205 protein-coding genes, 4 tRNA genes and 7 pseudogenes (2 of these 216 only partly in view) are annotated in these 228,770 nt (G+C 63.8%); 100 read left to right on the top strand and 116 right to left on the bottom strand.

Annotation, left to right across the window (positions count from 1 at the left end; all coding sequences use genetic code 11):
* From AC1VV3_RS11265 to rplU, 4 genes are all read right to left on the bottom strand, one after another.
* A protein-coding gene (locus tag AC1VV3_RS11265; protein ID WP_482961783.1) for a GNAT family N-acetyltransferase crosses the window boundary here: on the bottom strand, nt 1-96 show its 5' portion. Its footprint begins 462 nt before the window's first position; only the first 96 of its 558 coding nucleotides appear in the window; it begins with the start codon at nt 94-96; the stop codon falls past the left edge of the window.
* Nucleotides 97-299: 203 nt separating this feature from the next.
* Entirely contained in the window at nt 300-887 is a 588-nt protein-coding gene (locus AC1VV3_RS11260; RefSeq protein WP_482961782.1) for a GNAT family N-acetyltransferase, read from the bottom strand.
* 262 nt (nt 888-1,149) lie between these two features.
* Nucleotides 1,150-1,419 (bottom strand): 50S ribosomal protein L27, encoded by a 270-nt coding sequence (gene rpmA / locus AC1VV3_RS11255; protein ID WP_021233962.1) that lies wholly within the window; start codon nt 1,417-1,419, stop codon nt 1,150-1,152.
* A 24-nt stretch (nt 1,420-1,443) separates the two neighbouring features.
* Complete coding sequence (rplU, locus tag AC1VV3_RS11250; protein WP_132268078.1) at nt 1,444-1,740, bottom strand: 50S ribosomal protein L21; 297 nt, start codon at nt 1,738-1,740, stop codon at nt 1,444-1,446.
* A gap of 279 nt (nt 1,741-2,019) precedes the next feature.
* Here rplU and AC1VV3_RS11245 point away from each other — a divergent pair, with 279 nt between their 5' ends.
* Nucleotides 2,020-2,634, top strand: coding sequence for a hypothetical protein (locus tag AC1VV3_RS11245; RefSeq protein WP_243654353.1), 615 nt, complete (start codon nt 2,020-2,022; stop codon nt 2,632-2,634).
* 126 nt (nt 2,635-2,760) lie between these two features.
* Here the strand turns inward: AC1VV3_RS11245 and AC1VV3_RS11240 are convergent, their stop codons facing one another.
* From AC1VV3_RS11240 to coxB, 15 genes are all read right to left on the bottom strand, one after another.
* Nucleotides 2,761-3,195 (bottom strand): hypothetical protein, encoded by a 435-nt coding sequence (locus AC1VV3_RS11240; RefSeq protein WP_482961781.1) that lies wholly within the window; start codon nt 3,193-3,195, stop codon nt 2,761-2,763.
* A gap of 118 nt (nt 3,196-3,313) precedes the next feature.
* Nucleotides 3,314-3,760, bottom strand: coding sequence for a molybdenum cofactor biosynthesis protein MoaE (locus AC1VV3_RS11235; RefSeq protein ID WP_132268074.1), 447 nt, complete (start codon nt 3,758-3,760; stop codon nt 3,314-3,316).
* Nucleotide 3,761: 1 nt separating this feature from the next.
* The gene (locus tag AC1VV3_RS11230; RefSeq protein WP_482961780.1) at nt 3,762-3,998 is read right to left on the bottom strand and encodes a MoaD/ThiS family protein; all 237 of its coding nucleotides are present in this window, start codon (nt 3,996-3,998) and stop codon (nt 3,762-3,764) included.
* Nucleotide 3,999: 1 nt separating this feature from the next.
* Nucleotides 4,000-5,004 (bottom strand): GTP 3',8-cyclase MoaA, encoded by a 1,005-nt coding sequence (gene moaA, locus AC1VV3_RS11225; protein ID WP_482961779.1) that lies wholly within the window; start codon nt 5,002-5,004, stop codon nt 4,000-4,002.
* Nucleotides 5,005-5,040: 36 nt separating this feature from the next.
* On the bottom strand, nt 5,041-5,361 hold the full coding sequence (locus tag AC1VV3_RS11220) for a Rossmann fold domain-containing protein (RefSeq protein WP_482961778.1): 321 nt from the start codon (nt 5,359-5,361) through the stop codon (nt 5,041-5,043).
* A gap of 3 nt (nt 5,362-5,364) precedes the next feature.
* A complete protein-coding gene (locus tag AC1VV3_RS11215) occupies nt 5,365-5,736 on the bottom strand; it encodes a dihydroneopterin aldolase (protein WP_134094150.1) in 372 nt (123 codons plus the stop codon).
* Between the two features lie 26 nt (nt 5,737-5,762).
* Nucleotides 5,763-6,665 (bottom strand): class I SAM-dependent methyltransferase, encoded by a 903-nt coding sequence (locus AC1VV3_RS11210; protein WP_482961777.1) that lies wholly within the window; start codon nt 6,663-6,665, stop codon nt 5,763-5,765.
* A complete protein-coding gene (gene thrC / locus AC1VV3_RS11205) occupies nt 6,665-8,065 on the bottom strand; it encodes a threonine synthase (protein ID WP_482961776.1) in 1,401 nt (466 codons plus the stop codon). The genes AC1VV3_RS11210 and thrC overlap by 1 nt, the downstream gene beginning before the upstream one ends.
* A gap of 209 nt (nt 8,066-8,274) precedes the next feature.
* A complete protein-coding gene (locus tag AC1VV3_RS11200) occupies nt 8,275-8,841 on the bottom strand; it encodes an SURF1 family protein (protein ID WP_482961775.1) in 567 nt (188 codons plus the stop codon).
* 100 nt (nt 8,842-8,941) lie between these two features.
* Nucleotides 8,942-9,763: a cytochrome c oxidase subunit 3 gene (locus AC1VV3_RS11195; protein ID WP_482961774.1), complete on the bottom strand. Its 822-nt coding sequence runs from the start codon at nt 9,761-9,763 to the stop codon at nt 8,942-8,944.
* Between the two features lie 89 nt (nt 9,764-9,852).
* Complete coding sequence (locus AC1VV3_RS11190; protein ID WP_482961773.1) at nt 9,853-10,458, bottom strand: cytochrome c oxidase assembly protein; 606 nt, start codon at nt 10,456-10,458, stop codon at nt 9,853-9,855.
* Nucleotides 10,458-10,589 carry a hypothetical protein gene (locus tag AC1VV3_RS11185; protein WP_279388332.1) on the bottom strand — a complete coding sequence of 44 codons (132 nt, stop codon included), beginning with the start codon at nt 10,587-10,589 and terminating at the stop codon, nt 10,458-10,460. Before AC1VV3_RS11185 ends, AC1VV3_RS11190 begins: the two co-directional genes overlap by 1 nt.
* Nucleotides 10,590-10,600: 11 nt before the next feature.
* Nucleotides 10,601-11,512 (bottom strand): heme o synthase, encoded by a 912-nt coding sequence (locus tag AC1VV3_RS11180; protein WP_132268059.1) that lies wholly within the window; start codon nt 11,510-11,512, stop codon nt 10,601-10,603.
* A gap of 92 nt (nt 11,513-11,604) precedes the next feature.
* On the bottom strand, nt 11,605-13,293 hold the full coding sequence (gene ctaD, locus AC1VV3_RS11175) for a cytochrome c oxidase subunit I (RefSeq protein ID WP_132268057.1): 1,689 nt from the start codon (nt 13,291-13,293) through the stop codon (nt 11,605-11,607).
* A 27-nt stretch (nt 13,294-13,320) separates the two neighbouring features.
* On the bottom strand, nt 13,321-14,385 hold the full coding sequence (gene coxB / locus AC1VV3_RS11170) for a cytochrome c oxidase subunit II (RefSeq protein WP_132268055.1): 1,065 nt from the start codon (nt 14,383-14,385) through the stop codon (nt 13,321-13,323).
* A gap of 207 nt (nt 14,386-14,592) precedes the next feature.
* On the opposite strand from coxB, the gene pyrE reads away from it, so the two are divergent.
* The 7 genes from pyrE to ruvX are packed head-to-tail and all read left to right on the top strand — an operon-like array spanning nt 14,593 to nt 20,092.
* Nucleotides 14,593-15,177 (top strand): orotate phosphoribosyltransferase, encoded by a 585-nt coding sequence (pyrE, locus tag AC1VV3_RS11165; RefSeq protein WP_132268053.1) that lies wholly within the window; start codon nt 14,593-14,595, stop codon nt 15,175-15,177.
* 47 nt (nt 15,178-15,224) lie between these two features.
* Complete coding sequence (locus tag AC1VV3_RS11160) at nt 15,225-15,965, top strand: pyridoxine 5'-phosphate synthase (RefSeq protein ID WP_132268051.1); 741 nt, start codon at nt 15,225-15,227, stop codon at nt 15,963-15,965.
* Between the two features lie 16 nt (nt 15,966-15,981).
* Entirely contained in the window at nt 15,982-16,392 is a 411-nt protein-coding gene (gene acpS / locus AC1VV3_RS11155; protein WP_134093816.1) for a holo-ACP synthase, read from the top strand.
* A 19-nt stretch (nt 16,393-16,411) separates the two neighbouring features.
* Nucleotides 16,412-17,380, top strand: a complete 969-nt coding sequence (gene lepB, locus AC1VV3_RS11150) for a signal peptidase I (RefSeq protein ID WP_482961772.1) — start codon at nt 16,412-16,414, stop codon at nt 17,378-17,380.
* On the top strand, nt 17,380-18,477 hold the full coding sequence (locus tag AC1VV3_RS11145; protein ID WP_132268046.1) for an AI-2E family transporter: 1,098 nt from the start codon (nt 17,380-17,382) through the stop codon (nt 18,475-18,477). The genes lepB and AC1VV3_RS11145 overlap by 1 nt, the downstream gene beginning before the upstream one ends.
* A 32-nt stretch (nt 18,478-18,509) precedes the next feature.
* Complete coding sequence (locus tag AC1VV3_RS11140) at nt 18,510-19,625, top strand: DUF3089 domain-containing protein (RefSeq protein ID WP_132268044.1); 1,116 nt, start codon at nt 18,510-18,512, stop codon at nt 19,623-19,625.
* Complete coding sequence (gene ruvX / locus AC1VV3_RS11135) at nt 19,607-20,092, top strand: Holliday junction resolvase RuvX (protein ID WP_132268043.1); 486 nt, start codon at nt 19,607-19,609, stop codon at nt 20,090-20,092. Before AC1VV3_RS11140 ends, ruvX begins: the two co-directional genes overlap by 19 nt.
* Before the next feature lie 84 nt (nt 20,093-20,176).
* On the opposite strand, the gene AC1VV3_RS11130 is transcribed toward ruvX, so the two are convergent.
* From AC1VV3_RS11130 to argH, 7 genes are all read right to left on the bottom strand, one after another.
* Complete coding sequence (locus AC1VV3_RS11130) at nt 20,177-21,085, bottom strand: transposase (protein WP_482961771.1); 909 nt, start codon at nt 21,083-21,085, stop codon at nt 20,177-20,179.
* Nucleotides 21,073-22,077 carry a hypothetical protein gene (locus AC1VV3_RS11125; RefSeq protein ID WP_482961770.1) on the bottom strand — a complete coding sequence of 335 codons (1,005 nt, stop codon included), beginning with the start codon at nt 22,075-22,077 and terminating at the stop codon, nt 21,073-21,075. Before AC1VV3_RS11125 ends, AC1VV3_RS11130 begins: the two co-directional genes overlap by 13 nt.
* Before the next feature lie 6 nt (nt 22,078-22,083).
* The gene (locus tag AC1VV3_RS11120; protein ID WP_132268037.1) at nt 22,084-22,266 is read right to left on the bottom strand and encodes a hypothetical protein; all 183 of its coding nucleotides are present in this window, start codon (nt 22,264-22,266) and stop codon (nt 22,084-22,086) included.
* Between the two features lie 180 nt (nt 22,267-22,446).
* A complete protein-coding gene (locus tag AC1VV3_RS11115; RefSeq protein ID WP_482961769.1) occupies nt 22,447-23,250 on the bottom strand; it encodes a precorrin-2 dehydrogenase/sirohydrochlorin ferrochelatase family protein in 804 nt (267 codons plus the stop codon).
* 81 nt (nt 23,251-23,331) lie between these two features.
* On the bottom strand, nt 23,332-24,591 hold the full coding sequence (gene lysA, locus AC1VV3_RS11110; protein ID WP_134093809.1) for a diaminopimelate decarboxylase: 1,260 nt from the start codon (nt 24,589-24,591) through the stop codon (nt 23,332-23,334).
* Nucleotides 24,592-24,662: 71 nt separating this feature from the next.
* Nucleotides 24,663-24,902, bottom strand: coding sequence for a hypothetical protein (locus tag AC1VV3_RS11105; RefSeq protein ID WP_482961768.1), 240 nt, complete (start codon nt 24,900-24,902; stop codon nt 24,663-24,665).
* Between the two features lie 5 nt (nt 24,903-24,907).
* Nucleotides 24,908-26,281, bottom strand: a complete 1,374-nt coding sequence (gene argH / locus AC1VV3_RS11100; protein ID WP_132268714.1) for an argininosuccinate lyase — start codon at nt 26,279-26,281, stop codon at nt 24,908-24,910.
* 19 nt (nt 26,282-26,300) lie between these two features.
* Here argH and AC1VV3_RS11095 point away from each other — a divergent pair, with 19 nt between their 5' ends.
* Nucleotides 26,301-26,891: a TlpA family protein disulfide reductase gene (locus tag AC1VV3_RS11095; protein WP_132268029.1), complete on the top strand. Its 591-nt coding sequence runs from the start codon at nt 26,301-26,303 to the stop codon at nt 26,889-26,891.
* A 67-nt stretch (nt 26,892-26,958) separates the two neighbouring features.
* Here the strand turns inward: AC1VV3_RS11095 and AC1VV3_RS11090 are convergent, their stop codons facing one another.
* From AC1VV3_RS11090 to AC1VV3_RS11070, 5 genes are all read right to left on the bottom strand, one after another.
* Nucleotides 26,959-27,867 carry a VOC family protein gene (locus tag AC1VV3_RS11090; protein WP_482962093.1) on the bottom strand — a complete coding sequence of 303 codons (909 nt, stop codon included), beginning with the start codon at nt 27,865-27,867 and terminating at the stop codon, nt 26,959-26,961.
* Nucleotides 27,868-27,886: 19 nt separating this feature from the next.
* A complete protein-coding gene (locus tag AC1VV3_RS11085) occupies nt 27,887-29,245 on the bottom strand; it encodes an aromatic ring-hydroxylating oxygenase subunit alpha (RefSeq protein WP_482961767.1) in 1,359 nt (452 codons plus the stop codon).
* Nucleotides 29,246-29,333: 88 nt separating this feature from the next.
* On the bottom strand, nt 29,334-30,563 hold the full coding sequence (locus tag AC1VV3_RS11080; protein ID WP_482961766.1) for an MFS transporter: 1,230 nt from the start codon (nt 30,561-30,563) through the stop codon (nt 29,334-29,336).
* Complete coding sequence (locus tag AC1VV3_RS11075; protein WP_243654350.1) at nt 30,556-30,924, bottom strand: EthD domain-containing protein; 369 nt, start codon at nt 30,922-30,924, stop codon at nt 30,556-30,558. The genes AC1VV3_RS11080 and AC1VV3_RS11075 overlap by 8 nt, the downstream gene beginning before the upstream one ends.
* A 46-nt stretch (nt 30,925-30,970) precedes the next feature.
* Complete coding sequence (locus AC1VV3_RS11070; RefSeq protein ID WP_482961765.1) at nt 30,971-32,581, bottom strand: SMP-30/gluconolactonase/LRE family protein; 1,611 nt, start codon at nt 32,579-32,581, stop codon at nt 30,971-30,973.
* A 237-nt stretch (nt 32,582-32,818) separates the two neighbouring features.
* On the opposite strand from AC1VV3_RS11070, the gene AC1VV3_RS11065 reads away from it, so the two are divergent.
* Complete coding sequence (locus AC1VV3_RS11065) at nt 32,819-33,775, top strand: SDR family NAD(P)-dependent oxidoreductase (protein ID WP_482961764.1); 957 nt, start codon at nt 32,819-32,821, stop codon at nt 33,773-33,775.
* 101 nt (nt 33,776-33,876) lie between these two features.
* Nucleotides 33,877-35,763 carry a flavin-containing monooxygenase gene (locus tag AC1VV3_RS11060; RefSeq protein WP_482961763.1) on the top strand — a complete coding sequence of 629 codons (1,887 nt, stop codon included), beginning with the start codon at nt 33,877-33,879 and terminating at the stop codon, nt 35,761-35,763.
* A gap of 57 nt (nt 35,764-35,820) precedes the next feature.
* On the opposite strand, the gene AC1VV3_RS11055 is transcribed toward AC1VV3_RS11060, so the two are convergent.
* From AC1VV3_RS11055 to AC1VV3_RS11040, 4 genes are all read right to left on the bottom strand, one after another.
* Nucleotides 35,821-36,603 (bottom strand): enoyl-CoA hydratase/isomerase family protein, encoded by a 783-nt coding sequence (locus tag AC1VV3_RS11055; protein WP_482961762.1) that lies wholly within the window; start codon nt 36,601-36,603, stop codon nt 35,821-35,823.
* A gap of 1 nt (nt 36,604) precedes the next feature.
* Nucleotides 36,605-37,876 carry an acetyl-CoA hydrolase/transferase family protein gene (locus tag AC1VV3_RS11050; RefSeq protein ID WP_482961761.1) on the bottom strand — a complete coding sequence of 424 codons (1,272 nt, stop codon included), beginning with the start codon at nt 37,874-37,876 and terminating at the stop codon, nt 36,605-36,607.
* On the bottom strand, nt 37,873-38,760 hold the full coding sequence (locus AC1VV3_RS11045) for an HpcH/HpaI aldolase/citrate lyase family protein (RefSeq protein ID WP_482961760.1): 888 nt from the start codon (nt 38,758-38,760) through the stop codon (nt 37,873-37,875). The genes AC1VV3_RS11050 and AC1VV3_RS11045 overlap by 4 nt, the downstream gene beginning before the upstream one ends.
* Before the next feature lie 115 nt (nt 38,761-38,875).
* Nucleotides 38,876-40,042 carry an acyl-CoA dehydrogenase family protein gene (locus tag AC1VV3_RS11040; RefSeq protein WP_482961759.1) on the bottom strand — a complete coding sequence of 389 codons (1,167 nt, stop codon included), beginning with the start codon at nt 40,040-40,042 and terminating at the stop codon, nt 38,876-38,878.
* Nucleotides 40,043-40,193: 151 nt separating this feature from the next.
* Here AC1VV3_RS11040 and AC1VV3_RS11035 point away from each other — a divergent pair, with 151 nt between their 5' ends.
* The 4 genes from AC1VV3_RS11035 (at nt 40,194) to AC1VV3_RS11020 (ending at nt 47,994) form a co-directional block, all read left to right on the top strand.
* Entirely contained in the window at nt 40,194-41,393 is a 1,200-nt protein-coding gene (locus tag AC1VV3_RS11035; RefSeq protein WP_482961758.1) for a CaiB/BaiF CoA transferase family protein, read from the top strand.
* A gap of 138 nt (nt 41,394-41,531) precedes the next feature.
* On the top strand, nt 41,532-43,307 hold the full coding sequence (locus tag AC1VV3_RS11030; protein WP_482961757.1) for a thiamine pyrophosphate-binding protein: 1,776 nt from the start codon (nt 41,532-41,534) through the stop codon (nt 43,305-43,307).
* A gap of 94 nt (nt 43,308-43,401) precedes the next feature.
* Nucleotides 43,402-44,823, top strand: a complete 1,422-nt coding sequence (locus AC1VV3_RS11025) for an aldehyde dehydrogenase family protein (RefSeq protein ID WP_482961756.1) — start codon at nt 43,402-43,404, stop codon at nt 44,821-44,823.
* Between the two features lie 219 nt (nt 44,824-45,042).
* Complete coding sequence (locus tag AC1VV3_RS11020; RefSeq protein WP_482961755.1) at nt 45,043-47,994, top strand: TonB-dependent receptor plug domain-containing protein; 2,952 nt, start codon at nt 45,043-45,045, stop codon at nt 47,992-47,994.
* Nucleotides 47,995-48,066: 72 nt separating this feature from the next.
* On the opposite strand, the gene AC1VV3_RS11015 is transcribed toward AC1VV3_RS11020, so the two are convergent.
* The 6 genes from AC1VV3_RS11015 to accD all read right to left on the bottom strand — a co-directional run bounded on the left by AC1VV3_RS11015 (nt 48,067) and on the right by accD (nt 52,301).
* Nucleotides 48,067-48,333 carry a hypothetical protein gene (locus AC1VV3_RS11015; RefSeq protein ID WP_132268007.1) on the bottom strand — a complete coding sequence of 89 codons (267 nt, stop codon included), beginning with the start codon at nt 48,331-48,333 and terminating at the stop codon, nt 48,067-48,069.
* 106 nt (nt 48,334-48,439) lie between these two features.
* Nucleotides 48,440-48,513: transfer RNA gene (locus tag AC1VV3_RS11010), tRNA-Gly, on the bottom strand.
* A 152-nt stretch (nt 48,514-48,665) separates the two neighbouring features.
* Nucleotides 48,666-49,613, bottom strand: coding sequence for an acetyl-CoA carboxylase carboxyltransferase subunit alpha (locus AC1VV3_RS11005; RefSeq protein ID WP_132268005.1), 948 nt, complete (start codon nt 49,611-49,613; stop codon nt 48,666-48,668).
* 35 nt (nt 49,614-49,648) lie between these two features.
* Nucleotides 49,649-50,998: an acetyl-CoA carboxylase biotin carboxylase subunit gene (gene accC / locus AC1VV3_RS11000; protein ID WP_132268003.1), complete on the bottom strand. Its 1,350-nt coding sequence runs from the start codon at nt 50,996-50,998 to the stop codon at nt 49,649-49,651.
* Between the two features lie 14 nt (nt 50,999-51,012).
* Entirely contained in the window at nt 51,013-51,456 is a 444-nt protein-coding gene (gene accB, locus AC1VV3_RS10995) for an acetyl-CoA carboxylase biotin carboxyl carrier protein (RefSeq protein ID WP_314468346.1), read from the bottom strand.
* Nucleotides 51,453-52,301, bottom strand: a complete 849-nt coding sequence (accD, locus tag AC1VV3_RS10990; RefSeq protein ID WP_132268000.1) for an acetyl-CoA carboxylase, carboxyltransferase subunit beta — start codon at nt 52,299-52,301, stop codon at nt 51,453-51,455. The genes accB and accD overlap by 4 nt, the downstream gene beginning before the upstream one ends.
* 467 nt (nt 52,302-52,768) lie before the next feature.
* On the opposite strand from accD, the gene AC1VV3_RS10985 reads away from it, so the two are divergent.
* From AC1VV3_RS10985 to AC1VV3_RS10975, 3 genes are all read left to right on the top strand, one after another.
* A complete protein-coding gene (locus AC1VV3_RS10985) occupies nt 52,769-53,185 on the top strand; it encodes a secondary thiamine-phosphate synthase enzyme YjbQ (RefSeq protein WP_134093796.1) in 417 nt (138 codons plus the stop codon).
* Nucleotides 53,186-53,338: 153 nt separating this feature from the next.
* Entirely contained in the window at nt 53,339-54,718 is a 1,380-nt protein-coding gene (locus AC1VV3_RS10980; RefSeq protein WP_132267996.1) for an L-serine ammonia-lyase, read from the top strand.
* A 205-nt stretch (nt 54,719-54,923) separates the two neighbouring features.
* Entirely contained in the window at nt 54,924-55,145 is a 222-nt protein-coding gene (locus tag AC1VV3_RS10975) for a hypothetical protein (RefSeq protein ID WP_132267994.1), read from the top strand.
* Nucleotides 55,146-55,200: 55 nt separating this feature from the next.
* Here AC1VV3_RS10975 and wecC read toward each other — a convergent pair whose 3' ends face one another.
* Nucleotides 55,201-56,502, bottom strand: coding sequence for a UDP-N-acetyl-D-mannosamine dehydrogenase (wecC, locus tag AC1VV3_RS10970; protein WP_132267993.1), 1,302 nt, complete (start codon nt 56,500-56,502; stop codon nt 55,201-55,203).
* Complete coding sequence (gene wecB / locus AC1VV3_RS10965) at nt 56,480-57,634, bottom strand: non-hydrolyzing UDP-N-acetylglucosamine 2-epimerase (RefSeq protein ID WP_482961754.1); 1,155 nt, start codon at nt 57,632-57,634, stop codon at nt 56,480-56,482. Before wecB ends, wecC begins: the two co-directional genes overlap by 23 nt.
* A gap of 124 nt (nt 57,635-57,758) precedes the next feature.
* Here wecB and dcd point away from each other — a divergent pair, with 124 nt between their 5' ends.
* The 5 genes from dcd to AC1VV3_RS10940 all read left to right on the top strand — a co-directional run bounded on the left by dcd (nt 57,759) and on the right by AC1VV3_RS10940 (nt 64,298).
* On the top strand, nt 57,759-58,313 hold the full coding sequence (gene dcd / locus AC1VV3_RS10960; RefSeq protein WP_132267991.1) for a dCTP deaminase: 555 nt from the start codon (nt 57,759-57,761) through the stop codon (nt 58,311-58,313).
* 73 nt (nt 58,314-58,386) lie between these two features.
* Nucleotides 58,387-58,974: a DoxX family protein gene (locus tag AC1VV3_RS10955; protein WP_134093794.1), complete on the top strand. Its 588-nt coding sequence runs from the start codon at nt 58,387-58,389 to the stop codon at nt 58,972-58,974.
* Nucleotides 58,975-59,594: 620 nt separating this feature from the next.
* Nucleotides 59,595-60,797 (top strand): hypothetical protein, encoded by a 1,203-nt coding sequence (locus tag AC1VV3_RS10950; protein WP_482961753.1) that lies wholly within the window; start codon nt 59,595-59,597, stop codon nt 60,795-60,797.
* A gap of 199 nt (nt 60,798-60,996) precedes the next feature.
* A tRNA-Val gene (locus AC1VV3_RS10945) sits at nt 60,997-61,072 on the top strand.
* 289 nt (nt 61,073-61,361) lie between these two features.
* Nucleotides 61,362-64,298: a TonB-dependent receptor domain-containing protein gene (locus AC1VV3_RS10940; protein ID WP_132267987.1), complete on the top strand. Its 2,937-nt coding sequence runs from the start codon at nt 61,362-61,364 to the stop codon at nt 64,296-64,298.
* A gap of 97 nt (nt 64,299-64,395) precedes the next feature.
* Here AC1VV3_RS10940 and AC1VV3_RS10935 read toward each other — a convergent pair whose 3' ends face one another.
* From AC1VV3_RS10935 to AC1VV3_RS10915, 5 genes are all read right to left on the bottom strand, one after another.
* On the bottom strand, nt 64,396-65,313 hold the full coding sequence (locus AC1VV3_RS10935; RefSeq protein WP_482961752.1) for an SDR family NAD(P)-dependent oxidoreductase: 918 nt from the start codon (nt 65,311-65,313) through the stop codon (nt 64,396-64,398).
* A gap of 110 nt (nt 65,314-65,423) precedes the next feature.
* On the bottom strand, nt 65,424-66,632 hold the full coding sequence (locus AC1VV3_RS10930) for a CaiB/BaiF CoA transferase family protein (protein WP_482961751.1): 1,209 nt from the start codon (nt 66,630-66,632) through the stop codon (nt 65,424-65,426).
* Nucleotides 66,632-67,654, bottom strand: coding sequence for an alpha/beta hydrolase (locus tag AC1VV3_RS10925; protein WP_482962092.1), 1,023 nt, complete (start codon nt 67,652-67,654; stop codon nt 66,632-66,634). Before AC1VV3_RS10925 ends, AC1VV3_RS10930 begins: the two co-directional genes overlap by 1 nt.
* Nucleotides 67,655-67,756: 102 nt before the next feature.
* The gene (locus tag AC1VV3_RS10920) at nt 67,757-68,899 is read right to left on the bottom strand and encodes an FAS1-like dehydratase domain-containing protein (RefSeq protein ID WP_482961750.1); all 1,143 of its coding nucleotides are present in this window, start codon (nt 68,897-68,899) and stop codon (nt 67,757-67,759) included.
* A 33-nt stretch (nt 68,900-68,932) separates the two neighbouring features.
* Entirely contained in the window at nt 68,933-70,510 is a 1,578-nt protein-coding gene (locus AC1VV3_RS10915; protein ID WP_482961749.1) for an acetate--CoA ligase, read from the bottom strand.
* A 118-nt stretch (nt 70,511-70,628) separates the two neighbouring features.
* On the opposite strand from AC1VV3_RS10915, the gene AC1VV3_RS10910 reads away from it, so the two are divergent.
* Nucleotides 70,629-71,420, top strand: coding sequence for an IclR family transcriptional regulator (locus AC1VV3_RS10910; RefSeq protein ID WP_482961748.1), 792 nt, complete (start codon nt 70,629-70,631; stop codon nt 71,418-71,420).
* On the opposite strand, the gene AC1VV3_RS10905 is transcribed toward AC1VV3_RS10910, so the two are convergent.
* Nucleotides 71,417-72,292 carry a LysR family transcriptional regulator gene (locus AC1VV3_RS10905; RefSeq protein WP_482961747.1) on the bottom strand — a complete coding sequence of 292 codons (876 nt, stop codon included), beginning with the start codon at nt 72,290-72,292 and terminating at the stop codon, nt 71,417-71,419. The two genes, AC1VV3_RS10910 and AC1VV3_RS10905, sit on opposite strands and share 4 nt — an antisense overlap.
* A gap of 125 nt (nt 72,293-72,417) precedes the next feature.
* On the opposite strand from AC1VV3_RS10905, the gene AC1VV3_RS10900 reads away from it, so the two are divergent.
* The 5 genes from AC1VV3_RS10900 (at nt 72,418) to AC1VV3_RS10880 (ending at nt 77,220) form a co-directional block, all read left to right on the top strand.
* The gene (locus tag AC1VV3_RS10900) at nt 72,418-74,019 is read left to right on the top strand and encodes a carboxyl transferase domain-containing protein (protein ID WP_482961746.1); all 1,602 of its coding nucleotides are present in this window, start codon (nt 72,418-72,420) and stop codon (nt 74,017-74,019) included.
* Nucleotides 74,020-74,024: 5 nt separating this feature from the next.
* On the top strand, nt 74,025-74,336 hold the full coding sequence (locus tag AC1VV3_RS10895; RefSeq protein WP_465127822.1) for a DUF3088 family protein: 312 nt from the start codon (nt 74,025-74,027) through the stop codon (nt 74,334-74,336).
* On the top strand, nt 74,333-76,177 hold the full coding sequence (locus AC1VV3_RS10890) for an acetyl/propionyl/methylcrotonyl-CoA carboxylase subunit alpha (protein WP_482961745.1): 1,845 nt from the start codon (nt 74,333-74,335) through the stop codon (nt 76,175-76,177). The genes AC1VV3_RS10895 and AC1VV3_RS10890 overlap by 4 nt, the downstream gene beginning before the upstream one ends.
* A gap of 107 nt (nt 76,178-76,284) precedes the next feature.
* On the top strand, nt 76,285-76,704 hold the full coding sequence (locus AC1VV3_RS10885) for a hypothetical protein (RefSeq protein WP_134093785.1): 420 nt from the start codon (nt 76,285-76,287) through the stop codon (nt 76,702-76,704).
* 63 nt (nt 76,705-76,767) lie between these two features.
* On the top strand, nt 76,768-77,220 hold the full coding sequence (locus AC1VV3_RS10880) for a MaoC family dehydratase (RefSeq protein ID WP_132267969.1): 453 nt from the start codon (nt 76,768-76,770) through the stop codon (nt 77,218-77,220).
* 44 nt (nt 77,221-77,264) lie between these two features.
* Here the strand turns inward: AC1VV3_RS10880 and AC1VV3_RS10875 are convergent, their stop codons facing one another.
* The 6 genes from AC1VV3_RS10875 to AC1VV3_RS10850 all read right to left on the bottom strand — a co-directional run bounded on the left by AC1VV3_RS10875 (nt 77,265) and on the right by AC1VV3_RS10850 (nt 84,067).
* Nucleotides 77,265-78,269 (bottom strand): LLM class flavin-dependent oxidoreductase, encoded by a 1,005-nt coding sequence (locus AC1VV3_RS10875; protein ID WP_482961744.1) that lies wholly within the window; start codon nt 78,267-78,269, stop codon nt 77,265-77,267.
* 132 nt (nt 78,270-78,401) lie between these two features.
* Nucleotides 78,402-79,439, bottom strand: a complete 1,038-nt coding sequence (locus tag AC1VV3_RS10870) for a DUF2889 domain-containing protein (protein WP_465127819.1) — start codon at nt 79,437-79,439, stop codon at nt 78,402-78,404.
* 33 nt (nt 79,440-79,472) lie between these two features.
* Nucleotides 79,473-80,507, bottom strand: a complete 1,035-nt coding sequence (locus AC1VV3_RS10865) for an NADP-dependent oxidoreductase (protein WP_482961743.1) — start codon at nt 80,505-80,507, stop codon at nt 79,473-79,475.
* Nucleotides 80,504-81,826 (bottom strand): cytochrome P450, encoded by a 1,323-nt coding sequence (locus AC1VV3_RS10860; protein ID WP_465127817.1) that lies wholly within the window; start codon nt 81,824-81,826, stop codon nt 80,504-80,506. The genes AC1VV3_RS10865 and AC1VV3_RS10860 overlap by 4 nt, the downstream gene beginning before the upstream one ends.
* Before the next feature lie 2 nt (nt 81,827-81,828).
* The gene (locus AC1VV3_RS10855; protein WP_465127816.1) at nt 81,829-82,629 is read right to left on the bottom strand and encodes an SDR family NAD(P)-dependent oxidoreductase; all 801 of its coding nucleotides are present in this window, start codon (nt 82,627-82,629) and stop codon (nt 81,829-81,831) included.
* 13 nt (nt 82,630-82,642) lie between these two features.
* Complete coding sequence (locus AC1VV3_RS10850) at nt 82,643-84,067, bottom strand: aldehyde dehydrogenase family protein (protein ID WP_482961742.1); 1,425 nt, start codon at nt 84,065-84,067, stop codon at nt 82,643-82,645.
* Between the two features lie 238 nt (nt 84,068-84,305).
* On the opposite strand from AC1VV3_RS10850, the gene AC1VV3_RS10845 reads away from it, so the two are divergent.
* A complete protein-coding gene (locus AC1VV3_RS10845) occupies nt 84,306-85,757 on the top strand; it encodes an NAD-dependent succinate-semialdehyde dehydrogenase (RefSeq protein WP_465128280.1) in 1,452 nt (483 codons plus the stop codon).
* 73 nt (nt 85,758-85,830) lie between these two features.
* Here AC1VV3_RS10845 and cydX read toward each other — a convergent pair whose 3' ends face one another.
* The 3 genes from cydX to AC1VV3_RS10830 are packed head-to-tail and all read right to left on the bottom strand — an operon-like array spanning nt 85,831 to nt 88,715.
* Complete coding sequence (cydX, locus tag AC1VV3_RS10840) at nt 85,831-85,947, bottom strand: cytochrome bd-I oxidase subunit CydX (RefSeq protein WP_313435557.1); 117 nt, start codon at nt 85,945-85,947, stop codon at nt 85,831-85,833.
* A gap of 10 nt (nt 85,948-85,957) precedes the next feature.
* Nucleotides 85,958-87,106 carry a cytochrome d ubiquinol oxidase subunit II gene (gene cydB / locus AC1VV3_RS10835; protein ID WP_465127814.1) on the bottom strand — a complete coding sequence of 383 codons (1,149 nt, stop codon included), beginning with the start codon at nt 87,104-87,106 and terminating at the stop codon, nt 85,958-85,960.
* Between the two features lie 13 nt (nt 87,107-87,119).
* The gene (locus AC1VV3_RS10830) at nt 87,120-88,715 is read right to left on the bottom strand and encodes a cytochrome ubiquinol oxidase subunit I (protein ID WP_208324835.1); all 1,596 of its coding nucleotides are present in this window, start codon (nt 88,713-88,715) and stop codon (nt 87,120-87,122) included.
* Nucleotides 88,716-88,874: 159 nt separating this feature from the next.
* Between AC1VV3_RS10830 and AC1VV3_RS10825 the strand changes: the two genes are divergently transcribed.
* Together AC1VV3_RS10825 and AC1VV3_RS10820 are read left to right on the top strand one after the other, a co-directional pair.
* On the top strand, nt 88,875-90,458 hold the full coding sequence (locus tag AC1VV3_RS10825) for an ABC transporter ATP-binding protein/permease (protein WP_482961741.1): 1,584 nt from the start codon (nt 88,875-88,877) through the stop codon (nt 90,456-90,458).
* Nucleotides 90,455-92,065 (top strand): amino acid ABC transporter ATP-binding/permease protein, encoded by a 1,611-nt coding sequence (locus AC1VV3_RS10820; RefSeq protein ID WP_465127813.1) that lies wholly within the window; start codon nt 90,455-90,457, stop codon nt 92,063-92,065. Before AC1VV3_RS10825 ends, AC1VV3_RS10820 begins: the two co-directional genes overlap by 4 nt.
* Before the next feature lie 5 nt (nt 92,066-92,070).
* Here AC1VV3_RS10820 and AC1VV3_RS10815 read toward each other — a convergent pair whose 3' ends face one another.
* Both AC1VV3_RS10815 and AC1VV3_RS10810 read right to left on the bottom strand, forming a co-directional pair.
* Nucleotides 92,071-92,508 (bottom strand): ArsR/SmtB family transcription factor, encoded by a 438-nt coding sequence (locus AC1VV3_RS10815; RefSeq protein WP_482961740.1) that lies wholly within the window; start codon nt 92,506-92,508, stop codon nt 92,071-92,073.
* Nucleotides 92,492-93,139 carry a peroxiredoxin gene (locus AC1VV3_RS10810; protein WP_482961739.1) on the bottom strand — a complete coding sequence of 216 codons (648 nt, stop codon included), beginning with the start codon at nt 93,137-93,139 and terminating at the stop codon, nt 92,492-92,494. Before AC1VV3_RS10810 ends, AC1VV3_RS10815 begins: the two co-directional genes overlap by 17 nt.
* Nucleotides 93,140-93,529: 390 nt before the next feature.
* Here AC1VV3_RS10810 and AC1VV3_RS10805 point away from each other — a divergent pair, with 390 nt between their 5' ends.
* The 7 genes from AC1VV3_RS10805 to AC1VV3_RS10775 all read left to right on the top strand — a co-directional run bounded on the left by AC1VV3_RS10805 (nt 93,530) and on the right by AC1VV3_RS10775 (nt 104,888).
* Complete coding sequence (locus tag AC1VV3_RS10805; protein ID WP_465127810.1) at nt 93,530-96,331, top strand: TonB-dependent receptor; 2,802 nt, start codon at nt 93,530-93,532, stop codon at nt 96,329-96,331.
* Nucleotides 96,332-96,520: 189 nt separating this feature from the next.
* Complete coding sequence (locus AC1VV3_RS10800; RefSeq protein ID WP_465127809.1) at nt 96,521-98,743, top strand: polysaccharide lyase 6 family protein; 2,223 nt, start codon at nt 96,521-96,523, stop codon at nt 98,741-98,743.
* Entirely contained in the window at nt 98,740-101,031 is a 2,292-nt protein-coding gene (locus AC1VV3_RS10795) for an alginate lyase family protein (protein ID WP_482961738.1), read from the top strand. The genes AC1VV3_RS10800 and AC1VV3_RS10795 overlap by 4 nt, the downstream gene beginning before the upstream one ends.
* Complete coding sequence (locus AC1VV3_RS10790; RefSeq protein ID WP_482961737.1) at nt 101,028-102,290, top strand: MFS transporter; 1,263 nt, start codon at nt 101,028-101,030, stop codon at nt 102,288-102,290. The genes AC1VV3_RS10795 and AC1VV3_RS10790 overlap by 4 nt, the downstream gene beginning before the upstream one ends.
* 13 nt (nt 102,291-102,303) lie before the next feature.
* Nucleotides 102,304-103,056: an SDR family NAD(P)-dependent oxidoreductase gene (locus tag AC1VV3_RS10785; protein WP_132269792.1), complete on the top strand. Its 753-nt coding sequence runs from the start codon at nt 102,304-102,306 to the stop codon at nt 103,054-103,056.
* A 62-nt stretch (nt 103,057-103,118) separates the two neighbouring features.
* Nucleotides 103,119-104,021, top strand: coding sequence for a rhamnogalacturonan acetylesterase (locus tag AC1VV3_RS10780; RefSeq protein ID WP_482961736.1), 903 nt, complete (start codon nt 103,119-103,121; stop codon nt 104,019-104,021).
* Between the two features lie 129 nt (nt 104,022-104,150).
* Nucleotides 104,151-104,888 carry a FadR/GntR family transcriptional regulator gene (locus AC1VV3_RS10775; protein WP_132269788.1) on the top strand — a complete coding sequence of 246 codons (738 nt, stop codon included), beginning with the start codon at nt 104,151-104,153 and terminating at the stop codon, nt 104,886-104,888.
* 102 nt (nt 104,889-104,990) lie between these two features.
* On the opposite strand, the gene AC1VV3_RS10770 is transcribed toward AC1VV3_RS10775, so the two are convergent.
* The 5 genes from AC1VV3_RS10770 to AC1VV3_RS10750 form a co-directional block, all read right to left on the bottom strand.
* Entirely contained in the window at nt 104,991-105,680 is a 690-nt protein-coding gene (locus tag AC1VV3_RS10770) for a hypothetical protein (RefSeq protein WP_482961735.1), read from the bottom strand.
* A gap of 241 nt (nt 105,681-105,921) precedes the next feature.
* Nucleotides 105,922-107,061: an ABC transporter permease gene (locus AC1VV3_RS10765; protein ID WP_431567753.1), complete on the bottom strand. Its 1,140-nt coding sequence runs from the start codon at nt 107,059-107,061 to the stop codon at nt 105,922-105,924.
* Nucleotides 107,058-107,990, bottom strand: a complete 933-nt coding sequence (locus AC1VV3_RS10760) for an ABC transporter ATP-binding protein (RefSeq protein ID WP_482961734.1) — start codon at nt 107,988-107,990, stop codon at nt 107,058-107,060. The genes AC1VV3_RS10765 and AC1VV3_RS10760 overlap by 4 nt, the downstream gene beginning before the upstream one ends.
* Nucleotides 107,987-108,937, bottom strand: a complete 951-nt coding sequence (locus AC1VV3_RS10755) for an HlyD family secretion protein (protein WP_482961733.1) — start codon at nt 108,935-108,937, stop codon at nt 107,987-107,989. Before AC1VV3_RS10755 ends, AC1VV3_RS10760 begins: the two co-directional genes overlap by 4 nt.
* 49 nt (nt 108,938-108,986) lie before the next feature.
* Entirely contained in the window at nt 108,987-110,477 is a 1,491-nt protein-coding gene (locus AC1VV3_RS10750) for an efflux transporter outer membrane subunit (RefSeq protein WP_482961732.1), read from the bottom strand.
* Between the two features lie 90 nt (nt 110,478-110,567).
* Between AC1VV3_RS10750 and AC1VV3_RS10745 the strand changes: the two genes are divergently transcribed.
* The 5 genes and pseudogenes from AC1VV3_RS10745 to AC1VV3_RS10725 all read left to right on the top strand — a co-directional run bounded on the left by AC1VV3_RS10745 (nt 110,568) and on the right by AC1VV3_RS10725 (nt 117,814).
* Entirely contained in the window at nt 110,568-111,245 is a 678-nt protein-coding gene (locus AC1VV3_RS10745) for a TetR/AcrR family transcriptional regulator (RefSeq protein ID WP_482961731.1), read from the top strand.
* Between the two features lie 258 nt (nt 111,246-111,503).
* Nucleotides 111,504-112,703, top strand: coding sequence for a DUF418 domain-containing protein (locus AC1VV3_RS10740; protein WP_465127801.1), 1,200 nt, complete (start codon nt 111,504-111,506; stop codon nt 112,701-112,703).
* 199 nt (nt 112,704-112,902) lie between these two features.
* A complete protein-coding gene (locus AC1VV3_RS10735) occupies nt 112,903-113,838 on the top strand; it encodes a glycosyltransferase family 2 protein (protein ID WP_465127800.1) in 936 nt (311 codons plus the stop codon).
* Nucleotides 113,839-113,884: 46 nt separating this feature from the next.
* Nucleotides 113,885-115,324: a lipopolysaccharide biosynthesis protein gene (locus AC1VV3_RS10730; protein WP_482961730.1), complete on the top strand. Its 1,440-nt coding sequence runs from the start codon at nt 113,885-113,887 to the stop codon at nt 115,322-115,324.
* Nucleotides 115,325-116,171: 847 nt separating this feature from the next.
* Nucleotides 116,172-117,814: pseudogene (locus AC1VV3_RS10725) on the top strand (IS1634 family transposase).
* A gap of 134 nt (nt 117,815-117,948) precedes the next feature.
* Here AC1VV3_RS10725 and AC1VV3_RS10720 read toward each other — a convergent pair.
* The 6 genes and pseudogenes from AC1VV3_RS10720 to AC1VV3_RS10695 form a co-directional block, all read right to left on the bottom strand.
* Nucleotides 117,949-118,200 (bottom strand): UPF0149 family protein, encoded by a 252-nt coding sequence (locus AC1VV3_RS10720; protein WP_482961729.1) that lies wholly within the window; start codon nt 118,198-118,200, stop codon nt 117,949-117,951.
* Nucleotides 118,201-118,298: 98 nt separating this feature from the next.
* A pseudogene (gene tnpC / locus AC1VV3_RS10715) lies at nt 118,299-119,804 on the bottom strand (IS66 family transposase).
* A gap of 92 nt (nt 119,805-119,896) precedes the next feature.
* On the bottom strand, nt 119,897-120,250 hold the full coding sequence (gene tnpB, locus AC1VV3_RS10710; protein WP_482961728.1) for an IS66 family insertion sequence element accessory protein TnpB: 354 nt from the start codon (nt 120,248-120,250) through the stop codon (nt 119,897-119,899).
* A complete protein-coding gene (locus AC1VV3_RS10705) occupies nt 120,247-120,486 on the bottom strand; it encodes a hypothetical protein (RefSeq protein WP_482961727.1) in 240 nt (79 codons plus the stop codon). Before AC1VV3_RS10705 ends, tnpB (AC1VV3_RS10710) begins: the two co-directional genes overlap by 4 nt.
* A gap of 656 nt (nt 120,487-121,142) precedes the next feature.
* Nucleotides 121,143-122,423, bottom strand: coding sequence for a glycosyltransferase (locus tag AC1VV3_RS10700; RefSeq protein ID WP_482961726.1), 1,281 nt, complete (start codon nt 122,421-122,423; stop codon nt 121,143-121,145).
* A 24-nt stretch (nt 122,424-122,447) separates the two neighbouring features.
* Entirely contained in the window at nt 122,448-123,626 is a 1,179-nt protein-coding gene (locus tag AC1VV3_RS10695; protein WP_482961725.1) for a polysaccharide biosynthesis/export family protein, read from the bottom strand.
* Between the two features lie 236 nt (nt 123,627-123,862).
* On the opposite strand from AC1VV3_RS10695, the gene AC1VV3_RS10690 reads away from it, so the two are divergent.
* The 8 genes from AC1VV3_RS10690 to AC1VV3_RS10655 all read left to right on the top strand — a co-directional run bounded on the left by AC1VV3_RS10690 (nt 123,863) and on the right by AC1VV3_RS10655 (nt 133,405).
* Nucleotides 123,863-125,053, top strand: coding sequence for a KpsE/RkpR family capsule polysaccharide export protein (locus AC1VV3_RS10690; protein WP_482961724.1), 1,191 nt, complete (start codon nt 123,863-123,865; stop codon nt 125,051-125,053).
* 9 nt (nt 125,054-125,062) lie between these two features.
* The gene (locus tag AC1VV3_RS10685; RefSeq protein ID WP_482961723.1) at nt 125,063-125,857 is read left to right on the top strand and encodes an ABC transporter permease; all 795 of its coding nucleotides are present in this window, start codon (nt 125,063-125,065) and stop codon (nt 125,855-125,857) included.
* Complete coding sequence (locus tag AC1VV3_RS10680; protein ID WP_482961722.1) at nt 125,854-126,519, top strand: ABC transporter ATP-binding protein; 666 nt, start codon at nt 125,854-125,856, stop codon at nt 126,517-126,519. The genes AC1VV3_RS10685 and AC1VV3_RS10680 overlap by 4 nt, the downstream gene beginning before the upstream one ends.
* A 32-nt stretch (nt 126,520-126,551) precedes the next feature.
* Nucleotides 126,552-127,586 (top strand): GDP-mannose 4,6-dehydratase, encoded by a 1,035-nt coding sequence (gene gmd / locus AC1VV3_RS10675; RefSeq protein WP_482961721.1) that lies wholly within the window; start codon nt 126,552-126,554, stop codon nt 127,584-127,586.
* Entirely contained in the window at nt 127,576-128,487 is a 912-nt protein-coding gene (locus AC1VV3_RS10670) for an NAD-dependent epimerase/dehydratase family protein (RefSeq protein WP_482961720.1), read from the top strand. The genes gmd and AC1VV3_RS10670 overlap by 11 nt, the downstream gene beginning before the upstream one ends.
* A 93-nt stretch (nt 128,488-128,580) precedes the next feature.
* On the top strand, nt 128,581-129,195 hold the full coding sequence (locus AC1VV3_RS10665) for a DUF4214 domain-containing protein (RefSeq protein WP_482961719.1): 615 nt from the start codon (nt 128,581-128,583) through the stop codon (nt 129,193-129,195).
* A complete protein-coding gene (locus tag AC1VV3_RS10660; RefSeq protein ID WP_482961718.1) occupies nt 129,192-132,851 on the top strand; it encodes a glycosyltransferase in 3,660 nt (1,219 codons plus the stop codon). Before AC1VV3_RS10665 ends, AC1VV3_RS10660 begins: the two co-directional genes overlap by 4 nt.
* A 164-nt stretch (nt 132,852-133,015) precedes the next feature.
* A complete protein-coding gene (locus tag AC1VV3_RS10655) occupies nt 133,016-133,405 on the top strand; it encodes a transposase (protein ID WP_482961717.1) in 390 nt (129 codons plus the stop codon).
* On the opposite strand, the pseudogene AC1VV3_RS10650 reads toward AC1VV3_RS10655, so the two are convergent.
* Nucleotides 133,341-134,498: pseudogene (locus AC1VV3_RS10650) on the bottom strand (IS3 family transposase). The gene AC1VV3_RS10655 and the pseudogene AC1VV3_RS10650 sit on opposite strands and share 65 nt — an antisense overlap.
* A 172-nt stretch (nt 134,499-134,670) precedes the next feature.
* Between AC1VV3_RS10650 and AC1VV3_RS10645 the strand changes: the two are divergent.
* The 7 genes and pseudogenes from AC1VV3_RS10645 (at nt 134,671) to AC1VV3_RS10615 (ending at nt 142,422) form a co-directional block, all read left to right on the top strand.
* On the top strand, nt 134,671-134,961 hold the full coding sequence (locus AC1VV3_RS10645) for a UPF0149 family protein (RefSeq protein ID WP_482961716.1): 291 nt from the start codon (nt 134,671-134,673) through the stop codon (nt 134,959-134,961).
* A gap of 377 nt (nt 134,962-135,338) precedes the next feature.
* The gene (locus AC1VV3_RS10640; RefSeq protein ID WP_482961715.1) at nt 135,339-136,445 is read left to right on the top strand and encodes a hypothetical protein; all 1,107 of its coding nucleotides are present in this window, start codon (nt 135,339-135,341) and stop codon (nt 136,443-136,445) included.
* A gap of 100 nt (nt 136,446-136,545) precedes the next feature.
* On the top strand, nt 136,546-139,239 hold the full coding sequence (locus AC1VV3_RS10635; RefSeq protein ID WP_482961714.1) for an FkbM family methyltransferase: 2,694 nt from the start codon (nt 136,546-136,548) through the stop codon (nt 139,237-139,239).
* Between the two features lie 449 nt (nt 139,240-139,688).
* The gene (gene tnpA, locus AC1VV3_RS10630) at nt 139,689-140,057 is read left to right on the top strand and encodes an IS66-like element accessory protein TnpA (RefSeq protein WP_482961713.1); all 369 of its coding nucleotides are present in this window, start codon (nt 139,689-139,691) and stop codon (nt 140,055-140,057) included.
* A gap of 44 nt (nt 140,058-140,101) precedes the next feature.
* Entirely contained in the window at nt 140,102-140,398 is a 297-nt protein-coding gene (tnpB, locus tag AC1VV3_RS10625; RefSeq protein WP_482961712.1) for an IS66 family insertion sequence element accessory protein TnpB, read from the top strand.
* Nucleotides 140,399-140,502: 104 nt separating this feature from the next.
* A pseudogene (gene tnpC / locus AC1VV3_RS10620) lies at nt 140,503-142,077 on the top strand (IS66 family transposase).
* Between the two features lie 183 nt (nt 142,078-142,260).
* Nucleotides 142,261-142,422 carry a transposase gene (locus tag AC1VV3_RS10615; RefSeq protein WP_482961711.1) on the top strand — a complete coding sequence of 54 codons (162 nt, stop codon included), beginning with the start codon at nt 142,261-142,263 and terminating at the stop codon, nt 142,420-142,422.
* A 194-nt stretch (nt 142,423-142,616) separates the two neighbouring features.
* On the opposite strand, the pseudogene AC1VV3_RS10610 reads toward AC1VV3_RS10615, so the two are convergent.
* Nucleotides 142,617-143,774: pseudogene (locus tag AC1VV3_RS10610) on the bottom strand (IS3 family transposase).
* Nucleotides 143,775-144,091: 317 nt separating this feature from the next.
* Here AC1VV3_RS10610 and AC1VV3_RS10605 point away from each other — a divergent pair.
* The 7 genes from AC1VV3_RS10605 to AC1VV3_RS10575 all read left to right on the top strand — a co-directional run bounded on the left by AC1VV3_RS10605 (nt 144,092) and on the right by AC1VV3_RS10575 (nt 148,576).
* Complete coding sequence (locus tag AC1VV3_RS10605) at nt 144,092-144,844, top strand: glycosyltransferase family 2 protein (protein WP_482961710.1); 753 nt, start codon at nt 144,092-144,094, stop codon at nt 144,842-144,844.
* Nucleotides 144,844-145,467 (top strand): PI-PLC domain-containing protein, encoded by a 624-nt coding sequence (locus tag AC1VV3_RS10600; RefSeq protein ID WP_482961709.1) that lies wholly within the window; start codon nt 144,844-144,846, stop codon nt 145,465-145,467. Before AC1VV3_RS10605 ends, AC1VV3_RS10600 begins: the two co-directional genes overlap by 1 nt.
* 26 nt (nt 145,468-145,493) lie before the next feature.
* On the top strand, nt 145,494-146,096 hold the full coding sequence (locus tag AC1VV3_RS10595; protein ID WP_482961708.1) for an HAD family hydrolase: 603 nt from the start codon (nt 145,494-145,496) through the stop codon (nt 146,094-146,096).
* Complete coding sequence (locus AC1VV3_RS10590; RefSeq protein ID WP_482961707.1) at nt 146,093-146,806, top strand: glycosyltransferase family 2 protein; 714 nt, start codon at nt 146,093-146,095, stop codon at nt 146,804-146,806. Before AC1VV3_RS10595 ends, AC1VV3_RS10590 begins: the two co-directional genes overlap by 4 nt.
* A gap of 12 nt (nt 146,807-146,818) precedes the next feature.
* Nucleotides 146,819-147,151 (top strand): cupin domain-containing protein, encoded by a 333-nt coding sequence (locus AC1VV3_RS10585; protein WP_482961706.1) that lies wholly within the window; start codon nt 146,819-146,821, stop codon nt 147,149-147,151.
* Between the two features lie 73 nt (nt 147,152-147,224).
* Entirely contained in the window at nt 147,225-147,452 is a 228-nt protein-coding gene (locus AC1VV3_RS10580; protein WP_482961705.1) for a hypothetical protein, read from the top strand.
* A gap of 80 nt (nt 147,453-147,532) precedes the next feature.
* A complete protein-coding gene (locus AC1VV3_RS10575) occupies nt 147,533-148,576 on the top strand; it encodes a mannose-1-phosphate guanylyltransferase (RefSeq protein ID WP_482961704.1) in 1,044 nt (347 codons plus the stop codon).
* Between the two features lie 154 nt (nt 148,577-148,730).
* Here the strand turns inward: AC1VV3_RS10575 and AC1VV3_RS10570 are convergent.
* Nucleotides 148,731-149,832: pseudogene (locus AC1VV3_RS10570) on the bottom strand (IS3 family transposase).
* Between the two features lie 303 nt (nt 149,833-150,135).
* Here AC1VV3_RS10570 and rfbC point away from each other — a divergent pair.
* The 6 genes from rfbC (at nt 150,136) to AC1VV3_RS10540 (ending at nt 155,374) form a co-directional block, all read left to right on the top strand.
* Nucleotides 150,136-150,699: a dTDP-4-dehydrorhamnose 3,5-epimerase gene (gene rfbC, locus AC1VV3_RS10565; RefSeq protein WP_482961703.1), complete on the top strand. Its 564-nt coding sequence runs from the start codon at nt 150,136-150,138 to the stop codon at nt 150,697-150,699.
* Between the two features lie 10 nt (nt 150,700-150,709).
* Nucleotides 150,710-151,771: a dTDP-glucose 4,6-dehydratase gene (gene rfbB, locus AC1VV3_RS10560; protein WP_482962091.1), complete on the top strand. Its 1,062-nt coding sequence runs from the start codon at nt 150,710-150,712 to the stop codon at nt 151,769-151,771.
* Entirely contained in the window at nt 151,768-152,649 is an 882-nt protein-coding gene (rfbD, locus tag AC1VV3_RS10555; protein ID WP_482961702.1) for a dTDP-4-dehydrorhamnose reductase, read from the top strand. Before rfbB ends, rfbD begins: the two co-directional genes overlap by 4 nt.
* Nucleotides 152,650-152,668: 19 nt before the next feature.
* Nucleotides 152,669-153,553, top strand: coding sequence for a glucose-1-phosphate thymidylyltransferase RfbA (gene rfbA, locus AC1VV3_RS10550; RefSeq protein WP_482961701.1), 885 nt, complete (start codon nt 152,669-152,671; stop codon nt 153,551-153,553).
* Nucleotides 153,554-154,205: 652 nt separating this feature from the next.
* Nucleotides 154,206-155,093, top strand: a complete 888-nt coding sequence (locus AC1VV3_RS10545) for an ArdC family protein (RefSeq protein WP_482961700.1) — start codon at nt 154,206-154,208, stop codon at nt 155,091-155,093.
* Entirely contained in the window at nt 155,090-155,374 is a 285-nt protein-coding gene (locus AC1VV3_RS10540) for a sigma factor-like helix-turn-helix DNA-binding protein (protein ID WP_482961699.1), read from the top strand. The genes AC1VV3_RS10545 and AC1VV3_RS10540 overlap by 4 nt, the downstream gene beginning before the upstream one ends.
* 61 nt (nt 155,375-155,435) lie before the next feature.
* Here the strand turns inward: AC1VV3_RS10540 and AC1VV3_RS10535 are convergent, their stop codons facing one another.
* The 5 genes from AC1VV3_RS10535 to AC1VV3_RS10515 form a co-directional block, all read right to left on the bottom strand.
* On the bottom strand, nt 155,436-155,654 hold the full coding sequence (locus tag AC1VV3_RS10535; protein WP_482961698.1) for a helix-turn-helix transcriptional regulator: 219 nt from the start codon (nt 155,652-155,654) through the stop codon (nt 155,436-155,438).
* A gap of 338 nt (nt 155,655-155,992) precedes the next feature.
* Nucleotides 155,993-156,574, bottom strand: coding sequence for a hypothetical protein (locus AC1VV3_RS10530; protein WP_482961697.1), 582 nt, complete (start codon nt 156,572-156,574; stop codon nt 155,993-155,995).
* Between the two features lie 346 nt (nt 156,575-156,920).
* On the bottom strand, nt 156,921-157,319 hold the full coding sequence (locus AC1VV3_RS10525; RefSeq protein ID WP_482961696.1) for an excalibur calcium-binding domain-containing protein: 399 nt from the start codon (nt 157,317-157,319) through the stop codon (nt 156,921-156,923).
* Nucleotides 157,320-157,390: 71 nt separating this feature from the next.
* The gene (locus AC1VV3_RS10520) at nt 157,391-157,603 is read right to left on the bottom strand and encodes a conjugal transfer protein TraD (RefSeq protein ID WP_482961695.1); all 213 of its coding nucleotides are present in this window, start codon (nt 157,601-157,603) and stop codon (nt 157,391-157,393) included.
* A gap of 16 nt (nt 157,604-157,619) precedes the next feature.
* Nucleotides 157,620-157,946, bottom strand: a complete 327-nt coding sequence (locus AC1VV3_RS10515; protein WP_482961694.1) for a conjugal transfer protein TraD — start codon at nt 157,944-157,946, stop codon at nt 157,620-157,622.
* Between the two features lie 171 nt (nt 157,947-158,117).
* Here AC1VV3_RS10515 and traA point away from each other — a divergent pair, with 171 nt between their 5' ends.
* The 3 genes from traA to AC1VV3_RS10500 all read left to right on the top strand — a co-directional run bounded on the left by traA (nt 158,118) and on the right by AC1VV3_RS10500 (nt 162,803).
* Complete coding sequence (gene traA, locus AC1VV3_RS10510; RefSeq protein WP_482962090.1) at nt 158,118-160,943, top strand: Ti-type conjugative transfer relaxase TraA; 2,826 nt, start codon at nt 158,118-158,120, stop codon at nt 160,941-160,943.
* A gap of 9 nt (nt 160,944-160,952) precedes the next feature.
* On the top strand, nt 160,953-161,648 hold the full coding sequence (locus AC1VV3_RS10505; protein ID WP_482961693.1) for a DUF6118 family protein: 696 nt from the start codon (nt 160,953-160,955) through the stop codon (nt 161,646-161,648).
* Nucleotides 161,649-162,194: 546 nt separating this feature from the next.
* Nucleotides 162,195-162,803: an outer membrane protein gene (locus AC1VV3_RS10500; RefSeq protein ID WP_482961692.1), complete on the top strand. Its 609-nt coding sequence runs from the start codon at nt 162,195-162,197 to the stop codon at nt 162,801-162,803.
* A 730-nt stretch (nt 162,804-163,533) separates the two neighbouring features.
* Here AC1VV3_RS10500 and AC1VV3_RS10495 read toward each other — a convergent pair.
* The 11 genes from AC1VV3_RS10495 to pepN form a co-directional block, all read right to left on the bottom strand.
* Nucleotides 163,534-168,219, bottom strand: coding sequence for an autotransporter-associated beta strand repeat-containing protein (locus AC1VV3_RS10495; RefSeq protein ID WP_482961691.1), 4,686 nt, complete (start codon nt 168,217-168,219; stop codon nt 163,534-163,536).
* A gap of 1,016 nt (nt 168,220-169,235) precedes the next feature.
* The gene (locus AC1VV3_RS10490; protein WP_482961690.1) at nt 169,236-169,823 is read right to left on the bottom strand and encodes an RES family NAD+ phosphorylase; all 588 of its coding nucleotides are present in this window, start codon (nt 169,821-169,823) and stop codon (nt 169,236-169,238) included.
* An 8-nt stretch (nt 169,824-169,831) separates the two neighbouring features.
* Nucleotides 169,832-170,182: a hypothetical protein gene (locus AC1VV3_RS10485; RefSeq protein ID WP_482961689.1), complete on the bottom strand. Its 351-nt coding sequence runs from the start codon at nt 170,180-170,182 to the stop codon at nt 169,832-169,834.
* Between the two features lie 203 nt (nt 170,183-170,385).
* Complete coding sequence (locus AC1VV3_RS10480; protein WP_134096263.1) at nt 170,386-171,648, bottom strand: tyrosine-type recombinase/integrase; 1,263 nt, start codon at nt 171,646-171,648, stop codon at nt 170,386-170,388.
* A gap of 166 nt (nt 171,649-171,814) precedes the next feature.
* A tRNA-Gly gene (locus AC1VV3_RS10475) sits at nt 171,815-171,888 on the bottom strand.
* A 124-nt stretch (nt 171,889-172,012) separates the two neighbouring features.
* Nucleotides 172,013-172,549 carry an adenine phosphoribosyltransferase gene (locus AC1VV3_RS10470; protein ID WP_465127745.1) on the bottom strand — a complete coding sequence of 179 codons (537 nt, stop codon included), beginning with the start codon at nt 172,547-172,549 and terminating at the stop codon, nt 172,013-172,015.
* A gap of 92 nt (nt 172,550-172,641) precedes the next feature.
* Nucleotides 172,642-173,454 (bottom strand): cytochrome c1, encoded by an 813-nt coding sequence (locus tag AC1VV3_RS10465; RefSeq protein ID WP_431567107.1) that lies wholly within the window; start codon nt 173,452-173,454, stop codon nt 172,642-172,644.
* A 28-nt stretch (nt 173,455-173,482) separates the two neighbouring features.
* On the bottom strand, nt 173,483-174,796 hold the full coding sequence (locus tag AC1VV3_RS10460; RefSeq protein WP_132269765.1) for a cytochrome b: 1,314 nt from the start codon (nt 174,794-174,796) through the stop codon (nt 173,483-173,485).
* A 23-nt stretch (nt 174,797-174,819) separates the two neighbouring features.
* Entirely contained in the window at nt 174,820-175,353 is a 534-nt protein-coding gene (petA, locus tag AC1VV3_RS10455) for a ubiquinol-cytochrome c reductase iron-sulfur subunit (RefSeq protein WP_132269763.1), read from the bottom strand.
* A 285-nt stretch (nt 175,354-175,638) separates the two neighbouring features.
* Nucleotides 175,639-176,409, bottom strand: coding sequence for a peptidoglycan editing factor PgeF (pgeF, locus tag AC1VV3_RS10450; protein WP_465128274.1), 771 nt, complete (start codon nt 176,407-176,409; stop codon nt 175,639-175,641).
* Nucleotides 176,410-176,425: 16 nt separating this feature from the next.
* Nucleotides 176,426-179,080 carry an aminopeptidase N gene (pepN, locus tag AC1VV3_RS10445; protein WP_482961688.1) on the bottom strand — a complete coding sequence of 885 codons (2,655 nt, stop codon included), beginning with the start codon at nt 179,078-179,080 and terminating at the stop codon, nt 176,426-176,428.
* Between the two features lie 82 nt (nt 179,081-179,162).
* On the opposite strand from pepN, the gene AC1VV3_RS10440 reads away from it, so the two are divergent.
* Nucleotides 179,163-180,023 carry a Rossmann-fold NAD(P)-binding domain-containing protein gene (locus AC1VV3_RS10440; RefSeq protein ID WP_482961687.1) on the top strand — a complete coding sequence of 287 codons (861 nt, stop codon included), beginning with the start codon at nt 179,163-179,165 and terminating at the stop codon, nt 180,021-180,023.
* On the opposite strand, the gene AC1VV3_RS10435 is transcribed toward AC1VV3_RS10440, so the two are convergent.
* Both AC1VV3_RS10435 and AC1VV3_RS10430 read right to left on the bottom strand, forming a co-directional pair.
* Nucleotides 179,933-180,820: a DMT family transporter gene (locus tag AC1VV3_RS10435; RefSeq protein ID WP_482961686.1), complete on the bottom strand. Its 888-nt coding sequence runs from the start codon at nt 180,818-180,820 to the stop codon at nt 179,933-179,935. The two genes, AC1VV3_RS10440 and AC1VV3_RS10435, sit on opposite strands and share 91 nt — an antisense overlap.
* A 29-nt stretch (nt 180,821-180,849) precedes the next feature.
* The gene (locus AC1VV3_RS10430; protein ID WP_465127743.1) at nt 180,850-181,845 is read right to left on the bottom strand and encodes a threonine aldolase family protein; all 996 of its coding nucleotides are present in this window, start codon (nt 181,843-181,845) and stop codon (nt 180,850-180,852) included.
* A gap of 62 nt (nt 181,846-181,907) precedes the next feature.
* Here AC1VV3_RS10430 and AC1VV3_RS10425 point away from each other — a divergent pair, with 62 nt between their 5' ends.
* Nucleotides 181,908-182,198, top strand: a complete 291-nt coding sequence (locus AC1VV3_RS10425) for a GNAT family N-acetyltransferase (protein WP_132269755.1) — start codon at nt 181,908-181,910, stop codon at nt 182,196-182,198.
* 39 nt (nt 182,199-182,237) lie between these two features.
* Here AC1VV3_RS10425 and AC1VV3_RS10420 read toward each other — a convergent pair whose 3' ends face one another.
* Both AC1VV3_RS10420 and AC1VV3_RS10415 read right to left on the bottom strand, forming a co-directional pair.
* Nucleotides 182,238-183,461 carry a M20 metallopeptidase family protein gene (locus AC1VV3_RS10420; RefSeq protein ID WP_465127742.1) on the bottom strand — a complete coding sequence of 408 codons (1,224 nt, stop codon included), beginning with the start codon at nt 183,459-183,461 and terminating at the stop codon, nt 182,238-182,240.
* A 37-nt stretch (nt 183,462-183,498) separates the two neighbouring features.
* A complete protein-coding gene (locus AC1VV3_RS10415; RefSeq protein WP_132269751.1) occupies nt 183,499-184,878 on the bottom strand; it encodes a lipopolysaccharide biosynthesis protein in 1,380 nt (459 codons plus the stop codon).
* A 180-nt stretch (nt 184,879-185,058) separates the two neighbouring features.
* On the opposite strand from AC1VV3_RS10415, the gene AC1VV3_RS10410 reads away from it, so the two are divergent.
* Entirely contained in the window at nt 185,059-185,814 is a 756-nt protein-coding gene (locus tag AC1VV3_RS10410) for a phosphocholine cytidylyltransferase family protein (RefSeq protein ID WP_431567103.1), read from the top strand.
* Nucleotides 185,815-185,867: 53 nt separating this feature from the next.
* Here AC1VV3_RS10410 and AC1VV3_RS10405 read toward each other — a convergent pair whose 3' ends face one another.
* Complete coding sequence (locus tag AC1VV3_RS10405) at nt 185,868-186,323, bottom strand: HIT family protein (RefSeq protein WP_465127741.1); 456 nt, start codon at nt 186,321-186,323, stop codon at nt 185,868-185,870.
* A 13-nt stretch (nt 186,324-186,336) separates the two neighbouring features.
* Nucleotides 186,337-187,473 (bottom strand): CDP-alcohol phosphatidyltransferase family protein, encoded by a 1,137-nt coding sequence (locus AC1VV3_RS10400; RefSeq protein WP_482961685.1) that lies wholly within the window; start codon nt 187,471-187,473, stop codon nt 186,337-186,339.
* A gap of 171 nt (nt 187,474-187,644) precedes the next feature.
* Between AC1VV3_RS10400 and AC1VV3_RS10395 the strand changes: the two genes are divergently transcribed.
* From AC1VV3_RS10395 to AC1VV3_RS10385, 3 genes are all read left to right on the top strand, one after another.
* Nucleotides 187,645-188,688 carry a diacylglycerol/lipid kinase family protein gene (locus tag AC1VV3_RS10395; protein WP_132269745.1) on the top strand — a complete coding sequence of 348 codons (1,044 nt, stop codon included), beginning with the start codon at nt 187,645-187,647 and terminating at the stop codon, nt 188,686-188,688.
* Between the two features lie 94 nt (nt 188,689-188,782).
* Nucleotides 188,783-189,697 carry a hypothetical protein gene (locus tag AC1VV3_RS10390; protein ID WP_482961684.1) on the top strand — a complete coding sequence of 305 codons (915 nt, stop codon included), beginning with the start codon at nt 188,783-188,785 and terminating at the stop codon, nt 189,695-189,697.
* A complete protein-coding gene (locus AC1VV3_RS10385) occupies nt 189,694-190,479 on the top strand; it encodes a nucleotidyltransferase family protein (RefSeq protein WP_465127738.1) in 786 nt (261 codons plus the stop codon). Before AC1VV3_RS10390 ends, AC1VV3_RS10385 begins: the two co-directional genes overlap by 4 nt.
* Nucleotides 190,480-190,528: 49 nt before the next feature.
* Here the strand turns inward: AC1VV3_RS10385 and AC1VV3_RS10380 are convergent, their stop codons facing one another.
* Nucleotides 190,529-191,026 carry a DUF2141 domain-containing protein gene (locus tag AC1VV3_RS10380; protein ID WP_431567098.1) on the bottom strand — a complete coding sequence of 166 codons (498 nt, stop codon included), beginning with the start codon at nt 191,024-191,026 and terminating at the stop codon, nt 190,529-190,531.
* 265 nt (nt 191,027-191,291) lie between these two features.
* Between AC1VV3_RS10380 and rpe the strand changes: the two genes are divergently transcribed.
* The 7 genes from rpe (at nt 191,292) to dxs (ending at nt 198,976) form a co-directional block, all read left to right on the top strand.
* The gene (gene rpe, locus AC1VV3_RS10375; protein WP_431567097.1) at nt 191,292-191,954 is read left to right on the top strand and encodes a ribulose-phosphate 3-epimerase; all 663 of its coding nucleotides are present in this window, start codon (nt 191,292-191,294) and stop codon (nt 191,952-191,954) included.
* A gap of 4 nt (nt 191,955-191,958) precedes the next feature.
* Nucleotides 191,959-193,989 carry a heparinase II/III family protein gene (locus tag AC1VV3_RS10370; RefSeq protein WP_465127737.1) on the top strand — a complete coding sequence of 677 codons (2,031 nt, stop codon included), beginning with the start codon at nt 191,959-191,961 and terminating at the stop codon, nt 193,987-193,989.
* Nucleotides 193,990-194,114: 125 nt separating this feature from the next.
* Nucleotides 194,115-195,707: a bifunctional phosphoribosylaminoimidazolecarboxamide formyltransferase/IMP cyclohydrolase gene (gene purH, locus AC1VV3_RS10365; RefSeq protein ID WP_465127736.1), complete on the top strand. Its 1,593-nt coding sequence runs from the start codon at nt 194,115-194,117 to the stop codon at nt 195,705-195,707.
* A gap of 41 nt (nt 195,708-195,748) precedes the next feature.
* Nucleotides 195,749-195,958: a hypothetical protein gene (locus tag AC1VV3_RS10360; protein WP_132269731.1), complete on the top strand. Its 210-nt coding sequence runs from the start codon at nt 195,749-195,751 to the stop codon at nt 195,956-195,958.
* A 153-nt stretch (nt 195,959-196,111) separates the two neighbouring features.
* On the top strand, nt 196,112-196,261 hold the full coding sequence (locus AC1VV3_RS10355; RefSeq protein WP_165921541.1) for a hypothetical protein: 150 nt from the start codon (nt 196,112-196,114) through the stop codon (nt 196,259-196,261).
* 104 nt (nt 196,262-196,365) lie between these two features.
* Entirely contained in the window at nt 196,366-196,836 is a 471-nt protein-coding gene (locus tag AC1VV3_RS10350) for a Fur family transcriptional regulator (RefSeq protein ID WP_442047377.1), read from the top strand.
* A gap of 217 nt (nt 196,837-197,053) precedes the next feature.
* On the top strand, nt 197,054-198,976 hold the full coding sequence (gene dxs, locus AC1VV3_RS10345) for a 1-deoxy-D-xylulose-5-phosphate synthase (protein WP_314469073.1): 1,923 nt from the start codon (nt 197,054-197,056) through the stop codon (nt 198,974-198,976).
* Nucleotides 198,977-199,174: 198 nt separating this feature from the next.
* On the opposite strand, the gene AC1VV3_RS10340 is transcribed toward dxs, so the two are convergent.
* The 3 genes from AC1VV3_RS10340 to AC1VV3_RS10330 form a co-directional block, all read right to left on the bottom strand.
* Nucleotides 199,175-200,485 carry an amidohydrolase family protein gene (locus AC1VV3_RS10340; RefSeq protein ID WP_465127735.1) on the bottom strand — a complete coding sequence of 437 codons (1,311 nt, stop codon included), beginning with the start codon at nt 200,483-200,485 and terminating at the stop codon, nt 199,175-199,177.
* Nucleotides 200,482-201,867: an amidohydrolase gene (locus AC1VV3_RS10335; RefSeq protein ID WP_314469071.1), complete on the bottom strand. Its 1,386-nt coding sequence runs from the start codon at nt 201,865-201,867 to the stop codon at nt 200,482-200,484. The genes AC1VV3_RS10340 and AC1VV3_RS10335 overlap by 4 nt, the downstream gene beginning before the upstream one ends.
* A 66-nt stretch (nt 201,868-201,933) precedes the next feature.
* Nucleotides 201,934-203,589: a peptide MFS transporter gene (locus AC1VV3_RS10330; protein WP_482961683.1), complete on the bottom strand. Its 1,656-nt coding sequence runs from the start codon at nt 203,587-203,589 to the stop codon at nt 201,934-201,936.
* Nucleotides 203,590-203,866: 277 nt separating this feature from the next.
* Between AC1VV3_RS10330 and AC1VV3_RS10325 the strand changes: the two genes are divergently transcribed.
* Entirely contained in the window at nt 203,867-204,148 is a 282-nt protein-coding gene (locus tag AC1VV3_RS10325; RefSeq protein WP_132269721.1) for an integration host factor subunit beta, read from the top strand.
* Nucleotides 204,149-204,231: 83 nt separating this feature from the next.
* A tRNA-Leu gene (locus AC1VV3_RS10320) sits at nt 204,232-204,316 on the top strand.
* A gap of 22 nt (nt 204,317-204,338) precedes the next feature.
* Here AC1VV3_RS10320 and AC1VV3_RS10315 read toward each other — a convergent pair.
* Nucleotides 204,339-205,571 (bottom strand): ABC transporter permease, encoded by a 1,233-nt coding sequence (locus AC1VV3_RS10315; RefSeq protein WP_465127733.1) that lies wholly within the window; start codon nt 205,569-205,571, stop codon nt 204,339-204,341.
* Complete coding sequence (locus AC1VV3_RS10310) at nt 205,568-206,509, bottom strand: ABC transporter ATP-binding protein (RefSeq protein ID WP_482962089.1); 942 nt, start codon at nt 206,507-206,509, stop codon at nt 205,568-205,570. Before AC1VV3_RS10310 ends, AC1VV3_RS10315 begins: the two co-directional genes overlap by 4 nt.
* A gap of 126 nt (nt 206,510-206,635) precedes the next feature.
* Between AC1VV3_RS10310 and queG the strand changes: the two genes are divergently transcribed.
* Complete coding sequence (gene queG, locus AC1VV3_RS10305) at nt 206,636-207,751, top strand: tRNA epoxyqueuosine(34) reductase QueG (RefSeq protein ID WP_482961682.1); 1,116 nt, start codon at nt 206,636-206,638, stop codon at nt 207,749-207,751.
* Here queG and AC1VV3_RS10300 read toward each other — a convergent pair.
* The 4 genes from AC1VV3_RS10300 to AC1VV3_RS10285 form a co-directional block, all read right to left on the bottom strand.
* Entirely contained in the window at nt 207,735-208,961 is a 1,227-nt protein-coding gene (locus AC1VV3_RS10300; protein ID WP_465127732.1) for an NAD(P)/FAD-dependent oxidoreductase, read from the bottom strand. The genes queG and AC1VV3_RS10300 overlap by 17 nt on opposite strands.
* A gap of 97 nt (nt 208,962-209,058) precedes the next feature.
* Nucleotides 209,059-210,051, bottom strand: coding sequence for an LLM class flavin-dependent oxidoreductase (locus AC1VV3_RS10295; RefSeq protein WP_132269712.1), 993 nt, complete (start codon nt 210,049-210,051; stop codon nt 209,059-209,061).
* Complete coding sequence (locus AC1VV3_RS10290; RefSeq protein WP_465127731.1) at nt 210,048-210,920, bottom strand: tetratricopeptide repeat protein; 873 nt, start codon at nt 210,918-210,920, stop codon at nt 210,048-210,050. Before AC1VV3_RS10290 ends, AC1VV3_RS10295 begins: the two co-directional genes overlap by 4 nt.
* A gap of 32 nt (nt 210,921-210,952) precedes the next feature.
* Nucleotides 210,953-211,705: an alpha/beta hydrolase gene (locus AC1VV3_RS10285; RefSeq protein ID WP_314469060.1), complete on the bottom strand. Its 753-nt coding sequence runs from the start codon at nt 211,703-211,705 to the stop codon at nt 210,953-210,955.
* Nucleotides 211,706-211,911: 206 nt separating this feature from the next.
* On the opposite strand from AC1VV3_RS10285, the gene AC1VV3_RS10280 reads away from it, so the two are divergent.
* Nucleotides 211,912-213,243 (top strand): glycosyltransferase family 39 protein, encoded by a 1,332-nt coding sequence (locus tag AC1VV3_RS10280; protein WP_465127729.1) that lies wholly within the window; start codon nt 211,912-211,914, stop codon nt 213,241-213,243.
* 31 nt (nt 213,244-213,274) lie between these two features.
* Here the strand turns inward: AC1VV3_RS10280 and AC1VV3_RS10275 are convergent, their stop codons facing one another.
* Genes AC1VV3_RS10275 through AC1VV3_RS10265 form a run of 3 tightly spaced genes read right to left on the bottom strand, consistent with a single transcriptional unit; the run spans nt 213,275 to nt 214,062 of the window.
* Nucleotides 213,275-213,442: a hypothetical protein gene (locus AC1VV3_RS10275; RefSeq protein WP_165921540.1), complete on the bottom strand. Its 168-nt coding sequence runs from the start codon at nt 213,440-213,442 to the stop codon at nt 213,275-213,277.
* A 3-nt stretch (nt 213,443-213,445) separates the two neighbouring features.
* On the bottom strand, nt 213,446-213,637 hold the full coding sequence (locus tag AC1VV3_RS10270) for a helix-turn-helix transcriptional regulator (protein WP_132269704.1): 192 nt from the start codon (nt 213,635-213,637) through the stop codon (nt 213,446-213,448).
* The gene (locus AC1VV3_RS10265; protein WP_132269702.1) at nt 213,634-214,062 is read right to left on the bottom strand and encodes a hypothetical protein; all 429 of its coding nucleotides are present in this window, start codon (nt 214,060-214,062) and stop codon (nt 213,634-213,636) included. The genes AC1VV3_RS10270 and AC1VV3_RS10265 overlap by 4 nt, the downstream gene beginning before the upstream one ends.
* A 401-nt stretch (nt 214,063-214,463) precedes the next feature.
* On the opposite strand from AC1VV3_RS10265, the gene thrS reads away from it, so the two are divergent.
* Nucleotides 214,464-216,476: a threonine--tRNA ligase gene (gene thrS / locus AC1VV3_RS10260; RefSeq protein ID WP_132269701.1), complete on the top strand. Its 2,013-nt coding sequence runs from the start codon at nt 214,464-214,466 to the stop codon at nt 216,474-216,476.
* Nucleotides 216,473-217,147 carry a spermine/spermidine synthase domain-containing protein gene (locus tag AC1VV3_RS10255; protein WP_134096289.1) on the top strand — a complete coding sequence of 225 codons (675 nt, stop codon included), beginning with the start codon at nt 216,473-216,475 and terminating at the stop codon, nt 217,145-217,147. The genes thrS and AC1VV3_RS10255 overlap by 4 nt, the downstream gene beginning before the upstream one ends.
* Before the next feature lie 179 nt (nt 217,148-217,326).
* Here the strand turns inward: AC1VV3_RS10255 and AC1VV3_RS10250 are convergent, their stop codons facing one another.
* The 6 genes from AC1VV3_RS10250 to AC1VV3_RS10225 all read right to left on the bottom strand — a co-directional run bounded on the left by AC1VV3_RS10250 (nt 217,327) and on the right by AC1VV3_RS10225 (nt 220,518).
* On the bottom strand, nt 217,327-217,557 hold the full coding sequence (locus tag AC1VV3_RS10250; protein WP_465127727.1) for a hypothetical protein: 231 nt from the start codon (nt 217,555-217,557) through the stop codon (nt 217,327-217,329).
* A gap of 89 nt (nt 217,558-217,646) precedes the next feature.
* Nucleotides 217,647-217,988: a hypothetical protein gene (locus AC1VV3_RS10245; protein WP_465127726.1), complete on the bottom strand. Its 342-nt coding sequence runs from the start codon at nt 217,986-217,988 to the stop codon at nt 217,647-217,649.
* A gap of 54 nt (nt 217,989-218,042) precedes the next feature.
* Nucleotides 218,043-218,930: a bestrophin family protein gene (locus AC1VV3_RS10240; protein ID WP_132269694.1), complete on the bottom strand. Its 888-nt coding sequence runs from the start codon at nt 218,928-218,930 to the stop codon at nt 218,043-218,045.
* Complete coding sequence (locus tag AC1VV3_RS10235; RefSeq protein WP_243841285.1) at nt 218,927-219,361, bottom strand: hypothetical protein; 435 nt, start codon at nt 219,359-219,361, stop codon at nt 218,927-218,929. Before AC1VV3_RS10235 ends, AC1VV3_RS10240 begins: the two co-directional genes overlap by 4 nt.
* Entirely contained in the window at nt 219,345-219,470 is a 126-nt protein-coding gene (locus tag AC1VV3_RS10230; RefSeq protein ID WP_279587461.1) for a hypothetical protein, read from the bottom strand. Before AC1VV3_RS10230 ends, AC1VV3_RS10235 begins: the two co-directional genes overlap by 17 nt.
* A gap of 67 nt (nt 219,471-219,537) precedes the next feature.
* A complete protein-coding gene (locus tag AC1VV3_RS10225; RefSeq protein ID WP_465127725.1) occupies nt 219,538-220,518 on the bottom strand; it encodes an agmatine deiminase family protein in 981 nt (326 codons plus the stop codon).
* A 181-nt stretch (nt 220,519-220,699) separates the two neighbouring features.
* Here AC1VV3_RS10225 and AC1VV3_RS10220 point away from each other — a divergent pair, with 181 nt between their 5' ends.
* From AC1VV3_RS10220 to AC1VV3_RS10205, 4 genes are all read left to right on the top strand, one after another.
* Nucleotides 220,700-223,453: a bifunctional [glutamine synthetase] adenylyltransferase/[glutamine synthetase]-adenylyl-L-tyrosine phosphorylase gene (locus AC1VV3_RS10220; protein ID WP_465128273.1), complete on the top strand. Its 2,754-nt coding sequence runs from the start codon at nt 220,700-220,702 to the stop codon at nt 223,451-223,453.
* A complete protein-coding gene (locus AC1VV3_RS10215; protein ID WP_132269691.1) occupies nt 223,450-223,926 on the top strand; it encodes a peroxiredoxin in 477 nt (158 codons plus the stop codon). Before AC1VV3_RS10220 ends, AC1VV3_RS10215 begins: the two co-directional genes overlap by 4 nt.
* 17 nt (nt 223,927-223,943) lie before the next feature.
* On the top strand, nt 223,944-224,735 hold the full coding sequence (locus tag AC1VV3_RS10210) for a ferritin-like domain-containing protein (protein ID WP_465127724.1): 792 nt from the start codon (nt 223,944-223,946) through the stop codon (nt 224,733-224,735).
* Between the two features lie 151 nt (nt 224,736-224,886).
* Nucleotides 224,887-225,600: a M23 family metallopeptidase gene (locus AC1VV3_RS10205; protein WP_243654451.1), complete on the top strand. Its 714-nt coding sequence runs from the start codon at nt 224,887-224,889 to the stop codon at nt 225,598-225,600.
* Between the two features lie 413 nt (nt 225,601-226,013).
* Here the strand turns inward: AC1VV3_RS10205 and AC1VV3_RS10200 are convergent.
* Nucleotides 226,014-226,398, bottom strand: a pseudogene (locus AC1VV3_RS10200) (integrase core domain-containing protein); the annotation flags it as partial.
* A gap of 137 nt (nt 226,399-226,535) precedes the next feature.
* Here AC1VV3_RS10200 and istA point away from each other — a divergent pair.
* Together istA and istB are read left to right on the top strand one after the other, a co-directional pair.
* Entirely contained in the window at nt 226,536-228,062 is a 1,527-nt protein-coding gene (gene istA / locus AC1VV3_RS10195) for an IS21 family transposase (RefSeq protein WP_482961681.1), read from the top strand.
* A 10-nt stretch (nt 228,063-228,072) separates the two neighbouring features.
* Nucleotides 228,073-228,770 carry the 5' portion of an IS21-like element helper ATPase IstB gene (gene istB, locus AC1VV3_RS10190; RefSeq protein ID WP_482961680.1) on the top strand. The gene runs 43 nt beyond the window's last position, so the window shows 698 of its 741 coding nt (coding positions 1-698); the start codon lies at nt 228,073-228,075; its stop codon lies off the right edge, out of view.

The following is a 228,770-nucleotide window of genomic DNA, read 5'->3' as shown; positions in this document are numbered from 1 at the left end:
GCGCTGGGCCGTCTCCTCCGAAATGGCGTTCACCAGTTCGTCGAAGTCTTCCGGCCAGCCGGGCCTCAGGAACAATCTCTCCGTGCGGATGAACATGTGACGGTTCTCCGTTTTTCTATTTTGTCCGCAGGACACACTATGCACAAAGCCAGTTGCAATGCACGGCTTTTGCTGCGGCCGGACGCGAGAAGTCGACCGGCGATCGCGCGCCGGTGAACCGCGATCCGGCAGTCGTGTCTTTTCAGGGATTTGGAACAATCCTCGTCCCCGGCCGGGCAGGGCCGGGGACGCGACAAAGGTCAGGCGGCGCGCTTGGGCGCCATGGCCTGGGCGCTGCCTAGGCCGGAATTGTCGCAATCGTCGCCGCAATCGCTCGGCGAATCGAACTCGACGGCATATTCGCGCGAGAGGCAGCTTGCAGCGCGCCCTTCGCTGTAGCGTTCGAGCACGCGCCCGGTGGGCCGGAATCCCACCTTTTCAAGCACGCGGCCCGAGGCCGGGTTGTCGACGAAGTGGCTGCCGACGATACGCTTGTGGCCGATGGCGCGGGCCAGCGAGAGCACCGCGCGCGCGGCTTCGCCCGCAAATCCCTGCCCCCAATGGTCGCGGGCGATCCAGTAGCCCAGGTTCGCTTCGCCATCGAGCAAGGACAAGCCGATGCAGCCGATGATGCGCGTGCCGTGCGAGCCGGGCTGGGTGATCAGGAAACGCGGCAGCAGCATGTCCGGCGCGGCATCCAGAAAGCGCCGGGCGTCTTCGCCGGTATAGGGCCAGGGCGCGCGCGTCAGATTGCGCACGACGCTTTCGTCGTCGATCAAGGCCAGGAACTCGTCCTGGTCCTCGGGCCAGCCGGGCCGCAGAAACAGCCGTTCGCTGCGAACGAACATAGAGTATCTCCACTCATCCGCCCCGCGCCTTTCCTAAGGTTTGCGCGTGACATTGCGATTACGCACAACGTCCGGAGAGCCCGAAATATCCGTGCAAATTCGTAAGAAAATGTACGACTTAGTCGCTCTGTAAGACAGTTGCGCCGTGCGAGAGGGAGACACGAAAAGAGGGAGACGGGCAGGCCCCTCTCCCTCGTTCAGCCGATCTCAAGAAGATCGGCGGGGCCATCCCGTCAGGATGGCCCTTTGATCGACCATCCGATTATTCGGCGGCTTCTGCCATAGCGTCTACCGAGACGTACTTACGGCCGAGTTTACCGTCGTGGAAACGCACGCGACCTTCGGCGAGTGCGAACAGGGTGTGATCCTTGCCCATGCCGACGTTCACGCCCGGGTACACGCGGGTGCCGCGCTGACGGATGATGATGTTGCCGCCGATCACTTCCTGACCGCCGAACTTCTTAACGCCAAGGCGGCGGCCCGCAGAGTCGCGACCGTTGCGCGACGAACCGCCTGCTTTCTTATGTGCCATTGCTCAGTCCTTCCGATCTTTGGCTCAGGCGACGGACACGATGCGCAGCAGGGTCATCTGCTGGCGGTGGCCGTTCTTGCGACGATAGTTGTGGCGGCGGCGCTTCTTGAACACCACGACCTTTTCGCTCTTGGCCTGAGCGATGATCTCGGCCGAAACCGTGATCTTCGAGGCGTCAGCGACTTCGCCGTCGTTGCCGGCGAGCAGAACGTCGCCCAGCGTGATGGTCTCACCGGCTTCACCAGCCAGCTTTTCAACCGCGATCTTGTCTCCGGCGGCAACCCGATACTGCTTGCCGCCCGTGCGCACAACTGCGAACATGGTGCCCTTACCTAATATCAATGAGCCCTAAACAGGCCGAAACAACTCTGCCCCGGCCGCTCTGGTCCAGGAAGGAACCGTGGAGCCTTGCGGGCGACGCACCGGCGTCCCCATTTGCACGGGGTACCGGAAAGAAGGGTGCCGTTAGTCCACCACCCGATTCGTGTCAACCAAGGAGTCGCCCGGCACAGGCCGCGAAACGCGATTCAACCCGGACATCCGCTTGGATGGCCATGGATTGGCCCTCGCGATCGGCCATGACCATGCTATGGCAGCACCATGACCCGCGTACCAGCCCGTTTCCAGCCGCTGATCCCGCCCTGCCCCGCGAATCGGAAGGCTTCCCCCATAGCCGCGCGAACGCTGGCGCCCATGCAGCCCCTGGGGGCGCTGGCCCTCGGCATGCTGGCCCTTGGCCTGAGCGCCTGCTCGACGGCGGGGAGCTATCCCTCCCTGTCCTATCGCGCGGTGGAACGCTCCGCCATGCCCGCCGCGGCCGAGCCCACGCCGCCGCCCGTGCAGTTGCCCCCGCCCACGGCCGACCTCACCACCCGAATCGACGGACTGGTTGCCGCCGCGCGCGACGCGGACAAGCAGTTCGCGGCCAAGCGCCCCGCCGCCGATCGCGCCGTGGCGGCTGCGGCCCGGTCCTCGCGCACGAGCGATGCGTGGATTTCGGCGCAAGTGGCCGTGGCGGCCCTTCAGTCCAGCCGCGACAGTGCCGTTGCCGCCCTGGCGGATCTCGATTCGCTCTATGCCGATGCCCGGCAGGCCGAGCCGGTGGACGAATCGCCCAGCGCCCTCGCCATCGATACCGCGCGCAGCCAGGTCCAGGGCCTCGTGAACACGCAGAACGACGTCATCACCGGCCTCGACGCCCGCCTCAAGACCTGAACCTCGCCCCGCATTCCAAGGCGTCGAGACACGAAAAACCCCTCCCCCTTGCGAGGGAGGGGTCGTCCGAACGGACCGCTCCCGACCGGAAGCCCCCCGGCTCAGGTCGGGAAACGGGAGGCAGGATCACCTCAGGGCAACTATGACCGCGACGGCCAGTCCCCAGCCCAGGATCAGCACGGGAAGCAGGAGGACCTGAACGGTCGCCTCGCCCGCAGTCAGCCTTCCGCTCGAAGTTTCGATGCCGCGCGCGCGGAACTGCGCCCAATCGGGCGGCGCGGTATCGTTTGCGGGCTTCATGCGCGTCCAGTAGCCGGCCAGGGCGAAGGCGAAGACGACGAAGCCCGCAAAGATCACCATCGGGATCGCCAGTTCCGGATTGAGGAACGAGGCGGCCATGACGCCGATGAAGCCGAGATAGAGCGCGACGGTCGCGAGGTAGAGGCCCGTCGGCAGGCCGAAACCGCGATCGACGGACGCAGGCGACGGGCTGGCGCCACCGGGCAAGCTGACCGCGATGGCCAGTTCGCGAAGTTGTTGCTTGTCGAGACGTTGCGTCATGGCGTGATCTCCTTGTGGAGCACCCATGGGCCGTTTACGCGCCGGAGGAATTGATGCCGGTCAAACCGCGGAAAAGTTACGAAACGGGGTCCGCCTCAGGCTATCGGACGCCCCGCGATCAGGCCCAGCGTGCGAGGTCTTCGATGTCCTGTGGGCGCGGTTCGATCCAGCGCCATTCGCCCGCCACTTTCTCGCGCTTCCAGAACCACGATTCGCTCTTGAGATGGTCCATCGCGAAATCGGCCGCAGCGAAAGCATCGCGGCGGTGGCGCGCGGCAGCAGCGACCAGGACGATCGGTTCACCCGGCTGCATGGTACCGCTGCGATGGATGACCAGCAGACCGTCCAGCGACCAGCGCTCACGCACTCGCGCGGCAAGCGCTTCCATCGCGGGCAGGGTCAGCGGCGCATAGTGCCGCAGTTCGAGCGCTTCCACGCCGCCGCCCTCGCGAACCTGCCCCAGAAAGCTGACGATACCGCCCGCCTGCGGCACCCCCGCGGCGAACTGGCGCAGCGCTTCGGCAGGATCGAAGGGATCGGTGGACAGGCGAACCGTGCTGCTCACCTCAGCCGCCGGAAACCGGGGGTAGGAAAGCCACTTCGTCCCCCTCGCGCAGTTCCACGTCGCCTTGCACGAGCGTGCCGTTCACGGCGTAGCGGATGCGCGGTTCCTTGACGGCGGCGGAGAGGTCCGGCTCCAAGGCTGCGATCACCGCCGCCAGCGAAGGCGCGAAGGGTACCGCACGGCCGGAGTTGCCGGCCAGATCTTCCAGCCGGCCGAGAAACACGAGTTCAAGCGCCATGTCAGCCGCCGGTCATCGACATGTGCCGGGCCAGCGCCGGCGCCGCGCCGCGCCGGTCGATGGCGAAATGGTGACGCTCCGGCTTGATCCGCATCGCCGTGTCGAGAGCGGCGTCCAGCCCGGCCTGCGGATCGGCGCTGCGCAGCGCCGCACGCAAGTCCACCTGCTCGTTACCACCGAGGCAGGCATATAGCTGCCCTGTCGCCGTGACGCGCAGGCGGTTGCAGCCCTCGCAGAAATTCTGGGTAAGCGGCGTGATGAGGCCGATGCGGCCACCGGTTTCCGCCACGTCGAAGTAGCGGGCGGGGCCGCCGGTGCGGTGGAGACTGGGATGCAGCGTCCAGCGCTCCTCGAGATCGGCGCGAACTTCAGACAAAGGCAGGTAGTGGTCGAAACGGTCTTCCTCCACTTCGCCCAGCGGCATGACCTCGATCAGCGTGGATTCGAATCCCTGCTCGTGAGCCCAAGCAACGATCCGGGGAATTTCCCGCTCGTTCACGTCCTTGAGCGCGACCGTGTTGATCTTCACCCGCAAGCCTGCCGCCTTGGCGGCCTTCAGGCCTTCCAGCACTTGCGGCAGCGAATCGCGCCGGGTCAGCTTCTCGAACACCGCGCGGTCCAGCGTGTCGAGCGAGACGTTGATTCGCCGCACACCCGCCGCGAACAGGTCGTCCGCGAATTCGGGCAGGCGCGTGCCATTGGTGGTGAGCGTCAGTTCTTCCAGGCCGTGGCCCAGCTTGCGGCCGAGCGCGCGGACCAGTTCGATCATGTCCCGCCGCACCAGCGGCTCACCCCCGGTCAGCCGCAGCTTGGTCACGCCGCGCGCAATGAACCCCAGCGACAGCTCGTGCAGTTCATCCAGTGTGAGCACGTCCTTCCTGGGCAGGAAGGTCATGCGTTCCGGCATGCAATAAGCGCAGCGCAAGTCGCACCGATCCGTCACCGAAAGCCGCAGATAGGTGATTCGGCGCTGGAACTGGTCAATGAGAGGCGCAGCAGTGCTCATGGAAGCCCATATAGTAGGCCCCGTGCACCATTCCCATCAAGCGAAAGAATGGGAGCCGTCGAGGGGGAGGTATTGCCCGGTCACGCCCGGAGCCTCGGCCAGCCAGGCAGCGGCGGCGGCGATGGCCGCCTCGCCTGCTCCGGTCAGGGCGTTTACCCGCCGCGGCGCGTGGCTGCGGGCCAGCGCCTGGATCACGGACAGCCGCCAGCCGCGATGCTCGTGCCCGGCCGGGGCGAAGACCAGCGTCAGGTCAGCCTCCGCCGCCAGCGCGGCGCGGACCTGCGGCAGGATATCGGCATGGAACTGCGCGGCGGCATCGAGCGGGTCTTCCGCCAGAGGTCCGACGCGCAGGATCACGGCTCAGCGGCGATGCCGGGTGAGCGTCATGCCGATCTTCTCGCCCGCTTCGGCGATCGCGAGCTTGACGATCTTCACCGTCACGGCCTCGACCCGCTCGTCCTGGAGGAACAGCGTTTCGCAGACGTGATCGGCCACGGCTTCGATCAGCTTGAAGTGGACGCCCTGCGGCAGCGCTTCGCTGGCCGCGAACTTGAGGTCCATGTAGTTCTTGCTGGCCGTGAGCGGGGTATCGGGCGCGTAGCGATCGATGGGCTTCAGCTGCACGGAGATCGTGAAGCGCAGCGGCTGCGGCTTGCCGGTCTCTTCCGAATAGATGCCGGTAAGGACATCGTGTTCGAAATCGGCGACTTCCAGAATGAGCGAATCGGTCATGGCGGTGAGGTGCATGGCGGGGGCCTTTAGCCGTTATTGCGCCAGCGCGCGAAGATTGCCGTCGGCAGCAGGCGGCCCCCGTCGTTTTCAGAGACGCCGTCCTCGCGAACGGAAAGGTCGCCGTGCTCGATGGTGCCCGGCAGGTCGCGGAACAGTTCTTCCATCAGCCCGGCCAACGCCAGCGAGGACATGCGCACGGCATAGACGGTGAGGAACAGGAACTTGCTGTCCGCGTCGAGCAATTGGCGGCAATCGGCGAGCAGGCCGGGGAGGTTCTCCTCCAGGCGCCACGTCTCGCCGGTCGGGCCGCGGCCGAACTTCGGGGGATCGAGAATGATGCCGTCGTACCGCTTGCCCCGGCGCACTTCGCGCGCGGCAAATTTGGCGGCATCGTCGATCATCCAGCGAACCGGACGATCCTGAAGCCCGGCCAGCGCCGCATTCTCGCGCGCTTGGCCGACTGACTTCTTCGACGCATCGACATGGGTCACGGGGCCGTGCGCCGAAAGCGCCAGGGTGCCGACGCCCGTGTAGCCGAACAGGTTCAGCGTATTGGCATCGTCGCGACCGGCCAGCATCTCGCGCATCCAGTCCCAAACCGGCGCCATGTCCGGGAAGAAGCCGAGATGGCGGAACGGCGTGCACTGCGCGGTGAAGCTGACTTCGTTCCAGGCGAGCGGCCAACCGTCACGCGGCACGGCCTTGTCGAACTGCCAGCGGCCGCCGCCATCCTCGTCCGAGCCGGGCACGAATTCGCCGTGCGCATCCCAGTTTTCAAGGCGCGGCGTCCACATCGCCTGCGGTTCGGGGCGCACGAAGCGGTAGTCGCCATAGCGCTCCAGCTTGCGGCCGTGGCCCGAATCGACAAGGCCGTAATCGTCCCAGCCCTCTCCGGCGAGGATGACGGGTTGGGTTTCGAGGCGTGCCATCAGACCTTCGGGCTCGCGTGCTCGGCCACGAATGTGGCGATCGAATCGTAGTCGCCGGTGAGTTCGACGCACTTTTCCTCGCGCTCGAACAAGTCACCGACGCGCGCGGGCAGGCCCGAGCGCTGGCCGGTGGCACGCTCGACGGCGTCCGGGAACTTGGCGGGATGCGCGGTCGCCAGCGTGACCACCGGGACGCTCGCGTCGATTCCGGCGTTGCGCGCCGCGAAGAGGCCGCAGGCGGTATGCGGATCGATGAGTTCGCCGCAGTTCTCCCAGGCCCAGCGGATGGTGGAGGCCATCTCGTCGGCATCGGTACGGGCAGAAGCGAACAGCGCGGCCGCGCCCTCGCGCTGCGCGTTGGTGAGCTGCATGGCCTTGGTCGATTCGAACCCGGCCATCTGCGCGGCCAGAGCCTTGCCGTCGCGGCCGCCCAGGTCGAACAGCAGGCGTTCGAAGTTCGACGAGACCTGAATGTCCATCGAGGGCGCGGCGGTGGGCGTGACGGTGCCCTGCGAATAGTCGCCGTCTGCCAGCGCGCGGTGGAGAATGTCGTTCACATTGGTGGCGACGATCAGCTTCTCGACCGGGAGGCCCATCTGCGCGGCGACATAGCCGGCGAAGACGTCGCCGAAGTTGCCGGTCGGCACCGAGAAGGCGACCTTGCGGTGCGGCGCACCCAGCTGGAGGCCGGCAGCGAAGTAGTAAACCACCTGGGCCATCAGGCGCGCCCAGTTGATCGAGTTCACCGCGCCGATGGCGAAGCGGTCAGTCATCGCCTTGTCGTTGAACATGCGCTTCACGGTGGCCTGCGCGTCGTCGAACGAGCCGTCGATGGCGATATTGTGGACGTTGGGCGCCAGCACCGTCGTCATCTGGCGGCGCTGCACGTCGGACACGCGGCCCTTGGGGTGCAGCATGAAGATGTCGACCTTGGCGCGGCCGGCCACCGCGTCGATCGCGGCCGATCCGGTATCGCCCGAAGTGGCGCCGACGATCGTCAGGTTACGCTCCGAACGGCCGAGGAATTCCTCGAACAGTAGGCCCAGCAGTTGCAGCGCCACGTCCTTGAACGCCAGCGTCGGGCCATGGAACAGTTCCAGCACCCACTGCTGCTCATCGAGCTGCTTCAGCGGCGTCACCGCCTTGTGCGCGAAGCGGCCGTAAGCCTGGGTGGTCAGTTCCAGCAGCCGGTCGTAGGTCAGGCTGCCCTCGACGAAGGGGAACATGATTTTCGCCGCCAGCTCGGCATAAGGCAGGCCCGCCATCGCGGCGATCTCTTCGCCGGAAAAGCGCGGCCACTCACGCGGCACATAAAGGCCGCCGTCCGATGCGAGGCCGGCGAGCGTGGCGCCTTCGAAATCGAGCGCCGGTGCGCTGCCGCGGGTGCTGATGTAATCCATGGTGGCGCGGTTAGCCGCAGGGGCGCGAAATGAAAAGCCTGTCGTTGGGCTGGCGCGCGAACAATTCCTAAAGGGGGGCGTAGATCGGGACCGATCGAGGCGGGCAACTAAGCCGCGGCCAGAGTGCGGGCAGCTCACGGCCACTCTCGACGCCGCGCATCATCGTCTCGCGGCGCGCCGCGCCGGCCGCCTGCGAATGGCGTGCGAGCTTACTTCTGCCCCCGCTTCATCAACGCCAGCGTGTAGATCACCAGCGCGGTCGCCGCGAAGAGGAACCACTGGATCGCATAAGCGAAGTGGTTGTTGGGAATTTCCGAGGGATCGGGAATGGCATTCGCCTCCAGCCCTGCAAGCGGAGGAGCCGCCACGAGCCGAGGGCCCGGCGCCACGATGCCGTGAACCGGGCCGCCTTCCCAGCCGCCCGCCGCCATCGGCAAGCGCGACCATCCAAGCACGACCAGGGCACGGGTTCCATCCGCAAGGGTGCAGTCCGCCGTTTGTGCCGCGCCCGATTCGTCCTTGTCGTTGCGGCCGGCGATGCTCGAATGGCCAGTCACGGTCGCGCAGTCGAGCCGGGCGCGGCGGTACAGCAGGTCTTCCTGCCCGGCCCGATCGCGCGGCCATGCCACTTCCTGCGCCGCGCCTTTGGCGCTGGCATAGTGCGCCAGCAAAGCCTCCTTCTCGTGAAGGCGGCGCAACTGCCAGAAGCCAAGCGAGACCATGACGGTCACCGCCACCAGCACCAGGAACGTGGGGATCAGGGGGATCGGGCGCATGGACGTTCCTTGGGTCATTCAACCGAAAGAGGGCAGACGCGGTGCGCGGCTGCCCTCCTGTTCGAACGATGGGACTGCCGTTGACCGGCAGGCCGGCCGGTCAGTGCGTGGGATAGCCCCAGCCGCCCCAGACGTAGATGGCGATGAAAAGGAACAGCCAGACCACGTCCACGAAGTGCCAGTACCAGGCCGCGGCTTCGAAGCCGAAGTGCTGGCGCGGCGTGAAATCGCCGTTGTAGGTGCGCTTCAGGCAAACGATCAGCATGATGGTGCCGACGATGACGTGGAAGCCGTGGAAGCCCGTGGCCATGTAGAAGGCCGAGCCATAGGTGTTCTTCCCGAAGGGGAAGGGCGCATGGATATATTCGTAGGCCTGGATGCTGGAGAACAGCAGGCCGAGCAGGATCGTGGCCCAGAGCCCCTTCTTCAGCCCTTCACGGTCACCGTGGATCAGCGAATGGTGCGCCCAGGTGACGGTCGTGCCCGAGCAGAGCAGGATCAGCGTGTTGAGCAGCGGCAGGTCGAACGGGTCCATGACGGCTTCGATCGCCTTGGGCGGCCACTGGCCACCGACCACTTCGGCAAGCGTCGAAGGGAACAGCGAGAAGTCGAAAAAGGCCCAGAACCAGCCGACGAAGAACATCACTTCCGAAGCGATGAACAGGATCATGCCGTAGCGCTGGTGAAGCTGCACGACCGGCGTGTGATCGCCGGCATGGGCTTCATTGACGATCTTGGAGAACCACATGAACATCGAGGCGAGCAGGATCGCGAGGCCCAGCCAGGGCACGAACTCGCCGCCCGCCATGTCGTGCATGAACAGGACCATGCCCGAAGTGAACGTGAGCGCACCGATGGTGGTCGCCAGCGGCGCAATGTCCGGCGGCAGAATATGGTAATCGTGATTCTTGGTACCGGCCATGGTGCCTTCGTCCCCGTTCTCGAAACTTCAGTGTTCGATTCTTCCGGTGGGGTAATGCTCCCCCCGTGATTTGTTTCCCGTACCGGGACTTAACCGCCCGTTTGGCTGTGGTCCAGTGTCTTTGCATCCGAGGTGCTGGTGACATGGAAGGTATAGCTCAGCGTGATCTGCTCCACGTCCTTGTTATCCGGGTCGTTCAGGAACGCCGGATCGACGTAGTAGATCACCGGCATCTTCACCGCTTCGCCCGGCTGGAGCGTCTGTTCGGTGAAGCAGAAACACTGGATCTTGTTGAAGTAGCGCGCCGCCTGCTCGGGCTCCACATTGAAGCTCGCCGTGCCGGTGATCACTTTGTCCGAATCGTTTTTGGCCCAGAAAAGCGCCATGTCGCGCTCGCCGATGGTCACCGTGTCAGTGCGCTGGAGCGGTTTGAACTGCCAGGGCATGTCGCGCTCGACATTGGCGTCGAAGCGAATCGACACGGTCTTGTCGGTCACCTGCACGGCTGCCGCCTGCGCCTCGTCCGCCCGGCGGGTGGTGCCGTTATAGCCGGTCACCTGGCAGAAGATCCGGTAGAGCGGCACCGAGGCATAGCCCAGCCCCAGCATGCCGAGAGCCATCGACAGGGCGATGAAAGCGACGCGCCGGTTGCTGCGCGTCTTGCCGTCGGTGGAAGGAGCGGCTGCGCCTGCCATCAGCTCATCTTCGCGATCGAGATGAAGAACACCAGCACCACGAAGCCCGCCAGGCTGAGCGCCAGCACGCGGTTGCGGCTCCGGCGAATCTGCTGCGGCGTGCGGGGATCGGGCTGCTGGACGTCGTTCATGCTTCGATCTTTCACAGGACGATGAAGCGATCCACCACCAGCGCCGCGAACAGGGCGAAGAGGTAGAGCACCGAATAGGCGAAAAGCTGCTTTTCCGGCTTCATGTCATCGTCCGGCCCGCTGCGTTCACGCAGGCCGACACGGATGGAAAGCGCCAGGAACAGCGTGGAGAGGACCAGGGCGGAAACGCCGTAGATCGCATGGGCGCCGAACCACCAGGGCAGCGCCGAAAGCGGCAGCAGGAGGACGGCGTAGAGCAGGATCTGGTGCCGCGTCGCCTTCTCGCCCGCGACCACCGGCATCATCGGGATGCCGACTTTGGCGTAATCGCTCTTCACGAAGAGCGCGAGCGCCCAGAAGTGCGGCGGGGTCCAGAAGAAGATGATGGCGAACAGCAGCACCGGCATCAGCGTGATCTCGCCGGTGACGGCCACCCAGCCGATCAGCGGCGGGAAGGCCCCGGCGCCGCCGCCGATCACGATGTTCTGCGGTGTGCGCGGCTTGAGCCAGATCGTGTAGATGACGGCATAGTAGACGATCGAGATCGCCAGGATCGCTGCGGGCAACCAGCCGACTGCAAAGCCCATCAGGAAGACCGAGACGGCGCAGAGCACGCCCGCGAAATCGCGCGCGGTCGTGCGGTCCAGCCGGCCTTGCGGCAGGGGGCGCTTCGCCGTGCGCTTCATCCCGGCGTCGAGATCGGCCTCCCACCACTGGTTCAGCGCGGCGGCACCGCCGGCGCCCATGGCGATGCAGAGGATGGCGGTGAAGGCGAGGACCGGATGGATCCGTTCCGGCGCGGCAAGCAGGCCGCAGAGGCCGGTGAAGATCACCAGGCTCATCACCCGCGGCTTGGTCAGCGCGAAAAGATCGCGCCAATCGGCGGGGAGCGTTGCGGCGGGAGAGGGACTCGTTGTCGTCATGGTGGTTGGCCCCATACACCCGCAAAGCCGCGAAAAGCGAGTTCCTTGCGAATCGGGCGTCGTCCCGGGTCAGCCCCGGGACGACGCTTCGATCAGTGGTGAGCAGCTTCCTCGATCACGGGAAGCGTCTCGAACTGGTGGAACGGCGGCGGGCTGGTCAGCGTCCATTCCAGCGTGGTGGCGCCTTCGCCCCAGTAGCTGTCCTCGGCCTTGCGACCGGCCGTGAAGGCATAGAGCATGTTGATCAGCCAGACCACCAGGCTGGTCGCCATGACCATGTAGCCGATCGTCGCGACGTGGTTCCAGTGTTGGTACGCCTCGGCATAGTCCGGATAGCGACGCGGCATGCCCTGCAGCCCGAGGAAGTGCATCGGGAAGAAGATCATGTTCACGCCGATGAAGAAGATCCAGAAGTGGACGTGGGCGAGGAACTCGGAATGCATCCGGCCGCTCATCTTCGGGAACCAGTAGTAGAACCCGGCGAAGAGCGCGGTGACGGCACCCAGCGACAGCACGTAGTGGAAGTGCGCCACGACGTAGTAAGTGTCGTGCAGCACGTCGTCGACGCCGCCGTTCGCCAGCACCACGCCGGTCACGCCGCCGACGGTGAACAGGAAGATGAAGCCGATGGCCCAGACCATCGGGCTCTTGAACTCGACCGAACCACCCCACATCGTCGCGATCCACGAGAAGATCTTGATGCCCGTGGGCACCGCGATGACCATGGTGGCGGCGGTGAAGTACATCTTGGTGTTCACCGACATGCCGGTGGCGTACATGTGGTGCGCCCAGACGATGAAGCCGACCACGCCGATGGCGACCATGGCGTAGGCCATGCCGAGGTAGCCGAACACCGGCTTCTTCGAGAAGGTCGAGACGATCTGCGAGATGATGCCGAAGCCGGGCAGGATCATGATGTAGACTTCGGGGTGGCCGAAGAACCAGAACAGGTGCTGGTAGAGCACCGGATCGCCGCCGCCCGAAGGATCAAAGAAGGTGGTGCCGAAGTTGCGGTCGGTCAGCAGCATGGTGATCGCGGCGGCCAGGACCGGCAGCGAGAGCAGCAGCAGGAAGGCGGTGACCAGCACCGACCACACGAACAGCGGCATCTTGTGCATGGTCATGCCGGGAGCACGCATGTTGAAGATCGTGGTGATGAAGTTGATCGCGCCCATGATCGAGCCGGCACCGGCAAGGTGCAGCGCGAAGATGCCGAAATCGACCGCGGGACCGGGCGAGCCGGTGGTCGAGAGCGGCGCATAGACCGTCCAGCCGGTACCCGCGCCGAGACCCGTGCCGCCGGGCACGAAGGCGGAGCACAGCAGCGAGATGAAGCCCGCCACGGTCAGCCAGAACGAGATGTTGTTCATGCGCGGGAAGGCCATGTCCGGCGCGCCGATCATGAGCGGCACGAACCAGTTGCCGAAGCCGCCGATCATCGCCGGCATGACCATGAAGAACACCATGATCAGGCCGTGGGCGGTGATGAGCACGTTCCAGACATGCAGCGTCGAGTTGAAATCAGGGTTCGTCGCGCCGAACCAGCGCGCGAAGATATCGAGGTACTGGATGCCCGGTTCGGCCAGCTCGATGCGCATCATGCCGGAGAAGGCACCGCCGATGATCCCCGCGAAGATCGCGAAGATCAGGTACATCGTGCCGATGTCCTTGTGGTTGGTGGACATGAACCAGCGCGCGAAGAAGCTCGGCTTGTGGTCGTGGTCGGCATGGCCGTGATGATCGGCATGCCCTTGGAAATGTTCTGGAACGGTGGTTGCCATGGTGGAGCCCTGTCCTTCGATTCGCGCTTATTCTGCTGCGGCGGTGGCTTCGGAGGCCGAGGCCTCCGTCGCTTCGGCCGTGGCGACGGCGCCAGGGCTCATTGCGGGTGCCGCTGCTGCTGCGGCAGCGGCGGGCTTGGCCTGTCCGTCGATCACGCCGCCGGCGTGCGTCAGGACCCAGGCATCGTACTGGGCGCGCGGCAGCGCCTCGACCGCGATCGGCATGTAGCCGTGCTTGGCGCCGCACAGTTCCGAGCACTGGCCGTAATAGACGCCGGGCTTTTCGACCAGCAGCACCTTTTCGTTGATGCGGCCGGGCACGGCGTCGAGCTTGAACCAGAGCGAAGGCACGGCAAACGAGTGAATCACGTCCGCCGCGGTGATCTGCAGACGGATCGGTTCGCCCACCGGCACGACCATGCGGTTGTCCACCTCAAGATGCGAGGGGCCGTCCCAGGGCTTGGAGCCCACTTCGCGCACGCCGTTGTTGATGATCGGCTGGCCGGGCAGGTTGAGCATGTTGGAGACGACCTCGAAGTCGCCATTGTCGGGGTAGCCGTAAGTCCAGAACCACTGGTTGCCCGTGACCTTGATGGTCAGCGCGCCCTTGGGAGCCGGCTTGTACTGCTTGGCGATGAGGTCGATCGAAGGAACCGCGATGCCGATCAGGACCAGCACCGGAACCAGCGTCCACACCACTTCGAGGATGGTGTTGTGGCTGGTCTTGGAGGCCACCGGATTGGCGCGGCGGTTGTAGCGCACCGCGATGATGACGATGAGCAGCAGCACGAAGAGCGTGATGACCGTGATGATCGGCATCAGCACGCCGTCGTGGATCCACTCGCCATATTCGCCGAGCTTGGAAAACTGCTGCTGGAGACCGATTCCGCCCTCTACCGGCATGCCGATGCCGGGGGTCGGCTTCAGCGGCGTATAGCTGGCGACGGGTGCCGGAACGACAGCCGAAGCAGCCGGCGCCGCGATTGCGGAAGAAACTGCCAAAGTCGACGAGAACGCCATGGCCGCGACGGAATATAGACCGAGAGCTCTTGCAGCCTCGCCCAAAGTACGAACGGTTTTGCCCAATATCATGGTTATAGCGCTTCCGTTTTCTTTATGAACGCCCAAGTGAGTCGCCTCCCAAGCGCGCACCCCTATTGCGGAGGCTTGGTGCCCCCCTTCACCGGGGGCTATACGCGGCCTTGCCGCCTGTCTCAAGCGCCTCTAGGGGATTTTTGACGCAAGCGTCCATGACGCCCTGCCAGAACATTGCAAATTGCACCAAAGGATTACCCGTCGATGCAGGAAGAAGAAGTCCTCGCCGAGTTCCGCGCCAGCAAGGCCTTGCTTGAGGGGCATTTCCTGCTTTCCTCGGGTCGACACAGCGCTTTCTACCTCCAGTGCGCCCGCGTTCTGATGAACCCGGACCGCGCCGGGAGACTCGCCGTCGCCCTGGCTGCAAAACTCCCCCACGATATTCGCAAGTCCATCACCAAGGTCGTCTCGCCGGCCATGGGCGGGGTCATCATCGGCCAGGAAATGGGCCGCGCCCTCCAGGTCGACGCCATGTTCGTGGAACGCCCGACCGGCACTTTCGAACTGCGCCGCGGCTTTTCGCTGGAAGCAGGCGACAAAGTGCTGATGGTGGAGGACGTGGTCACCACCGGTCTTTCCAGCCGCGAGGCGATCAAGGCCATCGAGGAAGCCGGCGGCGAAGTGGTCGCGGCCGCATCGCTGATCGACCGTTCGGCGGGCGCGGTGGACCTCGGCGTGCCCTTCTTCCCGCTGGTGGCGCTGAACTTCCCGACGTACGCCGCGGACGAGCTGCCGGCCGAACTGGCCGCAACCCCCGCGATCAAGCCGGGCAGCCGCGCCCAGCCCTGATCCCCGCCGATCTTCCGCCCGCCCCCTATCCCGTTCAGGATGAGCGAATGAACGTCCTCACCCCTTCCCGTCTGCGTCTCGGTGTCAATATCGACCACGTCGCCACCATCCGCAACGCGCGCGGCGGCGAGCATCCCGATCCGGCGCGCGCCGCGCAGATCGTGGCCCAGGCGGGGGGTGACGGCATTACCGTCCATCTGCGCGAGGATCGCCGCCACATTCGCGACGAAGACCTCCAGCGGGTGTTCGAGGCCACCGGCCTGCCGATCAACCTGGAAATGGCCGCCACCGACGAGATGCTCGAGATCGCGCTGCGCCACCGGCCGCATGCCGCCTGCATCGTGCCGGAGCGCCGCGAGGAACGCACGACCGAGGGCGGACTGGATGCGGCGGGCCAGCACAACCGGCTCGCCCCGATCGTCGCCCGCCTGTCGGACGCCGGCATCCGCGTCAGCCTGTTCATCGCGCCCGAGCCGCGGCAGATCGAAGCGGCGATGAAGCTGGGCGCCCCGGTGGTGGAGTTCCACACCGGCGAATATGCCCATGCCGAAGGCGAGCAGGTCGCGGTGGAACTGCGCCGCATCGTCGACATGGCCGCTCTGGCCGCGAAGAACGGCATCGAGCCTCACGCCGGCCACGGCCTCACGTACGACAACGTCCAGCCAGTGGCCGCCATTCCGCAACTGGCGGAACTCAACATCGGCCATTACCTTATCGGTGAGGCGATCTTCTGCGGGCTGGAAACCAGCGTGCGGAAAATGCGCCAGTTGATGGACGAGGTTCGGTGAAAAGGACCGGAATTTCATGATTATCGGCCTCGGCTCCGACCTCTGCAACATCGAGCGGATCCAGAACTCGCTCGACCGATTCGGCGAACGTTTCCTCCAGCGCGTCTTCACCGATGTGGAGCGTGCCAAGGCGGCGCGCCGTCCCCACACCGTTGCCGGCACGCTCGCCAAGCGCTTCGCCGCCAAGGAAGCCTTCTCCAAGGCCGTTGGCACTGGGTTCAAGGCGGGCGTGTTCATGAAGGACATCGGCGTCGTCAACGCCCCTTCGGGCGCGCCGACGCTGGCGCTGACCGGCGGCGCGAAACTGCGGCTGGACAGCCTGACTCCGGCCGGACACGAGGCCGTGGTTCACCTCACGCTCACGGACGATCATCCATGGGCACAGGCCTTCGTGGTCATCGAAGCACGCCCCCTCCCCCAATCCTGACGCCGAGTATCCCCGGGACATGATCCAACAGCCCAAGCCGACCGTGAACCCGGCGCCCCTTCAGGCCCCGCCGGTCGCGGAGAAGGTCAATTGGTTCCAGGAGCTGCGCGGCCTCGTGCTCATGCTGCTGGGCGTGCTGGCATTCCATTCCTTCACCGCCAAGCCGTTCTACATCCCTTCGATCTCGATGATGCCCGGGCTCTTGGTGGGCGACCGGCTGGTCGTTTCCAAATATCCCTATGGCTGGAACTGGTCCTCGATCAGCTTCCACCTGCTGCCGCGCAGCACCTGGCGCCTGCTGGGCCGGACGCCGGAATACGGGGACATCGTCATCGTCGTGCCCGGCAACCGCAAGGCCGACCTGATCAAGCGCGTGGTCGCCCTGCCCGGAGACCGCATCGCCGTGATCGACGGCCGCATCCGCCTCAACGGCCGCTTCGTGCCGCGTGAAATGGTGCCGCCCGTCCGCATCGCCGCCGATGATTCGCTGACCTGCGAGGGCGATGCCGAGCCCGGCCATTGCTACGAGGGCTTCGAACAGTTCCGCACCCGCCTGCCGAGCGGCCGGAGCGTTTACGAAATGCCGACCTACCGTGAAACATTGCCCAACGGTGCCAGTTATCAGGTGATCGACTATCTGAACCAGGAACTGGACAATTACGGGGAGGTCAGGGTGCCTGAAGGTCACGTCTTCCTGATGGGCGACGATCGCGACCGTTCGGCCGACAGCCGGGCGCCGTTCGAAACCGACATGTTCGGCCAGCCCGGCGGCGGCCTCGGCGGTCCCGTGCCGCTGTCCGACGTGGGCGGACGGGCCGAATTCATCACGTTCTCTCTCGACGGCACCCAGAGCTGGAACCCGCTGACCTGGTGGAGCGCGCTGCGCCCCGGCCGCGCCTTCACCAGCCTGCGCCCGCCCGTGGATCCCTCCAGGACCTGGCCGTCCGGCGCCGACCAGCCGCGCATGGCCTCCGGAGCCGCGAACTGATGGCGACGGGGCCGGAACGGGAGGCAGGAGCCGATCTTGCCGAGCGTGCCGGTCCGACCGACATTTCCGATCCGCTGATCCGTACCGAAGCCCGCAAGGCCTTCGTGTGGATCGGGATGGCGGCGCTTCTGGCGCTCACCGTATTCCTGGCGCAATCGCTGCTCGTCATCTTCGGCGGCATCGTCTTTGGCGCCCTCATCGACGGCGGCGCCCGCCTGATCGGCAAAGTGCTGAAGATCCCGCGCGGACTGCGCGTGGGCATGGTTCTGCTCCTGGCCCTGCTGTTCCTGCTCTGGGTCGGGCGCTTTGCCGGCAGTCAGATCGCCATGCAGGCGGCCGAGCTGCCGGCAACGATCGAGAGCCAGTTCCGCCACGGCCTCACCTGGCTTCACGCCCATGGCATCCAGCCGCGCATCACCGAACTGCGCGGCATGGCGCAAGAGGCGCTTGGCGGGATCGGGCAAGTGACGCGCGTGGTCGGCGGGCTGATCGGGGTGGTCACGACCCTGTTCCTGATCCTGGTTCTGGGCATCTACTTTGCCCTGGAGCCCCGGCTCTACCAGCGCGGCGTCGGCTGGATGCTGCCCATAGACAGGCGCGATCATTTCGAAACGACGGTGGAGATGATGGGCCAGGCCCTGCGCCGCCTGATGTTCGGCCGTCTGATCGGCATGACCGTGGAAGGCCTTTTCACCTGGGCGATGCTGCAATTCTACGGCGTGCCGATGGCGGTCCTGCTTGGGCTCATCACCGGCATGCTCGCCTTCCTGCCCAATATCGGTGCGCCGATTTCCGGCATGATCATGATATTGGTCGGCTTCTCGGGCGGGTACGAGATGGGGCTCTACACCATCGTCGTCTACTTGCTGATCCACCTGATCGACGGCTACCTGATCGTGCCTATGATCGCCCGCAAGACCGTGGACCTGCCGCCCGCGCTGGTCTTGGCTACCCAGCTCATCATGGGCGTCCTGTTCGGCCTGCTCGGGCTGGCACTGGCCGATCCGCTGGTGGCGATGATCAAAATCTGGCTCGAACGGGAGGCCGATCGCAACGGCGGGGGCAAGACTGCCGCCGGCCTGGAGGCTTCGGCTTGACCCGCCGCCACACTCGGGCGAGATCCTGAACCATGGCCCGCAAGTTCCTCTACGTCATCGCCATTCTCGTCATCCTCGCCATCGGCCTTCTGGCGGCCATGCGGCTCTGGTCGGAAGACCTGACCGAAATCGCCTTCGTGCCCACGGTGGATTACGCTCCCAAAGACGCCCTCGGGCCGGAAGCCTGGCGCGATCCGAAGATGTGGATCGCCCGGCCCGACATGAAGGACGATCCCGCGCGCTGGCTGCCGCCGGGCGTGGAGAAGCCGGCCAGCCCCCTGCCGGTCGCAGTGTTCTTCGTGCACCCCACCAGCCTCGTCGTGCGCAGCGCCTGGAACGGCGATCTCGCGGATGACTTCTCGCAGGGCCGCGCAGAGCTTTTCGTGAAAGGCATGGCGAGCCCCTTCAATCGCGCCGAGATCTGGGCGCCGCGCTACCGCCAGGCGGCCATCGGCGCCTTCCTTACCGCCGCGCCCCAGGCCAACCGCGCCATCGACCTGGCCTATTCCGACGTGCTCGCCGCCTTCGACCAGTTCGTGAAGAGCGTACCTGCGGGCCGCCCGATCGTCGTGGCCGGACATAGCCAGGGTGCCTTCCTGCTGCGCCGCGTGCTGCGCGACCGGGCAGCCGGGAAGCCGCTCGGCAAGCGCATCGTCGCCGCCTACGTGATCGGCTGGCCGGTCTCGCTGGCGCATGACCTGCCCCGGATGGGCCTGCCCGCGTGCCTCCGCTCCGACCAGACCGGCTGCGTGATAAGCTGGCTTTCCGTGGCCGATCCCGCCGAGACGCAGATGCTGACAAACGCCTACGCCCGCCGCACCGGCCTCGACGGGCAGAGCGTGGCCGCCAGCCCGTTCCTCTGCACCAATCCGCTGACTGGCACCGAAGGCGGAAGCGCGGATGCTGCCGCCAATCTCGGCACGCTGGTGCCCGATTTCCGCACCGGGACCGGCACTCTGGCCAAGGCGACCGTCCCGGCCAGCTGCGGATCCGACCATTTTCTCCACATCGGACCGCCACCGGCGCTGGATCTGGGGCCTTACGTGCTTCCCGGAAACAACTACCACCTCTATGACGTGACGCTGTTCTGGGCGAACCTTCGCGCGGATTTCGAAGGACGCGTCGCGGCATGGCAGAAGGCACATTGATCACCACCAACGCGCTGGACTACCGCGCCGTACTGGCGGAAAACCGGGGCGCGCTGATGGGCCTCGACCTGGGCACCCAGACCATCGGCACGGCCTTCTGCGATGCCGGCTGGCGCATCGCCTCCCCCGGCAAGACGCTGAAGCGCAGCAAGTTCGGCGCGGACAAGGCCCTGATGGAGGAACTGATCCGCGAACGCGGCATCAAGGGAATCGTCATCGGCCTGCCGCTCAACATGGACGGCTCCGAAGGCCCCCGCGCGCAATCGAGCCGCGCCTATGCCCGCAACCTCTCGGTGGTGGGCCTGCCGATCCTGCTCTGGGACGAGCGCTGGTCCACCACCAGCGCCGAGCGCGGCCTGATCGACCAGGACATGAGCCGCGCCAAGCGCGCCACGCGGATCGATTCCGCGGCCGCTGCGGTGATCCTGCAAGGCGCCGTCGACGCCCTGGTCGGCGGGATGTTCTGACAAGGCCGCCATTCCGGAACGTCGGCGCCTGAAGGCTGTCGGCGCCAGGGCGGCGCCTGCCGACGGTCCGCGACAGGCGCCGCCCTAGCCGTCGTCTCCCCGTCGCCGCAGCGCCTCGGCGGCAACCAGGCGGCTTCCGCAGCCTTCCGCCTCTCGCCAGACGGCGTCGCGCGCCTCGGCGCCTGCGGCTGCGCCAGCCAGCGCTTCCCAAGCGGCCAAGCGCATGCGGTCGCTGGGATGGGACTGGCCGAACCGGCTCGCAAGATCCTGCGCCTCCTCGCCGCCGAGCGCGACGGCGATCCGCAAAAAGCTCTCGCTCGGCCCATGGCCGTGGAGCCGCGTGACGGTGCCGCGCGCCGCATCGAAATCGTAGCTGTCCATCCAGCCTTGCACGGCCTGCGTATGCACGAGGTTCAGCGCCACCGACAGCGAGGCCGGGGGATGCTGGACATGAACGTCGCGGTGCGCGCGGTAATGGACCATGCTGCCCGGTGCCAGCACGAACCGGCCGGCCGGGCGCAGCGCCACCGGCTCTCCTTCGTATCCCACCACCGCCCCATAGTCGTATTCGAACTCGTCCGCCGCGTAGCCCGGCCCGAAATAGCCCAGCGCCAGCATGTCGAAGTTGTGGTCGTGCGCCTGACCGTAGCCTAGCGCCTCGGGTCCGCTGGCGCGGTAGAGCGCGTCCTGCTCGGCCGGCCAGATGCGGGCGTTGAGGAAGAAATTGCCCTGGCCCGGCGTCACCAGCATGATCGAATGCGCGCCGATCCCTTCCAGCGCGTCCGCCCCGTCCGGCACAGGCGCGAGACCGGAGATCAGGTCGATCAGCATGTCGCCCAGGAACGTCCGGTCATTGCCGAGCCGCTGCAACCAGTTCGCCGCGTGGGACAGGCTCACGTCGTCGCGCGGATCGAAGCCCCAGCTCGACAGTGCATCGACGAACTCCGCGAGCGAGGCGCTCGTCGGGTCGCGCATGGTCATCATCCGCGCCATTGCGCCACTTTCTCCAGCTCCGGCCATTGGGCGACCAAAGTGCGGTGCAAGTCGCGCGCGGGCCCGGACAAGGCCGGATCATCGCTTGACGCAACCGTTCTCAGGAGCACCAGCCCGGCGCGGGTATCGAGCGCCAGGATCGCCCGCAGCGCCTGCCAGCGCAGGGCGGCGGGGCCTTGGCCATGGACCAGGCGCGAGAGCGCCGGAACCGCGTCCTGCCGCCCGAGCGCCGCCAGAGCGGCCATGGCCATGTCCATTCGGCTATATTCCGCCGTCAGCGCCGCTTGCGACCGCAAGTCACCGTCTCCCAGCGCCACCTCGCGCACGGGATCGTGGAGCGAAGTGAGCCGTTGCAGCCGCAAGACGACGAGACTGCCTGAAACCTCCCGCAATTGCAGAGCCTGCCGCGCGCCATGCCGGTGGAATGTCATACCGGGCACCAGATCGAGCGCTTCGGTGCGCAAGGCGGCGCTTTCCGGATCGCGCGTGGTGAGGTCGCCCCTCCCGCTTCCCGCCAGCACGCGGAACCACGTCTCGACAGGCGCGAATTCCGCTGTCCTGGGCGCGGGCTGCCGCGCGAGCGCCGCACCGTCGAACACCGCGAGCCCCAGCGTGGCAGTGCCCGAATGAGCCAGGAGCAGCGTATCGGCCGCCTGCCTGTGCGCATGGCGAAACGGCATCTGGCCAAGCGGATGGGCCGCCAGCGCCGCCAATCCCCGGCGCATCAGCCCACTCACCAGCTCGCGTGCAGGATCGGAGGGCGTATCGGGAGCCGGATCGGGGGCAGCATCGCCGACTTTCGCGAAGAGTGCCGCCAGCGCAGCGCAGGTATCAAGAGATTCTTTCCGCCCGAACCTGTCGAGGGCGGCCAGTACCGACGCGGCCTCCGGCGCAGTCCGCCACGCCGCGATCATCCGGGCGAGCGTCCGTTGGCCCTGTTCCCAAGCGGCAGCGTCGCGCGAAAGCGCCTTCAGGTCGTCATGCACCTGCATCCCGGTTCACGTTCCCGGATGCAGTTCGTAAAGGCAGGGGAGCAGCAGGGCGCGGTTGTCGTCCAGGCTTTGCAGGCGGGGTCGGTCCGTCAGCGCGCCGTGCAGCGCGGTGGGACGATCGCAGTCGGAAAAACTGGCGAGATCGGGAAGGCTGGCAAAGTCGATCTGCGGCAATTTGATAGTCGTCACATCGGATATTTGCAAAACCGGTTCCTTCGGCCATTCCTGCGCCGCAGTAGTCTCAAGTCACACTGGGCAAAGTCTGCCGCACACCGCGCCTTTGAATGAGTTAATTCCTTGAAATTGTAAACTTGTTTTTAACCGCGCAAATTGTTCGACACTATTGTCGAACAAGAGCTGTCACCGCGATCAATCCCGGTTCGCGGCGGGGAAGCGGAGGGTTACGACCAGTCCGCGATGCATTTCGAAAGATTGCTCGTCGGCCCCGGCCAACTGCCGGGCAGCATCGGCGCGCGCGCGGTCTAGAATGGCCGGTGGCACTTCCGCCTCGTGCACGATCAGATCGGCCGAACCGAGCAGGCGCGCTTCCCGCAAGGTCAGGTCTTCGGGATCGGCGCTGCGCAGGGTGATTTCCACCGGGGCGCGCGGCGCCTGCGGGGCATGGGCCAGCCACTCGGCCACCCGCTCCGCGCCCGCGTCCTCCAGAGGGTCCAGCGCGCCGCCCTGCCCCAGCGCCGCATCCAGCGCCCGCCGGCGCTCCCCTGGGTCGGGAAAGCGTGCGCGCAGCGCCGGACGCGCCGCCAGCAAGGCGCTGGCCAGAACGCCCAGCGACTGCGGCAACAGCGCCTCAAGCCGCAGGCGCAGCTGCTTGGCCAGCCCTGCGGAAGCCCCGCCCGTGCCGATCGCCAGCAGCACCGGCGTGCGGTCGAGAATCGAGGGGACGGTGAAATCGCAGAGCGCGGGGCGATCCGGGGCGTTGACCAGTATCCCGGCCTCGCGCGCGCGCGCGACATCGGCCTGGGCGGCCGCCTCGTCCTCCTGGGCGATGAAGGCGATGCGGGCGCCCGCCGCCATGCCCTCGGCCAGGTCACGAACCACCCGGCCGCCCGCCCGCTCCACCAGGCGCCGCTTGGCATCGGCCGCCTCGCCATCCCCGGTGACCACGACCGGACGCCCCGAAAGGCGATGAAACAGGGGCAGGCTTTCGATCATGGAAACAGGGCCTCGAAACGGATAGGAACGGCAAACCGTGCCGTTCCTATCCGTTCGATCCGCGCTTGTCGAAGCCGGCGCTCAGGCGAGCCAGTCGGGCACGGTTTCGGCCGCCAGGATCGTCTCCGGCTCGATGCGGGCGGCAACCACCGCCCACTTTTCGCCATCCACCATGACTTCCGGCACCAGCGCGCGGCTGTTGTAGGTGTTGGCCATCGTCGCGCCATAAGCACCGGCCGTGCGGAAGATCGCCAGATCGCCCGCGGCGACTTCGTCGATTTCGCGGCCCATGGCGAAGGTGTCCGAGCTTTCGCAGATCGGACCGACGATGTTCGCGGTCATCGTGGCGCCGTTGGGCTTCACGGCCGCAAAGTCGTGCCAGGCGTCGTACATGGCCGGGCGGGCAAGGTCGTTCATCGCCGCATCGACGACGACGAAGGGGTTCACCACGCCCTCCTTCACGCGCACCACTTCGGTGACGAGCACGCCGGAATTGCCGGTAATCACGCGGCCCGGTTCGAACATCAGGGTAACGCCCCAGTCCTTGGCGACCGAAGCGACCATCGCGCCGTAGTCCTGCGGAGTCGGCAGCGAATCGCTGGCCTTGTAAGGCACGCCAAGGCCGCCGCCGAGATCCATGTGAGTCACCGAATGACCTTCGGCGCGAATCGCCTCCATCAGCTCGCCCATCTTGAGGAAGGCGAGGCGCGAGGGTTCGAGGTCGGAAATCTGGCTGCCGATGTGGACGGCAAGGCCCTTCATCTCCAGCCCGGGCAGAGCCGAGAGACGGGCGTAGATCCCGCCCGCGCGGTCGTAGGCGACGCCGAACTTGTTGTCCGCCTTGCCGGTGGAGATCTTCGCATGGGTGCGGGCGTCCACGTCGGGATTGACGCGAAGCGCGCAAGCGGCGCGCAAGCCGAGTTCAGCGGCGATTTCCGCCAGTTCGACGCCCTCTTCCTCGCTTTCGAGGTTGAACTGGCCGATCCCTGCCTTGACGGCCGCGGTCAGTTCGCGGCGGGTCTTGCCGACGCCCGAGAAGACGATGTCACCGGCCGGGATACCGGCGGCCAGCGCGCGGTTCATCTCGCCTTCCGAGACGACATCGGCACCGTAGCCCTCGCTCGCCAGCAGGCGCAGCACGGCAAGATTGGGGTTGGACTTCACGGCAAAGGCGATGTGGACGCTGGGCAATTCGGCCAGCGCCTCGCGGAACACGCGGGCGTGGCGGCTCAGGGTCGCGCGGGAATAGACGTAGACGGGCGTGCCGACTTCGCGGGCGATGACGGCCAGCGGCACGTCTTCGGCGAAAAGCTCGCCGTTGGTCAGGGCAAAATGGTCCATGGGTGTCTCGGTATCTGGAAGGCCTGATCGGCCTGGAAGTGTATCCGGCCTAAAGCGATTTGGCCTGAAAACTATTCGGGCGGCGGGAGATCGAAGGGATCGTCGTCCCGTGGTTCCGAGCGGGTGCGCAGCTCGACGCTGCGTTCGGGGATCGCCAGCGTCGGCGTCTGGAGCAGCTCGGCGCTGCCCGGTTTCTGCTCGCGGCCGTATGGTGCGGGCGGAAGCTGCTGCCCCGGTTTCAGTGCCAGCGCCGCCCTCTGGCCGCAGGCCGAGAGCGCGAGAAGCAGGATCAGGGCGGCAGTCTTGGGCATCAGGCTTACTCCAGACCGAGCGCGAGCCGGGCTTCGGCCACGCGCAGGCGTACTTGCTCAGGCGCGGTGCCGCCGTGCGACCGACGCGCGGCGACCGATGCCTCGACCGAGAGCGCCTTGAATACGCGCTCGTCGATGCGGCTGTCGATGGCCTTGAGGTCTTCCAGCGGCAATTGATCGAGCGCGACGCCGCGCTGCTCGGCCAGCTTCACCGCAGAACCGGTGATGTGGTGCGCCTCGCGGAAGGGAATGTTGCCTTCGCGCACCAGCCAGTCGGCCAGATCGGTGGCGGTGGCGAAGCCCAGTTCGGCGGCGCCGCGCATGCGATCGGTGCGGAAGCGGGTTTCGGCGACCATGCCGGTCATCGCCGCGATCGACAGCGCCAGGAGGCTGGCGGCCTCGAACACCGGCGGCTTGTCGTCCTGCATGTCCTTCGAATAGGCCAGCGGCAGGCCCTTCATCGTGATCATCAGGCTGGTGAGGCAGCCGACGATACGGCCCGAATGGCCGCGCACCAGCTCGGCCGCGTCGGGGTTCTTCTTCTGCGGCATGATCGAGCTGCCGGTGGACAGCGAATCGGGCAGCGCCACGAAACCGAAGGGCTGGCTGGCCCAGATGATGAATTCTTCCGCCAGCCGCGAAAGGTGCAGCGAGCACTGCGCGGCGGCCATCAGGTAATCGAGCGCGAAGTCACGGTCCGACACCGAATCGAGGCTGTTGTCGGTCGGCGCATCAAAACCGAGGGCCTGCGCCGTCATCTTGCGATCGATCGGGAAGCCGGTGCCGGCCAGCGCCGCCGCGCCCAGCGGGCTGCGGTTCATGCGCTTGCGGGCGTCGGCGAAACGCGAACGGTCGCGGCCGATCATCTCGTAATAGGCCATCAGGTGATGGCCCAGCGTCACCGGCTGCGCGGTCTGGAGATGGGTGAAGCCGGGCATGATCGAATCGGCATGCTCGCCGGCGCGGGAAACGAGCGCCTTCTGCAGCGCTTCAAGGCCGGCGTCGGCCTGATCGACGGCATCGCGCACCCAGAGACGAAAATCGGTGGCGACCTGATCGTTGCGCGAACGCGCGGTGTGCAGACGGCCGGCGACGGGGCCGATCAGTTCGGCAAGGCGGCCCTCGGTGGTCATGTGAATGTCCTCAAGGTCCCAGTTTTCCGGGACTCCCGAGACTTCGTACTCGGCCGCGACCTGGTCCAGGCCGTCGCGAATGGTGATCGCGTCCTCGCCCGAAACGACCCCGCAGGCACCCAGCATAGCGACGTGCGCCTTGCTGGCCGCGATATCCTGTCTCCACAGCGCCTTGTCGAAGGGGATCGAGGCATTTATCTCGCGCATGATCGCAGACGGTCCACCTTCGAACCGTCCACCCCACATCTGGTTGGAGCTTCCACCCTTGCTGTCTTCGAAATCGCTCAAGTCGCTCGTCCTGTGTTCCATCGCGGGGGCCGGCGCCCTCCTGGCCGCGGGCTGCGATAGGCAAAGCAAGAAGGACGCGCAACAAGAGGCTTCGCAAAGCCCCGCACCGACGGCCCAGCCCGCCGCGACCGGCAAGGTCGACCGTTCGCACAAGGGCGATCCGCTGCCCGACGTGACGCTGGTCGACAACACCGGCGAGAGCCTCGATCTCATGTCGCTCAAGGGCAAGCCGCTGCTGATCAATCTCTGGGCCACCTGGTGCGCGCCCTGCATCGCCGAGATGCCCACCCTGGAGGCCCTGGCCAAGGATCCCAACGGACGCGTGCAGATCCTGCCCATCTCCGAGGACACCGGCGATACCTACAAGGTCGTGGAGATCCTTCGCCGCCGCAAGCTCGACAACATCCAGCCCTGGGTCGACGAGAACGGCGACCTCGGCTTCCAGTATGGCGGCAACCTGCCGGTCACCGTCCTGTTCGACAGCCAGGGCCGCGAAGTCTGGCGCTATACCGGCGGCAACGACTGGTCCTCGCCGGAAGCCGCCAAGCTGCTGGCGGAAGCGAAGTAATCCTCAGGGGGCAGGGGCCTAGCGCCTCTCCCCCGAAGGCATTCGCCATACATGCCGGGCGGCCCGTTCAGCCGGGAACCGTGCTTCGATGGAGCCGCGATCCCGGCACGGGGTAGCCCTGCGGCGTCGTTTCGGTCAGCCAGATCAACCGACCCTGCGCCGCTTCGGGAGCGATGGCGAAGCGGTCCTCGACCTGGCCGATCAGCGGCAGGCCCCTGCCGCGAAGATATTGCGCCGCGCGGCCGGCATCGCGAACCTTGAACACGAGGTGGAAGATGCCCTTCACCTCGCGCGCGTGGACGGCAACGGCATCGCCCTCTTCTCTACCCTCCAGCGCTTCCAGCACGGTGTCGGCCATCACGAAGGCCGCGCAGTCGGCCTCCGGCAAGGCGCGGGTGCCGAGTTCGGGCCAGTCAAGTTTCCCGTGGAACAATTCGCGCGCCTCTGCCAACGACGGCGCGGAAATGCCGATGGCCTGAAGGCCCTCGATTCCCAGCGGATCCTCGCAGTCCGGGTGCCAGGCCGAATCGCGGCGCGGATCGCCCGGCATGTCCTGCTTCACGATTTCCAACCGCAGACCCATCGCCTGCCCGCGCGGAACGAGGAAGTAGAAGGCTTCCATGCCGGGATCGTAGTGGCGCTTGAACCCGCGCTGGCCGAACCAGGCGTCGGCCAAGTCCAGATCGCCGACCTTGAGGGCAATGCCGATCCAGCGATTCGGTGCCGCCGAGCGGCGCAGCATGTCGCCCAGCGGATTGCCCTCCTGCGCACCGCAACCGGCGGGAGCGATCGGGATCACCATGGTGTCGCCGATCATGAGCAGACTTTCCTCGCGGTCGAGCCCCAGCTTCTCGGTCTCGGGCGTAATCAGGATCTCGTGCGCGGTTCGCGCGCCGAACACTTCGCGAAAGAAGGCATCGCACGCCGGGCGCGCGGCGTTGTCGGCCAGCGCCCAGCTGACATGCACCAGGGGCATCGGATCCAAGGCAGAGACCTCAGTAGGTTTCGGGCGCGCCCGAGCACATGAACCGGGCGAGGTTCATGTGCAGCGACGCTACCGAGCGCTCCATGTAGGGATTGGGCTGGGCGCCCCGGAAGCCGACGTTCTTCATGCCCTGCTGGACGGCGGCCATATTGGCGAAGTCCTGCTGGAGCACCGGCGGCCAGTCTGCGGGGGCGGTATATTCCCACTCCGTCTCCGGGGCCTCGCCCTCGGGCCAGAGTTCGTAGACGGCGGCTTCGAAAATGCACTTGTCCGGATCGGTGCCGTAAGGCCGCGCCTGGTAGCAGAGCATGTTGTTGACCGCGTGGCCGATCTGGAAGTTCGGGAAGATCTGCCAGGCCGTGCCCGCCTGCGCGGTGTGCTGCGGGTCCACTTGCGCCCAGACCACGCCGCGTTCCGCATCTTCCTTGCGCGCGGTGCCGATCCAGTAGGCCGAGACTTCCGCCGCCGGGGTGCCTTCGGGCAGTTCGTCCTTCAGCCGGTTGGCCACGCCGACCAGCGTCATCGTCGTGTTGGTATTGGCGTTCGCCCAGGTGAAGTTCTGCATGTCCGCCGTGGTCAGGCGCGGATCCTCACCGGCGCCGAGGCGCAGCTTGCCGGAGTCCTCCTCCTGCCCCTTCGGCGCGTCGTAGCCGATGTTGGAGTGGAGACCCTGGTTGCGGGCCCAGCCGCGAAACTGGCCGAATTCCATGAATTCCGGATGCGTGGTGGAGACGTGGTAGGTCTCGCAAAAGGCCTCCATCGCGACCTTCCAGTTGCATTCGAACACCACCCACTTGCGCCAGCGCGGGCGCATGTTCTGGAGGCCGTAGGGATCGAGCATGCCCGCCGCCGGGTGCAGGTATTCCGCCAGCGGCATTGCCTCGGGGTCCAGATTGATCCAGATCCAGCCGCCCCAGGTATCGACCTTGACGACCCCTAAGTCGGCCTTGCCGGCACAGAGATGGCCCTGCCAGTCCTCCGGATGCTCCAGATAGGTGTTCGCGCCGTCCAGGGCGAAGGTCCAGCCGTGATAGCCGCAGATGAAGCTGCGACGCGTGCCGCGCGCATTGCGTTTTCCGGCCGGGGTATCGACCAGCTTGCGGCCGCGATGGGGGCAGACGTTGTAGAAAGCATGGATCTCGGTTTCGGAGGCGCGGACCACGATCACCGAATCGTCGATGATGTCGAAAGTGATGAAATCGCCCACTTCCGGAATGTCTTCCAGCCGCCCGGCCTGGAGCCAGACCTTGCGCCAGAGCTTGTCGCGTTCCGCCCTGGCGTATTCCGGGGAGATGTAAGCTTCCGCCGGGACGCGGACCGGGACGGTCAGATCCTCGGGAGCCTGTACGATCTTGCCCTGCTCACCCATTGCTCTCTTCCCAATTTCGTATCGCGCCGATTTGCGGCCGTTATCCCATTATTCGCACGCGAGGCCAATCGCCGAGGCGCTACATCGGTTACGCTGGCGCAAATTTGAGGCGGCCGCGCGGCAGCGAGCCGATCGCGAGGCTGCTGGCCGCCATCGTGGCAATCGCCAGATAGAGGAACATTTCGTAGCTGCCCGTCCGGTCGTGAATCAGCGCGGCGACCAGCGGGCCGACCGCCGTGCCGATCGACAGCGCCGCCAGCACGCCGCCGTAAAGGCCGCCGAAGTTCCTGAGGCCGAAATGCCGGGTGATCAGGTAGACCACTACGTCGATTTCCGCCCCCAAAGTCAGCCCGATCAGCCCCGAGGCGAGCGCCAGCGCGGCGAGCGACGTGCCCGATCCCAGCAGCAGCAGACAGCCCATCACCGGCAGCATGAACACCGCCGCGCCGACCAGCGAGGCCGGGAAGCGATCGAGCAGCACGCCAGTCCCCAGCCGCCCAGCCAGCGAAAACCAGCCGACGAACGAGGCGATCGCCGCCGCCGTCATCGGGTCCGCGCCGCGATCGCCGAGGATCGAGACGAAGTGGACGACGATGGCGATGATCGTGAAAGTGAACAGCAGGCTCGCCGCGAAAAGCCGGTGGTAGACGCTGGAGCGCAGCCCCTCGCCCAGCGAAACGCCGGGCAGGTCGCGCTTCGCCGGGGCGGGTTCCTTGCGCCGACCCCGGTCATGCGCGCCGCGAAAGAACAGGAAGATCACCGGCGCCGCGATCACGAACCACAGCCCGCCGTGCACCGCGAAGGCCAGCCGCCAGCCGAAGGTCTTGATCGCCCAGGTGCCGATGATCGGGAACAGCCCCGCCGCGATCGAGGCGCCGCAGAGCGTGACCGCCAGCGCCATCCCGCGCGAAAGCTCGAACCGGGATGCCACCGCGCTCGTCCAGACCGAGGCCTGCACCGGCAGCGAAACCATCGCGATCAGCCCCCAGAGCAAGTACCATTGCGACAGGCTGGCCCCGGTCGTGCCGAGCAGCGCGAAGGCCAGAGTCAGCAGCACGATGCCGGTCACCCCGAACCGGCGGGGGCCGAAGCGGTCGACCGCAAGGCCGATGAACACGCCGCCGATGGCCTGTACGAGAGTCGCGATGGTGAGCCCAAAGGTCACTTCAGTGCGGCTCCAGCCCATGGCTTCGGCCACCGGGCCGATGTAGGGGCCGATGCCGTAGATATGGATCACGCTGGTCGCGTAGCCGAGCCCGGCCGCCACCGGCACCAGCCCGAACTGCCGCCACTCCTGCCGGGCCGTCAGTTCAGTCACCGTAGCGCAGCTCAACTTGCGTCGCTTCGCCATTGGGCCCCATCGGCGAATCGTATTCGATGCAGGTGCAGACCGGGTTGGCGTGGCTGGCGAACAGCTTTTCCTCATCCGCCCGCGTCATCGGCAGGCGCGCGGGATCGCTGATGATCGCCTGCGAGCGTTCGAAGTCGGCGCGGCTGTTCCACCAGATTTCCATCACGCAGTCGAAGCCCGGATCGTGGACTTCGCCGGTGATCGGGTTCTTCTCCGGCACCAGATAGCGCCGCACATACCGCACCGCACCGGGGATCGCCGGCTGCGCACCCATCTTCTTCGACAGCTGCGAATGCTGGTTCTCGTAGTAGTCCATGAACTCGTCCATGGTCATATCCGGGCGTTTCCGGAAAAAACATATCTGCTTGAGCATGTTAGGCTCTCCTGAGTGCGAGAACGGTGCCTTCGAGGTCACCGCAGATCCACACCGTGCCGTCGGGCCCGACATCGAGCCCGGTCATGTTGCCCATCGGCCCGCACATGTCGCCCACGCCGCCCAGCGGCTTGGGATCGGTGCCCTCGGGGGCGCCGACCGGCAGGCCGGCCGCGATCACTTCGCGCGCGCCGCCGGACAAGTCGCACTGCACCACTTCGCGACGCTTCACGTCGAGCACGGTCACGGTGCCGCTGCGGATCGCGAGGCCTTCGGGGCGGACGAGATCGTCCAGCACCGTCTCGGTGCGGCCGCCGACCAGCTTCACCACCCGGCCCGCACCGCTTTCGGCCACGTAGACGGTGCCGTCCCCGGCTACCGCCACGCCCTTGGGCCGGTCCAGCCCGGAGGCCAGTTCCTCTACTTTGCCATTGTGCACCGAGTGAACCTTGCCGGTACCATATTCCGCGAAGACCACCGCGCCGGAGGGAGCCAGCGCCACGCCCATCAACTGGTCGTAACCGCTCACCAAGACCTCGCTGGAAGGCCCGGCAGGATGGAACTTGGCGACTTCGCCGTTGGCGGTGGTGACGATCATCGTCCCCGCGCCCGCCGCCGCGACGCCGCGCGAGTAACCGGGGAAGCTGGGGCTGAACAGCATGCCTTCCAGCTTCACCGCCTCCCCCGCGCGGAGCGAGAACACGAAGCCGCCATCGGCGATCCACAGCACCCCGTCCTCACCCATGGCGACGTCCAGCGGCCATTGCAGGCCCTTCTCGATCAGCGGCTTCACCACACCGCCCGCCGCCTTGGGCGTGGTGATCTCGTGAATCGAACCCAGGATGTGCGAGATGAACAGGCGGTCGCCCACGAAGGTGCAGTTGTCGAGGCCGGCGCCGATATCGGCCAGCACCGTTTTCGCGCCGGTGCGCGGATCGATGCGCAGCACCTGCCCGCTGGCGACCTGGGTGGAGACGATCATCCCTTCGCTGTCGAACTTCACCGAATCCGGCACGCCAAGGTCGCCGCAGACCACTTCGGGCTCGCCATTGCCGTCCAGATCGATGCGCCAGATCGCATTGGCGCCCATCACCGGGATGTAGAGCTTGCCGTCCGGGCCGACTTCGAAGGCGTTCGGCATCGGCACGTCGCCCGCGATCACACGCGGCGCGCCGCCGTGGCGATCCAGTTCGAGGATCTGCGATCCCATGTGGCAGCCCGCCGCGATCAGGCGCCCCTGCGAGTAGGTGATCGGATTGGCCACCGGCAGGTCTCCGCAGACCACTTCGCTGCTGCCGTCCGGGCGCAACATGGAGACGCGGCCTTCGGTGATCTCGGTGGCGTAGAGGTTCCCCGCCTCGTCGAAGGCCAGATCGTCCGGCGCCGTGATCGCGCCGCCCATCGGGCTGATGATCTCCACCGCGCCGCTATCGGGATCGACCGCGCTGATCTGGCTGCCGCCCACTTGCGCGACATAGATGCGCCCGTCCGGACCGGTGCGCAGGCCGTTGGCGCTGTAGAGGCGCGTGGGCGGGGTCAGCCGGTGCAGCATCCAGCCTTCGGAGGGGCGGGCGACCACGCTGCCATGGTTGCGTCCTGCGGGTTCGAGCATCGCGAAATGTCCTCTCGTCCGGCGCTCTTGCGGCCGTTCTTTTCCTGCCGAGCCTATCCAGCGTGTCGGGGGCAGGCAACGTGAGGACCGGGACGAAGGCCTTGCCGCGACGCACTATCGCCCCGGCGACGTTCGAAGGGCTTTGTTCGATTGCCCCCGCTCGCCCCGTGCGCATATTCGACCTTCAGACGGAAAAGAGACTGCCCGGCCGAGAACGGGCATGCCGGAGAGCTTACCATGGAAGAGATGCGTTTCGCCCCCCTGCGCTTTGCCCCGTTGCGCTTTGAGGGCCGGGTGGCCGTGATTACCGGGGCCGGCCGCGGACTGGGACGGGCCTATGCCTTGCTGCTGGCCGAACGCGGCGCGAAAGTGGTGGTCAACGATCTCGGCGGCGCGATCCGGGGCGATCTCGATGCGCCGGGCGCGGACGTCAGCGTCGCCCAGCAGGTGGTGGATGAGATCGTGGCGGCGGGCGGCGAGGCGATCGCCAACACCGATTCCGTTTCCACCCCCGAAGGCGGCAAGGCGATCATCCACGCCGCGCTCGACCAGTGGGGCCGGATCGACGTACTGGTCCACAACGCCGGCAACGTCCGCTACGGATCGATCCGCGATCTTTCCGGTGCCGACCTCCATTCCGTGCTCGACGTCCATCTGCTGGGCGCGTTCCATGTAGTGCAGGCCGCATTCGGGCCGATGTGCGACGCGGGATATGGCCGCATCGTGCTGACCAGTTCGGTCGGCGGGCTCTACGGCAATCTCAACTGCGTGAACTACGGCATGTCTAAGTCGGCCATGCTGGGTCTGAACAATATCGCCGCGCTGGAGGGAGAGGCGCACGACGTGAAGTGCAACGTCATCGTGCCCGGCGCGGTGACGCGCATGGCCGAAGGCATCGACATCTCGCAATATCCGCCGATGGAGCCCGAGCTGGTCGCCCCGGTGGTCGGCTGGCTGGCACATGAGAGCTGCCCCGTCACCGGCGAAATGTTCGCCTCGATGGCGGGCCGCGTGGCGCGGATGTTCGTGGCGGAAACGCGCGGGGTCTATCGTCCGGAATGGACGATCGAGGACGTCGCCGCGGCTTCGGATGCGTTCCATGACAAGGCAGAAGTGCTCGATTTCGGCCTGCACGGGCACGTCGATCATATCGGCTATTCGTTCAGGATGGCCACGGCGGGTGAAGATGCCTGACACGCTTAATGAACAACAGTGTTGACAACTAGCACTGCAGTTCGCAACTCTGGAATCAAAGGGCGGCCTCAGCAGAGTCGCCGCGAAGAGGATGCCACGCGATGGAAATGACCTGCCTCAAGTCCGACGTGCCTTCGCCCGAGGAACTCGATATCCCGGCGCTCAAGGCCAAGTATCTTCAGGAGCGTGACAAGCGCCTGCGCCGTGAGGGCGGCGAGCAGTACGTGCGGCCGACCGACGATTTTTCGGACAACTACGCCCACGATCCGTTCACCCCGGTGGCGGAGCGTGAGGCGCTGGTCGAGGATATCGACGTTGCCATCCTGGGCGCCGGATTCTCGGGCATTCTGGCGGGCTATCACCTCCACAAGCAGGGCGTTTCCAATGTCCGCAACATCGACCATGCTGGCGGCTTTGGCGGCGTCTGGTATTGGAACCGCTATCCCGGCGTGCAGTGCGACAACGACGCCTATTGCTACCTGCCGCTGCTGGAAGAAACGGGCTTCATGCCCAGCAAGAAGTTCTCCGACGGCTGGGAAATCCAGCAGTATTGCCAGGACATGGCCGAGCGGTTCGAGCTGGCCGACAAGGCGCTGTTCCACACGCTGGTCACCGGCATACGCTGGGATGAGAGCATCAAGCGCTGGCATGTGACTACCAACCGCGGCGACGACATCCGCGCCCGCTTCGTGGTCATGGCGGGCGGCGTGATGAACATGCCCAAGCTGCCCGGCATCCCCGGCATTCACGACTTCAAGGGCAAGATGTTCCACACCAGCCGGTGGGAGCATGACTATACCGGCGGTTCGTGGACCGCGCCGGAACTGGAAAAGCTGCGCGACAAGCGCGTCGCCATCATCGGCACCGGGGCCACCTCGGTCCAGGCGGTGCCCTACCTCGCCAAGTATGCCAAGCACCTCTACGTGCTGCAGCGCACGCCTTCGAACATCGACGAGCGGCCCAATCCGCCGACGAATCCCGAATGGGCCGCCTCGCTCCAGCCCGGCTGGCAGCAGGAGCGCATGGCGAACTTCCACCGCGCCGCGCAGCAGTTCTTCATCCCCGGCGAGCCTGACCTGATCTGCGACATCTGGACCGAGATCAGCCGCAACCTCGCCATAGAACTGGGCGAGGAAGGCTGGCCCGCGCTGGAACCGCTGGAGTTCATGGACCGCCGCGAAGTGGTGGACTTCCAGGTGATGGAACGCCTGCGCCGCCGCGTCGACTCGATCGTCGAGGACAAGGATACGGCGGAAAAGCTGAAGCCGTACTTCCGCTTCATGTGCAAGCGGCCGCTGTCCAACAACGATTACTACCCCGCGTTCAATCGGCCCAACGTCACGCTGATCGACGTTTCCGCGACGCAGGGCGTGGAGCGGATGACCGAGAAGGGCTTCGTGGCCGACGGCGTCGAGCATGAGGTCGATCTGGTGATCTTCGCCAGCGGTTTCGAAGTGACCAGCGACCTCAAGCGCCGCTGGGGCATCGACACGGTGGAAGGACGCGGCGGCAAGTCGATCTACGACCACTGGACCAATGGCGCGAGCACGTTCCACGGCGTGATCACCGACGAATTCCCGGCGATGTTCTACATGGGCTACATCCAGGGCGCGACGAACTCCTCCACCACCGAGCAGTTCGGACGCCAGGCGGAGCACATCGCCTTCATGATCGGCGAGACCCAGCGCCGGGGCGCCAGCACTGTCTCGGCCACCAAGGAAGGCGTCGAAGGCTACTGCGCGCACTGCAAGGAAAACGAAGTCGACATGTCCGGCTTCCAGAACGATTGCACGCCCAGCTACTTCAACAACGAGGGCGACAAGGAACTGAAGTGGGCGCTGTTCCGCGGCTATCTGCCCGGCTGGGACGCCTTCCGCGACATGCTGGGCGACTGGCGCAAGGGCGACGGGCATCCTGGCGTGAAGTTCGAGGACGCTTCCCCCGACGAGGTGAGAGCAACCGCGGAAACCGTGGTGGAAGAGCGCTGAGGCGTCACACGGTGGACCAAACCTCTCCCGGCATGTCGGCCGGGAGAGGTAGCCCGCCTAGCGCCCCTTCCACTCCGGCTTGCGCTTCTCGGCAAAGGCGCGCGGGCCTTCCTGTGCGTCCGCGCTGTTGTAGGTGGCCTCATGCGCCGCCCGCGCCGCCTGCAGCGCGGCGGAGCGGCCCATCTCGGTCGAGAGCATCACGGTCTCGCGCGCGGCCCTTACCGATAGGGGCGCGCCTTCCAGCACTTCCAGCGCCAGTTCGATCGCCGCGTCCAGCACCGCACCGGGCTCGGCAAGGCGGTTGACGAGGCCGATCTCGTAGGCGCGCTGGGCGGTAATCGGCTTTCCGATGAGCATGATCTCCATCATGATCCGCTGCGGGATCATGTGAATCAGCGGCGAGGCCCAGGGGCTGCCGCGCCCGACCTTCACCTCGGTAATGGCGAACTTCGCATGGGTGCTGGCGACGCAGAGATCGCAGGCCTGCGCGATCATCCAGCCGCCCGCGAAGGCATGGCCGTTGACGGCGGCGATGGTGGGCTTGGTCAGTTCGATGGTGTCGTAAGGCAGCGCATAGAGATCGCGCGGCGGCACGGCCATGCCGGTTTCCACCATCTCCTTCAGGTCGCCGCCGGCGCAGAAGGCCTTGTCGCCGCTGCCGGTGAGGATGGCGATGCGGGCGAAGGCGTCGTTCTCGAAAGTCGCCCATGCCTCGCGCAACCCCTCGCGCACTTCGCGGCTCAGGCAATTGCGCTGTTCGGGGCGGTTGATGGTGATGACCGCGATGCCGTCGTCATGGGCATCGTAGAGGACGGCCCGACTTTCTTGCGAACTCGACACTTCAGAAGCCCCTTTTTTCGATCTCATGGGCGGTGCGCGACAGGTCTTCGCGGAAGTCGGGATGGGCGATGGCGACCAGCCGCTTCGCGCGTTCGGCCAGCGACTGGCCCTTGAGCCGCGCCGCGCCGTATTCGGTGACGATCACGTCCACCTCGGTCCGCGCGGTGGTTACGGGGCCAGAGAGTGCGGTCACGATCTTGGAGAGGCTGCCGCCCTTGGCGGTCGAGGCCAGCACCATCAGCGAAGCCCCGCCCGGCGAGCGCGCGCCGGCGCGCACGAAATCGACCTGCCCTCCGGTGCCGCCCAGATAGCTGGCACCGGACTGTTCGGCATTGACCTGCCCGGTGAGGTCGACTTCCAGCGCCGAATTGATCGTGATGAGGAGGGATAGCCGCGAAAGCGTGCCCGCGTCGTGGGTGTAGCTGGTGGGCGTCATGCGGATCGCCGGATTGTGCGCGGCCCAGTCGTAAAGCCGCCGCGTGCCGATCAGCGCGCCGTTGATCGAGACGCCGCGGTCGATCTCCTTGCGGGCATTGGTCAGTACGCCGGCTTCGGCCAGATCGACAAGCCCGTCGCCCAGCATGCCGGAATGGACGCCCAGGTCCTTGCGGTCGTGCAGCAGGCGCAGGATCGCATCGGGCACCGCGCCCACGCCGGTTTGCAGCACGGCGCCGTCGCCGATGAATTCGGCACAGTGGCGGGCGATGGCCTCGTCGGTCGGGCCGATCTTGGCCGGGGCCACTTCCACCGGCGGGCGGCTGACGTGGACGGCAACGTCGATCAGGTCTCCCGGGATCGTCTCACCCGGCACATAAGGGACCTGCTCGTTGACTTCGGCGATAACGAGGCGGGCCTTGTCGACCGCCGCGCGCACGTAGTCTGAGATCAGGCCGCAACTGTGGTTGCCTTGCGCATCGGCCGGGCTGACCTGAATCATCGCCACGTCGCAGGGCATGATGCCCGCTTCGATCAGGCAAGCGACCTGGCTGACGTGGACAGGGATGACGTCCAGCGCATTAGCCTTCGTCATGCTGCGCAGCGCGCCGATCGCGCCCATGCTGGATAGGCGGAAGGACCGCGCGCTTTCGGGCGTGAACAGGCCGGAGAAGCTGGTGGCGATGAAGGCGTGGAGGCCGCCGATGGCTTCTCCCTGCTCGATCAGCGCTTCCACCAGCGTAGTCGGCTCGCCGCAGGCCTGGCCGAACACAATGCGGTCTCCCGGTTTCAGAAACCGGGAAAGGTCGAGTTCGGATGCGGCGAGCTTGATGGTCACAGCTTGCCGGCCTGCCGCAGCAGGCGTTCGGCGCGGGCGAGGTAGGGGCGGTCGAGCATGCCGCCCTTCCAGCCGATGGCACCGACGCCGGGGTTGGCGGCGAACACGTCGACGATCTCCTGCGCTTCGGCGATCTCGGCCTCGGTGGGGGTGAAGGCTTCGTTGATCACCGGGACTTGCGCCGGGTGGATCGCCATCATCCCGCGATAGCCGTCACGGCGCACCTTCTCGGCGCGGGCCTTGAGCGCTTCGAGGTCCTTGAAGTCGGCAGAGATCGTCTCGATCGCGGTCACGCCCGCCGTCGCCGCGCCCAGCACGGTCAAGCTGCGCGCCAGTTCGTAGGTGAAGGAATACGAGCCGTCCGCATTCTTGTTGGACGAAGCGCCGATGGAGTCGGCCAGATCTTCCGCGCCCCAGGTCAATGCCACCACGCGCGGGGCGCCCTTGTAGTCGCCGGTGTGGAACATTGCCTCAGCCGTTTCGGTGATCAGCACGATCACCGGGGTCGATCCCTGCTCGATGCCATTGGCCACTTCCAGCGCCTCGAGGTAGCGGTCCAGCGTCTCCACGTCCTGCCGGCCATAGACCTTGGGCAGCATGATCCCGCCGGGACGCGCGGGCATGATCGCCACAAGGTCGTCCAGCGTGTGCGGGCCGTCCAGCGGGTTGATCCGGACCCACAGGCGGCCGCGCTGATCGGGGTTGGCGGCAATGAAGTCATGCACCATCGGGCGCGCGGCGGCCTTGGAATCGGGCGCGACGGCATCTTCCAAGTCGATCAGGACGATGTCGGCCTCGCCCTCCATCGCCTTGGTCATCTTCTTCTCGCTGTCGCCCGGCGCGAAAAGCCAGGAGCGGGCGGCGATTGCTTCGTGCTTGGGCATGTTCTCTCCAGTCGTCATCCCAGCGGAAGCCGGGATCGCGGGCAGCCAGACCCCGCGCTTCCGATTACGGCCCCAGCTTTCGCCGGGATGACGGGCTTTCTCAAGGGGAGCGGCCTCAATAACTCTTGGGCAGTTCCAAAACCCTCTCGGCGATGAAGTTCATGATCTGGTGCGGGCTGACCGGCGCGATGCGCGGGATCATCACTTCGCGCAGATAGCGCTCGACATGGTATTCCTGCGCATAGCCCATGCCGCCCATCGACATCACGGCGGTCTGGCACGCCTCGAACCCGGCTTCGGCGGCAAGGTACTTGGCGGAGTTCGCCTCCACGCCGCAGTCCAGCCCCTTGTCGAACAGGGTCGCGGCCTTGAAGACCATCAGGCTGGCCGCCTCCACTTGCATCCATGCCTTAGCGAGCGGGTGCTGGATGCCCTGATTCTGGCCGATCGGCCGCCCGAACACCACGCGTTCCCGTGCGTAACGAGAGGCCCGCTGGATCGCGACGCGGCCCAACCCGGTCGCCTCCGCCCCCAGCAGCACGCGTTCGGGATTGAGGCCCTTGAGCAGGATGCGGAAGCCCTGGCCTTCCTCACCGATCAGATCCTCGTCCGGGATGAACAGGTCGGCGATGAACATCATGTTGGAGCCGACGGCGTGGCGGCCCATCTTGGGGATGATCCGCGTCTCGATATGCTCGCGATCGAGCTTGGTGTAGAAGAGGCTGAGGCCGTCAGTCTTCTTCTTCACCTGTTCCAGCGGCGTGGTGCGGGCGATGATCAGCATCCGATCGGCGATGTGGGCCTGCGTGATCCACACCTTCTCGCCATTGACGCGGTAGCCGCCGGGCACCTTCTCAGCGCGGGTCTTGAGGCTGGTGGTGTCGAGCCCGGTGTTCGGCTCGGTCACGGCGAAGCACATCTTCTCCTCGCCCGAAAGGATCGGCGGGATCATCCGCTGCTGCTGTTCCTCGGTGCCGAACAGCATCACCGGCTCCAGCCCGAAGACGGGCAGGTGGATGGAGGATGCCGCCGTCATGCCGCCGCCGCTCTCGGCCACGGCCTGCATCATCACCGCCGCCTCGGTAATGCCCAGCCCCGCGCCGCCGACGCTTTCGGGCATGGCCACGCCCAGCCAGCCTGCATCGGCCATCGACTTGTGGAACTCGTACGGGAATTCGCCGCTGCGATCCTTTTCCAGCCAATACTCGTCAGAGAACTGCGAACAGTGCTTGAGAACGGCCTCGCGGATGTTCTGCTGGTCGTCGGTCAGGGCGAAATCCATGGCGTTCCTCTTGTCTTCCCGCTCCCCGAACTAGCAGCGGGCCCTTTGCCTCACAACCATCATCGTGCCGATATGCGCCCATCAAACGCAAATACGAATGGTTTTCGCTCGGGCGTTGCGTTACCCATAGGCCAACGAGAAGGAGAGGGCCTTGACCGCGAGCAAGGATTCGAAAGGTGGCGGACCATTAGCCGGCCTGCGTGTGGTGGACCTCACCAGCGTGGTCTTCGGCCCTTATGCCACGCAGATCATGGCGGACATGGGCGCCGAAGTGATCAAGGTGGAGCCGCCGGAGGGCGACAACACCCGCTGGATCACCCAGGGCCCGGTGCCCGGCATGGGCGGCATCTACGTCAACGTGAATCGCGGCAAGCGCGGGATCGTTCTGGACTTGCGCGCCGAGCAGGACCGCGAGAGCCTGCGCGCGCTGATCGCCACGGCGGACGTCTTCATCCATTCGATGCGCGGCAGCGCGATCCGCAAGCTGGGCTTCGATTACGAGGCGGTGCGCGCGATCCGGCCGGACATCGTCTACACCAATTGCTACGGCTATTCCCGGCGCGGGCCAGAGGGCGACAAGCCCGCCTATGACGATACGATCCAGGCCGAATGCGGCATCCCGCATGTGCAGGGCCTGATGAACGGCGAGCCCGGCTATGTCGCCACGATCATGGCGGACAAGGTGGCCGGCCTCCACGCGCTCTACGCGACGATGATGGCGCTCTATCACCGCGAGCGCACGGGAGAGGGCCAGGAAGTGGAAGTCACCATGTTCGAGGCGATGACCTCGTTCATGCTGGTGGAGCACGCCAACGGTGCGATGTTCACGCCGCCGACGAGCCCCGCACACTATCACCGCGCGGTCGAGCCGAACCGGCGGCCGTACAAGACGCAGGACGGCTACGTCGCCGCGCTGGTCTACAACGACAAGCACTGGAACGCCTTCATCGAATCGGTGCAGCCGGAATGGGCAACTGACGAGTTCTCCACCTTGGAAAAGCGCGCCCGCCAGATCGGCCGGGTCTACGGTCTGCTGGGGGAGACGTTCCTGACGCGCACCACGCAGGAATGGCTCGATACCTTGCGCGGCCTGCATATTCCCTGCGCGCCGCTGCGCTCCACCGACGAACTGTTCGACAATGAGCACCTGAACGCCATCGGCTTCTTTGAGGAGGTCGAGACCGAGCAGGGCCCGGTGCGATTCCCCGGCGTGCCGACGTGGTTTTCCGCCACCCCGGGCCGGGTACGCGGGCCGGCGCCGACGCTGGGACAGGACAACGAAGCGGTGCTCGCAGAACTGGCCGAAGAGGCCCCAAGCGTCGCCCCGGCGATAGCAGTCGATTCCAAGTGAACAGTACTGTTGATTTCACCTGACAGTGTCCCGAGGCTTGGGCTAACCACATGTTCAAGCCGTGCCTTGGGAAAAAGAACGGCAACCTGATTCCCCCCGCATCGCGGGCAGAAAACGGATCGAGAGGAAGGCAAGACGATGTACGACGATCAACCCCAGGCCGAAGCGCCTGTTTCGGCACGCAAGGGCACCCCGGTTTTCAAGCGCATTCTTGACCTGTTCGAGGCTGAGGGCATCAAGACCCTGTTCGGCATTCCCGATCCCAACTTCGTCCACCTGTTCCTCGAAGCCGAGTCGCGTGGCTGGACCGTCGTCTCGCCGCACCACGAAGCGTCCGCCGGCCACATGGCCGCCGCCGCCGCCCGCATCACCGGCAAGCCCGCGCTCTGCATCGGCACGCTCGGGCCGGGCATGGCGAACATGATGCCGGCCATCCAGTGCGCCAAGGTCGAGAACGATCCGGTGATCTTCATGGGCGGCCAGCGCGCCCGCATCACCGAGCGCCGCGTGCGTCGCGGTCGTATCCAGTTCGTGCGGCAGGAGCCGATGATCGAGGATTCGGTGAAGTTCTCCAGCTCGATCGAATATGCCGACCAGACCGATGAGATCGTGCGCGAAGCCATCCGCGTCGCCATGTCGGGCACGCCGGGGCCGGCCTATATCGAGTATCCCGCGCACGTCATTCTGGAAGAGCTGGACCTGCCGCCGGTGCTGCCGCCGCACCGCTATCGCCTGACCATGCAGGGCGCCGACGGCGACCGCATTGCCGAAGCGGCCGAGATCATCCGCAACGCCAAGAACCCGGTGCTGCTGGTGGGCCACGGCGTCTACACCGCCAAGGCCGGCGCCTCGGTGAAGGAACTGGCCGAACTGATGCAGTGCCCGGTCATCCAGACCTCGGGCGGCACCTCCTTCATCGAGGGGCTTGAGGACCGCACCTTCCCCTATGGCTTCTCGGAAGCGTCGATCGACGCCGTGGTCGAAAGCGATTGCTGCGTGGCGCTGGCCACCGAACTGGGCGAGCCGAGCCACTATGGCCGCTGGCGCCACTGGGTGGACAACGAAGCCAACCGCAAGTGGATCTACGTCCAGCAGGACCCCACCGCGATCGGCGTCAACCGCCCGATCGACGTGCCGCTGGTGGGCGACGTGCGCGCCGTGGTGCCGCAGCTGGTACGTGCCCTGAAGGACACGCCGCGCAAGGCCTCGCCCTCGCTGGCCGAATATATCCAGCGCGATGCTGACCAGCTTGTCGAACTGGCCGAGGAAGCCGCCGGCAAGCCCGATGGCTCCACCGCGAAGATGCATACCAGCCAGTTCGTCACCGAAGCGACCAAGGCCTTCCCGAAGGACGGAATCCTGATCCGCGACGGCGGCGCCACGGTGATCTTCCAGTGGACCTATTCGCAGGCCAAGCCGCACGACGTGATCTGGAACCAGAACTACGGCCACATCGGCACCGGCCTGCCCTATGCCACCGGCGCCATGCTCGCCGACCAGGCCGAGACGGGCAAGCAGCGCCCGGGCATGCTGATCACCTCGGACTCCTCGTTCCTGTTCCATGTGGGCGAACTGGAAGTGGCGGTGCGCAAGAACCTGCCGCTGGTGGTGATCGTTGGCGTCGACTTCCAGTGGGGCCTCGAAGTGGGCGTCTACAAGCGCACCTTCGGCAAGGGCACCAAGGAAACCGGCGTGCACTGGTCCGACAAGGTCCGCTTCGACAAGATCGCCGAAGGCTTCGGCGCGGCAGGCGAATACGTCGAGAAGGCGGAAGACATCGGCCCGGCCATCCAGCGCGCCTATGAGCGTGGCGGCTGCACCGTGATCCACGTCCCGATCGACCCGGCTGCGAACTCGGAAGAAATGCCGAACTACTCCGAATTCCGCACCTGGTATGCCGAGGGCACCCAGTAAGCCGGAAATCGGAAAACCAATGCAGACCTGAAGCGAAGCCGCTCCCTCTCGATCCGATTGCGGGGCGGTTTTGCTTTAGGAACGGGAGAGAACGATGCGCAATTACACCCAGTTCTACATCGACGGTCAGTGGGTCGATCCCATCGCGCCGCGCACCGCACACGTCGTCAATCCGGCCACCGAGGAAGTCTCCGGCACGATCTCGCTGGGTTCGGCTGCCGATGTCGACAAGGCCGTGGCCGCCGCCCGCCGCGCCTTCGCCACTTTCGGCGAGACGAGCGCAAAGGAACGCCTCGACCTGCTCGAAGCGATCCTGGCCGAATACCTGAAGCGCGAAACCGAACTGGGTGAGGCCGTCAGCGAGGAAATGGGCGCGCCGATGTCGCTCGCCTGCGGGTTCCACACGCTGTTGGGCAAGGGTCACCTCTCCACCGCGATCGAAGTGCTGAAGGACTTCAAGTTCGAGGAACAGCGCGGCGTCACCCTGATCCGCAAGGAGCCGATCGGCGTCTGCGGCCTCATCACGCCGTGGAACTGGCCGATGAACCAGACCTGCGTGAAAATCTTCCCGGCGCTCGCCGCCGGCTGCACGATGATCCTGAAGCCGCCGCAACTCGCGCCGTACTCTGCCCAGATCCTGGCTGAAATCCTGCACGACGCGGGCGTTCCGGCAGGCGTGTTCAACATGGTGCAGGGCAAGGGCAGCGAGATCGGCACCGCGCTGTCCACGCATGAGGACGTGGACATGATCTCCTTCACCGGATCGGAACCGGTGGGCGTGCAGATCCAGAAGGACGCGGCCGATACCGTGAAGCGCGTCGGCCTCGAACTCGGCGGCAAGTCTGCGTGGATAGTGCTCGACGACGCTTCGCTCGCCACCAATGTCGCCGCCGCCACCGGCGGGATGATGGGCAATTCCGGCCAAACCTGCTCGGCCGGTTCGCGCCTGCTGGTGCCGAACGCGCGCATGGACGATGCTATCGCCGCCGCTACCGAAGCCGCGAACGGCGTCACCGTGGGCGACCCCAAGGGCAACTTCGCGATGGGCCCGGTCGTCTCCAAGAGCCAGTACGAGATCATCCAGGGCTATATCGAGAAGGGCCTGGAGGAAGGCGCCAAGCTGATCGCCGGCGGTCTCGGCAAGCCCGATGGGCTCGACAAGGGCTACTATGTGAAGCCCACCGTATTCGTCGGCACCAATCACATGGTGATCGCGCGCGAGGAAATCTTCGGCCCGGTGCTGGTCATCATCGGCTACGACGACGTCGATCACGCGGTGGAAATCGCCAACGATTCCAACTTCGGCCTGGGCGGCTACGTTTCGGGCGAGGATCTCGATGCGGCGCGGGCGGTTTCGCGCCGGATGCGCACCGGGGCGATCTGGGTCAACGGCGGGTTCGACTTCCACGCGCCCTTCGGGGGCTACAAGCGTTCCGGCAACGGACGCGAATGGGGCGAGCACGGATTTGCCGAATATCTCGAAACAAAATCGGTAGTTGGCTGGAATCAGGCCTGATTGCGGCGGGGGATCGGAGCGGCACCTGGCAGTGCCCTCCGACTCGCCCCCGCATTAAACTGTTGCAATCCTACAACGGACATCCGTGATAATTCCGCCAATGCGTCGTTACATTTCTTGTTAATCGCTACGTAAATCTCTTCGCGTACCGCCGCCGTGTTCCCTTCTGACCACTTCTCGGTCCGACGGGCCGATGCGACTGTCTAAGGAACGCGAAAAATGATGACCCGCAAGGACAAGGTCCTTCTCGGCGGAACGCTTGTGCCGACCCTCGCCTTGCTCTTCCCGCAGCCCATTCTGGCGCACGAAGCCGGCGATGCCGCAGGCGAAGCGATCGTCGTCACCGGATCGCGGATCGCGCAGGCCTCGTCCGACGCGCCCAATCCGGTGACCGTGGTAACGGCGAAGGACGTGCTCGAATCAGGCACGACCAACCTGACCGACTTTCTCAGGACCATTCCGGCCCTGCAGAACTCCGTCGGGTCCTATGACACCAGCGGGAGCCGCGCGGGCATCGGCTTCACCGGGCTCAACCTGCTGAACTTGCGCAATCTCGGCACCCAGCGCACTCTGGTGCTGATCGACGGCCGCCGCCAGGTCGCTTCGGTCCCCGGCGTGCAGTCGGTGGATATCAACACCATCCCGCTCGATCTGGTCGAGCGCGTCGAAGTGCTCACCGGCGGCGCTTCGGCGGTCTACGGCGCGGACGGGGTGTCCGGCGTCGTCAACTTCATCCAGAAGCAGGACTTCGAAGGCCTGACCGCCCGTGTCCAGACGGGCATTTCCGGCCAAGGCGATGCCGGCCAGCGCCTGATCGCCCTCACCGCGGGTCACAATTTCGCCGGCGGCCGCGGCAATTTCGCCCTGGCCTGGGAGCACGGCGAGGAAGACCGCCTCAGCGCCCATTCACGCCGCTATCTCGACGGCGAGAACAAGGTCGACTTCTACCTCAACCCAGCCGATACCGAGGCCGGGCTGACCAATGACGACGGTATCCCCGACTACGTGCCGATGCCGAATATCCGCTATTTCGACACCTCGCGCGCGGGCGGAATCGACGTCAATTTCGACGGTGTGCCCGATTTCGTCGGCGCCGACGGCCAACTCTTCGACCACGGTACCCTCGTGGCCCCGGCCTACCAGCAAGGCGGCTCGGGCACGCTCGTTTCCGACTATGGAAACGACCTCCTGCCGCAGATCAAGCGCGATGTGGTGAGCGCCTCGGCCCATTTCGACGTCAGCAGTGCGCTGACGCTCTACGCCGAGGGCAAGTACGCCAGCAGCCGCTCCTTCTCGCTGGGGCAACCGACTTTCGACTATTACCTCTTCATCCCCCAGGACAACCCGTATATCCCCGCGGCCGTCCAGCCCTATATCGATCCGGCGATGGGCGGCGTGCTCGTCAACCGCGACAACTTCGATTTCGGCCGCCGCGGCGAGGACGTGACGCGCGAGACGATCCGCAGCGTGGTCGGCGCGCGCGGGCAGATCAGCCCCAACTTGCGCTACGATTTGTCCTACGTCTTCGGCCAGACCAAAGTGAAATCGCGCTACGTCAACAACATGCTGACCGACCGCTACCTCGCCGCGATCGACGCGGTGAGCGACGGTAACGGCGGCGTGACCTGCCGCGTCAACACCCAGGCCGGATGGACGCCGTTCCAGCCCTACAACCGCAACCGCGCGCCGATCCCGCCCGTGACTTTCGCGCCGGGCGACTGCCTGCCGCTCAACCTCTTCGGTGAGAACAACGCCGCGAACCAGGCCGCGCTGGACTGGATCATGGCCGATACGACCGACCGCACGACGATGACCCAGCACGTCGTCAGCGGCACCCTGACCGGCGACAGCCAGGGCCTGCTGGAGCTTCCCGGCGGACCGATCTCCTTCGCGCTAGGGGGCGAATATCGCAAGGAAACCAGCCGGTTCGTGGCCGACGAACTCGTCTCGCAAGGCCTGACCTTCACCAGCGCCCTGGGCGACACCCGCGGCGCGTTCGACGTGTGGGAGGTCTTCGGCGAAGTGAACCTGCCGATCCTGGCCGACATGCCCTTCGCCCATCGCCTGTCCGCCAACGGCGCTGTCCGCTATTCGGACTATTCTACCGTCGGTTCGACCGGCGCCTGGAAGCTGGGCGGCGAGTGGGCCCCGGTGCAGGACGTGACGTTCCGCGGCTCCTACTCGAAGTCGGTCCGCGCGCCGAACATCAGCGAGCTCTACACCGGCGCCACGCAGACCTATCAGGCGATCAACGATCCCTGCGGCACCGCCTATCTGCAGAACGGTACGCAGTACCGTGCAGCGAACTGCAGTGCCCTGCTCACCTCGCTGGGCGCCGACCCTTCCGGCTTCAACGGCGTAACCGGGCAGGTCATTCCCGGCTACGGCGCCGGCAACCCCGACCTGAAGGAGGAAACCGCGAAGACCTGGACCGCAGGAGTGGTGCTCCAGCCCACCTTCCTGCCGCGCCTGACGCTCTCGGCCGACTGGTACGACATCCGCATCCGCAATGCGATCAACGTCACCACCGCCCAGAACCTGGCCGATCTCTGCGTGGATCAGGCCAGCCTCGACAATCCCTATTGCGGCGTGGTCACGCGGCAGAACGGCGGCACCGGCGCGGGCAATATCACCGGCTTCCAGCTGACCCCGTTCAACGTGGCGCAGATCCGCACTTCCGGGCTCGATCTGGCGCTCGCCTATGCGATCCCGACGGCGAGCGCCGGCACCTTCGGCGCGCGGGTCATGGCCAATTACCTGCACCGCCTGGATTCGGTGCCGATCCCCGGCGCGGCCACAGTGAACAACGCCTACGTGGCCGGCGCACCGAAGTACCAGGTCACGGCCGACCTCACCTGGCAGAGCGGCGCCTTCGGCCTCGACTGGCAGATCAACTACGCTTCGGCCGTCTATCGCTACGACCGCCAGACGATCGCCGCCAACCCGGACATCGTCGCGCCCGAATATCTCAAGTTCAAGGCGCGCTTCTCGCACGACCTGAGCCTGACTTACGATGTGGGCGACCAGTTCACGCTCTACGGCGGCGTGACCAACCTGTTCAACCAGAAGCCCGACCTCGGCAGCCTGAACACGCCGATCAGCGCGGTGGGCCGCTATGTCTTCCTGGGCGCCCGGGTCAAGCTGGCCGACCTGTTCGGCGGCGCCAGCTAAGCAGGGCCTCCCGAGGGAACGAAAAAGGGGCCGCTTCGCCGCGGCCCCTTTTTCATGCCCGGCCGCCGGCGCTCAATCCTGTCCCAGGGCGCCCGCGATCATGAAGCGCCAGGTGTTCGCAGCGTCGTTGCGATAGGCCTCCTCGCTCTCGTTGCTGCCGACGTGGCGCACGATTTCCGCGCCCGATTCCGTCATGTACAGGTCCGGCTCCCGGATCGCTTCGAGCACCGCCCGCGCTGCGGCCTTCAGCTTGTCGCGCGAAAGCGCGTCCACTGCATCCCAATCGCCGTAGCCCAGCGTCTCCGCCAGAGCCCGCATTCCCCGTTCGACAGGCGTCATTTCGCATCCCTCATAGCCCCAAGGCCCGTCCAGACACACCATGCGCCCGGATTTGTCCAGCCGGGACGCCAGAATCCGGCAGCGAGATCGGATCTAATGGGAAGTTTGGAGCGGGTGAAGGGAATCGAACCCTCGTATTCAGCTTGGGAAGCTGCTGCTCTACCATTGAGCTACACCCGCGGATCGGCGGCGATGCAGCGCATCGGCGATCGGTAAGCCCGCGCTCTGACACAGCGGGCCGGGACGGTCAATGGGGATGGCGCCGCCCTTTCCCTGCAGGAAGAGCGACCGGAAGAGGCACCGACCCACCGGCCGGCGCCTCTTCCTGGAAATCACGCGCGGCCGATGGCCAGGAAACGTTCCTCGCGGCGGGCGAGCAAGTCGCTGGCCGGAAGTGCGTCCAGCGTATCCAGTTCCTCTTCGATCGCGGCGAACAGCGACCGGGCGGTGGCCGGGGCATCGCGGTGAGCGCCGCCGACGGGTTCGGAAACGACGCGCTCGATCACGTTCAGCGACAGCAGATCCTGGGCGGTGACCTTCATGGCCTCCGCTGCGTCGGGAGCCTTGTCAGGCGTGCGCCACAGGATCGAGGAGGCACCTTCCGGCGAGATCACCGAGTAGATCGAGTGTTCCAGCATGAGCACACGGTCGGCCGCGGCCAGCGCCACGGCGCCGCCCGAACCGCCCTCGCCCACGATTGCCGAGACGATCGGCACCGGCACGGCAAGGCAAGCCTCGATCGAACGCGCGATCGCTTCGGCCTGGCCGCGCTCCTCGGCTTCGATGCCCGGGAATGCACCGGCCGTATCGACCAGCGTGACGACCGGCAGGCCGAACTTGCCCGCCATTTCCATCAGGCGGATCGCCTTGCGATAGCCCTCGGGCTTGGCGGAGCCGAAGTTGTGCTTGATGCGGCTGGGCGTGTCGTGGCCCTTTTCATGGCCGAGCACCATGACCTTGCGGCCATTGAGCCGGGCCAGGCCGCCGATGATCGCCGCATCCTCGCCATAGACGCGGTCGCCCGCGAGCGGAACGAAGTCGGTGAAGCCGAGACGCAGGTAGTCGAGGAAGTGGGGCCGCTGCGGATGGCGGGCCACTTGCGTCTTCTGCCAGGGCGTCAGCTTGCCGTAAGTCGCCGCCAGCATGCCGGCGCTCTTCTTCTCCAGCCGGGCGATCTCGCCCGCGATGTCGAGGTCGCTGTCGCTGGCGGTCGTGCGCAGCTCCGCGATGCGCGCCTCGAGCGCGGCGATCGGCTTTTCGAATTCAAGGAACGAGATCATGCTCTTTTCCGTCTACCTGCCTGGTCCAGCGCGCCTCAACCGGCGCGCTTGGCCAGCCATTCTTCCAGCCACTTGATCGTATATTCGCCGCTCTGGAACTCGGGGTCCTCGAGCAGGGCCTGGTGCATCGGGATCGAGGTCTTCACCCCGTCGATCACCATTTCCTCCAGCGCGCGCTTCAGGCGCATGATCGCACCCTGGCGGGTACGGCCGGAGACGATCAGCTTGCCGATCATCGAATCGTAGTACGGCGGAATCCGGTAGCCCGAATAAAGCCCCGAATCGACGCGAACGTTCATGCCGCCGGCCGCGTGGTAGTTGGTGACCTGGCCGGGCGAGGGCGTGAAGTTCCACGGGTCTTCCGCGTTGATGCGGCACTCGATGGCGTGGCCCTTGAACTCGATGGCGTCCTGCGTGAAGGTCAGCGGCTTGCCGTCGGCAACGCGGATCTGTTCGCGCACGAGATCGACGCCGGTGATGGCCTCGGTCACCGGATGCTCCACCTGCAGGCGGGTGTTCATCTCGATGAAGTAGAACTCACCGTTTTCCCAGAGGAACTCGATGGTGCCGGCGCCGCGATAGGCCATGTCGGCCATCGCCTTGGAGACGATGCCGCCCATGCGGTCGCGCTCTTCGGGGGTGATGACCGGCGAAGGCGCTTCTTCCAGCACCTTCTGGTGACGGCGCTGGAGCGAGCAGTCACGCTCGCCAAGGTGCACGGCCGCACCGTTGCCGTCGCCGAACACCTGAAACTCGATGTGGCGCGGGTTGCCGAGGTACTTTTCCATGTAGACCGTGGCGTCGCCGAAGGCCGCCTTGGCCTCCGAGCGGGCCTGGCCCATCTGGCTTTCCAGTTCCTCGGCCGAATTCACGACCTTCATGCCGCGGCCACCGCCGCCGGAAGCAGCCTTGATGATGACCGGATAGCCGATGGTCTCGGCCAGTGCGCGCGCCTCGTCAAAGTCCTCGATCGCACCATCGGAGCCCGGAACCAGCGGCAGGCCGAGCGCACCGGCGGTGCGCTTGGCTTCCACCTTGTCGCCCATCGTGCGGATGTGCTCGGGCTTGGGGCCGACCCAGACCAGACCATGCGCCTCGACGATCTCCGCGAACTGGGCGTTCTCGGAAAGGAAACCATAGCCGGGATGGATCGCGTCGGCCTGGGTGATCTCGGCCGCGGCGATGATCGCCGCGACGTTCAGATACGAGTCCTTGGCCGCCGGCGGGCCGATGCAGACGGCATGGTCGGCCAGCCGCACATGCATGGCGTCAGCGTCGGCGGTCGAGTGGACCGCCACGGTCTCGATGCCCATCTCGCGCGCCGCGCGGTGGATGCGCAGCGCGATCTCGCCGCGGTTGGCAATCAGGAGGCGCTTGATACTCATGAAGCGTCCGGTCCTCAGGCGATAACGACGAGCGGCTGGTCGAATTCGACCGGCTGCTGGTTGTCGACGAGGATGGCCTGGATCGTGCCGCTCTTGGGAGCGTTGATCTGGTTCATGACCTTCATGGCCTCGACGATCAGCAGCACGTCACCCGCCTTGACCTGCTGGCCGACGCTGATGAAGTTCGGCGCGCTGGGCTCGGGCGCGAGGTAGACGGTGCCGACCATGGGCGACTTGACCGCATCGACCGGAGCGGCCGGAGCCGCTTCGGCGACCGGCGTGGCAGCAGCGGCAACCGGCGCGGCGGCCAGGGCCGGGGCGGCAGCGGCAACGATCTGCTGTGCGACCTGACGCACGACCTTGATCTTGCGTTCGCCGTCCTCGACCTCGATTTCGGTCAGGCCGGTTTCAGCAAGGAGCTCGGCGAGCTCGCGTACCAGCGCGCTGTCGATGTTCACGCAACTTCCTTTCGTTCAAGATATTCGAGCAGCGAGGCCAGCGTGTCTTTGAGGTCCTTGCGTTGGACCACCATGTCCACCATGCCGTGGGCATGGAGGTACTCGGCGCGCTGGAAGCCGTCGGGGAGTTTTTCGCGGATGGTGTCCTGGATCACGCGCTGGCCGGCAAAGCCGATGAGCGCGCCCGGCTCGGCGATCTGGACGTCGCCCAGCATCGCGTAGCTGGCAGTGACGCCGCCGGTGGTGGGATCCGTCAGGACGACGATATAGGGAAGCCCGGCCCGCGCCAGGCGGCGGATGGCCACGGTCGCCTTGGGCATCTGCATGAGCGAGAGGATGCCCTCCTGCATGCGGGCGCCGCCCGCTGCCGTGCAGATCACGTAGCCGCAATCCTCGGCAATGGCGCGTTCGACGGCCTCGACGAAGGCCTCGCCCACGGCCATGCCCATCGACCCGCCCATGAAGGCGAAGTCCTGCACGCCGAGCACGACCTTGCGGCCATCGATCGCGCCGAGCGCATTGGTAAGCGCATCGGGGAACGGATTGGCGGCGCGAGCGGCCTTGAGACGGTCGGAATACTTCTTGCTGTCCCGGAAGTTCAGCGGGTTCTCGGGGACCCGGGCCGCGGGCAGCACGGAATAACCGGCATCGAGCAGCTGGTCGAAGCGGGTCTGCGCACCGATGCGGCCATGGAACTGGCAACGCGGGCAGACCGACAGATTGTCCTCGAACTCCTTGGTGAAGAGCATCTCGCCACACCCGCGACACTTGGTCCACAGGTTGTCGGGCGTATCCCGCTTCTTCAGGCTCCCGAGGGAATTGCGTACCTTGCTAAGCCAACTCATGACGAACCCTTGCGTGAATCTCATGCGGCCCGGTGAGTCCGGGCTCGCCTGCTGGATCGACCGGGCGCAATGCCTGGGGCTGGTATTCCTGCGCCCCTTGCGACCGAACGATCTCTATGTGCGACGTGCTCCGCGCTGGCCTGTCGGGCCCGCCGCCGAGCGCGGCAATACGCGGGGACAATGGGTTGATCAATCGCCAGAACGCGTCGGTATGCGCAAAAAGTGCCGCACGCCCTGCCGAAGGGAGGGTGAAAGGCGCAGAAATCCGCGAATCCGGCAGGCCATCGGGCACCCCCTCAAAAGATCCATGGAAACGGCGAAAACAGGGTTTTTTCACCCCTTTACCAATAGGTCAAGCGGCAAATGCGTGACCTTTCGAACACGGCTTGGCCATTTCGCCCCCTCCCCGCGCCGGCCGGGCAGCACGCGATTGATGCCGCGGGCGGAGCGGTTCAGGGTGGCGGGCGATGAAACAGGCGACCACGATCCTCGCGTTCGAGACACCCGGCCGGGGCCTCACCGATATCACCCGCACGATAGCCCGATGGCAGCAGGAGAGCGGCATCGGCGAAGGGCTGCTGACCATGCTCTGCCGCCACACCTCGGCCTCGCTGCTGATCCAGGAGAATGCGGCGCCGGAAGTGCGCGGTGACCTGATGGCATGGCTCGACCGCGTCGCGCCCGAAGGCGGACACTACGCCCATGACGACGAGGGGCCGGACGACATGCCTGCGCACCTCAAGGCCGTGCTCACCGGCGTGAATCTCGCGGTTCCGGTGATCGGCGGCCGGCTGGCGCTGGGCACCTGGCAGGGGATCTACCTCGCCGAGCATCGACGCAGGCCGCATCGGCGGGAACTGGCGCTTCACCTGATCGGCACCTGATCCCATGCACCCTCCCGGCGGCCGGGCGGACTGTTCCGCCCGGATCGCGCTCGCAGCTCTTGCATCCGCCCCCGCGATGCCTATCCACGCTGGCTACCTGGATTTCGGAGACTGTGCCGTGTTCTTCCCCCTTTTCCTGCATGAGTCTCTCTCTTGATCTCGGCACTCGACCTATTCCGCATCGGTCTTGGCCCTTCCAGTTCGCACACGGTCGGCCCGATGCGAATCGCCGCCCGGTTCCTCCAGACGCTGGATGACGCCGGACAATTCGCCGCGATCGCGCGGGTGCTGGTGGAATTGCAGGGCTCGCTGGCGCTGACGGGCGAAGGCCACGGCACGCCGGACGCCTGCCTGATGGGGCTGATCGGCTTCCAGCCCGAGACCGCCGAACCCGAGGAAGCCCAGGCCGCCGCCGCCGCCGTGCGCGAGACACACCGGATCGCGCTGCTCGGCCGGCGCGAGATCGCCTTCGATCCCGCCACCGATCTCGTGCTCGATTTCGAGCACATTCCCGACCTTCATCCCAATGGCATGGTGCTGACCGCCTTCGACGAAACCGGCGCGGAACTCGCCCGGCACGATTATTTCTCGACGGGCGGCGGCTTCTTTTCCAGCCGCCACCAGCTGGAACAACCCGCACCGGACGATCAGGTGACGCACGGCCCGCCGGTCGCCTGGCCCTTCGGCTCGGGCGCACAGCTTCTGGAAGTCTGCGAGACCAGCGGGCTCGACATCGCGGGCGTCATGCTGGCCAACGAGGCCGCGCGCCGTGACGAGGCGGAGACCCTCGCCGGGCTGGACGCCATCGCCGATGCCATGAATGCCTGCATAGACCGCGGCCTCGAACGCGAGGGCCTGCTGCCCGGCGCGCTCAAGGTCCGCCGCCGCGCCCGCGCGATCCACCAGAACCTGATCTCGCGCCCGCAGGACAACCAGGCCGAGACGCTGATGGACTGGCTGAACCTCTACGCCATGGCGGTGAACGAGGAAAATGCCAGCGGCGGCCGGGTCGTCACAGCCCCCACCAACGGCGCGGCCGGCATCATCCCCTCGCTTCTGCGCCAATATTGCAGCGAAGGACGCAAGGCCGTGCCCGGCAAGGCGCGCCGATACCTGCTCACCGCTGCCGGGATCGGCCTGCTCTACAAGCAGCGCGCCTCGATCTCGGGGGCCGAAATGGGTTGCCAGGGCGAAGTGGGCGTCGCCTGCTCTATGGCGGCAGCGGGGCTGGCGGCGGTCTGGGGCGGCACGCCCGAACAGGTCTGTGCGGCGGCCGAGATCGGCATGGAGCACAACCTCGGCCTCACCTGCGATCCCGTCGGCGGTCTGGTGCAGATCCCCTGCATCGAACGCAATGCGATCGCCTCGGTCAAGGCGGTCAATGCTGCCAAGCTCGCGCTTCATGCGGGCGAGACCCCGCGAGTGTCGCTTGACCAGGTGATCGAGACGATGCGTCAGACCGGGCTCGACATGTCCAGCAAGTACAAGGAAACCAGCCAGGGCGGGCTGGCGATCAACGTGGTGGCCTGCTGACGGCAAGCCTCGCGCGCGGCTTCACTCAGGACCTCGCACGGGGCCGCGCAGCAGGGGCGCGCCGGCCCGTTCCCACGCCTCATCCTTTCCGATGTTCACCGCAACTTCAGGCACTCTCGTGCTTTGCACCTCCCGCGCGGCGGGTGCGACGCTGCGATCGCCAGAAAAGTCAGGCGAATGTTTGAATTTCAGAAGGATACCAACAATGACGAAGACCGGCGCCACTCTCCTTGCCGCCCTCGCACTGGGCGCGCTCGTTCCTGCCGGTGCCGCCATGGCCCAGCCTGAGCGTCATCCCACGCCGCATCACCAGACCGTGGTGAAGAAGACGACGGTGAAGAAAACCGCCGTCCGCAAGCCCGTGCACAAGAAGGTCACCTGCCGCTACGTCGTGCAGCACGGCCGCAAGGTAAAGGTCTGCCGCTGACGCCTTCCCGGCCCTCGTTCACGCGGGGGCCGGACCTGATGGAAGGGCGCTGGCCTCAGGCCGTCAGCGCCAGCCGCGCCTCTTCCTCGCGCACGACGCGGGGCTGGTCCGGCCAGATGCCGCGCGTATCGTAGACCAGCTTTTCCGCACGCTCGGCCAGCGGCACCACGCGGAACACGTCATGGTCGACCAGGACGATCAGGATTTCGCAAGTCTCCAGCGCATCGTCGATGTCGATCTGGACAGCGCCCGTATCGGTGAACTCGATGGGCAACTGCGCCGCGTAAGGTTCCACCACATGGATGCGGCTGCCGAACTTGCGGGCCAGACGGCTCGTGACGAAGCGGGCCGGGCTCTCGCGGAAATCGTCGATATTGGCCTTGAAGGCGAGCCCCAGGCAGGCGACCTTCGCCTCGGGATTGGCCTCTACCAGCGCTTCGGCCTTGGCGATGACATGGCTCATCTTGTGGTCGTTGACGCCGCGCGCAGTGCGGATCAGCGGCGTTTCCTCGGGCGCACCGTGGACGATGAACCAGGGATCGACGGCGATGCAGTGCCCGCCCACGCCCGGTCCCGGCGTCAGGATGTTGACGCGCGGATGGCGGTTGGCGAGGCGGATGACTTCCCACACGTCCAGCCCCATGCGATCCGCCACCATCGACAGCTCGTTGGCGAAAGCGATGTTGACGTCGCGATAGGCGTTCTCGACCAGCTTGGTCATCTCGGCCGATCGGGCATCGGTGGTCACGCACTCGCCGCGCACGAAGCGCTTGTAGAACGCCAGCGCCTTGCGCGCGCAGCGCGGGGTGATGCCGCCGATCGAGCGATCGTTGTTGGTCAGTTCCTCAAGGATGCGGCCGGGCAGCACGCGCTCGGGGCAATAGGCGATCGAGACATCCGGGATGTCGCGCGTCTTGCCCGGGATCTTCAGGTCCGGGCGCAGCTCGGCAATCAGGTCGCGCAGTTGATCGGTCGTGCCGACCGGCGACGTCGATTCTAGAATCACCACGTCCCCCGCCTTGAGCACCGCGGCGACCGAGCGGCCGGCGGCGAGGACATAGGAGATGTCCGGCGCATGGTCCTTGTCGAACGGCGTGGGCACCGCAATCACGAAGACATCGGCAGGCGCGATCTCGGTGGCGGCCGAAAGCAGCCCGCGCGACACGACGCCTTGCACAAGGCCGTCGAGATCGACTTCCTCGATATGAATCTCGCCGCGGTTGATGGTGTCCACGACGTTCTGCGAGACGTCGAGGCCAAGCACCTTGCACCCGGCGCGGGCGATCACGGCAGCGGTGGGAAGGCCGATATAGCCAAGACCCACGACACAGACGTCAGGCTTCGAATCCGATTTCATGCGCAAGCAGCTCCACGATTCGGCGCGAAGTCTGCCCATCTCCGAAAGGATTGTGAGCGCGCGCCATGGTCTCGTAAGCTATCCTATCATCCAACAAGGTTGATATTTCGGTAACGATCGTCTCGGCCGAGGTTCCCACCAGCTTCGCGGTGCCGGCCGCGACGCCTTCCGGCCGTTCGGTGGTTTCGCGCATGACCAGCACCGGCTTGCCCAGCGCCGGCGCCTCTTCCTGCACGCCGCCCGAATCGGTCAGCATGATCTCGGAGATCGCCAGCAGCCGTGCAAAGTGCGGATAGTCCAGCGGCTCGATCAGGGCGACGTTGTCCAGCCCGGAAAGTCGCTCGTTCATGACCTTGCGCACATTGGGATTGAGGTGGACCGGGAAGATCACGGCCGTATCGTTCCGCTCGGCGATGCGGCGAATGGCCTGGGCGATCTGCTCCATGCCCTCTCCGAAATTCTCGCGCCGATGGCTGGTGACGCCGATGATCCGCTTGCCCGCAAAGCGCGTCTCAAGATCGGCCAGCCCCGCGGCCAGCGCCGGTTCGCGCGCGATTTCGGCCGTCACCCATTCCAGCGCATCGATCACGGTATTGCCCGTAACATGGACGCGCGAGGGATCGACGTTCTCGTTGACCAGGGCGTTCCGCGACGTTTCGGTTGGCGCGAAGTGCAGGCTGGCCATGCCGCCGATGATCTTGCGGTTCACCTCCTCGGGCCAGGGATGGTAGATATTGCCCGAGCGCAGCCCGGCCTCGACATGGTCGACCGGCAGCTTGCGGTAATAGGCCGCCAGCGCCCCCGCCATCGCCGTGGCCGTATCGCCCTGCACGATCACGCGGTCCGGCCTGGCCGCGTCCATCACTTTGCCCAGCCCCGTCAGCAGGTTCGCCGTGAGCGCATCCAGCGTCTGGTCCGGCTGCATCACGTCGAGATCGTGATCGGGCACGATCCCGGCAATCTCTAGCACCTGGTCCAGCATCTGGCGATGCTGCGCCGAGACGCAGACCACGCATTCGAAACGCGGATCGGCCTTGAGCGCGTGGATCACGGGAAACAGCTTGATCGCTTCCGGGCGCGTGCCGAAGACGACGAGGATACGGGCCGGGGTCATGCGGGTCTGGGCGGTCATGCGGCGGACATAGCAGCGGAGGGGTAAGGGTGAAGTTAAAAGACCGAACGCCGCTCCATTTCCGGGCGTGGACAAGGTGGTCGGGGGGCTTGCCCCCGCCCCGCCCATCGGCAATCACTCTGCCATGTCTATCCTGAGCGACAAATGGATCCGCAGCCAAGCGCTGGAAAACGGCATGATCGAGCCTTTCGTCGAGGCTCAGCGCCGCGACGGCTGCATCTCCTACGGCCTGTCCTCCTACGGCTACGACGCCCGCGTCGCGCCGGAGTTCAAGATCTTCACCAATGTCGATTCGGCGGTGGTCGATCCCAAGAACTTCGACAACAATTCCTTCGTGAACCGCGAAACCGACGTCTGCGTGATCCCGCCGAATTCCTTCGCGCTGGCCCGCACGGTCGAATATTTCCGCGTACCGCGTGACGTCCTGGTCATCTGCCTGGGCAAGAGCACTTATGCCCGCTGCGGTATCATCGTGAACGTCACCCCGCTGGAACCGGGCTGGGAGGGCCACGTCACGCTGGAATTCTCGAACACGACGCCGCTGCCCGCCAAGATCTATGCCAACGAAGGCGCCTGCCAGTTCCTCTTCCTCAAGGGCAACGAACCCTGCGAGACGAGCTATGCCGACCGCGCCGGCAAGTACATGGGCCAGCTCGGCGTAACCCTTCCCAAGCTCTAGGCCCGGGCGCCAGGGAACAATCCCCCGATACGTCCGCTTCTCCCGGCATGAACGCCATGTCGGGAGAGAAGACATGTCCAAGATCGCTGCCATAATCGGGCGCTTCCTGATCGCCCTGATCTTCGTGATTTCCGGTGCCTCCAAGCTGATGGACATCAGCTCTACCGAGACTATGATCGTTGCCGCCGGCCTGCCGGGAGGGCTCGCCGTTCCGGTCGGCCTGTTCGAACTTCTGGCCGGGCTGTGCCTTGCCGCGGGGTTCATGGTGCGCCTGGTATCCGTCCTGCTGGCGGTCTTCGTCGCCGCGACGATCCTGTTCTTCCACAACAAGTTCACCGACCCCATGCAGCAGGTCATGGCCCTGAAGAACGTGGCCATCATCGGCGGCCTCGCGCTGGCCTTCGCACATAGCCAGATGTGGAGCCACTATTACGCCATCGCCCGCGAGCGTCACGGCGAACTGGCGGCCCGCAGCGCCGAGGAACGCATTCGCGACGCCGAACTGCGCGCCGCCCGCGCCGAAGCCCGCGCCGACGCCATCGCCGAAAACCAGACCGCACCGACTTACGTGGAAACCACCCCGCGCACCGTCGTGACCGACTACAACCACGACGGCATCCCCGAAGTCCGCGCCCGCCATCGCCGCTGGTTCGACTGGTAAGCCCCTCAACGAAGACCGAATCGCCTTCCCGTCCCGCTCGGAACGGGAAGGCAACGCTGACTTAAGTCCCGCGCGGTGCCTTTGGCGCCATAGAGGCAATCGCACCTACCAATTGAGCTTGTCGGACGGACGTCTTTCGAAAACACGCGTGCGACGTGAACCATCAAAGCTCCAAATGGCTCAAAATGTTTTGATGATCCGCCTTCCGTCGGGCCAGCGGCGGATACGATGCTGAACCTTTGTGTTGCCCAAGTCGTACTTGCGACAGTCATCGAAGCCAGCGGATTCCTTCCATTTGTTCCTCAACGCGCGCTTTGCAGTCCAAATGAGCAGAAAGAGCTCGCCCTCTCATTGCCTGCTACTGGTTCTCACGTCGCATGCCCGTAATGTAAATCGAGCACTATCCAGCGTATTTTACGCCTTCAACTGATTGAAATATCAGACGTGACGAGGTTGCGACGCATGCACTGTGCCGCCAGATTATCCAAGGAAGACCATGTTATTTCAGCTTTGCTCCAGCCTCGGTTTACCAACCGACGGGAGCTGTTCGCTGTGCAGAGTTGTGTGTTCGTGGATGTGGCAAGGTCACGGTTGAAACAGGGTTGTTTTGTGGTTGATCCATGCTCAGCCAATCGTCGAAGAAAAAATCTAGCTATAACGGTAAGTCAGGCCAATTTCCGGATCATGGAACGCGTGCCGACAGCGAGGGTCACCGAAACACGATTGAGCTTTCCGGTGACACAAATGAGCAAGGCAAAGGTGAACGCGTGCGGGTGCTTCAGTTCGGATTGGCAGTAATTTTCGGTGTGCTGTCTCTTGCCCCCTCCGGAGCAACGGCAAAGCCAGTGCTCGCAACCAGCCCTGAGTTGCTGGATTATTTGATCCAGGACGTATGCACCGACGCGCAGAGCCGCCCTATCCACGGCGATCCCGCAACCTGCCGCAGGCATCGGAACATAGCGATAGGCGAGCCGTCGCCCTACCTCGTAACGGATTTTGAAGTGTCCAACGGCAAAACCTATTCGGCGATGAACTCAATCCCCGTTTCAGCGCTCGACGGAAATATGCGCATTATTGTGACGAAGAGCATGCAGGGCAATTTCCGGCCGGGGTTCCGCTTTTCGTTCGACGCAAGCAGAGACGGTTACGACCTGATCGATATCACGAATTCTGAATATGCATCCTTCATTCGCACGTCCGATGGTGGATGTTTCGACCAGATTTTCTCGAAGCGCGGCTCGTTCCGCAACGCAAAGGATCGGGCTGGCGGGTGGATTCTGTTTCCTCGGACCGCCCCCAGCACATGGCCGGTATCGCGCGGCGTCCCTGTCACGACCTACAAGATCCAGCTGACTAAAGGTCGACCGGGCTGCAATAATGGGCATTCAACCGGCATGACATTCTGGAATCGTCCTGTCGTCTATCGCTTTGAAACGGACAAGGCATTGAGAGCAATCCGCTCGGACCATTTCGCTTCAGGCGATCTCGGCGCCGAGAACAATGCTCTCGAACGCTACTATTTCACTCGGGAATACGGATTCACTCGCTGGGAAGCGTGGGTGCCCTTGGCGCGCTGCTTCCAAGAGCATGGAACTGACGCTGCGATATGCCACCCCGAACGCCCCGATTATGCACTCCGGGGTCGCTGTTCGGTGCTAAATTCTACGTCGTCAGGACTGCCGGGGATGGACCAGTGGGGAAACCAGACCTGGGTTCGCGTAGATTGCCGCGACCAGACAAAGTATCTGGCGCTAGATCATCCTCAGCGATTGCTCAGCCCTACCATGGCCCGCGATAACGGCGTCGAAGATTTGCAGCCCTAGCAATCGCAACACAAGACTTCGACGAATGGCGGCGCCATGATGCCGACCGATGTGCTGCCGCCATCGAGGGGGCGGATAGGGTGAGAATTTCAGGACCCGCCGATTGCCATCAAGATCAACTGGTTTCCGTTTCGATGGGAGGTTGACGGCGCTGCAAAATGCCCTATTTGGCGCGGTCTGCGGCGCTCACAGCGCGTGCGGGCGGTTAGCTCAGTTGGTAGAGCATCTCGTTTACACCGAGAGGGTCGGGGGTTCGAGCCCCTCACCGCCCACCATTCCACATCGCTGGTAATGCGTTCCGACCGGATTTCCGGTCCGATGCGGCGCATCGCGTTGGCACGCTGACCGCTCCTGCCCTCGATTCGGCAAGCGCACCCTTCCCCTTCCAAGCTCCCTGCATCGTCGTCTCGGCGCGGCCTCGATTCGGCCGTCCCCCGGGCAGGTTCGCCCGCTTGTTGCGCATGAATTAACCCAATTTCACCGCGATACGATATTTCGTATACGATATTTGACAATGTCGGATTTGTGACGCAAGGTTGGCGCAATCAAAAGGGAGTTACGACCATGAGGGGTCACAGAAGGAAACTTTATTGCGCGGCCGCACTGACAGCGATCATCGCTGGCACGGCCCAGGCCCAGGAAGCGGCGCCGGCCGATGCCGGCGTTGCCAACGACATCGTCGTCACCGGCACCCGCATCAAGCGCGCCGACCTTGAGAGCAACAGCCCGCAGACCGTCGTGGGCGCCGACGAGTTCCGCTACCAGGGCGCGACCACGGTCGAACAGGTGCTGAACCGCCTGCCGCAGTTCACCGCCGACGCCAACGAGAACGTCTCGAACGGTTCGGACGGCACTTCCAAGATCAATTTGCGCAACCTCGGCTCGAACCGCGTGCTTACGCTGCTCGACGGTCAGCGCCTGATGCCTTCGCAGGCCATCAACCTCTCCTTCATCCCCAGCGCCCTCGTGGAGCGCGTCGACGTGATGTCGGGCGGCGCCTCGGCGGTCTACGGTTCGGACGCGCTGTCGGGCGTGGTCAACTTCGTCCTCAAGAAGGACCTCGACGGCGTTCGCATCGACGCGCAGACGGGCTTCTCGCAGCACAATAACAACAACAGTTCGCTCCGCGCGCTGCAGAGCGGCTCGGGCTACGACACGGCCCCATCCTCGGTCATCGATGGCGGTAAGCAGGATGTCACCATCGCGGCGGGCAAGAACTTCGCCGATGGCCGCGGCAACATCACCGTCTATGGCGGCTACCGCAAGTTCAGCCCGGTCCGCCAGTCGAGCCGCGACGTCTCCGCCTGCGCCCTGCAGGACCGTGAATCCGTTGCCGGCTCCGGCAGCTTCGATCAGCTGTTCTGCGGCGGTTCCAGCAACACCCCTTACGGCTCGTTCATTCCGCTCTCGGACCTCAGCCCGTACAAGGGCCAGACCCTCATCAACAACCGCGACGGCAGCGGCACGCTGGTGCCCTACGATCCTTCGTATGCCTACAACACCTCGCCGGACAACTACTTCCAGCGCTCTGACGAGCGCATCACGGCGGGCGGCTTCGCACGGTACGAATTCAGCAAGGCGGCCGAAGTCTACGGCAGCTTCATGTACATGAACGACCAGACGTTCTCTCAGGTCGCGCCTTCGGCGGTCTGGTTCGGGACGGCGTTCGATGTATCCTGCAACAACCCTTACGCCAACGCATCCCAGCTTGCCGCGATCTGCGGTTCGGCTGCCGGCACCGACGCGACCGCTCCGACCAACGTGGGCTACCGCGTCGTCGGCCAGCCCCGCCGCGACAACCTGCGCTTCAACGACTACCGCTATTCGGCGGGCCTGCGCGGCGACATCGGCAGCGGCTTCAGCTACGACGTCAACTACATGTACTCGCTGGTGAAGTTCAAGGAAACGTACCTGAACGACGTGAACCAGGCGAAGGCGGGCCTCGCCCTCAATGCCGTCAGCGTCAACGGCGTGCCGACCTGCCGCTCGGTCATCGACGGTACCGACCCGAACTGCATTCCGATCAACGTCTTCACGCCCAGCGGCGTGACGGCAGACCAGGCCGCCTACATCTTCGGCGAAAGCAACACCGCCTCGCGCAATTCGCTGGGTGTGATCTCCGGATCGCTGAGCGGCGACCTCGGCCAGATGGGCGTGACCCTGCCCTGGGCGGAATCGGGCGTCGGCATCGCGCTTGGCGTCGAGCGCCGCCGCGAAACGCTGAACTTCACGGCCGACGAAGTGGCGCAGCAGAACGGCGTGTTGCCCTCCGACGGGATCATCGCCGTGACCGAGGCCTTCGGTGAAATCGAAATCCCGCTGATCGAGAACAAGCCGTTCTTCCGCTCGCTCACGATCAACGGCGGCCTGCGCTACTCGTCTTACGACAACAAGCAGAACTCGACCGGCATCAAGTCGGGTTACAACGTCTGGACCTACAAGGGCGAAATCTCGTGGGCGCCGGTCGACGACTTGCGCGTGCGCGCCAGCTACAACCGCGCCATCCGCGCGCCGAACGTGGCTGAACTCTTCGCCTCACAGGCGGTTGGCAACGTCAACGGCACCGATCCTTGCGCCGGTGCCAATCCGAGCGCCTCGTTCGAAATCTGCCAGGCTACCGGCGTGACCCAGGCCATGTACGGCAGCATCCCCGGATGCCCGTCCGACCAGTGCTCCGGTCTTGGCGGCGGCAACGTCGCACTCAAGCCCGAAACCGCGGACACCTATACCCTTGGCGTCGTCATCACACCGCAGGCGCTGCGCCGCTTCTCGCTGTCGATCGACTACTACAACATCAAGGTGAAGGACTACATCGGTTCGATCGCGCCGTCGCTGATCATGGGTCAGTGCGCCGCCACGGGTGATCCGTACTTCTGCGGCCTGTTCGTTCGCGATCCGCGCTCGGGCCAGGTCTTCGGCCAGAATTCGGGCTACATCATCTCCACCACGATGAACACGGGCTACCTCAAGACCTCGGGTCTCGACGTGAATGCGGATTACACCTTCGACGTCGGCAATCTGGGCAGCGTCAATCTGGGTCTCGTGGGCACCTACCTCATCGAGCAGGTTTCCCAGCCGGTGCCCGATGGTGGCTCTTACGACTGCAAGGGCCTGTTCGGCTATACTTGCGGCCAGCCCACCCCCGAATGGCGCCATGTCGCGCGTCTTTCGTGGATGACCCCCACCGACACGACCGTCTCGCTGTCCTGGCGCCACATCGGCGGCACCAAGCTGTCGAGCCTGACCGACAATCCGCTGCTTTCGGCAGACAAGACCGTCGTGAACCGCAAGATCAGCGCCTACAACTACTTCGACCTGTCGCTGACCCAGGCGATCGACAAGCGCTTCACCCTGCGCGCAGGCGTGAACAACATGTTCGACAAGGATCCGCCGGCTCTCGACTCGGGCCTGCTGCAGAACTTCGGCAACGGCAATACCTACCCCGGTGTCTACGACGCCTTGGGCCGTACGATCTTCGTCGGCTTCACGGCCAACTTCTGATCCAGGAGGAACAGCGACCCCTTCCACCCACCCGGGGGTCGTTTTTCAGGAAAGCCCGTCCGGTCGCGAGACCGGGCGGGCTTTTCCGTTCTGGCGGTCAGGCCGTGGCGGCGCGGATCATGCCGAAGCCATAGAGCAGATGTTCGAGCTGCCCGTCCGGCACTGGCGGGAAGGCCAGCGTCTCGCCGCCATCGCGGATCGCGCCGATCTCTGCGGCAACTTGTTCCAGGCTCCAGTCCTTGCGGAAGGCGCCCTCGTTCTCGACGATCTTGGCGCGCGCCAGACGGCCGCCCATGGCGACGAACATCTCGCCCGAAGCCTCGCAACTTTCGTGGCAAAGGTAGCCGACCATCGGCGCCACCTGCTCGGGCTCCATCGGCGGGAACTGGCTGGTGTCGATTCCTTCCGACATGCGGGTGACGGCGGCGGGCACGATCAGGTTGGACTTCACATTGGCGTGCTGGCCCTCGATCGCGGCGGTGTTGGACAGGCCCATGAAACCGGCCTTACACATCGCGTAAGTCACATTGTCCGACTTGCCGTAGAGGCCGTTGATCGAGCTGGTCAGCACGATGCGGCCGTAGCCCTGCGCCATCATGAGCGGAAACGCCGCCCGCACGACGTGGTAGGCGCCTTTCAGGTGGACATCGAGGACAGCGGTGAAATCCTCGTAGGCAAGTTCGCTGAGGCTGCCGCGTCGTACATTGCCGGCCGAGTGGATCAGAATATCGATCCGCCCAAAGGCATCGAGCGCCGACTGGACGATCGCCTTCCCGCCCTCCGGCGTGGCGACACTGTCGGTATTGGCCACGGCGTCTCCGCCCATGCCGCGGATTTCGGCGGCGAGCGCTTCGGCGGGGCCTTCTTCGGTAGCGTCGCCAGCCATCGAGACGCCGGGGTCATTGACCACGATCTTGCAGCCCCGGCTCGCCAGCAGCAGCGCATGGGCCCTGCCCAGCCCGCGCCCGCCGCCGGTGATCACGGCGACTCTATTGTCGAAGCGCAGGTCTGGCATAGTCATCTCCACTCATCGTCATTGCGAGCGGCAAAGCCGCGCGGCAATCCAGGGCCGCCCCAACCGCCCTGGATTGCTTCACTGCGTTCGCAATGACGAAGGTTCGGGCCTCACGCAACGATGCCCGACGCCCTGAGCGCCGCGATCCGCTCGGGCGATAGATCGAGCACGTCTTCCAGAATGAAATCGGTGTGCTCGCCCAGCACCGGCGGCGCGGTGGGCACCGGCTGCGGGGCATCCGTAAAGCGGATCGGACGGGCCACAATCGGGATCGGTCCCAGGGTCTTGTGCTGCGTTTCCACCACCATCCCGCGCTCCACCGCCTGCGGCTGCGCCAGCGCTTCGGACACGCCCAGGATCGGCGCGTGGGGCACTTCGTGCGCGGTGAAGATCGCCACGAGTTCGTCCACCGTGTACCGCTCGGTGAAGGCGCTGACGATCGCGTTCACTTCCGCCCTGGCATCGCGGCGCTTTTCCAGCGTGTCGTAGCGCGGATCCTCGATCAGTTCGGGCCGCTCGATGGAGCGGCAGATGCGGCTCCAGAACCCCGGCGTCAGGCAGGCGACGACGATGGAGCCCTCGCGCGCCGGGAAGATGCCGTAGGGGACGAGGTTGGGATGCTGCGATCCCACCCGGCTCGGGTCAGTGCCGTTGAAGAAGGCCAACTGCGCGATGTAGCCAAGCATGCCGATCAGCCCGTCCATCAGGCTGACGTCGATATGCCGCCCCACGCCCGTCCGCTCACGCTCGTAAAGCGCCGAGAGGATGCCGATCGGCCCGTTGATCCCGCCGACCAGATCGCCCAGCGGAATGCCCAACTTGGTCGGCAGCCCGTCCGGCTCTCCATTCATGGACAGCGCGCCGGACATGGCCTGGAGTACGATATCGAAGCTGGGCCGGTCCTTCAGCGGCCCAGTCTGGCCATAGCCGGAGATCGAGCAGTAGATCAGGCGCGGATTGATCGCCTTCATCGCTTCGTAACCGAGGCCCAGCCGGTCCATCACACCGGGGCGGTAGTTCTCCACCAGCACGTCGCACTTCGCCGCCAGATCGCGGACGAGCGCCAGCCCCTCCTCGCTCTTGAGGTCGACGACGATGGACTTCTTCCCGCGATTGACCGCGAGGTAATAGTGGCTCTCGCCGTCCCGCGTGGGCGGAAACGTGCGCGTCTCATCGCCAGTGCCGGGCGGTTCGATCTTGAACACTTCGGCGCCCATGTCGGCCAGCGCCAGCGAGGCGGCGGGGCCTGCGAGCACGCGGGTGAAATCGATCACCCGCACCCCGGCGAGCGGGCCGGCCCAAGGTTCGTCAGCACGCATCAGGTCAGGTTCTCGCGAAAGAAGGAGAGGATCGCCGCCACGGCATCGCGCCCTTCGGGAATGCCGATATTGTAGTGGTAGCAGTGGCCCATCCCCTCGCCCACGATCAGCGTCGAGCGCACGCCTGCCTTGAGCAATTGCGAGTTGGTGAAGATCGCCGGGCTGAGGTCCATGGCGCGGGTGCCAGTGATGACCAGCGTGGGCGGGAACGTGGCCAGCACATCGAGATGATAGCCCGGCCAGGCGCTGGGATCGCGCGGGTCGCAGCCGTCGAAATAGCCACGGGTGATGTCGATCGCCGTGCTGCCGTCAGCGGGCGGCGGTGGGAATGATCCGTCGATATAGCCTGCGACGTAGGCCGACTCTCCGGCCCCGAACGGCACGCCGCCCGCGCCGAAAATGCCGACCGCGCCCGCCTGCGGCAGTCCATGAGCCGGAAGCCATGCCGCCGCCTGTGCGGTTAGAGCGCCGCCCGCCGATCCGCCGTAGATGCCGATCCGGCCGGGGGCATAGTCCGTCAGCAGCGCGGCATAGACCGCCGCGACATCCTCCACCCCTGCCGGATGGCGATGCTCGGGCGCCATGCGATAGTTGACGCTGACGACGCGGAACTTGCCGAGCGCGGCGATGGGGATCGCCTCCATCAGCGCGATTCCATCCCACCCCACGGTGAAGGCCCCGCCGTGCAGGTTGATCAGCACGCGTTCGGGATCGTGGCCACTATCGGCGGGGGTGACGTCCAGCACCTCCACGCCGCCGATCACCCTGGGCACGATCTCGACCGCGAAGTTCTCGCGCAGCCACGCGACACCTTGCGCGGCATAGGCATTGATCTGCTCACGCCGCACCGCGACATCGGCTTCCTGCTCACCCGCCGCGTCGAACGCCGGTGTCTCTGCGCGGGCTCGTTGCATCGCCGCGGCCTCTTCGCTCAGCAGGGTGGAGACGGGCAGGACGAAGGCAGGAACGCGCACGTCACCATTGGCATCGAACTGCGGCCTTGCCGCCTGACCCTGTCCCATTTCCACTCCGTTCTCTTTTCCGGGCCAGCATACGACACGGCCCGAACCTTCTGCAAAGGTCCGGGCCGAAATCGCTCCCCCGTTATGCGGGACTGCCGACCATCAGCCCTTGCTGGGCAGTTCCGCGACGGCGGTGCCGAAGGCCGAAAGCTCACCGCGATGGGTGGTGGCCTTCTGCGCCACTTCGACGAACTTCTTGCCGCCTTCCTCGAACTTGCGCGTCACTTCGCCGGTGATGATGATAGCATCGCCGTCCGGGTTGTGGCGGCGGATCTGGCAGTCGGACTTGGTGAGGAAGCCGTCGTCGCCGATCCAGTTGGTCATGTGATGCGTCAGCCACGAGCAACGCTCCGGGCCGTAATCGTATGCGCCCGGCGCGCCGACTTCGAGGGCGAAGGCTTCGTCCCAGTGCACGCGCTCGGGGCAGTCCGGCACGTTGAAGCGATTGCGGATGCCCAGGCCCGGGTGGGCCTTCTGCATCTTGTAGGCCAGCTTGTTGGCGCGGATGTAAAGGCCGCCCCAGCCCTGCGCGTAGCAGATGAAGCCGGTGACGGTCATCGGGCCCTTCATCATCGGCGGCAGCTTGTCGCCGACGTTCACGTCCTCGAAGTAACGCGGGGTGGCGCCGCGGATCTCTTCCTGGTCGTAGATGTCGTAGAATTCGTCCAGCTGTTCCTGCGTGAACGGCTCCACGCGGCCGCGTGCTTCGGTGTACTTGGTGCCACGTTCGCGCGCCTCGTCACGATCGGTGCGGAACACCCACGAGTCGGCACCGGCAACCTGCTCGCCGTTCTGGTTGAAGAAGTCGACGTGGTAGATCTGCTGGAAAGAGCGGCCCGCGAACTTGGTCTGATGCTCGACCAGATCCTTCAGATAGGCGACCGTGGTGATCGTATCGTTGCGCAGCACCGGCTTGTGCCAGGTCCAGTCCGCACCCGCCCACATGGCGTGCACGCCCGACAGGCCGCCGCAGTAGCCCGAGACGATGCGGCTGGTGGTGAACAGGAACGAAGGCAGCGCGACGATCGAGCCGTACTTGGTCTTCGCGGCATATTCCGGATCGCACCACAGCGGATTGTCGTCGCCAATGCCGTGGGCATAGTGGCGGATCGCGTCGCGGGTGGCTTCATAGTTCCACGGCTCGACGGTGTTCTCGATCTTCACGCCGATGCGGGCGCGCAGATCGTCGAGGCCGGCCTCGGTGATCTTGGGGAACTTGGATTGGGGCTCTGCTGTGGTTGCCATTTCGGTACTCTCCTAAATTCTCGAGATTGGTTTTCAGCCGACCGCTTCAGCGGCCTTCGCCGCCTCCCGGTCGCGCAGCATCTTGCGGTGGACCTTGCCGGCCGGGTTCTTGGGAAGCTGGTCCACGAATTCGACCACGCGCGGGAATTCGTGCTGGGCCAGGCGTTCGCGGGTGAAGTCCTGAAGCTCCTTGACGAAGGCATCGTCGCCGGCACGATTGGCGACGACGAACGCCTTCACCACTTGCCCCCGCTGTTCGTCCGGCACCCCGATCACGCCGCATTCGAGGACGTTCTCGTGCCGCAGCATGGTGTTCTCGATCTCGACGGCAGACATCGTCCAGCCCGCCGAGATGATCACGTCATCGGCGCGGCCGCAGTGATAAAAGTAGCCTTCCTCGTCGATCTTCGCGCGGTCCTTGGTGGTCATCCAGGAGCCGCCCCGCCAGAGCATAAGCTCACCGATCTCACCGGGCGCGGTGGGCGTACCATCGGGGCGCTGCACTTCCAGCTTCTGCCCCGGAACCGCCTTGCCCAGCGATCCGGGCTTCACCGTGAAGTCGCTCGCGCCGGGATAGTTCACCAGGACCACGCCGATCTCGGTCGTGCCGTACATCGAGCAGACCGGAACCTTGAACGCGCCGTCGATGAACTCCAGCGTCGCCGGGTCGATCGGCTCGCCGGTGTAGGACAGCTTGCGGAAGTGGAACGCGAAGTTCCCCGCCGCGCCGCTGTTCTTCATCATGCGATAGTGCGTCGCCGCCGCCGACATATTGGTGATGCCGTAATCGTCCAGCGCCTGCATCAGCCGCACCGGATCGAAGCGCCCGGCGAACGTCCCGGTGGTGACGCCAAGGCCCAGCGGCGCCAGCGTGCCGTGCCACAGGCCATGCCCCCATGCGGGCGAAGACGGGCAGAAGAACTCGTCGCCTGGACGGATTCCCGTGCCATAGAGCGCCGCGAACATCAGTGTGACGAGCGCCTTGTGCGTATGCTTCACCGCCTCCGGAAGCTCACGCGTGGTGCCGCTGGTATATTGGAACACGGCGAGGTCGCCGGCCTTGGTCTTCGGCTCGTAAGTCGCCGGGAACTTCGCGATCTCGTCCAGCAGGCCATCGTCGGCGACGATCACGCGCAGCCCGTTCTCGGCCGTCACTGCACCGCGCGCGAGGTCGGCCTTCTCGGCATTGGTGATGAGGATGGCGGGCTTGCAGTCGTCGATGCGCAGCTTCAACGCGTCCGGCCCGAACAGTGTGAACAGCGGCACCGAGATCGCGCCGGTCTGCATCGCGCCGAACAGGCAGACGTAGAACGGCAGCGAGGGTTCGAGCATGAAAGCGATGCGCTCGCCCGGCTTCACGCCTTCCGCGTCCAGCCAATGCGCGAACCGCGCGGCACCGGCAGCGATCTTGTCGAAGCTCAGGATCTCGTCACGACCATCTGCATGCGCGATGCGCACCGCCGGACGGCCCGAACCATCGGCATGACGGGTGATGCATTCGTGAGCGATGTTGAGCACGTCGCGGTCGCCGTCGAACAGGTCCCACAGCGCGGCCGACGAGGCCTGCGCCTGCGCATCGGCATAGCTTGTCAGTTCCGTCAGCCTAACCATCGCTCATCCCACTCCGCACCGACACGACTCAGCGGCCGGCCATTTGTCCTTGTGTTCAACAAATGTGCGGAAGCAGGCTTGTTTTGTAAATATTGAATATTATTCTGTATATTGAACGATGAGCAGATCGGACCCTCTCGAAGACGCCGTGCGCGCCAGCAAGGCCCCCGCCATCGCCCGGGCGGCGGCGATACTGCGTCTGCTGGGCAAGCGCGGCACGCCGATGGGGGTGCAGGCCATCGCCCGCGAGCTGAACCTCGTGCCCAGCACCTGCCTCTATGTCTTGCGGGCGCTCGTTACCGAGGATCTCGTGGCTTTCGATGCCGATACCAAGCGCTATGCCCTCGATGCCGGCGTGCTGACGCTCGCCCGTGCCTGGCTGCGGCGGGACCAGTTCAACGACCTTGCCCAGCCGATCCTCGACCGGGTGGCGCGCGAATTCGGGCTGACCACGCTCGGCGTCCAGATCTTCGGGCTGGACCACATCATCGTCACCGCGATGTCGCAGTCTGGCCAGAATTTTCAGCTCTCGACGCAAGTCGGCAGCCGCTTCCCCGCGCTGGTTTCCGCCACGGGGCGCTGCATCGCCGCTTTCGGCGATCATGAGATTGCAGACCTCAAGCCCCGTTTCGAGGCCCTGCGCTGGGATGAGGCGCCGTCATGGGAGGATTGGTGCGCCCAGGTGGCCGAGGCGCGGGAGAGCGGCGTGGCTGTCGATGCCGGGCACTATATCGCCGGGGTCACGGTCATCGCCGCCCCGGTGTGGAAGACGGGGCAAGAACGGCGAGTCGCGCCCAGCCACGCCCTCGTCGCCATCGGCATCGGCGCGGCCCTGCGCAGCGATCTGACAAGCCTGAAAACCGCGCTCGCCACATCCGCCCGATCGCTGAGCGAGCAACTCGCAACCTAGGCTGTCTCTGCTCGCTCCGTCGCCAGGCCAAGTTGCCGGCGCAGGCTGTCCAGGAATGCGCTTTCCCGCGGAGCCGCGGCATGGAGCAACCCCACTTCGCGCACCAATTCGAAATCGCGCACCGGAACGAAGCGCAGCGAACCATCGGCGAAACCTTCCGGCATCATTCCGATCCCCGCACCGCTGCGAATTACCGAGAGGACGCGCTCGTCGCTGGTGGTCTTGAGCACGAAGCGCGGGCGCACGCCGCGCTGGGTGAAGAAGCGGTTGATCTCGGGCAGCGCCTCGCAGTGGCGGCGCAGCGCCATGCGATCCTGCGCGAGTTGTTCGGCAAGCACCTCGCGCTCTCCGGCCAGGGGATGATCGGGCGGAAGCACCATCATGTAGCGTTCGCGGGACAGGACTTCGGGCTGGTAACGGGCGTGGTGCGGCCGCACGGCGGTCAGCGCCACGTCGATCCGGCCGCGTTCGAGGCGCTCGGCAAGATCGCGTTCACTGCCGTCGAGCAGTTCCAGCGCCTCGCCCGAACGTGCGTGATGCGCCGCCAGGGCACGGCCGATCAGGGGGGTGGGGATGGTGTTCAGCACGCCCACGCGCAGCAGGCTGGGCTCGGCAGGCTCGGCCAGTTCGACCAGGGCGTGCTCGTATTCGGCGGCGATGCGGCGCGCGCGGATGAGGAAGCGGCTGCCCGCCGGGGTCAGGGCAACGCGCTGGCGATCCCTGTCGAACAGGCGCGCGCCCAGTTCGCGTTCCAGCTTGGCGATTCCCGCCGAGAGCGTCGGCTGGGTAACGCTGACCGCCCGCGCCGCGCGGCTGAAATTGCCGGTTTCCGCCACAGCAAGGAAATAGCGCAGGAGATATTGGTCGATCATAGACACGATCTATTACGAAGCACGGAAACTTTCAATTTCCGCTGGGGCTTTGGCTTGTCTACATAGGAGAGACAAATCATCCGAACTTGGGAAGAGGCTGAAATGGCCGGACCGGAGAAACAAGCATGAGCGCACCGGTGCTCCAGACGAGCCTGAATCTCGACAGTCCCGAGGCGCAGGCGCGCGATTCCCACAACCGCGCGCTGGTTGCCGAATTGCGAGCGAAGGTCGCCGCGGCAGCGCTGGGCGGAAACGCAAAATCGCGGGAACGCCATGTCGCGCGCGGCAAGCTGCTGCCGCGCGAACGGGTGGAGCGCTTGCTCGACCCCGGCTCTCCGCTGCTCGAGCTGGGCCAGCTCGCGGCCGAGGGTCTCTACGAGGACGACATTCCCGGCGCGGGGCTGATTACCGCCATCGGCACCGTTTCCGGCCGCCAGTGCATGATCGTGTGCAACGATGCCACCGTGAAAGGCGGCACCTATTACCCGATCACCGTGAAGAAGCACGTTCGCGCGCAGGAGATCGCCCAGGAGAACAACCTGCCGTGCATCTATCTGGTCGACAGCGGCGGCGCCAACCTGCCGCACCAGGCGGAAGTCTTCCCGGACCGGGATCACTTCGGCCGCATTTTCTTCAACCAGGCGCAGATGTCCGCAAAGGGCATTCCGCAAGTCGCCTGCGTGATGGGAAGCTGCACAGCGGGCGGCGCCTATGTGCCGGCGATGAGCGACGAATCGGTGATCGTGAAGGAACAGGGCACGATCTTCCTGGCCGGTCCGCCGCTGGTGCAGGCGGCGACAGGCGAGGTGATCTCGGCCGAGGACCTTGGCGGCGGCGATCTGCACAGCCGCAAGTCGGGTGTGACCGATCATTTGGCCGACAGCGACGAACATGCGCTGACCATCGTGCGCGATATCGTCAGCCACCTCGGCCCGCTGCATCACCACGACCAGCCGCTGCGGACCCCGCGCCCGCCCAAGTACGATCCCGAGGAACTCTACGCGATCGTGCCGGAAGACGTGCGCGCGCCCTATGACGTGCACGAAGTGATCGCCCGCATCGTCGACGGCAGCGAATTCCACGAGTTCAAGGCGCTCTATGGCAGCACGCTGGTCTGCGGTTTCGCGCATATCCATGGCCAGCCGGTGGCCATCCTCGCCAACAACGGCGTGCTGTTCTCCGAATCCGCGCAGAAGGGCGCGCACTTCATCGAACTGGCCTGCCAGCGCCGCATTCCGCTGCTGTTCCTCCAGAACATTTCCGGCTTCATGGTCGGCGGCAAGTACGAGGCGGAGGGCATCGCCAAGCACGGCGCCAAGCTCGTCACCGCCGTCGCCACCGCCACGGTGCCGAGGATCACGGTGCTGATCGGTGGCTCGTTCGGTGCGGGCAACTACGGCATGTGCGGGCGCGCTTACGATCCGCGCTTCCTGTTCACCTGGCCCAATGCCCGCATCTCGGTGATGGGCGGCGAGCAGGCTGCTTCGGTGCTGGCCACCGTCCACCGCGACGCGGCCAAGTGGTCGCCCGAGGAGGCCGAGGCGTTCAAGGCCCCGATCCGCCAGAAGTACGAGGATGAGGGCAATCCCTACTACGCGACCGCGCGCCTGTGGGATGATGGCGTGATCGATCCGGCGCAGACCCGCGATGTGCTGGGGCTGGCGCTGGCCGCCTGCCTTGAGGCGCCGATCCCCGAAAAGCCGCAGTTCGGCGTGTTCAGGATGTGATGGCGATGGCCAAGGATACTCTCTTCGTCCTCGACACCGACTATGCCGATCCGGCGTTCGGCGGCGAGCGGCGCTTCTACTGCAAGGACTGCGTGACGGTGGAGGGCCTGCTGGCGCTGTTCCCCGATCGCGCGGGCAATATCGAGGTCGTCCGCGTCGCCTGGCCGCGTCCCCGTGCGGCGGTGGTCGCGGCGCTGGGTGAGGAAAATCAGAATCTTCCCGCGCTGGCCTTTGCCGAGGGCGGCTTCGCCAACGATATCGAGGGCGTCCTTGCGGCGCTGCACTCCCGTCACGGTTTCCCGGAGCGTCACCCATGATCCAGTCGCTGCTGATCGCCAATCGCGGCGAGATTGCCTGCCGCGTCATCCGCACGGCGCGGGAACTCGGCATCCGTACCGTCGCGGTCTATTCCGACGCCGATGCCGATGCACTGCATGTGCGCGAGGCGGACGAGGCCGTGCATATCGGCCCCTCGGCCGTGCGCGAATCCTACCTTGTTGGCGAAAAGATCATCGCCGCCGCGAAGCAGACCGGGGCCGAGGCGATCCATCCAGGCTACGGCTTCCTCTCGGAGAACGCCGCGTTCGCACAGGCAGTGAAGGACGCGGGGCTGATCTGGGTCGGCCCGAACCCGTCCTCGATCACCGCGATGGGCCTCAAGGATGCGGCCAAGACGCTGATGGCCGCGGCCGGAGTGCCAGTTACGCCCGGCTACATGGGCGCCAACCAGGAGCCGGCTTTCCTGGCCGAAGAGGCCGCCAAGATCGGCTATCCGGTGCTCATCAAGGCTGTTGCCGGCGGCGGCGGCAAGGGCATGCGGCTGGTCGAGGCGCCAGCGGATTTCGTCGACGCCCTGGCATCGTGCAAGCGCGAGGCGGCGTCCTCGTTCGGCAACGACCATGTGCTGATCGAGAAGTACATCGCCAGCCCGCGCCACATCGAAGTGCAGGTCTTCGGTGACAGCCAAGGCAACGTCGTCCACTTGTTCGAGCGCGATTGCTCGCTTCAGCGCCGTCACCAGAAGGTGATCGAGGAAGCCCCCGCGCCGGGCATGGATTCGGCAACGCGCGAGGCGCTCTGCGCGGCGGCGGTGCGTGCGGCCAGGGCGGTCGACTATGTCGGCGCCGGCACCATCGAGTTCATTGCCGACGGTTCGGGCAAGCTTTCCGCCGATCGCATCTGGTTCATGGAAATGAACACGCGCCTGCAGGTCGAGCATCCGGTGACCGAGGAAATCACCGGCGTCGATCTGGTCGAATGGCAGCTTCGCGTTGCCAGCGGCGAAGCGCTGCCGATGTCGCAGGAAGACCTCACCATCGATGGCTGGGCGATGGAAGCGCGCCTCTATGCCGAAGACCCAGCGAAGGGCTTCCTTCCCAGCATCGGCAAGCTGGAACTGCTGGAATTCGGCGAGGCTGAAGGGGGCCGTATCGACACCGGCGTCTATCAGGGCGCCGAAGTCTCCCCGTTCTACGACCCGATGATCGCCAAGGTCATCGCCTGGGGCGAGGACCGCGAGGAAGCGCGCGAGCGACTGGGCGAAATGCTGGAAGACAGCGCCGTCTGGCCGGTGCGCACCAATGCCTCCTTCCTCGTGAAAGCGCTGCAACATCCCGACTTCGCCGCGGGCAAGGTCGACACCGGCCTGATCGGCCGCGACGGCGAGGCCATGGCAGAGGCGCCCCGGCCTTCGGACGAAGTGCTGGAGGCGGCCGCCAATTCGCTGGTTCCGGTGCGGGCACTTCCCGGCTTCCGCCTCAATGCCGCGCCTGCGCAGTCGGCATGGTTCTCGCTCGACGGCGAGAAAGTCGAGATCGCGCTGACCGGAGAAGGCAGCGAGGAGCCGGACGACGCCGTTCTGGTGACCGAACAGGGGCAGGCCTGGCTGCTTACCCCCTGGCGGCGCGACGGCGTGCATGGCGGGGCCGATGGCTCCGGCGCGATCCTGGCGCCGATGCCGGGCAAGGTGATCGCGGTAGCCGTTGCCGAAGGGCAGGCCGTCACCAAGGGACAGAAGCTGCTGACCCTGGAAGCGATGAAGATGGAGCACACGCTCACCGCGCCGTTCGATGGCGTGGTGGCGGAGCTGAACGCCGTAACGGGCGCACAGATCCAGGTGGATGCGCTTCTCGCGCGGGTCGAACCGACGGAGGCTTGAGGCAGGTTACGGGCTGGGCTGAAGAATCCGCATTTTCAGTTCATCCGGATCGGCCTAGCCCTCTTGCATCCGCGCCTTCGCGCGGACTCGATACGAGGAGACTTCCCGTGAAATTTTCGTATCTTCCTGCCTGCTCATTCGCCTGTTTCGCAGCCGCTCTTGTTGGCACCTTTGCCGTTTCCCTCGCCCCTGCCGATGCCGCGCCGCCCTCGAACTGGCGGGTACTGGCCTCGCAGACCGTGGCCACCGGCAGCAGCCGCACCACGATCCGCATTCCCGGCAGCAATCGCTATCGGCAGATCCAGCTCTGCACGCGCAATGCCCCGATCCGCCTGTCGAACTACACCTTCCGTTTCGACAACGGCCGCCAGCAGAGCGTGCGCGTGAATACCCGCATCAACACCGGCGGCTGCAGCCGGGCCATCAACCTGACCAATCCGCCGCGCCGGATCGACCGCGTGGACCTGGCCTACCAGCCGATCCCGCGCGGTACACGCGCTCCGCAAATCCGGGTGGTCGGACGCTGAACACTATTTCCGGCCGGAGCGCTGCTGCGGTCCGGCCGGACATCATGAAAAGGAGAGAGGATCGTGCCGGGGCGCTTTTTCGACGAATGGACCGTGGGTGACCGGATCACTCACCAGCCGAGCCGTACGGTCACCGAGACCGACAATCTGATGTTCTCGGCGATGACCCACAATATGCAGCCGCTGCACCTCGATGCGGAATTCGCAAAGAAGAGCGAATTCGGCCAGATTCTCGTCAATTCGACTTTCACCTTCAGCCTGGCGGTAGGTCTGTCGATCGCGGATACCACCGTGGGCACGCTCGTCGCCAATCTCGGCTTCGACAAAGTGGTGACGCCCAAGCCGACCTTCATCGGCGATACGCTGACCTGCACGAGCGAAGTCATGGAGATGCGCGAAAGCAAGTCGCGGCCCACGCAGGGCATCGTCGTGTTCAAGCACGAGCTGACCAACCAGCGCGGCGAAGTGGCGCTGTCCTGCCTGCGTTCGGTGCTGTTGAAAAAGAAGGACGCCTGAAAGCCCGCTGAAAACTCGCGGTAGACGAATTTTGCAGAGGCGGCTCAGGCCGCCACCGCTTCCTTCAGGCGCGGCATCGTCCGCTCCAGCAACCTGAGGCTCTTCCAGCCCTCTTCCGGCGACAATCCGCCGAGCAGAGGCTGGAAGCCGACTTGCCCGCCCGGCCCCAGGGCCCGCACTCTTTCCACCAGCTGGTCCGGCGTCCAGGCCGCGAACATGCCGGCATGGCGCAGCGCGGCAGGATCGGTCAGGCCCTTGAAAGGCGAGTTCGAACCATCGCCCTCCTGCTCGGCCCACTTGGCATATTCGGTGATGACGTGGACGGCGTGAGGCGCAATGGCTTCCCAGCCCGCCTCCGGGTCTTCGCATAGATGCACGGCCAGCGGCATCCCCGGAACCGGGCGGAAATAGGTCCGGGGCGCATGGCCGAGCCGCTCGCATTCGGACAGGTAGAGATCGATCAGCTCCGGCTTCATCGGCCCGAAGCCCACGCCGAATTTGGCCGCGCGCCGCGCCGAGGCAGGTACGCCCCCGCCGACCATGACGATGTCCTCGGGTGCCTGCACCGGCAGCGGGCGAACGAAGATCGGGCGGCCGTCGAACTCGAACTTTTCGCCCTTCAGCGCGCGCAGGATGATCTCCAGCCCCTCGTCCATCAGCCGCGCACGGTCCTTGAGCGATTTGCGGAACATGGCGAATTCGAACGGGACGTAGCCGGCGCCGAAAATGACGTTGAGCCGCCCGTTGGACATCTGGTCCACGATGGCGATCTGCTCGGCCAGTTCCACCGGATCGTGCAGCGGCAGCACCACCGCGCCCAGCATGAACCGGATCCGGCTGGTGACCGCGGCCATTCCCCCGGCCAGGGTGAAAGGCTGCGGCAGATAACCGTCGTCCGACCCGTGGTGCTGCATCAGCCCGATCTGGTCGGCGCCGATACGGTCCACGAAAGCCGCCATCTCGATCGCGGCCCGGTAGAGCTGCGGGGTGGGCGTCGCCCAATCCGGCGAGCGCATGTCGAACGAGACATTGATGCGGATATTGTTCACGGCCTCACTCCCCTGCGGCAAACCTGCCCGGGTGGTGCGCCAATCGGTTGCCCGCCGCAAATCCGCCGCGGGAGATACCGCCGGGGCGGTCTGCGTGCGAACCGGCCGCCGCGCCCGGTCACCTTGTCCTGCTCACGCCGGCTGGCGCAATTGCTCGACCAGCCGCGGCACATCGGCCAGCGCGCGCAGCGCATCGTTGAGATGGGTGCAGCCTTCCGGCCCGCGCAGCATCTCCAGCACGTCTTCCCGCACCTCGCCCAGATTGCGACCAACCAGCCGCGCCACGTTGTGCACGGCCCCCGGACACTCGCGAAACGGCAGGATGTGCGCCTTCGGTTCGAGGGCGATCACTTCGAGCGTGCCAGCGTCCACCGTCGCGCCCAGGCTATATTCGTGAATGGCGACACGTCCGCCCTCGCGCAGCCTGGCGCTGTCCTGGAACGCGGAATCGATGTGGATGGTCCCGCGATCGGCGCCGTGCGTCACGTCGATCCGGCGAGCACGGCGGAAGCCCGGGCCATCGTGATCGAGGAACGCGTGCCAGCCCGCCGGGTCCGCCGGATTGCGCAAGTGACCCGCATCGGCATCGGCGACGTTCTCCAGCGCGGCGCCGCCGGTAACGCCGCTGTTGCCGTCCTGCAGGCCCCAGCAGACATTGGCACGCTGGGCCAGCACCGAGCCGTCCTCGTTCCCGCCGCTCAGCCGCTTGCGCAGCACCTCCATGCGCTCTGGAAACCACTGCCCCCACGCGAAGGCGGAGACCAGCGCGGTGCCGGACAAGTCGTCGAGCACGAGATAGAGCGGGTCCGCGCGCGCGATCAGTTCGGGCACGACCTCGCGCAGCAGCATGCGCAAGTGGCCGCCCGCGCGCGCGCCGACAAGCCGGCCGATTTCCGCGGGAGCGGGATCGGCGGCGATCCGTGTGATCGTCTTGTCCTCGCTCATCCGCAGGGTGAATTCGCCCTCGGCAAGCGTGCGGCCCTGTCCGTCCGCGCCGGTGAGGAAATCGCGCGCGCGGCCAACGAAGAGGCGCTCGCCATCGACACCCTCGGGCCAGGCCACGTCGATACTAGACGTGCGGCGCAGCGAATTCGCCGGGCGCGGCGGCGCCGGGTTTGCCGTTTTGCGCGGCGGCGGCGGGTAGGACGCGGAAGGGATATGCATGGTCATGGCGGCATCCTGCGATTTTATCGTTATCGCGAGTCAGCCTGACACCTTCACCAGCAACTTGCCTAGATGGCTGTTGCCAGAAAACACCCCGGCGAAGGCTTCGGGTGCAGCTTCCAACCCCTCGACCACCGATTCGGGGCAGCGGATCCGGCCCTCGGCGATCCAGCCGGCGATGTCGTCGAGCGCCTGCTGACCGCCGACAAGGAAGCCCCCGAAGCCCTTGATTTCCAGCCCCTTGGACATGATCGTGCGAAAAAAACCGGGAAGCTTGTCGGGGCCCGGCCCTTCCATGCCCATGCCGTAATAGGCGATGAAACCGCAGACCGGCATGCGCGCGCCGCGTTTCAGGTGGTGCAGCACGGCCAGCATCACGTCACCGCCGACATTGTCGATGAAGACGTCCGCGCCTTCGGGCAGCGCCTTGGCGAGCTGTTCGGCGAAATCCGGCGCCTTGTAGTCGGCTGCTGCGTCGAAGCCGAGACCGAGCAGGCCCCGGCACTTGTCCGGCCCGCCGGCGATGCCGACGACTCGCGCACCGCGAATCCGGGCGATCTGCCCGGCAAGGCTGCCCACCGCACCTGCTGCGGCCGAGATCACCACCGTCTCGCCCGCCGTCACGCGGCCGATGCCGATCACGCAGGCATGGGCGGTCTGCCCCGGCATGCCCAACGCGCCCAGCGCAGTGGAAACCGGTGCCAGCGCGGGGTCGAGCTTTCTCGGCGGCCCGCGCCAGTCGGCCTTGTCCGGCGCGACAACGGCATATTCGCGCCAGCCGGTGCGGTCCTCCACCAGGTCGCCCACCGCGTAGCCGGGATGGTTGGAGGCGACGACCGCGCTGACGGTCGGCCCGTACATCACCTCGCCCGGATGAACCTGGGTAACGCCGGAAAGCCGCTTCTCGTCGATGGCGAAGCGGATCAGCGGGTCCAGCCCGAGCCAGAGCGTTCGCAGCAGCACCTCGCCCTCGCCCGGCTGCGGGATCGGCGCATCTTCCACGCGGAAGTCCGAGGGCTTCGGATTGCCGCTGGCGTAGCTGGCCAGCACGACCTGCTTCATCGTGCCGCTCACCGCAGTTCCACCGTCACCGCCGACATGCCGCGATGGTCCAGCCCCCGGTATTCCGGCTTCGGCTTGCCCGGATCGAGCGTCATGTTCGGGAAGCGATCGAGCAGGCCGTTGATCGCCACCACCATCTCCTGCCGGGCGACATCCATGCCGAGGCATCGGTGCGGGCCGAAGCCGAAGCCCATGTGATGCTCCTTGCGGCGGAAGATGTCGTATTCCTCCGGCTTGTCGAACACGTCGGGATCGTGGTTCGCGGCGCCGAGGCACAAGTGGATGCGGGTTCCGGCAGGGACTTTCACGCCCTCCATCTCGGTATCCTCCATGCACAGCCGCATGAACACCGGATCGGTCGCGCGCCAGCGCAGACCCTCTTCCACGGCGAGGTCGATCACGCTGCGGTCGGCGCGACAGGCTTCCCAGAAGTGGCGGTGGTTCATCAGCGCGTCGATGGTGATGCCCAGCTGCCGCCAGGTGGTGCCGCCGCCCGCGAAGATCGCAAGCTTGCAGTAGCCGAACAGCTCATCCTCGGTGAGCGGTCGCTTGGTGCCGTCCTCGTGCGTGATCTCGCAGCCGATCAACCCGGCGATCAGGTTGTCGCCCGGCTCGCGCTGGTTCTCCGCGATCAAGCGGCGCAGCGTGCCGTCCACCCAGGCGCGCGCCTCGGCGGCTTCCTCCGGTCTCAAGTATCGGGCGCCGAAGGTTGCGCGGTTGAGCTGGTAGCGGAACTCGATCACGTCCTCGCCCTCCAGCCCGATGGCGCGGGTGACGGTGGCCATCGGCAGGCGGGCGCAAAGTTCGGTATTGAGATCGGCGGTCTCACGGTCGAGCAGCTGATCGAGCAGGACGTCCACCGTCTCCTCGATCCAGCGCTTGTTCCACCAGTCCAGCACCTTGGGCCGCTTGAACAGCGGCTGCGCGGCGGAGCGCAGGCGCTTGTGCGGCTTGCCGACCATCGACAGGATCGTGGTGCCCAGCGTCCGCACGCCCGCGCTCTCGTTATATCCTTCCGATGAATAGAGCTGGTTCTCGCGAAAGCCGATCTCGCAGGCGCGATAGGAGAAGAACGTCATGTTCTCTCGCGGCGCGCCGAGCATCGTCACCATTTCCGGCACGCCGAGCAGTTCGCGCAGGGTGCCCTTGTGCACCGCGCCCGCCGCCCGCAGGCGGTTCATATCCTCCGTATAGTCGCGGCTGGGATCGACGCCGGAATTGGCGTCCACTTTGTCGACATCGAACATCTCGGCATAGCGCGGATTTTCCGAGAGCAGCGATGCCAGCGCGTTCGAGCGCGAATCGCTTCCGGAATAGGGACAGGTCGCCATGGTCAGCCTCCTACCTTGCGTCCGGCCGAAAGCCCCCCGTCAACGGGAAGGTTCACGCCGGTCACGTTGCTTGCGAGATCGGAACAGAGGAACAGCGCCGCCGAAGCGGTGTCGCGCGGGTCGATCGCCCGGCCGAGCGGGTGGACGCGGCCCATGCCTTCGAGGATGCGGCCCCGGTGTTCGCTGTCGGGGTCCATCCCGGCATAGTGGGTGAGCATCCCCGCCGGGCAGACTGCGTTCACGCGGATGCCCTTGTCCGCCACCTCGATGGCGAGCGCGCGGGTAAGCTGGACTACCGCGCCCTTGGTGGCACCGTAGAACACGCCGCCATAACCGATCAGCCCGGCGACCGAAGCGGTGGAGACGATGACGCCGCCGCCGCCCTGCTTTTCGAACTGGCGGATCGCGGATTGGCAGCCGTGGACCACACCCATCACGTTGACTTCGGCCACGCGGCGCATGTCCTCCCCATCGCATTCGGTGAGGGTGCGCAAGCCCTTGCCGGGGATCGGGCTGATGGTCACGCCGGCGTTGTTGTAGATGCAGTCGAGCCGGCCGTAGGCTTCGACGCCCGCCGCCACGGCAGCATCGACGGAGGCGGGATCGGCAACGTCGCACGCGGCGGCGATGGCCTCACCGTTCTGGGCGCGGACCATCTCCGCCGTTTCCGCCGCATTGTCTGCATTCACGTCCGCCGCGATCACTTTCGCGCCGTGTTCGGCAAAGAGCAGGCAGGCCGCGCGGCCAACGCCCGATCCTGCCCCGGTTATCAATGCGACTTTGCCTTCGAGCAGTCCTTTCATCCCGGTCCTCCCCCTACCCGCCGATATTGAGCGTGGTCATGATCTGGAATTCGCGCAGGCCTTCGACGCCGCGCTCGCGGCCGAGGCCGCTCATCTTGATGCCGCCGCCGCTGGCATGGCTGGAGGCGAGCGCGCCGTTGACGTTCACCGCACCGCTGCGGATCTTCAGGCCCACTTCCAGCGTTTTGACCTTGTCCTTCCCGTGGACCCAGCCGGAGAGGCCGAAGCGGCTGTCATTGGCCATGTCCACCGCGTGATCGAGATCGCGGTAGCCGATCACCGAAACGACCGGACCGAAGATCTCCTCCTGCGCGGCGGGATTGGCGTTGTCGGGCAGGTCGAGCACGGTGGGTTCGAAGAAATAGCCCTTCTCCAGCCCCTCGGGCCGCTTGCCGCCGCAGACCACGCGGCCTCCCCCGGCGACGGCGGCGGCGACGAAATGCTCGCAGCGGGCGCGCTGGGCGGCGCTGACCACGGGGCCAAGCTGCGTCGCCAGATCGTGCGCGGGGCCGATCTTCACGCCGGCCAGCAGCTTCGCCATCGCCTCCAGCACCTCGGCCTTGCTTTCCTGCGGCACGAAGACGCGGGTGCCGAGCACGCAGCCCTGCCCCGCGTGCGAGGTGCAGACCGACAGCGCCGCCATGGCCGCGCGCTCCACCGAATCGGGCAGGTAGATCTGCGCCGACTTGCCGCCGAGTTCGAGCACCAGCCGCTTGAGTGTTGGCGCTGCCTGCTTCGCGACTTCCACGCCCACGGTGGAGGAGCCGGTGAAGCTCACCATGTCCACACGGCGGTCGCTGGTCAGCGCCTGCGCGCCCTCGACACCCGCCTCGATCACGAGGTTGAACACGCCCTTGGGCAGCCCTGCTTCCTCGGCCGCTTCGGCGAAGACCAGCGAAGACAGCGGCGTCAGCGGGTTGGGCCGCAGGATCACCGTATTGCCCGCCATCAGCGCGGGGACGACTTTCCAGAGCGCAGTGTAGAACGGCACGTTGTAGGCCGAGATCGCCGTCACCACGCCGATCGGCGACCAGCGCTTGACGCTCTGCACCGCGAAGTGCGCGTTGACCCGTTCGTGCAGCGGGAGCGCATTATCCTCGATTTCGGGCAGACGCAGGAACATCTCGACGATCTCCCGCGCCATCCGCAGCGGCGAGGCGACTTGCGCGCCCATGACCGTGGAGGACACCGGACAGCCCGCTTCGCGCACGGCAAGGTCCTTCAGCCGGTCCGCGCGGGCGGCCATGGCATCGGCGAAGCGCAACATCGCCGCGCCGCGCTCGCGCATGGAAAGGCCGGGCCACATACCGGTGTCGAAAGACCGGCGCGCCGCCGCTATCGCCGCCTCCACTTGCGCGCCCGACAGCCCGGAAAGCTGCGCCACCACGCTCTCGTCCGAGGGATCGAGCACCGTGAACGAAGCGCCCGCCCCGGCCACGAAAGCGCCATCGACATAGCCAGCCTGATCCAGCGACTCTCTCCCGATTAATTCGTTATTGTGAACTTATGTTCGCAAATGAGACTATCGAAGCAATCTGCTCCCGTCAATCGCAGGCGCGGTGCCCGCTCTCCGATCACCTGTCACAGTTGCCTCTCCTTCGGGCTGACCCTATTTCATGCCCGCAAAGCGAGGCGATGCGCACGGCATGGCCGCAACGAGCGAGGATCAGCACGAAATGGCTTTCACCGACTTCCTCCGGCAGCAGTGTTACATCGATGGCAAATGGTGCGACGCCGACAGCGGCGCCACGCTGGACGTGACCGACCCAGGCACCGGCGAAACCCTGGGCACCGTGCCGAAGATGGGCGCCGACGAGACTTCGCGCGCCATCGATGCCGCCGAAAAAGCCCTTCCCGCCTGGCGCGCCAAGACGGCGGGCGAGCGCGCGAAGCTGATGCGCAAGCTGTTCGAACTGATGCTTCAGCACCAGGACGACCTGGGCGAACTGCTCACCCGCGAACAGGGCAAGCCGCTGGCCGAAGGGCGCGGCGAGATCGCCTATGGCGCCAGTTTCATCGAATGGTTCGCCGAAGAGGGCAAGCGCGCCTATGGCGACGTGATCCCCGGCCATGCGCCGGATCGCCGCATCGTCTGCATCAAGCAGGGCGTGGGCGTGGTCGCGGCGATCACGCCCTGGAACTTCCCCAATGCGATGATTACCCGCAAGCTCGGCCCGGCGCTGGCGGCGGGCTGCACCGTGGTCATCAAGCCGGCCTCGGCCACCCCGTTCTCGGCGCTGGCCATCGCGCAGCTTTGCGAGATGGCGGGCATTCCGGCGGGCGTGGTCAATGTCGTCACCGGCAGCGCCGGGCAGATCGGCGGCACGCTGACCGCCAGCCCCAAGGTCGCCAAGCTGACGTTCACCGGCTCCACCGAGATCGGCCGCGACCTGCTGCGCGAATGTGCAGAGACGATCAAGAAGACCTCGATGGAACTGGGCGGCAATGCGCCGTTCCTGGTGTTCGACGATGCCGATGTCGATGCCGCGATCGACGGCGCGATGATCTCCAAGTTCCGCAACGGCGGGCAGACCTGCGTCTGCACCAACAGGTTCTACGTGCAGGACGGCGTCTATGACGAATTCGTCGAGAAGCTGGCCAAGCGCGTTTCGGCAATGAAGGTCGGCTACGGCATGGATGCCGGCACCGAAGTCGGCCCGCTGATAGACGAGAAGGCGGTCGAGAAGGTCGAGGAACACCTCAAGGATGCGGTGGACGGCGGCGCGAAAGTCCTCGCCGGCGGCCAGCGCAACGAACGCGGCGGTTCGTTCTTCAACCCCACCGTCGTCGCCGGGGTGAAGCCCGGCATGAAACTGGCGAAGGAGGAGACTTTCGGGCCGCTGGCCGGGGTGATCCGCTTCACCGACGAGGCCGAGGCGATCCGCATGGCCAACGACACCGAGTTCGGCCTCGCCAGCTATTTCTACGCATCGGACATCAGCCGCGTCTGGCGCGTCGCCGAGGCGCTCGAGGCCGGCATGGTGGGCATCAACACCGGGCTGATCTCCACCGAAGTGGCGCCGTTCGGCGGTGTGAAGCAGTCCGGCCTGGGCCGCGAAGGCTCGCACTACGGCCTCGATGACTACATGGAGGTGAAGTACCTCTGCATGGGTATCAAACCGGCCTGAGACGCAGCCTGAAACAACGAAAAGGGCAGGAGGCCATCGGCCCCCTGCCCTTTTTCATGTGCCCGCCCTGAAGTCAGTCAAGCACGGTGTGCTCATCGGCCGGGTCGGTGTGGAATTCATGCCAGACGCCGTTGATGATGCCGAAGCCGACGGCAAAGCTGACGCCGAGGATCCAGGAAAAATACCACATTGTCTTGTCCTCAGTAGAAATCGGGGTTGAGGTTCACTTCCCGCTCGGTGATCCGGCCGAACATGACCTTGTAGGCCCAGGCGGTGTAGGCAAGGACGATCGGCAGCAGCACCGCGGTCACCAGCAGCATGATGAAAAGCGTGGTATGGCTGGACGAGGCATTCCAGGCCAGCAGGCTGGAGCGGGCATCTATCGAGCTGGGCAGGATGAAGGGGAACATCGACAGGCCTACCGAGGCGATGATGCCCAGGTTCGCCATCGAGGATCCCGCGAAAACCACCGCGTCCTTGCGCCCGCGAATGCCGACGAGCGCCACCAGCGGACCGGCCAGGCCGAGCAATGGGGCCAGGATCATCCAGGGATGCGCGCCGTAGTTGGCCAGCCAGGCACCGGCGGCATGGACCGTCTCGGTCATGCGCGGGTTGGAAGGACCGCCCGCCTCGGCCACGCCGGCCACCCGGTAGCCGATGTCTCCCATCGCCAGCCAGACGCCGCCGAGGGCATAAAGCACGAAAGCCGCCAGTGCCGCCACTTGCCCATAGCGCTGGGCGCGGCCGCGAACCGGGCCGTCCTCCAGCTTGAGCGTCAGCCAGCCCGCACCGTGCAGGACCAGCATCGCCACGGAGACGAGGCCCGCCAGGAGCGCGAAGGGGCTGAACAGGCCGAGCAGCGAACCTTCGTAGAAACTGCGCAGGTCGCTATCGAGCCGGAAGGGAACGCCCTGGAGGACATTGCCCACCGCCACGCCGAAGACCAGCGCCGGCACGAAACCGCCGACGAAGAGCGCCCAGTCCCAGCGCGCGCGCCAGGCGGGATCGGGGCGCTTGGACCGGTACTTGAAGCCGACCGGGCGCAGGATGAAGGCGCAGAGCACCAGGAACATCGCGAGATAGAAGCCCGAGAAGCTCACGGCATAGACGAAAGGCCAGGCCGCGAAGATCGCTCCGCCGCCCAGGATGAACCACACCTGGTTGCCTTCCCAGGTCGGGCCGATGGCGTTGATGACCATGCGGCGCTCGGCGTCGGTGCGACCGACGAAGGGCAGGAGGGCAGCCGAGCCGAGGTCGAAACCGTCGGTCAGGGCGAAGCCGATGAGCAGGACGCCCATGAGCGCCCACCAGATCAGCCGCATCGTTTCGTAGTCGAAGGGAATGGACATTGTTGCCTCCGTCTTACTCGGCCGGGATGGCGGTGAAAGTGCTGGCCGAAGATTGCCGGCTTGCGTGTTCGAGCGCAGGCCCGCCTTCGTAGGGCTCGTAACGGTCGGGGCCGTGGCGGATCGCCGAGAGCATGAGCTTCACTTCGATCACCGCCATGACGCTGTAGAGCGCGGTGAAGCCGAAGATCGTCGCCCAGATCTGGGTGGTCGTCAGGCTGGATGCGCCCAGGAACGTGGGCAGAACCCCTTCCACCGCCCAGGGCTGGCGGCCGAACTCGGCCACGGCCCAACCCACTTCGATCGCGATCCACGGCGCGGGCATGGCGATCACGGCCAGGCGCAGGAACCACTTGCGGTCGAACCGGCGGCGGACCGAAAAGGCGAAGGCGGTGGCGAAGAACACGATCAGGAAGAAGCCCAGCCCCGCCATGATGCGGAACATGAAGAACAGCGCCGGTACGTTGGGCACGGTGCTCCAGGCGGCCTTGTCGATGGTCGCATCGTCCGCCAGGCGCGGATCGGCCACGAAGCGCTTGAGCAGCAGGGCATAGCCGAGGTCGTTCTTGTTGCGCTCCCAGGCCTCGCGCGCGACCAGGTCCCGCGGGTTCACCTTGAGCTTTTCCACCGCGTCATAGGCCAGGATGCCGGTGCGGATGCGATGGTCCGCGCGTTCCACCAGCGGGATGATGCCGGTGACTTCGCCCGAAAGGCTGCGCGTCGCGATCAGGCCCAGAACGTAGGGGATCTTGATCTCGTAAGCGGTTTCGTGCGCCGAGTTGGAAGGGATGCCGAACAGGGCCAGCCCGGCGGGCGCCTTGTCGGTTTCCCACATGGCTTCCATCGCCGCCAGCTTCATTTGCTGGTTGTCGGTAAGCGCGTAACCGCTCTCGTCACCCAGCACGACGACCGAGAGCGAGGACGCCAGGCCGAAGGCCGCGGCCACCGTGAAGCTGCGCTTGGCCAGTTCGATATGGCGACCGCGCAACAGGTAGAAGCAGGACACGCCCAGCACGAAGACGCTGGCGCAGACGTAGCCGGCGCTGACGGTGTGGACGAACTTCGCCTGCGCCACCGGGTTGAAGATCACGTCCTTGAAGTTCGAGACTTCCATGCGCATCGTCTCGGGATTGAATACCGCGCCCGTGGGGTGCTGCATCCAGCCGTTGGCGATGAGAATCCACAGCGCCGAAAGGTTCGAGCCGACCGCGACCATGATCGTCGTCAGCAAGTGGCCGCGCTTGGACAGCCGGTCCCAGCCGAAGAACATCAGGCCCACGAACGTCGCTTCGAGGAAGAAGGCCATCAGGCCCTCGATCGCCAGCGGGGCGCCGAAAATGTCCCCCACGTAGTGCGAGTAATAGGCCCAGTTGGTGCCGAACTCGAACTCCATGGTGAGGCCGGTGGCCACGCCCAGCACGAAGTTGATTCCGAACAGCTTGCCCCAGAACCGCGTGACGTCCCGCCAAATGGGACGGTCGGTTATGACATATACACTTTCGGTAATTACTAGAATGAAAGAAAGCCCCAATGTCAGGGGCACGAAGAGAAAATGGTACAGCGCCGTCAAGGCGAACTGCAGCCGCGATAGTTCCACCACTGCCATGTCGATCATGTCGAATCCCGCTGTTTTTAGCGGCTTGAGGCGGAGAGAAAGCAATTGCCTCAAGCTGGTTGGTTTCGTAGGGTCGCGTTAGGCTTGCATCTGAAAGCTGTCAAACTTTACTTACATGGTTTACTTAATTTGATCTATGTCAAATTTGCCCGGGCCTTGATACCCGGAGCCTGGCTTGTCGATATTGCGGGCGCCGCGCTCTTTGCGTGGGGCGTGGCGAGCGGCGTGGGCGCGGTTGCCAGCCATGCGGCGATCGCGCTGCCTGCGGTATGGATCCTGTGCGGGGTGATGTTGCGCGCGGTGGCGACCTGCACGGTCGACCGGATCGCAGTGGCGTCGGCACAGGCCGCAAGCCGCACAAGGCGGGCCGACCTGTGGCACAGACTTCTGGGCGGACGACTGGCGAGACTGATCTCCTCAGGCGAAAGCGCAAACCTTGCCCTCGATCATAACACCGCGATCGAGAATCGGGACCAGCGGTTTTCCCCTATAAGGATCAACGCCGTAGTCGGCCCCCTCGTGGTCGCCTTGGTCGTCGCCCCTGCAAGCTGGGTGGCGGCGGCAATCATGCTGGGCACCCTGGTGCCTTTCACGCTCGGCATGATCCTGGCAGGCACCGCATCGCGCCGCGCCGCAGAGCGCCAGCTCGCGGCGCTGGGAGCGCTCTCGGGCCTTTTCGTGGACCGCGTGACTCACCTGCCGCTGATCCGCCATTTCGGCGCGGAAGCCCGGATCGGACGGCAAGTCCGCACCGCCACCGGCGAAGTGGCCCACCGCACGGTTGCGGTCCTGCGCACGGCCTTCCTTTCGAACGCGGTGCTGGAGTTCTTCTCGGCCCTGTCGATCGCGCTGGTCGCGGTCTATTGCGGCTTCTCGCTGCTCGGCCTCCTGCCCTTCCCGGCGCCCGAGAAGCTGACGCTGGTCCCCGCCTTCTTCGTCCTTGCGATGGCCCCGGAATTCTACCTGCCGATGCGCCGCCTGGCCGCGGCCTATCACGAGAAGCAGCTGGGCGAAGCGGCAGAGCAAGCCCTTGCCCCCTTCGCAGCGGAGCCTGAAACCTATGGCCAAGATGGCGACCCCGATGGCGCCGCCGGTGGCAGCGCCGTCAGCGATCACGCCAGCCCAGCGCCATTCGACGGCCTCCATGTCGAGCGCCTCGTGCTCGCCTTCCCCGGCCTTGCCGTGGGCCCGCTCGATTTCGACCTCGAATCCAGCGACCTGGCCGCCCTGTCCGGCCCCACCGGCAGCGGCAAGACGAGCACCCTGGCCGCCATTGCCGGACAGCTCGCCCCCTCTTCCGGCAGGATCTCCAGCCGCGCGGGCACACCGCTCGCCGGAAACGCCGCCGCCTGGGCGGCGCAGCGCCCACTGTTGATGACGGGCACCCTCGGCCACAATCTGGCGCTCGCCGCACCCCAGGCCACCGAAGCCGAAATTCTCGCCGTCGCGCAGCGAGTCGGCCTCGGCCCCGTGCTCACGCGGCGCGGCGGGCTCGCCATGCCCATCGACCATGCGGGTTCCGGCCTTTCGGGCGGCGAACGTCGGCGCATCGGCCTGGCCCGCGCGATTCTCTCCGCGCGCCCGCTCATCCTCTGCGACGAGCCCACCGCGGACCTCGACGAAGACTCCGCCACCGGCATCATCGCCCTGCTGCGCGAACTCGCGGCGGAGCGCTGCATCCTCGTCGCCACCCACGACCCTGCGCTGATTCGCGCCGCCCGCCAGGAGATCGCGCTGTGATTCCGACCCAGGCCGCCACGCTCCCCACCACCGCCCGGCCCGCGCTTCTCGCCACCGCCGGCCTCGCCCGCCGCCGCCTGGCCTACGCCAGCCTCTGCGCCGGCCTTGCCGCCATCGCCGCGATCGGGCTGCTGGCACTCTCCGGCTGGTTCCTCACGGCTGCCGCGCTGGCAGGCTCGGCCGGTGTCGCCACCGCCATGGGCTTCAACTACCTGATCCCGAGCGCGGCCATCCGCCTGCTCGCCATCGTCCGCACCTTGTCCCGCTATGGCGAACGCCTGCTTTCCCACAAAGTCGCGCTGGAAGGCATGGCGGACTTGCGCGGCTCGCTGTTCGACAAGCTGGCGGCGCAGGACAGCCGCACCGCACCCGATACCTCGCCCGGAGAGGCCAGCAACCGGCTGATCGACGATGTCGAGGCACTGGAAGACCTCGTCATCCGCCAACCCGCACGCCACGCCGCGGCGGTCTCGGCATTGGTGAGCCTGGTGCTCGTCGCTTTCGGCGGATGGCGCGCGCTGCTCTTCCTGGCCGCGATGATGGCCGGCCTGCCCTTCCTGTTCCGCCGCATTTCCGAGCGCCTCACCCGCGCGCCGGCCGAAGAAGCCGCCGCCGCGCTGGGGGATTTGCGCAAGGGCTATGTCGAACTGGCCAGCGCGCGCGCGGAAATCGCCGCCTATGGCCTGGCCGATCAAGCCATCGCCCAACTGGAGCCGTCCGCCAGCGCCTTCGACAAGGCCCGCGCCGACCTGTTCCGTGCCGAGGCGCTGCAAGGCGCCCTGCTCTCCATCTACGGCGGCCTTTGTGTCGCCGGAGTTCTGTTGCTCGCCCGCGAATCGGCGCCGATGGTCGCCCTGGCCATGCTGGCGACGGCATCGGCGGTCGAAGCCATGGGCGGCCTTTCGCGCAGCTTGCTGCGCCGCGCCGCGCTGGAGGCCGGGCTGCGCCGCATCGCCTCGCTCAATGCCCTCGACGCCGCTCTTCAGGAGCCCGTCTCCGCCGCAGCCGCGCCCCTGGCTTTCGGCACTCGCCACGTCCCGACCGGCGCCCGTCTTGCGATCACGGGGCCCTCGGGCTCGGGCAAGACCCGCGTGCTGCTGGCCCTTGCGGGCATGCAGCAACCCGTCGCGGATCTGAGCATGGACGCGACGCCGCTCGCCTCGCTTCCGGCATGGCGCCTGAACAGCCAGTTCGCGCTGTCTCCCCAGGACGCGCCCATGCTGATCGGCACCGTCGCGGACAACTTGCGGCTTGCCCGATCCGGCGTGACCGAGGCGCAAATGTGGGAAGCGCTGCAGGTCGCCCAGCTCGACCAGCGAATCGCGCGCAGCGAAGCGGGGCTCGACACGCCCGTCTCCGAGGGCGGCGGCGTGCTGTCGGGCGGCGAACGCAAGCGCCTCTCGCTGGCCCGCGCTTTGCTGGCCGAGCGGCCCTGGCTGCTCCTGGATGAGCCGAGCGAAGGTCTGGACGCGGCCACGGAAGCGGCCCTGGTGGAAAGCTTGCGCCGCTGGCTGGATCGCACCGGCACCGGCCTGGTGCTGGTCTCTCACCGCAAGGCGCCGCTGACGCTATGCAGCGAAACGATCGACGTGACCGACCTGGCCTGATCCGCTCAGCGAAACACGCGTGCGAATCGGGCCGCGCCGCCCGGCGGCGTCGGGCCGGCGCCCCTCGTGCCGCCTGCTGCGCCCAGCGCGGCTGCTGCCGTGGAGGCGTGCCGAGACGCGGCCTCCCCTGCACCCGTACCGCTCAAGGCCGCGAGCGCCTCGGCCACTTCGGCCATCCGCTCGCCATCGACCTGATAGAAAACCTGCTTCCCGCTCCGCTGCGAACGCACCAGCTCCGCCTTGCGGAGGATCGAGAGCTGCTGCGACAGGCCTGGCTGGCCGATGCCGGTCGCCTCCTCGATCTCGCCGACTGCCAGTGGCCCGGCCCTCACGGCATGGAGGATCTGCAGCCGCACCGGATGGGCAAGCGCACGCAGCAATTCCGCCGTCCCGTCGAGTTCGGCGGCGATATCCGGGTCCATCATCTCAGGCTCCGTCGCCAAGCGGCGCATGGAACCATCCAGCCGCATCGTCCGACCCCAGCGCCGCCTCGGCCGTTTCGCCCGGCAGCCGCAGCAGCGGCGCGCCCGGCTGCCAGTCCGCCGGCGCCAGCCCGGCCTGCGCCCGCACCGCCTGAAGCGCTTTCAGCACCCGCAACATCTCGGGAATCGAGCGCCCGACCGTGAGCGGATAAGCGCTGGTCGCCTGGATCACGCCCTCGGGATCGATGAAATAGGTCATCCGCACCGTGCCGCTATCCCGCGCATCGCTGCCGACCATGCCATAGCCGCGCGCGATCTCCATCGTCGGGTCCTCGATGATGGGAAAGGAAACGGTCACCCCGGTCGCATCGCGAATCAGCCTTATCCACGCGAGATGCGAATAGAGACTGTCCACCGAGAGCCCGACCAGCCGGCACCCCAACCTCGCAAACTCATCCGCCGCCCGCGCCAGAGCAATGACCTCGCTCGTGCAGACCGGCGTGAAATCCGCCGGATGGGAAAACAGGACCAACCAGCCCCCCCGATAGTCGTCGAGATCGAAAGACCCCAAAGTACTCCGCGCCAGAAACCGCGGCGCCTGATCGCCAATCTGGAGCGGCAGGATAGCGCTCTCGCGCCTGATGTCGTCCAATTGGCCTGTCATGGGGCCATCAGTTACAGATTTGCCCGCTACGGTAAAGTGAACGCTGCAAGCGCTGCCTGCATATCGGAAATGCCACGGCCATTCCCGGTCTGATATTTCTTTTTCAGACCCCGATGCACCCCCGGTAAAGGCGCCATCTCCCATCCTTTTCCTGAAACCCCGTATCCGTCCGGACCACACCCAGCCGACTGGCCCTGAATTCATGCCTGTTGTGACAGTACGATTGGTATGAATATATTGGTTGACAGATAAGCCGACATCGGACCAAGTAGGCGGTATATAAAAAAGGCGAGGAGAGTCTGAGTGGCTATGGGGCAGCAATCGGCTGGCGTTGGTTTTGCACGCTTGCGAGCAACACTTCTCGTTGGTGGCTCTTTGATGGCATGTGCGGCCGGGCCGGCATTCGGGCAGGTTGCGCAAGCTGGCGCCGCGCCGCCTCCTGCGCAGGAGCCCGCGTCCGGGGACATCCTCGTCACCGGCGTGCGCGAGACGATGCAGAATTCGATCGAGACCAAGCGCAGCGCGGATGCGATCGTCGATGCCATCTCATCGAAGGAAATCGGCGAACTTCCTGGCCAGTCGGTGGGCGAGGTGATCGCCACGATAACCGGCGCCTCCATCGACCGCGCCAATTACGGCCCTACCGAAGTCTCGATCCGCGGCCTGGGCTCAGGCCTGAGCATGACCACCTTCAACGGGCGCGAAGCCACCAATGGCTCGGGTGACCGCGCGGTCAATTTCGGGCAGTTTCCCGCCGAACTCTTCAATGCGATCAAGATCTACAAGACCCAGCAGGCCGATCTCATCGAAGGCGGCGTGGCCGGCCTGATCGAGTTGGAAACCCGCAAGCCGCTCGATCACAAGCGGCGCCAGATCCAGGCCGAGATCAAGGGGAACATGAACCCCTATCAGGACCGGATCGACGGAGAGAGCCCCTATGGCTATCGAGTTACGGCCAGTTATATAGACCAATTCAATCTCGGCGCTCTGGGCGACGTGGGGATTTCCCTCGGCTTCCAGCGCAACAAGGTAAGCGATCCGGTAGAGCGCTTCTACACCAGCTCGACCTGGTTCACCTGCAACGCCGCAATCGTCTCCACCGGCAATTGCACCGAAGTGAGCCGAGAACAAGGCAACTCCGGCACGCCTTTCTACCACGCCTCGAATTCCTATGCCTTCCGACAGATGACCACCTCGGACTTGCGTAACGCGCTGTTCGGAGCCCTGCAGTGGAAACCCAGCCCCACGCTCGACATCAATTTCGACGTTCAGTACTCGCGCCGTCAATATAGCGAGGAGCGCCACGATTTCGGTACGGCGGAAGGCCGCTACAATCTTCACAACGTCGTCATCGGCGATAACCACCAGTTGCTCGCTGCCGATGGCTCGGCGACGATGCAATCGGTTTCCGGCTTGTTCCAGCGCGACGAGAAATACCTCGGGCTCGGCGGCAACCTGGCCTGGGAAGCAACCGATCGCCTGACGCTTAGCGCCGATGCGGGCTATTCCCATACCAAGCGGGTGGACATCACCCGTCAGGTTCGCCTGCGCACCGATCCCTTCGACATCTACGGGCAGCGCACCGCGATCAACAACCAGCGCATCCCCTACCACGTCGACCTGAGCCAGAGCTTCCTGCCGGTCTTCACATTCGACCAGCGCTTCGACCCGACCAATGCCGACCTCTTCAGCGACGATGCCCGCCTCACCCGCTCGCAGGACGGCCGTGACGACGAGATCTATTCCGCTCGCCTCGACGGGCGGTACAAAATGGACGGTTTCCTTGAGGAAGTGGCGATCGGCGGCCGCTGGTCGCAGCGCACGTTCTTCGGCTACAGCAACGACGTCAATATCGACCAGACCGACCCGGCGGTGGACCGCGACGTCAACCTCGCCTGCCGAACGCCATTTGCGCAGAAGAATTTCTTCGCGGATGGCCCCGCCGGCGCGATCACCAATTTCGCCACTTTCGACGTGCTCTGCCAGTTCCGCAATTATCTTGGCACCGAAGACCCGGGCAACACCGGCGACTTGCGGGCGGTCGAAAACTCGGACGTCACCGAAAAGACCCTCGCCGGCTACGTCATGGCGACCTACTCGGGCGACCTCGGCGGCATACCGGTGCGGGGCAACTTCGGCTTACGCGGCGTGCACACCCGCGTCACCGCGCGCGGCCTGCGCAGCGGACTCGACGTCATCAACAATGCCGACGGCTCGATCTCGCTGCGGGAAAACGGCGACTTCACCGAGACGAAGATCGGCTCCAGCTCGATGCGCTGGCTGCCCAGCCTCAATGCGATCTTCGACATTTCGGACAAGGCGCGCCTGCGCACCGGGCTCTACCGCGCCATGTCGCGCCCGGCGCCCAGCGCGCTTGGCGCCGGCCGGCAGATCACGCTGGAGACCGGCACCGGCTTCACCTCGGTAACGGACGCCATCAATACCATCATCGCCACCGGCAGCCCCGCCCTGAAGCCGACGATGTCGTGGAACGCGGACCTCAGCCTCGAATACTACGCGAACAAGGACACGCTGCTGGCCGCGGCGGTCTATTACAAGCGCTTCACCGGCGGACGCATCCCGATCGAGGAGGACGAGGACTTCACCATCGGTGGCACCAGCTATTCGGTACCCGTCACCCAGACCATCAACAGCGACGAGCAGAGCGACCTGTACGGCCTCGAACTGACGGCCAGCAACCAGTTCACCTGGCTGCCCCACCCGCTTGATGGGCTGGGCGCCAAGCTGAGCTACAACTACGCCTGGACCAACTTCAAGACCCAGGACATCCGCTATGGCGACGTGATCGACAGCGCGACCGGAGACGTCACGCCTGGCCTGATCCCGGCCGCCAGCCTCAGCGGCTATTCCAAGCACGTCTTCTCGGCGCAGGCTTTCTACGAGATCGGCAAGTTCTCGATCCAAGGCATCTATCGCTACCGCTCGCGCTACTACCAGGCCTTCACCAGCGACAACACCCAACTGCGCTACGTGAAGGGCAACGACACGTTCGACGTCAACGTGCGCTACGCGATCAACAAGGCCGCCGACATCCGCTTCCAGGCCCTCAATATCTTCAACGAGCCGCGGGTCGAATACATGCCGGTCATCGGCAGCACGCGGAACGTGGAATACTACGGCCCGCAATATTTCCTCAGCCTGCGCCTGCGTCTGCGCTGATCTCGGGAAACCGCGCGGGAGCATAGCTAAGCTGCGCCCTCCACAGAAGGAAGCAGCCTTGTTCAAACCAAACCTGTCGATTTGTCATGAGATTTGGTCTGAACAATGGTTGCCCAATTTGCCGAGCGGCATTATGCCAATTTCAAGGGGCTCCTTAAGGGCCGGTCTGAACTGGAAGAGAGCAGCCTGATGGCACGATCTACCACACTCGCCTTCAGCGGCCTGCTTCTCGCCGCGGCGCCTGCCTCGGCGCTGGCCCGCGATTACCTAGTGCACGACCAGGCAGAGTATCGGGCAGCGGCCGGCGCGGTGAAGGCCGGCGATGTCATCCGGCTTGCGGAGGGCGAGTGGAAGGACTTCCCGATCCTGCTGGAAGGCCAGGGTACCGCCAAGCAGCCGATCAAGCTTACCGTGCAGACCAAGGGCAAGGTCATCCTGACCGGCGCCTCCAGCCTGCGCATGGCAGGAAGCCACCTGCTCGTCTCCGGCCTCGTCTTCCGGGACGGCAGTGCGCCGGGCGCCGAGGTCATCAGTTTTCGACGCGACCCGCGCAGCTACGCCCGCCATTCGCGGCTCACCGAAGTGGTGATCGATCGCTACAACAAGGCCGACCGCCGTACCGAAGACCGCTGGGTCTCGATCTATGGCAGCGACAATCGCGTCGATCACAGCTGGTTTGCCGGCAAAGGCAATCTGGGCGTCACGCTCGCAGTGATCCGCCCCAAGGGCCAGCCGGAAGCCAACCGCCACCGGATCGACCACAACTACTTCGGCCCGCGCCCACCGCTCGGCTCCAACGGGGGCGAGACCATCCGCCTCGGCACCAGCGACGAATCGCTGTCCGATTCCGCCAACCTGGTGGAGGCCAACGTCTTCGATCGCTGCGACGGCGAGGTGGAGATCGTCTCGGTGAAGTCCGGCGCGAACGTCGTGCGCGGCAACCTGATCCTGGAATCGCAGGGCGCGATCGTGCTGCGACACGGCAATGGCAACCGTGTCGAGCGCAACGTCTTTCTCGGCAAGGCCAAGCCCCATACCGGCGGGGTGCGCGTGATCAACGAGGGCCAGATCGTGCGGGGCAACTACATGGAAGGGCTCGCGGGAACCGATTTCACCAGTGCGCTGGCGGTGATGAACGGCGTTCCGGGGTCGGCGATCAACCGTTACCACGCGGTCTCCGGGGCGGAGATCGCCAACAATTCGATGTTCGAGGTCGCCCGGGTGACGCTGGGAGCAGGCGCCGATGCCGAGCGCACGGCGGCGCCGACCGGCAGCCGGCTCACGAACAACCTGATCACCGCACAGGACGGCAAGCCCTTCCGGATCGAAGCCGACATGGTGGGCGTCACGTTCACGGATAACGTGACCGATGGCGAAGTGCCGGGCGCGATCCCTTCCGGCCTGCGGAAGACCGGGATCGCGACGAAGCGCGCGGCGAACGGGCTGCTCTATCCCACCGACCCGGCTCTTGCCGCACTGGGTGCGCCGCGCGACCTCAGGCCGGTCATGCTCGCGGAGGTCGGCCCGGCCTGGTATCCGAAGGCGACCGGCATCGCCGCATTCGGGTCGGGCCGCGCCGTTCCGGTAAAGGCCGGCGGTCTCGAAGCCGCCGTGGCCTCTGCGAGGCCGGGCGACACGCTGAAACTGGCGGCCGGCCACTACACCGCCGAAACGCCGCTGCGCATCTCCGTGCCGCTGACGGTCTCCGGCCCCAGGGATGCCGATATCGCCTTCTCCGCTCCCACGCTCTTTCAACTGGAAGAAGGCGCAGCGCTGCGCCTGGAAGGCCTGAGCATCACCGGCGACAAGGCCCCGCGCCAGAGCGGCAATGCCGTCATCCGCACCTCCGCCCTGTCGACCGTCGCCAACTATGCGCTGGAAATCGACGGTACAGCCTTCTCCCGCCTCGACAGCGCCCCGGCCTTCGACCTGATCGCCACCACGCCCGGCACTTTCGCCGACCGGATCGCCATCACGAAGGCCGCAGTGAACGGCCTTTCAGGCGCGGTGCTCGCAGCTGCGGCCGAGACGGAAGGCAAGGGCCGCTATGCCGCCGAGCGCATCGCCATCGCCGATTCCCGTTTCGAAAAAATCGGCAGCCTGGCCCAGATCCTGCGCGCGGGCACCGACGAGAGCACGTTCGGCCCCGAGCTGATCCTGCGCGGCAACACGGTCGTGCAGAGCGGCCCGGTTATGCTCGGCCTGTCCGGCGTGCAGTCGATCCTCATCGAGGGCAATACCTTCCGCAGCAGCGGCAGGATCGCCGTGGCCAACAGTGTCGGCACACCGGAAACCCGGATCATCGACAACCACTTCATCCAGACCCCGGAGCCGACCGTGACCAAGCTCTACCCGCAAGGTTCGCCGCGCGTCCTGGTCTCCGGCAACAGTATCGGCGGAGACGCATCATGATCGCCAGGCCCCTCCTTCCCAGGCCCTTCGCTCTCGGACCTCTCCTTCTCGGCACAGCGCTGCTTGCGCTGACGCCGGTTCCCGTCTTCGCCGCCCCGTCCAGCGCCGCTCCGGCGTCCCCGGTCAAGGCGGACGATGCCCATCCGGTCTTGATGAATGCCGCGGTGCTCTCCGGCCTCGGCGCAGAGGCCCAGCGCTATCCGCTGTTCGCGGCGGAACTTGCGCGGGTGCGCAAGGATGTCGACGCCGCGATCCATGCGGGGGTCAACGTACCCGTGCCCAGGGACGCGGGCGGCGGCGCCAGTCACGAACAGCACAAGCGCAACTACACCGCGCTCTACGGCGCCGGCCTGCTCTATCGCGTCACCGGCGATCGCCACTATGCCGACTTTGCGCGCGACCTTCTGCTTGCCTATGCCAAGCTCTACCCCACGCTCGGCCCGCACCCGGCCGCCAAGAACGAAGCGGCGGGACGCCTGTTCTGGCAAAGCCTCAACGACAGCGTCTGGCTGGTCTACGGCATTCAGGGCTACGACGCGGTGCGCGATGCACTCACCCCTCGGGATCGCAAGACCATCGACGATCAGGTCTTCCGCAAGATGGCCGAGTTCCTCTCGACCGGATCGCCCAAGGTCTTCGACCGCATTCACAACCACGCCACCTGGGCCAATGCCGGCGTCGGCATGACGGGCTATGTCCTGCGCGATCCCAATCTCGTGGAGCAGGCGCTGAAGGGCCTCGACAAGAGCGGCAAGGCGGGCTTCCTGCGCCAACTCGACCTGCTGTTCTCGCCAGACGGCTATTATGCCGAAGGACCCTACTACCAGCGTTACGCGCTCCAGCCCTTCGTGATCTTCGCGGCCGCCGTCGACGCCAACGAACCGCAGCGCCGCATCTTCGAATATCGCGACGGCATCGTGCTGAAGGCGATCCGCACCGCGATCCAGCTCACGTCTGACGGCTATTTCCTGCCCTTCAACGATGCCATGCCCGACAAGAGCCTCAAGACCGAGGAACTCTACCAGGCCGTGGCCATCGGATACGGCAAAACCCACGACCCGGCGCTGCTTTCGATCGCACGGTGGCAGGACCGCACCGTGCTCACCCCGCAGGGCCTGGAAGTCGCGCGGGACCTGGCCGCGGGCAAGGCCAAGCCCTTCCCTTTCGCCTCGATGCTGCTGCGCGATGGACCGGCCGGCGACCATGGCGGGATCGCCGTCCTGCGCGATGGCCCGGGCAGCAAGGACCAGTTGCTGGCCGTCAAGAACACCGCGCAAGGCATGGGCCACGGCCATTTCGACAAGCTGAACTGGATCCTATACGACAACGGCCAGCCCATCGTCACGGATTACGGCGCCGCGCGCTTCCTCAATATCGAGGCCAAGGACGGCGGCCGCTATCTTCCCGAAAACGAGACCTGGGCCAAGCAGACGGTCGCTCACAACACCCTGGTGGTGGATGAAACCAGCCACTTTGGCGGCGACTGGAAGCGCGGGGAGACCCTCTCACCGCGCCAGCTCTACTTCTCGGCCGAAGGCCAGACCCGCGCTTCGATAGCCGAGATGACGGATGCCTATCCTGGCGTCACCTTCCGCCGCGCGCTGCTCCAGGTGAAAGTGAACGGACTCAAGAGCCCGCTCATCGTCGATCTGCTGAAGGTGAACGGCGGCAAACCCGCTCGCTACGACCTGCCGCTGCACTATACCGGCCAGCTGATCGACACGAACTTCCCGCTTAAGTCGAACGTCGCGGCCCGGCCGGTGCTGGGCAAGGCGAACGGCTACCAGCACCTCTGGGTGGATGCCACCAGCCAGCCGAACCCGGCATCGCAAGCGCGGAACGGGCACGCATCGGGGAATGTCGTCACCTGGATCGAGGACGGGCGCTTCTACAGCTATCGCGTCGCCACGCCCGGCGTAACGATGATCCTGGGCGAAAGCGGCGCCAACGACCCGCGCTTCAACTTGCGGCGCGAACCCTTCATTCTCCAGCGGCTGGACGGCGCCACCGATGCCGCCTTCGTCAGCCTGCTGGAGCCCCACGGCCGGTATGACGCCTCCGCCGAAACGACCATCGGCAGCGACAGTGCCGTGCAAGCGCTCACCCATGAGCGAAAGGGCGACTTCGACCTCGTGACGATCACCTTCCGCAAGGGCGGCAGCCTGGTGCTGGCGATCGCCGACGACACCGATCCTGCCAAGGACCACGCGCTCCAGATCGGCGGCAGGTTCCAGACATGGACGGGCCCGGTCGGCCGCTTCGACATGACGCAGGAGGCATCCCGGTGAAGAACCTGCGCTGGTTGGTCATCAGCCTGATCGGGCTGGCCACCGTCATCAACTACATCGACCGCAATGCGCTGGCCGTGATGTGGCCCGCCGTCTCCAAGGAGATCGGCGCCGACAAGTCCGACTACGCGCTACTGGTGACCGTGTTCATGCTGGCCTATGCCTTCGGCCAGTCGGTCTTCGGCAGGATTTTCGACGTAGTCGGCACCCGGCTGGGCTTTGCCGTCTCGATCCTGTTCTGGTCGCTGTCGATCGGGCTGCACTCGGTGGTCCGCTCGCTCGGCATCCTGGCCGTGCTGCGCGTGACCCTGGGCGTGAGCGAGGCAGGCAACTGGCCCGGCGCGGCCAAGGCGAATGCCTTGTGGTTCCCCCAAAAAGAACGCGCGCTGGCGCAGGGCATCTTCAACGCCGGCGCATCGCTCGGCGCCATCGTTTCGGCCCCGCTGGTGGCGCTGCTGTTCACCGCCTTCGGCTGGCGCATGACCTTCCTGTTCATCGGCGTGCTGGGCTTCCTCTGGCTGGTGCCCTGGCTGTTCCTCTACCGCGCGGATCCCGAGACCAACCCCTGGCTCACTCCGGGCGAGCGCAACCACATCCTCGGCACCGCCGAAGCGCAGAGCCGCAAGGCCGATGGCTATGCGCCCGGCTGGACCGAGATGCTGCGCCATCGCCAGAGTTGGGCCATCATCCTCAGCCGCTTCTTCCTCGATCCCGTCTGGTGGCTGTTCGTTTCCTGGCTGCCGATCTACCTGGCCGAGACGTTCGGCTTCGATGTCCAGCAGATCGGCCTCTTCGCCTGGGTGCCTTTCGTCGGCGCCATGGCGGGCAGCCTGATCGGCGGTTGGCTTTCGGGCGCGCTGATCGCCCGCGGCAAGACGGTGAACTTCGCGCGCAAGACTGCCATCACCCTGGGCTGCGCGATCATGTTGCCACCGCTGCTGCTGACCATGCATGCGGGCAGCCCCCTCTATGCCGTGCTGCTGATCGCCGTGATCCTGTTCGGCTTCCAGATGGCGATCAACAATATCCAGACCCTGCCGGCGGACTACTTCGCGGGCGGTACCGTCGGCTCGCTCGCCGGCCTGGGCGGCACTGCGGCCGTCGCCGGAACCCTGGTCACCACCTGGCTCGTGCCGGCCATGACCAAGGCGAGCTATGCCCCCATCTTCGCGCTGGCCGCCGCACTGGTGCCGGCATCGCTTCTCTGCATCTGGCTGCTCGGCGGCCGGATCGCGCCTCTCTCCTCCCCCAACAGATAACAAGGGCAAACCCATGCGTTTCAAGGACAAGATCGCCATCGTCACCGGCGGCGGCCGCGACATCGGCAAGTCGGTATCGCAATACCTCGCGCGCGAAGGCGCCAAGGTCGTCATCAACTATCGCAGCAACCGCGAGGAAGCAGCCAGGACCCTTTCCGAGATCGAGGCCGAGGGCGGCACCGCAATCCTCCACCAGGCCGACGTCAGCAATGCCGAGGATGTCGCGGGCCTGATCGCCGCCTCGGTCGCCGCCTTCGGCGAACGGATCGACTTCCTCGTCAACCTTGCGGGCGGCATGGTCGCGCGCAAAACGCTGGCGGAAATGGACGAAGCCTTCTTCGACCATGTGATGGACCTCAATCTCAAGTCCGCCTTCCTCGTCACCAAGGCCGCGCTGCCGCAGCTCGCCAAGGGCAGCGCCATCGTCAACGTCGCCTCACTGGCGGGGCGCGACGGCGGCGGCCCGGGCGCAACCGTCTATGCCACATCGAAGGGTGCGCTCATGACGCTGACGCGCGGCTGGGCCAAGGAACTGGGGCCGCAGGGCATCCGCGTGAATGCCGTCTGCCCGGGCCTCATCGGCACGAGCTTCCACGACGTGTTCTCCAAGCCCGAGGGCCGCGCCGCTACCGCGAACAACACCCCCCTGCGCCGCGAAGGCCACCCGGACGAAGTCGCCACCACCATCGGCTTCCTGCTCTCCGAAGAGGCGGCGTTCCTGACGGGCGTCAATCTCGACATCAATGGCGGCCTGTTCTTCTCGTAGGCCGTAGCATTCGCAAGGGAGACTAGAGGATGACCCGAAAGGCAAGGATTGCAGCGGCTGTAATGGCAGCGCTGCTCGCACAGGTCGCAGGGACTGATGCGGCAACGGCCCAGGTAAAGACCTTGGGAATGCCCACCGGCGCCCCGGCATCGCGGGAAGGCGACACCAGCAAGGGCCGCACGGTGCGCACCGATGCAAAGCCGCTCAGCCCCTACAAGATCATCCTGGTCGGGGATTCCACGATGGCGCCGACCAGCGGCTGGGCCTCGATCTTCTGCGCACATCACGTCAAGTCTTCGGTCGCCTGCCTCAATCTGGGGCGCGGCGGCCGCTCGACCCGCAGCTACCGGCAGGAAGGCTCGTGGGACGGCGCCCTGGCCGAGGCGAAAGTGCCCGGCTACCACGCCACTTACGTGCTGATCCAGTTCGGCCACAACGATCAGTCTTCCGCCTCGGAACGCTGGACCGAAATGGACAAGGAATTCCCTGACAACCTGCGGCGCATGGTCGAGGAAGTCCGCGCCGTTAAGGCCGTGCCCGTCTTGATCACTCCGCTCAGCCGGCGCGAATTCGTGGGCGGCAAGCTCAACAATACGCTGGCGCCTTGGGCCGAGAAGGTCCGCGGCGTGGCCCGCGCGCTGAAAGTGCCGCTGGTCGATCTCAACGCCTCCAGCGCGGCCGCCGTGCAGCAGATGGGCGCGGAACCCGCGATGGCGCTGGCCCAGACCGCTCCCAACGAAGCCGAACGGGCGGCTGCACGCAGCGGCACCACCCTCAAGCCCCGCACGGCCGAGGAAGCCCGCCTGCCGCCGGTCCCCACCATGCCGGACGGCCCGCACGGGCAGTTCACGCGCAAGTTCGATTATACCCATATCGGCGATGCAGGCGCGGAAGTCTTCGCTGCCCTGGTGGCGCGTGACCTAGCCCGCGCGGTTCCCGACTTGCGCAGCCAGATCGCGCCCTGACTTTCCGCGCGTCGTTCAGCGCACCATTAAGTGCGCTGCATAACTGGTCGGACAATTGCTTCGTTTTGGCATGGAAGCTATTAGGTCTCAAACCTCATGCAGGCGTGATGGAAAGAAAGAAGACACACCATGGCTGACAGGCTGTTCCAGGGCATTGCCGACCAGATCGTTGCCTTGATCAATGAAGGCGCGTTTCCGCCAGGAACGCGCCTGCCGGGCGAGCGCGAACTGGCGGAGCGGTTCAACGTCAGCCGGGTCACGATCCGCGAGGCCGCCATCGCGCTTCAGGCCGTGGGTGTGCTCAAGATCAAGACCGGCTCGGGCATTTACGTTTCGGAACTCAGCGATCGCACCGACGATGCCCTGCCCAAGGTCAGCGCGCTCGAACTGACCGAGGCCCGCTCGCTGTTCGAATCCGAGGCCGCGGCGCTGGCCGCGCCGGTCATTTCGGATGCCACGCTGGCCAAGCTCGACACACTGCTGGAAGCCATGGCGGCCGAGGGCGACGACGAAAAGTCGACCGAGATCGACCGCGAGTTCCACATGACGATCGCTTCCGCCTCGGGCAATGCGGCGATCACCCATGTCATCCACACGCTCTGGCGGTTGCGCACCGAACTGCCGGAAGTGAAGTACACCCACGAAAGCGTCTGTCACCATGACGGCAGGACGCGGCAGGACGAACACGCAGCGGTCGTTGAAGCGCTTCGCAAGCACGACCCACAAGGCGCGCGCCTTGCCATGCGTCAGCACTTCCAGCGCCTGCTCGCCTCCATGCTGGACGCCACCGAAGAGCACGCCATCTCGGAACTGCGACGCAAGTCGCAGGAAAGCCGCGAGCGTTTCCTGATCAGCGCGAAGATCTGACCCGCTCCCGTAATCCGGCACCGCCGTTTCTAACGCGGGCGCCGAAGGCTTCCCGCCATGTCCCCGGGGAGGTCGGGCGCCGGATGGACCGGCGCCCTGCACTCAGAACCGGTAGCCCAGCGCAACCTGCAACACCGGGTAGACCTTGTAGTCGTTGATATCGTCGTTGACGCTCTGCCGCTCCGCTTCGAGATCGGCGGCGAGGGTGGAGCAGGGGCCGAGGGAGATATCGGCGCAGAGACCGGTGACGGTCAGCGGCTTCACCTTGACGCTGCCCTGGAACAGGGCGCCCGCCTCGATGCCCACGGTCAGTCCCTTCGACAGGCCGCCACCGTAACCCAGCGTCAGGGCCGGGGCGAGCTTGTCGATGTCCGTTTCGGCGTGGAGCGTGCCGATCTCGGCCGCGGCGTAAGTCGTGCCGTCGATGGTATAGCTGGTCCCGTCGTTCGGTACGCCGACGCCGCGACCCTTGTTGCCGTTGACGCGCAGACCGCCGGAAATGCGGAAACCGCCGCCGAACGGATAGACATCGACCATGGCACCGCCCGAGCGGAGCTTCAGCTTCGCATCGTATCGGATGTCGTCCGAATGGATGTTGTGGCTGAACGAGAAGAACGTGGCGTTCGCGCGGACGCCGATGTTTTCCGACACCCGGTATCCGACCTCTGGCCCGATCCCGAGCGTGCCGGCGGTGACACCCAGGCTGACGCGCGCGTCGTCGCCTTGAGCAAGGGCGGGAGCGGCGCCCAGGCTGGCGGCTGCAAGAAGGGCTGCTCCGAAATAGGCTCGCACGTAATCTTTCCTTTTCCATTCCGGCAGAATTTGCCGGGCATCGCACCGCGATCTTCGATCACGTCCCTATTGTAGATGGTCGGACCCCTAGGGGAGCAGACGCGATGCGTCCGATCTGGAAAAGATCCCGCCATCAGCCGGCCTAAGACTGGCTGGTGGCCTTGATCGCGGCCGGTGAAAATGCCGGAAATCGAGGCTTTTGATCGGGCTTCGCGGCTTATGTGGTGAAAGCCGAAGGGGATCAATCGAGTGTGGTGCGCGAACGGGCGACCGTCAGAACGGCAACCACCACGAGGAATCCGCCGAGGGCGAGCAGATCGGTGCCCATGTCCGCGAGCACCTGCCCTTTCAGCAGCGATCCACGGATGATGCGCAGGAAATGAGTGATGGGGATGATCTCACCCAGGACCCGCGCCCAGCCCGGCAGCCCCGCGAAGGGAAACATGAAGCCGGACAGGAACAGCGAAGGCATCATGTAGAACATCGAGATCTGCATGGCCTGAAGCTGGCTGCGCACCACGGTGGAGATCAGATATCCCAGCGCCAGATTGCCGGTGATGAACAGCACGATCCCCACCGTCAGCGCGATCCAGCCGGCGAGAGTCTGCGCCATCGGCACCGAGAACAGCAACCGGGCCAGAGCCAGCACGATCACGGTCTGGACCAGGCCGACCGCGATATAAGGCAGCAACTTGCCGATCATCACCTCGAACGCCGTGGCCGGGGTGGACAGCAGGCTCTCCATCGTGCCTCGCTCCACCTCGCGGGTGACGGCCATGGCGGTCATCATCACCAGCGTCATCGAAAGGATGATCGCCAGCAGGCCCGGCACGATGTTGTATGAGGTTATGCCCTCTGGATTGTAGAGCCGGTGCACCACGACTTCGAAGGGCGCTGGGGACACGGGCTTTGCGGCCGGGCCTCTCAGTTCGGCCCGGAAGGCATTCGACGGCAGAGTTGCGACCGCCGCGGCAACGCCGCCCGCAGCCGTGGGGTCGGTGGCATCGACTTCGGCCAGGATCTGCGCCCGGTCTCCTTTCAGGACGCGCTCGCTGAAGTCGGGCGGGATCGTCAGGGCGAGAGTGATCTCTCCCCGCCGCATCAGCCGGTCCATCTCGGCTTCGGAACCCGGCACATGCTTCACATCGACATACGTCGTGCGCTCGAGCGTCGCGACCACGGCATTGGCAAGGCGGCCATGGTCATGGGAGAGCACGGCGGCCGGCATGTGCCGGGGGTCGGTGTTGATCGCATAGCCGAACAGCAGGAGCTGCATCAGCGGCATCACCAGGATCATGGCGTAAGTGATGCGGTCGCGCCGGAGCTGGGTGAACTCCTTGACCATCACGGCCGCGATCCGCGCGAACGACAGGCCGCTCACGATGCGTACCTGTCATCGCTGGTCTTGCCCATCAGCTGGATGAACACGTCCTCCAGCGAGGGTTCGACCTCGTCCCACCGGAACGGCGGCTTGCGCCAGGGCGCGATGGCCCGCTCCAGCGCCGCCCTGTCCGTGCCCGAGACATGGACGGCGGCGCCGAAAGCCGAGGCGCTCAGCACGCCGTCCTGATGCTCCAGCTCATGGGCGGCCTTGCCGATATCCGCTCCCTGGCCGTTGAAGGTAACGAGGCCCGAACCCGCAATGATCTCGGCCGCCGTCCCGCGCGCGATGAGGCGCCCGTAGAGGATGTAACCGATGTCGTGGCAGCGCTCGGCTTCGTCCATGTAGTGCGTGGAGACCAGCACGGTCAGCCCGCCGTCGGCCAGGGTGTGGATCTCGTCCCAGAATTCGCGCCGGGCCTTGGGATCGACGCCGGCGGTCGGCTCGTCGAGCAGCAGGAGCCGGGGCTCGTGCAGGGTTGCGGCGGCGAGCGCGAGGCGCTGCTTCCAGCCTCCGGACAGCGCGCCCGCCAGCTGCCCACGCCGGTCCTGGAGGCCCAGCCGCTCCAGCGCCTGGCCGACCCGGCCCCTGCGGTCGCCGAGTTCATAGACCCGGGCGATGAAGCTCAGGTTCTCCTCGATCGTCATGTCTTCGTAGAGCGAGAAGCGCTGGGTCATGTACCCGGTCTGGCGCTTGATGGCGTCGGTCTGCGAGCGAAAGTCCAGGCCGAGCACTTCGCCTTCGCCGCTGTCGGGCGTCAGCAGGCCGCAAAGCAGGCGCAGCGTCGTGGTCTTGCCCGCACCGTTCGGCCCCAGGAAGCCGGTGATCCGGCCCTCCTCCACCCTGATCGAGACGTCCTGCACGACGTGCTTGTCTCCGAAGCTCTTGTTGAGCCCCTTGACGTCGATGGCAGCCTGCGAGGCCGTCATCGGCGCGGCAGGGCCGCGGCATCCGGCGCCACGTCCATCGGCTGGCCGGGGGTGAGCGCGCGCGGGTTTGAGGGCAGAGCCTCCACCAGGAACACCAGCTTCTCGCGGGCATCGACACTGTAGATGACGGGCGGCGTATACTCGGGCCGGTTGGCGACGAATTCCACGGTCGCCGTCATCCCACCCGCGCAGCCATCGCAGCCGATCGCCACCTTGCGGCCCGGGCGGTAGGCGTTGACCCTGCTCTGCGGCACGTAGAACCGCACTTTCACCTCGCCGTCGGGCACGATCGACACGATCGGCGTATTGGCGGGGACGCTCTCGCCGGGTTTGAACATCACATCCTCGATCCGGCCCGCGGCGGGCGCCGGCGGGGAAAGGTCGCTCAATTCCCGCTTCGCCGAGGTAAGGCCCGCCTCGGCCTGCCGCACTTGCGCTTCTGCTGCCGAAATCGCGGCCGAGGCGGACTGAAGCTGGGTTCGTGCGGCGTCGCGCTTGCGCAGGAAGCCTTCATAGGAAGCGCGCGCCTGGTCGAGATCGAGCTGAGCGATCGCCCCCTGCTTCTCCCGCTGCGCCGCCGTCAGGCGGCGCACTTTCGTGCCATAGCGATCGGCATCGGCCTGGGCGGCGGCAAGATCGGCGCGGGCATGGCCAAGGCCGGCTCTCTGCTGTTCGACCTGGGCGCGGTTGGCCGCGATGGTCGCGCGCGCCTGCTCGGTCTGGGCTTCGCGCACGGTCGGATCGACCCGGAACAGCGCGGCACCGGCGTTCACCCGCTGGCCGCGCCGCACCGAAACGCGTGTCAGCGTGCCGCCGACGGGTGAGGACATGTAGATGTCGTCGCTCACGACATAGCCGGTGAACTGCTCGTCACCGGCATGCCGTCCCGGTTTGAGCAGCAGCCAGAGCACGAGGCCCGCCACCACCACGATGGCGGCGATAAGCAACCGGCGGACAGGAAATCGCCCCCCTCTGCGCGGGGAAGTTCCATGTGCCTCAGCCACGCGTTCGCTCCACTTCCTGCTGTTCGCGGCGCTCGTCCCAGCCGCCGCCCAATGCCTTGTAGAGCGCGATGGCGTCCTGCGCCGCGGCGGCTTCCGCCTGCGCCAGCCCGTCCTGCACCGAGAGCGCGGTCTGCCGCGCGGTCAGCACATCGGTATAGGCGACAAGGCCGTGCCGATATCGCACTTGCATCGTCTCAGAGGCATCGCGCGCCGCCTGCAGCGAAGTCCGCAAGCTCTCCGCCCGGCGGCGGTCGGCGGCCAGCCGGGTCAAGGCGTCCTCGACATCGCGCAAGGCGCCAAGGACGGTCGACTGATAGGCGAGCAGCGCCTCGTTCGCCTGCGCTTCCCGCAGCCGGACCGTCGCGCGCGAGGCCCCGCCCCCGATCAGCGGCAGCGAGAGCCGCCCGGCGCCATTGGCCGTGATGCTGTCGGTTTCCAGCAGGTGAGTCAGCGACCGCGACGCCAACTGCAGCGCGCCGGTGAGACTGAACTTGGGATAGAGGTCCGCCGTCGCCACGCCGATATCGGCCGTCGCCGCAGCCAGCTGCCGCTCCGAAGCGCGGATATCGGGCCGTCTCTGCAGGAGATCGGAGGGGAGACCCGCGGGCACGGCGACCGGATCGGGCGGCGCGGCGGGCGCGGCCGCAAGCTGCGCGGCCAGTCCCGTCGGCGCCATTCCGAGCAGTGTGCCCGGCGCGTGGACATGGACCTCTGCCTGCGCCGCCAGATCCTCGCGCTGGGCGATCTGGCTCTGGATGTCCTGCTGCTGGCGGCGCGCGTCGAGCGTCGTGACGAGCCCCTTGGCCGAACGCACCTCGATGAAACCGAGCAGGTCACGCGCGGCGGCGATGCTTTCGTCAGCCACGGCGATGCGCCGCTGCAAGGCGCGCAGCTGCTGGTAGGTATTCGCCACTTCGCTGGCGAGCAGCACTTGCGCATCACGCTGCGACCAGACCGCCGCGGCCATCCGCGCGCCCGCCGCCTCGTTCGCGCGGCGCTGGCCGCCGAACAGATCGAGTTCCCACGAGGCGTCGAACCCGGTCTGGAACGTGGCGAAGTCCTCGCCCGCAAGGCCGATGCCCGGGCCACCAGAGCCCGACCCCGTGTTACCCGTGCCGAAATTGGCCAGCGCGGATGGCAGGGCATTGCTGCTGAGGCGGGTGTAGCCGGCTTGCGCGCTGGCATTGACGGACGGCCCGCCGGCCGCGCGCGTCGCCTGTTCCTGGGCGCGGGCCTGCTTCACCCGCGAGGCCGCCTGCTGGATATCGAGATTGCCGGCCATGGCGCGGGCCACCAGATCGTCGAGCACGGGATCGCGGAACGCCTGCCACCAGACGGCGGGGTCGTCCGCCGTTGGCGTGGCGGGCTCGGCCGAACTATAGGCGGTGGGCATCTCTACGACAGGAGCGTGATAATCTGGACCGACCGTACAGCCTCCCAGAAGGAGCGCTGTGGCGACAACGGCGATTCGAGCGGATGCCATGCCGCAATTCAATCCTACCTATTGACCAACAGGTCAATAATTATATCGTTTTCTGCCTGGGCACGGGATCGGTAGAATCAGGGACCAGACGTGAAGAAGACCACCGAACCGAAACAGGATTCCATGCAGCTTCCCGCCAAGGCCGCGGCGCAAGGGCGGCGTCGGCGCAAGGATGCCCGGCCCAGCGAGATCATCGACGCTGCGCTGGAGGTCTTCGCCGAACATGGCTTCGGGGCCGCCAGGGTGGAAGAAGTCGCGCGCCGGGCCGGGGTCTCGAAAGGCACGGTCTTCGTCTACTTCGCCAACAAGGAGGAATTGTTCAGGGCCGTGGCGCGCAGCATTCTCGCGACTCACCTGAGCCTGCTTCCGGCGCCTTCCGCCGAATTCGCGCCGCCCCTGGCCGAATTCGTCCCTGCGCTTCTGCGCAAGGTTGCGGCAACGGCAGGCAGCCGGGCTCCGGCCATGGTCCGCCTGCTGATCGCGGAAGGCTCGCGTTTCCCGGATCTCGCGCAAGTCTGGCACGACGAGGTGGTGTCCAAGGTACTCACCCTCGTGACGCGGGCTATCGAGCAGGGGCAGCAACGCGGCGAAGTGCGCGCCGGCGATCCGCTGCTCTATGCCATGTCGATCATCGGCCCGATGCTGGCCGGAACCTTGTTCCGCGAAGTCCTGGGTAACACGGGCGCCCGAATGCCCGACCTGCACGAACTGGCGGTGCAGCACGCAAGCGTGGTCCTGAAGGGCATGCTGACCGAGACGGGCGGCTGACCGGCGCCGGAGCGGGTTCCGCGAACCTCGGAGCGCGAATCGCGGCCCGGTCGCCGGGGCCTGGCCTGCGCCGCCTCCAAAGCCACGAAAATCGGCTTCGTCCTTCTAAATGAAGGCAAAAAAGAAGCCTTCCATCACCCTTTTTAGAATGCCCCTTGTGGTTCCATGCGGGATAATGTGCCGCCGGGACGCTCAGATAGGGAGTACGCTGCGATGCCGCCAGGTCGCAAGATCCTGGGACTTGATATAGCTCGGACCGTGGCGATCACCCTGGCGATGCTCAACCACTCCTTCATCGCGACGAACGTTTGGGAAGATTTCTTCGAGCAAAAGCCTCATTTTGCATTCGTCGTAAGACTGGCGACTCCCATGTTCATCATTCTGTTCGGCGCCCTGCTGGAGGTCGTCTACAGGAATCGCGCCGATCGCGACGGCATCCAGTCGGTGACGGCCAGATTGTTCGAACGGGCCTTTCTCTGCTGGCTTCTATACGCCCTGACCTTGATTCCCGTGCTCTGGATGGGAAGACTGAGCCTGAAAAGCGCGTTTTTCGGCGCATTGCTCGCGGGGAAAATTCCGCTGAGCGACATCCTTCGATACTACGCCATTCTCTTCTTCCTCGCCCCGCTGATCCTCGTGGCCCGGCTGCGCTGGGGCCTGGCGCCGCTGCTGATCGCCTCGACCGCGATCCTGCTCCTGCACCCCCTGTTCGTGCTGCTACCCGCCCCGCCCCCCAATTTCGCCCACTATGTGCCGGCGCGACTGGCTGACCTGCTTCTGGGCATAGGCGATGCCGTCGCCGGGCCCTCCGTGCTGCACAGCCTGTTTTTCGTCGCCGTGGGCATGCTGATCGGCTGGCTGCTCAGCGAGGATCGGTCGGCGGACGCCGAAGTGAGAAAATCCGTGACCCGGCGCTTCCTCCTCCTCTGCGGGGCACTCGGCGTCGGCGCGTTCGCAACCTATTTCATGGGGCCGGAGAAAGTGACTGCCGAGACCGCAGCGGGAATGGTCCTCAGGAACGCCAACCATCCCTTCTATTTCTTCTGCGGCGCGCTCGGCACCGCGATGATCGTCGCGCTCTGCCGCTCCGTCAGACAAGGCGGCCCCGGCCTTGATCGCGCGACGATGCTGGGTCGGCGCAGCCTGTTCACCTTTTCGGCGGGCAATGCATTCCTGATCTTCGTCACGCGGGATTACGATCAGTCGATCCCGGAAAGACTGTTGCTGAGCGGGTTGTTCTTCGTGGTCGTGGTCGGGCTCGCCGCGCTTTACGACATCGTCATGCAGCCGGACGCTCTCACGTCACCAAATCCGGTCGTGAGAGTGTCGTCGCGATGGTGGCGCGCGATCACCGATCCGGTAAACCGCCTGCTGCGCACCGCCGCCCTGCGGCTGACGTCCCTGCTCTCATGGGTTCCCCTCTTCTCGCAGCGGGAAGTGCAGAGCAGCCAGCGATGAGGGACCATCGGCCGGCTGCTCCCGCCGATCAGCGGCGCTTGGTATGAATGGAAGTGCGCGTCTCGATAATCGGTCAAGTCTTGATCAGGAGAAGACTGGTGCCTTTGTTGAAGCACAGACTGGATCACCGCCTGAGATCTCTGGGGGTGCGAAGCCATTGCTCCGGCCTCGATGCATTCCCCGCTTCCGGTGTTGAAGGATGAACCCGGTGATGCAGCCGAAACTGTCCGTGATCCTGGCGGCCTACAATTGCGCCGACTTCGTGGAGCGCTCGATCGGTTCGGCTCTCGATCAGCAGGGGCTCTCGGTGGAAATCGTGGCGGTGAACGACTGCTCGACCGACGCGACACTGGACGTCCTGCAGGCGATCGCGCGCAAGGACCCGCGATTGCGCGTCATCGACAGCAAGGAAAACCTTGGCCCATCCGGCGCCCGAAATCTCGCGTTCGACCATGCCGCCGGTGAATGGGGCGCCGTTCTCGACGCGGACGACGCGCTGGAACCCGGCGCCCTGAGCCGTCTCGTGCAGATCGCCGAAGATCGCGATGCCGACATCGTCGCCGGATCCATCCGCTTTTTCTCGCATCAGCGGCAGGAGATCTCGGGACCCGTCTTCCAGGAGAACGCCCCGATAACGACGCTCAGCCTCGGCGATTTCGTGGAAGCGGCCCGGCCGGCCAACAGGGAGCCGGACTACGGCTTGTTGAAACCTCTGTTCCGGATCGCCTTCCTGAATGACAACGGCCTGCGCTACCGGACCGACATCCGGCACGGAGAAGATTTTCATTTCATCATCGATGCGCTGTCGAAAGGCGCAAAATACGTGCTCGCCCGCGAGGTGCTGAGCTATATCTATACCACGCGGGACTCCGGCCTCAGCCGCACGCGGGTGGACTACAGCCGGATGATCTCGGAGACGGAAAAACTCTCCCGCCGCGCCCCCTTTGCCAGCAATCCAGCGGTCGCAGGCGCACTAACCCGCCGCGCGGACGCGCTCAGGACGCATGAACTGAACGTGCTCTACGGGGATGCACCGAATCTCTCATCGAAGCTGGGAGTCCTGGCGAAATCGCTCAAGAGTTCCGCAGGACAGCACTGGCTGAAAACCAAGATTGTGAAATACGTTGGCCGGTAATCCCTCAGCCCTGGACTCCGGTTTGACGCCGGGCGACCACTCTTCGATGCGCCGCAAGTCGGCGCAGGGCATCGCCATCAACATGAGCGCCCAGGCGGTCCGCTTCGGGCTGCAATTCGTCGTGTCGATCGTCATGGCCCGCCTGCTGGGTCCGACCGAGTTCGGCATTCTGGCAATGGCGGCGCCCCTGTTGGCGTTCGTGGCGCTGTTCGCCGACCTGGGCTTAAGCCAGGCCACCGTTCAGAGGCCGCAGATCACGCAGGCACAGCTCAGCCTCATCTTCTGGACGAGCGCGCTGGTAAGCGTCACGTCCGGCATAATCGTGATGCTGGGCGCGCCGCTTGCATCGATCTTCTACCACGACGCCCGCGTTGCGCCCGTGCTGGTCGCGCTTGGCGCGATCCTGATGCTCACCGGCTTCTACAACCAGCATGTCGCCATCCTCAACCGGCGACTGGCATTCGGTTCACTGGTGGCCGTCGATCTCGGCTCTTACGTCCTCAGTTCGATAGCGGGCATTTCGGCGGCCTTGCTGGGGTTTTCCTACTGGTCGCTCGTGATCAGCCAGGCCACGCTGACGACCACCGCGCTCGTGCTGGCCTGGTCGCTGGCCCGCTGGGTCCCTTCCAGGCCGGGAAAAGCGCCCGAAGCGCGAGAGATCCTGGGCTTTGGAGGCAACGTCACCTCGTTCAACATCTTCAACTATTTTGCCCGCAACCTCGACAACATTCTCATCGGCCGGCACCTCGGCGAGGTTCAGCTCGGCATATACGACCGCGCCTACAAGCTGCTGCTGCTGCCGCTCAGCCAGATCACCGGCCCGATCGCCAAAGTGGCGACCCCCCTGCTCTCCCGATTGAACGACGACCGCGAGAAATACTCCAAGTCGTACCTGATGCTCCTGGAGACGATCATACTCCTCACTTATCCCAGCATCGCCGTTACCGGCGTGGGGAGCAAGCTGGTCATCTACACCGTGCTCGGGTCGAAATGGCACGCGGTAGCGCCCATCTTCCAGGTCCTGGCGATAGGAGCGCTCTTCGCGCCCGTCAGCAACAGCACGGGCTGGCTGTTCACCACGCAGAACCGCACGCGCGCGATGAGGAATTTCGGGCTCTTCAGCTCGCTGGCCTTCGTCGGTTCATTCATCGTGGGACTGCCGTGGGGGATACAGGGCGTCGCGAACGCCTACATCGCCACGGGCTGCGTCCAGGGCCCGCTGATCTGGTACGCCGCAACCCGGAAGGGGCCGGTCACCTTCGGCACCCTGCTGCGAGCCCTCTCCCCTTACGCCTTTTCCATAGCGATAACCTCGCTGATGGTGTGGATCTGGACCCAATACCTCAGCGTGGGCTGGGTAAACGTCTTCATGCTCTTGGCGGCGGGATACCTTCTCTTCTGGTCCCTCGTCGCCGCCACCCCCCGCGGCCGCGCAACTCTTCTCACCCTGTTAAGCGAAGCCCGGAGACTGATAAAGCGCTCCTGACGGGCGGAATTTGCGGGGCGAGCGCGGCAGGTGTGAGGCCCACATAGGGCCGACAGGAGCGTTTCGCTTTGGCCCGCTCAAAACGCTGAAGCCGGTACGGCAAGCGCTTTGGCAGATTGGCGAGCGCCCGACAGCGTGCCCACGCCATATCACAGCAACGGTGTGAACCGACACCGTATTGGTCTGAGATGTCTTAAATCGCCGCGGTAGCGTGAGTGTAAATATCGCAGCAATAAGTTGTATTTGAAAGAAAATAGCATCTTAATTTCTAATTTCGGTCCATTTAGCATACCCCTGTCAAGAAAGAATTAATTGGTTCGATTCTTCTTGTCTCAAGATTTCTGAGCGAATCCTACTCCTCGCACGCTCGTGCTCTCGTATATATCCGTTCATCGCCTTCAGGGCTGACTGAGCGCTTCGTTGACTACCAAGGCAACCGTGGGGCGGCATGCCCCCGGCTAACGGTGTGGCCGATAGATTCAACTGACCCGACTCGCTGCAAGCGTCCGTCGGCTCAGCGAACAAAATGCAGAGATCTCGATGGAAGGGTTGTAGTGTAAAGCCAGTTAGTTCGTACAAGGCGATGTCACGACGCCGTCGAGCCATATGATTTTCAACAAATCGCCAGGCCCTCCGCGGAAGGAATACCGATCGCCGCCATGCGGTTTGCGGCCAAAGCCTAGCCCAAGTTGAACAGTGCCGGCAGAACGTGCGGGGAACGCGAGGCGTTAAGTGGCTGATTTTGCTGGTACTGTATTTAGCGGTAAAATGGGATGTGCTAACAACATTTCGTCTGAGGCTGGCGGTTTGGTTTATCTTCACAGGTGCAGGTAGTAACAACCTTGCCATGTATGTCGTCGAACGAGTCGCGCGCAGGCACCGCTATCTTTACCTGGTCGAGAGTGTGCGCGAGGGCAAAACCGTCCGTCAGCGCACGATCAAGGCTCTTGGCCGCAAGGATGTGCTGGCCGCGAGTGGTGAACTCGACAGGCTGGCCGCCTCGATTGCCCGCCACGCCGAACGCAGCGTCATTCTGTCCGATATCGATGCAGGCCGGATCGCAGCTCGCAGGATTGGCGGCCCGTTGCTGTTCGGGCGCCTGTGGCAGCGGCTTGGTGTCGATGCGGTACTGGAAGAGGTGCTGGAGGGCCGCCAGTTCGGCTTTGCCGTGGAGCGCGCCGTATTCGTCGCCACACTGCACTGTTCGTCTCCGGCTCGGACTGGGCCTGCCTGGACTGGATGGAGAGCTACGCCCTCGACGGCAGCGAGGATCTTGCCCTCCATCACTTCTATCGCGCCATGGCTTGGCTCGGCGAGGAGATCGAGGAGAAGGCAGAAGGGGGACTGGCGCCTCGCTGCGTGAAAGATGTGATCGAGGAGAAGCTGTTCGATCGCCGCTGAGACCTGTTCACCGACCTCAGTCTTGTATTCATGGATACAACGTCGCTCTCGTTCTACGGCGCAGGCGGCGACACGCTGGGACGGCGCGGTCATTCCAAGGACCACCGGCCCGAGCTTGCTCAGATGATCCTGGCCGTCGTGATCGACGCCCAGGGGCGTCCGATCTGCACCGAGATGGTCCCGGGCAACACGGCCGACGTGAAGGTGCTCATGCCCATCGTCACGCGCCTGCGCACCCACTTCGGCATCGCCCGCTCGTGCGATGTGGCCGATCGCGGCATGATCAGCGCCGATTCAATCGCCGCCCTTGAAGAGCTGGGCATGGAATACATCCTGGGTGCGCGAGAGCGCACCAGCAGCGTCATCCGCGATGTCGTGCTGAACGACACGGCCCCGATGGTGCCCCTGGTTCTCGAGCGGCAGGCAGGAGACACTCAGCTATGGGTCAAGGAAGTGCGCGTCGGCAAAGGCGCAGATGCCCAGCGCTACGTCGTCACGCTCAACGAAGCTGAGGCAGAGAAGGACAAGGCCGACCGGCAAGCGATCATCGATGGCCTCCAGAACCAGCTGAAGAAGGGTGCCAAGGCCCTGGTCGGTAACTCAGCCTATCGCCGCTATCTCAAGGCCAGCGGCAAGACTTTCGAGATCGACATGGGCAAGCTTGCCGACGAGGCCCGCTACGATGGTATCAGCGTGCTGCGCACCAATGCCCGGATCATCCCGCTGCAGGCGGCCATCCGCTACCGTGACCTGCTTCAGGTCGAGACCCTGTTCCGCGTCGCCAAGGCGAGCTTCGATACCCGTCCCATCTTCCATCAGTCCGATGCCGCTATCCGCGGCCATGTCTTTGTCTCGTTCCTGGCTCTGACGCTGACCAAGGAACTCACCCGCTTGTGTCAGGAAAAGGGCTTACAGCCCGCATGGCAGCCGCTCCTCAACGATCTCGATCGCCTTCAGGAAGCCACCATCGAAAAGGACGGCAAGGTCATTCCCACCCGCACCCACGTCTCGGGCCAGGTGGGGAATGTCGTCAAGGCAACCGGCATCGCGCTGCCGGCCAATATCAGCGAGTTGCCACCGCAAACCTGAGCCTCTGCAGGCTCAACCCAACCCCAAAAATGTAGTGGTAACACTTGCGCCAGCGTGCGCATACCATTGAACAAAAATGCCTTTTCTAAAGCCACTGTTCAAGTTGGGCCAAGGTAGAAGCCGTTGGCGAAGTCCTACAGGAGAACTTCGCCGTCGTCCGTGCGCATGTAGATGGGAGCATAGCGCTTCGGGCCACCGGACAGGGTCGCGCCAATCTGGCTATACCGCTGGAAGATCGTGTTGCGGACAGCCTCCTCGATTCTCCTATCCGGCGCCCAGGCGATGCCGTCTCCGACTATGGGGCGCAGCCAGTCTTCGGGAGGAATGAACTGGGGCGATACGACGAGTGCGGCGAGGTAGCCGTCGATCATCGATACCCCCGGCATCAGATGTTCGCGAGTGGCCAGCCATTCCTCAAGCTTTTCATGCGTGAGGATGCGCGCTTTTCTGGGCTTCTTTGGGCGCTAGAAGCGACTGGTGCTGCTCATGCGGCCAGTCGCATAGCGGTCGGTTCAGCGGGGCGCCAGTTCCATGCCAAGAGCTGGTCCAGATCATTGTTGAGCACTTCGCCCGAGACCATCCGGGCCAGCACATCGTTCAGCCAGGTGTAGGGATCGAGCCCGTTCAGCTTTGCTGTCTGAAGCAGGGAAGCGAGCACCGCCCACGTATGGGCCCCGCCTTCGTTGCCCGCGAATAAGCTATTGCGGCGTCCGATTCCAATCGGGCGCATTTGCCTCTCGATCATGTTGTTATCGACCTCGACGCAGCCGTCATCGAGGAACAGGTTGAGGCCGCGCCAGTGGCCCTGAGCATACCGGATATGTCCCGCCAGCTCTGAAGTCCTTGAGACCCGCGGCAAGGTATCGTCGAACAGCGCCTTGAGCTCCTCCATGACGGGCTTGGATCTCTCCTGACGCGTGAGCAGTCGGTGCTCGGCACTGGTGCCACGGATTTCCGCCTCGATCCGATAGATGCGGACCAGCAGGGCGATGATCTGGGCGGTAATCGGGGACCGGGTGCTTTTATGCAGGTCCACGAAGCGCCGACGCAGGTGAGCAAGACAGAACGCGAGCCGGATCGCTCCGGACGACCGGTTCGGTTCTTCAAAACCCTTGTAAGCTGTATAGCCATCGACCTGGAGCACGCCCTGATAGCGACCAAGCTGCTCGGATATCGTGCGATGGCTCCGGGACCGGGCATGAACGTAGCACACCGCCGGCGGTGCGGGGCCATTCCAGGGGCGATCATCGGTTCCATGGGCCCAGAACTGGTCGATGCGGACTTTGCCGTTGCCACCTCCAATCACGGGCATCCGGGTTTCGTCCACATGGATGCGCGGGTGACTATGGATTGCCCGCAATTGCAGGTCATAGAGCCCTTCGAGCCACCAGGCCGCGCACTTCAACCAGCGCATCAGTCGATCGGTCAATCTGAAGGCCATGCCCTGCCAGCATCTGGGCCTGACGATAAACCGGAAGGTACCATGCGAAGCGCTGTGTCACGATCAAGGCGATCAGCGAGGTTGTCGCCATTCCGCCTTCGATCATCTTGGGCGGCGCAGACGCCTGGACGATGCCGCCTTCGCAGGCCCGGCAGGCATACTTGGGACGGACGGTCGCAATCACACGCAGGATGGCCGGCACGATGTCGAGCGCCTCGCTCACGTCCTCGCCGATTTTGTGCATGCCGCCCTGACAGCAGGCACACTGCGTGCTTTCAGGTTCGATGACGTGAATGATCCGGGGTAGATGTTTGGGCAGAGCGCCGATGTTGCGCCTGGCACGAGGCTTTGCCCCCTTGGGCATCGGATCGTCGTTGGCTGCTGGCGCCACGTGAACGGCGCTCAGTTCACCCAGGTCGAGGCTGCCTTGCCCGTCCAGTACGATTCGCGCTTTTTCGCAAGCCGAGCCGAACAAATGGCCTTGTAGGTCTTTAACAGCCTGGAGGCCGCCTCGAGTTCGGCCTCAAGTTCCGCCACCCGGCGGGTCATCGCATCCAGTGCGTCAGACTGATTTTCCGGGGGTCGGGTCACCCGATTTTGTTAGCACACAAGCGTGTCAAAACCGAGCAAAACTGGCACTTTTATCCCGCCATCTCGGGCTTTTTTATGGGATTTTCCTCAAGGCGGCGCCAGTCCATTCCTCCCAGCAGCAGCGTCATCTGCCCCAAGGTTAGCTTGATCACCCCGCCTGTCACGGGCGGCCAGAAAAACTTCCCAGCCTCAAGCCACTTCGTCACCATGATGGTGCCCGAGCCGCCAAAATGCAGATGCTTCAAACGGTCCATCCGCTTCGACCGGAACACGAAGACATCGTTGGAATAGGGATCGCGGCCCAACTCGTTGGCCACCAGCGAGGCGAGCTTGTTGATACCGGCCCTAAAGTCGATTGGTCCCGCCACCAGCACGACCTTCAAATCACTGTGCCAGCCGATCATCGCTGACGCAGCGCCTCGCACACAACCCTCAGGACGCCCGCGTCCACCGCGCCGCGCACCACGACATTGGCACCTTCGAACTCAATCTCAAGGCTTCCTTCTGGAGCCTGCACGCCGTCATCGACTTCTAGCGGCACAAACGAGATCGGCTCCATCGCTGCCCGGTCGCGCACCGTTCGCCGCAAATAATGGAGCAGTCCAGGGCTCACGCCATGGTGCCGCGCCACCGCGCTCATGTTGGCGCCGGCTCAAAGCTCTCTGCCGTGCTCCGCGCCTTCTCGCGTGGATCCCACCGTCGGTTGCGCTTCTGCGGGACGAGAATTGTCGCTTCGGCTAAATCCGACTTCGCACTGTGCGGCACACCGTCCCAATCCGCATTCGCACACTGTGCCGCACTGTTTAGATCGCCGTTCAAACCGCTGATGTCATCGTCGAGCAGCTTGCCATCTCCGCTGCCATTTCAAAGGCAGGGTCATTGGCTCAGCAAATCGGCGCCGTCCACGTGGGGCGCTCGCATCGCTAACGCTTCACACCCTGAAGAACCGAGCGAGGGCGTCGCGTCAGCAAGCCGTACAACGGCTCGTCAGAGATACCGGCTTCCTAACGAATGGCGTTCGCCCCCCAGCCAATTTGACCATCGCGGGTAAAATTCCCGATGAAGAACAGGTAGCAAAATTAGATGACGCAATACGACAAATGTGCCGATCGCTTCGGCAGCCATAGGAAGTTTTGCCGAATCAGACGGGGATTCGATATAGTTCGAAGATAAGCTTCCGAAGAGAAGCACTAGTCCAATTATTTAATTGCGAATTTAAAATAACCATAGCAATCAAATGAATTTAACTTTAGTGGGCAGGTTGATAAAATGACCAAATCTAACGATACGGAGGCTTTAGCTCACCAGCTGAGCATTGGAAATATTTATCGGATCGTCTAAAGTAGAAAAAACAAGGCGAGCGGCATCTGACCATTCTTCCTGTGGCTTTAAAACCGTGATATTTCCAGCTTCAATTTCCTTGATCCAATCTTCGATTAAACACATCAAAGCTTGAGGACTGGTCTCGGCAGGAAAATAATGCACGCCCTTGTGGGCATGATTGCGAAAGATAGGGAGATCTCGAGCGAGTACCGGCTTGCCGTGCCCCAGAGCTTCGATGAGCGGCAAACCAAATCCTTCGGCATGCGAAGCAATAATGACGCCCTGGCTGGCCTGATAGATGAGCTCAAGTTCGAGGTCGCTCACGTCGTCGAACCAAAACAACTTGTTTTCATGCTCGGGATGTGAACGGATCGCATGCCTTAAGTTCTCGGTCTGCCAGCCCATACGACCAACAAGCACCAAGCGTTTCTGACTACCGCAGCGCCATCCCTCACTGAAGGCAGCAAGAATTTCAGCGTGACCCTTCCGCGGCTCTAACGTGCCGACCATCAGAGAAAAGGGCGATGACATGTCAAATCGAGCCGCCGGACTACTATTGGAACACGTGGCGTCCAGCAGCGACTTTTTTATGCTATAGCCCATCGGAACAACCACTGAGCGGTACCCATGGCTTAAACCAAAACGCGCCTCCAAAACTCGTTTCAAATCAGATTCAGTCTGATCCGAAATGCAAAAGAAACCATCGGAAAGGCCGGCGATAATCTCGATCCAAGCTTTATATCGAACAACGTTGTTGGGTGAGAACCAATCTGGTCGATCCACCGGCAACAGATCGCAGATCAGAAACCACAGCGTTCCACCACTCCGTCGGAACCTCGCGAGTTGCCTGCGGTGAAATCTGACGGTATCAAGCGAGAAATCGAGACCAAAAAAGACATCTCCTGGTCGCGCTTTGATAGCTTTGTCACTCCAAGCCGAAGAACTCACACTTTGATTTGGCCAAGATACAATGTGGTATCCGCGCTTTCGGGATGCTGCCACAAAGTGAACTTCCCAGTTCGGTTTGGCTTCCTTTACCAAAGCTAGAGCAAGAGCGCGAACGACGCGCTGAATTCCTGTTCCCGCATCGTGTCGACTAATTACTGCGATGTCGATATAAAGCCGGCGCTGAAGCACTCCATACTTCGCCGGCTTAACCTCAGCTCTTCGACTGGCGACACGAATCCTTCGTAACGTCCGTCCAGCAAAGGCTTGATCGACGCGAAACGGGAACAAATCAAAAAATGAGCGCAAGTTACGACCACTTATCTTTTTATATTACTGTGAAATTACAGCCGCTGTCGTAGCGACCGGCAAGACAGTTGAGAAAATCGCGCCTAAGAATTTTTGAATATCAGCTAGGGGAGCATTTGACACGTAGAGAATATCTTTATTTTTAATCTGAAAACTTTGCGCGATAAAAAATGTAGAAGGGTTCTTCATATTAATGCGGTAAATAACTGGGACTTTTCCGTCAGGGGTCAATTTTGCGGTGGCGCGGGTCGCCGGTTCGAGCACCTCTGGGTCTTCCAAACGAAATACGAACACACCCTTCACATCGGCCCGTGTGTCTTGCAGTCCCGAAACTCGGCCAAGCGCCTGCGCCAACGTCAGCCCTGTCGCTTCGAACGGCAATTCCTCGTTTTTACCCACAGCGCCTAATGCGGTGAAACTATAAGGCTGGAACAGCAAAGTCATTACGTCATTAGGCTGAAGCATTACATTCTGCCGCGGGTCGCGAATTACGGTATCCAGAGGCAGCGATGAGACTTTCATCCCACGCGTAATCTGAACTGTCATCTTTCCCACAGGTTGTTTCACACCGCCCGCACTTGCGAGGACATCAAGCACCCTCTCGCCTCGAGAGGTGAGCGGAACACGCGTACTTCCGGCCACCTCCCCCACTACCGTAACATTGGCGGCTGCGTTGCGAATCAATCGCACGATCGTCTGAGGCTGATGCGCTTTCCCGACCAAGCGAGATGTTATGACCCGCGCGATCTCTTGGGGAGTGAAGCCGTCCGCGGCAACCCGTCCCACGAACGGTACAGTGATTTGCCCATCGCTATCAACCATCTGTTCGGGCAACGACGTTCCTCGCGCGATTGAACCGACGGAAGAAAGCTGAGCGCTGCCTCCAACCGCACCAAATAATGCCGCAGGTGGCGCCTCCCAAATCGCGACCTCAAGCACATCGCCCTTCCCGACCACGGATCCAATTGCTCGGCCGTCGCCAAGCTCTTCGGAAAACAGAGCGTGATGACCATTTGCGATGATGTCGCGGGCGATGGCATCGGTAACATCGATGATTTTTATACCGGCATCTCCCGGCATCTTAGCCGCGGCCGCGACGTCGCCAGAGGACGGGCCGCTATTCGGCAGGCTCGCGCAAGCTGAGATCGCCACGGCAAGGAGACTCGCGCCCATGATGCGCATTGAAAGAATTGATTTCTTCATTCGAACGTTCAGCCAAACATTTGCAACCCGCACTCAGGCGGTCAGATTCGTTGGCTATGGCGCAACTATGTGCACGGATCAAGGAACGCCGTTAAAGCCATAATGTGCATAAGGTCCGGCCTCCTGCCGACTCCTCGCATTTTCTGCTATGGACGTGGGAATTGCAGGAAGCTAGTGCCCGTTCCTGCGTACGGGCACGGCTACACCGACTGAGCCTGTGCCTGGAATTGTGCCTCATGGATGTCGCCCGACTTAAAATTGCTGTCGACGCGGAAAATGCGCTAAACAGCCATAACAGTGTGAATGATAAGGCTAGAATGGGAACAAGATACAAGGAATTCGCCAAGAAGGTGCGCCCGCTCTTTCTTATCACGGTTATAATCCCGACTATTCTTTCTATGCTGTACTTCGGGATATTTGCCTCGGACGTATACGTTTCCGAGTCAAAGTTCGTCGTCCGGAGTCCCGACAAGCAATCGATGTCTGGGATTGGCATGCTACTTAAAAGCACTGGCTTCGCAAGCGCAGGCGACGAAATTTATGCAGCTCAGGACTATGTTCAATCCCGAGATGCCCTCGAGGCCTTAAACCATGAAGGCGCATTTAAACGGGCCTATGCTTCGGCATCGATATCGATTTTTGACAGGTTTGACCCTTTCGGGGTGGATGGCACGTTTGAAGACCTTTACAAATATTACACCAAAAAGGTGAAGGTCGAGCAAGATTCGACCTCTTCCATCGTGACATTGACTGTCAACGCTTTCACCGCTGAAGACGCCAGGCGAGTCAATGAGCAACTGCTCGAAATGGCGGAAGCTGTCGTCAACAAGCTCAACGAACGTGGTCGTCAAGATTTAGTGCGGTTCTCTGAAAAAGAAGTGGAAGAAGCTAAAGGAAAATCTCAAGCTGCTGCTCTGGCGCTTTCGGCGTACCGAAATCAGGAAGGCGTCGTCGACCCCGAAAAACAAGCCACTGTTCAGCTGCAGATGATCTCCAAGCTCCAGGACGAACTGATTGCAACGCGAACACAACTGCGCGAATTGCGGGCATTCGCACCGCAGAATTCTCAAGTCGAAGTGCTGAATACGCGAGCTAAAGGTCTGAGGCTGGAGATTGACGAGCAACTAGGCCTCGTAGCGGGAAGTAACAAATCGCTGTCGTCTCGGGCGGCCCGATATCAACGACTTTGGCTCGAAAGTCAATTTTCGGATAAGCAACTGGCAAGTGCCATGGCTTCACTCCAGGACGCACGTAACGAAGCGCGTCGCAAACAGGCATACGTGGAACGTATTGTTTCGCCAAATTTGCCTGACGAAGCGCTGCAACCACGACGGTTGCGCGGGATTTTTTCCACGCTGATCCTCGGATTAGTGGCTTGGGCTATCATCAGCATGCTTCTGGCAGGCATGTTGGAGCATCGAGACTAAGGCATCGCTATGATTTCTCGACTTGCCCCCCTCGCCCAAAGCGCAAGCGTTCAGGGCCGGGTGATCTATGCACTGTTAATGCGTGAGATACTCACGCGTTACGGTAGGCATAATATCGGTTTTTTGTGGCTATTCGTAGAGCCAATGCTTTTCACGACTGGAGTGACGATCCTTTGGTCGATTGGTAAGGCTGCTCACGGATCGTCTTTGCCAATCGTCGCATTTGCATTGACGGGATACTCGAGTGTTCTTTTGTGGCGCAACATGCCTTCGCGCTGTATCGGAGCAATAGAGCCTAATTTGGCTTTGATGTATCATCGTAACGTGAAGGTCTTGGATATTTTTGTATCGCGGGTTCTTCTCGAAGCTATGGGCGCGACAATTTCGTTTGTAACACTAAGCTTGTTTTACATTTATATCGGTTGGCTTGATCCACCCGAGGACGTACTTACTGTCATAGGAGGGTGGGTACTGATCGGATGGTTCGGTGCAAGCCTTGCAATATTGCTCGGTGCCCTTGCCGAGAAAAGCGAGCTCGTTGAACGCTTGTGGCATCCGGCGGCCTATCTCCTTTTTCCCCTTTCTGGTGCCGTCTTTCTCGTCGATGCCCTGCCGGCGGCCGCACAGAAGTACGTCCTCTACATTCCTATGGTGAATGGGGTAGAAATGGTCCGCGATGGGTATTTCGGTAACCACATAAAAGCCCACTATGATCTGCCATACTTGGCTGGTTTTTGCGTCGTGCTGACCGTGCTAGCCTTAGCGCAAGTCGCTGAGGTCAACCGCGGGATTACCCCAGAATGATCCTCATCGATCACGTCTGCAAAGTTTATCCCACGCGAGCAGGCGAACGGCTTGTGCTGGATGACATTTGTTTCACGCTCCACCATGGCGAAAAGCTCGGCGTGTTGGGTCGGAACGGCGCCGGGAAATCCACCCTAATCAGGCTCGTTAGTGGTGCTGAAAATCCTACTTCGGGAAAAGTGAGCACTACCATGTCGGTATCCTGGCCTTTGGCATTTGGCGGCGCTTTTCAAAACGCTTTAACTGGACTTGACAACGTTCGATTCATTAGCCGGATCTACAAGCAAGACTATAAGAAAAACATCGACTTCGTTGCCGAGTTCACTGAGTTAGGGATCTATCTTCGCGAACCTCTGAGGTCGTATTCGCAGGGAATGAGGGCGCGCTTGGCCTTTGCGATTTCAATGATCATCGAGTTCGACTGTTATCTTATTGACGAGATATCGGCTGTCGGCGATGCGAAGTTCCATGAAAAATGCGAGGCAGAGCTATTTCAACGGCGAAGTGATCGCGCCATGTTAATCATTTCACACGACACTGAATATGTGCGCAAGCACTGTAGTAGGTTCGCGGTTCTCGAAAACGGCAAGCTGCTGTTTTACCCAGATTTCGAACAGGCGCATGAAGCCCACTCCCGAAATCTACATATCAATTCTCATTAATCTTGAGCGATAGCTAATTTATGGAGTACCATATGAGTAAGACGGCCTTGATCACCGGCGTGACAGGACAAGACGGCAGCTACCTTTCTGAACTGCTTCTTGAGAAAGGTTACCAAGTCCACGGAATGATCCGAAGGTCGAGCACGGTGAACACTTGGCGCATCGATCACCTGTTGGGCGAAGAATATAAAGACCGCTTCTCTCTCCACTATGGCGATCTGTCGGATGCTAACTCGTTGCGTCGCCTGATAGACGTAACCCAGCCCGACGAGATTTATAACCTCGCTGCGCAAAGCCATGTACGCGTGAGCTTTGATCAACCCGAATACACGTGCGATGCCACTGGGACCGGTGTGCTTCGCTTGCTTGAGGCCATCCGCGCCGCGACCCAATATGTACCTCGCGCGGTGAGATTCTACCAAGCTGGGTCCAGCGAAATGTTTGGTTCGGCACCTCCCCCGCAAAGCGAAGTCACGAGATTCGAGCCGCGAAGCCCTTATGCTTGCGCAAAAGTCTATGCTCACTATCAAACGGTCAATTACCGTGAGAGCTACGGCATGTTTGCCAGCAACGGAATTCTGTTCAATCACGAGAGCCCGCGGCGCGGCGAGGCGTTCGTAACCCGCAAGATAACGCTGGCTGCGGCTCGCATAAAACTTGGACTTCAGAAAAAGCTTATGCTCGGCAATCTGGACGCAAAGCGCGACTGGGGATTCGCCGGAGACTATGTTGAAGCAATGTGGCGCATGCTACAGCATGACGTCCCAGGTGACTTCGTTGTAGCGACCAATCATGCGATCTCTATTCGTGACTTTCTGTCACTTACTTTTGAACACTTGGATCTCGACTGGGAAGACTTCGTCGAAATAGATGAGCGGTTTTATCGTCCTGCTGAAGTCGATTATCTGCTGGGCGACTACAGTAAAACTGAAAAGGCCTTAGGCTGGGCCCCTACTCACGACATCAGGTCGCTAGCAAAAATGATGGTTGAAAGTGACCTCCAACTTGCAAAGCGCGAACGTCACCACCGAAACTTTGATGAGCTCGAGGCACAGATTGTCCAGTAAGCCAGGACTGCTCGTCACGGGAGCTTCGGGTTTCGTCGGCAAGCATCTGATAGCTTTAGGTTGCGATCGGTTCGACATTGTCGCAGCCGGTCGCAGCTTGCGACCGCAATGGCTCCCGAAACAAGTCGCTTGGCGAACAGTTGATTTGTTGGACCGAAAATCGGTAGCGAACTTGCCTTTCGATTTACCGTTTGTCATCCATTTGGCGAGCGAAACAGTTCCATCTAAGTTTTCAAGTTACGCACCGTTGCTGGAATCGCTCGAGATGACTCTGAACCTGGCGCGACACGTGCGTTCGGGACGAATGTTGTTTGTTAGCTCGTGCTTAGTATACGGCGCCAGCGCTCATCCGCTTTCGGAAAGCTCCGCGCTCGACCCCCGTGGCAACTACGGTCTGACAAAGTTGCTCTGCGAACAAATCGTATCTGCTGCCTCTCTTGGCGAATCCGAAATAAGTTCGTTCATCGCCCGCCCATTCAACCACATCGGCGGGGGCATGCGCCCAGATCTTGTCATCCCATCAATAGTACGACGTGTTCGAGAAGCCGAGCCCGGCAGCACGATTACCATGAACGGTTTGGATAGCGTCCGAGATTTTCTTGATGTTCAGGATATTGTTGAGGCCTATTTCGCAATCTTGGGTCTCGATAACAGTCCCTCGCACCGGATCTTCAATGTATCAAGCGGGAAGCCCACTAGCATTAGCAGTGTAGTGCAAACGGTTGCTCAAATTCTCGAGAAGCCTATCGCTGGCGTTGACTTCACGGATCAAGGGAATTCCGCTGATGACACTTCTGTGGTCGTGGGGAATTGTCGAAGATTGAGTGAGATGACAAGTTGGCGACCACGTTATAGTGTAGAAGACAGCTTGCGCAGATTGGTTGCATACAGCGATCACTGACGACGCGGAATTTGGTTAGGTACTGTTAGATACTGCGGATGCAATGCGGTCGGGCCGCAAATACGTTCACGCAGGATTTTAGGAAAATCAATCATGGTCCGGGCACGCAGCAAGATCGATCTAGAATTTCCCGCGGTTATATCTTTGGCCGAACTATGTTCGTACCAAGACCTTGCGTTTGTAAGGCAAGCTTACTCCTTCCTTTTAAAACGACAGCCGGATGATAGTGGCGAGCGATACTATTTGTCTCGATTTCGGGATGGATATTCCAAAATTCATATATTAGGACAAATCAGCCAGGCTCAAGAAGGGGCCGGAATAGAATCGATCATAGGTCTTCGATCTGCGCTTCGAAAACATCAACACGCAACGCGCTTCGGATGCGCTTGGGTGGCAAAAGCGTTTGGCTATGCCGAAGGTAATAGTAGATCGGAACGACAAAGTCGCGCTCTCATCCGCGAACTTAGCAATATCCGGCAAGCTATCGAACGACTTCCCGCTGACAATGTTCGTTCAGGAGCCACCAAATCGGCTGTAGGAACGGCTAATCTAAAAGACCAGTCTTTCCGAGATTCCAAGTTTCGACAAAAATCGGACCTAAATTTCAGCGGGAAGGAGCTGACCCTCCCGACAAATGCTGACAGCCAAACCAGGCGCTTACTTGAAGCCATCGAACGTGAAGTACTGTTTGCAACGAGATCCAGATGAAACTTCTTTTTGACCTTCAAGGAATCCAGAATCACAGCTGTGAACGTGGAATCGGAAGATACGTTTATAATCTATTTCACGCGCTTGCCGCCCGCACAGATGTGGACGTCTACGCGCTTCTTAACAGCGCCTTGTCGGCTCGATTCGAAGCCGCTTATGATATTGCAGCGGACGCTATTGGCCACTCAAAAGTTTTTGTTTTTCCAGGGTTGTCCGACACCGCGCCAATTGATGATATGAGAAAACGTCGGCGTGAATTATGTGAGATATCCTATTATGCGTTTGTAGAGGCGACAGGCTGCGATATATTACTCGTGGGAACGCTGTTTGAAGGCTTCAACGACGAGACGGTTATTTCGCTAACCCCTTCCTTTCAGAATGATGACCTTGCCAATCACCCGGATGTTTTAACTTCTGTTATTCTTTATGATTTAATTCCTTTGATAGATCAGAAAAAATACCTTGCCGCCAACCCTGTAAAAGAATGGTATTTTGACCGCTTGTCGCAATTGAGTAACGCCGATTTGCTCCTGGCTATTTCCGAATCGTCCCGTCAAGAAGGGTTAGAGCACTTAGGCGTACCTGAAGAGTCTTGCGCGGCTGTAGGTTCCGCAATTGACGCGAACATATTTTATCCGGGACCATCGGCATCCGCTGCGGAACTAAAAAAACTCGGTATAACCAAACCTTTTATAATGCATACGAGCGCTTTCGACGAACGAAAAAATTTCGAAGGTCTAATAGAGGCATTTGCTCTTCTCCCGAAATCGATGAAAGCGCGATATCAACTAGTTCTTGTTGGAGGCGCGAACCCCGATTCAGTCGCACGGCTGAAGCAGCACGCAGAGGCTCACGGGCTGAGTGCAGACAATGTGGTATTCCCAGGTTTCGTTCCCGACCCGATTCTCGCAAATCTCTATCGCACTTGCGACTTGTTCGTGTTTCCGTCGTTCCATGAAGGTTTCGGCCTCCCCGCTTTGGAGGCCATGTCCTGTGGCTGCGCAACAATTGGATCAAACCTGACAAGCGTACCTGAAGTCATTGGTCGCCAGGATCTGCTATTCAATCCGCACGACTCGTTGGAGATTGCCAAGCTGATTGAGCTTATCCTCTCCAACCCAGAGTTCCATAGCACCGCAAAAACCCATGCCTTGCTGCATGCTAGTACCTTCAGTTGGGAACGTGTGGCCGATCGGGTAATAAGGACGTTGCAGAAGGGTGTCGAAGAACGAGAGAGCGTAAGAAGCTGTGTTTCGCGCCGAGGATACCTCGATTCGGAAAAAAGAATAGCTCGAATAGGGACATCAGTAGATCTGTCAAAATACTCCCCTAATGAGACACTCGAATTAGCAAAGTCATTGTCTTATGGCGAGAAAAATGTGCTCACGAGCTATGGATCTTGCGAAAGTCCTCAAGACTTACAATGGCGTATCGAAGGGCCTTTTGACAGCTCGTATAGCTTGGCTTTATTGAATCGCGAGACGGCGCGCGCCCTGTCAAATCTCGGTTACGATGTGGTGCTCAAATCCACCGAAGGGCCTGGCGATTTTTTGCCTTCGTCAGCTTTCCTTGATGAAAATCCGGATTTGCGAAGCATGCATGATCGTGAATCAAGTTCAACGCACGCCGACGCCTTTGTAGTGAGCCGCAATCTCTACCCGCCCCGCGTCATGGATATGGAGGGGCAGATTAATGCCCTGCATCATTTTGCATGGGAGGAGACTGGTTTCCCAAGTGATTGGGCCGAAAATTTCAATAAGCATCTGTCATTCATGACATGTCTCTCTTCGCATGTCGAAAAAATCATGGTCGATAATGGCGTAACCATCCCTAAATTGACAAGTGGATGTGGCGTAGATCACTGGGAACGAGTCGAAGCAGACCAAACATATAAGATAACGGCGAAAAGGTTCCGGTTCCTGCATGTTTCATCATGCTTTCCTCGAAAAGGCGTCCATTGCTTAATCGAAGCTTACGGCCGTGCTTTTTCAGCGGAAGATGACGTTAGTCTGATCATCAAAACGTTCGTGAATCCACACAACGACGTCCGTGAGATTTTGGCTCAAGCCAAAGCGGCGAACCCAAGGTACCCGGATGTGGTTCTTATTTTCGGCGACCTTACTGATGCTCAGCTTAAGGCCCTTTACGTCCAAAGCGATGTGATGATCGGCCCCAGCCATGCAGAAGGGTACGGCCTACCTTTTGCCGAAGCTATGTTGAGTGGCATCCCGGTTATTACAACAGCTTGGGGAGGACAGACAGATTTCTGTAATCAAGGGAATTCCTGGCTCATCGATTACAGATTTGAAAAGGCAGACACCCATTTCGGGCTTTGGTCTTCGGCTTGGGCGACTGTCGACAATAGCGCCCTCGTAAGCGCAATGCTTGAAGCACGGTTTTCACCTCGCGAACAGCGCGATGAGATGGCTGCTCGAGGTCGCATGCAACTCTTGCGCGACCATAAATGGTCTGATGTTGCAACTAGGCTTTCGGCAGCTGCAAACCTACTTCCTACAGCAGAAGACATTGATCCGCGCATTGGCTGGATAAGTACTTGGAACGAACGATGCGGTATTGCCACCTACTCAAATCATCTCGTCGAAGCGATGGACGTCGAGGTAGTTGTATTTAGTCCTGATAATTACGAGCCCGTCGGCGAGCTGGATAGCTCGGCCCGGTTATGGACGCGGTCGAAAGAAAACTCAGGCCTCTCCAAAATTCTCGAAAATTCTCTGTCTCAGAATATAGACGTGTTCGTAATCCAATTTAACAACACATTCTTTAACCATAACGACTTGGGCAACTTCATCGCGGAAGCAAGGGCTCTTGGAAAACTCATTGTGTTGTGCCTTCACTCTACAATCGACCAGCCTCAAACTACGCCAGAGATCGATTATCATCTCTCGCATATGGTTCCCACGCTCGCTATCTGCGATAGAATTCTTGTTCACTCCATCGCAGACCTCAATAATCTAAAATCGCTAGGGATTGTACACAACGTCGCGCTATTCCCCCACGGCACGCTTGTGCGAGCTTTGGGAGAAGATAGGGATTTCCGATCTGATTCAACTGCAGAAAAAGAACGCGAATTATTGATCGCTACTTATGGTTTCGCCTTACCGCATAAAGGGCTCTTGGAGATAGTCGAGGCGGTCCGCATCTTAAGAGCGCGACAATTATCAGTAAAGTTGCGAATGGTAAACGCTGAGTATCCGGCCAGCGTATCGAAGGCATTAATTACTTCACTCAACCTTCAGGTTGAGCAACACCAACTTTCCGAGTTTGTTGAAATCCAGAGCGACTTCCTGCCTGATGAAGTGAGCTTGGCGTTGTTATCGGAAGCCGACCTTATTGTTTATCCCTATCAGGAGACTGCGGAGTCTGCGAGCGGAGCCGTGCGGTACGGCATGGCGACAGGTCGGCCTGTGGCCGTAACACCAATTGAGATTTTTAGAGAATTGGAAGGCGCGGTGCATACGCTCGAGGGTACTACGCCGGAGGCGATCGCTGATGGCATTGAAACTATCTTCCAAGCCTTGTCGGAGAATGATGAACGCTTCGTCAGTATCCAGAACCATGCCGACGAATGGCGGCAAAGTCATGATTTCAAACGAGTTGCGCAACGCCTGAAGAATATCTGCAAGGCGCTTCGATAGGTGTAAACGGCGAAGGGAACCGCCTTCGTGCTTTTGGGATTCTGACGCTGTCCCAGTTCAGAATGAGGTCCGACACTTCATCGGCCGGGGTTAACCCCGGCCGATGAAGCAAATTCAGTCGGTGTCATGAACCGTAAGCGCCGACGGAACCCGGCCTTGTGCGGATGTGGATCGGCGTGAATTTCGCGGGGCACATGGAGGCCTTGCGAGTGGATATCGAGCAGTCAAAAGAGCCTCGTATGAGCGCTCGCCGAGATGGTGGAGCGGTCGTACGGGTGGAACGTCGCCGGCACTGGAGTGACGAAGAGAAGCTGGCGATCCTGAAAGAAACCACGCAGCCCGGCGCCATCATAGCAGTGGTGGCGCGTCGGTACGGGATCGAGACCGGTCAGCTCTACACCTGGCGCAAGCAATTGCTCCGCGGCGCGATGGCCGGGTTCGTGCCGGTTGAGCTGACGCCCGCTGACCTGCCCCCTGGCAGTCCCTTGATCATAACGAGAGTCTTGCGGTTGAATATTCCGGCACGCTCGCCTGCACAAGCGCGTCGGGCGTGATGCTATCGTCCTGCACGAACGTCCGACGCGCTTGTGCAGGCGTTCGATTTCCCAACGATTAGTGGGGCCGAACATGGTTGTAGTCGTAGCGCCAGATGGCCAATTTCCGGCGGGCGTCAGCGAGGCTGTCGAACAGCTCCTCGTTGAGCAGCTCATCACGCAATGAGCCGTTGAAGCTCTCGATGAAGCCGTTCTGCTGGGGCTTTCCGGGACCGATGTAATGCCACTCCACCTTGTTCCTGCCCGCCCATTCCAGGATCGCTCGGCTTGTAAATTCAGTGCCATTGTCGCTGACAGTGCAAGCCGGTTTCCCGTGCAGGCGAACCAGCGCATCCAGTTCGCGCGCCACCCGAGCCCCCGAGATGCTGGTGTCGCCCATCAGGCACAGGTTTTCCCGGCAGCAATCGTCGTTGATCGCCAGAATCCTGAACTTGCGCGATGCGCCAAACGTATCGGCGACAAAGTCCATCGACCAGCGGTCACCAGGGCGAAGTGCTCCCGGCACCGGCGTCCGGCTGCCTCGGGCGCGCTTGCGGCCACGTCGTCGGCGTACAGACAAGCCTTCTTCCCGATATAGCCGGTAGAGCTTCTTGTGGTTCATGCTCATGCCTTTGCGCTCCAGCATGACGCCGATCCGGCGATAGCCGAACCGACGGCGCTGGCCTGCGATCTCACGCATCGCAGTCCGGATGGCTCCGTGGTCTGGCGGGCGTTCGCGCCTGACCGTCTTGGGATCGACACCGATCAGGACGCAGGCGCGGCGCTGGGAGATGGCATAGCTTTCCAGCACTTTGAGCACCGCGTCTCGCCGCAAACCCAGTGTCGTCAGACTTTTCCCAAGAGATCCTTAAGGATCACATTGTCGAGCATGCTGTCGGCCAGCAACCGCTTGAGCTTGCCGTTTTCGTCCTCAAGCTGCCTGCCGGAGCCGGCGGACGTCGGAGACTTCCATGCCGCCGTACTTGCCCTTCAGTTTGTAAAACGTCGCCGTGCTCAGTCCGTGCTTTCGGCAAATCTCGACCGTTGGAAGCCCTGCCTCCTGTTCCTTGATCATCCCAAGGATCTGCGACTCGGTAAAACGGCTCTTCCTCATGCGTCTGCTCCTTCCTCGTGGACAGACTCTACATCAGAATGAGGGACCTTTCGGGGGGCAGGTCACACGCTGTGCCGACACTTCACGCCTCTATCGCTCAGCTCGATGGAATCACAATCTCGCACACACCGCCATTGGTAAATCAGGGTGTCCCTTTGAGGCCTGGCTAGCGGTGAAAATCAACCGACGGCCCCTGGTGCGGACAATCTCTGCCCTCGACGGCTTCGTCACCGCAACTGTAACCGGGCCGCCGTTCCCGGATCCGCAGTACTGGATCTGCCCCGCCGTCGGCCTGCCCTACGATGTGCTGACCAACGGCACGGACCTTGAGCACGCCGTGTTTGCATCCGTCGCCAAAGTTCAAAACCGGATCAATGAGAACTTATGCTCCTCGCTTCGCCCAAACACCGACGACGTGGACCTGCCCCCCGGGGCCGCGCTGAGCTTGCGACGCCAGGTATAGGCCAACGCAGTGGAGACGTCGTGCCGCCGAGCAACCTCCGCGACCCACGCGCCCGGCTCACACGCCTACTCCAGAATGCGCCGCCGTTTCTCAGCACTCCAGCGACGCCGGCGTTCAAGGCCGCCGAAAACCGTGATCCGTCCCACAAACAACGCTCTTAAAGTTCGCAAATAAGAGCGACTTTAGGATCGATCCATCACCCCACGGCAAGGCGCCGCTCAGCGGATGCGTACTCTCGGAACACGATCACCTGGCCCTTTCAATGATAAATTTGCGATTTCAGATTCTCATGGATTTGAACAGGCGTCCGCTGCTAGTGCGATTGCCCCGTTGACGGCATAAATCGCACAAAGTTCCAGCCCGCAGGATGCGACCTAATGATACATTTTGCCTACTATAAGCAGCTTCTTTCCTCGCAACCGAGACAGGCGTGGATCGGCAGTAAGCCACCAAGCGGGGTTACCGCGATTGATCTTGACGCGAGCGAGACGTACCGGGCAGAAGCGAGGCATCATAACAGTTTTGATGTCGTCTGGTTATACGAGAAGCCTCTCTCTGACCTACCTCGCTCGGAATGGACAATATTGCTAGACGAAGCAATTAGGCTGCTCGGTGCAAGCGGAGATTTAGTTCTGCGCCATCGGCAAACCGATGATATCTCTCTGATGATTGTTCGAAACTTCTTAGGTCGTCGCCCCGGAATATCAGTGACGATGGAACCTCATCTGATAGAAGACGATATTGTCAATTGTGTTTTCCATATCAAACGGCAAAACTTAGATGCATATCGTGACAGGAAGTGGTCTTTTGTCATTTTGGCGCAGGGTAATAGAACACCTGATGTCTTAGCTTTTTTAAACAAATTACAGAAAATCGGTGAAGGTACCACTTACGAGGTGATTATAGTAGGTCCTCGCTTAGACGCCTATCAAGAGTTCGATGTACGCGTCCTAACGACGCAATATCGACCAGATTATGCGCAAATTGCACTAAAAAAGAACGATGCTATTCATTACGCCAGCTATGGCAACGTATGCGTTCTGCATGATCGCTTTATACTTCAGGATGATTTTTTCTCAGGTTTCGAGTTGTTCGGATATGATTTCGATTTCGTGGCGGTTCGCCAGCAGTATGCAGCCGGCGAGCCTTATCCTTTCTATGGTGAATTGAGTGCCGAGCCAATGGTGTGGTCTGTGCCAATACATGCGAAGAATTATCGACACGTAAGGCCTACACATTTTGTCAACGGTGGCTTTATGGTGTTCAAACGAATAATGTTTGATCGCATTAAATTTAATCCGCTGCTTGCTTGGAACGAAGCGGAAGATGTTGAAATCTCCTACGCTTTCCTAAGTCGTAACGTTCCCCCGCGAGTTAATCTATTTAGCTCCGCCGTGACGACGGTATCAACGGCTCACACAGCCATGTTTCTCCCTGATAAGTCCGAATTAAAGGAGAACGAAATTGACCAACCATCGAAGTAACAACCCACTGACCTAGGCGCGAAAAAGGGGTCCGATGATTCGTGATTAAATCGGATCCCTTCTGGGTCGAGAGTTCCTATACGCTTGGACAAGCTTCCTTATGCCAAACGATCTAATCATTGACGCCGGCGCAAACCAAGGTGAATTTTCACTGGAGCTTGCAAGGCTGAACCCTGGCTTAACGGTTATCGCAATAGAGCCCGAGCCCAACCTTGCATCTAGATTAATCGAACACGCTAAAACCACGGGGCTGGACAATCATGTCGTTATCCAATCAGCTGTTGCATGTGAGGAGGGAGAGGCCCCTTTCTTTGTGTCGCAGGAAGGTGACTGGGGTACGAGCAGTCTCTTAAGGTTTGACGAAAGGCACCTAAAAGAGGATGAGTACTGGGCAACGCGCACAGATCTACGTCACACAGATAAGATTATTGTATTCAGACGCCGACTCGAAGCGATCTTGGATGAATTTGACTACGGCCGAATAGCTTTCCTTAAGATCGATACTCAGGGGCTTGACGTAGACGTCCTGCGATCGATGGGTAATCATTTAACCCGTCTCGACGCAGGCATGCTGGAAGTCGTGGGTGTACCAGAACGTTCGCTGTATGAAAACGAACAAGCAACAATGTTAAACGCGTTAGGCTTCTTAGAGCAACATGGATTTACCCCCTATGCTATAAAGCCTAATGATCCTGCTGCTAACGAATTCAATGTGTTTTTCATTCGTCGAGGGCAGGATCACCGGACTCTTGAGCAAAAGCTTTCGCTATGCGGAGTGCAGATGTATGACGGCAAACATTATTGGCTAATTCCTAGTCCAGTACTTTGCAATCCTCTCGCGCCTTTAGATGATTTTCGAGAGCGCACAAATTCTCTGTCATATGCACTCGATCAAGCACAAGCAGAGAAAATTCGCGTAGAGAGTATCTTATCGAGCGAACGGCAATCCGCGAATGCTGAGCGCATTGCTCAGTCGGTCTCTTTCGCGGCGCAGTCTGAGGCGCTCGAGAGGTTGGTAGATGCTGGCAATAGGCAAATAGCCGATGTTAAGGAGTCGCTCTCCTTTACCAAGACACTATGCCAGGACTTACTGCAACAGCAATCAAGTTTTCAGTATAGGCTGCGAGTACAGCGACGCTCTGCCAACCGTATCGCTCGAAAACTTCAATATGAGAACATGAATAACCAAATTCTTCGTCAGGAGTTGGCATTGGCGGAGTCCAAGTTATCCGACTTCAAGGATCAATCTGCAGTAGAATTATTGAAACTTCACACTAGCTTAGAACTTGCGCGCGAAGAACAGATGTTACTCAGATCGAAACTGTCATTTTTTGAAAGCCGGCTTTTTTTCCGCCTAGTTCGTTGGCTAGTTCGATGGAGAAAGGACGGAAGTGTTATTCCAGAAGAAAGCGCTTCTAATACACATGTCTCAAATTCACTTCAGTCCAACGGAGCACCTGTGATTTATTACGATGTCACCGATTTAGTTCGGCATGCAAAACATTCTGACAAAGTAACAGGGATACAGCGCGTGGTCCTTGAGGGGCTACGTGGCATTGGAGAGCAAGCGGTACCAATGTTCGTAAGCCCAGCTACAGGTAAATGGTACGTTCTTGAAGGATTAGATGTAAGCGGAATGCACGACTTGACGAGTTTTAGAGGATTGTGGGAGCGGTCCGATCTTGTTGAGTTTCCCACTCAAAGCAACGTTAGTCTCTATTTGAATCATCGTCCGACTAATCCCAAGGATGCAAGCTCGCACCGATTTCATCGGTTATTGACTAAGCTTCCAATGGGTCGTCGAAAATTGAACCGCTACACTGCGAAATTTGTTGCACCAGACGTTTTCCCAGGCAATTGGCCCACTATTCGCTTAATGCCTGCGCTAGCCCGTCACGATAAGCTTGTCCTGTTCGGTACTCCGTGGAATGCGCAGCACAGTTACGAGAAACTCTTTGCAAGCGCGCCAGTTGAAATAGAGAAAATCATTCTTGTTTACGACCTAATTCCACTAAATTCTCCGTACGTACCGGACAGTCTACGAGATGACTTCCGGAAGTTTATTCCATTTGTGCTTAGTCACGCGAGCCGTGTAGTCGTTAACAGTCAAAGTGTGGCATCCGACCTTGGCGATTATGCGGAAGCACACGGATTTTCACTTCCGAAAATTCACAAAATTAATTTGGCTCATCATTTCCCGCCAGAAATTTCGCCGCGTGGAGATACGTCATTACGCGTTCGAAAGCTATTCGCTGAGAAATATGTGCTCTGCGTAGGGTCCATCGAGAGCAGAAAAAATCATCTGAATTTGTTAATTATGTGGAGCAAGTTTGTTGCAAGTACAGATTACAGTGGAGAAAAATTAGTTATAGCAGGAAAATATTTGTGGGATTTCAGCGCAATACAGAATTTCCTGCACGAAACTGGTCACGTAAATGGTTCCGTGATCGTAATCGACGGTCCTTCTGATGTTGAGCTTCGGGAGCTCTACGCCAGATGTCGCTTTACAGCTTATCCATCTCACTATGAAGGTTTCGGGCTGCCCGTCGGAGAGTCCCTGTCCTACGGCAAACCCTGCCTTCATTTTGATAATTCCTCATTGATTGAGGCTGGATGCGGATTAAGCGATTTTGTTCCATACCATGATCTGCGTTGGTACTATCAATCTTTCCGCCGTCTCCTAATAGATGATGCCTTCTACAATGAGCGCTGTATGCGAATTGCGGAAGGTAAGGCAAAATTGCGTCATTGGCACGACTTCTCTGAGGAAGTAGGGCAGGTGTTGCGGTCCTGATTCCGCTTTTAATGGGAGGGTAGGATCAAGCGATTTTCTACGTTAGCCCCTTTCCCGTGACCTGCCCTGGACCCCAGTGAGATTGCCGGACCCTAGATTTCTTAAAATATGAAACCAATGGGACGTGCTCCAGCACAGCGGAGTAACGTTGCTCGGCTTCGACCGGTGGAATGTTTCTGATCGGCTCCAGGAAGCACCGGATGTTGAGTCCGGGGTAATCTCCGCGCTCCCGCCATCTTGCTATGATTGCGAAGCGGTTGCTCTCCGATAAGATGGAAAACGGGTTCACGATTAGCAACGTGGCCCAAGCATCGGGCGGAGAGCAACCACGGAGCAGTATTTCGGTTTGACGTTTCACTGAAACGTACCCATCCGGCGGGTCCCGCCTTGTCGATAAGCTGAGGGACGGGTCTTAAGTGCGCTCGTAGGAGTGCGCTTTGGAGCGGTCGATGGGCCAGATCACAGTGTTTTCCGGGCCGGAGCGCCGCCGCCGTTGGAGCGACGAGGAGCGGCTGGAGATCCTAAACGAGGCGTTCGCTCCCGGCGCTTGCGTTGCCGAGGTTTGCTGGCGGTACGATATCTCGTCAGCGCTGATCGATACTTGGCGGCGGAAGCTGCGCGAGATGCAGGCTGAGCCGCAGGCCGATAATTTGCCAGCTCCCGGTTTCGCCGCGGCCGTGATGGTCGAGGATGCCAAGGGCGCGCACGCTGATGGGCAACCGGCGATCGTCATCGACCTGGCGCGCGGCAAGCGGATCAGCATCTTTGCCTCCGCATCGCCGGAGCTGGTGGCCTCAGCGTTGAAGGCGCTGCGATGATACCTTCGGGTGCGCGAGTGTGGATTGCGATGGGGCACACGGACATGAGGAAGGGGATGCAGGGGCTGGCTTTGTTGGTCCAGCAGGGCCTCAAACGCGATCCCCATGGCGGCGACCTGTTCGTATTCCGCGGGCGGGCCGGCTCGCTGGTGAAGCTCATCTGGCACGATGGGATCGGCAGCATGTCGCTATACGCCAAGCGGCTCGAGAAGGGCCGGTTTGTATGGCCTTCGGCGAAGGACGGCATGGTGTCGCTGACAGTCTCGCAACTCGCCTGCCTGCTCGACGGGATCGACTGGCAGAACCCGCAGTATTCCTGGCGTCCGCAGAGCGCTGGATAGGGTAGTCGTTTTCTTCTCGCCCGGCGCATTTTGGGCTTCATTCGGGCGGGTTTCTGTGATTCCATTGCGGTCATGGAAGCCGTCGTTTCGCCCTTCCTGACGATATCGAAGCGCTCAAGGCGCTGCTGGCGAGCGCGACCCAGCGGGCCAATGAAGCCGAGGCCAAGCTCGCCAGTGCCCATGCCCGCGAGAGCGCCACCGAGGCGGTAATCGCGCACCTCAAGCTGCAGATCGCCAGACTCAGGCGCGAGCAGTACGGCGCCAGCGCCGAGCGCACCCGCCGCCTGCTCGACCAGATAGAACTGCAGCTCGAAGATCTTGAGGCCGACGCCGCCGAAAATGATCCGGCTGCCGAAGCCGCGGCCGGGAAGACTGCAACTGTCACCGCCTTCGAACGCAAGCGGCCAGCCAGGAAGCCGTTTCCCGAACACCTGCCGCGCGAGCGGGTCGTGGTGCCGGCGCCGTGCTCCTGCCCGACCTGCGGCAGCATCCGGCTGTCCAAGCTTGGCGAGGACGTCACCGAGACGCTCGAGGTAATCCCGCGTGCCTGGAAGGTCATCCAGACCGTGCGCGAGAAGTTCTCTTGCCGGGACTGCGAGAGGATCACGCAGCCGCCTGCGCCCTTCCACGTCGCGCCGAGGGGCTGGGCTGGTCCCAGCTTCCTCGCCATGCTGCTGTTCGAGAAGTACGGGCAGCACCAGCCACTCAACCGCCAGGCCGAACGCTTCGCGCGCGAGGGCGTCCCGCTGAGCACTTCGACGCTTGCCGATCAGGTAGGTGCCGCTGCCTTTGCGCTGATGCCGCTCTATCACCTCATCGAGATGCACGTACTGGCCGCCGAGCGATTGCATGGCGACGATACTACCGTGCCCGTCATGGCAAATGTGAAGACCGATACGGCTCGTTTGTGTCTACGTGCGCGATGACCGGCCGTTCGCAGGCGCCGATCCGCCCGCGGCGCTGTTCCACTACTCCCGCGATCGGCAAGGCGAACATCCACGAGCGCATCTATCGTCTTGGTCGGGGATCCTGCAGGCCGATGCCTATGGCGGTTACGGCGAGCTCTATGCTTCCGGACGCATGCCGGCGCCCGTGCTCGAGGCCGGCTGCTTCGCCCACGCGCGGCGCAAGTTTTTCGAACTGGCCGACGTCGCCAGCGCAGCCCGCAAGAAGAGCCGCGGGGATCATGCCGGCATGATCTATCCAATCGCGCTCGAGGCAGTGCAGCGCATCGATGCCCTGTTCGATGTCGAGCGCGGCATCAACGGTAAGGACGCGGCCGAGCGGCTCGCTGTGCGCAAGGAACTGAGTATGCCGCTCATGGCCGAGCTTCACGCCTGGCTCACCGCCCAGCTCGTCAGGCTGTCGCGCAACCACGATCTTGCCAAGGCTATCAATTACATGCTCCGCCGCTGGGACACCTTCACCCGCTTCCTCACCGACGGCAGGGTATGCTTGACGAACAACGCGGCAGAACGCGCTCTGCGCTGCGTGCCTCTCAAGCGGAAGGCCTGGCTGTTCTGCGGATCTGATCGCGGCGGTCAGCGCGCGGCCGTGCTCTCATCCAGACCGCCCGCCTGAACGACATCGATCCCCAGGCTTGGCTCGCGGACGTGCTCGCTCGCATCGCCGAGCATCCGGCCCGTCAACTCGACGAGCTGCTGCCATGGAACTGGTAGCCAGCACGGCGTCAGATCAACACCTGATCCGCGCTAAGCCGCGGCTTTCACCGGATGGCTACACTGAAACACACCGCGATCTCAATGTAACCGTCCGATTGGGACCGCCTGCCTGATGGCGTGATAATCTCAAGAGACGGTCATAGCGACGTCGCTAACGACGTCTCTTGATCGGGGATTGCGATGAGGGCGGAGATACTGGGTCAGGAACGTCGGCGCCGGTGGACGGATCAGCAGCGGCTGGAGATCATCAGTGCCGTTGGCGTGAATGGCGCGACACTGACAGAGGTGGCGCAGCGCCACGGTGTAACCCGACAACAGATTATACTTGGCGGTATGATTTGAAGCAGCGCGGGCTCTTGGGAGCCGCCCCCGAGCCTGCCTTTCTCCCCCTGGACTTGCCTGCCGTTCGAGCCCCTGAAGTTGCCTACAACCCTGGTCCAGGCGCGACGTCCATGGTTGAGCTGCGCCTGACGAAAGGCCGGACTTTGCGCTTTGGAAGCGACATCGAGGTGACCTGCCCCCTGGCAGTCCCTCGATCATAACGAGAGTCTTGCGGTTGAATATTCCGGCACGCTCGCCTGCACAAGCGCGTCGGGCGTGATGCTATCGTCCTGCACGAACGTCCGACGCGCTTGTGCAGGCGTTCGATTTCCCAACGATTAGTGGGGCCGAACATGGTTGTAGTCGTAGCGCCAGATGGCCAATTTCCGGCGGGCGTCAGCGAGGCTGTCGAACAGCTCCTCGTTGAGCAGCTCATCACGCAATGAGCCGTTGAAGCTCTCGATGAAGCCGTTCTGCTGGGGCTTTCCGGGACCGATGTAATGCCACTCCACCTTGTTCCTGCCCGCCCATTCCAGGATCGCTCGGCTTGTAAATTCAGTGCCATTGTCGCTGACAGTGCAAGCCGGTTTCCCGTGCAGGCGAACCAGCGCATCCAGTTCGCGCGCCACCCGAGCCCCCGAGATGCTGGTGTCGCCCATCAGGCACAGGTTTTCCCGGCAGCAATCGTCGTTGATCGCCAGAATCCTGAACTTGCGCGATGCGCCAAACGTATCGGCGACAAAGTCCATCGACCAGCGGTCACCAGGGCGAAGTGCTCCCGGCACCGGCGTCCGGCTGCCTCGGGCGCGCTTGCGGCCACGTCGTCGGCGTACAGACAAGCCTTCTTCCCGATATAGCCGGTAGAGCTTCTTGTGGTTCATGCTCATGCCTTTGCGCTCCAGCATGACGCCGATCCGGCGATAGCCGAACCGACGGCGCTGGCCTGCGATCTCACGCATCGCAGTCCGGATGGCTCCGTGGTCTGGCGGGCGTTCGCGCCTGACCGTCTTGGGATCGACACCGATCAGGACGCAGGCGCGGCGCTGGGAGATGGCATAGCTTTCCAGCACTTTGAGCACCGCGTCTCGCCGCAAACCCAGTGTCGTCAGACTTTTCCCAAGAGATCCTTAAGGATCACATTGTCGAGCATGCTGTCGGCCAGCAACCGCTTGAGCTTGCCGTTTTCGTCCTCAAGCTGCCTGCCGGAGCCGGCGGACGTCGGAGACTTCCATGCCGCCGTACTTGCCCTTCAGTTTGTAAAACGTCGCCGTGCTCAGTCCGTGCTTTCGGCAAATCTCGACCGTTGGAAGCCCTGCCTCCTGTTCCTTGATCATCCCAAGGATCTGCGACTCGGTAAAACGGCTCTTCCTCATGCGTCTGCTCCTTCCTCGTGGACAGACTCTACATCAGAATGAGGGACCTTTCGGGGGGCAGGTCACCACCAATGATTGATTGATCTCCGGCGACCGGCTGGCCCCCGGCTACTGACGCCACGCGCACCGCGCTATGGACAAGGCAACCCTCTCCGCAACCCATCAAGGCTCCTCAGCGCCCTTCACCAGATGGTCCCACTGTAGATGGGGGCTTGGCTTGACTTTCCCCAATCGCAGTCGATAGAGCCACACAAAATCGTCGAAGACGACATGACCAAATCGCTTTTTAAATTTTGAATGGGATCCATCGTTCCGTGATGAACATCGTTATTCCAATGGCAGGCCGGGGGAGCCGTTTCGCGGATGCAGGCTACCTTCAGCCGAAACCCTTAATTGACGTTCACGGTGTTCCGATGATCCGATTGGTCATCGACAACCTGCGGCCATCATGCCCCCATCGGTTTATTTTCATATGTCAACGGTCTCACATCGCGGAATACGGCTTGGACATCTCGCTGCCGCAATGGGCTCCGGGCAGCGAGATAGTGTTGCTTGATGGGGTCACCGAAGGGGCAGCATGCACGGTTATGGCTGCGCAATCCTTCATTGACAGCGACCAGCCCCTGATGATCGCCAACAGTGACCAATATGTAGACATTTGCATTGACGACTACATAGCAAAACTAAATGATCGTAGTCTTGATGGCCTTATTATGACGATGACTGCTGATGATCCGAAGTGGTCGTTCGTATCCGTCGATCAGAACGGCATGGCAACTCGAGTGGTTGAAAAGGTCGTCATATCGAACGACGCAACTGTTGGCATCTATAACTTCTCCAAAGGAAGCGATTTCGTAGCCGCGGCTCAGTCGATGATAGACGACAACGAACGCGTAAATAACGAGTTTTATGTTGCTCCTGTGTACAACCGTTTGATCAACTCTGGTCAACGGATCGGCATTTTCGACGTTGGTTCTGAAGGTTGTGGCATGTACGGCCTAGGCATTCCGGCAGACTTGCGTGAATTTCTTGAAAATCCGGTATCAACCCGCGCGACAGCCAAGCTCTGATGGAAATCATCAGCCACCGCGGATATTGGAAGACCGATTCGGAAAAAAACTCCGTTAAAGCCTTTGAGCGGTCTTTTAGGCTCGGTTATGGTACGGAAACGGACGTTCGCGATTGCGCGAAGACTTTGGTGATATCTCATGACCCTCCAGTAGGGAATGAGTTAACTCTAGCTGCTTTGCTAGACCTGCCCTCTAATCGCGATGCTCTACTTGCTATAAATATCAAAGCGGACGGGCTGGCACTCGATATCCGGCAGCATTTTGAATCGATTGGTCATTCGCGCTGGTTCGTGTTCGACATGTCGATACCCGACACACGCGCTCAGTTAGCTGCGGGCAATCCGGTTTTCGTGCGGATCAGCGAATATGAGTTGGATCCGCCGTTCTTGGGTGAGGCGGCAGGAGTCTGGCTTGACGCTTTCATTTCCGATAGCTGGCGGATCGACGTGGCGCGAGCAAACCTCGCGAAGGGTTTGCAAGTTTGCCTCGTGTCGCCAGAGTTACATCAACGAAATCATCTTCCCTTCTGGCGTGAGCTAAAAGAAGCCGGATTGCAGTTAGCGCCCGGTCTTATTCTTTGTACCGACATGCCTGAAGAGGCAGCGGCTTATTTTCGAGATTGACCATGATAAAAGCTGTCGTATTCGATATGGACGGAGTGCTGATCGATGCAAAAGATTGGCACTATGAAGCCCTGAATAAAGCTCTCGGCTTGTTTGGTTTTGGTATCTCCCGATACGATCACCTCACTACTTTTGATGGCTTGCCCACTAAACGCAAACTGGAAATGTTAAGCGTCACCGCTGGCCTTCCGAGAGAATTGCACGATTTTTTCAACGATCTTAAGCAGTCCTATACAATGGACATGATTTACCAACACTGTCGACCTCGCTTCGCACACGAATACGCTATGTCTGCACTGAGCGCCAAGGGTTATAAGCTTGGCGTAGCTTCCAATTCCGTGCGAGCTACTGTTGAGACAATGATGGAACGCTCAGATCTACGGCGTTATCTCGACATTCTGCTTTCGAACGAAGATGTTAGCCAAGCGAAGCCATCCCCAGAGATCTATCTGAAGGCGATGGAAAAACTAAATGTCTCCCCGCACGAATGCCTTGTAGTAGAAGATAACGAAAACGGTATTCGTGCTGCGCAGGCGTCGGGTGCGCACGTTTTAATTGTGCGTGACGTTGATGATGTGAATCACAGCAACATTATGGCAGCTATCGAGCGCGCGGAGATTCAGGCATGACCAATGTTCTCATCCTGGCCGCAGAAGGGGCGCATGATGACCGTGATAGTGGCTATCCTTCTTGCCTAACAGAGGTTGGAGGAAAGCCGCTAATCCAGCGGTTGATTGATCAATGTGCGTCAATACCTAATGTTCGGCTTGTGGTGGCAATTCAGGAAGAAGATTGCGACCGCTGGCATTTAGACAATGTTGTTACCCAATTGTCTCCTGGAGCAACCGTATCCCGCATATCGCGAGTTACTGCGGGCGCTGCATGTACGGCTTTACTTGCCGTATCGGACATCAATCTCGATGAGCCTTTGCTTATCCTGAATGGGAATGAATGGGTAGATATTGACCTTGCCGAGCCAATCAAAGAGTTCGACCAAGCTGGCTATGATGGCGGGACAGTGATTTTTCCATCGGTGCATCCAAGATATTCTTTCGCTCGACTCGACGACGAAGGACAAATCGTAGAAACAGCCGAGAAGAATCCCATCAGTCAGCACGCCACGGTTGGGTACTATTGGTTCAAAACTGGTAGAATGTTCGTCGAGGCGGCTAAACGTAGTATTTTAAAGAATGCTCATGTTGGTGGGCTTTACTACGTTTGCCCAACTCTAAACGAAATGATTTTAGCTCAGGCGAAGTTGGGCGTTTATGCAATCGACGCGAGCTTATTCCATCCGTTGAAATCTGAGCGACAGATTGCTCGTCTCGATTCGCAGTGAAAGGCCTGAATTATGAAGACTAACCGTCTCGACGAGATGACACGCGGTTGGTTTGTTGGGGCTTTCAGCCCCGCTGCGTTTGCATCCGATGCTTGCGAAGTCGCGGTTCAACGCTATTCCGAGGGAACGGTTGAGGCAGCGCACTTTCACAAGGTTGCAACCGAAATCACGGCTATCATTGAGGGGCGGGCACGCATGTTCGACCAAGAGTGGCAGGCGGGCGACATCATAACTATTGAGCCAGGCGAAGTCACCTCATTCGAGGCTCTTACGGATGTCGTAACGGTTGTGGTTAAGCTCCCGGGAGCGTTGGGAGATAAGTATCTAGTCAATCCTCCCTCGTAGAAGGCAAGCGGTTTAGCTCAGCACTTTTCGATTTGAGAGGTAGCAGAGACAGAAGCTCCCATGCGGCCTGCAGATGGCCAAAGCCGGCGGCCTCAAGCCGGCCAAAGCCGTACTTACGGCTCGCGATTTTGGGATCAGCGTAGTGATCTGCCTGGCCAGACGCTATGCGGCAGGAGAGCTCAGTCATGCTGGCCTCAAAAAAATGTTGAGAATTCTGCCGCCCCTCACGTTGCGGGAATGTAAAACGAATATCGCCTGTTTGCTAAAGGCATTCGGCGTTGAAAAAGAGCGGACTGACTAATTGCCGCCGCTTGTGCTTGAGACGCAAGAAGGCCAGACCACGGCCAATGCTCAGTTTAGTAATTAGAAATTGAGACCTCTATGTTGAATGTTGTCCCAGTCATCCTTTGTGGCGGAAGCGGTACTCGACTTTGGCCTCGTAGCCGAGCTGCCAAGCCGAAGCCATTTTTGCCACTAGTAGGAGAGCGCACACTTTTTGAGGCAGCGCTTTCGCGTTGTCCCGCTACTAGCGGCTTCGCTCCGCCAGTCGTCATTACCGGACTTAATCACCTTGAGCATGTTCAGGCTCAACTGAACGGAGCGGGCGATGCCCGTGTAATCGTTGAGCCAAGTCAACGCAATACGGCGGCCGCGATCGCTTTAGCCGCTTTCAGTTTGCCTAGTGACGCTGTCATGCTAATTTGTCCTAGCGATCACCATATCGCTGATCCCACATCTTTTGCTGAAGCGGCTTTTAACGCAGCAAACTTAGCAAAGGACGGCTGGCTGGTTTCTCTCACCATCGAACCTACCGCGGCTGAAACAGGATTTGGGTACCTCAAGCGCGGCGAACCGATCGGCCAAGGTGCGTTCCGCACCGCCCAATTTATCGAGAAGCCCAATATCGAGCGCGCTACGGCATTCCTAGCCGAAGGTAAGTATGCATGGAATGCGGGAATTTTTGCATTTCGCGTAGCGGATTTCATCAAAGAGCTTCGTGAGTACCGCCCCCAGATTGCATCGGGTGTCGCGGGCGCCGTGGAGAAGGGTATCTGGGAAAACTCTCATTTTCATCCTGACATCGATGCGTTTTCGACGGTCCCCAGTGAATCCGTGGACTATGCAGTGATGGAAAACACGTCGCATGCTGCGATGGTACCGGCTGAGATGAGCTGGTCGGATATCGGCAACTGGCAAGCTCTGCATGCAGCTCTCCCGCGTGATGAAAGCGGCAATTCAGTACGCAGTCCAGAGAATGTGGAGCTTATTGACTGCCGTAATGTACTCGTTGATAGCGATGGCACCAATGTTTCATTGATAGGCCTGGAGGATGTTATAGTTGTGGTCAACGGCAATGATATCATGATTACGGCAACTTCAAGTGCTCAAAAAGTAGGAAGCTTATTGGGTGCACAAAGGCAATAATTCGCTAATATTTTAATCCGCTGTAGGCCTTATTGCGAATTGGTTTGTGATCTACGTCGTGACCTTCTCCCCGGCGGTCCCTCGATCATAACGAGAGTCCAACAGAGAAATATCCTATCCAAGTTTTGCCACCGGCCAAAATGAAATCGGCACTTCATCGGCCGGGGTTAACCCCGGCCGATGAAGCAAATTCGGTCGGTGTCATGAACCCCAGGGATGTGTGAGGTCGGGTCTCATTGAAGTCCGTCCGCTAAGCCTCGATCTCGCTCCTGGCGTCGTCCAAAGACAAGAACCAGTGCGTTGTTCAGACATTCGTCACGAAGCCGGCCGTTAAGGCTTTCAACGAAGGCATTGTCCGTCGGCATTCCAGGCCTGCTGAAGTCCAGCGTGACGCGGTTGATATAGGCCCAATGATCGAGCGCCCGAGAGATAAATTCTGGGCCGTTGTCTATCCTGATCTTGGCAGGCGCGCCGCCGCGCTCGACAGCCGGCGATTCATCACAGCGACGACCTGCTCAGCCTTGATCCCCAGATCGACATGGATTGCCAAGCACTCGCGGGTGTAGGCATCAACGACGGTCAAGGCGTGAAAGCGCTTACCATCGAACAGGGCATCGGACACGAAGTCCATCGCCCAGATCTCGTTCCTATGCGAAGGCAGCGGCCGTTCCACTCGCCGCGCGGCCATGACGTGCCGGCGGGACCTTTTGGCCCGTAAATTAAGGCCTTCCAGGCGATAGAGGCGGTTTACCCGCTTCACATTCACCGTCCAACCTTCGCGCCGAAGCACGACGTGGATGCGACGATAGCCATAGCGCACGCGGGTCGCGGCGATCTTCTTGATCCTGTTCCTGAGCGGCGCCTGGTCGCTTCGGATCGACCGATAGCGGTGCGCCTTGCGATCGAACCGGAGAACCGCGCAGCTACGCCGCTCGCTCACCCGATAACGATCCTGCACCCAATGGACGATCTCGCGCAGTCGACCAGGCGCTACATTTTTTTGCCAGAACCTCCTGGAGCATGGCCTTGTCCAGCGACAGATCCGCCACGAGCCGCTTCAGCTTCTGGTTCTCTTCCTCAAGCTGCCGCGTCATGCGCAGCTCCGAAGGCCCCAGCCCGCCTTATAACTGCTTCCAGCGGTAATACGCCGCCTCCGAGACGCCCATCTTCCGGCACACCTCGGCGACAGGCGTGCCGACCTCGGCCTGACGCAGCGCAAACGCAATCTGCTCGCCCGTGAACTTCGACTTCTTCATGCAAAATCTTCAGCTCAAATCAGCTTCGATTTTGCCAGATCTCTCGCATTCCCGCCGGAGGCATTTTCCGGGACAGGGTCAACAGGTTCACAAAGCTTCTGTGCTCCAATCCGCCAATCCGCGCTGGAGGAAACCAAGGGGCACCTCACGCGAAGGTCTTTTCGCATCTGCTAAGCCCGTACCGGCACTTGTGCGGAGTTACCGATAACTTGTCCTAGAAAGCACGAATATGAAAAGGGGTCTTAACATGGTTTCATAGTCTCGCCTTTGAGAGAGTCTTGAGGATCGACACGGAAGTGACGAATGGAGATAAAGACCTTCGACATCCCCGGTTTGGCGTTGATCTTGCTTCGGCGCGTCGGAGACGAACGAGGCTCGTTCGCGGAAATCTTTCGCCGTGATTGGCTCACGCAAAACATCGGTGATTGGACCTTCGTGCAGGAGAACGAAAGTCACAGCCGGAAAGTCGGCACCATTCGCGGTTTACACTTCCAAACGATGCCGCGCTCACAGGGCAAACTGGTGCGCTGCACTGCTGGCGCGCTGTTCGATGTGGCGGTGGACATCCGAAATGGATCACCGACGTTCGGACAATGGTTTGGAGCAACACTGACTGCCGGGGATGGTAAGCAAATCTGGATCCCTCCAGGTTTCGCCCACGGGTTTTGCACAATCGAGCCAGATACGGTCATCTGCTACAAAGTCACGGACTACTATGATCGCGAATGCGACTGTGGCCTGGCTTGGGACGATCCCTTGATCGGTATCGCTTGGCCGGACGTTGCCGACCCGGAAACTCTTTCAATTAAGGACTGCAGGCAACCTGCATTCAATAAGTCGCTTGATTATTTCAGCTGGAGCCCGTGATTCCATGTCTTTGCGCGTTATCGTCACTGGCGGTGCAGGCTTCATCGGCTCGGCTCTAGTTCGTTATTTGGTTCTGGAAAAACTGTATGATGTTCTCACCATCGATGCGCTAAATTACTCGGGCTCTGAGGCCTCTTTAAGGGCGGTCAAAGAGGCGGCCAACCATCAGTTTTGCAAAATCGATATTCGCGACCGCGCAGCGCTTGAAGCAGCTATTGTTAAATTCCGGCCTAGTCGCATTATGCATCTAGCTGCCGAAACTCACGTAGACCGCTCGATCACCGGAGCAGCTGACTTCATCGAAGCTAACGTGCTGGGAACCTTCACGCTGTTGGAAGTCGCCCGAAGCTATTGGAACAATCTCAGCGGAGCCGCAAGGACGGCGTTTCGGCTTCTTCATGTTTCCACTGACGAAGTGTACGGGTCGCTCAGCGATGAAGGCCTGTTCACTGAGCAGACGCCCTACGATCCCAGTTCTCCCTATTCCGCCTCCAAGGCAGCCTCGGATCATTTGGCCAAAGCATGGCACCGGACCTATGGATTGCCCGTGGTCGTTTCCAATTGCTCGAACAACTACGGGCCGCACCAATTCCCGGAAAAGCTCATTCCACTAACAATCGTCAACGCCCTCGCGGGAAGGCCCCTGCCCATTTATGGTGACGGCAAAAATGTCCGCGATTGGCTATATGTAGACGATCACGTTCGCGCCTTGGAAACCATCATTGAGAGGGGACGGCTCGGCGAAACCTACAACGTTGGCGGCAGAAACGAGCGCCGGAACATAGATGTGGTACGCCGCATCTGCCAATCCCTTGACGCTCTTGTTCCGGGCCAGGCTCGATATGAAGATTTGATTGCATTCGTAGCGGACCGGCCCGGCCATGATGCTCGCTATGCGATTGATGCCACCAAGCTGGAGAACGAGCTCGGTTGGCGAGCTGGCGAAACCTTTGAGAGCGGTATCGAGAAGACAGTACGGTGGTATTTGGAAAATTCCTGGTGGTGGCAGCCATTGCAGGAGCGCTATGATGGCGAGAGGCTGGGGCTTGCTGCGATTGGAGTTGCTGCGTGAGATTTGCCGTCACTGGCAAGTCCGGGCAGGTCGCCACGGCGCTGCAAAAACTTGGCAGCGTTTACGGACATGAAGTGATCGCATTGGGGCGGCCTGAGCTGGATTTGCTTCATCCATCTTTCGTCTTTCGCGCCTTGGAAGCGGTTGCTCCTGATGTCATTGTCGCCGCAGCAGCCTACACGGCAGTCGATATGGCAGAACGTGAAAGCGAGCTCGCTTTCGCCATCAACGAAGTGGGAGCTCGAGCAGTGTCCAGAGCAGCAGCAGCTCTTGGGGTGCCACTGGTCCATCTCTCGACCGATTATGTTTTCGACGGTCAATTGGATCGCCCCTATGTCGAAAGCGATGCGCCTCGTCCCACCAGCATTTATGGAGCTTCAAAGCTGGCGGGTGAACGGGCTGCGCTGCTGGAGCAGCCGGATTCAGCGGTGCTACGTGTGGCTTGGATCTACAGCCCATTCGGCGAAAATTTCGTAAAGACCATGCTCCGCCTCGCGAGCCAAAATGACGAACTGGCGATCGTAGCCGATCAGGTTGGAAGTCCGACCAGTGCCGAGGATGTCGCTCATGGTATCCTGTCCGTGGCCAGCAATCTTGTGAGACGCCGTGATGCTGCGCTGCGCGGAATATTCCACATGACCGCGGCCGGCGAAACCAGCTGGGCAGATTTTGCGAAAGCAATTTTTGCCATTTCGTCCCAGCATGGCGGCCCGTTCGCCCGCGTCAGGCCGATTGGCACCGCAGATTACCCCACCGCAGCTGCGCGGCCAGCCAATTCGCGCCTCGACTCGACGTTGATTGAACGCAGGCACGGCATCGCTCTACCAAACTGGCGGACGTCGCTGGAAACGGCCCTGACATGCCTTTTGCCCGCATGAGGCTGAAAGAAGGACTATCATGAAGGGCATCATTCTGGCTGGCGGCAGCGGAACCCGTCTTTACCCCATGACGCTGCCCACCTCGAAGCAGCTCATGCCGGTCTACGACAAGCCGATGATCTACTATCCTCTCAGCGTGCTGATGCTCGCAGGCATCCAAGAAGTTCTGATTATCTCTACACCGCGTGACCTGCCGGCTTTTCGCGCGCTGCTGCGGGATGGATCACAGTGGGGCATGTCTTTTGAATATGCCGAACAGCCAAACCCCGACGGGCTGGCACAGGCCTACATAATCGGCGCGGATTTCGTGTCCGGAGAGCCTTCGGCGCTTATCCTCGGAGACAATATCTACCACGGCCATGGCCTGCCTGACCTGCTAAATCACGCATCGGCGCGCCCCCGTGGAGCGAGCGTGTTCGCATATCATGTCAACGACCCAGAGCGATATGGCGTGATAACCTTCGATCAATCTTCGAAAGCTCTTGCTATCGAAGAGAAACCTGAAAAACCACGTTCCAACTGGGCAGTGACTGGCCTTTATTTCTACGATTCACAAGTGGTGGATATTGCCGCCAATCTCAAACCCTCCTCGCGAGGGGAACTTGAGATCACAGACATCAACCGGGTATACTTGGATCGCGGACAACTTTCGGTAGAGATCATGGGGCGAGGCTATGCTTGGCTTGACACTGGCACTCCCGATAGTCTGCTCGACGCCGCCGAATTCGTGCGTGTCCTGGAAAAGCGGCAAGGTTTCAAGATCGCTAGTCCTGAAGAAGTTGCCTTCCGACAAGGATTCATCAGCGCCTATGAGTTGGAAAGGGCGATCGGCCATCTCGGCAATTCCGATTACGGCCGCTATCTCCGCGGAGTTCTGTCCCAAGGCATGGCCATTCACGCATGACGTGATGTGACCGCAAGAAAGTACCGGGACGAGCCGGTGTGCCGATAATCCGCGGCAAAAAAAGGCGCGTATTAAAACCAAGCTCTTCTAAAACGTAAACAATGTTCTGATGGTGCCTTCAACGATGATGGCTTAAGCGCTGGCAGTTTACGAGAATCTGCGCGATGTTACTAACGAGTGCGCGATAATACTCGCCATAGCTGTCGCCCAATAGACTTTTCGATTTCAGTCGCGCTTGCCCTTCCTGTTCCACGTGAATCAGACCTTAGATCGGCATGGGGAATCGATCTGGCCGCCCCGTGCTGCGCACGGCCGCGCTCTACCCTCGCTGACGCTCGGGCCGAGCCGCCTCCAGCGTCTCGTCGGCATAGCCGTGACGATCGCTGGCGGGGCTGGACGCGCTTGCGCGTCCCGTCAGCGGTCTCCGCGGCTGCGCCGCGTCGGAGCTTGCCCTGCTCCTGGCTGGCGGGGGGCGTCACGGCCCCTTGGCCCCGCCATGGCGCGCCGCAAGGCGGGTTCTGCCCGCCTCCTCCATTTCATTTCGGCCCTGCGGGTGCGCCCCGCCATTCGAGGCGAGGCCTGTGGTCCGCTCCTGCCGCCCCCCGCCACCCCGGCGCCGGTCAATGGCGGTTGGAGAAAGGAAGTAGGAGAAATGAACAGGACCGATCGTCAGAGCCTTTACGGCGAAGTCACGGCGCGGATCATCGCTGAGCTCGAAGAAGGCAGGCTTCCCTGGGTGCAGCCTTGGGATAGTTCGCGGTGTCCCTGCATGATGCCGTGTAATGCGGCATCGGGGCGTGCCTATTCGGGAATCAATATTCTCATCCTGTGGTGCGAGGCAGCGGAGCGGCAGTTCACGTCGCAGCGCTGGCTCACCTATCGGCAGGCCCTGGCGGCGGGCGGGAATGTCCGGCGGGGCGAGAAGGGCACAGTCGTTTGCTACGCGGATCGCTTCACCCCGAAGGACGAAGTCGAGAAGGCGGCGGGCGGCGACCGCGAGGCGAGGACAATCGCGTTCCTGAAGCGCTTTGTGGTCTTCAATCTCGATCAGGTGGAGGGGCTGCCCGAGCGCTTGATGGCGGAGCCGGGGGTGCCAGATCCGGTGATGCAGATTGCCGAGGTCGACAGGCTGATCGCTGCCAGCGGGGCGGACTTTCGCATCGGCGGGGACGAGGCGTTCTATTCCCCGGCGCAGGATTACGTGCAGGTTCCGCCGCAGGCTGCCTTCCATGATCCGGTAAACTGGTTTCGCACGGCCCTTCACGAGCTGGGTCACTGGGCTGGCGGGAAGGCAAGGCTGAACCGGGACATGTCCGGAAAGTTCGGCTCGGCCCAGTATGCCAGGGAGGAACTCGTTGCCGAGATGACGGCGGCGTTCTCCTGCGCCTCGCTCGGTATCCAGCCCACCGTGCGGCACCGCGATTACCTTGGGGCGTGGCTAGAGGTCATGCGTGCCGACGAGAGGGCAATCTTCCGGGCGGCGAGCGCTGCCGGCAAGGCGGCGGATTTCCTCCTCGCCTTTACGGAGGACGCGGCATGATGGGTTATCTCCACGGTCTGGAGCAGCGCATCCGCGAGGCGTTCCTGCGCGATGCCTTTTCCGAGTACGAAGACCCGGAACTGCGCCGATTGGCCCGGGCGGTCTATTCGCTTCCCGGTCTGCCTTACAAGGTGTTCTGCCTCATGCGGTTCGACAGGCTCACTTACGAGCAGATCGCGGAGCGGCTGCATATCAGCCCTCAGCGAGTACAGAACGAGATGGGCCGGGCCATTACGCTTATCATACGCTCGAAGAAGCGGCAGCAGCGCAAGGGATGGTGATGCAGTCAGGACGCGCCCGCTGTCGCGGGCGCGTCCGATCTTGCGCTTGGCACGGTGTCGTTCAGGAGCGGGGCGGGAAGTCCTCGACGGTGTAAGAGATCGGGTTGTTCATCCATTCGGTAACAGCGCTCTCGCGCCAGCCGCAGCACCGTGCAGCGATACGGACCTGCGCCGGGAACGTCCCGGTCTGGACCTTGCGATAGAGGGTGGCACGGGACAGGCCCGTGCGGTCGAGCACGACATTGAGGCGCAGGAATCGATCAGGGGGCATCATGTTCATGTGGCATGTCCTCCGGTTTTGATGAGGTGGACTGGCCGGCCAGTGAGCAAGATTGGGCCAAACCGAGGCGCTTGCAAGTGCGCAGAACAGCGCTGAACGGCGCGGAACAGCTAAAACGGCGCGGAATGACGTTGGGTGCACCGGACAGGATGTTGGGTGCCCCGAATCGACCCCAAAAAAATTTTCGGATCCGGAGCCGCAATTTTGACAGATGCGTCTCATGCCGTCCCGATGCACGCAGCGCCGGTCGATCCGCTACATTTTAGGTAGTCGAAGGCTCGGGCGCGCTTCTGCCCCGAGCCTTCGGTCTCCGCTGATCGCCTGCGCTGGGCGCGAGGTCAGGACGGTGTTGTTCGCCGCCGCGAACGGGCATGCCCTGTGACATGGCAGACGTGGTCGACGAGCCCACCCACCAGCATCCGCACCTGATCGGGCGTGAAGCCGCCGTCATCGGGATGCTTGCCGCCCATGAAGTGGCGCCGGTTCCATTTCCAATAGGGCGCCAGCACCTGGATCAGCCGCGCGGTCTCGGCGCAATCGTAGCCGAACGCGGTGACGTTGGCGTAAGCCAGCGAACGGTCGACATTGAGGCTGATGTAGCGGGCGCACCAGCTGTCCGGGAAGCCGACATCAAGCAGATGCGAGGACAGCGCCAACTGCACGACGATCCCTGTCGAATAGAGGAAATCAGGCCAGCCCCCGGGCGCGCCAGGCGCCAGGCTGCCCATGAACTCCTGGGCACGAATGTAGCGCGCAAGACTGAGCTTGCGGCCCTCTTGGGTGCGGACCAGCCGCACCGGTTCGGCGCCGTAGATCTTCCACAGCGCGGCGAGCGCGGAATTGTCGCGGGGCAGGGAACTCAGCGCCGCGGCGACGGCGGCCGTTTCATCGGGTGAAGTCGCAGGAACAAGGCTGTTCATTTAGCACCTCCGGGTCCGCATCATGCGGGGCAGCGGAAGGCTAAGGAACCATGCGGACCAGTCCCGAACTCCCGCACGCTAACGCGCGGGAGCCGCCGGAGCTGGTAACATGCAAGTGACATGCGCCGCCGCCTTTCACCCGAAGGTTTGGACATGCGCGACGGCACCCCGGAAAACTGAGTTTTCCGAGCTAGGCTCACTTGCGGGATTACCAGTCCCGGCGCTGCCCTTTGCGCAGCGCCTTGGCAGGGTAACAGACGGGAATCCTTAGGCCAAGGACTGACTGGAATGGTCGGCGCTTGCACCGCATGCGGCGTGATCGGGGGGCGTCGATCTTTCGCGCAGTCTAGAAGTGGAAGCGCGATCGTCGGCGGTGCGAACGAGGGCCGTAATAGGGCTCGCACGCGGTGCCGTCGTTATCGGCATCGAGCTCGACACGGTAGCCCGGCTCGCCCGCTTTGATCGGCGCCCGGCTTGCCGCGCGCGCCGCGTCGCAATCGGCATAGTAGCCCCAGTTGTTGATCGCCGCCGGAGGGCCTGTATCCGGCAGCAGGCGGGCTGCGACTAGGCTGACGGCATCACCATGCAAACTGAGATAACCGGCGGCGCCGCCAACAAGCGCGGCCACGACGAAGCCTGCCGTGATTTTACCGATAGTCGCGCGTCTATCCCGGACAAGGCGGCGCTGTCGAAATTGCCGACCGTGCTGGATCGGAATTGCTCGAAACGGCCTTTCTTTAGGCATCGCTTTTCCCCCGCAACTTGGCCCCTCGGTCGTCGCGTGCGGCGACCGAGGGGCCAAGGACCGCTGTGAGACTAACTCTCTAACGGATCGCTAAAGGCCCGCACACCGCGCCGCCGCCACAGTGTCAGCGCCTGCTCGCGATCCGCGCTGCGCAGTCTGGCCGCTGCGTCGACCAGCAGGCCGAGGATCACCGCGCGGTCATCCTCGGTCAGTTCGACCAGCTCGGCTTTGACGACCAGCCCGCCGAGCTCGATGAGCCGGCGGGTGCGTTCGCGCCGCTTCACTTGCCAGTCGCGGCGGTCATGCCGCGCCCTGCTCGCCAAGTGGCAATTGCGCGCCGCCTGGTTCCGCCGCAGCGCGGCGCGGCTTGTTGCCAGCTCCCGCGCGAGTGCCTTTACCGTTTCCTGAAAAGAACGCAGCGCCGCGCCCCCGCCACGCCTCCTTTCTGGACGCGTCGGTGGTGGTGGCAGCATCGAGCAGGGCGCCGGCCAGAACCTCGGCGGAAAGAGCGTCGGCTCCTGTTGCATTCACCAGTTCTCCGAGCTGGCTGGTCTTGCGTGTTTTGAGTTGCCGCGCCTTGTCGTTAAGTGCCTTGAGTTCGGTGTCATAGTCACGGGGTTTGCGCATGGTCCGTCCTTTCGTTGCTGGAGGCGGACGGTTCAGGTAATGGGAGTCTCAGCGGCAAACAATAGCGTGAAATCTTCTGGGATTTCGTGTTCCCGAGTGCGATGAAATCGTTCGAGGGCGCGCTTATACGTCGTGCCGACGCGCTGCTTGAAGTGTAAATGGATCGCTGTCATGGCGATCTACCATTTCTCGGCCAAAGTCATTTCCCGCGCCGCCGGCTCCTCGGCGGTGGCCGCCGCCGCCTATCGTTCCGCCTCGCGGCTGCACGATGAGCGGCTGGGGCGCGATCATGACTTTTCGAACAAGGCGGGCGTCGTCCACTCGGAGATCCTGCTCCCCGAGAACGCCCCCGAGCAGTGGCTCGACCGCGAACGCCTCTGGAACGATGTCGAGGCGGCCGAGAAGCGCAAGGACGCGCAGCTCTGCCGCGAGGTCGAGTTCGCAATTCCCCGCGAGCTCGACCAGGCCGAAGGCATTCGTTTGGCGCGTGACTTCGTCAGCCGCGAGTTCGTGGCGCGCGGCATGGTCGCCGATCTCAATGTGCATTGGGATATCGGCGAAGACGGACAGCCCAAGCCCCATGCCCATGTGATGCTGGGCATGCGCGAAGTGACCGAGGAGAGGTTCGGCCCCAAGGTCCGTGACTGGAACCGCACCGAACTGCTCACCCATTGGCGCGAAGCCTGGGAGACCCATGTCAACCAGCGGCTGGCCGAGCTCGATATCGATGCGCGGATCGATCACCGATCGCTGGAAGCCCAGGGGATCGATCTGGAGCCGCAGCACAAGATCGGTCCGGCCGCCGCGCGCATGGCCGGGCAGGGTCTCGAGAGCGAGCGGCTCGAAGAGCATCACGCGATCGCGCGGTCGAACGGCGAGAGGATCCTCGCCAATCCGGCAATTGCCATCGATGCCATCACGCACCAACAGGCAACCTTCACTACCCGTGACCTCGCCAGGTTTGTGCATCGGCACAGTGACGGGAAAGAGCAGTTCGACCAGGTGCTGGGGGCGGTTCGCTCCTCGCCCGAGCTGGTCACGCTGGGCAAGGACGGGCGCGGCGAGGATCGTTTCACTTCGCGCGCGATGATCGAGACCGAGCGACGGCTCGAGAATGCCACCATCAGGCTCGATGCCGGCCGGCGGCACGGCGTCAATCGCGCAATCCAGGAAAAGGCTCTGGCACGCGCCGAAGCACGCGGGCTTGTCCTCTCCGGCGAGCAGCGCGGCGCCTTCGAGCAAGTGACCAACAACCGGGGGCTTTCCTCGGTGATCGGCTACGCCGGCACTGGCAAGAGCGCGATGCTCGGCGTGGCGCACGATGCTTGGCGCTCGGCAGGTTACGAAGTGCACGGTGCCGCGCTCTCCGGGATCGCAGCCGAGAACCTCGAAAGCGGTTCGGGAATTGCCAGCCGCACCATCGCCAGCCTGGAGCGGCAATGGGGGCAGGAGCGCGAACCGCTGACCGATCGCTCGGTGCTGGTCATTGACGAAGCCGGCATGGTCGGCACCCGGCAGATGGAGCGGGTGATCCGCGAGGCGGAAAAGCGCGGTGCCAAGGTCGTGCTGGTGGGCGATCCCGAGCAGCTTCAGGCAATCGAGGCAGGGGCCGCCTTCCGCAGCATTGCCGAGCGGCACGGCTGCGTAGAAATAATGGAAGTGCGCCGGCAGGGTGAGGAGTGGCAGCGTCAGGCCACGCGCGATCTGGCCACCGGGCGGACCGGCGAGGCGCTGCTGGCCTACGAGCGAGCCGGGCATGTCCATCATGCGCCGAGCCGTGATGCTGCGCGAGGGGCGCTGGTCGGGCAATGGGACCGTGATCGCCAGGCGCATCCTGAAGCCAGCCGAATCATCCTCACGCACACCAATGGCGAGGTCGGCGAGCTGAATCAGGCAGCACGAGCTCGCCTGCGGCAGGCAGGCGAGCTCGGCGAGGATGTGACGCTCAAGGTAGAGCGCGGCGAGCGCAGCTTCGCGGAGGGCGACCGGGTCATGTTCTTCCGCAACGAGCGCAGCATGGGCGTGAAGAATGGATCGCTGGGAACACTGCGCAGTGTCTCGTCCTTCAACATGGCGGTCATGCTCGACGATGGCCGCTCCGTCGCCTTCGATCTCAAGGACTATGCCGATGTCGATCACGGCTACGCCGCGACCATCCACAAGGCGCAGGGCATGACCGTCGACCGCGTCCAGGTCCTCGCCACCCCGGGGCTCGATCGCCACGGCGCCTACGTGGCGCTCTCGCGCCACCGGGGCGAGGTCGACCTGCACTATGGCAAGGACGACTTTGCCGACCGCGCGAAGCTGGTGCGTGCGCTCAGCCGTGATCGCTTGAAGGACATGACCTCCGATTACGGCCCTGCCTTCGAGAAAAAGCGCGAGCCGGAACCCGCCATCGTTGTGAGGCGCGACCCCTTCGCCCGGCTCAGGCTGAAAGCGCCTGGGCAGGTGCGGCAGGCTGCGCCGCTCGAGATCGCGGTGCAGCGCTATGGGCGCGCGGCGCAGGATATCTTCAGGATGCGTGAGCAAGGGCTGAAACCGATTGGTCTGCAACATCAAGAGATGACCAGGGCGGCCGACAATCTCGACCGCGTGCAGGAGCACGGTGCGCGCGATCTCTATGCCGCGATCCGGAAAGAGCCTGAAATCGCCGATGAAGCCGGCAAGGGACAGACCCGCCGCGCTATCCAGGCGATGATGGCTGAAAGCGAGATCCGCATCGCGGCCGATCTGCGCGCCGACCGCTTCGTGAACGAATGGCAGACCCAGACCCAGCAGTTCATGCGCATGCAGAAGATGGGCAACGCGCGCGGTGAAGAGCAGGCCATGGCGCGAATCGATCACCTCGCCAAGAGCCTTCACCGCGACCCTGAACTCGAGTCGCGGCTGCGAAAGCGCGGCGCCGAAATGGGCTTCGGATCGTTTGAGAAAAAATCGCTATCTCAGGAAATCCAGGGTTGGGTAGACCGCTGGCGTTCGCGCGGCCTCGGGCTTTAGGCTGGCTGAATGCCCCAGAACCAGACCCCCGAAGAGCTCGATCCTGCCGCTGCGTTTGAAGCCATGGGCCAGCGCCTGGCAGGACTTACCGCCGCCATCGACGGCCTTGCCGTCAAATTCCAGGAGGTGCACGGACGCGACTACAGCCCCGAACTGGCCAGGATCGACGCGCGGTTTGAATCCGTTCGCGGCTTTGTTGACCAGCTGATGCAGAAACCGGCGATGACGCTGACCCCGCAGAGGATTGCCGAACAGATCGAGGCGGCCGGAAGAAATGGGCGTCAGGCAGATCACACGGCGTGGAGGCAGGCGCAGAACGAGCTGCAAGCGACGGCCAATTCCATTGGACGTGTCGTGGCTTCTGCCTTGGAGGAAGAGAGACAGCTGATATGGCTGCTCATTGCCGCCAGCGTTGCCCTCGTGGCGGGGACTATCCTCGGAAATCTCGTTCCACCGACCATCGATCGCCGCATGCCGGAAAGCTGGCATTGGCCGGAGCAGCGCGCGGCTGACATCCTTGGGCGGGATAAGTGGTCTGCTGGTGAGCGCCTTTTGGAGGTTTCTGATCCGGCGCGTTGGATGAGAGTAAAAGCTGCCATGGAAATAGTGGAGGACAAGAGCTCGGAGATTAAAGAGGGAGCCAACCCGAAGGCAGCGCGCCGCAAGGGCTGCAATGGCAAAGATCGTGGTCACGCGTCAAAGTGACACGAGCCGGTCTCGCAGGGACTACCGCTTCAAACCGAGGACATTCATCGTGCCGCAATCATTACTCAGACGACGGCTTTGCTAAGAGCTCATTGCCGAGAAGAAGCGAAAAGGGCCGGCGCTCGTTGACTTGCCGCCCTTAAAATGTGTCCGCCTAACGTCTGCCGCTGGGCTTCTAGCGTTAAGATGGCGCGACACGGATTGATCCACTTTGGCCGCGCAACGGCCTAAATACATACAGGCAGGGAGGCAGTACGGCGCCGAAATTCAGCAGCTTCCGGACGGATCATGGTGCCGGCATATTAAATCAACAGCGCCATGGCCGTTACGAAACACAATCAGATAATCTCGATTAAAATTCTGCAATGAGGTTAGTATCATTGGGATATCGTCATTTTTAATCTTGACCATTGCTGATGAATTTTTATGCCAATCAGAAATAACGGGAATTTTAATAAATATCCAGGCTCATTCAGCTTGATTTGCAGGCCTCAAATAATAGTGATCGCTCACCGACATTCGGCGGCACTTTTTTGGGGACTTACATTGAAAAAGCATATCGCAGCAGCGACACTCGCGCTGATCGCCTCACCAGCTTTTGCGCAAGACGTTACCACCGCAAGCGGCGTTAAGGCCGGTGTCGTGGTGGGCTATGACAGCACCAATCTCAGCTACGATGATCTGGACGAAAGCAAAGGCGGCTTTCTGTATGGCGCAACGCTTGGTTACGATTATGACACTGGTCCTGTAGTCGTAGGCGTTGAAGGCGAGATCACCGGCGCGACAACCAACCAGAGCTATGACAATCTACTGTTTGCCGACGACCGCTGGAAGCTTTCGGCGGGCCGCGACCTCTACGTCGGCGCGCGCATCGGCTTCCACGTTTCCCCCAGCGTATTGCTTTATGCCAAGGGCGGCTACACCAATGCACGGGCCAACCTTAGCATCCGCTACGAAGGCGAAAAGTACAAAGATCACGATAATCTTGATGGTTTTCGGCTCGGCGCAGGAGCGGAAGTCACGGTCACGCAGTCGACTTTCGCTCGTATCGAATACCGCTACAGTGACTACGGCAACTACGGCTACGATGACGTGGATAGCGGCATTGGCGTCTCCCGCCATCAGGTAGCTTTAATCAGCGGCTTCCGCTTCTAAGCCGGGGAATTAATTTGAAGCTGGGCGACGGAGAAAGCGAGATTGCAAATTCGCTCGTCCAGCCTCAGCGTCCGTGCGACGCTTTCTTTGCGCCAAATTAAGATATGCAGACTTTAGGCAAGCTTCCCCAGCAAGGAAAAGTAGCTTTCCATGTTTCAGATATTTTAAACGGCCCCAGAAAGGGTGTGAGGGCAACAAGCGTTCTCGTGCCAAACCTAACCAAACTGCGCGGAAATTTCCGTGACCAATCTCGTTTTTTCGCGATTGGGGTTACGGAGTAGTTTTCACGAGCAGCCTGCTGGGCGGAAGGTAGCGCACTCAGCTTCGGCTCAACTGAAGAAAAGCTTGGCTCGCTCCGAGTAACCGATGATAAGTAAGCCGTTCCCGGCTGTATCCTGGCTATGACGAAACCCTTCAAAATTGTCGCCATACCGACGCGGTCTCCCAAACGTTTGCCTTAGAAATCCCGGCAGGTAGCAACTTACATGGTTTTAATGCAGAATTCGTCGTTGCTGATCTCCTTTTAAAGGGAGAGCATAGCCGTCGCGAGGAGGCCCCTTGGGCGAAGGCGGAATGTCGGGCTGAATACGACCGGTGCATGCGATTTTAGCTTCACGCAATCGATCAGCATTGCCGCCCCGTCTGCAAAAAGACCTCCTCCCGCTTAGGAAGGAGGTCTCCAGCTTTCGCACCGCAAGGAAACGGCGCGCATATTTCGAGTTTCGCAGGCTCAGAAGCGGAAAGCGATTGCAGCTTGAACCGCGCTGGATACGCCTTGGGTGCCGATGCGTCCGTCATAACCGGCAGAAAGCGTCATGTTCTCCTCGAGGCGCAAGGCAATGCCGAGGCTCAGCGCCGCGCTGTCGCGTGACTGGGCGGCGCCGTAGACCTCGAAGCTACCGGTCGTGCCTGCCAGCAACATATCGGTCACCGGCGAGACGTTACCCCAGACATGATCCCAGCCAAGCTTGCCGTGCACGGAGACGGGTCCTTGCTGAGGCGTCTCGAAACGCATGCCAAGCGAGGACATTGTCGTCGTGTCCTCGGCCGCAGCGCCGATCAGCGCGACATCACCGCCGGTTTCGGCAAAGGCTTCGCGCTTGATGTTGGCAATGGCCACTCGGCCATAGGGCTCGACCGAGCCGCCTGCCACGGCGAAGGCATGCGAAGCTTCGGCAAAGCCCTGGACAAGACGGGCGTTGTACGAGGAGATGAACGACTGGCTTTCCTGCGCGATTTCGAGGCTGCGCGTCACATCGCTCGAAAAATGGCTGTAGCCGCCACCGAGCTGCAGCTTAAAGCCGGCCACATTGCCCGCCGCGTAACCGAGGTAGTGCGCGCCCTTGAGCCGTGCCTTACTGTACACAGCCGCCGCACGCGAAGTGTCGTCGGTGTACCCGAAGGCCGTGCCGATGCGCAGCCCGTTCGCTTCGTCGAGCGCAAGGTCGAAACCGCCGATTATGCCCTGAACGTCGCTCCTGGTGCGCGACGCCTCGCCGTCCGCCGAAATTGTCGCCCAGTTGGAGAGGCCCTGCAGCCACAGCCCCGAGCGGGCTGATGTCGTCGATACATGTTCGAGAACCGCCTGGCGGGCCAGCGCTGCGTCGCTCAGGATCGCGGTCTGGATCGAGGAATGGATTTCGCCGGTCAGTTGGTCGAACTGGCTGCGCGCACCAGCGCCATTCATATAAAGCACCGAGCGGTAGAGCGAACTGTCGATGCCTAGCATTTCGACCTTGGCTGCGACCCCCTTTTGGTTCCGGCTCTTCCCGATGTCCGCGAACGAGACATCGTTGCGCAAGAGGTCCACATAGGCGGCCGTCGTATCGTAACTGAGGATCGGTGTGAGGAAGGCGAGGTCGGTGGTTACGCTGGCGAACGTGCCCTCCACGCCATCTGCCGCCGTGAGCACGGTGTAATGGGTCAGGTCCGCGTAGCTGCCATTGTTAGCAAGGATCTCGAGCTTGCTGCCATCAATCCCAGCAGTGCCCGTCGCCGCGATGAGATCGCCTGAGCCCGCGGCATTGACTGTCATCTGGTAGGTCGATCCGGCTGCCAGTTGGACATTGCCGTTGACGGTGAGCGTGCCGATTGCAGCGCCGCCTGGTGCGACGGTGCCGCCTGAACGGACGATGAGCCCCCCCAATGAACCGGTGGCTGCAAGGTAGGCGCCGTCATCCACCGCGACGGTGGCGGCAAGCTCGCCGCTCGTTTCCAGGCCGCCGTCGGCGACGGTAATCACGCCGGTCAACGTGTTGTCGCCCAGAAGCGTGAGCGTGCCTGAGCCGGCCTTCATGAAATCGCCGGTGCCGGCGAGAGTACCGTAATAGGCGGTATCGCTGGACTGATCGACTGTGAGCTCGCCGCCCGCACCGATCAGCACCATGCCGCCCTCGCCGCTCAGCGCGCTGACGGTTTGGGTCAGACCGCCAATATCGAAGGTGCCGGCATCGACCTGTAGCGTGGTCGCGGAATTAAGCACGGACGCCAGCTTGAGCCTACCGCCTTCGACTACCGTTGCGCCGGAGTAGAGGTAGCTACCGGCGAGCGTCAGGGTGCCGTCGCCGATCTTGACGAGTGAACCTGTGCCGCTGATTTCGCTGTCATGCACGGCATCCGCCGACCCGGCAAAAAGTAGCGTGCCGTCGTTTCGGGCGTCGGCGAGGAGGCTGCCTTCCGTGTCACCGCTGCCGACCTGGAGGATTGCTCCCTCAGAGATCGTCGCGCTTCCGCCGAGCGCACCGGTTAGGATGACGCGCCCTTCGTCGATCTGCGTGGTGCCGGCAAAGCTCGAGGAATCGCCCGAGAGGCCCAGCGCTGCGCTGCCCGTCTTCACGACCGCGCCGCTGCCGCTGATGGCGCCGGCATACGTGCCGTCCTGCGACTGGTCGAATACGGTGGTCGCGCTTGCATCGATGAAAAGGTCACCGGAAATGCTGGAGCTCGATCCAACCAGAGTGCCGTCCAGCACACTCGAACCGCCTGCGTAGGAGTTGAGGCCGGTAAGCTTCAGGGCGCCGGTGCCGGTCTTGACGAGGCCGGCGCTTCCGGAGATCGAGCCTGCATAGGTGGTGTCGGCGTCATTGCCGCCGGTCGTGAGATCGCCATCGAGGATGACTTCGCCGTTTCCGACAAGGCTACCGATAATCTCGGCGCTGGCAACGCGCAGCGTACCGGCCGAGCCGACCTCGACCGCACCGGTATCCGCCAGCGCATCGCCGCCGGAGACTGCAAGCGTTCCCTCGGAAATCGAGGTCGTGCCGGTGTAGGTATTGGTCCCTGCCAGCGTCAGCGTGCCGGTGCCGGTCTTGACGAGCGAACCTGTGCCGCTGATTTCGCTGTCATGCACGGCATCCGCCGAACCGGCAAAAACTAGCGTGCCTTCGTTTCGGGCGTCGGCGAGGAGGCTGCCTGCCGTGTCACCGCTGCCGACCTGGAGGATTGCTCCCTCAGAGATCGTCGCGCTTCCGCCGAGCGCACCGGTTAGGATGACGCGCCCTTCGTCGATCTGCGTGGTGCCGGCAAAGCTGGAGGAATCGCCCGAGAGGCCCAGCGCTGCGCTGCCCGTTTTCACGACCGCGCCGCTGCCGCTGATGGCGCCGGCATACGTGCCGTTCTGCGACTGGTCGAATACGGTGATCGCGCTTGCATCGACGAAAAGGTCACCGGAAATGCTGGAGCTCGATCCAACCAGAGTGCCTTCCAGCGCGCTCGAACCGCCTGCGTAGGAGTTAAGGCCGGTGAGCTTCAGGGTGCCGGTGCCGGTCTTGACGAGGCCGGCATTTCCGGAGATCGAGCCTGCATAGGTGGTGTCGGCGTCATTGCCGCCGGTCGTGAGATCGCCATCGAGGATGACACTGCCGTTTCCGGCGAGGCTGCCGATGGTCTCGGCGCTGGCAACGCGTAGCGTTCCTCCCGAACCGACCTCGACCGCACCGGTATCCAACAGCGCATTGCCGCCGGAGACTGCAAGCGTTCCCTCGGAAATCGAGGTCGTGCCGGCGTAGGTGTTGGTCCCTGCCAGCGTCAGCGTGCCGGTGCCGGTCTTGGTAAGGCCGCCGCTTCCGGAAATCGAGCCGGCATAGGCGGTGCTGGCATTTTTGCCGCCTGTCGTGAGATCGGCATCGAGTACGGTGCTGCCGCTTCCGGCAAGGCTGCCAATGGTTTCCGCATCGAGGACGCGCAGCGTGCCCGCGGATCCAATTTCGACGGTGCCAGTGTCGGCAATTGCGCTCCCCCCGGCGAGCGCCAGCGTGCCTGCCGAGATGCTCGTGGTACCCGCGTAGTCGTTGGTCCCGGCGAGCGTCAGGCTGCCGGTGCCGATCTTCGCAAGGCCACCAGCGCCCGTGATCGTACCGGAATAGGTGGTGTCGGCATTGTTACCGCCAGCCGTGAGGTTGGCATCGAGAAGCACCTTGCCGCTACCCGCAAGGCTGCCGATCATCTCGTCGCTCATGATCTCGAGCGTGCCGAGGCTGCCGATTTCAACGGCACCGGTATCGGCAATGGCACTCCCCCCATCGAGTGCGAGCGCACCTTCTTGAATCAGCGTGGTGCCCGTGTACGTGTTTGTGCCGCCCAGGATGAGCGCACCCGCGCCGGTCTTGGTGATCCCGCCGCCGCCATTGGTGTCGACCAGCGCGAAGGCGTAGTTCACCTTGTCCGAATTCCAGTCAGAGACGTACGTCGAGAAATCGCCCGACTGGCCATAGCCGGCAGCGCCGGCATCGACCGAGTAGTTCTGGGCGACAGGCGTGGAGGTCGCGAAGCCTGCATAGCCCGATCCCCAGGCCATGTAATCGATGGCGGCAACGTTCGAGGAAACACTCGAGATCGAGTAATCCGAGGCATCACCGCCGAACAGCAGCGCTGCGGTCTCCTGCGCGTTGAGGACTTGCGGGTTGGTACCCCAATACGGGCCGCTGCCAAGTTTCCATGACCCGATGTAGCCGAGTTCCTGGATCGCATCGGTGATCGAGCCATCGAAACGCGTCGTGCCGCTCGTGACATTGGTGGTCAGTGTCGAGGAGCCGACATTCACAGTGCCGGTACCACTAAGGTTTCCGATGGTCTGGTCCGCGTCGAGCTTCAGGGTGCCGCCGGACACGATCACATCACCGTTCGTTGGAAGGGCCCTTTCGACAGCGGCCGTGAGCGTGCCGGCCGTCACCGTCGTGCCTCCGGCATAGCTGTTCGCCGCGTTCAGGGTGAGCGTCTGGCTTCCGGCCTTGGCAAGGCCGCCATCGCCGCTGACCTTTCCGTCATAGGTGAAATCGCCCGCAGAATCGCTGCCGACAACGACCGAGCCCCCAGTAAGGACCAGGCTGTCGCCGGCCCCGAGATCGGCCGAGCCCGGATTGTTGGACGGGGTAAGCGTCGTCGTTGCTGCGAGCGCGGGGCTGGTAGTGGCTACCAAAAAGATCGCAGAGCTCGCAAGGAGCGATCGGGCGAACGCATTTGCAGAGCGTCGAGGGGCGAAGGTCGAACTGTAGAGGGGCATGTATGAGCCTCGTTGTTATGCTTGAACGTAAGCTAGGTTCGTCGCTCCGCCAGACCGGAAAGGGACACGAGCAATTAGGGCAGACGGCGGCAGTCCCTGCTCACGCGAAGTCGTAGATTGCCAGGCACGAAAGCGACGGACTTCTCACCGGTGCGAGAGCGGACCCGGGTGCGTCACGTCAGGAAGATTGCTGAGAATTCAGGTAGAAATGTGTCACAAAATGCCCCCCATTTTTCGGCTGCCCTACTCTATTGCGTCTCAATGAAGCTTCATGTTTCGGTCGCATCTACTCTGCTTTAGTTGCCAAACCATTAACCTTCTCTGTTCCTATAAAATAACCCAATTAGCGCATGAATTTCGACAAATCCCGGTATCAAAAACAATCAAGGTTATCCGATTCGCCCGGTGACGTTGGAGGTCAGGCTAGCGCGTCGTCTTTGCCGGTAGCCGGCGAGGGGCCGAGACAATTCGCCATTCACAATGGTGCCCCCGACGCAAGCTGTTCACGCTGCCGAGGACGAGATTGCTCCGATCTGCTGTAACGCGTTTCGCTGACTGCACTTTTCTAGACGACCGTCAGCTTCAGCCCTCTCCGATCAAAGTCATGTCGAATGACCTTCGCGCCTCCCCTCAGCCGGTCAAGGTAATCCGACCCATGCTGCGCCGTGCGGACCCGCTCATCCCAGTGCTGCCCTCGCGTGTAGGCCCGGCGAACGGAATTGGGCTCGGCGAGATAAGGCGCAAGCCGCGGCGACCCCGGCGTTGGCGATTTCAGCCAAACCGGTGCTGGGCGAAAATCTGGCAATTTGCTATTCAAGATTCAGGAATGCCGCTGCGTGCCCACTATGGCAGAGAGTGCGGACAAACGGAGGTTTCCAGAATGTCTACCGCCCGACCTCAATGATGACGAAGAATCCCGCATGTTCAATAAGCTAAGGCGCGCAGCACAAAATCCAATACAGCCCTTCGCGTTGACCTGATAGGCGAGCGGCTACTTCGCGCCGAGCCAGCCTTATTAACCTATCAACCGAAGCCGTCCCTTGTCGTCGATGAGAATGATTTTCCGAGCGCGGCCCGTCTGCCCACTTCCGGACAACGAGATATATATCGCTATCGGTGGTCCCCCGCGCAAAATTTGGCACCAAGACGCCATTAACCCCCTGCGAGATTAGGGGTCTCGAGAAAGACTTGAGTATAAGCCTTCTTAAGGCCTTTATCTGATCTCGCCATATCGGGTTGGCTAGCCCCGACCGGCTCATTTCAAATTTCTCGAGTTTAGCTGGATCGCGGCCGTCAAGAATGTCGTCGATATTGGCCTCGTAAGAAACCATCGTCGTCGGTTGCAGATCCCCAACCTGATTTGCTTCCTTGATCGCTGTCTGAAACGACGTTGCGAGATAGAGAGCCGCTGTTCCCTTGGGTTTGAAGCGGTCGCCATTGATCTCGGCGCCACGGCCGGAAAACGGCTCACGCGCGTAGATCGGGTTCAACGCCCTATAAAGCTTGCCTTGGTAGTTCATTGAATCGGCTAGGCGTAAACGCCCCTATCCACCGCATCTATGTATTCGAGCACTTCGTTGACCCTACCTGCCTGGACAAGCAGCATCGCGGTCTGGCTCGAAAAGCCCGGCAGCGGTTCAGATCTATACCAAGCGTAGGCGATAAGGTTCGACCCGAAGCGAGGGGTCGCCTTGTTGATGACTTCGATCATTTCCCGCAGCCGGCGCTGAGTTTTGTCGGAACGCAGCCGCTCCTTGCGCTGAACGGCGTCACGGCCGAGGCCTGCGGAACGAGCTACTTCGCCGCTGGTCGTGCGAAATGCCGCCGCGATTTTGTTCGGAGCAAAAAGCCCATCATCGGTATACTCCGATAGACCCATAACACGTGCCTTACGCAATCATTTTGGCCCATTGTAGCGTCGCCCGTGCCGGCATCCAAGGTTCGAGGGCGTTTGAGGCCTGAGCGCGCCTTGAATTTCAAAGCGAAACCTTCGTCGCGGATGCGTGGACTTAAACAAAATGCTGCAAACCTTCCTAAACCCTGCGCCGCGCCCGACGGAGCCGTTCCACTGACTGCACCAATCTACACGAGCGTCAGCTTCGGCCCTCTCCGACCGAAGTCAGGGCGAATGACCTCAGCGCCTCCTCGCAGCTGATCAAGGTAATCCGACCAATGCTGCATCATGCGGACCCGCTCGTCCCAGTGCTGGCCTCGCGTGTAAGCTCGGCGAACGGAATTTGGCTCCGCGTGGGCAAGCTGCCGCTCAATTGCGTCCGGATTCCAGGTGCCCATTTCGTTCAGCAAAGTGGCCGCCATCGCGCGGAAGCCATGTGCGGTCATCTCATCCTTTTCATAACCCATCCGCCGCAACGCCGCATTGATCGTGTTGTCCGACAGGGGTCGCTTGGTCGAGCGCATTCCCGGGAACAGATACATGCTGAAATTCTCGCCGTGGTCGATCTCCCCGATAATTGCGAGCGCTTGACGGGAAAGCGGGATCGTATGCGGGCGGCGCATTTTCATTTTGTGCGGCGGGATAATCCAGACCGAGCGGTCAAGATCGAGCTCCTTCCACTCGGCATGCCGTAATTCGCCGGGACGGACGAACGTGTGGGCAAGCAGGCGCAGCGCGATGCTGGTGTACTTCGCGCCGTCATAGTCATGGATGGCCCGCATGAGCGCTCCGACCTGTTTGGGTGCCGTGATGGCTGGCCGGTGCACAACCTTGGGGGTTACGAGAGCGCCGCGCAGGTCAACACACACGTCCCGCTCCGCTCGCGCCGTCGCAACCGCATAGCGAAAGATCTGGCCGCACAGCGCTCGCAGGCTGGTAGCAGTGTAAAACTTTCTCGTGCTTTCGATTTTCTTGAGTGACAGCAGAACCTCGTGCGCAGTGATCTGCGAGATCGGGCGATTGCCGATATCGGGCATGACGAGGCTCAGCTGCCATTCGCACTTCCTGATCGATTTGGCCGATTTTTCCTCCAGCCGCATCTTCTCCAGCCACTCCTCTGCCACGGACCGGAACGTGTGGCCCGCTGCGATCGAGGCGGCCATTTTGTTGAGCTTGGCCTGATAGACCGGATCGATCCCCTGCTTGAGCTGCCGGCGGGCTTCAAGCAGCCGCTGGCGCGCCTCGGCGAGGCTGACTTCCGGATAGCGTCCGAATGAGGCGGTGCGTTGGAGTTGATGCAATTTGAAATTCATCCGCCAATAGCGGGCGCCGGAAGGCTTCACGAGCAGGTAGAGCCCGTCACGGTCAGACAGCTTGTAAGGTTTTTCCCGCGGGCGGGCGCGATCGACCGCCGTGGCCGAGAGACCAGATCTTTGTGATTCGCGCGTCATCGCGATGGTACCTCCAACAGCTCAACAGAACCGCAGGACCATTCATGGCGCCAACTCTGACTGAGATGTTGGTGAACATATCCGGAACTGCCCGGACATTATAACACCCAAGAATGGCGGAAAACAGCCATTCAGGAGCCCTTTTGGGCACCTGTGAGAAACGCAATGGAGCGGGTAGCGGGAATCGAACCCGCATAGCCAGCTTGGAAGGCTGGAGCTTTACCACTAAGCTATACCCGCCCATCTCAGGGCCAGTCCGGATCGAGGGACTGTGTCCAGCGTCGTGGCAGCCGCTTGCCACGACAGGACCGGCCTCGTCAACGTCTTCCTTGCAACTTGTTGCGAAGGAAAACGGGCTTCGGCCTTAGTGGCCGGGAAAATTCAGGAGTGCGTGAGGCGTGATGCCGGCGGTGCGCAGGCGTTCCGCACCGCCAAGGTCGGGCAGGTCGATGGCGAAGAGGGCGTGGTCGACCGTCGCTCCCGCGCGGCGGAGCAGTTCGACGGCGGCCAGCGCGGTGCCGCCCGTGGCCAGCAAGTCGTCGATCAGGATCACGCGGTGGCCCTCTCCCACGGCCTCGGGATCGACTTCCAGCGTGTCGGTGCCGTATTCCAACGCATAGTCGATGGCGATGACGGGGACCGGCAGTTTGCCCGGCTTGCGGATCGAGACGAAGCCCAGGCCCAACCGCGCCGCAATGGCGGCGCCGAAGATGAACCCGCGGGCCTCGACACCGGCGATGACCTCGGCGCCGGAAGCCTTCACGGTCTCCGCCATGAGTTCCACGGCCGCGGCGAAACCGGGGCCATCGCCGACCAGCGTCGTCACATCGCGGAACAGTATGCCGGGCTTGGGGAAGTCCGGCACGGTGCGCACCAGCGCCTTGATCTCGTCGAGGGTCATGACCCCACTCCTTAGGTGGCTTGGCGGACAAACGAAAGAGGCCCCCGCCATCGCTGGCGGGGGCCTCTTTCCTCAGGGTTCTGGCGGAAGCCTCAGTGCTTCTTGCCGGCCCAGATGTTGCGGTAGGACATATAGCCCAGGATCGTCGCGAAGAGCAGGAAGCCGAGCACCGGCCAGCCGGTCTGCTTGCGCTTTTCGAGCTTGGGTTCGGCCGTCCAGATCAGGAACGCCGAGACGTCCTTGGCCATCTGGTCCTTGGTGGCCTTGGTACCGTCGCTGTAGGTCACCTGGCCATCGGCGGTGAGCGGCGGCGGCATCGCGAGGTTGAGGTTCGCGAAGTAGGGGTTGTAGTGAAGGCCATCGGGCGTCTTCGAATCCGGGAACTTCTTCAGAAGCTCGGCCGGCTGGTTCTGATAGCCGGTCAGCAACGAATAGACGTAGGCCGGGCCTTCGTGGCGAGCCTTGGTGATCAGCGACAGGTCGGGCGGGGTGCCCTGGCCGCCGTACATCACCGGCGGGAAGTAGTCGGTCGTCATGCCTTCGCGGGTGTTCACTTCGCCGGTCGCGTTATTGTAGACCGGAACCTGGAAGCCCTTGGCGATGGCCTTCACTTCGGCGTCGTTGTAGCCGAGCGCAGCCAGGTCACGGAAGGCGACGTGGCGGATCGCGTGGCAGACCGAGCAGACTTCCTTGTAGACCTGGAAGCCCCGCTGAAGCTGCTGGCGGTCGAACTTGCCGAAAGCACCGTCGCTGGCGAAGCTCACTTCCTTGGGGAGGAGGTGGAACTCGTGCTCCGCGGTGGCGGCCGGCGGTTCGGTGATCTGCTGGTAGGCCCCTTTGCCGAAGGACCACGCCAGGGCTACCGTGAAGAACAGCCCGACGAGGATCGAGAGAATGCGTGCCATGTCTATCGTCTTTCGCTCTAGCTGTTGATCACGCTTCGCCGTGAACGGCTTCGGTGGCGCCATGGGCAGGGCGCAATTGCGCGCCTTCGTCATGGCCCAGCACCGATTCCGTAATGGAGAAGGGCAGCGGGTCGGGCTTCTCGATGGCCGAGACGATCGGGATGACGATCAGGAAGTGCGCGAAGTAGTAGAGCGCCGCGATCTGGCTGAACATCACGTAGGGTTCGGCCGCAGGCGCACCGCCGCAGTAGAACAGCACCGCCATGGCCGGGATCAGGCCGAAGAAGAAGAACTTGCGATAGAGCGGCCGGTACGAGCCCGAGCGGACCGGCGAACGGTCGAGCCAGGGCAGGAAGAACCACACGAGGATCGCGCCGAACATCGCCAGCACGCCCATGAGCTTGGCCGGGATGAAGAAGAAGTCCTGGGTGAAGGCACGCAGGATCGCGTAGAACGGCCAGAAGTACCATTCGGGAACGATGTGCGCGGGCGTGCTCATCGGGTTGGCCGGAATGTAGTTGTCCGGGTGGCCCAGCGCGTTCGGGAAGAAGAACAGCGCGGTGCAGAACAGGATCGCGAAGACGCCGATCGCCCAGCCGTCCTTGGCTACGTAGTAAGGGTAGAAGGGAACCGTATCGCTCTCGGTCTTCACTTCGACGCCGGTCGGGTTCGAGGAGCCCGGGATATGCAGCGCCCAGATGTGCAGGATCACCACGCCCACGATGACGAAGGGCAGCAGGTAGTGCAGCGAGAAGAAGCGGTTGAGCGCGGCATTGTCCGGGGCGAAGCCGCCGAGCAGCCACTGCTGGAGCGGTTCGCCCACGAAGGGAATCGCGCCGAACAGGCCGGTGATGACCTTGGCGCCCCAGAAGCTCATCTGGCCCCAGGGAAGCACGTAGCCCATGAAGGCCGTGGCCATCATCAGCAGGAAGATCACGACGCCGAGCAGCCACACCATCTCGCGCGGGGCCTTGTACGAACCGTAGAAGAAGCCGCGGAAGATGTGGACGTAGATGACGACGAAGAAAGCCGAGGCGCCGTTGGCATGCGCATAGCGCATCATCCAGCCCCAGTTCACGTCACGCACGGTCTGTTCGACAGTGTCGAAGGCGACCTGCGTATTGGCCGCGTAGTGCATGGCCATGACGATGCCGGTGACGATCTGCAGGACGAGGCAGAGCGCGGCGAGGAAGCCGAAGTTCCAGAAATAGTTCAGGTTGCGCGGCACCGGATAGCCGCCGCCGACCGAGTTGTAGACGAGGCGCGGCAGGGGCAGCCTGTCGTCCATCCACTGCATGAAGGGATGGCTCGGTTTGTATTCCTTGGCCCAGGGAAAGCTCATGTTCTTGATCCTCTCTCTTGGCCTCAACCGATCTTTACGACCGTGTCGGTGGTGAACGCGTAGTCCGGAACTTCGAGGTTCTTGGGCGCGGGGCCCTTACGGATACGGGCGGCAGTGTCGTAGGAAGAACCGTGGCAGGGGCAGAAGTAGCCACCGAATTCACCGCGTGGCTCCCCTTCGCCGGCGCCGAGCGGGACGCAGCCGAGGTGGGTGCACACGCCCATGGTGATGAGCCAGTTTTCCTTGCCTTCCTTGGTGCGTTCCTCAAGCGTCTGCGGGTCGCGCAGCGAGGAAACGTCCACCTTGTTGGCTTCCGTGATTTCATGCGGCGTCAGGTTCCGCACGAAGACCGGCTGCTTGCGGAAGATTGCCTTGATGGCCTGACCGGGCTGGATCGACGAGATGTCGATCTCGGTCGAAGACGCCGCGAGAACGTCCGCGGATGCGGACATCTGGCTGACCAGCGGGACGACGATGCCCACGCCGGCGACACCCGCCGCGCTTACCGCGGCGATATTGATGAAATCGCGCCGCCGCACGCCATCTGCTTCTGCCATGATTGCCCTTGCCTTGTTATTGACAACCTACTCCCGGGATTCCGGTAGCAAGCCCAGATTCCTGACCAATTCTATTTTTTGTCTGGTATCCCCGTAAACGGCCCCCCGTTGACGGTTAGATGCCTCGGGAGCGACCCGAAACGAATACCGACTTTGCGGCCCTGATATACAGGGAAGCCAGCCCTGCCAACCGCCTTTTTGGTTGGGCAGGGATGGATCGTCATCAACAAATTCAAGGTATAACTGTTCGGCGAAGCCCTCTGTCGGGCCGTGAACGGGGCAAGCTCAGGCCAGTCCGATCACCGAAATCTGGCGTCCGTAGCTGGCCTCGGCCCGGTGGGTGGCCCTGCGGTAGGAATAGAAACGCTCCGGCGCTGAATAAGTATCGAGGCCCAGGCGCTCCACCGCGCCGATTCCGGCCGCTTCCAGCCGCGCGGCGACATAGTGCTCCAGGTCGAACTGCCAGTACCCTTCCCGCCCGGACGAGAAGAAGCGCGCATTGCCGTCTTCCCCGGCCAGGAAGCGGCTGCGGAAGCCTTCGTCCACTTCGTAGGAAGCCTGCGAGATGCAGGGGCCGACTGCCGCGACGATGCGCGAACGCGCCGCGCCCAGCGATATCATCCGAGCGATGGTGCTGTCGGTGACGCCGCCGATGGCGCCTTTCCAGCCGGCATGGGCCGCGCCGACGACGCCGGCCTCCCGGTCTGCAAGCAGCACCGGCGCGCAGTCCGCCGTGACCACGCCGATCAGCACCCCGGGGCGATCGGTGACAAGGCCATCGGCATGGGGCCGCTCGGCATCGGACCAGAGCGCCTCTCCCAAGGTCACGCAATCGGGCGAATGCACCTGGTAGACCGAGGCCAGCGGTGCGCCGGGCAGCACGGCATCGGCGGCGCGGCGGCGGTTTTCCGCCACCGCCGTCGGTTCGTCCCCCGAACCGAGGCCGACATTGAGGCCCTCGACCTCCCCGCTGCTCACCCCGCCGCGGCGGCCGAGGAAACCGTGCGGCAGCCCTTCCAGCACGCCCGCCCGGTTGACTTCGACAGCCTCGGCCACGGAATCGCCCGCCGATTCAGCCAAGGCTCTTGCTCACCTGTTCGCGCACATCGCGCGAGAGGTTGGGTTCGGCGGCGATCTTCTCCAGTTCCGCGCGCATCATCGCCGCGCGGCCCGGTTCGATCCGGCGCCAGCGCCCGAGCTGCGGCACGAAGCGCGCGGTGGTCTGCGGATTGATCGGGTCGAGCTGGCGGATCAGATTTCCGATCATCCGGTAGCCCGCGCCGCTGGCGTCGTGGAAGGCTTTCGGGTTCACCGCCGCCGTCATGTAGAGCGCGCGGGCGCGATTGGGGTTGTTCAGCGTGAACTCCGGGTGCCGCGCCAGCGCCTCGATATGCTCCAGGACCTGTGGATGGAACGAGCCTGCCTGCAGCGCGAACCACTTGTCGATGACGAGGGCATTGCCCTGATAGCGGCGCAGGAAATCGGCCAGGGCCTCCTCGCGTTCGGGGCCGTCGAGGTTGCAGAGCACGGTCAGGGCCGACTGGCGGTCGGTCATGTTGTCGGCCGCGCGGTACTGCGCGATGGCGCGGCGCGCGCCCTCGGCGGCATCGCCTGCGGCGATCAGCACCAGCGCCTGGGCCTTGGTCTTGCGCGCGCCGCGGGCGGCGGCATCGCGGCTGTAGGGCAGCGCGGAGACGCGGTCGTGCAGCGTTCCCAGAAGTTCCGCCAGTTCGCCGCCCAGCCAGGCCTTGAGCGCCTCGCGCTCCTCATGGATCGCGGCAGGATCGGCCACGAGCACTTGCTCGGCCAGGTAAGCGACGCCCGGCAGGACCATGAGTTCGCCGCGCATCAGGTCATCCAGCGCCGCGTCGGCCAGCACCGCGGCGAAAGCCTCGCCGATCGCCCGGCGGCCTTCGGCGCGGGCGGCATCCGCAAGCCCGCCGCCCACGGCCGCTACCAGATGCTGCACGACCAGGCTCTGCATCGCCTCGTAACGGGCGAATGGATCGTCGTCGTGCGCGGCCAGGAAGACGAGATCCTCGTTCGAACGCTCCATGTCGATGGCGACGGGCGCCGAGAAGCCGCGGTTGATCGAAACGACCGGCGGGCGCGCGAAGCCTTCGAAGGCAAAGCTGTCGCTGCCCTTGTCCAGCACGACGAGCTGCTCGCCCGAATGACGGCCGCTGTCGCGATCGAACAGGGCGACGCGCAAGGGGATCGGCACGGGCTGCTTCTCGGGCTGGCCGGGCGTGGCGGGCACGATCTGGGTCAGCGTGAGCGTGGCGGTCTCGCCCTCGTGCGCCAGTTCGACGGCCACTTGCGGAGTGCCGGCCTGCGAGTACCACAGGCGGAACTGCGCGAGATCGAGCCCGGTGCCGTCCTCGATGGCCTTGACGAAGTCCTCGCAGGTCGCCGCCTCGCCGTCGTGGCGGTCGAAATAGAGGTCGGTGCCCTGGCGGAACGTCTCCGGCCCGGCCATGGTCCGCATCATGCGGATCACCTCGGCGCCCTTGTTGTAGACGGTGGCCGTATAGAAGTTGCTGATTTCCTGATAGGAATCAGGCCGGATCGGATGGGCGAGCGGCCCGGAATCCTCAGGGAACTGGGCCGAGCGCAGGACGCGCACATCCTCGATGCGCTTCACGGCCTCACTGCCCATGTCGGCGCTGAACAGCTGGTCGCGCAGGACGGTGAAGCCTTCCTTGAGCGAGAGCTGGAACCAGTCGCGGCAGGTCACGCGGTTGCCCGACCAGTTATGGAAATACTCGTGGCCGATCACGCTCTCGATACCGTCGTAATCGGCGTCGGTGGCGGTTTCCGGCTCGGCAAGGACGTAGCGGGTGTTGAAGACGTTGAGGCCCTTGTTCTCCATCGCGCCCATGTTGAAGTCCGACACGGCGACGACATTGAACAAGTCGAGATCGTACTCGCGCCCGAAGGCCTGCTCGTCCCACTGCATCGAGTGGATCAGCGAATCCATCGCGTGCCCGGTGCGCTGCTCGTCACCCGGGCGCACCCAGATGTTGAGGTCTACCTTGCGGCCCGAGCGGGTGGTGAAATCGGCATGGTTGGCAACGAGATCGCCTGCGACGAGCGCGAAGAGGTAGCTCGGCTTCGGCCAGGGATCGTGCCACTCCGCCCAGTGCGTGCCGTTCTCGCCCTCGCCCGTGGCGGTGCAGTTGCCGTTGGAGAGCAGGATCGGGAAGCGCGCCTTGTCGCCGCTCATGCGCACCGAATAAGTCGAGAGCACGTCCGGCCGGTCGGGGAAGAAGGTGATGCGGCGGAAACCTTCGGCTTCGCACTGGGTGCAGAGCATGCCGTTCGAGGCATAGAGGCCCATGAGCTGGCTGTTGGCCGCGGGTTTGACCGCGGTCTCGATCTCCAGCTCGTGCGCTTCGCCGCTGAGTTCCACCAGCAGGTCGGCACCGTCCATGCGCCAGTCGTTCACGGATTCGCCATCCACGCGGATCGCCAGCGGGGTGAGCTGGTCGCCGTTCAGGCGCAGCGTCGCGGTGCCGTTGCCTTGCGGATTGCGGCGGACCGAAAGCGTGGAGAGCACATGCGTCTCGTCGATGCCCAGGCGGAAATCGAGCGCGATCTGCGGCACCAGCCAGGCCGGGGCCAGATAGTCCTCCCGGTGGATGACCGGCGGCGCCTGCGGCGCGGGGGCAGCATCGGCGATCTGCGGATTGGCGTCGGGCGTGGCGGGGGTGCTGGCAATGTCCATGCCGCTAAACTAGAGCCTTGTGCATCGAATGCCAGTCATGGCGCGACGAATTCACACGCGAATCAAGAGGAGTGCCCCGCCGATGCCCGCCGCGATACCGAAGCGACTGTTCATCTTCGGGCTGGGCTATACCGCGCGGCTGATCGCGGATCGGGCCTCGGCCCGCGGCTGGGAAGTGATCTCTACCGGCAGCGAGGGTACGCTCTCCTTCGAAGACGAAGGCAATGTGCGCCTGGCCCTGGCCGATGCCGATCATGTGCTGTCCTCCGTTCCGCCCGTCAAGGAAGGCCGGGGCGAGCCGCTCGATCCCGTGCTGGAGCGCTACGGCGATGCCTTGAAGGGGCTGGCGCTCTCCTATCTTTCCTCGACCGGGGTCTACGGCGACACCGGCGGCGCCTGGGCGGACGAGAGCGCGCCGGTCGGCACGGGGCGGCGCACCGCCAGGGCCGAGGCGGACGGCGAATGGCTGAAACTGGGCGCGCGGGTCTACCGATTGCCCGGCATATATGGTCCGGGTCGCTCGGCACTGGACCGGGTTCTCGAAGGCCGCGCGCACCGGATCGCCCTGCCCGCGCAAGTGTTCAGCCGCGTCCATGTGGCAGACATCGCTTCCGGCGTGATCGCCGGCCTGGAAGGACCGGCCGGGGCCTACAATCTGGCCGACGACCTGCCGTGCAGCCAGAATAGCCTGGTGGAGGAAGCCTGCCGCCTGCTCCGCCAGCCGCTGCCGCCGATGCAATCGGTGGAGGAAGCGCGGCTGTCGGCCATGGCGCGAGGGTTCTATGCCGAGAACCGCCGCATAGCCAACGGCAAGGCGAAACGCGTGCTTGGCTGGCGCCTGCGCTTCCCCACTTACCGCGAAGGGCTGCGGGCCCTCAGCGCCACGACCAGCCCGACCGTCGCCAGCGCCGCCCCGGCAATCGCCAGCAGCGACCAGCGATAACCCTCGAACGCGGTCGAGATCAGCATGGCGATGATGATCACCATCACCCCGTTGTAGGCCGCCTTGCCCGCTCCCAGTTGGCGGATCAGCGTGTAATAGAGCGGGAACGTCACCACCGAACCGAGAATGGCCAGATAGGCCGTGCCCATCCAGTATTTCGGATCGTCGGGGATCACCGGCGGACCGGCCAGAGCCCAGGCAATCGCGACATCGGCCAGCGTTCCGTAGAGCATGGCCCAGGACAGCAGGCTCACCATCGGCAGCGCCTTGCCGGTGTCGTTGGCCTGGATCACGTTCGAAACCGAAGCGCACATCATCGCGATCAGCGCGAAGACGGTGCCGAGCAGGACCTTGCCGCCCAGCGGGGCCTCGTGCGCTTCGTGCAGCAGCAGCAGCGCCAGGCCGGCGATGGCGATCGCGCTGCCGATGGCAAAGCGCCAGGTGATCGGCTGGCCCAGCAGGAGGCGTGCCAGGATCGCATTGGGCACGAGCAGCAGCCCGATCATGACCGCGACGATACCCGAAGTGAGGTGCATCTCGGCGCGGTAGACGAAGTTGTAGTTCCCGCAGAACTGCGCCACGCCCACGGCCAGAGCCAGCAACTGGCCCGCGGTGCCGAGCCTCAGGCTCTTCTTCATCACCACCGCCACCAGGAACATCGCCGGCGTCGCCAGCACGAAGCGCCAGGCGACCGACCAGCTGGCGGGCACTTCCCCGATCTGCCCGGTGATGACGAACCAGGTCGATCCCCAGATCAGCGCGACCAGCAGGAACGGCAGCGCCACGGCAGGCTTCATGAAGCCCGGTACAGGCTCGGCCGCGCCGCTCACAGCCCGGCAATCGCTTGGGCGAGGGCCGCGACATGGTCTTCGCGCGAATCCCAGGCAGTGACGAGGCGGGCGGCGTGATCGCCCCAGTCGTAGAACGCGAAGCCCTGTTCGCGCAGCGCCAGCCGCTCCGCCGCGGTGGACGTCAGGAATATCTCGTTGGCTTCCACCGGATGCAGCAGACGGTCCCCGGCGGCGACGGCGATCTCGGCGGCAGCCGCATTGGCCGCGCGGGCATTGTCCAGCCAGAGGTCGCTTTCCAGCATGGCGAGGATCTGCGCCGCCAGATAGCGGCCCTTCGATTGCAGGTGCCCTGCCCGCTTGCGGCGGAAGCGCACTTTCTCCGCCATGGAGCGATCGAAGAACACGATGGCCTCCGCGCTCATGGCGCCGTTCTTCACCATGCCGAAGCTGAGCGCATCCACGCCGCCCGCCGTCATCTCCGCGCTGCCGCCGAGAAACGCCGCGGCATTGGCGAAGCGGGCGCCGTCCATATGCAGGCCCAGCCCTCGATCGCGTGCGAAATCGGCAAGGGCGGCCAGTTCGCCCGGCCGGTAGACGCGGCCATATTCGCTGGCCTGAGTGATCGAGATCGCATGGGGCTGCACCTGGTGCACGCCGTCGCGAATCGGGTCGATCACTTCGGCGATGGCATCGGGCGCGATCTTGGCGCCCTCTCCGCCGGCCAGCAGCAGCTTGGCGCCGTGGAGATAGAAGCCGGGCGCACCGCCCTCGTCCATCTCGATATGGGCCTCGCGGTGGCAGATCACCGCGCCGTGCGGCTCGACCATGGCGGAAAGCGCCAGGCAGTTCGCCGCCGTTCCCGTCGCCACCCAGAGCGCCGCGCAGTCACGCCCGAACAGCGCGGAAAAGCGCGCGTCCAGCTCCAGGCTCAGCCCATCGCCGTCGTAAGGCGAATCGGGAGCGTCTGCCGCCATCATGGCTTTCCAGACCTTCGGGTGGACCCTTGCGGCGTTGTCGGAGAGGAATTTCATGACCATATGCCCTGTAAGCGGACGCACGCGCCGTCAAGCGGACCTTTTCAGGAGACATGTCCATGGTAGGCGTCACCATCACCAAGCACGAGACCGCAACCGGCGGCGAATACCAGGCGCACCTTGCGGACAGCGACGCCACCGGCCAGCTGACCTGGCAGACTCGCGACGGCGTCCACTATGCCGACCACACCTTCGTTCCTTCGGAAATCGGCAATCGCGGCGTGGCGGCACGGCTGGTCGAGGCGATGGTCGCCGACGCGCGGGAGAACCACTTCAAGATCGCCCCTTTGTGCAGCTACGTGGTCGCGGCCTTCCGGCGGCATCCCGAGTGGGAAGACGTGAAGGCCTGATTCGCTGAGCGCATGCCTCGGCCGAGGGCGTCGTCTGCCTTAGCTGAAGCCGCGCGCGAGCCAGTCCTGCGCGAGGCCGGCCAGGAAGGCCGAACCGCGCGGGAGGGCGCTTTCGTCGACCATCATGCGGGTGGAATGGATGCCGCAGCAGTGCTTCCAGTCCGCGCCTTCCGGGGCAACGCCCAGGAAGAACATCGCGCCCGGCACTTTTTCAAGCACATAGGCGAAGTCCTCCGCGCCCATGATCGGATCGGGCAGGCGCCGGAACGCCTCGCTGCCGAACAGGTCCCGGGCCACGCCCTCGCCCAGGGCCACCGCGCGCGGATCGCAGATCGTCACCGGGAAGCCGTCGAGGATCGTCGTGTCGCCGGTCAGCCCATGCGCCCCGGCGATTCCCGCGACCAGCCGCGGCAATTCGTCCTTCAGCCGCGCGCGATTCTCACGCGAGAGCGTGCGCATCGTGCCGGTCAGCCGCGCGCTGTCGGGAATGACGTTGTGGGCGCTGCCCGCCTCGATGCGGGCGATCGTCACCACCACCGGATCGAACACGCTGAAACGCCGCGCCACCATGGTCTGGATCGCCGAGACCACTTCGCAGGCGACGGGCACGGGGTCCGCCGTGTCGTGCGGCATCGAGGCGTGACCGCCGCGCCCGGTAACAGTGATGCGCAATTCGTCGGCCGCCGCCATCAGCGGCCCGGCGCGCCCGCCGATGACGCCATGCGGGGCATTGGGCATGATGTGGAGCGCGAAGGCGGCATCGGGCAGAGCCCGGTCCTGCCCCTCGCCGCCCAGCAGCCCATCTTCCAGCATGAAGCGGGCGCCGTGATGGCCTTCCTCCCCCGGCTGGAACATGAAGCGCACTTCGCCGGGCAGGCTTTCCGCGCGGGCGGCCAGGATTTCCGCCGCGCCCGCCAGCATGGCGACATGAGTGTCGTGCCCGCAGGCATGCATGACGCCGGGCACGGTCGAGGCGAAGTCAAGCCCGGTTTCCTCGGGCATGGGCAAGGCATCGGTATCGCCGCGCAGGAGCACACAGCCGCCGCTTCCCGCGCCGCCCTTCAGCGTGGCGACGAGGCCCGTGGTCGAGGGCCCTTCGCGCCATTCGAGCGGGAGATGGGCCAGCGCCGCGCGGATCTTGTCGCGCGTCCTGGGGTTGTGCAGCCCGATCTCGGGTTCGGCGTGAATGGCGCGGCGCAGCGCGACGATGCGATCGGCGAGGCCCGCAGCCTCCTTGGCCAGAGTGTTCGCGGTAGAGAGCATCGGGGCATGATACCCCTCCAGCCGCGCCTGTCGAGCGTCAGGTCACGGCCGAATCGGCCACGGGCAGATCGCCCTCGGGATCGGGCATGATGCTGATCTCGTTCCGGTCGATCTGCTGGAGCGTGCGCCAGGCCATAAGGCCCATGACGATGTAGGACACCGCGCCGCCCACCGCGACCGCCCAGGCCGCACCGCTGGGGCCGACCGGAAGCAGGAACACCAGCCCCACCGCCAGGCCGATCAGCGCGATCAGGCGGGCCACCAACGAATGCCGCGCCCGGCCGGTGGCATGGAGCACCGGTTCGAAGGCGACACTGGCAAGGTCGAAACTGGCCGCCAGCGTCAGGGGCACGAGGATCGCGGCGCCCTGTTCGAAATCGTCGCCGCCGATCACTTCCAGCATCTGCTTGCCCAGCAGCACTGCCACCGTGACCACCACGATCCCGGCCAGGCCGGCGATCTTGCTGGTCTGGAGCGCCAGCTTGCGGAACTCCGCCGCGGCCGAGGAGACGCGCGCGCGCGCCACTTCCGCATAGACCGAGCGCGTCAGCAGCGAGGACAGCTTGCTCAGCGCCTGCGACAGCTGCGAGGCGAGGCGATAGAGACCCGCCGCCTTGGTGCCGACCCAGGCGCCGACGATCAGCAGCGGGCCGTTCTTCATCGCCGCATCCAGCGTGGACGCAACGTAAGTCTGCATAAAGAAGCGCGTGACGCCGGGATTCTCGTCGATCGCCTTGCGCCAGTTGCGCAAGTTCGAAAGGTTCACGGCCTCCGGGCAGAGCCGCCGCGCCATGATCCAGTAGAGCAGCGCTTCGAGAATATCGATCGCGGCCCAGGCGAACAGGAAGCGGCCGACGCTGGGGCCGGTCATCCAGATGACGAGCGACGCCGCCAGCCGGCCGCTGGGCACGATCGCCTCTACATAGACGGCCATGTCGAAGCGGTTGAGCGCGCGGACGATGCCGGTGGGCGCGGAGACCAGCGCCCAGAGCGAACCCACGCAGAACCAGAAGGCCACGTCGATGAAATGCGGGTTCAGCTCCAGCATATGGGCGAAGCCGTAGATCAGGACCGCCGCCAGCCCGCAGCCGATGATCGCGCCCACGGCATCCAGCAGGCCGCAGAGCATGCCCAGGCGGCCCAGCTTGCCCCAGTCCTTTTCATGGACGTGCTCGCTGCCGTAGCGCACGACGACGCGCCAGGTCTGGAAGCTGGCCAGCGCGATCAGCGCCTGCGCCGTTCCGAAGATCAGCGAAAAGTGGCCGAAATCCTTGAGGCCCAGCGAACGGGTCTGGATGGCGAGGTAGGCAATGCCGCAAACGGCGCCGAAACCTTTGCCGCCCAGCAGCCAGGCAGTGTTCTGGAGTATCCGCCCTAGCGGAGATTTGCTCTCACGGCGGTGAAATTTGGCGGACATCGCGGCTGCATGTGAACGAGGGGGAAGGGACTTGCAAGCTGTGCCGATCAGGGATGTCCCCATGCTGAATGAATTAATACCCGCGGCCCCGGCTCAAGCCTTTCCCGCCGCATCTTTTCCTTTTGGCCGGCAATCCCTAGATGCGGGGCATCTCCCCCCTTTGACGAAGCGCGAAAATCCATGATCGAACACGCCATCCTCCTCAGCGCCGGCCAGGGCTCGCGCCTGCTCCCCCTCACCGCCGAGCGGCCCAAGTGCATGATCGACTTCACCGGCAAGTCGCTGATCGAATGGCAGATCGAAATGCTCGCGCGCGGCGGGGTGAAGCGGATCGACGTCGTCACCGGCTTCATGACCGACATGCTGGAAGAGCATCTGAACCGCATCGACGATCCGCGCGTGGAAGTGACGGTTCGTTTCAACCCCTTCTTCAAGGTGGCCGACAACCTCGGCTCCTGCTGGATCGCGCGCGAGGCCATGCGCGGCGACTTCCTGATCCTGAACGGCGATACCCTCGTTTCGGAGGAAATCGTGAACAAGGTCCAGCAGGGCGCTACCGATCCGAACGGCAAGCCCTGGCCGATCACCGTCACCGTCGACGTGAAAGCCGAGGGCTACGACAGCGACGACATGAAAGTGGAGCGCGAGGCGGACGGCCGGCTCGTGCATATCGGCAAGACGCTGACGGCCCGGCAGTCCAACTCCGAATCGATCGGCTTCCTCGCCTTCCGCGGCGAAGGGGCGGACCTGTTCCGCGAAACCGTGCGCCAGGCCATGCGCACGCCCGAAGGCGTCCAGCACTGGTATCTCAAGGTGATCGATTCGATCGCGCCCACCGGCAAGGTCGGCACCGTCTCCATCGAGGGCCTCGACTGGGCCGAAGTCGATTTCCTCAACGACATCGAAATCGCCACGAAGCTCACCGATACCTGGTGAGCCGAGCGTCTTGATCGTCCCGGATCATGTCCGGGACGATGCTTTGCGGTCGATCAGCCGAAGTGCGCCTTCAGCCAGGCCACGAGCGCTGAAAGGTCATCCCCTTCCAGCGCCACGGCGTGGCCGAGATCGGGCACTTTCGGCCAGCCGCAGTCCACGAACTCGCGGCCCTGCCACTCGCGCGCGCCCTCGTAGCGGGGGATGACGTGGAAGTGGACATGGGGATCCACCATCATCAGCATGAGATAGTTGAGCCGGGCATAGCCGACCGCCTCCCCCAGGGCCGCTTCGATCGCGGCCGTGGCGACCTTGAGTTCGGCATGCGCCTCTCCCGGAAGATCCCCAAAGGCGGTGGCATCGGATTTCGCCGCCAGCACCAACGATCCCAGCGTCGGCTGTGCCGGACGGGTCAGCACCACCCAATGCGCGAATTCCGCAACGAGGGTATGCGGGTGCCCGAACTTTTCCATCGTCGCATTGGCTGCGACATTGCCCTGCATCGCGTTCATGGCGGTTCCTTCTTCAGGCGTCCGAGAGCCAGGAGGTGATCGTACCGCCTCGCGCCCGCACGATCCATGCCTGGACCAGCCGCACGGCGTGGATGAGGCAGGAAATCGCCGTCCACCAGGCCACCGCGATCAGGCCGATGTCGGGACGCGCGAACAGCATCGCCACGAACAGGATGACCATGTTCGGGTTGCGGCGCGCGGTAATCAGGCGGAACTGGCTGTCGAACTTGCGCCATACGTGGATGTGCATGAGGCCGTTCTGACGCATGAACACGCCCTCGATCAGGCGCTGCACCACGTAGCCGCCCTGGATCGCGCCCTGCACCCACCAGAACGTCGCGTCATCGTAGGCCAGGCCCCAGGTCGCCAGGCCCGTCGCCCAGAACCACCACCAGAACGGCGGATGGACGAGATCCATGCCGTGGTCGGCCACATTGCCCCATTCCGAGGACGTGATCGTGCAGCGCGCCAGCTTGCCGTCCACGGTATCGAGCACCATGAACACCATTCCCAGCGCCATGCCCAGCCAGTAGTGCCCGTAAGCGAAAAGCACCGTGGCCAGCACGCAGAATGCCGCGCCCACCGCCGTCACCATGTTCGGGGTGATGTGCAGTTTCGCGCAGATTCGCGTCAGCACCAGCGCCCATTCGGGCCAGAGGTACTTGGTCAGCACATCGGTCACGCCCTTGTAGGCGCCGAAGTAGCTGGCACGCTCGATGGTGCGGACGGTCTCGGGCGTGAGCGCCATGAGGAACGGCGTCTCGCGCTTGCGGAGCGTCTTGTTCTCGATGGTGGGCCCGCTTTCGTAGGTCACGACATCGAGGCCCGCCGTATCGGCGAGCGGCGTTCCGGCGGTCATCGCGGCGGTGATTCGCGCGGCCTGGCCGGCGTCGGCCGCATGCGCCAGGGCGGGGATGCCGCCCAGCGTCAGGACCATGCCGGGCCGCGCTGTGACGTATTTGAACCAGGCCGGATCCCACGCAAAGGCGGCATTGGACAGGATGGAAGGGCCGGACGAGGCGTCCTTGCCGAAGGAGGCGCCGTTCGCCCGGGCGATGCGTGCAACGCGCTCGGCCATCGTCAAACCCCAGAGCTGGACGGGGTTCGCGCCGATGGTTGCGGCGTGGGGGGGAGTGTCCTGAGTGACCATGTTTTCGGCCGTAATCCGTGGAACCGCGTGACGCAACGGCGGGACTTGCGGAAAACGCGGCAGATTTTGCCGGTCTTGCAAGTGGCGTAAAAACGCCATACAACTGTAACCTTAATGTGTCAGTGAATGTTTCCTGATGATTTTCGTCTGCGGCATCCCTACATAGGGCCCGTGTACGGAACCATTTACGAATTCGAAACGCTGCCGACCTTCGGCGAGCACGGCAAGCGCAAGGCCACTGGTCCTGCGCGTGTGGCGCGTCGTGGGCGCGCCGTTCCTCTCGTTGGCATCATTCGCAATCCTCGTAGCCACCGGAACAAGGGCCGGGCGGCAGAGATGGAGGATTGCTCCAACATCCTGACCGAGACCCCGCGCACCCGCTCGGAACTCTACAGCGTGCTTGACGGCTTTGCCCGTCGCGGTGTGGACTATCTCGTGGTCGACGGCGGCGATGGCACCGTTCGCGATGTGCTGACGTGCGGCGCGGACATCTTCGGTGACGAATGGCCCACGTTCATCATCCTGCCCAAGGGCAAGACGAACGCGCTGGGCGTAGACCTCGGCCTGCCGACCCACTGGTCGCTGGCAGAGGCGCTGGCGGCTGCGCACAAGGGCAATACCCTCACGCGCCGTCCCTTGCGCATTTCCGCCAATGACGGCAGCAGCGGCTGCATGCAGGGCTTCATCCTGGGCACCGGCGTATTCACGCTGGCGACCGAGGCCGGTCAGGAAGCGCACCGCCGCGGCGCCTTCAACAGCTTTGCCGTGGGCCTCAGCATCCTCTGGAGCATCATCCAGTCGCTGTTCGGCCGCGACGGCAATCCGTGGCGCGCCTGCACCCCGACGCGCCTGGTCGATCGCCACACCGGCCGCGACCTGCCCTATGACGGGCCGGGCCGTGCGGACGAACGCTTCATGGTCGTCGCCACCACTTTCGAGAAGTTCCCGCTCGGCGCGCGTCCCTTCGGCCGCGATGTCGCCCCGGGGATGAAGCTGGGCGTCATCGACTGGCCGGTGCGCTGGGTCATGGCCCTGCTGCCGGCGATCCTCTTTGGCCTTTCCGGCAAGTTCCTGGAACGCCGCGGCACCCACCGCGTCTGCGCCAGCGCGGTAGACCTGGAAATCGGTGGCTCGTTCATTCTCGATGGCGAGGTTTTCCCTGCGGGCGACTACCTGCTCGAGGAAGGGCCGCAGCTGACTTTCGTGGTCCCCTGATCCGCCGGATCCGGCCCCTCTCCTCTCACTTTTTGGCCAGGTTTGTGGCACCGGCATGCTTGCTTTTACCACGCCGGTGCCCGAGCATGCTTTCATGACCCAAGACTTGGAAGGGCGCATTGGCCAGGCGCTGCAGCGCGCCGTGGTGCCCGAAGTCCGTGCTTTCGCGGAACGCCTTGCGCTGGCTGCCGGCAATGCCGTGGCCGTGCTGTTCTACGGCTCGAACTTGCGCACCGGATCGCTGGAAGGCGTGCTGGACTTCTACGTCCTCACCGAAGGCCCCCAGGCCGAGAAGATCTGGCCGCGCGTCAGCTATCACGAATGGACCTTCGAAGGCGTGCCCTTGCGCGCGAAAGTGGCGACCATGGCGCTGGATACGTTCCGCGCCGCTGCGGCCGGCGAGCGGCTGGACACCACCATCTGGGCCCGCTTCGTCCAGCCGAGCGGCATCGCCTGGCAGCGTGACGAGGCCGCGTTCGGCCGCGTGACCGCCGCCGTATCGGGCGCGGCCCGCACCGCCGCCAGGCTGGCCGTGGCGCTCGGCCCGGCGACGGGCACTGCGGAGGACTACTGGCGCGCCCTGTTCCGCGCGACTTACGCCGCCGAGTTCCGGGTGGAGAAGGCCGGGCGCGAGGATTCGATCCTTTCCGTCAACCGCGAGCATTTCGACGGCTTGCTGCCGCTGGCCCTTGCCGCCGACGACATCGCCTTCGAGCGCCTGCCGAACGGCGCCTTCCGCCCCGAACTTTCCGAGCGCGACCGCACCCGGATGCTGGACTGGTGGAAGCGCCGCCAGCGGCTGGGCAAGCCCTACAACGTCCTGCGCCTGCTGAAAGCCTCGACCACGTTCGAAGGCGCCGCGCGCTATGCCGCCTGGAAGATCGAGCGCCACACCGGCGTGGCGGTCACCATCACGCCCTGGCGCGAGCGGCATCCGGTGCTTTCCGCGCCCGGTGTGCTCTGGCACGTCTGGCGCACCCGCAAGGCCATGGAGCGCAAACCGGCATGACCCCCTCTCCCTTGCCCGCCGCGCTGATTCTTGCAGGTTCCCGCCCCGGTAAACCCGATCCGGTCGCAGCGGCCGAAGGCCTGAGCCACAAGGCCTTGGTAGAGCTGGAAGGCCGGCCGATGCTGGCCCATGTCGTTCAGGCCTTGCGCGATGCCGGCATCGCGCGCCTGGCGGTGGTCGCCAACGATCCCGCCGTGATCGCGCTCGCGGAACTGCTGGGCTGCGAGACGATCCCCGCCGCCGCCGGTCCCAGCGCCAGCGTGGCCGCGGGCTTCGCGCGGCTCGGCGCGCCGATGCTCGTCACGACCTCCGACCATGCGCTGCTGCGCGGCGAATGGGTGCGGGACTTCCTGCTCGACACCCCGGAGGAAGCCGACGTTTCCGTCCTGCTGGCGCGGCGGCAGGCGATCGAAGCGGCCGTGCCGGGATCGCGCCGCACTTATCTGCGCTTTGCCGACGGCCACTGGTCGGGCTGCAACCTGTTCCTGCTGAAGACGGCCCGCGCCGAAGCCGCGATCGAGACCTGGAAGCTGGTGGAGGCGGACCGCAAGCGCCCTTGGCGCATCGCCGCCAGGCTCGGGCTCGGCATGTTGGCAAGCTATGTGCTCGGCCGCCTGACCCTGGCGGCCGCGCTTGCACGACTGGGAACCCGGATCGGCCTCAAGGCCCGCCTCGTCGCCGCGCGCGACGGATTGGCGGCGGTCGACGTCGACAAACCCTCCGACCTCCTGGACGCACGCGCCATCCTGGCCGAGCGCCGCGAAGCAGCCGCCGGATCCTGAGAACGCGCTCGCGCCGAAATGCCCCCGAGGGGGCATTCCATCCGGGCTGTTACATGTAGCGCATCTGGATGCGGATCGACTTCACGTCATTGCCCACCGGCACGCCGACCTTGGTGTAGCTGGGCTTGCCGAGGTTGAAGATATTGATCGAGGGGTTGTTCGACATCGCGCCGCCGTCAGTGCTGATGTCCGTCGAGCCATTGCCGTTGACGTCATGCCTCACGGCGATGCCGTAAGTGCCCGGCGCCGGGACGGGGACGCAGAACGTCATGGTCCCGCCCCTGGCGGCCACCTCGATCCGCTTCAGCCACTTGCCCTTGGCCAACCACTCGCCGGACGTGGCGCGGTAGGACTGGACGCGCAGGCGTCCCTGGGACGACTTGATGCCGTCCACCGTAACCATGATCGCGGGGCCGCCGCCGGAACGGCACTGGCTCATGTCATTGCGGATTTCGTCGCGATACTGGGCCGCGGCCGGCGCCGACAGGGCCAGCGCGGCCAGGCCGGCGGCAGCTGCGATGGGGGCCTTGGGGAACTTCAATCTCATCTCCGGTTCCGTCACTCGTTCACGAGGGTTGCAGGGAAGCAAACCCGTGAAATGTCTGGCGCCGCACTGCCATCGAGGCCGTGAATGCACTCTGAACTGGCGATCGACAAGCACCGCGCCGGAGCGGCTGCAGGGGGCGGGGCCCGGTCCGCTCGGTCGATTTAGGGAACTTCCTCCATATGGCGTGTGGAAAACGGGCCGGGCGCGCTTGTACCCCCCAGATATGGTGGCCTATCCTTCGCATCGAGGAGTACCGTTCTTAACCATGACCACGCCGCTGATCTCGCCCTCCATCCTTTCCGCCGACTTTGCCCGCCTGGGCGAAGAGGTTCGCGCGATCGACGAAGCCGGCGCCGACTGGATCCACGTCGACGTCATGGACGGCCACTTCGTACCCAACATCACCATCGGCCCGGCCGTGGTGAAGGCGCTGCGCCCGCATTCCGCCAAAGTCTTCGACGTGCACCTGATGATTTCGCCGGTGGACAGCTATCTCGAAGCCTTCGCCGAAGCCGGTGCGGACTACATCACCGTTCATCCCGAAGCCGGCCCTCACGTCCACCGCACGGTGCAGACGATCCGCGGCCTGGGCAAGAAGGCGGGTATCTCGCTGAACCCGGCCACCCCGGCCAAGATGCTGGACTACCTGATCGACGATATCGACCTCGTCCTGATCATGAGCGTCAACCCCGGCTTCGGCGGCCAGAGCTTCATCTCCAGCCAGCTTCGCAAGATCGAGGCCGTGCGCAAGATGATCGAGAAGTCGGGCCGCGACATCCGCCTCGAAGTGGACGGCGGCGTCGATGCCAAGACCGCACCTCTCTGCGTTTCGGCGGGTGCCGACGTGCTCGTCGCCGGTTCGGCCACGTTCCGCGGCGGCCCTTCGCAATATGCCGCGAACATCCGCGCCCTGAAGGGGCTCGATTGAGGCGGTGAAGCTAGACACCCCTCCGCGTCCCCGAAACGGGAACCCGGACGGGCTCCGGGCCATTTCCCCGGGAAGTGAGGCAGCCGATGAGTCGGGCGACATGCTTGCAGGCGGGCTCACAGGCAAGTCGGGGGGCGGGCCTCAGGGCGGTAACGAGGAGGGTGTCTTGAATCAAAGCGTTACCGGATCGCCGGCCGTGACACGTTCCGAAACCGACATCACCGATATCACCGCCTTCACTGGCGACGACTTCCACGATTCCGACCTCCTGCCGCCCCGCGCGGAAGTCCAGGTGGAAGTCGCGCAGATCGAGGGCGGCCGGGCGCTGGCCCTGGCCGACTTCTCGCCGCCTTCGGTCGGGCCGGGCGAGCGGCTGATCCGCTTCGCCTATCGCCTGGGCATTCCCGGCACCATGCTCTCGGCGCCGATGGGCAAGAAGGCCCGCACCCGGCTGCTCGCCACGGTCAGCAACACGCTACCGGGCAATGCCGCCGCCGGAACCGCCCTGCGCGCGGGACATTTCCTGATCCACGGCGCCCGCACGCCCGTGGCCCAAGTCGATTTTGCCGGCCCGTCGCGCGTGACGCCGCCGCTGGAGCGCGTGGTCCACAGCTTCTCCTGGCTCACCGACCTGGAGGCCTGCGCCCCGCGCGAGCAAGGTACCGCGGTTGCCGAGCGCATTCTCACCGCGTGGCTCCAGGCCAATCCCAAGCCGCCGGCCAAGCCGGGCAAGGGTCCGGCCTGGGACGTGGGCAACACCGGCGCGCGGCTGATGAACTGGCTGGCCCATGCCCCGCTGATCCTCTCCGGCGAGAAGACCCTGCGCAACCGTACTTTGGCGCACATTTCCGAGACCGCGCGCTGGCTGGACCGTCATGTCGGCCGGGCGGAAGACGGGATCGCCGAAGTCGCCGGGTGGAGCGCCATCGTCGCTGCCGGCCTGCTGCTCCCCGAAGGTCGCCCGCGCCGCCTCTACGGCGAGGCGGGGTTGATCAAGGCCCTGGGCGAACTGATCGGCGACGACGGCGGCGTGCTCTCGCGCAGCCCGCTGGCGCAGATGGAAGCGATCGCCCTTCTGGTGCGGCTGCGCAACTGCTATCACGCCACCCGCCGCGACGCGCCCAAGGCGGTCGAGCGGGTGATCGAACTGCTCATCCCGCCGCTCCTGGCGCTGACTCACGGCGACGGTTCGCTGGGTTCGTGGCAGGGCGGCTGGGCGATCGACGGAGAGGACGTCAACGCTCTCGTCAAGGCGACCGGCGTGCGCACCCGCCCGCTGCGCGATGTGCGCCAATGGGGCTATCAGCGCGTGCTGGCGCACAAGTCGATCCTCCAGTTCGACACTGCGCCGCCGCCGCTGCCCGCCCATGCCCGCTACGGCTGCGCTTCCACGCTGGCCTTCGAGATGTCCCACGCGGGCCACCGCCTGGTCGTCAACTGCGGCGGCGCGGCGAGCGGCGGCGGGCTGGTGCCGGTGCGCCTCGAACAGGGCCTGCGCGCGACCGCCGCCCATTCGACGCTGACGCTGGACGATGCCAATTCCACCGCCGTCCTCATCAACGGAGCCATCGGCGGCGGCGTCAGCGAGGTCGATATCGATCGCAAGACGCTGACGCAGGAAAACGGCGGCAACGCCACCCGCATCGAGGCGAGCCACAACGGCTACGAGGCGCGCTACGCCCTCACGCACCGCCGCATCCTGATCCTGCGCGACGACGGCAGCGAACTGCGCGGCGAGGACGTGCTGATCCCCGCGGGCCGCAAGGCCCAGCGCGGCAAGGTGGGCTTTGCCATTCGCTTCCACCTCGGCCCGGAAGTCGAAGTCGCCCTCACCGAGGACGGCCAGGGCGCCGGCATGGCCCTGCCCGACGGCAGTCTCTGGCAGTTCCGCAGCAGTGCCGGCGAAGTGATCCTGGAAGATTCGCTCTGGGTCGACGGCCAGGGCCGTCCCCAGGCGACGCAGCAGCTGGTGATCCAGGGTCTCGTCTCGCGCGGAGGCGGGAATTTCGGTTGGTTAATCAAGAAAATGGGGTGAAATGCCGCGACCGGCCCCACGGCTTGTGGCACCCTGAGCTAGCGGCCCCTCTTGCGACCCGGGCGCTGCCGACCTAGAGGGCGCGGAAAATCCCTCTCCGCTAGTTCCAGAACGAGGCCATCCGCATGACCGATACCGTCCAGATCCGCCGCGCATTGCTGTCGGTTTCCGACAAGACCGGCCTCGCCGATCTCGGCAAGGCACTGTCCGCCCGCGGCGTGGAACTGGTTTCGACCGGCGGCACCGCCAAGGCGCTGCGCGATGCCGGCCTCGCGGTGAAGGACATTTCGGAAATCACCGATTTCCCCGAGATGATGGACGGCCGGGTCAAGACGCTGCACCCCAAGGTCCACGGCGGCCTGCTGGCGGTGCGCGACAATCCCGAACATGCCAAGGCCATGGCCGATCACGAAATCGGAGCGATCGACCTGGTGGTCGTCAACCTCTATCCCTTCGAAGCCACCGTCGCCAAGGGCGCCGACCGGGACGAAGTGATCGAGAATATCGACATCGGCGGCCCGTCGATGGTGCGTTCGGCCGCGAAGAACCATGCCTTCGTCGCCATCGTCACCGATCCCAACGACTATGCGGGCCTGATCTCCGAACTGGAGACCACCGACGGCGGCACGACCTTGGCCTTCCGCAAGCTACTGGCCGCGCGCGCCTTCGCGCAGACCGCCGCTTACGATTCGATGATCTCGCAGTGGTTCGCCTTCACCGACCAGGGCCTCGAATTCCCCGAGATGCTGAGCGTCAACGGCCGCCTCGCCACCACGCTGCGCTACGGCGAGAACCCGCACCAGAAGGCCGCGCTCTACACGCCGGTCGGCCCGTTCACCAAGGGCCTGGCCCAGGGCGAGCAAGTGCAGGGCAAGGAACTGTCCTACAACAACTACAACGACGCCGACGCCGCCTTCGAACTCGCTGCCGAGTTCAAGGGCCAGGACCCGGCCGTGATCATCGTCAAGCACGCCAACCCTTGCGGCGTGGCGCAGGGTTCCAGCCTGCTCGAAGCCTGGCAGGGCGCGCTGGCTTGTGACGACGTTTCGGCCTTCGGCGGCATCGTTGCCGTGAACACCACGCTCGACGGCCCGACGGCCGAAGCGATCTGCCAGATCTTCACCGAAGTGGTCGTCGCCCCCGACGCCGACGAGGAAGCCCGCGCCTTCTTCGCCAAGAAGAAGAACCTGCGCCTGCTGCTGACCGGCGGCCTGCCCGATCCGCGCCGCCCCGGCCTGACCGTCAAGCCGATCACCGGCGGCCTGCTGGTGCAGGGCCGCGATGCCGGCGCCATCGGCGTGAGCGACCTGAAGGTCGTGACCAAGCGCGCGCCGACCGAGCAGGAACTGAAGGACTGCCTGTTCGCCTGGACCGTGGCCCGCCACGTCAAGTCGAACGCGATCGTCTATGCCAAGGACGGCGTCACTGCCGGCATCGGCGCGGGCCAGATGAACCGCCGCGATTCCTCGCGCATCGCCGCGATGAAGGCCGCCGAAGCCGCCGAGAAGTTCGGCTGGGCTCAGGCCCGCACGGTCGGCTCTGCCGTCGCTTCGGACGCGTTCTTCCCCTTCGCCGACGGCCTGCTGGCCGCTGCCGAAGCGGGCGCTACGGCTGTGATCCAGCCGGGCGGCTCGATCCGTGACGAGGAAGTCATCGCCGCTGCCGACGAGGCGGGCCTGGCCATGGTCTTCACCGGCATGCGCCACTTCAAGCACTGAGGTTCGATATTTCAGGGCCAGATTCGATCCAGGAGGCGAATATGTGGGTGATGTGGCTTGGACCGCTGGTCACCCTCGCCTTCCTGATCGGGCTGGCCACGGCGGCCGTGCTCGTGCGCCTCGGCCGCATCCGCAAGCCCCACCAGGTCATCGGCGCGCTGGCACTGCCGTTCGGTTGTGCCGCGCTGCCCGTGGCCGGGCTGGTTGTGGTCTCCGTCGCTTCGGCAGTGATCGCGCGCACGATCCCTTGACGAGATTGTGACGGTTCCCCCCGTCCACCCCGTGCGATCAACGGTTCATCGCAGAATGGGGCGCGGCTCGTCGCCATTCACTGGACGTCAAGGCGATTCGCTCCAAGTGAGCGGCACGCAATCGTACATCATCAATATGAGCTGATTTTCGTCATGGGACTCTTCAAGGCCGACTTCTACCGCTTCTTCGCCCTCGGCTTCGCCGGTGGTACGCTGCTGGTGCTGGGCGTGATGGGCATCGGAACTCACTCGATCGGCAACGGCCTCGTGCCTCCCGCCGAAGCGGCTGCGCAAGTGAACTGACCCAGGCAGGCTGATCCGGGGTCTATCGGACCCCGCGGCCTGATCCGGCGCCGTCCTGGGCGCCCCTCCAGCTTTCAATTGCACGCAGCCCTGCCAATGCCCATATGGGCGGCATGGCTAATGCGCATCATCATCACGAACATTCCGGCGAAGGCCTTGTAGAGGCTGCCCGCGCCGCCCTTCTCGATGCCGGCGAACAGTGGACCGAGATGCGCGCCGACGTCTTCGGCGCTCTGGCGGAACGCGAACGTCCGGCTTCAGCCTATGACTTGGCCGAAAGCGTCTCGGCCCTGCGCGGCAAGCGCGTGGCGCCCAACAGCGTCTATCGCATTCTCGACCTCTTCGTGCGCACCAACCTCGCCCGCCGGGTCGAGAGCGCCAACGCCTACCTCGCCAACAGCCATCCCGGCTGCCAGCACGACTGCATCTTCCTGATCTGCGATGTCTGCGGCCAAGCCGTCCATATCGACGACGACAAGCTGACCGGCGCCCTCATCGCCGCCGCCAGGCAGGCCGGTTTCGCCGGGGTGCGCCCGGTGGTCGAGCTGCGCGGAACCTGCGCCACCTGCAGCTAGGTCGGCAGGGCCTGCGAACCGGCCGCTGACGCTGGCCGGCTTCCCGCAGGATTCGCATGTCTGGCGGGGGTCGAGCGGTGCCGGAAGTTGCCGGCGATGGCTCGGAGAGTCGCAGCAAAGCAACAGGTGCCACGTTTTTCCTGTCCTTTCGGACGGCTCCGGCATATTGCCCACTGCTTAATTCGACACCAGAACATGTAGCGTGTAGAAGCAGAACATGACAGCCAACCCGGCAACGCCACTCCTCGACACCGTCGATACGCCTGACGATCTCCGCAAGCTCAAGCCTTCGGACCTGCGTCAACTGGCCGACGAACTTCGCACCGAGATGATCTCTGCCGTCGGGCAGACCGGCGGCCATCTGGGCTCGGGCCTGGGCGTGGTCGAACTGACGGTGGCGATCCACTACGTGTTCGATACGCCGGTGGACCGGCTGATCTGGGACGTGGGCCACCAGGCCTATCCCCACAAGATCCTCACCGGCCGCCGCGACCGCATTCGCACCTTGCGCCAGGGCGGCGGACTCTCCGGCTTCACCAAGCGTTCGGAAAGCGAATACGACCCCTTCGGCACGGCCCATAGCTCCACCTCGATCTCGGCCGCGCTCGGCTTTGCCGTCGCCAACAAGATCAAGGGCACGCCCGGCCGCGGCATTGCCGTGATCGGCGACGGCGCGATGAGCGCCGGCATGGCCTACGAGGCGATGAACAACGCCGCGGACGCCGGAAACCGCCTGATCGTGGTCCTCAACGACAACGACATGTCGATCGCGCCGCCGGTTGGCGGGCTGTCGTCCTATCTCGCGCGGCTCGTTTCCTCGGGCCGGTTCCTCGGCCTGCGCGACCTGGCCCGCAAGTTCGCGCGCCGCCTGCCGCGCCCGCTCCACGCCGCCGCCCGCAAGACCGACGAATTCGCCCGCGGCATGGCCATGGGCGGCACCCTGTTCGAGGAACTGGGCTTCTATTACGTTGGCCCGATCGACGGCCACGACCTCGATGCGCTGGTTCCGGTCCTGGAAAACGTGCGCGATGCCGCCGAAGGCCCGATCCTGGTCCATGTCGTGACGCAGAAGGGCAAGGGCTACGCGCCCGCCGAGGAAGCGGCCGACAAGTATCACGGCGTGCAGAAGTTCAACGTCGTCACCGGAGAGCAGGCCAAGGCCCCCGCCGGCCCGCCGAGCTACACCGGCGTCTTCGCCAAGGCGCTGGTCGCCGAGGCGGAACAGGACGACCGCATCTGCGCCATCACCGCCGCCATGCCCTCGGGCACGGGGCTCGACAAGTTCGCGCAGCAATTCCCGAACCGCAGCTTCGACGTCGGCATTGCCGAACAGCACGCGGTGACTTTCGCGGCCGGCCTGGCGGCGCAGGGCATGCGCCCGTTCTGCGCGATCTATTCCACCTTCCTCCAGCGCGCGTTCGACCAGGTGGTCCATGACGTGGCGATCCAGAACCTGCCCGTGCGCTTCGCCATCGATCGCGCCGGCCTGGTCGGTGCCGACGGTGCGACTCACGCCGGTTCGTTCGACGTTACTTACTTGGCCACCCTGCCGAACATGGTGGTCATGGCCGCGGCCGACGAGGTGGAGCTGGTCCACATGGTCCACACCGCCGCGCAGTATGACAAGGGCCCGATCGCCTTCCGCTATCCGCGCGGCAATGGCGTGGGTCTGGCCCTGCCGGAAACACCGCAGCTTCTCGAAATCGGCAAGGGCCGCGTGGTCCGCGAAGGCAGCAAGGTCGCCTTGCTCTCGCTGGGCACCCGCCTGGGCGAAGCGCTCAAGGCCGCGGACCTGCTGGACGCCAAGGGTCTTTCCACCACCGTGGCAGACTTGCGGTTCGCCAAGCCGCTGGACACCGAGCTGATTCGCAAGCTGATGCTCAGCCACGATGTGGTCGTCACCGTCGAGGAAGGCGCCATCGGCGGTCTCGGCGCCCATGTGCTCACCATGGCCAGCGACGAGGGCCTTACCGACGCGGGCCTCAAGATCCGCACCATGCGCCTGCCGGACGTGTTCCAGGACCACGACAAGCCCGAGACGCAGTACGACGAAGCCGGCCTCAATGCGCCGCAGATCGTCGACACCGTGCTCAAGGCGCTGCGCCACAACAGCGCCGGCGTGAACGAAGCCCGCGCGTAAAACGCGTAAGATCGAGGCGTGCCTGGGTTGCCGGGCACGTCCCTGGTGACGCCGCGCCCTTTTTCGTCATCAACGGGCTAGCGAAATCCGGGTCAAGCCATCGCGGACGGCCTTGCGCGCCTCTGGATCGCTTCGGACCATCACCTGCTTCCGGGTATTTTCGAGGGCCCGGGGATCATCCCCAGGCCCTCGTTTTCCTTACCAGTCGTAAGCCTTGGGCAGATAAGTCCGGTCCAGGCTCTTGTAGCGCTGTTTCAGGCGGCTCTGGTGGTTGTCGAGCGGCTGCTTGATCCCGTCGATATAGACTTCGACCGGGGCCGAGGACAGTTCGAGCGGATCGCCGTCCCAGATCACGACGTCGCCCACGGCGCCCGGCGCCAGCACGCCTTCCTTGCCGCCCATGCCGCTGATTTCGGCCGGAACCGAAGTGATCGCGGCCAGGGCCTCGCCCCATGTCAGTCCCGCCGCGCCCGGCAGCTTGTTCAGGGCCACGAGGTTGCCGGCCTGCTGCGGCGCATAGCGGGGCTGGTTGCTGCCCGCGAACATGCCGATGCCGACTTTGACGCCGGCCTTCTTCATGCGCCCGACGTTCGACTGGGTCGCCGCAAGGCTTTCGAAGCTGGCGGGAAGGTCCCGCAGCGGCATCGCGATCACCGGCACTTTGGCCGCCGCGATCTGGCTCGCCACGAGCCAGCCTTCGGTAGCCCCCACCAGGACGAGATTCAGCTTGGGAAACTCGCTCTTGAGCGCCAGCACGCTGCGGATGTCGGCTGCCCGTTCGACCCCGACGTAGAGCGGCTGGCGGCCATCGATCACCGGGGCCAGCGCCGCCGCGTCCGCGCGGGTGAGCAGGGCATCGCTGCTGCGCGCGGCCGTGGGTGCGGCCGCCAGTTCGCGTGCCTCCCGCAAGGCGCTGCGCAGGGCGACATGGGCCGCGACGCGGCTGCCGCCGGCGAGCTTGGCCCCCGCCTCGCCCAATTGCACGAACTGGAAGGCGCGCGGCAGGTTCACCGCATCGGAGCCGGCGCGAAGATCGATCAGCGCCCCCTGCCCGGCGAAGATCGAATCGCCGTTGACCGGCGCGACGCTGGCGCGGGTGACGCCGCCTTCGCGGCTCACGGCGATGTGCTCGCTGGCGGGATTGATCGCGGGAGTCACGTCGAGCGCGGCATTGAAGGGCGATTTGTCGGCCTCGGTATCGTTGCTGTTGGGCACGCCTTCCACGTCCCAGAGCCCAAGATCGGTGACGGCCGAGAACAGGCCCGGCGTCACCCACTTGCCGGTACCGTCGACGCTCTGCATCCCGGCGGGAACGGCAACGCCGGCGCCCGCGGCGACGACCTTGCCGGCCCGCACGACGACGGTGCCGTGCTCGATCGGGGCGCTGCCATCACCCGTGCCGACGGTGGCATTGGTGATCGCGAAGTCCTGCGCCGCGGCCAGGCCGGGAAGCAGGGCGGGAAGGGCGGCTGCCGTCAGGGCAGCAAGAATGGTGGCGCGGCGGCTCATTTCACGTCTCCTTCGCCGGGTTGCCCCAGTTCGAAATCGCTGACCGGGCGCCGCCGGGCATCGAGGGCGTCGAACATCAGGGCGCCGTCGATCCACACTTTCTCGGGCCGCGAATAGACCGAGAGCGGATTGCCGTTCCACAGCACCACGTCGGCCATCTTGCCCGCTTCCAGGCTGCCGGTCCTCTCGCCGATGCCCATGGTCTTGGCGGCATTGTAAGTGAACCAGCCGATGACCTTGGCATCGGGAATGTCGATGCCGATGCGGCGACCGTCGGCCTGGGCCTTGGCGGCTTCCTGGTTGAGGCGCTGGATGCCGTTCTCGTCGTCCGAGTGGATCACCACGCAAGTCCCCGCATTGGCGAGCAGCGCGGCGTTTTCGGGGATGCCGTCGTAGGCTTCCATCTTGAAGCCGTACCAGTCGGCCCAGACGGCCACGCAGATGTCGTTCTCCCGCAGGAGATCGGCGATCTTGTAGGCTTCCACCGCGTGGTGGAAGGCGGTGACCTTGTAGCCCATCTCCTTGGACATATCGATCACCTGCGCCATCTCGTCCGCGCGGTAGCAGTGGTTCTGGACCAGGATCTCGCCCTTGAGCACGCCTTCCAGCGTGTCGTTGCCAAGGTCGCGTTCGGCATGGTCGCCGTCCATGTACTGGCGCGCGTCGATCCAGGCCTGGCGGTCGACAGAGAAGTTGCCCATCCGGGTCGAGGGCTTCTGGCCCTTCTCGCCATAGACGCGCTTGGGATTCTCGCCGCAGGCCATCTTCAGCGAATAGGGCGCGCCGGGGAACTTCATGCCCTGCACGGTGATGCTGGGCACGTTCTTCAGCGTCACCGCGCGGCCGCCGATCAGGTTGCCCGAACCGGGCAGGATCTGAAGGCTGGTGACGCCCCCATTGGCAAGCGCGCGGGTGAAGCCGGGATCCTGCGGCCAGACCGAGTGCTCGGCCCAGACATCGGGCGTGGTGGGGCTGGTCATCTCGTTCCCGTCCGCCAGCGCTTCGACGCCGGGCGAAGGATAGACGCCGAGGTGCGAGTGGATGTCGATCACACCGGGAGTCACGAACTTGCCGGTACCGTCGATGCGCGCATAGCCTTCCGGGATCGGCATGTCGGCGCCGCCGACGGCCTGGAGCTTCCCGTCCCTGAACAGCACGATGCCGTTGTCGATCCGGCCGCCGCGCCCGTCATAGACAGTGGCGCCGACCAGCGCGGTGGGCGTGCCCGGATAGGACTTGTAGGTGGAGGGATAAGGATCGGCGACGATCGGCGCCGCCTTCTTGTCCTGCTTCTTCGCATCGGCGCCCGTAGCGCCCAGCGCCAGTGCCGCGCCCAGAACGAGCGTGGACGACCAGCGCCGCAATGCCGGCGATACCCTCATGTCGATTTCCCCTGTTCAAATAAGATCCGGCCCGGGAAACGCTGGGTTTCCCGGGCCGGTCGATGGTCAGTGCGGCTTGGTTACCGGGTGAAACCCGGCTTCCTGAGCCTCCAGCCCCATTTCGCTCTGGCCCGCGAGATCGCGGTCGATCGCGCGATCCTCCAGCGTGTCGATGTGCATCCAGCGCCGCACCAGCGGCGAGAGCGCCAGGACCACCACGGCAACGCCGATCGTGGTCCAGCCGATCGTGGAATAGATCCCCAGCGTGACTTCCTTGTCCATCACGCCGCTTTCGCCGCCGGTGGCCTCGCCGATCTTGCCGGCCACGAAGTTGCCCACGGCGGTCATGTAGAACCACGCGCCCATGATGAAGCTGCCGAGGTGCAGCGGCGAGAGGCGGGTCATCGCGGACAGGCCCACGGGCGAAAGGCACAGCTCGCCGGTGGTGTGCAGCGCATAGATCAGGAACACGAAGAGCACCGAGGTCATTGCCGCCGGATCGCCGCTGTTCGCACCCCAGACGAAGACCAGGAAGCCGAGGCCGACCTGGATCAGCGCCAGGCCGAACTTGGCCGGAGCCGAAGGCTCCAGGCCCTTGCGGCCAAGGAACTGCCAGAGCGCCGCGAAGATCGGGCCGAACAGCACGATGTAGATCGGGTTGATCGACTGGAACAGGCTGGTCGGCACGCCGCCGCGGTCCACGAACTTGTCGGTATAGAGGCTTAGCGAACCGCCGGCCTGCTCGAACAGGCCCCAGAAGATCGGATTGAGCGCGATCAGGAACAGGATCGCGAAGATACGCTCGCGGGGTTCCTTGGGCAGCTTGAACGCCTCGTACAGCGTGTAGCCCAGCATGGCGATGCCGGAGACCACCAGCAGCGACTGGATCACGCTGACGTATTGGATCAGGGTCCAGATCACCGCGACCGAACCGAGGCCGATGCCGTAAAGCGTCAGTTCGCCCTTCTTCGCCAGCGGCCTGGGCGGTTCGCCCCGGCCCTTCAAGGCGGGACGGCCGGCCACGAAGATCAGCAGGCCAAGCAGCATGCCGATGCCGGCGAGGCCGAAGCCCCAGGACCAGCCAATCGTCTCGCCCAGGTAGCCGACCAGGATCGTACCCAGCGCGGCGCCCGTGTTCACGCCCATGTAGAAGATCGTATAGGCCGAATCGCGGCGGGAATCGGTCATCTTGTAGAGCTGGCCGACGATCACCGAGATGTTCGCCTTGAGGAAGCCGGAGCCGACGATGATCAGCGCCAGCGCCAGCCAGAACACGTTGATGGCCGGGTCCGCCTGCTTCACCGCCGGATCGGCGACGCCGTGCATGCCCTCATAGGCCATGAACAGATGGCCCACGGCCAGGACGATGCCGCCGAACAGCACGGCCTTGCGCTGGCCGAGATAGCGGTCGGCCAGATAGCCGCCAAGCACCGGGGTGATGTAGACCAGGCTGGTATAGGCGCCGTAGATCAGGTTGGCGCTGCCGTCATTGAACAGCCAGAACTTGGTAAGGTACAGGATCAGCAGGGCGCGCATGCCGTAGTAGGAGAAACGCTCCCACATTTCGGCATAGAACAGCACGAACAGACCGCGAGGATGGCCGACGAATTCGTCGCTCTTGCGCGTGGCGATGACGCCGCCGATGGCCAGCACGGCAAACAGGAGAATGGCGCCGATCGCGGCAATCCAGTCTCCCTCGTTCCAGGTTGCTATTTCTTTCATGCGCCCTTCTTTTGTCCTGTCGCCCGAAAAGCTTGTCTCGCAAGCTTGAAAGCGGGAACGTTAGCGGCCAAATCGGGCATGTAAATGGGGTGAGGACACGCAAAAGGGCGGCCTGGCAGGCGGGAACCGACGGGTTTTCCCTACCTCCGGTGAGCCATTGCGCGAAAACCACCGGAATGGCATTTTCTTGAGATGACGGAACCAAGTCACGCGAAATATTATGATTCGCAGTGACCTCGGGAATTTTCCGAAGGGCATTTTGAAAGGGAAGCACGCGATGATCAGATCCGAACTGCTGCTTGCTATGGCCAAGGAGAACCCCGAGCTGCGCGCAGAGGATGTCGAGCGCGCCGTGGACACGTTCTTCGACGAGATCGCCCAGCGCCTGGCTGACGGCGGCCGCGTGGAACTGCGCGGTTTCGGTGCTTTCTCCACCCGCCACCGCGAAGGCCGCACCGGCCGCAACCCGCGCACCGGCGAAAGCGTGGACGTGCCGGAAAAGCGCGTGCCCTATTTCAAGCCCGGCAAGGAAATGCGGGCCCGTCTCAACGTCGAGTAAAGTGGTGAACCGGGCGGCATAACGCGTTCATCGCGGTTGCCCCGCCGCGCGCGATCTGCCAGATCGCGCGCACCGATCATCGTGCGGACGTGGCGGAATGGTAGACGCAGGGGACTTAAAATCCCTTGATCCTTGATCGTGCGGGTTCGAGTCCCGCCGTCCGTACCAGGATTGCTTTCGAAGCCGGCCGTCAGCGGCCGAAGCCGCGCAGCCAAATCCGGCGAGGCTTCGCCCGGCCGCCCGGCCCGGACTTCATCACCCGCGACCGGAACAGCCGCGCGCCGCCGCGCACCAGCAGTGCCACCCAGAGCACCTGCCAGCCGATGGCCATGATATGCGGCAGCAGCGCGGGATCCCGCGCCGCGCGCGCGAGCATCGCGAAAGGCGAGCTGAAGGGCACGAGCACCGCGGCGATCTCCACCGCGCTGCCCGGCTGGGTCATCGCGAAACTGGCGAAGAAGAATACCATGAGCTGCGCCATGGTCACCGGCATGGACAGGGTCTGCACTTCGCGCACGGTCGTCGCCATGGAGCCGATAGCCAGGAAGACCGAGCCGAGCAGCAGATAGGCCATAGCGAAGTAGATCACGCCCAGGCCGATCAGCAGCGGCCAGCCGACGGCCGGATCGGGCAGTCTTTCCGGCGATATCCCTCCCCCGAGCCAGAGCAGGCCGCCCGCCGCCGCCCAGGTTGCGATACCTACCAGCGAGACGCCGAGCATGGCAAAGAGCTTGCCCAGGAACACCGCGTCCATCGGCACGGCGGCCGCCAGCACTTCAATGATCTTGTTGCCCTTTTCCTCCACGAGGTTGGACAGGACCATGCCTGCCAGCATCATCGTCAGCAGGAACAGCAGGGTCTGCGCCCCTTGCGCCGTGGCGAAGCGCCCCTTGCGTTCGGCCGCACTGCTGCGCACGACCGGCTGCAGCGCCACGGCCGGATAGCTCAGTGCCGCTCCCGAATGAACCTGGGCGGAGAGCATCGCCACCGGCCCGCCCCAGGCCTGGATCAGGCCCTCCGGACCGGTCAGGACCGGCGCGGCCGGCGTCCCCGTCAGTATCGCGGCAGCGCTGGCGTTGTGCGAGGACAATGCCTGGCGGGCGTCGTAGCGTTCGCCTGGGGCCAGCCTGCGGAGCACCACCAGCCTGGGCAGGTCGTCACCAAGCGCGGGCGCAAGCTGGGCGCGGGCGCGCTCGAGCGCCGCTGCGTCCGCCGCCTGCATGACCACGCCCAGCACCGGGCGTTCCTGGCTGGCATCCACGCGCGATCCCAGGCTGCCCGCCAGCACCGCGATGACGGCGGGGAACAGCGGCCCCAACAGGAAGAAGAAGAAGCTGCGGCTGAACAGGATCGCCGTGAAGTCGCGCCGGGCGACGACCCAGGCGGCAGCGAGGACGGAAAGACGGCCGGAACCCTGCCTCATCGCCTGTCCTCCAGTCCGGGGCTGGCCGCAAGGTCGCGCGCGGCGGCCTCTCCGGCAATGGCGACGAAAGCATCGTGCAGACCCGCCCGCTCGATCGACAGCGAGAGAATGCCCGCATCGCCTTCGATCAGGGCGCGCAGCAAGGGCTCCACACCGCCTTCCGGCAGCGAGAAGTGCCACACCGCCCCCTCGCGCCGGGCATCGGCCGGCAGGGCCGCTCTCCACAAGCCGTCCTGCGCGCGCGTTTCGAGGCGGACCTGCTGGGGGATGCGATCGCGGGCCACGTCCACCGGGCCGGCAAAGGGCACCTTGCCGCCGGCGATGATCGCCACGTCGTCGCAGAGCCGCTCGGCATGGGCGATGACGTGGGTGGAGAAGATCACCGTCGTCCCGCCTTCGGCGAGCTGGCGGATCATGCGCTCCAGCTTGCCCTGGTTCAGCGCGTCGAGACCCGAAAACGGCTCGTCCAGAATCACCAGGCGCGGCTGGTGAACCAGCGTGCCCAGGATCTGCACTTGCTGCGCCATGCCCTTGGAGAGCTGCCGAATCTGCCGGTCCGCGGCATGGCCGAGGCCGTGGCGTTCGAGCAGCTCGTGCGCGCGCCGCCGCCCTTCCCGCAGCGGCAGCCCGCGCAAGGCGCCAAGGAAAGCGATGGCCTCGGTGGCTTTCATCGCGGGATAGAGGCCGCGTTCCTCGGGCAGGTAGCCAATGGCGTGGGCAACGTCGTGCGGGCGCTCGGAGCCCAGAATCCTGCGGATGCCGGCATCGGGATCGATGATGCCGAGCAGCATGCGCAGGGTCGTGGTCTTGCCGGCGCCATTGGGCCCCAGAATGCCGTAGACGGCCCCCATCGGCACCCGGAGATCGACACCGTCGACGGCCGCGAACCCATCGAAACGCTTCACCAGCCCCTGTGCCTCAATGGCGAGGGAGGGCATGGGGGAAGGCGCCGAGGAAAGTGCTTCCGAGTTGCTGGCCAAGGACCAATCTCCTACTGCGACGTTCATTCAAGGCACCCGCTGGCCGTTTCCAAGGCCTGCCTATGAACCGAAGAGTCCGCAAGCTTGGTTAACGATGCGCTGAATGTCCTGACCCGCGATCTCGAGGCGCAAGCCCGCGAGCTGGGATTCTGCGCCTTCGGCATAGCCTCGGCCGAAGAGGATGCGGACCGGGCGGCGCGGCTGGATTCCTGGCTGGCGGAGGGCATGGAAGGTTCGATGGGATGGATGGCGGAGCGCGCCCATCACCGCCGCTCGCCGCAAGGGCTCTGGCCCGAGGCGCGGCGGGTGATCGCGCTGGGCATCAGCTACGCCCCCGCAAGCGATCCTCTGCAGCTGGCCGAAGTGCCGGAAATCGGCCGCATCTCGGTCTATGCGCAAGGCGCGGACTACCACGACTGGGTCAAGAAGGCGCTCAAGAACCTGGCGCGCTGGCTGGTTTCGGAAGCCGACCGGCGCGGGCTGGGTCCGGCGGGCGTGAAAGTCTTCACCGATACTGCGCCGGTCATGGAAAAGCCGCTGGCCGCCGCCGCCGGGCTGGGCTGGCAGGGCAAGCACACCAATCTCGTCAGCCGCGAGCATGGATCCTGGCTCTTCCTGGGCGAGATCTACACCACGCTGGACCTGCCGCTGTCCGCCGAGGGTCGCGATCGCTGCGGTTCGTGCCGGGCTTGCCAGGACGTCTGCCCGACCCAGGCCTTTCCGGCGCCCTACCGCCTCGATGCCCGGCGCTGCGTCAGCTACCTCACCATCGAGCACAAAGGCCCGATCCCGGAAGAATTCCGTGTGGGGCTGGGCAATCGCATCTATGGCTGCGACGATTGCCTGGCGGTCTGCCCGTGGAACAAGTTCGCAGAGACCGCCAGCCGCCTGAAAGCCTTCCTGCCGCGCGCGGAACTGACCGCGCCCGAGCTGGCCGACCTGCTGACACTGGACGATGCAGGGTTCCGCCAGCTGTTCTCCGGCTCCCCGATCAAGCGCATCGGCCGCGACCGCTTCGTGCGCAATTGTCTCTATGCGGCCGGAAACAGCGGGAGCACCGCGCTGATGGCGCAAGTGCGGCCCCTGCTGGACGACCCGGACCCCGCCATCGCCGAAGCCGCGCAATGGGCCGCCGTGCGCCTCGGCACCTCCCCGCCGCCCGGCGAGGAGGATGGTCCGGCGGTTACAGCAGTTCCTTGAGCGGCTTTTCCTTGTCGGCCAGCGCCGCGAGATCGGGTTTGGCACCCGCTTCCACCAGCTTGCGGCCCTGGACATAGTCCTTCACCGCGTTCACGCAGTCGAGCGCCAGGACCTTGCCTTCCTTGAGGTAGATCACCGAGAAGCTGCGGTCCTCGGGATTGCCCCGGATCACCGTCTGGTCGAAGCCCAGGTTGATGCCCGCCGTCTGCAGCCGCAGGTCGTACTGGTTGGACCAGAACCACGGGAACGCCTTGTAGGGCTTGGCATCGCCGCAGATCGCCTTGGCCACGCACGTCGCCATGTCGTTGGCGTTCTGCACCGATTCCACGCGCATCACCGTGCCGCCCGCAAAGTCGCAGGCAAAAGCCGCACAGTCGCCGATGGCATAGATGTCCGGCAGCGAGGTGCGGCAATATTCGTCCACGTCCACGCCGTTGGCTCCGGCCGCGCCGGCCAGGATCAGCGGCCCGACCGCCGGGACGATGCCGATGCCCACGATCACCGCCTCGGCGCTCAGGACTTCGCCGCCGGCAAGCTGCACGCCGGTGACCTTGTGGCCATCGCCCACCAGGCAATCGACCGCGACGCCGGTGCGCAGGTCGACGCCGTGCGTCCGGTGCTCGTCTTGGTAGAATTCCGAGAGCGGCTCCCCGGCCACGCGCGCCAGCACCCGCGGCAGCGCTTCCAGCAGCGTGACCTTGAGGCCCATCTTCGAGAGCACTGCCGCCGCTTCGAGGCCGATGTAGCCGCCGCCGATCACGACCACGTTCTTCGTGCCCGCATCGATTTCGGCCATCAGCGTGTCGCAATCCTCGCGGGTGCGCACGGCATGGACCCCGGCCAGATCCGCGCCCGAGCACGACAGCCGGCGCGGATCGCCGCCCGTCGCCCAGACCAGCTTGCCGTAGCCGTAAGTCTCACCGTCCGAGAGCGCGAGTTCCTGCGCCGCCGGATCGACTTTGGTCACTTCGGTGCCGAGCTTGAAGGTGATCTCCTTCTCGGCCCAGAACGTCGGCGGGCGGATGTAGAGACGGTCGAAGGTCTTCTCGCGCGCGAAGTATTCCTTGGAGAGCGGCGGCCGCTCGTAAGGATGCTCCGGCTCGCGGCCGATGACGGTGATGGTCCCCTCGAAACCGTTCTGGCGAAGGGCGATCGCGCATTGCGCACCGCCGTGCCCGGCTCCCACGATAACGACGTCTGCCTTGCTCATGGCCGGTTGGGTTCCAGCAATTTTGCCTCCGGGTCAATGCCCCGGCACGAAATTGAATTGCCGTGGAAGACGATATCGCGATTTCGAAGGACGGCCCTCAGGCCCGAGCTTCCTCGAAGGCACCCATCGTCAGTTCCAGCGAACGGATCTGGGCATCGGGATCGAAGATCGCGCCGGAAACGATCAGCTCGTCCGCCTGGGTGCGCTCCACGAAGGCCCTGATCTCGTCCCGCACCCGCGCCGGGGTGCCCACCGCGCTGACCGAGCGCACTTGCTCCAGCATCGCCTTGGCGGCGCCCGGCAACCCTTCGCGATAATCGCGGATCGGCGGCGGCAGGCGGCCGGGCGACCCGGTGCGCAGGGCGACGAAGCTCTGGTCCGTGGAGGAGGCAAGATAGCGCGCCTCCTCGTCGGTATCGGCGGCGACGACATTGATGCCGGCCATGAAGTGCGGCTTGTCCAGCACTTTGCCGGGCTCGAAGCGCTCGCGGTAGATCCGGGCGGCCTCATCGAGCATGGCGGGCGCGAAGTGCGAGGCGAAAGCATAGGGCAGGCCGAGCATGGCCGCGAGTTGGGCACCGAACAGGCTGGAGCCGAGGATCCACATCTGCACGTCCGCGCCGTCGGCCTGGGGCGAGGAAACGCCGCCCACCGCCTGTCCGGCGAAGCGGGCCTGGAGTTCCACGACATCCTGCGGGAACCGCTCGGACGCGCCGTGGATGTCCTTGCGCAGGGCATTGGCGAGCCGCCCGTCCGCACCCGCCGCGCGGCCGAGGCCAAGGTCGACGCGGCCGGGGAACAGCGCAGCCAGCGTGCCGAACTGCTCGGCGATGATGTAGGGCGTGTGATTGGGCAGCATGATGCCGCCCGCGCCGATGCGGATCGTGGAGGTGGCCGCGCCGATATGCGCGAGCACGACCGACGTGGCTCCGCCCGCGATCCCGTCCATGCCGTGGTGTTCCGCCACCCAGTAGCGCGAATAGCCGGCCTTTTCGGCGGCCTGCGCGGTGCGGGCGGAAATGGCGAGCGCTTCGGCGACAGTGCCGCCTTCGCGCACGGAGACGAGATCGAGGACGGAGAGTGGCGTCATGGCTTCGATGTTCCTTCCGGCCCAAGCTGGGCGAGATATTCCTTGGCGGTGGCGGCGGACGGGCTTTCAGGACTCATCGTGACCACGGAGTTCCAGCTGCGCCGGGCGGCATCGTCGCGCCCGCCGAGCACGGCGATCACGCCAGCTTCCAGCCCGATCTCCGCATCCTGCGGGGCGAGCTGCGCAGCCTTCTCGATCTGGGTCTGTGCCTCGATCAACTGCTTCTGGCGGCGCGCAAGCGTGGCGGAGAGCAGCCAGGCCTGCGGATTGTCGGGATCGGCGGTGCGGGCATCGGCAAGCGCCCGCCCGGCTTCCTCGTTCTGGCCCAGCGAGACGAGCGCGCGGGCGCGGTCGAGCGCGATGGACGCGCCGAGCGAGCCGTCGCTGGCGGTCTTGGCCTCCACTGCGGCGGGCGCCAGCAGGGTCAGCGCCTCGCCTGCCTTGCCGTCGGCCAGGGCGGCATTGCCCGCCATGGCGCCCAGCCGGGCGCGGCTGAGATGGTCGCCGGGATCGGCGGCATCACGGGCCTGGACGAAGACCGTGCGCGCCTCGGCCCAGCGGTCGAGATCGGCCAGCGCCACGCCCAGGCACAACCCCGCACGCACGCGCTCGCGGCCCTGGGCGCTGGAAAGCGCCTTGCGCGCCACTTCGGCCGAGCGCTCGGGATCGGCCTCCACCGCCAGCAGGCAGCCGTTCTCGGCGCGGAGCGGCAAAGGCCCTGCGAACTGCGCCGATTCGGTGCGGCGCTTGCGTTCCTCGTCCTCCTTCTTCTCGACGATCTCACGCGGGAGCGCCGAGGCGTAAGGGCTGGAAATGCCCCCCGCGTCGAGGGTGGATTGCATCAGCATGAGGGGAAGAAGGATGGGCATGGAAAGACGGTCCTAGCAGGATCAGGGCAGGATCAAGCCGCCGGATCGCGGGCGAGGACCAGTTCGGCAACCGTGCGGAGAAGCAGGTGGATGTCGGACTCGCGCGAGAGGCGGTGGTCACCGTCCTTGATCAGCGCGACCTGCACGTCGGCTGAACGCAGGCGCTCGGCCAGTTTCACCGAAACGTCCCAGGGCACCTCGGCGTCGCGCTGGCCGTGCAGCAGGCGAACCGGACCGTCGAAGGCGATTTCCTTGCCGAGCATGAGGTTGGCCTGGCCGTCCGCCCAGAAACCGGGGTGAGTGGGGGTAGGTTCGGGACCGTAGGGATTGTCTTCCCAGAGCGTTTCGCCATCCGCCAGAATGTTCTTGTCCATCTGGGCGATGCCCCAGTCGGTGAAGTCCGGCGCGGCCGCCACGCCGATCAGGCCGCGCACCTTGCCGGCCAGCGCCTCTGCCACCATCAGCATGAGCCAGCCGCCCATGGACGAGCCCACCAGCACCACCTGTTCCAGCGCGGCGGCGGCGATCACGGCAAGGACCTCGTCCCGCCAGCGGGAGAGCGTGCCTTCGGCGAAATCGCCCGGACTGTCGCCGCAGCCGGAATAGTCGAGCAGCAGGCAGGGGCGGCCGCTGGCCTGGGCCATCTCGAACAGGGCCGTGGCCTTGCTGCCCGCCATGTCCGACATGTAGCCGGGCAGGAACACGATCGTGGGGCCGGTGCCGGGGGTGAAACGGTGGGCGATACGGCGCCCGTCGGGCAGCTCCAGATAACGTGTCTCGGTCATGGCCGCCCATCTGGGGTCGCGCGGCAGCGAGGACAAGGCCCGGATATCGGCAGAGTTCCGGTTGCGGCCCACACCGATCGCGGCTTAAGAGGCCATCTGGAATTTGCCGAGGGCGAATTTGGCGGACAGGCGCCGATCGTAAGATGCCCTGAAGGCATCTGCACCAGGTCGCGGCCCGAGCGCCGGAAACAGGAAGTCGTCCAAGAATGTCCGCGCAGATTCTCGACTTTCCGACCCGCCCCAGCCGGCTCGCCCTGCGCCTCGAATGGTTCGCCACCGAGCGGTCGGTGCTGCTGGCGATCTGGGCGCTCTATTTCGCGCTGCGCGTGGCGGTGCTGCTGATCGACGTGACGCCCACATCCGACGCCGCGTCCTACTTTGCGCGCGCGGCGGGTCTCGCCGCTGGGCAGGGCTACATGGACAAGGGCCTGCCGACCGCGTTCTGGCCCCCGGGCCTGCCGCTGGCGCTTTCCGTGATGTTCCACCAGTTCGGCATTTCGCAAGTCTCGCTGGGACTGTTCAACCTGGGCGCCTCGATGCTGACCGGGTTGCTGACGCTGGCGCTGGGCCGCCACATCTTCGGCAGCGAGGCGGCGGCGCGCGGCGGCCTGCTGCTGCTGGCGGTCTATCCCAATGCCATCGCCTACGTCCCGCTCGCGCTGACCGAAGTGTTCTACACCATGCTGCTGCTCGCGGGCTGCTGGGCGGTGATGGCGCGCACCAACCGCTGGCAGCTGATCGGCGCGGGACTGATCTTCGGTTTCGCGACCCTGGTGAAAGCGCAGACGCTGGTGGTGGTACCTCTGATCTTCGCCATCGACTGGCTGCGCGCGCGGGGCATGTGGCGCCGGCTTCCCGGCCTGCTGGTGGAGGGCTTGATCGTCATCGCCGTCGCGGCACTGGTGGTGGCGCCGTGGACGGCGCGCAACCACGCCCGGCTCGGCCACTGGGTCGCCGTCTCCACCAATGGCGGCTACACCCTGCTGACCGGCAACCATGACAGCGCCACCGGCGATTTCACGCCGAACGCCCCGGTCGTGCAGCGGTTCATGGCGCGGACCGACCTCGACGAGGTGGCCAGCGACAAGGAGGCCGCGCGCATGGGTCTCGCGTGGATCCGCGAGAATCCCGTCAAGTTCGCCGCTCTGGCGCCCAGGAAGCTCATGCGCCTCTGGCTGCCGGACGGAGAGGCGGAATGGGCCTATCAGGGCGGCGCACCGAACTATCCCCGCTTCGAGGCATTCTACCGCGCGGTCCGCTATGCCAACCAGGGCTACTACGCGCTGCTGATGATCGGGTTCGCGGCGGCTTTCGCGGTAATGACCTTGCGCCGCCTGCGCGAAAGGACGCGCTGGGCGGGATGGTGGCTGCTGCCTTACGGCGTGGCGCTCTATCCGACGCTGATCTGCCTGCTGTTTTCCGGGCAGTCACGCTTCCATTATCCGGTCATGCCCTTCATCTGCATGACCGTGGGCTGGCTTGTGGCAACCGGGGTGGAGCGCCTGGCCTGGGCGCGGCGCAAGCCGACGATCCACTGAAGGATCGGCAGCCGGCCATATCAGGAGCAGATCAGAGCAGCGCCGGCCCGATCACGCGCACGATCACGGTTCCAGGCGTGGCCTCGGCGCTTTCGACCTTGCGATGGCTGGAGGTGCGCGCATCGAGCAGGATCAGGCCGATGGCGAGCGCAAGCGCCGCCGCCATCCACAAGCCTATCCCGCCAATTCGACCCGACATCGCTCACCCCTTCAGGAATATTTCCTCGATCCTCATAGCAAAGACCTCGGCAATGCGAAATGCCAGTGGCAGCGAGGGGTCGTACTTGCCGGTTTCGATGGCGTTCACGCTCTGACGGCTCACCTCCAGGCGATCGGCGAGGTCTTGCTGGCTCCAGCTACGCTCGGCGCGCAGGACCTTGAGGCGGTTCTTCAAGAGTGATCCGCCCCGGCCTTCATGCTTCCGAACGTCAGGCGATTGAACAGAGCTCCAACCGCCAGCCCCAGACACCATAGCGGCATTACGAAGAACACGGGAAACCGGGGAACTTCCGGCGAGTAGAGTTCGAGAATGCCCCACATGCTCGTCGCCGCCAGGGTCATGCCGGTGGCGACCAGAAATTTGCGGACTTCCAGCATGCGCAGATATTCGTCTTCCAGTTCGACGAGCAGGCGGCCCATCGCCCAGAGCCACCCGATCACGGCAAGGCCTGGCAGGATGGAGAGCGAGATAGTCCGCACGTCGGCCGGTGCATGATCGGGAATCAGCGCCGTCGCCAGCGCGATCCCGGCCACATAGGCCAGAGTGATCGGCAAGAAGCGCATCATGTAGCGGCGACGCGCCTGCTGTGTGCCTGCCATCTGGAGTTCCTTTCTCAGTCTCTAGGTCAAGGGTACATGACCATGTGTAAAGGACCATTGTCATGACGACTCCATTTAGTCAAGGAGCCTTTACATCACCTCGGTCGCTCTGGCGGGGTGACTTTTCGCGCGGGAATTGCTACATGCTCGGGCGATGACGCAGCTGCGCACCTTGACCACGACTACTACCACCCGGTGCTTCCGGGGACGGTTGGTCGCGGCCTGAAGGCGCAGCCACCGTCGCCCGGCGTTCGGGCGAGCGGCGTCACTCTCCCGAAAATAGCGCCGATCCTGCTGACGCCGCACCTTCACCCGGCGGTCCGCCTGTGCCATGGCGCCCCAAAGGTTTTCCGCCCGCATGCTCTGGTATGGCATGGGGCAAACGAGAGATGAGTTCGTCCATGTCCGAGATGTTCAAGATCAGCCTGCCCGACGGTTCGGTTCGCGAAATGCCCGAAGGCTCCACCCCGGCCGACGTCGCCGCCGCTATCGGCCCCGGCCTTGCCAAGGCCGCGCTGGCCGCGAAGATCGACGGCGAACTGGTGGACCTTAGCCTGCCCTTCAAGGGCGACGCCAATCTCGCGCTCGTCACCAGCCGTGACGAGGAAGAGGCGCTGGACCTGGCCCGGCACGACTTCGCGCACGTCCTGGCCGAAGCGGTGCAGGCGCTGTTCCCCGGCACGCAGATCACCTTCGGCCCCTCGACGGACGACGGCTTCTACTACGACTTCGCGCCCAATCCGGAGCGCGGGCCGTTCACCGACGACGACCTGCCCGCCATCGAGGCGGAGATGCGCAAGATCATCGCCGCCAACAAGCCGCTGCGCCGCGAGGTGTGGGACCGCGAGACGCTGATCAGCCGCTGGAAGCAGCAGGGTGAGAACTTCAAGGCCGAATGGGCCGCCGAACTTCCGGGCGACGAGCCGCTGACGGTCTACTGGTCGGGCGAGGACTGGCTGGACATGTGCCGCGGCCCGCACCTGCCCTCCACCGGCAAGCTGGACCCGGCCGCCTTCAAGCTGACGCGCGTTTCCGGCGCCTACTGGCGCGGCGACCAGAAGAACGCGATGCTCAGCCGCATCTACGGCACCGGCTGGCTGAACAAGAAGCAGCTCGCCGCGCACCTGACGCGCCTTGAGGAAGCCGCCAAGCGCGACCACCGCAAGCTGGGTAACGAGATGGACCTCTTCCACCTCCAGGCCGAAGCGCACGGCTCGGTGTTCTGGCACCCCAAGGGCTACGTGATCTATCGCGCCCTCGAAGACTACATGCGCCGCGCGATCGGCCAGGCGGACTGCAAGGAAGTGAAGACGCCGCAGGTCATGGACGCGCGGCAGTGGGAAGCCTCCGGCCACTGGGGCAAGTACCGCGAGAACATGTTCGTCATCCCCGACGAAGTGCCCAACACCGAGGACGACGGCCCGATCATCTCGGACGACGCCCAGTGGATGGCGCTCAAGCCGATGAACTGCCCGGCGCACATCCTGATCTTCAAGCAGGGCATCAAGTCCTACCGCGATCTGCCGCTGCGCTTGGTCGAGAACGGCTGCTGCCACCGCAACGAGCCGCACGGCGCGCTGCACGGGCTGATGCGCGTGCGCCAGTTCACGCAGGACGACGGCCACATCTTCTGCCGCGAAGACCAGATCGTCGGCGAAGTGCAGGCCTTCTGCGAGATGGCGGACCGGGTCTACAAGGACTTCGGCTTCACGTACGCGATCAAGCTGGCACTGCGCCCCGATAACCGCATCGGCACCGACGAGCAGTGGGACAAGGCCGAGGCCGAACTGCGCGACGCCGTCGTGCGCGCGGGTCTCGCCACCGAGGAATATGGCTGGGAAGAACTGCCCGGCGAAGGCGCCTTCTATGCGCCCAAGCTGGAATGGCATCTTACCGATGCGATCGGCCGCACCTGGCAGGTCGGCACGATCCAGTCCGACCGCATGCTGCCCGAGCGTCTCGACGCCAGCTACATCGGCGAGGATGGCGCGCGCCACCGCCCGGTCATGCTGCACCGCGCGATCTTCGGTTCCTATGAGCGCTTCATCGGCATCCTGATCGAGCACTTCGCCGGCAAGCTGCCGGTCTGGCTCGCCCCGGTCCAGGCCGTGGTCGCCACGATCGTTTCCGATGCCGACGACTATGCGCAGGAAGTGACGAAGAAGCTCAAGGCCGCCGGGGTGCGCGTCGAGACCGACGTGCGCAACGAGAAGATCAACTACAAGGTGCGCGAACACTCGCTGAAGAAGGTTCCGCACCTGCTGGTCGTCGGCAAGCGCGAGGCGGAGGAACAGACCGTCGCCCTGCGTACCCTCGGCGCCGAGCACCAGAAGGTCATGACCCTCGACGAGGCGATCGCCCTGCTCAAGGTCGAAGCCACCGCGCCCGACCTTCGTGCGGACATGCCGGCATGATCAAGCGCGAACTGATCGACACCGCGTGGATCCCCGATGGGGAGAAGCTGGAACTCTACAGGCACGATCAGGACTACATGATCGTGCTGGGCCACAACGAGCTGATGTCCACGCGCAAGTGGGGCAGCGAGGAAGCGCTCGCCACCATGGCCTGGGATCGCATCAAGGGCGTGACCAAGCGCCCGCACATGCTGATCGGCGGCTACGGCATGGGCTTCACCCTGCGCGCGGCGCTGCGTACCCTGCCTGAGGATTCCAAGCTCACCGTCGTCGAACTCGTGCCCGAGATCATCGAATGGGCGCGCGGGCCGATGGCCGAACTGGCGCAGGGCTGCCTGGACAATCCGCGCGTGAACCTGGTGATGGGCGATGTCGCCCACATCATCGACGGATCGCGCGCGGCCTACGACGCCATCCTGCTGGATGTCGACAACGGCCCCGACGGCCTCGTGCGCGAGGACAACAACCAGATCTATTCGAAGGTCGGCCTGCGCGCGGCGCGCAATGCCCTGACGCCGGACGGCGTTCTGGCGATCTGGTCTGCCGGTGCGGACCCCGCCTTCACCCGCCGCCTGGAACGCGCCGGATTCAAGGTGGACGAAGTGAAGGTCTCCTCGCGCAGCAACGGCAAGGGTCCGAAGCACGTCATCTGGTTCGCCACGCCGGAGTGACCGGGCAGCAGCGCGATCGGCGCTGCCGGCCTCTCGCTCACGCGGCCGCGCATTCTCCGTCGCCCCCCATGAAGGCGGGGCGACGGTTCCTCGTTTCCCGTAAAAGGCTTTGAAAGAGCGCAATTCCCGCCCCCCGCGGGCATGGCGGTAAACGCCCGCGCGCATCGCTCCCGCGACAATCAGTATGGTAGCGAGCGATCCCGACGCGCCGCCACCCGCCGCGCCTTAGCGCGTCCCGCGGCGGCGACCAGAACGCTGGTGCTCAGCAGAATCCCGGAGACCAGCACACCCACGGCGATCAGGCCCGCAGGACTGAAATCGGTGCGCGCATCCAGCTTGACCCAGTTACCCAGCTCCACGCTGGCCTTGGCGGTTTGGCGATCCTGGGAGAGACGCTTGAGCGAGCGCATGAGCCGGTGATTCCCTTTGCTGAAACGCCGCCAGCCTTAGCACGAAGGCGAAACGGCGATCAGCCCCCCGCGAGTCAGCCCCCGCGAAATCACCCTTCGCGAGTCAGCCGCTCCAGCCAGGCCTGCGCCTGCTTGGGCTCGCCAACGGCGTCGGATTGCACCGGCCCGCGCGCCGCAAGCAATTCGCGGTGAAGTGCGAACGGCTCCATGTCCAGCTGGTCGCGCAGATCGTCGATCTCGTCGGCCATCTCGCCAAGCGCATCAAGCATCGGCGCCGCCTTGGCCTTGTGCTGCTTGTCCTTCGTGTGGCCGAACAGGCCCCACTGCCCCGCCGCCGTCGCCTGCAAGGCTTCGATCAGCGCGGCGCGGTAATCGGTTTCAAGGTCGGCACGGCGGTTGTCCATGCGTTCGAGGCGGTCTGCTCTGGCCATGTGACCGCCCTAGGCGCGCCCGGCGTTCATCACAAGACGTTCACCACGAGCGGCTCACCACAGGACGCCGTGCTTGTCGGCCACGATCGGCGGCGGCGCTTCTTCGCCGATGGACTGGAGAAGGTCGATCTCGATCGTGCGGCACATCGCATTGAGCGGCAGGTCGTGCACGGTGTTGGCGAAAGGATCGACCAGGTCGTCGCCGATGGCGAGTACCGCCAGGAACATGATGCCCGCGATCGTCGAGCCCAGCGGCGTCGCCACGCCCAGCGTCTCCACCAGGCCGATCGGCAGCAGGATGCAGAACATGTGCGTGAAGACGATCGGGAAGAAACGGTACTGATAGGGCAGCGGCGTGTTCTTGAGTCGCTCCATCCCGCCTTGGGAATTGGCGATATCGACCAGAACGGCCTCCATCTGCGCCTGCTGGATCGTGTCGATCCAGCCCTTGCGCCGCGCTTCGTCGATGCGGTGGCCGGTCTCGTCGAGAATGCCGTTCGCCACGTTGGCGCGCTCCAGCGAAGCATCGGCGTCCCCGCGCGACAGCATGCGCAGGACTTCGGCATCGGGCTTGATGCGGCGCAGCTGGCAGCGCAGCGCGTTGACGTAGGCGATCTGGCGCAGGACGATGCGGCGCTTCAGTTCGGCCGCCTCGGGATCGGGCATGAAATTGCGGGCCGCACGCGCGATGTTGCGGCTGGCATTGATCATCAGCCCCCACAGGCCGCGCCCTTCCCACCAGCGCTGGTAGGCGGAATTGCTTCGGAAGCCGAGGAACAGCGCCAGCGCGGAGCCGAACAGCGTCACCGGCAGTTCGGGCGCATGGAAGGGCAGCACGAAATAGGTCACCGTGACGATGATGTCCCACACGAACAGCAAGGTCAGCGGTTTCCAGATTTCGCGGAAGATCTGGACAGGTTGCAGCGAGGCAGTGACGATCATTGCTTGGCGGAATCCCCTCCATGCGCCGATGTGGCGGCATGCGACAGCGCGACAGAAGTGCCCGAAACCGGCCTCAAGGTGAACCAGTCCGCCCTGTCGATGGCGACGAGAAAGCCCAGCACGCCCAGACCGAAGAGCAATAGCAGAAAATTACCGACAAGCGATTGGCGAAGGCGAGTCCGCTCGGCGTCAGACATGTGGCGCATGGTGAGTCTCCTTTTCCAGATACGCGAACGGGTAAACTGGGGAAGGATAATTTCGATTGCATCGAACTTGCGTGACATTTCTTTGCTGCAACGCAGCAGACACGATGTGCGGTGCAGCAGAAACGGCAGGCCGCCGGCCGCTATCGAAAATATTTTGAAATGAAATGGAAATTGTCCGGCATCCGACGCGGTCCGGTTGGACCGGCGGTCAGAAAGGCAGGACATCCTTGGCCAGAATCAGCGCCAGTGCGCAGCCGCACACAAGCGCGGCGCGCAGAAGTTCACCCTGCCGGAGGTTCTGAGCGCCATGCGCAAGTGCGACGATACGAGCCATGCATGCGGTAATGCACGCCAACCCCTTGCCAATCCGTTAAACCCCGTGGTTCCGGGATCGCCCGCGATCAGCGCGACGGCATCTGCTGGCTGGAGCAGTGGAACGAGCCACCGCCGGCCAGAACCGCGTCGGCCATGATGCCCACGGTATCGCGGTCGGGGAACAAGTCCGCGATCGCCGCCACGCCCGCTTCGTCATGCTCCGTGCCGTAGATCGGCACGACCACCAGTTTGGAGGTGATCGCGAAGTTCATGTAGCTGGCAGGCTCGATCCGGCCGTCCGTTTCCACCCGCCCGGGCGAGGGGACTTCGCGCACGGTCACGCCCATGGCCTCGGCACGGGCCTTGGCGTCGGCATAGATGGCGGCATTGGGGTCGTTCGGGCCCGTCGCCCGCGGCAGGGCCAGGACGTTCGCCGCCACGAAGCGGGCGAGGTTGTCGACATGGCCATCGGTATGGTCGTTGATAAGGCCGTCACCCAGCCACAGCACCCGGTCATAACCGAGGTCGCGCCGGAGCCGCATTTCCAGATCGCCGCGCGTCAGGTGCGGGTTGCGATTGGGATTGAGCAGGCATTGCTCGGTGGTGGCGACCAGGCCGGTGCCGTCCCCGTCGAGCGCGCCGCCTTCCAGGATCCAGTCCGCGGTCTCGACATCCAGCCCGGCATCGCGCGCCAGTTCGGCGCCGATCTCCTGGTCGCCGTCCATCAGGTACTTGCCGCCCCAGCCATTGAAACCGAACCGCATCGCCTTCAGCGCACGGTTGCCGTCGGCCACGACCAGCGGCCCGGTATCGCGCAGCCAGACATCGCCATAATGGCGCACTTCCAGCTTCACTTTCGACGAGGCCAGCGAGGCCGCCCGCGCCCGGTTGGCCTCATCGCGCACGACCAGGCGCACTTCCTGCCCCGATTCGGCAACGGCGGATGCGAAAGCAGCCATCTGCTCCTGCGCGGCTTCGAGGAAACCCGGCCATTCCACGGGATCGTGCGGAAATCCGATCCAGATCCAGTCCTGGGCATGCCATTCGGGGGGAAGGGCGAACGTCACGGGGCAACCTCCTTCAGCCGCGGAGCAAGGCCTGCCGCCGCGAATGGCCGAGCCGATAGAAGAGCGCCGCCTTCGGGGCAATGCCGCAATGTCACCGGGTACGCCGGCCTGCCGCCCCGAATTGGCATTCCCGTGCCCGCAGGCGCTTGCCCTGCGCGGCAGCGGCGGGCAGGAAGCCGGGATGGATGCCGAACCCAATGCCGCACCTCAGGCCGACTGGACCGGCGCGATCGCCCGTGCCCGCGCCCATGCTCCCTACCTCTCCAGCGCGCTGGACCGCCTGCCCGCGTTGACCGAAAGGCTCGCCGCCGGACAAGGCGATGCCGCCCTGGACTGGGCGCGTGCCGCCGGCGAAGGCGCGCCCAGCGTCGGCGCGGCTTTGCGGCGCGAGAAGCAGGCCCTGGCCCTTGCGCTCGCCATCGGCGACCTGGCCGGAGCCTTCCCGTTGCTCAAGGTGACGGGCGAACTGTCCGCCCTGGCCGACCGCGCGCTGGACGCCGCCATCGCGGAAGGCATCCGCCGCCGCGTGCCCGATGCCGAGCCGGCCGGTTTCCTGGCCCTCGCCCTCGGCAAGCACGGCGCGGGCGAGCTGAACTACAGCTCGGACATCGATCCGATCCTGCTGTTCGACCCCCAGCTGCTCCCCCGCCGCGAACGCGACGAACCGGGCGAAGCGGCCCAGCGCGTGGCGCGCGCCGTGGTGGAAACGCTGGCCGGCGTGACCGACGAGGGCTACGTGTTCCGCACCGATCTGCGCCTGCGCCCGGCCTCCGAGGTCAGTCCGCTGGCGATCTCGATCAACGGCGCGCTGACTCATTACGAATCATCCGCCCTGGCCTGGGAACGCGCCGCCTTCATCCGCGCCCGCGCCTGCTCGGGCGACATTGCCGCGGGGGAGGCTTTCCTCGCCGCGATCCGCTCGTTCGTCTGGCGCAAGAGCCTCGATTTCGGCGCCATTGCCGAGATCGGTCGCCTCACCGCGCAGATTCGCGCCAATAGCCGCGGCAGCGTGACGGTCGGCCCCGGCTTCGACCTCAAGAAAGGCCGCGGCGGCATTCGCGAGGTGGAGTTCTACGCCCAGACCCACCAGCTCATCCACGGCGGCCGCAACCCCGCCCTGCGCCTGCGCGGGACGCGCGCGACCCTCGATGCCCTGGCCGAAGCGGGCCTGGTCCCGCCCGAGGATGCCCGCCTGCTGGGCGAAAGCTACGACCGTTTGCGCACTGTCGAGCACCGCCTGCAGATGATGCAGGATCAGCAGACCCATTCGCTGCCCGTGAAGGAAGACCTGCTTGACGAAGTGGCCCGGCTCGACGGCCTGCCGGACGGCGCGGCACTGATCGCCGAACTGACCCGGATCACCGATGCCGTGGGCGAGCGCTACGATGCACTGGTCATGGCCAACCTGCCGCCGGGCAGTGGAACCGGTGCAGGCTCCGCGGTAGCCGTGCCGGCGCCGGCTCAGGAGGATCTGCGCGACGAACTCATGCGCATGGGTTTCGCCGATCCCGACGCCATGGTCTCGCGGATCGAAGGCTGGCTCTCCGGCCGGATGCGCGCCTTGCGGTCCGATGCCGCCAGAGTGGCTTTCGAGGCGATCCGCCCCGGACTGCTCGCCGCCCTGGCCGCCGCTCCGGAACCTGAGCGCGCCATGGCGCGGTGGGAGCAACTGCTCAACAACCTGCCCACCGCGATCAACCTGTTCCGCCTGCTGGAGGCGCGCCCCGCCCTGATCGAACGGCTGGCGCGGATCCTCAGCCTGGCCCCGCCGCTGGCCGATGCACTCGCCCGCCGCGCCGACCTGCTGGACCCGCTGATCGACGCCAGCGCCTTCGACCTGCCCGGCACCCTGCCCGAGCTGGTCGACGAATTCGGGCGATTCGAAGCCGGTGACGATTACGAGCGCAAGCTCAACACCGTGCGCCGCAAAGTCGGCGATCGCCGCTTCGCTCTCGGCGTGCAGCTGATCGAAGGGGTCAACGATCCGCTGGAGATCGGCCATGCCCTCGGCCGCATCGCCGAAGCCGCATTGGTGGTTCTCACCGATGCCGCCGTGGCGGAATTCCGGGAGGTTCACGGCGAAGTGCCGGACAGCGTGCTGGCAGTGCTGGGCCTCGGGCGGATGGGCGGCGGCGTGCTCACCCATGCCTCCGACCTCGATCTCATCTACCTGTTCACCGGCGACTTTGCGGGCGAATCGAACGGGCGCCGGCCGCTTGGCGCCACGCTCTACTACAACCGCCTGTCCCAGCGCGTGACCGCCGCGCTCTCCGTGCAGACGGCCGAAGGCGCGCTCTACGAAGTAGACACGCGCCTGCGCCCCTCTGGCGAGCAAGGCCCCCCCGCCGCCAGTCTCGAAAGCTTCGCCCGCTACCAGCAGGAACAGGCCTGGACCTGGGAGCACATGGCGCTCTGCCGCGCGCGGGCGCTCTACGGCAGCGAAGAGGCGCGCGGCCGCCTCGCCGCGATCGTCCGCGACGTCCTCACCGCGCCGCGCGATCCGGTGAAACTGCGAACCGATGTCCTGGAAATGCGCGCGCGCATGGCCGAGCACAAACCGCCCAAGGGTCCGCTCGACGTCAAGCTGATGCGCGGCGGGCTGGTCGATCTCGAATTCCTGGTTCACTTCACCCAGCTTCGCAGCGGCGCCGGCCTGGATGCGGATCTGGGCGAAGCGCTGCGCCTGCTCACTGCGCAGTCCCTGCTCCCGGCCAGCCTGCAGCAGGCACATGACGTGCTGACCCGCCTGCTCGTGGCCGCCCGCCTGCTGGCGCCCGATTCGCTCAAGCCGGTCAGCGCCGCCTGCATGGCGCTTGTTCGCGCATGCGGCTATGGCGACTGGCAGGACCTCGAAACCAGCCTGGCCCAGGCCCGCGCGCAAGTGGCGGCAGCATGGGCGGAGGCCTTCGACGAAGCACTGGAGATTTCCCGATGACCACCCGCCTTCCCGAAACCGGCGACACTTTCCCCGACGTCGCGCTCGAAACGCCCGAAGGCGGCAGCATCAAGGCCTCGGACTTCGCAGGGCGCAAACTGGTGGTGTTCTTCTATCCCAAGGACAGCACCCCGGGCTGCACCACCGAAAACATCGAGTTCTCGGCCCTGAAGGATCAGTTCGAAGCGGCAGGCACGGCACTGCTCGGCGTCAGCAAGGACTCGGCGAAAAGGCACCAGAACTTCATTGCCAAGCACGATCTCAAGGCCCCGCTCGCCACGGACGCAGAGGAAAACGGCCTCTCCGACGCGCTCGGCATCTGGACCGAAAAGCAGAACTACGGGCGCACCTATATGGGCATGGTGCGCACCACCTACCTGATCGGACCGGACGGGAAGATCGCCCGTGTGTGGAACAAGGTGAAGGTCAAGGACCACGCCCAGCAGGTGCTGGAGGCCGCGAAGGCCCTCTGATGTCCCGTTCGCCGGTAATGACCCGATCCGTCGCTTCCGCGATCCGCGAGGCGCTGCTCGAATGCGATCCACGCGCGAAGGCCATGATGACGCGCAAGGTCGCGCGCGATTGGCGGCTCGGCCGGCTTTCCTTCGCGTTCGACGTGGCCATGCCCACGGTCCCGGGACGGCCGGAAGCGCCGGAACTTCTGCCCCCGAGCCGCATGCCCAAGCGCGGCAAGGGCGGCTCGGAACGCGGGCGAATCGCACTCTGGCACGCCCTCGCCCATATCGAATTCGTGGCGATCGACCTTGCACTCGACATGGCGGGTCGATTCGGCGGCGAAATGGACGAACGCTTCGTCGGCGATTTCCTCTCGGTCGCCGCCGACGAGGCCATGCATTATGCGCTGATCGACCGTCATCTGCGCGGCCTCGGCAGCCATTACGGCGCCCTGCCCGCCCATGACGGCCTTTGGGAAGCGGCGGGAAAGACGTCGCATGACGTGGCCGCCCGGCTCGCCGTCGTGCCGATGGTGCTCGAAGCACGCGGCCTGGATGTTACCCCGGCCACCCTCGATCGGGTGAAAGCCAATGGCGACGAGCGCGGCGCGCGCATCCTCCAACGAATCCTTGACGATGAAATCCGGCACGTTCGGTTCGGCGCAATTCATTTCGCCGAGGTCGCCGAACGGTTGAACGAGAGCCGGAACGACCTCTGGAAAACCCTGGTTTCCCGCCACTTTGGAGGGGCTGTTAAGCCGCCGTTCAACGACTCGGCGCGCCTCGCAGCCGGTTTACCGCGCGATCTCTACGCCAGTCTTGCTTGATCGCAATCGTTCGGCATAACTCCAGATCACGAGACGGCGGGGGGTTCCGACCATCTCCAGTTAAGGGTTTGCGCGACGCGCCGCTGTGCGTGTTCGTCATAAATACAGGCGTCGCAGGCTAACGCTCGCGGCGGATAACAAGGTATTGCGAGTGGTCGTAACGAAATTCTTCGCCAAGTTCCGCGCAGTGACCGGTGCCGTCGCCGTCGCAGGATCTCTTGTCGCCGCTCACCCGGCGATGGCCAACAGCAGCGCTGCCGCTGCCGACATTTCCGCCCCGCTTCGCTCGGCCCAGGCCGCGAACCAGTCGGCCGGCGGAGAAGACGAACAGTTCCACAACCTTTTCAGCTCCTGGCAGAACTTCGAGGAAACCGGTCTGGCTTCGGCCAAGGCCAAGCCTTCGATCCCCGGTGCCGCCAAGCTTGGCGCGGTCTCGATCCCTTCGCGCACGCCGCTTGAAGGTCTCAAGCTGACCAGCAGCTTCGGCATGCGCAACCACCCGATCCTCGGCGGTCGCCGTGCCCACAAGGGCATCGATCTCGGCGCCCCGATCGGCACGCCCATTTATGCCACTGCCGACGGTGTCGTCGGCAAGGCCGCCTGGTTCGGCGGCTATGGCCTCTTCGTTGCGCTGGAACACGGCGGCGATCTCGAAACCCGTTACGGCCATATGTCGCGCCTCAACGTTGCCGAAGGCCAGATGGTCCATAAGGGCGACGTGATCGGTTTCGTCGGCACCACCGGCAATTCGACCGGCCCGCACCTCCATTACGAAGTCCGCGTCGACGGTGAAGCCGTCAACCCGATCCCCTACATGCAGGGCGATCGCATGGCGGCAGCCGACTCCGATTCGACGGGCGGCTGATAGAGTTCCAGATCGGCCAGGGACTGCGCAAAGACAGCCCGGCCAACACGGTTTGGAGAGGAGGGAAGAGGCGGCCGAAAGGCCGCCTTTTCTTATGCCCGCAGCACGAATGCGGCGTTGGATATCGTTCGACTGGCGGATGCCGGATCTGGAGCCATTTCGATAAGCTCATGGACGAACCGGCGCATGATGATACCGGGCTCGCTGCCCCGGATACCAAGCGGGCTTCGTGAACGCCGAGCAACCCTGCCCCGCGCGCATGACCATGTCGTCCCAGTTTAGGATGCCATTGGCTGGTCTTTCTCTCGATACAGCCGGCCAAGGTATGAGAATCGAGGCGGTCTGACGGATCATGCCGTACAAGAGCCTCCTCGGTGCTAGTGACGTTACGCCGAGGTTTCCACCAACGCGGATTAGAGCCGGGCAGCTCCGTTACGCATGGACGCTGGTCGAGCAATGGCCTGCGTAGCGGAACCCGTAGGGCTTAGCGAAGCATGCCATTGCTCATGCAGTTCAGTTGGCGAACGCCGCGCGGTCTCGTGTCCAAGCGATGAGTGCGGCCTCTCCTGATTGTAATCCTCTGCCCAAGCGGATCACCACGCGGGCATGGTCCAGGCTTAGCAGCAGGGTCTCATTGAGCAGCTTGTCGCGCATGCGACCGTTGGAGCTATCGACATAGCCGTGCTGCATAGGCTTGTCCGGCGCAATATAACGCCACTCCACCCCGACCTCCCCACACCAGGCGAGGACGGCTGCGGATTCCGGGGTCATCCCGGCCACCATTCCGATTTGATCCCGGCCGGGATTCCGAGATGATGCCGGCCACCATTCCGAGCAATTCCCGGCCACCTGGGAGGGAGTGAGAAGCCCGATCGTTGGGTCCATCTTATCGGCGCAGCAGCCGGAGGATGGAGATGCCGACGAGGAGGCCGAAGATGCGCCATGTGCGCGAAGTAATGAGAATGCATCGCGAGGCTTGTGTCCCGATGCGCGAGATCGCCCGACTGACTGGCGTCGCTCGGTCTACAGTGCGCGACATGATCGTGCGCTTCGATCGCTCGGGATTGGCGTGGCCGGTTCCGTCGGAGATCGGCGACATAGATCTGGAGGGACGCTTGTATGGCGCCTCCGGCGTAAAGCCGGGACGACGCAAGCTTCCGGAGCCGGACTGGCCGGTGGTAGCGCGCGAACTGAAGCGCAAACACGTGACGCTGCAGGTGCTCTGGGAGGAGTATCGGGCCGAGCATCCGGACGGGTATCGCTACTCGAGATTCTGCGATCTGTTCCGCCGCTGGGAAGGCCGCTTGCCGCTGGTCATGCGCCAGAGCCATGCCGGGGGCGAGAAGCTGTTCCTTGATTACGCTGGCGATACGGTGCCGGTCGTGGTGGACCGGCGGACCGGGGAAGTCCGCGGTGCCCACATCTTCGTCGCCGTGATGGGCGGATCGAGCCTGTCGTTTGCGCTGGCGACGTGGACCGAGCAGTTTCCTGACTGGATCGCGGGTAACAATGCTGCCTTCGCCTTCTTCCGCGGCGTGCCCCAGTTGCTGGTACCCGACAATGCCAAGGTGGCGGTGATCAAGGCCTGTCACTTCGATCCTCAGGTGAACCGCAGTTACACGGACATGGCCCGGCATTACGGCACGGCGATCCTGCCGACCCGGCCGCGCAGGCCGCGGGACAAGGCCAAGGTCGAGGCCTGCGTCGGTATCGTCGAGCGCTGGCTATTGGGCCGCTTACGTAATCGGATCTTCTACAGCCTCGCCGAGGTGAACGCAGCGATCGCCGAATGCCTTGCCGATCTCAATGATCGGCGGGTGCTGCGCCAGTTCGGCAAGACACGCCGCCAGCTGTTCAACGAAGTCGATGTTCCAAACCTCAAGCCGCTGCCGGCAGAGCCGTGGGTTCATGCCGAATGGCGCCGCTACCGCGTCGGGCTCGATTACCATATCGCGATCGAGCGGCATCACTACTCCGTCCCTCACCGCTTCGCCCGCCGCGAGGTCGAAGCTCGGTTCACTGCCAGCACGGTAGAGATCTTCCTGGGAGGCGAGCGCATCGCCGTGCACATGCGCGGCAGCGGGAATGGCCGGCACACTACAGTCCCCGAGCACATGCCCTCCAGCCATCGGCGCTACGGCGAATGGACGCCGGCAAAGATCCGCGAAGAGGCAAGCCGGATCGGGCCGATGTTGTCCCTATTGGTGGAGAAGGTCATCGAGGCGAAGCCCCATCCCGAACAGGGCTACCGGTCATGCTTGGGCATCATCGGGCTCGAGAAACGCTTCGGTGCCCAGCGGCTCGAAGCCGCGGCGCTGCGCGCCCTGGAAATCCAGGCGCGCAATTATCCGTCGGTCAAATCGATCCTCGAGAAGGGGCTCGATCAGGTGCCCGTTCCCCAATCTCCCGAGCAAGAGCCGATCATCCACTCCAACATCCGCGGCTCAAGCTATTACAACTGAAGGAGCAAGAATGCTGAAGCATCCCACTCTGGACCTCATGGGCCAGCTCGGCCTGGCCGGCATGGCCAAAGCCTTCGCCGAGATGGAAGGCAACGATGACGCGGCGAGCCTCAGCCATGCCGAATGGCTGGCGCTGCTGCTCGACCATGAGGCCACCTACCGAAATGACAGACGCCTCGCTCTGCGCCTGCGTCACGCCAAGCTGCGGCACCGCGCCGTGCCCGAGGACGTTGATTACCGAACGCGCCGCAGTCTTGACCGCCGGCTCTTCGAGACGCTGCTGGCCGGCGAATGGATCTCCAGACACGAGAACTTGGCCATCATCGGACCTACGGGCATCGGGAAAAGTTGGTTGGCCTGTGCGATCGGCCACAAGGCCTGCCGCGATAACCGTTCGGTTCTCTACACCCGGTTGCCGCGGCTGATCGACGAACTGACGCTGGCCAAGGGTGACGGCCGTATCGCCGCCCGCATGAAAAGCCTCGCCAAGGTCGAGTTGCTGATAATGGACGACTGGGGTCTTCAGCCGCTCGATGGCAACGCCCGGCATCATCTCCTCGAAATTCTCGAGGACCGCTACGGTCAGCGCTCAACGCTTGTCACCAGCCAGCTTCCCGTGGCCCGCTGGCATCAGACTATAAACGATCCGACCTACGCCGACGCCATCCTGGACCGCCTCGTGCACAACGCACACCGGCTCGAACTCGA

It is taken from the genome of Novosphingobium sp. BL-S-34 (genome assembly GCF_056857015.1).
The sequence above is the reverse complement of the archived record's forward strand: the minus strand, read 5'-3'. Positions and strand labels throughout refer to the sequence as shown.

Bases quoted from the DNA above. Each gene is read 5' to 3' on its own strand.
- AC1VV3_RS11260 (WP_482961782.1), bottom strand. From the start codon at position 887: ATGTTCGTTCGCAGCGAACGGCTGTTTCTGCGGCCCGGCTGGCCCGAG.
- rpmA (WP_021233962.1), bottom strand. From the start codon at position 1,419: ATGGCACATAAGAAAGCAGGCGGTTCGTCGCGCAACGGTCGCGACTCT.
- rplU (WP_132268078.1), bottom strand. From the start codon at position 1,740: ATGTTCGCAGTTGTGCGCACGGGCGGCAAGCAGTATCGGGTTGCCGCC.
- AC1VV3_RS11245 (WP_243654353.1), top strand. From the start codon at position 2,020: ATGACCCGCGTACCAGCCCGTTTCCAGCCGCTGATCCCGCCCTGCCCC.
- AC1VV3_RS11240 (WP_482961781.1), bottom strand. From the start codon at position 3,195: ATGACGCAACGTCTCGACAAGCAACAACTTCGCGAACTGGCCATCGCG.
- AC1VV3_RS11230 (WP_482961780.1), bottom strand. From the start codon at position 3,998: ATGGCGCTTGAACTCGTGTTTCTCGGCCGGCTGGAAGATCTGGCCGGC.
- moaA (WP_482961779.1), bottom strand. From the start codon at position 5,004: ATGAGCACTGCTGCGCCTCTCATTGACCAGTTCCAGCGCCGAATCACC.
- AC1VV3_RS11215 (WP_134094150.1), bottom strand. From the start codon at position 5,736: ATGACCGATTCGCTCATTCTGGAAGTCGCCGATTTCGAACACGATGTC.
- AC1VV3_RS11210 (WP_482961777.1), bottom strand. From the start codon at position 6,665: ATGGCACGCCTCGAAACCCAACCCGTCATCCTCGCCGGAGAGGGCTGG.
- thrC (WP_482961776.1), bottom strand. From the start codon at position 8,065: ATGGATTACATCAGCACCCGCGGCAGCGCACCGGCGCTCGATTTCGAA.
- AC1VV3_RS11200 (WP_482961775.1), bottom strand. From the start codon at position 8,841: ATGCGCCCGATCCCCCTGATCCCCACGTTCCTGGTGCTGGTGGCGGTG.
- AC1VV3_RS11195 (WP_482961774.1), bottom strand. From the start codon at position 9,763: ATGGCCGGTACCAAGAATCACGATTACCATATTCTGCCGCCGGACATT.
- AC1VV3_RS11190 (WP_482961773.1), bottom strand. From the start codon at position 10,458: ATGGCAGGCGCAGCCGCTCCTTCCACCGACGGCAAGACGCGCAGCAAC.
- AC1VV3_RS11185 (WP_279388332.1), bottom strand. From the start codon at position 10,589: ATGAACGACGTCCAGCAGCCCGATCCCCGCACGCCGCAGCAGATTCGC.
- AC1VV3_RS11180 (WP_132268059.1), bottom strand. From the start codon at position 11,512: ATGACGACAACGAGTCCCTCTCCCGCCGCAACGCTCCCCGCCGATTGG.
- ctaD (WP_132268057.1), bottom strand. From the start codon at position 13,293: ATGGCAACCACCGTTCCAGAACATTTCCAAGGGCATGCCGATCATCAC.
- coxB (WP_132268055.1), bottom strand. From the start codon at position 14,385: ATGATATTGGGCAAAACCGTTCGTACTTTGGGCGAGGCTGCAAGAGCT.
- pyrE (WP_132268053.1), top strand. From the start codon at position 14,593: ATGCAGGAAGAAGAAGTCCTCGCCGAGTTCCGCGCCAGCAAGGCCTTG.
- AC1VV3_RS11160 (WP_132268051.1), top strand. From the start codon at position 15,225: ATGAACGTCCTCACCCCTTCCCGTCTGCGTCTCGGTGTCAATATCGAC.
- acpS (WP_134093816.1), top strand. From the start codon at position 15,982: ATGATTATCGGCCTCGGCTCCGACCTCTGCAACATCGAGCGGATCCAG.
- lepB (WP_482961772.1), top strand. From the start codon at position 16,412: ATGATCCAACAGCCCAAGCCGACCGTGAACCCGGCGCCCCTTCAGGCC.
- AC1VV3_RS11145 (WP_132268046.1), top strand. From the start codon at position 17,380: ATGGCGACGGGGCCGGAACGGGAGGCAGGAGCCGATCTTGCCGAGCGT.
- AC1VV3_RS11140 (WP_132268044.1), top strand. From the start codon at position 18,510: ATGGCCCGCAAGTTCCTCTACGTCATCGCCATTCTCGTCATCCTCGCC.
- ruvX (WP_132268043.1), top strand. From the start codon at position 19,607: ATGGCAGAAGGCACATTGATCACCACCAACGCGCTGGACTACCGCGCC.
- AC1VV3_RS11130 (WP_482961771.1), bottom strand. From the start codon at position 21,085: ATGGCGCGGATGATGACCATGCGCGACCCGACGAGCGCCTCGCTCGCG.
- AC1VV3_RS11125 (WP_482961770.1), bottom strand. From the start codon at position 22,077: ATGCAGGTGCATGACGACCTGAAGGCGCTTTCGCGCGACGCTGCCGCT.
- AC1VV3_RS11115 (WP_482961769.1), bottom strand. From the start codon at position 23,250: ATGATCGAAAGCCTGCCCCTGTTTCATCGCCTTTCGGGGCGTCCGGTC.
- lysA (WP_134093809.1), bottom strand. From the start codon at position 24,591: ATGGACCATTTTGCCCTGACCAACGGCGAGCTTTTCGCCGAAGACGTG.
- AC1VV3_RS11105 (WP_482961768.1), bottom strand. From the start codon at position 24,902: ATGCCCAAGACTGCCGCCCTGATCCTGCTTCTCGCGCTCTCGGCCTGC.
- argH (WP_132268714.1), bottom strand. From the start codon at position 26,281: ATGTGGGGTGGACGGTTCGAAGGTGGACCGTCTGCGATCATGCGCGAG.
- AC1VV3_RS11090 (WP_482962093.1), bottom strand. From the start codon at position 27,867: ATGCCCCTGGTGCATGTCAGCTGGGCGCTGGCCGACAACGCCGCGCGC.
- AC1VV3_RS11085 (WP_482961767.1), bottom strand. From the start codon at position 29,245: ATGGGTGAGCAGGGCAAGATCGTACAGGCTCCCGAGGATCTGACCGTC.
- AC1VV3_RS11075 (WP_243654350.1), bottom strand. From the start codon at position 30,924: ATGGACGAGTTCATGGACTACTACGAGAACCAGCATTCGCAGCTGTCG.
- AC1VV3_RS11070 (WP_482961765.1), bottom strand. From the start codon at position 32,581: ATGCTCGAACCCGCAGGACGCAACCATGGCAGCGTGGTCGCCCGCCCC.
- AC1VV3_RS11065 (WP_482961764.1), top strand. From the start codon at position 32,819: ATGGAAGAGATGCGTTTCGCCCCCCTGCGCTTTGCCCCGTTGCGCTTT.
- AC1VV3_RS11060 (WP_482961763.1), top strand. From the start codon at position 33,877: ATGGAAATGACCTGCCTCAAGTCCGACGTGCCTTCGCCCGAGGAACTC.
- AC1VV3_RS11045 (WP_482961760.1), bottom strand. From the start codon at position 38,760: ATGCCCAAGCACGAAGCAATCGCCGCCCGCTCCTGGCTTTTCGCGCCG.
- AC1VV3_RS11040 (WP_482961759.1), bottom strand. From the start codon at position 40,042: ATGGATTTCGCCCTGACCGACGACCAGCAGAACATCCGCGAGGCCGTT.
- AC1VV3_RS11030 (WP_482961757.1), top strand. From the start codon at position 41,532: ATGTACGACGATCAACCCCAGGCCGAAGCGCCTGTTTCGGCACGCAAG.
- AC1VV3_RS11025 (WP_482961756.1), top strand. From the start codon at position 43,402: ATGCGCAATTACACCCAGTTCTACATCGACGGTCAGTGGGTCGATCCC.
- AC1VV3_RS11020 (WP_482961755.1), top strand. From the start codon at position 45,043: ATGATGACCCGCAAGGACAAGGTCCTTCTCGGCGGAACGCTTGTGCCG.
- AC1VV3_RS11015 (WP_132268007.1), bottom strand. From the start codon at position 48,333: ATGACGCCTGTCGAACGGGGAATGCGGGCTCTGGCGGAGACGCTGGGC.
- AC1VV3_RS11005 (WP_132268005.1), bottom strand. From the start codon at position 49,613: ATGATCTCGTTCCTTGAATTCGAAAAGCCGATCGCCGCGCTCGAGGCG.
- accC (WP_132268003.1), bottom strand. From the start codon at position 50,998: ATGAGTATCAAGCGCCTCCTGATTGCCAACCGCGGCGAGATCGCGCTG.
- accD (WP_132268000.1), bottom strand. From the start codon at position 52,301: ATGAGTTGGCTTAGCAAGGTACGCAATTCCCTCGGGAGCCTGAAGAAG.
- AC1VV3_RS10985 (WP_134093796.1), top strand. From the start codon at position 52,769: ATGAAACAGGCGACCACGATCCTCGCGTTCGAGACACCCGGCCGGGGC.
- AC1VV3_RS10975 (WP_132267994.1), top strand. From the start codon at position 54,924: ATGACGAAGACCGGCGCCACTCTCCTTGCCGCCCTCGCACTGGGCGCG.
- wecC (WP_132267993.1), bottom strand. From the start codon at position 56,502: ATGAAATCGGATTCGAAGCCTGACGTCTGTGTCGTGGGTCTTGGCTAT.
- wecB (WP_482961754.1), bottom strand. From the start codon at position 57,634: ATGACCGCCCAGACCCGCATGACCCCGGCCCGTATCCTCGTCGTCTTC.
- dcd (WP_132267991.1), top strand. From the start codon at position 57,759: ATGTCTATCCTGAGCGACAAATGGATCCGCAGCCAAGCGCTGGAAAAC.
- AC1VV3_RS10955 (WP_134093794.1), top strand. From the start codon at position 58,387: ATGTCCAAGATCGCTGCCATAATCGGGCGCTTCCTGATCGCCCTGATC.
- AC1VV3_RS10950 (WP_482961753.1), top strand. From the start codon at position 59,595: ATGCTCAGCCAATCGTCGAAGAAAAAATCTAGCTATAACGGTAAGTCA.
- AC1VV3_RS10940 (WP_132267987.1), top strand. From the start codon at position 61,362: ATGAGGGGTCACAGAAGGAAACTTTATTGCGCGGCCGCACTGACAGCG.
- AC1VV3_RS10935 (WP_482961752.1), bottom strand. From the start codon at position 65,313: ATGCCAGACCTGCGCTTCGACAATAGAGTCGCCGTGATCACCGGCGGC.
- AC1VV3_RS10930 (WP_482961751.1), bottom strand. From the start codon at position 66,632: ATGCGTGCTGACGAACCTTGGGCCGGCCCGCTCGCCGGGGTGCGGGTG.
- AC1VV3_RS10925 (WP_482962092.1), bottom strand. From the start codon at position 67,654: ATGGGACAGGGTCAGGCGGCAAGGCCGCAGTTCGATGCCAATGGTGAC.
- AC1VV3_RS10920 (WP_482961750.1), bottom strand. From the start codon at position 68,899: ATGGCAACCACAGCAGAGCCCCAATCCAAGTTCCCCAAGATCACCGAG.
- AC1VV3_RS10915 (WP_482961749.1), bottom strand. From the start codon at position 70,510: ATGGTTAGGCTGACGGAACTGACAAGCTATGCCGATGCGCAGGCGCAG.
- AC1VV3_RS10910 (WP_482961748.1), top strand. From the start codon at position 70,629: ATGAGCAGATCGGACCCTCTCGAAGACGCCGTGCGCGCCAGCAAGGCC.
- AC1VV3_RS10905 (WP_482961747.1), bottom strand. From the start codon at position 72,292: ATGATCGACCAATATCTCCTGCGCTATTTCCTTGCTGTGGCGGAAACC.
- AC1VV3_RS10900 (WP_482961746.1), top strand. From the start codon at position 72,418: ATGAGCGCACCGGTGCTCCAGACGAGCCTGAATCTCGACAGTCCCGAG.
- AC1VV3_RS10895 (WP_465127822.1), top strand. From the start codon at position 74,025: ATGGCCAAGGATACTCTCTTCGTCCTCGACACCGACTATGCCGATCCG.
- AC1VV3_RS10890 (WP_482961745.1), top strand. From the start codon at position 74,333: ATGATCCAGTCGCTGCTGATCGCCAATCGCGGCGAGATTGCCTGCCGC.
- AC1VV3_RS10870 (WP_465127819.1), bottom strand. From the start codon at position 79,439: ATGACCATGCATATCCCTTCCGCGTCCTACCCGCCGCCGCCGCGCAAA.
- AC1VV3_RS10860 (WP_465127817.1), bottom strand. From the start codon at position 81,826: ATGGCGACCTGTCCCTATTCCGGAAGCGATTCGCGCTCGAACGCGCTG.
- AC1VV3_RS10855 (WP_465127816.1), bottom strand. From the start codon at position 82,629: ATGAAAGGACTGCTCGAAGGCAAAGTCGCATTGATAACCGGGGCAGGA.
- AC1VV3_RS10845 (WP_465128280.1), top strand. From the start codon at position 84,306: ATGGCTTTCACCGACTTCCTCCGGCAGCAGTGTTACATCGATGGCAAA.
- cydX (WP_313435557.1), bottom strand. From the start codon at position 85,947: ATGTGGTATTTTTCCTGGATCCTCGGCGTCAGCTTTGCCGTCGGCTTC.
- cydB (WP_465127814.1), bottom strand. From the start codon at position 87,106: ATGTCCATTCCCTTCGACTACGAAACGATGCGGCTGATCTGGTGGGCG.
- AC1VV3_RS10805 (WP_465127810.1), top strand. From the start codon at position 93,530: ATGGCATGTGCGGCCGGGCCGGCATTCGGGCAGGTTGCGCAAGCTGGC.
- AC1VV3_RS10800 (WP_465127809.1), top strand. From the start codon at position 96,521: ATGGCACGATCTACCACACTCGCCTTCAGCGGCCTGCTTCTCGCCGCG.
- AC1VV3_RS10795 (WP_482961738.1), top strand. From the start codon at position 98,740: ATGATCGCCAGGCCCCTCCTTCCCAGGCCCTTCGCTCTCGGACCTCTC.
- AC1VV3_RS10785 (WP_132269792.1), top strand. From the start codon at position 102,304: ATGCGTTTCAAGGACAAGATCGCCATCGTCACCGGCGGCGGCCGCGAC.
- AC1VV3_RS10780 (WP_482961736.1), top strand. From the start codon at position 103,119: ATGGCAGCGCTGCTCGCACAGGTCGCAGGGACTGATGCGGCAACGGCC.
- AC1VV3_RS10775 (WP_132269788.1), top strand. From the start codon at position 104,151: ATGGCTGACAGGCTGTTCCAGGGCATTGCCGACCAGATCGTTGCCTTG.
- AC1VV3_RS10760 (WP_482961734.1), bottom strand. From the start codon at position 107,990: ATGACGGCCTCGCAGGCTGCCATCGACGTCAAGGGGCTCAACAAGAGC.
- AC1VV3_RS10750 (WP_482961732.1), bottom strand. From the start codon at position 110,477: ATGGCATCCGCTCGAATCGCCGTTGTCGCCACAGCGCTCCTTCTGGGA.
- AC1VV3_RS10735 (WP_465127800.1), top strand. From the start codon at position 112,903: ATGAACCCGGTGATGCAGCCGAAACTGTCCGTGATCCTGGCGGCCTAC.
- AC1VV3_RS10730 (WP_482961730.1), top strand. From the start codon at position 113,885: ATGCGCCGCAAGTCGGCGCAGGGCATCGCCATCAACATGAGCGCCCAG.
- AC1VV3_RS10720 (WP_482961729.1), bottom strand. From the start codon at position 118,200: ATGCCGGGGGTATCGATGATCGACGGCTACCTCGCCGCACTCGTCGTA.
- tnpB (WP_482961728.1), bottom strand. From the start codon at position 120,250: ATGATCGGCTGGCACAGTGATTTGAAGGTCGTGCTGGTGGCGGGACCA.
- AC1VV3_RS10705 (WP_482961727.1), bottom strand. From the start codon at position 120,486: ATGAGCGCGGTGGCGCGGCACCATGGCGTGAGCCCTGGACTGCTCCAT.
- AC1VV3_RS10695 (WP_482961725.1), bottom strand. From the start codon at position 123,626: ATGAAGAAATCAATTCTTTCAATGCGCATCATGGGCGCGAGTCTCCTT.
- AC1VV3_RS10690 (WP_482961724.1), top strand. From the start codon at position 123,863: ATGGATGTCGCCCGACTTAAAATTGCTGTCGACGCGGAAAATGCGCTA.
- AC1VV3_RS10685 (WP_482961723.1), top strand. From the start codon at position 125,063: ATGATTTCTCGACTTGCCCCCCTCGCCCAAAGCGCAAGCGTTCAGGGC.
- AC1VV3_RS10680 (WP_482961722.1), top strand. From the start codon at position 125,854: ATGATCCTCATCGATCACGTCTGCAAAGTTTATCCCACGCGAGCAGGC.
- gmd (WP_482961721.1), top strand. From the start codon at position 126,552: ATGAGTAAGACGGCCTTGATCACCGGCGTGACAGGACAAGACGGCAGC.
- AC1VV3_RS10665 (WP_482961719.1), top strand. From the start codon at position 128,581: ATGGTCCGGGCACGCAGCAAGATCGATCTAGAATTTCCCGCGGTTATA.
- AC1VV3_RS10660 (WP_482961718.1), top strand. From the start codon at position 129,192: ATGAAACTTCTTTTTGACCTTCAAGGAATCCAGAATCACAGCTGTGAA.
- AC1VV3_RS10655 (WP_482961717.1), top strand. From the start codon at position 133,016: ATGTGGATCGGCGTGAATTTCGCGGGGCACATGGAGGCCTTGCGAGTG.
- AC1VV3_RS10640 (WP_482961715.1), top strand. From the start codon at position 135,339: ATGATACATTTTGCCTACTATAAGCAGCTTCTTTCCTCGCAACCGAGA.
- AC1VV3_RS10635 (WP_482961714.1), top strand. From the start codon at position 136,546: ATGCCAAACGATCTAATCATTGACGCCGGCGCAAACCAAGGTGAATTT.
- tnpA (WP_482961713.1), top strand. From the start codon at position 139,689: ATGGGCCAGATCACAGTGTTTTCCGGGCCGGAGCGCCGCCGCCGTTGG.
- tnpB (WP_482961712.1), top strand. From the start codon at position 140,102: ATGAGGAAGGGGATGCAGGGGCTGGCTTTGTTGGTCCAGCAGGGCCTC.
- AC1VV3_RS10615 (WP_482961711.1), top strand. From the start codon at position 142,261: ATGAGGGCGGAGATACTGGGTCAGGAACGTCGGCGCCGGTGGACGGAT.
- AC1VV3_RS10605 (WP_482961710.1), top strand. From the start codon at position 144,092: ATGAACATCGTTATTCCAATGGCAGGCCGGGGGAGCCGTTTCGCGGAT.
- AC1VV3_RS10600 (WP_482961709.1), top strand. From the start codon at position 144,844: ATGGAAATCATCAGCCACCGCGGATATTGGAAGACCGATTCGGAAAAA.
- AC1VV3_RS10595 (WP_482961708.1), top strand. From the start codon at position 145,494: ATGGACGGAGTGCTGATCGATGCAAAAGATTGGCACTATGAAGCCCTG.
- AC1VV3_RS10590 (WP_482961707.1), top strand. From the start codon at position 146,093: ATGACCAATGTTCTCATCCTGGCCGCAGAAGGGGCGCATGATGACCGT.
- AC1VV3_RS10585 (WP_482961706.1), top strand. From the start codon at position 146,819: ATGAAGACTAACCGTCTCGACGAGATGACACGCGGTTGGTTTGTTGGG.
- AC1VV3_RS10580 (WP_482961705.1), top strand. From the start codon at position 147,225: ATGGCCAAAGCCGGCGGCCTCAAGCCGGCCAAAGCCGTACTTACGGCT.
- AC1VV3_RS10575 (WP_482961704.1), top strand. From the start codon at position 147,533: ATGTTGAATGTTGTCCCAGTCATCCTTTGTGGCGGAAGCGGTACTCGA.
- rfbC (WP_482961703.1), top strand. From the start codon at position 150,136: ATGGAGATAAAGACCTTCGACATCCCCGGTTTGGCGTTGATCTTGCTT.
- rfbA (WP_482961701.1), top strand. From the start codon at position 152,669: ATGAAGGGCATCATTCTGGCTGGCGGCAGCGGAACCCGTCTTTACCCC.
- AC1VV3_RS10545 (WP_482961700.1), top strand. From the start codon at position 154,206: ATGAACAGGACCGATCGTCAGAGCCTTTACGGCGAAGTCACGGCGCGG.
- AC1VV3_RS10540 (WP_482961699.1), top strand. From the start codon at position 155,090: ATGATGGGTTATCTCCACGGTCTGGAGCAGCGCATCCGCGAGGCGTTC.
- AC1VV3_RS10535 (WP_482961698.1), bottom strand. From the start codon at position 155,654: ATGAACATGATGCCCCCTGATCGATTCCTGCGCCTCAATGTCGTGCTC.
- AC1VV3_RS10530 (WP_482961697.1), bottom strand. From the start codon at position 156,574: ATGAACAGCCTTGTTCCTGCGACTTCACCCGATGAAACGGCCGCCGTC.
- AC1VV3_RS10525 (WP_482961696.1), bottom strand. From the start codon at position 157,319: ATGCCTAAAGAAAGGCCGTTTCGAGCAATTCCGATCCAGCACGGTCGG.
- AC1VV3_RS10515 (WP_482961694.1), bottom strand. From the start codon at position 157,946: ATGCGCAAACCCCGTGACTATGACACCGAACTCAAGGCACTTAACGAC.
- traA (WP_482962090.1), top strand. From the start codon at position 158,118: ATGGCGATCTACCATTTCTCGGCCAAAGTCATTTCCCGCGCCGCCGGC.
- AC1VV3_RS10505 (WP_482961693.1), top strand. From the start codon at position 160,953: ATGCCCCAGAACCAGACCCCCGAAGAGCTCGATCCTGCCGCTGCGTTT.
- AC1VV3_RS10490 (WP_482961690.1), bottom strand. From the start codon at position 169,823: ATGAACTACCAAGGCAAGCTTTATAGGGCGTTGAACCCGATCTACGCG.
- AC1VV3_RS10485 (WP_482961689.1), bottom strand. From the start codon at position 170,182: ATGGGTCTATCGGAGTATACCGATGATGGGCTTTTTGCTCCGAACAAA.
- AC1VV3_RS10480 (WP_134096263.1), bottom strand. From the start codon at position 171,648: ATGACGCGCGAATCACAAAGATCTGGTCTCTCGGCCACGGCGGTCGAT.
- AC1VV3_RS10470 (WP_465127745.1), bottom strand. From the start codon at position 172,549: ATGACCCTCGACGAGATCAAGGCGCTGGTGCGCACCGTGCCGGACTTC.
- AC1VV3_RS10465 (WP_431567107.1), bottom strand. From the start codon at position 173,454: ATGGCACGCATTCTCTCGATCCTCGTCGGGCTGTTCTTCACGGTAGCC.
- AC1VV3_RS10460 (WP_132269765.1), bottom strand. From the start codon at position 174,796: ATGAGCTTTCCCTGGGCCAAGGAATACAAACCGAGCCATCCCTTCATG.
- petA (WP_132269763.1), bottom strand. From the start codon at position 175,353: ATGGCAGAAGCAGATGGCGTGCGGCGGCGCGATTTCATCAATATCGCC.
- pepN (WP_482961688.1), bottom strand. From the start codon at position 179,080: ATGGACATTGCCAGCACCCCCGCCACGCCCGACGCCAATCCGCAGATC.
- AC1VV3_RS10440 (WP_482961687.1), top strand. From the start codon at position 179,163: ATGCCCGCCGCGATACCGAAGCGACTGTTCATCTTCGGGCTGGGCTAT.
- AC1VV3_RS10435 (WP_482961686.1), bottom strand. From the start codon at position 180,820: ATGAAGCCTGCCGTGGCGCTGCCGTTCCTGCTGGTCGCGCTGATCTGG.
- AC1VV3_RS10430 (WP_465127743.1), bottom strand. From the start codon at position 181,845: ATGAAATTCCTCTCCGACAACGCCGCAAGGGTCCACCCGAAGGTCTGG.
- AC1VV3_RS10425 (WP_132269755.1), top strand. From the start codon at position 181,908: ATGGTAGGCGTCACCATCACCAAGCACGAGACCGCAACCGGCGGCGAA.
- AC1VV3_RS10420 (WP_465127742.1), bottom strand. From the start codon at position 183,461: ATGCTCTCTACCGCGAACACTCTGGCCAAGGAGGCTGCGGGCCTCGCC.
- AC1VV3_RS10415 (WP_132269751.1), bottom strand. From the start codon at position 184,878: ATGTCCGCCAAATTTCACCGCCGTGAGAGCAAATCTCCGCTAGGGCGG.
- AC1VV3_RS10410 (WP_431567103.1), top strand. From the start codon at position 185,059: ATGATCGAACACGCCATCCTCCTCAGCGCCGGCCAGGGCTCGCGCCTG.
- AC1VV3_RS10405 (WP_465127741.1), bottom strand. From the start codon at position 186,323: ATGAACGCGATGCAGGGCAATGTCGCAGCCAATGCGACGATGGAAAAG.
- AC1VV3_RS10400 (WP_482961685.1), bottom strand. From the start codon at position 187,473: ATGGTCACTCAGGACACTCCCCCCCACGCCGCAACCATCGGCGCGAAC.
- AC1VV3_RS10390 (WP_482961684.1), top strand. From the start codon at position 188,783: ATGACCCAAGACTTGGAAGGGCGCATTGGCCAGGCGCTGCAGCGCGCC.
- AC1VV3_RS10385 (WP_465127738.1), top strand. From the start codon at position 189,694: ATGACCCCCTCTCCCTTGCCCGCCGCGCTGATTCTTGCAGGTTCCCGC.
- AC1VV3_RS10380 (WP_431567098.1), bottom strand. From the start codon at position 191,026: ATGAGATTGAAGTTCCCCAAGGCCCCCATCGCAGCTGCCGCCGGCCTG.
- rpe (WP_431567097.1), top strand. From the start codon at position 191,292: ATGACCACGCCGCTGATCTCGCCCTCCATCCTTTCCGCCGACTTTGCC.
- purH (WP_465127736.1), top strand. From the start codon at position 194,115: ATGACCGATACCGTCCAGATCCGCCGCGCATTGCTGTCGGTTTCCGAC.
- AC1VV3_RS10360 (WP_132269731.1), top strand. From the start codon at position 195,749: ATGTGGGTGATGTGGCTTGGACCGCTGGTCACCCTCGCCTTCCTGATC.
- AC1VV3_RS10355 (WP_165921541.1), top strand. From the start codon at position 196,112: ATGGGACTCTTCAAGGCCGACTTCTACCGCTTCTTCGCCCTCGGCTTC.
- AC1VV3_RS10350 (WP_442047377.1), top strand. From the start codon at position 196,366: ATGGGCGGCATGGCTAATGCGCATCATCATCACGAACATTCCGGCGAA.
- dxs (WP_314469073.1), top strand. From the start codon at position 197,054: ATGACAGCCAACCCGGCAACGCCACTCCTCGACACCGTCGATACGCCT.
- AC1VV3_RS10340 (WP_465127735.1), bottom strand. From the start codon at position 200,485: ATGAGCCGCCGCGCCACCATTCTTGCTGCCCTGACGGCAGCCGCCCTT.
- AC1VV3_RS10335 (WP_314469071.1), bottom strand. From the start codon at position 201,867: ATGAGGGTATCGCCGGCATTGCGGCGCTGGTCGTCCACGCTCGTTCTG.
- AC1VV3_RS10330 (WP_482961683.1), bottom strand. From the start codon at position 203,589: ATGAAAGAAATAGCAACCTGGAACGAGGGAGACTGGATTGCCGCGATC.
- AC1VV3_RS10325 (WP_132269721.1), top strand. From the start codon at position 203,867: ATGATCAGATCCGAACTGCTGCTTGCTATGGCCAAGGAGAACCCCGAG.
- AC1VV3_RS10315 (WP_465127733.1), bottom strand. From the start codon at position 205,571: ATGAGGCAGGGTTCCGGCCGTCTTTCCGTCCTCGCTGCCGCCTGGGTC.
- AC1VV3_RS10310 (WP_482962089.1), bottom strand. From the start codon at position 206,509: ATGCCCTCCCTCGCCATTGAGGCACAGGGGCTGGTGAAGCGTTTCGAT.
- AC1VV3_RS10300 (WP_465127732.1), bottom strand. From the start codon at position 208,961: ATGAGCAAGGCAGACGTCGTTATCGTGGGAGCCGGGCACGGCGGTGCG.
- AC1VV3_RS10295 (WP_132269712.1), bottom strand. From the start codon at position 210,051: ATGACGCCACTCTCCGTCCTCGATCTCGTCTCCGTGCGCGAAGGCGGC.
- AC1VV3_RS10290 (WP_465127731.1), bottom strand. From the start codon at position 210,920: ATGCCCATCCTTCTTCCCCTCATGCTGATGCAATCCACCCTCGACGCG.
- AC1VV3_RS10285 (WP_314469060.1), bottom strand. From the start codon at position 211,705: ATGACCGAGACACGTTATCTGGAGCTGCCCGACGGGCGCCGTATCGCC.
- AC1VV3_RS10280 (WP_465127729.1), top strand. From the start codon at position 211,912: ATGTCCGCGCAGATTCTCGACTTTCCGACCCGCCCCAGCCGGCTCGCC.
- AC1VV3_RS10275 (WP_165921540.1), bottom strand. From the start codon at position 213,442: ATGTCGGGTCGAATTGGCGGGATAGGCTTGTGGATGGCGGCGGCGCTT.
- AC1VV3_RS10265 (WP_132269702.1), bottom strand. From the start codon at position 214,062: ATGGCAGGCACACAGCAGGCGCGTCGCCGCTACATGATGCGCTTCTTG.
- thrS (WP_132269701.1), top strand. From the start codon at position 214,464: ATGTCCGAGATGTTCAAGATCAGCCTGCCCGACGGTTCGGTTCGCGAA.
- AC1VV3_RS10255 (WP_134096289.1), top strand. From the start codon at position 216,473: ATGATCAAGCGCGAACTGATCGACACCGCGTGGATCCCCGATGGGGAG.
- AC1VV3_RS10250 (WP_465127727.1), bottom strand. From the start codon at position 217,557: ATGCGCTCGCTCAAGCGTCTCTCCCAGGATCGCCAAACCGCCAAGGCC.
- AC1VV3_RS10245 (WP_465127726.1), bottom strand. From the start codon at position 217,988: ATGGCCAGAGCAGACCGCCTCGAACGCATGGACAACCGCCGTGCCGAC.
- AC1VV3_RS10240 (WP_132269694.1), bottom strand. From the start codon at position 218,930: ATGATCGTCACTGCCTCGCTGCAACCTGTCCAGATCTTCCGCGAAATC.
- AC1VV3_RS10235 (WP_243841285.1), bottom strand. From the start codon at position 219,361: ATGTCCTGCCTTTCTGACCGCCGGTCCAACCGGACCGCGTCGGATGCC.
- AC1VV3_RS10230 (WP_279587461.1), bottom strand. From the start codon at position 219,470: ATGGCTCGTATCGTCGCACTTGCGCATGGCGCTCAGAACCTCCGGCAG.
- AC1VV3_RS10220 (WP_465128273.1), top strand. From the start codon at position 220,700: ATGGATGCCGAACCCAATGCCGCACCTCAGGCCGACTGGACCGGCGCG.
- AC1VV3_RS10215 (WP_132269691.1), top strand. From the start codon at position 223,450: ATGACCACCCGCCTTCCCGAAACCGGCGACACTTTCCCCGACGTCGCG.
- AC1VV3_RS10210 (WP_465127724.1), top strand. From the start codon at position 223,944: ATGACCCGATCCGTCGCTTCCGCGATCCGCGAGGCGCTGCTCGAATGC.
- istA (WP_482961681.1), top strand. From the start codon at position 226,536: ATGCGCCATGTGCGCGAAGTAATGAGAATGCATCGCGAGGCTTGTGTC.